The 217,952-nt window shown below is 74.3% G+C and carries 218 protein-coding genes, 2 pseudogenes and 1 riboswitch; of the genes and pseudogenes, 95 read left to right on the top strand and 125 right to left on the bottom strand.

From position 1 onward, the window contains the following. Positions 1 to 48: 48 nt before the first annotated feature. From AB2L28_RS18250 to AB2L28_RS18240, 3 genes are read right to left on the bottom strand one after another with little or no spacing between them, the layout of a single operon-like run. Positions 49 to 765 (bottom strand): YcnI family copper-binding membrane protein, encoded by a 717-nt coding sequence (locus AB2L28_RS18250; RefSeq protein WP_370720410.1) that lies wholly within the window; start codon positions 763 to 765, stop codon positions 49 to 51. A 22-nt stretch (positions 766 to 787) separates the two neighbouring features. After that, complete coding sequence (locus AB2L28_RS18245) at positions 788 to 1,405, bottom strand: hypothetical protein (protein ID WP_370720409.1); 618 nt, start codon at positions 1,403 to 1,405, stop codon at positions 788 to 790. A gap of 28 nt (positions 1,406 to 1,433) precedes the next feature. Continuing rightward, positions 1,434 to 2,375 carry an aldo-keto reductase family protein gene (locus tag AB2L28_RS18240; protein ID WP_370720408.1) on the bottom strand — a complete coding sequence of 314 codons (942 nt, stop codon included), beginning with the start codon at positions 2,373 to 2,375 and terminating at the stop codon, positions 1,434 to 1,436. Between the two features lie 201 nt (positions 2,376 to 2,576). On the opposite strand from AB2L28_RS18240, the gene AB2L28_RS18235 reads away from it, so the two are divergent. After that, positions 2,577 to 3,443: a hypothetical protein gene (locus AB2L28_RS18235; RefSeq protein ID WP_370720407.1), complete on the top strand. Its 867-nt coding sequence runs from the start codon at positions 2,577 to 2,579 to the stop codon at positions 3,441 to 3,443. 91 nt (positions 3,444 to 3,534) lie between these two features. Here the strand turns inward: AB2L28_RS18235 and AB2L28_RS18230 are convergent, their stop codons facing one another. The 6 genes from AB2L28_RS18230 to AB2L28_RS18205 all read right to left on the bottom strand — a co-directional run bounded on the left by AB2L28_RS18230 (position 3,535) and on the right by AB2L28_RS18205 (position 11,357). Beyond that, positions 3,535 to 3,975, bottom strand: a complete 441-nt coding sequence (locus tag AB2L28_RS18230) for a chemotaxis protein CheW (RefSeq protein WP_370720406.1) — start codon at positions 3,973 to 3,975, stop codon at positions 3,535 to 3,537. Between the two features lies 1 nt (position 3,976). Then, positions 3,977 to 6,421 carry a chemotaxis protein CheW gene (locus AB2L28_RS18225; RefSeq protein WP_370720405.1) on the bottom strand — a complete coding sequence of 815 codons (2,445 nt, stop codon included), beginning with the start codon at positions 6,419 to 6,421 and terminating at the stop codon, positions 3,977 to 3,979. A 226-nt stretch (positions 6,422 to 6,647) separates the two neighbouring features. Beyond that, positions 6,648 to 7,271 (bottom strand): GTP-binding protein, encoded by a 624-nt coding sequence (locus AB2L28_RS18220; protein ID WP_370720404.1) that lies wholly within the window; start codon positions 7,269 to 7,271, stop codon positions 6,648 to 6,650. After that, positions 7,252 to 7,647 (bottom strand): DUF742 domain-containing protein, encoded by a 396-nt coding sequence (locus AB2L28_RS18215; protein WP_370720403.1) that lies wholly within the window; start codon positions 7,645 to 7,647, stop codon positions 7,252 to 7,254. The genes AB2L28_RS18220 and AB2L28_RS18215 overlap by 20 nt, the downstream gene beginning before the upstream one ends. Before the next feature lie 6 nt (positions 7,648 to 7,653). Continuing rightward, positions 7,654 to 8,100 (bottom strand): roadblock/LC7 domain-containing protein, encoded by a 447-nt coding sequence (locus AB2L28_RS18210; protein WP_367637208.1) that lies wholly within the window; start codon positions 8,098 to 8,100, stop codon positions 7,654 to 7,656. Between the two features lie 119 nt (positions 8,101 to 8,219). After that, entirely contained in the window at positions 8,220 to 11,357 is a 3,138-nt protein-coding gene (locus AB2L28_RS18205; RefSeq protein WP_370720402.1) for a sensor histidine kinase, read from the bottom strand. Between the two features lie 180 nt (positions 11,358 to 11,537). Here AB2L28_RS18205 and AB2L28_RS18200 point away from each other — a divergent pair, with 180 nt between their 5' ends. From AB2L28_RS18200 to AB2L28_RS18190, 3 genes are read left to right on the top strand one after another with little or no spacing between them, the layout of a single operon-like run. Then, positions 11,538 to 12,197: an NTP transferase domain-containing protein gene (locus AB2L28_RS18200; protein WP_370720401.1), complete on the top strand. Its 660-nt coding sequence runs from the start codon at positions 11,538 to 11,540 to the stop codon at positions 12,195 to 12,197. A 10-nt stretch (positions 12,198 to 12,207) separates the two neighbouring features. Continuing rightward, the gene (locus AB2L28_RS18195) at positions 12,208 to 13,191 is read left to right on the top strand and encodes an NAD(P)H-quinone oxidoreductase (protein ID WP_370720400.1); all 984 of its coding nucleotides are present in this window, start codon (positions 12,208 to 12,210) and stop codon (positions 13,189 to 13,191) included. After that, positions 13,188 to 14,942, top strand: a complete 1,755-nt coding sequence (locus tag AB2L28_RS18190; RefSeq protein WP_370720399.1) for a glycoside hydrolase family 15 protein — start codon at positions 13,188 to 13,190, stop codon at positions 14,940 to 14,942. The genes AB2L28_RS18195 and AB2L28_RS18190 overlap by 4 nt, the downstream gene beginning before the upstream one ends. Positions 14,943 to 15,023: 81 nt before the next feature. On the opposite strand, the gene AB2L28_RS18185 is transcribed toward AB2L28_RS18190, so the two are convergent. The 4 genes from AB2L28_RS18185 to AB2L28_RS18170 form a co-directional block, all read right to left on the bottom strand. Continuing rightward, positions 15,024 to 16,694, bottom strand: a complete 1,671-nt coding sequence (locus AB2L28_RS18185; protein WP_370720398.1) for an extracellular solute-binding protein — start codon at positions 16,692 to 16,694, stop codon at positions 15,024 to 15,026. Between the two features lie 47 nt (positions 16,695 to 16,741). Next, positions 16,742 to 17,611, bottom strand: coding sequence for a carbohydrate ABC transporter permease (locus AB2L28_RS18180; RefSeq protein WP_370720419.1), 870 nt, complete (start codon positions 17,609 to 17,611; stop codon positions 16,742 to 16,744). A gap of 74 nt (positions 17,612 to 17,685) precedes the next feature. Then, positions 17,686 to 18,681 (bottom strand): ABC transporter permease, encoded by a 996-nt coding sequence (locus AB2L28_RS18175; RefSeq protein WP_370720397.1) that lies wholly within the window; start codon positions 18,679 to 18,681, stop codon positions 17,686 to 17,688. Between the two features lie 91 nt (positions 18,682 to 18,772). Then, positions 18,773 to 19,645: a sugar phosphate isomerase/epimerase family protein gene (locus AB2L28_RS18170; RefSeq protein WP_370720396.1), complete on the bottom strand. Its 873-nt coding sequence runs from the start codon at positions 19,643 to 19,645 to the stop codon at positions 18,773 to 18,775. Positions 19,646 to 19,845: 200 nt separating this feature from the next. On the opposite strand from AB2L28_RS18170, the gene AB2L28_RS18165 reads away from it, so the two are divergent. After that, on the top strand, positions 19,846 to 20,814 hold the full coding sequence (locus tag AB2L28_RS18165) for an aldo/keto reductase (RefSeq protein WP_370720395.1): 969 nt from the start codon (positions 19,846 to 19,848) through the stop codon (positions 20,812 to 20,814). Positions 20,815 to 20,841: 27 nt separating this feature from the next. On the opposite strand, the gene AB2L28_RS18160 is transcribed toward AB2L28_RS18165, so the two are convergent. The 3 genes from AB2L28_RS18160 to AB2L28_RS18150 all read right to left on the bottom strand — a co-directional run bounded on the left by AB2L28_RS18160 (position 20,842) and on the right by AB2L28_RS18150 (position 22,654). Then, positions 20,842 to 21,084, bottom strand: coding sequence for a DUF6458 family protein (locus AB2L28_RS18160; RefSeq protein WP_370720394.1), 243 nt, complete (start codon positions 21,082 to 21,084; stop codon positions 20,842 to 20,844). An 86-nt stretch (positions 21,085 to 21,170) separates the two neighbouring features. Beyond that, a complete protein-coding gene (locus AB2L28_RS18155) occupies positions 21,171 to 21,677 on the bottom strand; it encodes a P-loop nucleotide/nucleoside kinase family protein (RefSeq protein WP_370720393.1) in 507 nt (168 codons plus the stop codon). Beyond that, positions 21,674 to 22,654, bottom strand: a complete 981-nt coding sequence (locus tag AB2L28_RS18150) for a sugar-binding transcriptional regulator (RefSeq protein ID WP_370720392.1) — start codon at positions 22,652 to 22,654, stop codon at positions 21,674 to 21,676. Before AB2L28_RS18150 ends, AB2L28_RS18155 begins: the two co-directional genes overlap by 4 nt. Before the next feature lie 216 nt (positions 22,655 to 22,870). Between AB2L28_RS18150 and AB2L28_RS18145 the strand changes: the two genes are divergently transcribed. The 4 genes from AB2L28_RS18145 (at position 22,871) to AB2L28_RS18130 (ending at position 27,801) form a co-directional block, all read left to right on the top strand. Beyond that, the gene (locus AB2L28_RS18145) at positions 22,871 to 24,301 is read left to right on the top strand and encodes an ABC transporter substrate-binding protein (RefSeq protein ID WP_370720391.1); all 1,431 of its coding nucleotides are present in this window, start codon (positions 22,871 to 22,873) and stop codon (positions 24,299 to 24,301) included. A gap of 109 nt (positions 24,302 to 24,410) precedes the next feature. Then, positions 24,411 to 25,376 (top strand): carbohydrate ABC transporter permease, encoded by a 966-nt coding sequence (locus tag AB2L28_RS18140; protein WP_370720390.1) that lies wholly within the window; start codon positions 24,411 to 24,413, stop codon positions 25,374 to 25,376. A 5-nt stretch (positions 25,377 to 25,381) separates the two neighbouring features. Then, positions 25,382 to 26,269, top strand: coding sequence for a carbohydrate ABC transporter permease (locus AB2L28_RS18135; protein ID WP_370720418.1), 888 nt, complete (start codon positions 25,382 to 25,384; stop codon positions 26,267 to 26,269). Positions 26,270 to 26,322: 53 nt separating this feature from the next. Then, a complete protein-coding gene (locus AB2L28_RS18130; RefSeq protein WP_370720389.1) occupies positions 26,323 to 27,801 on the top strand; it encodes a mannitol dehydrogenase family protein in 1,479 nt (492 codons plus the stop codon). A gap of 21 nt (positions 27,802 to 27,822) precedes the next feature. On the opposite strand, the gene AB2L28_RS18125 is transcribed toward AB2L28_RS18130, so the two are convergent. Then, a complete protein-coding gene (locus AB2L28_RS18125) occupies positions 27,823 to 29,040 on the bottom strand; it encodes a PucR family transcriptional regulator (RefSeq protein ID WP_370720388.1) in 1,218 nt (405 codons plus the stop codon). Positions 29,041 to 29,157: 117 nt separating this feature from the next. On the opposite strand from AB2L28_RS18125, the gene AB2L28_RS18120 reads away from it, so the two are divergent. The 8 genes from AB2L28_RS18120 to hisS all read left to right on the top strand — a co-directional run bounded on the left by AB2L28_RS18120 (position 29,158) and on the right by hisS (position 37,543). Further along, positions 29,158 to 30,006: a nitrilase-related carbon-nitrogen hydrolase gene (locus AB2L28_RS18120; protein WP_370720387.1), complete on the top strand. Its 849-nt coding sequence runs from the start codon at positions 29,158 to 29,160 to the stop codon at positions 30,004 to 30,006. Further along, positions 30,003 to 31,424 (top strand): dihydropyrimidinase, encoded by a 1,422-nt coding sequence (gene hydA, locus AB2L28_RS18115; RefSeq protein WP_370720386.1) that lies wholly within the window; start codon positions 30,003 to 30,005, stop codon positions 31,422 to 31,424. The genes AB2L28_RS18120 and hydA overlap by 4 nt, the downstream gene beginning before the upstream one ends. Before the next feature lie 11 nt (positions 31,425 to 31,435). Beyond that, positions 31,436 to 32,476 carry a TIGR03842 family LLM class F420-dependent oxidoreductase gene (locus AB2L28_RS18110; RefSeq protein WP_370720385.1) on the top strand — a complete coding sequence of 347 codons (1,041 nt, stop codon included), beginning with the start codon at positions 31,436 to 31,438 and terminating at the stop codon, positions 32,474 to 32,476. Further along, on the top strand, positions 32,473 to 33,420 hold the full coding sequence (locus AB2L28_RS18105) for an ABC transporter permease (RefSeq protein WP_370720384.1): 948 nt from the start codon (positions 32,473 to 32,475) through the stop codon (positions 33,418 to 33,420). Before AB2L28_RS18110 ends, AB2L28_RS18105 begins: the two co-directional genes overlap by 4 nt. Next, positions 33,417 to 34,229 (top strand): ABC transporter ATP-binding protein, encoded by an 813-nt coding sequence (locus AB2L28_RS18100; RefSeq protein ID WP_370720383.1) that lies wholly within the window; start codon positions 33,417 to 33,419, stop codon positions 34,227 to 34,229. The genes AB2L28_RS18105 and AB2L28_RS18100 overlap by 4 nt, the downstream gene beginning before the upstream one ends. Further along, positions 34,226 to 34,996 carry an ABC transporter permease gene (locus AB2L28_RS18095; protein ID WP_370720382.1) on the top strand — a complete coding sequence of 257 codons (771 nt, stop codon included), beginning with the start codon at positions 34,226 to 34,228 and terminating at the stop codon, positions 34,994 to 34,996. The genes AB2L28_RS18100 and AB2L28_RS18095 overlap by 4 nt, the downstream gene beginning before the upstream one ends. Continuing rightward, a complete protein-coding gene (locus AB2L28_RS18090) occupies positions 34,993 to 36,147 on the top strand; it encodes an ABC transporter substrate-binding protein (protein ID WP_370720381.1) in 1,155 nt (384 codons plus the stop codon). The genes AB2L28_RS18095 and AB2L28_RS18090 overlap by 4 nt, the downstream gene beginning before the upstream one ends. 130 nt (positions 36,148 to 36,277) lie before the next feature. After that, on the top strand, positions 36,278 to 37,543 hold the full coding sequence (gene hisS / locus AB2L28_RS18085) for a histidine--tRNA ligase (RefSeq protein WP_370720380.1): 1,266 nt from the start codon (positions 36,278 to 36,280) through the stop codon (positions 37,541 to 37,543). A 27-nt stretch (positions 37,544 to 37,570) separates the two neighbouring features. On the opposite strand, the gene AB2L28_RS18080 is transcribed toward hisS, so the two are convergent. The 6 genes from AB2L28_RS18080 to AB2L28_RS18055 all read right to left on the bottom strand — a co-directional run bounded on the left by AB2L28_RS18080 (position 37,571) and on the right by AB2L28_RS18055 (position 43,883). Continuing rightward, positions 37,571 to 38,545, bottom strand: a complete 975-nt coding sequence (locus tag AB2L28_RS18080) for an alpha/beta hydrolase (protein ID WP_370720379.1) — start codon at positions 38,543 to 38,545, stop codon at positions 37,571 to 37,573. A gap of 107 nt (positions 38,546 to 38,652) precedes the next feature. After that, positions 38,653 to 39,603: a glycerophosphodiester phosphodiesterase gene (locus tag AB2L28_RS18075; protein ID WP_370720378.1), complete on the bottom strand. Its 951-nt coding sequence runs from the start codon at positions 39,601 to 39,603 to the stop codon at positions 38,653 to 38,655. A gap of 43 nt (positions 39,604 to 39,646) precedes the next feature. Beyond that, positions 39,647 to 41,008 (bottom strand): ABC transporter substrate-binding protein, encoded by a 1,362-nt coding sequence (locus AB2L28_RS18070; protein WP_370720377.1) that lies wholly within the window; start codon positions 41,006 to 41,008, stop codon positions 39,647 to 39,649. A gap of 41 nt (positions 41,009 to 41,049) precedes the next feature. Beyond that, entirely contained in the window at positions 41,050 to 41,952 is a 903-nt protein-coding gene (locus AB2L28_RS18065; RefSeq protein ID WP_370720376.1) for a carbohydrate ABC transporter permease, read from the bottom strand. Next, a complete protein-coding gene (locus AB2L28_RS18060) occupies positions 41,949 to 42,884 on the bottom strand; it encodes a carbohydrate ABC transporter permease (RefSeq protein ID WP_370720375.1) in 936 nt (311 codons plus the stop codon). Before AB2L28_RS18060 ends, AB2L28_RS18065 begins: the two co-directional genes overlap by 4 nt. A 171-nt stretch (positions 42,885 to 43,055) precedes the next feature. Beyond that, on the bottom strand, positions 43,056 to 43,883 hold the full coding sequence (locus AB2L28_RS18055) for a DNA-formamidopyrimidine glycosylase family protein (RefSeq protein ID WP_370720374.1): 828 nt from the start codon (positions 43,881 to 43,883) through the stop codon (positions 43,056 to 43,058). Between the two features lie 197 nt (positions 43,884 to 44,080). Here AB2L28_RS18055 and AB2L28_RS18050 point away from each other — a divergent pair, with 197 nt between their 5' ends. Next, positions 44,081 to 45,058 carry a glycoside hydrolase family 43 protein gene (locus AB2L28_RS18050; RefSeq protein ID WP_370720373.1) on the top strand — a complete coding sequence of 326 codons (978 nt, stop codon included), beginning with the start codon at positions 44,081 to 44,083 and terminating at the stop codon, positions 45,056 to 45,058. A gap of 29 nt (positions 45,059 to 45,087) precedes the next feature. Continuing rightward, on the top strand, positions 45,088 to 46,335 hold the full coding sequence (locus tag AB2L28_RS18045; protein WP_370720372.1) for a YibE/F family protein: 1,248 nt from the start codon (positions 45,088 to 45,090) through the stop codon (positions 46,333 to 46,335). Here AB2L28_RS18045 and AB2L28_RS18040 read toward each other — a convergent pair. From AB2L28_RS18040 to AB2L28_RS18015, 6 genes are all read right to left on the bottom strand, one after another. Beyond that, on the bottom strand, positions 46,253 to 48,481 hold the full coding sequence (locus tag AB2L28_RS18040; protein ID WP_370720371.1) for a heavy metal translocating P-type ATPase: 2,229 nt from the start codon (positions 48,479 to 48,481) through the stop codon (positions 46,253 to 46,255). The two genes, AB2L28_RS18045 and AB2L28_RS18040, sit on opposite strands and share 83 nt — an antisense overlap. Before the next feature lie 4 nt (positions 48,482 to 48,485). Then, positions 48,486 to 48,764 carry a DUF1490 family protein gene (locus tag AB2L28_RS18035; RefSeq protein WP_370720370.1) on the bottom strand — a complete coding sequence of 93 codons (279 nt, stop codon included), beginning with the start codon at positions 48,762 to 48,764 and terminating at the stop codon, positions 48,486 to 48,488. 74 nt (positions 48,765 to 48,838) lie between these two features. Beyond that, positions 48,839 to 49,936 carry an aldose epimerase family protein gene (locus AB2L28_RS18030; RefSeq protein WP_370720369.1) on the bottom strand — a complete coding sequence of 366 codons (1,098 nt, stop codon included), beginning with the start codon at positions 49,934 to 49,936 and terminating at the stop codon, positions 48,839 to 48,841. Between the two features lie 10 nt (positions 49,937 to 49,946). Further along, complete coding sequence (locus tag AB2L28_RS18025; protein WP_370720368.1) at positions 49,947 to 50,213, bottom strand: hypothetical protein; 267 nt, start codon at positions 50,211 to 50,213, stop codon at positions 49,947 to 49,949. Continuing rightward, positions 50,210 to 51,748: a PspC domain-containing protein gene (locus AB2L28_RS18020; protein WP_370720367.1), complete on the bottom strand. Its 1,539-nt coding sequence runs from the start codon at positions 51,746 to 51,748 to the stop codon at positions 50,210 to 50,212. The genes AB2L28_RS18025 and AB2L28_RS18020 overlap by 4 nt, the downstream gene beginning before the upstream one ends. Before the next feature lie 26 nt (positions 51,749 to 51,774). Beyond that, positions 51,775 to 52,167 (bottom strand): PspC domain-containing protein, encoded by a 393-nt coding sequence (locus AB2L28_RS18015; RefSeq protein ID WP_370720366.1) that lies wholly within the window; start codon positions 52,165 to 52,167, stop codon positions 51,775 to 51,777. Between the two features lie 176 nt (positions 52,168 to 52,343). On the opposite strand from AB2L28_RS18015, the gene AB2L28_RS18010 reads away from it, so the two are divergent. The 3 genes from AB2L28_RS18010 to AB2L28_RS18000 all read left to right on the top strand — a co-directional run bounded on the left by AB2L28_RS18010 (position 52,344) and on the right by AB2L28_RS18000 (position 55,419). After that, positions 52,344 to 53,588 carry an ATP-binding protein gene (locus AB2L28_RS18010; protein ID WP_370720365.1) on the top strand — a complete coding sequence of 415 codons (1,245 nt, stop codon included), beginning with the start codon at positions 52,344 to 52,346 and terminating at the stop codon, positions 53,586 to 53,588. A gap of 22 nt (positions 53,589 to 53,610) precedes the next feature. Continuing rightward, on the top strand, positions 53,611 to 54,297 hold the full coding sequence (locus AB2L28_RS18005; protein ID WP_370720364.1) for a LuxR C-terminal-related transcriptional regulator: 687 nt from the start codon (positions 53,611 to 53,613) through the stop codon (positions 54,295 to 54,297). Positions 54,298 to 54,408: 111 nt separating this feature from the next. Further along, the gene (locus AB2L28_RS18000) at positions 54,409 to 55,419 is read left to right on the top strand and encodes a Gfo/Idh/MocA family oxidoreductase (RefSeq protein ID WP_370720363.1); all 1,011 of its coding nucleotides are present in this window, start codon (positions 54,409 to 54,411) and stop codon (positions 55,417 to 55,419) included. A 49-nt stretch (positions 55,420 to 55,468) separates the two neighbouring features. On the opposite strand, the gene AB2L28_RS17995 is transcribed toward AB2L28_RS18000, so the two are convergent. Together AB2L28_RS17995 and AB2L28_RS17990 are read right to left on the bottom strand one after the other, a co-directional pair. Next, positions 55,469 to 55,780 carry a hypothetical protein gene (locus AB2L28_RS17995; RefSeq protein WP_370720362.1) on the bottom strand — a complete coding sequence of 104 codons (312 nt, stop codon included), beginning with the start codon at positions 55,778 to 55,780 and terminating at the stop codon, positions 55,469 to 55,471. Positions 55,781 to 55,871: 91 nt separating this feature from the next. After that, entirely contained in the window at positions 55,872 to 57,377 is a 1,506-nt protein-coding gene (locus AB2L28_RS17990) for an MDR family MFS transporter (protein ID WP_370720361.1), read from the bottom strand. Positions 57,378 to 57,458: 81 nt separating this feature from the next. Between AB2L28_RS17990 and AB2L28_RS17985 the strand changes: the two genes are divergently transcribed. Further along, positions 57,459 to 58,079, top strand: coding sequence for a TetR/AcrR family transcriptional regulator (locus AB2L28_RS17985; protein ID WP_370720360.1), 621 nt, complete (start codon positions 57,459 to 57,461; stop codon positions 58,077 to 58,079). A gap of 18 nt (positions 58,080 to 58,097) precedes the next feature. Here the strand turns inward: AB2L28_RS17985 and AB2L28_RS17980 are convergent, their stop codons facing one another. The 9 genes from AB2L28_RS17980 to AB2L28_RS17940 all read right to left on the bottom strand — a co-directional run bounded on the left by AB2L28_RS17980 (position 58,098) and on the right by AB2L28_RS17940 (position 66,923). Next, positions 58,098 to 58,769: an SDR family NAD(P)-dependent oxidoreductase gene (locus AB2L28_RS17980; protein ID WP_370720359.1), complete on the bottom strand. Its 672-nt coding sequence runs from the start codon at positions 58,767 to 58,769 to the stop codon at positions 58,098 to 58,100. Further along, positions 58,766 to 59,962, bottom strand: a complete 1,197-nt coding sequence (locus AB2L28_RS17975) for a sialidase family protein (RefSeq protein WP_370720358.1) — start codon at positions 59,960 to 59,962, stop codon at positions 58,766 to 58,768. Before AB2L28_RS17975 ends, AB2L28_RS17980 begins: the two co-directional genes overlap by 4 nt. Beyond that, positions 59,959 to 60,741, bottom strand: coding sequence for an HpcH/HpaI aldolase family protein (locus tag AB2L28_RS17970; RefSeq protein ID WP_370720357.1), 783 nt, complete (start codon positions 60,739 to 60,741; stop codon positions 59,959 to 59,961). The genes AB2L28_RS17975 and AB2L28_RS17970 overlap by 4 nt, the downstream gene beginning before the upstream one ends. Before the next feature lie 35 nt (positions 60,742 to 60,776). Next, on the bottom strand, positions 60,777 to 61,739 hold the full coding sequence (locus tag AB2L28_RS17965) for an aldo/keto reductase (RefSeq protein WP_370720356.1): 963 nt from the start codon (positions 61,737 to 61,739) through the stop codon (positions 60,777 to 60,779). Beyond that, complete coding sequence (locus AB2L28_RS17960) at positions 61,736 to 62,581, bottom strand: ATP-binding cassette domain-containing protein (RefSeq protein ID WP_370720355.1); 846 nt, start codon at positions 62,579 to 62,581, stop codon at positions 61,736 to 61,738. Before AB2L28_RS17960 ends, AB2L28_RS17965 begins: the two co-directional genes overlap by 4 nt. Beyond that, complete coding sequence (locus tag AB2L28_RS17955) at positions 62,578 to 63,369, bottom strand: ABC transporter ATP-binding protein (protein WP_370720417.1); 792 nt, start codon at positions 63,367 to 63,369, stop codon at positions 62,578 to 62,580. Before AB2L28_RS17955 ends, AB2L28_RS17960 begins: the two co-directional genes overlap by 4 nt. A 104-nt stretch (positions 63,370 to 63,473) precedes the next feature. Next, positions 63,474 to 64,400, bottom strand: a complete 927-nt coding sequence (locus tag AB2L28_RS17950; protein ID WP_370720354.1) for an ABC transporter permease — start codon at positions 64,398 to 64,400, stop codon at positions 63,474 to 63,476. Beyond that, positions 64,397 to 65,332, bottom strand: coding sequence for an ABC transporter permease (locus AB2L28_RS17945; RefSeq protein ID WP_370720353.1), 936 nt, complete (start codon positions 65,330 to 65,332; stop codon positions 64,397 to 64,399). The genes AB2L28_RS17950 and AB2L28_RS17945 overlap by 4 nt, the downstream gene beginning before the upstream one ends. Positions 65,333 to 65,336: 4 nt before the next feature. Beyond that, positions 65,337 to 66,923 carry an ABC transporter substrate-binding protein gene (locus AB2L28_RS17940; RefSeq protein ID WP_370720352.1) on the bottom strand — a complete coding sequence of 529 codons (1,587 nt, stop codon included), beginning with the start codon at positions 66,921 to 66,923 and terminating at the stop codon, positions 65,337 to 65,339. Positions 66,924 to 67,207: 284 nt separating this feature from the next. Here AB2L28_RS17940 and AB2L28_RS17935 point away from each other — a divergent pair, with 284 nt between their 5' ends. The 3 genes from AB2L28_RS17935 to AB2L28_RS17925 are packed head-to-tail and all read left to right on the top strand — an operon-like array spanning position 67,208 to position 70,240. Continuing rightward, the gene (locus AB2L28_RS17935) at positions 67,208 to 68,368 is read left to right on the top strand and encodes a four-carbon acid sugar kinase family protein (RefSeq protein ID WP_370720351.1); all 1,161 of its coding nucleotides are present in this window, start codon (positions 67,208 to 67,210) and stop codon (positions 68,366 to 68,368) included. Further along, on the top strand, positions 68,365 to 69,429 hold the full coding sequence (gene pdxA / locus AB2L28_RS17930; RefSeq protein ID WP_370720350.1) for a 4-hydroxythreonine-4-phosphate dehydrogenase PdxA: 1,065 nt from the start codon (positions 68,365 to 68,367) through the stop codon (positions 69,427 to 69,429). Before AB2L28_RS17935 ends, pdxA begins: the two co-directional genes overlap by 4 nt. Positions 69,430 to 69,436: 7 nt before the next feature. Beyond that, a complete protein-coding gene (locus tag AB2L28_RS17925; protein WP_370720349.1) occupies positions 69,437 to 70,240 on the top strand; it encodes a DeoR/GlpR family DNA-binding transcription regulator in 804 nt (267 codons plus the stop codon). A gap of 190 nt (positions 70,241 to 70,430) precedes the next feature. Here the strand turns inward: AB2L28_RS17925 and AB2L28_RS17920 are convergent, their stop codons facing one another. Continuing rightward, positions 70,431 to 71,345: an NAD-dependent epimerase/dehydratase family protein gene (locus tag AB2L28_RS17920; protein WP_370720348.1), complete on the bottom strand. Its 915-nt coding sequence runs from the start codon at positions 71,343 to 71,345 to the stop codon at positions 70,431 to 70,433. 95 nt (positions 71,346 to 71,440) lie between these two features. On the opposite strand from AB2L28_RS17920, the gene AB2L28_RS17915 reads away from it, so the two are divergent. Then, positions 71,441 to 72,547 carry a Gfo/Idh/MocA family oxidoreductase gene (locus AB2L28_RS17915; RefSeq protein ID WP_370720347.1) on the top strand — a complete coding sequence of 369 codons (1,107 nt, stop codon included), beginning with the start codon at positions 71,441 to 71,443 and terminating at the stop codon, positions 72,545 to 72,547. A 13-nt stretch (positions 72,548 to 72,560) separates the two neighbouring features. Here AB2L28_RS17915 and AB2L28_RS17910 read toward each other — a convergent pair whose 3' ends face one another. Together AB2L28_RS17910 and AB2L28_RS17905 are read right to left on the bottom strand one after the other, a co-directional pair. Next, positions 72,561 to 73,010: a GNAT family N-acetyltransferase gene (locus tag AB2L28_RS17910; RefSeq protein WP_370720416.1), complete on the bottom strand. Its 450-nt coding sequence runs from the start codon at positions 73,008 to 73,010 to the stop codon at positions 72,561 to 72,563. Between the two features lie 55 nt (positions 73,011 to 73,065). Then, positions 73,066 to 74,304: a VWA domain-containing protein gene (locus AB2L28_RS17905; protein WP_370720346.1), complete on the bottom strand. Its 1,239-nt coding sequence runs from the start codon at positions 74,302 to 74,304 to the stop codon at positions 73,066 to 73,068. 73 nt (positions 74,305 to 74,377) lie between these two features. Here AB2L28_RS17905 and AB2L28_RS17900 point away from each other — a divergent pair, with 73 nt between their 5' ends. The 5 genes from AB2L28_RS17900 (at position 74,378) to AB2L28_RS17880 (ending at position 78,163) form a co-directional block, all read left to right on the top strand. After that, the gene (locus tag AB2L28_RS17900) at positions 74,378 to 75,202 is read left to right on the top strand and encodes an oxidoreductase (RefSeq protein WP_370720345.1); all 825 of its coding nucleotides are present in this window, start codon (positions 74,378 to 74,380) and stop codon (positions 75,200 to 75,202) included. A 50-nt stretch (positions 75,203 to 75,252) separates the two neighbouring features. Continuing rightward, positions 75,253 to 76,185, top strand: coding sequence for an aldo/keto reductase (locus AB2L28_RS17895; protein ID WP_370720344.1), 933 nt, complete (start codon positions 75,253 to 75,255; stop codon positions 76,183 to 76,185). 86 nt (positions 76,186 to 76,271) lie between these two features. After that, positions 76,272 to 77,114, top strand: a complete 843-nt coding sequence (locus AB2L28_RS17890; RefSeq protein ID WP_370720343.1) for a phosphatase PAP2 family protein — start codon at positions 76,272 to 76,274, stop codon at positions 77,112 to 77,114. Positions 77,115 to 77,129: 15 nt separating this feature from the next. Beyond that, positions 77,130 to 77,729 carry a bacterial proteasome activator family protein gene (locus AB2L28_RS17885; RefSeq protein WP_370720342.1) on the top strand — a complete coding sequence of 200 codons (600 nt, stop codon included), beginning with the start codon at positions 77,130 to 77,132 and terminating at the stop codon, positions 77,727 to 77,729. Between the two features lie 101 nt (positions 77,730 to 77,830). Then, a complete protein-coding gene (locus AB2L28_RS17880; protein ID WP_370720341.1) occupies positions 77,831 to 78,163 on the top strand; it encodes a hypothetical protein in 333 nt (110 codons plus the stop codon). Between the two features lie 96 nt (positions 78,164 to 78,259). Here AB2L28_RS17880 and AB2L28_RS17875 read toward each other — a convergent pair whose 3' ends face one another. Continuing rightward, the gene (locus AB2L28_RS17875) at positions 78,260 to 78,646 is read right to left on the bottom strand and encodes a nuclear transport factor 2 family protein (protein WP_370720340.1); all 387 of its coding nucleotides are present in this window, start codon (positions 78,644 to 78,646) and stop codon (positions 78,260 to 78,262) included. Positions 78,647 to 78,947: 301 nt separating this feature from the next. On the opposite strand from AB2L28_RS17875, the gene AB2L28_RS17870 reads away from it, so the two are divergent. Then, the gene (locus AB2L28_RS17870) at positions 78,948 to 79,130 is read left to right on the top strand and encodes a hypothetical protein (RefSeq protein ID WP_370720339.1); all 183 of its coding nucleotides are present in this window, start codon (positions 78,948 to 78,950) and stop codon (positions 79,128 to 79,130) included. Between the two features lie 25 nt (positions 79,131 to 79,155). Here AB2L28_RS17870 and AB2L28_RS17865 read toward each other — a convergent pair whose 3' ends face one another. The 3 genes from AB2L28_RS17865 to AB2L28_RS17855 all read right to left on the bottom strand — a co-directional run bounded on the left by AB2L28_RS17865 (position 79,156) and on the right by AB2L28_RS17855 (position 81,426). Next, positions 79,156 to 80,433 carry a glycosyltransferase gene (locus AB2L28_RS17865; protein ID WP_370720338.1) on the bottom strand — a complete coding sequence of 426 codons (1,278 nt, stop codon included), beginning with the start codon at positions 80,431 to 80,433 and terminating at the stop codon, positions 79,156 to 79,158. A gap of 227 nt (positions 80,434 to 80,660) precedes the next feature. Next, a complete protein-coding gene (locus tag AB2L28_RS17860; RefSeq protein WP_370720337.1) occupies positions 80,661 to 80,924 on the bottom strand; it encodes a hypothetical protein in 264 nt (87 codons plus the stop codon). 43 nt (positions 80,925 to 80,967) lie between these two features. After that, entirely contained in the window at positions 80,968 to 81,426 is a 459-nt protein-coding gene (locus AB2L28_RS17855) for a MarR family winged helix-turn-helix transcriptional regulator (protein WP_370720336.1), read from the bottom strand. Positions 81,427 to 81,717: 291 nt separating this feature from the next. Here AB2L28_RS17855 and AB2L28_RS17850 point away from each other — a divergent pair, with 291 nt between their 5' ends. Continuing rightward, positions 81,718 to 82,881, top strand: coding sequence for a S1C family serine protease (locus AB2L28_RS17850; protein ID WP_370720335.1), 1,164 nt, complete (start codon positions 81,718 to 81,720; stop codon positions 82,879 to 82,881). Between the two features lie 12 nt (positions 82,882 to 82,893). Here the strand turns inward: AB2L28_RS17850 and AB2L28_RS17845 are convergent, their stop codons facing one another. Beyond that, positions 82,894 to 83,784, bottom strand: coding sequence for an alpha/beta hydrolase family protein (locus AB2L28_RS17845; protein ID WP_370720334.1), 891 nt, complete (start codon positions 83,782 to 83,784; stop codon positions 82,894 to 82,896). 239 nt (positions 83,785 to 84,023) lie between these two features. On the opposite strand from AB2L28_RS17845, the gene AB2L28_RS17840 reads away from it, so the two are divergent. Then, entirely contained in the window at positions 84,024 to 85,025 is a 1,002-nt protein-coding gene (locus tag AB2L28_RS17840) for a chymotrypsin family serine protease (protein WP_370720333.1), read from the top strand. A gap of 56 nt (positions 85,026 to 85,081) precedes the next feature. Further along, entirely contained in the window at positions 85,082 to 85,303 is a 222-nt protein-coding gene (locus AB2L28_RS17835; protein ID WP_370720332.1) for a hypothetical protein, read from the top strand. Here AB2L28_RS17835 and AB2L28_RS17830 read toward each other — a convergent pair. From AB2L28_RS17830 to AB2L28_RS17760, 15 genes and pseudogenes are all read right to left on the bottom strand, one after another. Next, positions 85,284 to 86,177, bottom strand: coding sequence for an HAD family hydrolase (locus tag AB2L28_RS17830; RefSeq protein ID WP_370720331.1), 894 nt, complete (start codon positions 86,175 to 86,177; stop codon positions 85,284 to 85,286). The genes AB2L28_RS17835 and AB2L28_RS17830 overlap by 20 nt on opposite strands. Positions 86,178 to 86,479: 302 nt before the next feature. Then, complete coding sequence (locus tag AB2L28_RS17825; protein ID WP_370720330.1) at positions 86,480 to 88,057, bottom strand: GAF domain-containing protein; 1,578 nt, start codon at positions 88,055 to 88,057, stop codon at positions 86,480 to 86,482. A 174-nt stretch (positions 88,058 to 88,231) separates the two neighbouring features. Continuing rightward, positions 88,232 to 89,056 carry an HAD family hydrolase gene (locus AB2L28_RS17820; protein WP_370720329.1) on the bottom strand — a complete coding sequence of 275 codons (825 nt, stop codon included), beginning with the start codon at positions 89,054 to 89,056 and terminating at the stop codon, positions 88,232 to 88,234. Further along, the gene (locus AB2L28_RS17815; RefSeq protein ID WP_370720328.1) at positions 89,053 to 89,247 is read right to left on the bottom strand and encodes a hypothetical protein; all 195 of its coding nucleotides are present in this window, start codon (positions 89,245 to 89,247) and stop codon (positions 89,053 to 89,055) included. The genes AB2L28_RS17820 and AB2L28_RS17815 overlap by 4 nt, the downstream gene beginning before the upstream one ends. Before the next feature lie 860 nt (positions 89,248 to 90,107). Further along, positions 90,108 to 91,352 (bottom strand): CU044_5270 family protein, encoded by a 1,245-nt coding sequence (locus AB2L28_RS17810; protein WP_370720327.1) that lies wholly within the window; start codon positions 91,350 to 91,352, stop codon positions 90,108 to 90,110. Next, positions 91,349 to 92,035 (bottom strand): RNA polymerase sigma factor, encoded by a 687-nt coding sequence (locus AB2L28_RS17805; protein ID WP_370720326.1) that lies wholly within the window; start codon positions 92,033 to 92,035, stop codon positions 91,349 to 91,351. Before AB2L28_RS17805 ends, AB2L28_RS17810 begins: the two co-directional genes overlap by 4 nt. Before the next feature lie 401 nt (positions 92,036 to 92,436). Then, positions 92,437 to 93,786, bottom strand: a complete 1,350-nt coding sequence (locus AB2L28_RS17800; RefSeq protein WP_370720325.1) for an IS110 family RNA-guided transposase — start codon at positions 93,784 to 93,786, stop codon at positions 92,437 to 92,439. Between the two features lie 361 nt (positions 93,787 to 94,147). Further along, the gene (locus AB2L28_RS17795) at positions 94,148 to 94,489 is read right to left on the bottom strand and encodes a hypothetical protein (protein ID WP_370720324.1); all 342 of its coding nucleotides are present in this window, start codon (positions 94,487 to 94,489) and stop codon (positions 94,148 to 94,150) included. A gap of 93 nt (positions 94,490 to 94,582) precedes the next feature. Further along, positions 94,583 to 94,966 carry a hypothetical protein gene (locus AB2L28_RS17790; protein WP_370720323.1) on the bottom strand — a complete coding sequence of 128 codons (384 nt, stop codon included), beginning with the start codon at positions 94,964 to 94,966 and terminating at the stop codon, positions 94,583 to 94,585. Positions 94,967 to 95,079: 113 nt separating this feature from the next. Beyond that, positions 95,080 to 95,925: an IS630 family transposase gene (locus AB2L28_RS17785; protein WP_370720415.1), complete on the bottom strand. Its 846-nt coding sequence runs from the start codon at positions 95,923 to 95,925 to the stop codon at positions 95,080 to 95,082. A gap of 9 nt (positions 95,926 to 95,934) precedes the next feature. Next, positions 95,935 to 96,078 carry a hypothetical protein gene (locus AB2L28_RS17780; protein ID WP_370720322.1) on the bottom strand — a complete coding sequence of 48 codons (144 nt, stop codon included), beginning with the start codon at positions 96,076 to 96,078 and terminating at the stop codon, positions 95,935 to 95,937. 175 nt (positions 96,079 to 96,253) lie between these two features. Further along, positions 96,254 to 96,859, bottom strand: a pseudogene (locus AB2L28_RS17775) (HARBI1 family protein); the annotation flags it as partial. A 19-nt stretch (positions 96,860 to 96,878) separates the two neighbouring features. Next, positions 96,879 to 97,388, bottom strand: coding sequence for a hypothetical protein (locus AB2L28_RS17770; RefSeq protein WP_370720321.1), 510 nt, complete (start codon positions 97,386 to 97,388; stop codon positions 96,879 to 96,881). A 92-nt stretch (positions 97,389 to 97,480) separates the two neighbouring features. Next, positions 97,481 to 98,410 carry a mycofactocin-coupled SDR family oxidoreductase gene (locus AB2L28_RS17765; protein WP_370720320.1) on the bottom strand — a complete coding sequence of 310 codons (930 nt, stop codon included), beginning with the start codon at positions 98,408 to 98,410 and terminating at the stop codon, positions 97,481 to 97,483. Further along, on the bottom strand, positions 98,407 to 100,080 hold the full coding sequence (locus tag AB2L28_RS17760; protein WP_370720319.1) for a phytoene desaturase family protein: 1,674 nt from the start codon (positions 100,078 to 100,080) through the stop codon (positions 98,407 to 98,409). The genes AB2L28_RS17765 and AB2L28_RS17760 overlap by 4 nt, the downstream gene beginning before the upstream one ends. Positions 100,081 to 100,182: 102 nt before the next feature. Between AB2L28_RS17760 and AB2L28_RS17755 the strand changes: the two genes are divergently transcribed. Next, positions 100,183 to 100,908 carry a DUF981 domain-containing protein gene (locus AB2L28_RS17755; RefSeq protein ID WP_370720318.1) on the top strand — a complete coding sequence of 242 codons (726 nt, stop codon included), beginning with the start codon at positions 100,183 to 100,185 and terminating at the stop codon, positions 100,906 to 100,908. A gap of 89 nt (positions 100,909 to 100,997) precedes the next feature. Here the strand turns inward: AB2L28_RS17755 and AB2L28_RS17750 are convergent, their stop codons facing one another. Continuing rightward, a complete protein-coding gene (locus tag AB2L28_RS17750; RefSeq protein ID WP_370720317.1) occupies positions 100,998 to 101,405 on the bottom strand; it encodes a hypothetical protein in 408 nt (135 codons plus the stop codon). Positions 101,406 to 101,795: 390 nt separating this feature from the next. Here AB2L28_RS17750 and AB2L28_RS17745 point away from each other — a divergent pair, with 390 nt between their 5' ends. Continuing rightward, positions 101,796 to 102,140 (top strand): STAS domain-containing protein, encoded by a 345-nt coding sequence (locus AB2L28_RS17745; protein ID WP_370720316.1) that lies wholly within the window; start codon positions 101,796 to 101,798, stop codon positions 102,138 to 102,140. A gap of 355 nt (positions 102,141 to 102,495) precedes the next feature. On the opposite strand, the gene AB2L28_RS17740 is transcribed toward AB2L28_RS17745, so the two are convergent. Continuing rightward, entirely contained in the window at positions 102,496 to 103,866 is a 1,371-nt protein-coding gene (locus tag AB2L28_RS17740; protein WP_370720315.1) for an ANTAR domain-containing protein, read from the bottom strand. Positions 103,867 to 104,107: 241 nt separating this feature from the next. Here AB2L28_RS17740 and AB2L28_RS17735 point away from each other — a divergent pair. Beyond that, positions 104,108 to 104,956: pseudogene (locus tag AB2L28_RS17735) on the top strand (HARBI1 family protein). A 103-nt stretch (positions 104,957 to 105,059) separates the two neighbouring features. Here AB2L28_RS17735 and AB2L28_RS17730 read toward each other — a convergent pair. Beyond that, the gene (locus AB2L28_RS17730; protein ID WP_370720314.1) at positions 105,060 to 105,377 is read right to left on the bottom strand and encodes a type II toxin-antitoxin system PemK/MazF family toxin; all 318 of its coding nucleotides are present in this window, start codon (positions 105,375 to 105,377) and stop codon (positions 105,060 to 105,062) included. After that, complete coding sequence (locus AB2L28_RS17725; protein WP_370720313.1) at positions 105,370 to 105,591, bottom strand: hypothetical protein; 222 nt, start codon at positions 105,589 to 105,591, stop codon at positions 105,370 to 105,372. Before AB2L28_RS17725 ends, AB2L28_RS17730 begins: the two co-directional genes overlap by 8 nt. 125 nt (positions 105,592 to 105,716) lie before the next feature. Here AB2L28_RS17725 and AB2L28_RS17720 point away from each other — a divergent pair, with 125 nt between their 5' ends. After that, positions 105,717 to 105,935 (top strand): hypothetical protein, encoded by a 219-nt coding sequence (locus AB2L28_RS17720; protein ID WP_370720312.1) that lies wholly within the window; start codon positions 105,717 to 105,719, stop codon positions 105,933 to 105,935. A 164-nt stretch (positions 105,936 to 106,099) separates the two neighbouring features. Continuing rightward, positions 106,100 to 106,612, top strand: coding sequence for a GNAT family N-acetyltransferase (locus AB2L28_RS17715; protein ID WP_370720311.1), 513 nt, complete (start codon positions 106,100 to 106,102; stop codon positions 106,610 to 106,612). Between the two features lie 847 nt (positions 106,613 to 107,459). Here the strand turns inward: AB2L28_RS17715 and AB2L28_RS17710 are convergent. The 3 genes from AB2L28_RS17710 to AB2L28_RS17700 form a co-directional block, all read right to left on the bottom strand. Then, positions 107,460 to 108,650 (bottom strand): Gfo/Idh/MocA family protein, encoded by a 1,191-nt coding sequence (locus AB2L28_RS17710; protein ID WP_370720310.1) that lies wholly within the window; start codon positions 108,648 to 108,650, stop codon positions 107,460 to 107,462. A gap of 290 nt (positions 108,651 to 108,940) precedes the next feature. Beyond that, positions 108,941 to 109,120, bottom strand: a complete 180-nt coding sequence (locus tag AB2L28_RS17705) for a hypothetical protein (RefSeq protein ID WP_370720309.1) — start codon at positions 109,118 to 109,120, stop codon at positions 108,941 to 108,943. A 165-nt stretch (positions 109,121 to 109,285) separates the two neighbouring features. Then, entirely contained in the window at positions 109,286 to 110,071 is a 786-nt protein-coding gene (locus AB2L28_RS17700) for a DeoR/GlpR family DNA-binding transcription regulator (protein WP_370720308.1), read from the bottom strand. A gap of 161 nt (positions 110,072 to 110,232) precedes the next feature. Between AB2L28_RS17700 and AB2L28_RS17695 the strand changes: the two genes are divergently transcribed. Further along, positions 110,233 to 110,901: an ROK family protein gene (locus AB2L28_RS17695; RefSeq protein ID WP_370720307.1), complete on the top strand. Its 669-nt coding sequence runs from the start codon at positions 110,233 to 110,235 to the stop codon at positions 110,899 to 110,901. A gap of 451 nt (positions 110,902 to 111,352) precedes the next feature. Here the strand turns inward: AB2L28_RS17695 and AB2L28_RS17690 are convergent, their stop codons facing one another. Together AB2L28_RS17690 and serS are read right to left on the bottom strand one after the other, a co-directional pair. Continuing rightward, positions 111,353 to 112,273, bottom strand: coding sequence for a DUF368 domain-containing protein (locus AB2L28_RS17690; protein ID WP_370720306.1), 921 nt, complete (start codon positions 112,271 to 112,273; stop codon positions 111,353 to 111,355). A 27-nt stretch (positions 112,274 to 112,300) separates the two neighbouring features. Next, positions 112,301 to 113,575, bottom strand: coding sequence for a serine--tRNA ligase (gene serS / locus AB2L28_RS17685; RefSeq protein WP_370720305.1), 1,275 nt, complete (start codon positions 113,573 to 113,575; stop codon positions 112,301 to 112,303). 98 nt (positions 113,576 to 113,673) lie between these two features. Here serS and AB2L28_RS17680 point away from each other — a divergent pair, with 98 nt between their 5' ends. Beyond that, a complete protein-coding gene (locus AB2L28_RS17680; RefSeq protein WP_370720304.1) occupies positions 113,674 to 114,771 on the top strand; it encodes a diacylglycerol/lipid kinase family protein in 1,098 nt (365 codons plus the stop codon). Here the strand turns inward: AB2L28_RS17680 and AB2L28_RS17675 are convergent. The 4 genes from AB2L28_RS17675 to AB2L28_RS17660 form a co-directional block, all read right to left on the bottom strand. Continuing rightward, positions 114,716 to 116,596, bottom strand: coding sequence for an EAL domain-containing protein (locus tag AB2L28_RS17675; RefSeq protein WP_370720303.1), 1,881 nt, complete (start codon positions 116,594 to 116,596; stop codon positions 114,716 to 114,718). The two genes, AB2L28_RS17680 and AB2L28_RS17675, sit on opposite strands and share 56 nt — an antisense overlap. Before the next feature lie 62 nt (positions 116,597 to 116,658). Continuing rightward, entirely contained in the window at positions 116,659 to 117,603 is a 945-nt protein-coding gene (gene pheA / locus AB2L28_RS17670; RefSeq protein WP_370720302.1) for a prephenate dehydratase, read from the bottom strand. A 58-nt stretch (positions 117,604 to 117,661) separates the two neighbouring features. Then, complete coding sequence (locus tag AB2L28_RS17665; protein WP_370720301.1) at positions 117,662 to 117,967, bottom strand: WhiB family transcriptional regulator; 306 nt, start codon at positions 117,965 to 117,967, stop codon at positions 117,662 to 117,664. A gap of 69 nt (positions 117,968 to 118,036) precedes the next feature. Beyond that, a complete protein-coding gene (locus tag AB2L28_RS17660; protein WP_370720300.1) occupies positions 118,037 to 119,320 on the bottom strand; it encodes a glycosyltransferase 87 family protein in 1,284 nt (427 codons plus the stop codon). 60 nt (positions 119,321 to 119,380) lie between these two features. Between AB2L28_RS17660 and AB2L28_RS17655 the strand changes: the two genes are divergently transcribed. The 3 genes from AB2L28_RS17655 to AB2L28_RS17645 all read left to right on the top strand — a co-directional run bounded on the left by AB2L28_RS17655 (position 119,381) and on the right by AB2L28_RS17645 (position 124,334). Then, the gene (locus AB2L28_RS17655) at positions 119,381 to 121,624 is read left to right on the top strand and encodes a hypothetical protein (RefSeq protein WP_370720299.1); all 2,244 of its coding nucleotides are present in this window, start codon (positions 119,381 to 119,383) and stop codon (positions 121,622 to 121,624) included. Positions 121,625 to 121,756: 132 nt separating this feature from the next. After that, on the top strand, positions 121,757 to 123,217 hold the full coding sequence (locus AB2L28_RS17650) for an aldehyde dehydrogenase family protein (protein WP_370720298.1): 1,461 nt from the start codon (positions 121,757 to 121,759) through the stop codon (positions 123,215 to 123,217). A gap of 10 nt (positions 123,218 to 123,227) precedes the next feature. Continuing rightward, positions 123,228 to 124,334, top strand: coding sequence for an NAD(P)-dependent alcohol dehydrogenase (locus tag AB2L28_RS17645; protein ID WP_370720297.1), 1,107 nt, complete (start codon positions 123,228 to 123,230; stop codon positions 124,332 to 124,334). A 1-nt stretch (position 124,335) separates the two neighbouring features. Here AB2L28_RS17645 and AB2L28_RS17640 read toward each other — a convergent pair whose 3' ends face one another. Next, positions 124,336 to 124,827, bottom strand: coding sequence for a MarR family winged helix-turn-helix transcriptional regulator (locus AB2L28_RS17640; RefSeq protein ID WP_370720296.1), 492 nt, complete (start codon positions 124,825 to 124,827; stop codon positions 124,336 to 124,338). Between the two features lie 73 nt (positions 124,828 to 124,900). Between AB2L28_RS17640 and AB2L28_RS17635 the strand changes: the two genes are divergently transcribed. The 9 genes from AB2L28_RS17635 (at position 124,901) to AB2L28_RS17595 (ending at position 134,342) form a co-directional block, all read left to right on the top strand. Continuing rightward, entirely contained in the window at positions 124,901 to 126,136 is a 1,236-nt protein-coding gene (locus tag AB2L28_RS17635; RefSeq protein ID WP_370720295.1) for an FAD-dependent monooxygenase, read from the top strand. A gap of 44 nt (positions 126,137 to 126,180) precedes the next feature. Further along, positions 126,181 to 126,795 carry an RNA polymerase sigma factor gene (locus AB2L28_RS17630; protein WP_370720294.1) on the top strand — a complete coding sequence of 205 codons (615 nt, stop codon included), beginning with the start codon at positions 126,181 to 126,183 and terminating at the stop codon, positions 126,793 to 126,795. Then, complete coding sequence (locus AB2L28_RS17625; protein WP_370720293.1) at positions 126,782 to 127,606, top strand: anti-sigma factor; 825 nt, start codon at positions 126,782 to 126,784, stop codon at positions 127,604 to 127,606. The genes AB2L28_RS17630 and AB2L28_RS17625 overlap by 14 nt, the downstream gene beginning before the upstream one ends. Before the next feature lie 76 nt (positions 127,607 to 127,682). Next, the gene (locus AB2L28_RS17620; RefSeq protein WP_370720292.1) at positions 127,683 to 129,950 is read left to right on the top strand and encodes a putative bifunctional diguanylate cyclase/phosphodiesterase; all 2,268 of its coding nucleotides are present in this window, start codon (positions 127,683 to 127,685) and stop codon (positions 129,948 to 129,950) included. Positions 129,951 to 130,004: 54 nt separating this feature from the next. Then, positions 130,005 to 130,937, top strand: a complete 933-nt coding sequence (locus tag AB2L28_RS17615; protein WP_370720291.1) for a metal ABC transporter solute-binding protein, Zn/Mn family — start codon at positions 130,005 to 130,007, stop codon at positions 130,935 to 130,937. Beyond that, positions 130,934 to 131,749, top strand: coding sequence for a metal ABC transporter ATP-binding protein (locus AB2L28_RS17610; RefSeq protein ID WP_370720290.1), 816 nt, complete (start codon positions 130,934 to 130,936; stop codon positions 131,747 to 131,749). The genes AB2L28_RS17615 and AB2L28_RS17610 overlap by 4 nt, the downstream gene beginning before the upstream one ends. Continuing rightward, positions 131,746 to 132,648 (top strand): metal ABC transporter permease, encoded by a 903-nt coding sequence (locus AB2L28_RS17605; RefSeq protein ID WP_370720289.1) that lies wholly within the window; start codon positions 131,746 to 131,748, stop codon positions 132,646 to 132,648. The genes AB2L28_RS17610 and AB2L28_RS17605 overlap by 4 nt, the downstream gene beginning before the upstream one ends. A 44-nt stretch (positions 132,649 to 132,692) precedes the next feature. Next, positions 132,693 to 133,325: an FMN-dependent NADH-azoreductase gene (locus AB2L28_RS17600; protein ID WP_370720288.1), complete on the top strand. Its 633-nt coding sequence runs from the start codon at positions 132,693 to 132,695 to the stop codon at positions 133,323 to 133,325. A 51-nt stretch (positions 133,326 to 133,376) separates the two neighbouring features. Then, on the top strand, positions 133,377 to 134,342 hold the full coding sequence (locus AB2L28_RS17595) for a phosphotransferase enzyme family protein (protein ID WP_370720287.1): 966 nt from the start codon (positions 133,377 to 133,379) through the stop codon (positions 134,340 to 134,342). Between the two features lie 93 nt (positions 134,343 to 134,435). On the opposite strand, the gene AB2L28_RS17590 is transcribed toward AB2L28_RS17595, so the two are convergent. After that, on the bottom strand, positions 134,436 to 135,554 hold the full coding sequence (locus tag AB2L28_RS17590; protein WP_370720286.1) for a glycoside hydrolase family 6 protein: 1,119 nt from the start codon (positions 135,552 to 135,554) through the stop codon (positions 134,436 to 134,438). Between the two features lie 486 nt (positions 135,555 to 136,040). Between AB2L28_RS17590 and AB2L28_RS17585 the strand changes: the two genes are divergently transcribed. The 3 genes from AB2L28_RS17585 (at position 136,041) to AB2L28_RS17575 (ending at position 141,464) form a co-directional block, all read left to right on the top strand. After that, complete coding sequence (locus AB2L28_RS17585) at positions 136,041 to 137,891, top strand: glycosyltransferase family 2 protein (RefSeq protein WP_370720285.1); 1,851 nt, start codon at positions 136,041 to 136,043, stop codon at positions 137,889 to 137,891. After that, positions 137,888 to 139,837, top strand: coding sequence for a radical copper oxidase GlxA (gene glxA / locus AB2L28_RS17580; protein ID WP_370720284.1), 1,950 nt, complete (start codon positions 137,888 to 137,890; stop codon positions 139,835 to 139,837). Before AB2L28_RS17585 ends, glxA begins: the two co-directional genes overlap by 4 nt. Before the next feature lie 112 nt (positions 139,838 to 139,949). After that, on the top strand, positions 139,950 to 141,464 hold the full coding sequence (locus tag AB2L28_RS17575; protein ID WP_370720283.1) for a glycoside hydrolase family 6 protein: 1,515 nt from the start codon (positions 139,950 to 139,952) through the stop codon (positions 141,462 to 141,464). Between the two features lie 24 nt (positions 141,465 to 141,488). Here AB2L28_RS17575 and AB2L28_RS17570 read toward each other — a convergent pair whose 3' ends face one another. From AB2L28_RS17570 to rpmB, 5 genes are read right to left on the bottom strand one after another with little or no spacing between them, the layout of a single operon-like run. After that, positions 141,489 to 141,959 (bottom strand): GNAT family N-acetyltransferase, encoded by a 471-nt coding sequence (locus AB2L28_RS17570; protein ID WP_370720282.1) that lies wholly within the window; start codon positions 141,957 to 141,959, stop codon positions 141,489 to 141,491. A 12-nt stretch (positions 141,960 to 141,971) separates the two neighbouring features. Next, positions 141,972 to 142,094 carry a type B 50S ribosomal protein L36 gene (ykgO, locus tag AB2L28_RS17565; protein WP_370720281.1) on the bottom strand — a complete coding sequence of 41 codons (123 nt, stop codon included), beginning with the start codon at positions 142,092 to 142,094 and terminating at the stop codon, positions 141,972 to 141,974. A 22-nt stretch (positions 142,095 to 142,116) separates the two neighbouring features. After that, positions 142,117 to 142,422, bottom strand: coding sequence for a 30S ribosomal protein S14 (gene rpsN / locus AB2L28_RS17560; protein WP_370720280.1), 306 nt, complete (start codon positions 142,420 to 142,422; stop codon positions 142,117 to 142,119). After that, positions 142,422 to 142,589: a 50S ribosomal protein L33 gene (rpmG, locus tag AB2L28_RS17555; RefSeq protein WP_370439644.1), complete on the bottom strand. Its 168-nt coding sequence runs from the start codon at positions 142,587 to 142,589 to the stop codon at positions 142,422 to 142,424. The genes rpsN and rpmG overlap by 1 nt, the downstream gene beginning before the upstream one ends. After that, entirely contained in the window at positions 142,589 to 142,825 is a 237-nt protein-coding gene (rpmB, locus tag AB2L28_RS17550) for a 50S ribosomal protein L28 (RefSeq protein WP_370720279.1), read from the bottom strand. The genes rpmG and rpmB overlap by 1 nt, the downstream gene beginning before the upstream one ends. An 85-nt stretch (positions 142,826 to 142,910) precedes the next feature. Here rpmB and AB2L28_RS17545 point away from each other — a divergent pair, with 85 nt between their 5' ends. The 3 genes from AB2L28_RS17545 to AB2L28_RS17535 are packed head-to-tail and all read left to right on the top strand — an operon-like array spanning position 142,911 to position 144,871. Then, a complete protein-coding gene (locus tag AB2L28_RS17545; RefSeq protein WP_370439642.1) occupies positions 142,911 to 143,162 on the top strand; it encodes a type B 50S ribosomal protein L31 in 252 nt (83 codons plus the stop codon). A gap of 51 nt (positions 143,163 to 143,213) precedes the next feature. Continuing rightward, complete coding sequence (locus tag AB2L28_RS17540; RefSeq protein WP_370720278.1) at positions 143,214 to 144,104, top strand: ABC transporter ATP-binding protein; 891 nt, start codon at positions 143,214 to 143,216, stop codon at positions 144,102 to 144,104. Further along, a complete protein-coding gene (locus AB2L28_RS17535; protein WP_370720277.1) occupies positions 144,101 to 144,871 on the top strand; it encodes an ABC transporter permease in 771 nt (256 codons plus the stop codon). The genes AB2L28_RS17540 and AB2L28_RS17535 overlap by 4 nt, the downstream gene beginning before the upstream one ends. A gap of 15 nt (positions 144,872 to 144,886) precedes the next feature. Here AB2L28_RS17535 and AB2L28_RS17530 read toward each other — a convergent pair whose 3' ends face one another. Beyond that, complete coding sequence (locus AB2L28_RS17530) at positions 144,887 to 145,690, bottom strand: hypothetical protein (protein WP_370720276.1); 804 nt, start codon at positions 145,688 to 145,690, stop codon at positions 144,887 to 144,889. Between the two features lie 109 nt (positions 145,691 to 145,799). Here AB2L28_RS17530 and AB2L28_RS17525 point away from each other — a divergent pair, with 109 nt between their 5' ends. After that, complete coding sequence (locus AB2L28_RS17525) at positions 145,800 to 146,351, top strand: GNAT family N-acetyltransferase (RefSeq protein WP_370720275.1); 552 nt, start codon at positions 145,800 to 145,802, stop codon at positions 146,349 to 146,351. On the opposite strand, the gene AB2L28_RS17520 is transcribed toward AB2L28_RS17525, so the two are convergent. Beyond that, a complete protein-coding gene (locus AB2L28_RS17520; protein WP_370720274.1) occupies positions 146,338 to 146,916 on the bottom strand; it encodes a helix-turn-helix domain-containing protein in 579 nt (192 codons plus the stop codon). The two genes, AB2L28_RS17525 and AB2L28_RS17520, sit on opposite strands and share 14 nt — an antisense overlap. Before the next feature lie 116 nt (positions 146,917 to 147,032). On the opposite strand from AB2L28_RS17520, the gene AB2L28_RS17515 reads away from it, so the two are divergent. Together AB2L28_RS17515 and AB2L28_RS17510 are read left to right on the top strand one after the other, a co-directional pair. After that, complete coding sequence (locus AB2L28_RS17515) at positions 147,033 to 147,998, top strand: FAD-dependent oxidoreductase (RefSeq protein ID WP_370720273.1); 966 nt, start codon at positions 147,033 to 147,035, stop codon at positions 147,996 to 147,998. Between the two features lie 277 nt (positions 147,999 to 148,275). After that, positions 148,276 to 148,479, top strand: coding sequence for a cold-shock protein (locus AB2L28_RS17510; protein WP_370439634.1), 204 nt, complete (start codon positions 148,276 to 148,278; stop codon positions 148,477 to 148,479). 92 nt (positions 148,480 to 148,571) lie between these two features. On the opposite strand, the gene AB2L28_RS17505 is transcribed toward AB2L28_RS17510, so the two are convergent. Genes AB2L28_RS17505 through AB2L28_RS17485 form a run of 5 tightly spaced genes read right to left on the bottom strand, consistent with a single transcriptional unit; the run spans position 148,572 to position 153,957 of the window. Beyond that, positions 148,572 to 149,330 carry an ABC transporter permease gene (locus tag AB2L28_RS17505; RefSeq protein WP_370720272.1) on the bottom strand — a complete coding sequence of 253 codons (759 nt, stop codon included), beginning with the start codon at positions 149,328 to 149,330 and terminating at the stop codon, positions 148,572 to 148,574. Between the two features lie 16 nt (positions 149,331 to 149,346). Further along, a complete protein-coding gene (locus AB2L28_RS17500) occupies positions 149,347 to 150,978 on the bottom strand; it encodes a hypothetical protein (protein ID WP_370720271.1) in 1,632 nt (543 codons plus the stop codon). After that, positions 150,975 to 151,733 (bottom strand): ABC transporter ATP-binding protein, encoded by a 759-nt coding sequence (locus AB2L28_RS17495; protein WP_370720270.1) that lies wholly within the window; start codon positions 151,731 to 151,733, stop codon positions 150,975 to 150,977. Before AB2L28_RS17495 ends, AB2L28_RS17500 begins: the two co-directional genes overlap by 4 nt. Continuing rightward, the gene (locus tag AB2L28_RS17490) at positions 151,730 to 152,332 is read right to left on the bottom strand and encodes a GNAT family N-acetyltransferase (RefSeq protein ID WP_370720269.1); all 603 of its coding nucleotides are present in this window, start codon (positions 152,330 to 152,332) and stop codon (positions 151,730 to 151,732) included. Before AB2L28_RS17490 ends, AB2L28_RS17495 begins: the two co-directional genes overlap by 4 nt. 41 nt (positions 152,333 to 152,373) lie before the next feature. Then, positions 152,374 to 153,957, bottom strand: coding sequence for a CYTH and CHAD domain-containing protein (locus AB2L28_RS17485; protein ID WP_370720268.1), 1,584 nt, complete (start codon positions 153,955 to 153,957; stop codon positions 152,374 to 152,376). A gap of 153 nt (positions 153,958 to 154,110) precedes the next feature. Between AB2L28_RS17485 and AB2L28_RS17480 the strand changes: the two genes are divergently transcribed. Then, positions 154,111 to 154,377: a hypothetical protein gene (locus AB2L28_RS17480; RefSeq protein WP_370720267.1), complete on the top strand. Its 267-nt coding sequence runs from the start codon at positions 154,111 to 154,113 to the stop codon at positions 154,375 to 154,377. On the opposite strand, the gene AB2L28_RS17475 is transcribed toward AB2L28_RS17480, so the two are convergent. From AB2L28_RS17475 to AB2L28_RS17440, 8 genes are all read right to left on the bottom strand, one after another. After that, positions 154,344 to 155,387, bottom strand: a complete 1,044-nt coding sequence (locus tag AB2L28_RS17475; RefSeq protein ID WP_370720266.1) for an amidoligase family protein — start codon at positions 155,385 to 155,387, stop codon at positions 154,344 to 154,346. The genes AB2L28_RS17480 and AB2L28_RS17475 overlap by 34 nt on opposite strands. Continuing rightward, positions 155,306 to 156,037, bottom strand: coding sequence for a hypothetical protein (locus AB2L28_RS17470; RefSeq protein WP_370720265.1), 732 nt, complete (start codon positions 156,035 to 156,037; stop codon positions 155,306 to 155,308). Before AB2L28_RS17470 ends, AB2L28_RS17475 begins: the two co-directional genes overlap by 82 nt. 59 nt (positions 156,038 to 156,096) lie before the next feature. After that, positions 156,097 to 156,573, bottom strand: a complete 477-nt coding sequence (locus AB2L28_RS17465; RefSeq protein ID WP_370720264.1) for a hypothetical protein — start codon at positions 156,571 to 156,573, stop codon at positions 156,097 to 156,099. Further along, on the bottom strand, positions 156,558 to 157,121 hold the full coding sequence (locus AB2L28_RS17460) for a SigE family RNA polymerase sigma factor (RefSeq protein WP_370720263.1): 564 nt from the start codon (positions 157,119 to 157,121) through the stop codon (positions 156,558 to 156,560). Before AB2L28_RS17460 ends, AB2L28_RS17465 begins: the two co-directional genes overlap by 16 nt. After that, a complete protein-coding gene (locus tag AB2L28_RS17455; protein WP_370720262.1) occupies positions 157,118 to 157,480 on the bottom strand; it encodes a fluoride efflux transporter FluC in 363 nt (120 codons plus the stop codon). The genes AB2L28_RS17460 and AB2L28_RS17455 overlap by 4 nt, the downstream gene beginning before the upstream one ends. Then, entirely contained in the window at positions 157,477 to 157,881 is a 405-nt protein-coding gene (crcB, locus tag AB2L28_RS17450) for a fluoride efflux transporter CrcB (protein ID WP_370720261.1), read from the bottom strand. The genes AB2L28_RS17455 and crcB overlap by 4 nt, the downstream gene beginning before the upstream one ends. Positions 157,882 to 157,941: 60 nt before the next feature. Next, entirely contained in the window at positions 157,942 to 158,478 is a 537-nt protein-coding gene (locus AB2L28_RS17445) for a GNAT family N-acetyltransferase (protein ID WP_370720260.1), read from the bottom strand. A 76-nt stretch (positions 158,479 to 158,554) separates the two neighbouring features. Then, a complete protein-coding gene (locus AB2L28_RS17440) occupies positions 158,555 to 159,199 on the bottom strand; it encodes a TetR/AcrR family transcriptional regulator (RefSeq protein ID WP_370720259.1) in 645 nt (214 codons plus the stop codon). Positions 159,200 to 159,319: 120 nt separating this feature from the next. Here AB2L28_RS17440 and AB2L28_RS17435 point away from each other — a divergent pair, with 120 nt between their 5' ends. Then, positions 159,320 to 160,456: an MFS transporter gene (locus tag AB2L28_RS17435; protein ID WP_370720258.1), complete on the top strand. Its 1,137-nt coding sequence runs from the start codon at positions 159,320 to 159,322 to the stop codon at positions 160,454 to 160,456. Between the two features lie 87 nt (positions 160,457 to 160,543). Here AB2L28_RS17435 and AB2L28_RS17430 read toward each other — a convergent pair whose 3' ends face one another. Then, positions 160,544 to 162,211: a GAF domain-containing protein gene (locus AB2L28_RS17430; protein ID WP_370720257.1), complete on the bottom strand. Its 1,668-nt coding sequence runs from the start codon at positions 162,209 to 162,211 to the stop codon at positions 160,544 to 160,546. A 328-nt stretch (positions 162,212 to 162,539) separates the two neighbouring features. On the opposite strand from AB2L28_RS17430, the gene AB2L28_RS17425 reads away from it, so the two are divergent. Then, positions 162,540 to 163,298, top strand: coding sequence for a carbonic anhydrase (locus AB2L28_RS17425; RefSeq protein WP_370720256.1), 759 nt, complete (start codon positions 162,540 to 162,542; stop codon positions 163,296 to 163,298). A gap of 140 nt (positions 163,299 to 163,438) precedes the next feature. Here AB2L28_RS17425 and AB2L28_RS17420 read toward each other — a convergent pair whose 3' ends face one another. The 4 genes from AB2L28_RS17420 to ppk2 all read right to left on the bottom strand — a co-directional run bounded on the left by AB2L28_RS17420 (position 163,439) and on the right by ppk2 (position 166,283). After that, positions 163,439 to 163,744 (bottom strand): DUF3349 domain-containing protein, encoded by a 306-nt coding sequence (locus AB2L28_RS17420; RefSeq protein WP_370720255.1) that lies wholly within the window; start codon positions 163,742 to 163,744, stop codon positions 163,439 to 163,441. 13 nt (positions 163,745 to 163,757) lie between these two features. Beyond that, entirely contained in the window at positions 163,758 to 164,057 is a 300-nt protein-coding gene (locus AB2L28_RS17415) for a hypothetical protein (protein WP_370720254.1), read from the bottom strand. Positions 164,058 to 164,078: 21 nt separating this feature from the next. Beyond that, positions 164,079 to 165,296 carry an inorganic phosphate transporter gene (locus AB2L28_RS17410; protein WP_370720253.1) on the bottom strand — a complete coding sequence of 406 codons (1,218 nt, stop codon included), beginning with the start codon at positions 165,294 to 165,296 and terminating at the stop codon, positions 164,079 to 164,081. Positions 165,297 to 165,416: 120 nt separating this feature from the next. Next, positions 165,417 to 166,283, bottom strand: coding sequence for a polyphosphate kinase 2 (ppk2, locus tag AB2L28_RS17405; RefSeq protein WP_370720414.1), 867 nt, complete (start codon positions 166,281 to 166,283; stop codon positions 165,417 to 165,419). A 202-nt stretch (positions 166,284 to 166,485) separates the two neighbouring features. Here ppk2 and AB2L28_RS17400 point away from each other — a divergent pair, with 202 nt between their 5' ends. The 3 genes from AB2L28_RS17400 (at position 166,486) to AB2L28_RS17390 (ending at position 171,538) form a co-directional block, all read left to right on the top strand. Then, positions 166,486 to 168,330: a putative bifunctional diguanylate cyclase/phosphodiesterase gene (locus AB2L28_RS17400; protein ID WP_370720252.1), complete on the top strand. Its 1,845-nt coding sequence runs from the start codon at positions 166,486 to 166,488 to the stop codon at positions 168,328 to 168,330. A gap of 575 nt (positions 168,331 to 168,905) precedes the next feature. Then, entirely contained in the window at positions 168,906 to 169,676 is a 771-nt protein-coding gene (locus tag AB2L28_RS17395) for an ABC transporter ATP-binding protein (RefSeq protein ID WP_370720251.1), read from the top strand. A gap of 47 nt (positions 169,677 to 169,723) precedes the next feature. Further along, positions 169,724 to 171,538 (top strand): ABC transporter permease, encoded by a 1,815-nt coding sequence (locus tag AB2L28_RS17390; protein ID WP_370720250.1) that lies wholly within the window; start codon positions 169,724 to 169,726, stop codon positions 171,536 to 171,538. A 124-nt stretch (positions 171,539 to 171,662) separates the two neighbouring features. On the opposite strand, the gene AB2L28_RS17385 is transcribed toward AB2L28_RS17390, so the two are convergent. Next, positions 171,663 to 172,328 carry a GntR family transcriptional regulator gene (locus AB2L28_RS17385; RefSeq protein ID WP_370720249.1) on the bottom strand — a complete coding sequence of 222 codons (666 nt, stop codon included), beginning with the start codon at positions 172,326 to 172,328 and terminating at the stop codon, positions 171,663 to 171,665. 31 nt (positions 172,329 to 172,359) lie between these two features. Between AB2L28_RS17385 and AB2L28_RS17380 the strand changes: the two genes are divergently transcribed. Together AB2L28_RS17380 and AB2L28_RS17375 are read left to right on the top strand one after the other, a co-directional pair. Next, on the top strand, positions 172,360 to 173,547 hold the full coding sequence (locus tag AB2L28_RS17380; RefSeq protein WP_370720248.1) for an MFS transporter: 1,188 nt from the start codon (positions 172,360 to 172,362) through the stop codon (positions 173,545 to 173,547). 30 nt (positions 173,548 to 173,577) lie between these two features. Continuing rightward, a complete protein-coding gene (locus AB2L28_RS17375; protein WP_370720247.1) occupies positions 173,578 to 174,114 on the top strand; it encodes an SRPBCC family protein in 537 nt (178 codons plus the stop codon). A 15-nt stretch (positions 174,115 to 174,129) separates the two neighbouring features. Here AB2L28_RS17375 and AB2L28_RS17370 read toward each other — a convergent pair whose 3' ends face one another. Continuing rightward, positions 174,130 to 174,444 (bottom strand): DMT family transporter, encoded by a 315-nt coding sequence (locus tag AB2L28_RS17370; RefSeq protein WP_370720246.1) that lies wholly within the window; start codon positions 174,442 to 174,444, stop codon positions 174,130 to 174,132. Positions 174,445 to 174,455: 11 nt separating this feature from the next. Then, a riboswitch (guanidine-III (ykkC-III) riboswitch) is annotated at positions 174,456 to 174,519 on the bottom strand. A gap of 69 nt (positions 174,520 to 174,588) precedes the next feature. Then, positions 174,589 to 176,265, bottom strand: coding sequence for an alpha-keto acid decarboxylase family protein (locus AB2L28_RS17365; RefSeq protein ID WP_370720245.1), 1,677 nt, complete (start codon positions 176,263 to 176,265; stop codon positions 174,589 to 174,591). 102 nt (positions 176,266 to 176,367) lie between these two features. On the opposite strand from AB2L28_RS17365, the gene AB2L28_RS17360 reads away from it, so the two are divergent. From AB2L28_RS17360 to AB2L28_RS17350, 3 genes are all read left to right on the top strand, one after another. Then, positions 176,368 to 176,823, top strand: a complete 456-nt coding sequence (locus tag AB2L28_RS17360; RefSeq protein ID WP_370720244.1) for an Lrp/AsnC family transcriptional regulator — start codon at positions 176,368 to 176,370, stop codon at positions 176,821 to 176,823. Between the two features lie 149 nt (positions 176,824 to 176,972). Then, entirely contained in the window at positions 176,973 to 179,018 is a 2,046-nt protein-coding gene (locus AB2L28_RS17355; RefSeq protein WP_370720243.1) for an alkaline phosphatase, read from the top strand. Positions 179,019 to 179,157: 139 nt separating this feature from the next. After that, entirely contained in the window at positions 179,158 to 179,730 is a 573-nt protein-coding gene (locus tag AB2L28_RS17350; protein WP_370720242.1) for a P-loop nucleotide/nucleoside kinase family protein, read from the top strand. Between the two features lie 280 nt (positions 179,731 to 180,010). Here the strand turns inward: AB2L28_RS17350 and AB2L28_RS17345 are convergent, their stop codons facing one another. Continuing rightward, on the bottom strand, positions 180,011 to 180,373 hold the full coding sequence (locus tag AB2L28_RS17345) for a VOC family protein (RefSeq protein ID WP_370720413.1): 363 nt from the start codon (positions 180,371 to 180,373) through the stop codon (positions 180,011 to 180,013). 498 nt (positions 180,374 to 180,871) lie between these two features. Here AB2L28_RS17345 and AB2L28_RS17340 point away from each other — a divergent pair, with 498 nt between their 5' ends. Genes AB2L28_RS17340 through AB2L28_RS17330 form a run of 3 tightly spaced genes read left to right on the top strand, consistent with a single transcriptional unit; the run spans position 180,872 to position 182,384 of the window. After that, positions 180,872 to 181,261 carry a DUF2200 domain-containing protein gene (locus tag AB2L28_RS17340; RefSeq protein ID WP_370720241.1) on the top strand — a complete coding sequence of 130 codons (390 nt, stop codon included), beginning with the start codon at positions 180,872 to 180,874 and terminating at the stop codon, positions 181,259 to 181,261. Positions 181,262 to 181,278: 17 nt separating this feature from the next. Next, on the top strand, positions 181,279 to 181,674 hold the full coding sequence (locus AB2L28_RS17335) for an ATP-binding protein (RefSeq protein WP_370720240.1): 396 nt from the start codon (positions 181,279 to 181,281) through the stop codon (positions 181,672 to 181,674). 59 nt (positions 181,675 to 181,733) lie between these two features. Beyond that, positions 181,734 to 182,384 (top strand): MOSC domain-containing protein, encoded by a 651-nt coding sequence (locus AB2L28_RS17330; protein WP_370720239.1) that lies wholly within the window; start codon positions 181,734 to 181,736, stop codon positions 182,382 to 182,384. A 10-nt stretch (positions 182,385 to 182,394) separates the two neighbouring features. Here AB2L28_RS17330 and AB2L28_RS17325 read toward each other — a convergent pair whose 3' ends face one another. After that, a complete protein-coding gene (locus tag AB2L28_RS17325) occupies positions 182,395 to 182,742 on the bottom strand; it encodes a hypothetical protein (RefSeq protein WP_370720238.1) in 348 nt (115 codons plus the stop codon). 48 nt (positions 182,743 to 182,790) lie between these two features. On the opposite strand from AB2L28_RS17325, the gene AB2L28_RS17320 reads away from it, so the two are divergent. Beyond that, positions 182,791 to 182,961, top strand: coding sequence for a hypothetical protein (locus tag AB2L28_RS17320; RefSeq protein ID WP_370720237.1), 171 nt, complete (start codon positions 182,791 to 182,793; stop codon positions 182,959 to 182,961). A gap of 42 nt (positions 182,962 to 183,003) precedes the next feature. Here AB2L28_RS17320 and AB2L28_RS17315 read toward each other — a convergent pair whose 3' ends face one another. Further along, entirely contained in the window at positions 183,004 to 183,984 is a 981-nt protein-coding gene (locus AB2L28_RS17315) for an aldo/keto reductase (protein WP_370720236.1), read from the bottom strand. Positions 183,985 to 184,041: 57 nt separating this feature from the next. Next, positions 184,042 to 186,615, bottom strand: a complete 2,574-nt coding sequence (locus AB2L28_RS17310) for a DEAD/DEAH box helicase (protein ID WP_370720235.1) — start codon at positions 186,613 to 186,615, stop codon at positions 184,042 to 184,044. A gap of 165 nt (positions 186,616 to 186,780) precedes the next feature. On the opposite strand from AB2L28_RS17310, the gene AB2L28_RS17305 reads away from it, so the two are divergent. Then, complete coding sequence (locus tag AB2L28_RS17305) at positions 186,781 to 187,467, top strand: PAS domain-containing protein (RefSeq protein ID WP_370720234.1); 687 nt, start codon at positions 186,781 to 186,783, stop codon at positions 187,465 to 187,467. 96 nt (positions 187,468 to 187,563) lie between these two features. Here the strand turns inward: AB2L28_RS17305 and AB2L28_RS17300 are convergent, their stop codons facing one another. The 5 genes from AB2L28_RS17300 to AB2L28_RS17280 all read right to left on the bottom strand — a co-directional run bounded on the left by AB2L28_RS17300 (position 187,564) and on the right by AB2L28_RS17280 (position 193,210). Further along, complete coding sequence (locus AB2L28_RS17300; protein WP_370720233.1) at positions 187,564 to 187,929, bottom strand: helix-turn-helix domain-containing protein; 366 nt, start codon at positions 187,927 to 187,929, stop codon at positions 187,564 to 187,566. 268 nt (positions 187,930 to 188,197) lie between these two features. Continuing rightward, positions 188,198 to 189,613, bottom strand: a complete 1,416-nt coding sequence (locus AB2L28_RS17295) for an MptA/MptB family glycosyltransferase (protein ID WP_370720232.1) — start codon at positions 189,611 to 189,613, stop codon at positions 188,198 to 188,200. A gap of 63 nt (positions 189,614 to 189,676) precedes the next feature. Next, positions 189,677 to 190,426, bottom strand: a complete 750-nt coding sequence (locus AB2L28_RS17290; protein ID WP_370720231.1) for a glycosyltransferase family 2 protein — start codon at positions 190,424 to 190,426, stop codon at positions 189,677 to 189,679. Between the two features lie 9 nt (positions 190,427 to 190,435). Continuing rightward, positions 190,436 to 192,616: a SpoIIE family protein phosphatase gene (locus tag AB2L28_RS17285; RefSeq protein ID WP_370720230.1), complete on the bottom strand. Its 2,181-nt coding sequence runs from the start codon at positions 192,614 to 192,616 to the stop codon at positions 190,436 to 190,438. A 144-nt stretch (positions 192,617 to 192,760) separates the two neighbouring features. Next, a complete protein-coding gene (locus AB2L28_RS17280; protein ID WP_370720229.1) occupies positions 192,761 to 193,210 on the bottom strand; it encodes an ATP-binding protein in 450 nt (149 codons plus the stop codon). A 261-nt stretch (positions 193,211 to 193,471) separates the two neighbouring features. Here AB2L28_RS17280 and AB2L28_RS17275 point away from each other — a divergent pair, with 261 nt between their 5' ends. Then, complete coding sequence (locus AB2L28_RS17275) at positions 193,472 to 194,422, top strand: glucosyl-3-phosphoglycerate synthase (RefSeq protein WP_370720412.1); 951 nt, start codon at positions 193,472 to 193,474, stop codon at positions 194,420 to 194,422. Positions 194,423 to 194,450: 28 nt separating this feature from the next. Here the strand turns inward: AB2L28_RS17275 and AB2L28_RS17270 are convergent, their stop codons facing one another. Further along, positions 194,451 to 194,798 carry a rhodanese-like domain-containing protein gene (locus AB2L28_RS17270; RefSeq protein WP_370720228.1) on the bottom strand — a complete coding sequence of 116 codons (348 nt, stop codon included), beginning with the start codon at positions 194,796 to 194,798 and terminating at the stop codon, positions 194,451 to 194,453. An 80-nt stretch (positions 194,799 to 194,878) separates the two neighbouring features. Here AB2L28_RS17270 and AB2L28_RS17265 point away from each other — a divergent pair, with 80 nt between their 5' ends. Further along, a complete protein-coding gene (locus tag AB2L28_RS17265) occupies positions 194,879 to 195,802 on the top strand; it encodes a ribose-phosphate diphosphokinase (RefSeq protein ID WP_370720227.1) in 924 nt (307 codons plus the stop codon). Between the two features lie 6 nt (positions 195,803 to 195,808). Here the strand turns inward: AB2L28_RS17265 and AB2L28_RS17260 are convergent, their stop codons facing one another. Beyond that, the gene (locus AB2L28_RS17260) at positions 195,809 to 197,866 is read right to left on the bottom strand and encodes a HelD family protein (RefSeq protein WP_370720226.1); all 2,058 of its coding nucleotides are present in this window, start codon (positions 197,864 to 197,866) and stop codon (positions 195,809 to 195,811) included. 214 nt (positions 197,867 to 198,080) lie between these two features. Between AB2L28_RS17260 and AB2L28_RS17255 the strand changes: the two genes are divergently transcribed. Further along, positions 198,081 to 198,617 (top strand): SSI family serine proteinase inhibitor, encoded by a 537-nt coding sequence (locus AB2L28_RS17255; protein ID WP_370720225.1) that lies wholly within the window; start codon positions 198,081 to 198,083, stop codon positions 198,615 to 198,617. 96 nt (positions 198,618 to 198,713) lie between these two features. Further along, positions 198,714 to 200,723 carry a PP2C family protein-serine/threonine phosphatase gene (locus AB2L28_RS17250; protein ID WP_370720224.1) on the top strand — a complete coding sequence of 670 codons (2,010 nt, stop codon included), beginning with the start codon at positions 198,714 to 198,716 and terminating at the stop codon, positions 200,721 to 200,723. Positions 200,724 to 200,768: 45 nt separating this feature from the next. On the opposite strand, the gene AB2L28_RS17245 is transcribed toward AB2L28_RS17250, so the two are convergent. From AB2L28_RS17245 to AB2L28_RS17225, 5 genes are all read right to left on the bottom strand, one after another. Then, complete coding sequence (locus AB2L28_RS17245) at positions 200,769 to 201,026, bottom strand: DUF6343 family protein (RefSeq protein ID WP_370720223.1); 258 nt, start codon at positions 201,024 to 201,026, stop codon at positions 200,769 to 200,771. After that, positions 201,023 to 201,298 carry a phosphoketolase family protein gene (locus AB2L28_RS17240; RefSeq protein WP_370720222.1) on the bottom strand — a complete coding sequence of 92 codons (276 nt, stop codon included), beginning with the start codon at positions 201,296 to 201,298 and terminating at the stop codon, positions 201,023 to 201,025. The genes AB2L28_RS17245 and AB2L28_RS17240 overlap by 4 nt, the downstream gene beginning before the upstream one ends. Before the next feature lie 91 nt (positions 201,299 to 201,389). Further along, on the bottom strand, positions 201,390 to 201,884 hold the full coding sequence (locus tag AB2L28_RS17235; protein ID WP_370720221.1) for a PRC-barrel domain-containing protein: 495 nt from the start codon (positions 201,882 to 201,884) through the stop codon (positions 201,390 to 201,392). Between the two features lie 205 nt (positions 201,885 to 202,089). Continuing rightward, positions 202,090 to 202,677, bottom strand: coding sequence for a retropepsin-like aspartic protease family protein (locus AB2L28_RS17230; RefSeq protein WP_370720220.1), 588 nt, complete (start codon positions 202,675 to 202,677; stop codon positions 202,090 to 202,092). A gap of 85 nt (positions 202,678 to 202,762) precedes the next feature. Continuing rightward, positions 202,763 to 204,322 carry a cation:proton antiporter gene (locus AB2L28_RS17225; protein ID WP_370720219.1) on the bottom strand — a complete coding sequence of 520 codons (1,560 nt, stop codon included), beginning with the start codon at positions 204,320 to 204,322 and terminating at the stop codon, positions 202,763 to 202,765. Positions 204,323 to 204,455: 133 nt separating this feature from the next. Between AB2L28_RS17225 and AB2L28_RS17220 the strand changes: the two genes are divergently transcribed. From AB2L28_RS17220 to AB2L28_RS17180, 9 genes are all read left to right on the top strand, one after another. Beyond that, positions 204,456 to 204,980 carry a DUF421 domain-containing protein gene (locus tag AB2L28_RS17220; protein WP_370720411.1) on the top strand — a complete coding sequence of 175 codons (525 nt, stop codon included), beginning with the start codon at positions 204,456 to 204,458 and terminating at the stop codon, positions 204,978 to 204,980. A 248-nt stretch (positions 204,981 to 205,228) separates the two neighbouring features. Further along, positions 205,229 to 206,554: an ABC transporter substrate-binding protein gene (locus tag AB2L28_RS17215; protein WP_370720218.1), complete on the top strand. Its 1,326-nt coding sequence runs from the start codon at positions 205,229 to 205,231 to the stop codon at positions 206,552 to 206,554. Positions 206,555 to 206,560: 6 nt separating this feature from the next. Beyond that, complete coding sequence (locus AB2L28_RS17210) at positions 206,561 to 207,529, top strand: carbohydrate ABC transporter permease (RefSeq protein ID WP_370720217.1); 969 nt, start codon at positions 206,561 to 206,563, stop codon at positions 207,527 to 207,529. Further along, entirely contained in the window at positions 207,522 to 208,361 is an 840-nt protein-coding gene (locus AB2L28_RS17205) for a carbohydrate ABC transporter permease (protein ID WP_370720216.1), read from the top strand. The genes AB2L28_RS17210 and AB2L28_RS17205 overlap by 8 nt, the downstream gene beginning before the upstream one ends. 28 nt (positions 208,362 to 208,389) lie before the next feature. Further along, entirely contained in the window at positions 208,390 to 208,686 is a 297-nt protein-coding gene (locus AB2L28_RS17200) for a hypothetical protein (RefSeq protein WP_370720215.1), read from the top strand. A 55-nt stretch (positions 208,687 to 208,741) separates the two neighbouring features. After that, a complete protein-coding gene (locus AB2L28_RS17195; protein WP_370720214.1) occupies positions 208,742 to 210,325 on the top strand; it encodes a hypothetical protein in 1,584 nt (527 codons plus the stop codon). A 166-nt stretch (positions 210,326 to 210,491) separates the two neighbouring features. Continuing rightward, entirely contained in the window at positions 210,492 to 211,058 is a 567-nt protein-coding gene (locus tag AB2L28_RS17190) for a hypothetical protein (RefSeq protein WP_370720213.1), read from the top strand. 192 nt (positions 211,059 to 211,250) lie between these two features. Further along, positions 211,251 to 212,183, top strand: coding sequence for a ferritin-like domain-containing protein (locus AB2L28_RS17185; protein WP_370720212.1), 933 nt, complete (start codon positions 211,251 to 211,253; stop codon positions 212,181 to 212,183). Between the two features lie 25 nt (positions 212,184 to 212,208). Then, entirely contained in the window at positions 212,209 to 213,234 is a 1,026-nt protein-coding gene (locus tag AB2L28_RS17180; protein ID WP_370720211.1) for a cell wall-binding repeat-containing protein, read from the top strand. Between the two features lie 93 nt (positions 213,235 to 213,327). On the opposite strand, the gene AB2L28_RS17175 is transcribed toward AB2L28_RS17180, so the two are convergent. Next, positions 213,328 to 214,215, bottom strand: coding sequence for an Fpg/Nei family DNA glycosylase (locus tag AB2L28_RS17175; protein ID WP_370720210.1), 888 nt, complete (start codon positions 214,213 to 214,215; stop codon positions 213,328 to 213,330). A 155-nt stretch (positions 214,216 to 214,370) separates the two neighbouring features. On the opposite strand from AB2L28_RS17175, the gene AB2L28_RS17170 reads away from it, so the two are divergent. Next, positions 214,371 to 214,988: a TMEM165/GDT1 family protein gene (locus tag AB2L28_RS17170; protein WP_370720209.1), complete on the top strand. Its 618-nt coding sequence runs from the start codon at positions 214,371 to 214,373 to the stop codon at positions 214,986 to 214,988. A 177-nt stretch (positions 214,989 to 215,165) separates the two neighbouring features. Continuing rightward, positions 215,166 to 215,558: an ATP-binding protein gene (locus AB2L28_RS17165; RefSeq protein WP_370720208.1), complete on the top strand. Its 393-nt coding sequence runs from the start codon at positions 215,166 to 215,168 to the stop codon at positions 215,556 to 215,558. A 5-nt stretch (positions 215,559 to 215,563) separates the two neighbouring features. Here the strand turns inward: AB2L28_RS17165 and AB2L28_RS17160 are convergent, their stop codons facing one another. Both AB2L28_RS17160 and trpS read right to left on the bottom strand, forming a co-directional pair. Then, positions 215,564 to 216,760: an MFS transporter gene (locus AB2L28_RS17160; RefSeq protein ID WP_370720207.1), complete on the bottom strand. Its 1,197-nt coding sequence runs from the start codon at positions 216,758 to 216,760 to the stop codon at positions 215,564 to 215,566. Positions 216,761 to 216,873: 113 nt separating this feature from the next. Then, on the bottom strand, positions 216,874 to 217,952 hold a 1,079-nt coding region (trpS, locus tag AB2L28_RS17155), incomplete at its 5' end, for a tryptophan--tRNA ligase (RefSeq protein WP_370720206.1).

Below are 217,952 nucleotides of genomic sequence, written 5' to 3'. Positions count from 1 at the left end.
GCGCCGGGTGCCCCCCGGGGGGGGCCCGACGACGCCCCCCGGCCCGCCTCAGGCGCGCCGGCGCACCAGGACGAGGACGAGCGCGGCGAGGCCCAGGACGAGACCGCCACCGGCCAGCCAGCGTGCGACGGGGTCGGCGCCGGCCCCCTCCGCGGAGGTCGCCGCCGCCTCCGTCGCGCCGTGGACGTCGTGCTCGTCGCCGGCCGCCGCCGTGGTCGTGAACTCCGGCGCGGGGTGCTCGGGTTCGGCGGCGCCCGGGGCGGCGACGTCCGTCCAGTTCGCCACCTCCCCGTCGGCGTACGTCTGGACGGCGGGCAGCACGACGCGGGTGCCCGCGTCCGGCAGCGGCCCGACGTTCACCTCGAACTCCTCGAACTGCCCCACGCCGATCCCGGCGGCACCGGGCTGGGCGGTCCAGGTGACCGAGAGCGGCGCCTGCGTGAGGGTGACGCCGTCCGCCTCCACCGGTCGCGGCAGGGCGCCCTCGGTGACGGTCGCGACCCAGCCGGGGACGGGTCGCGTCGCGACGTAGCTGAAGGGGTGGTCGGTCGGCAGCGACACCCGCACGGACGTGGTGGCCGAGGTGTCGGACTCGTTGGGGACCCGGAACGCCACGACGCTGTAACCGCCGGCGGCGGTCGACGACGGGTCGGCGTGCACGTGGGCGGACGCCGGCAGGGCGGTCAGGAGCAGTGCGCCGCAGGCGGTCGCGCCGCTCGTCAGCGTGACCGCGAGGACGCGGGCGGGCAGGGTGGAACTCTTCACGGTGGTTTCTCCAGGGGTGTCGTCAGGACGAGGTCGCGAGGGCGGGGACCCTCGGCGGACCTCGGCGACGGACCCGGCGCGCGACGACGGACCGCGGCCGCGCGGGCTCGCTCGCGGGGACGACCGGGCGCGGCGCGACCGTGCGGACCGGCCGCACGGGCAACCGCACGACGGGCCGCAGCCACGCCCACACCGACCACAGCAGCGCTTCACCGTGGAGCAGCGCACCGAGCGCGAGCGCCGTGGCGGCGACGTGCGCGAACGTCATCCCGGCGCCGGCGCCGGTGGAGGGGACCGGGCCGCCGGCGAACGCGAGCACCTGGTGGTGCCCCGTCCCGGCGACGGTGGCCGCGGGGCCGGCGCACGCGTCGAAGACCACGTGCAGACCGGCCTGCCCCCCGGCGAGCAGCGCGGTGAGGACGGGCCAGGAGAACCTGCGACCGGCGAGCAGCAGGCAGACCGCGACGAGGACGAGGGTCAGCGCGGCGAGCAGGAACGGGCCGGGCAGCTCCCCGCCGGCGCTCAGGTGCGCCCCGGCCGCCAGGCCGAGGACGGTGGCCGCGACGGCACCGGCCCGCAGCCGGCGCCACACCCCCCGGGCCGGACCGGCGGGACCGGTCGTCGGCGAGGGGCTGGGCACCTCGTCACGGTACCGGGCGCTCCCGCCCTCAGGCGTGCCCGAAGGCGGCCTCCCACGGCCGCAGCAGGACCGCGCGGGCGTCGGAGCTGAGCAGGTCGGCGACGACCTCGGCGTGCACGACGCCGCTGACGACGTTCCACAGCCCGTCGGCGCCGTCGGCGGCTTCGAGCCCCCCGGCGCGGAAGGCGCGCACGGCCAGGAGCTGGGCGACGGCGGCCGTGCGGACGCGGTCGGACAGGTGCACGGCCCAGGAGGCGTCGTGGACGGCGCCCGCCCACTCCCCCGCCGAGGCGCGGCCGGTGGCGGAGGCGGCGCGCAGGCACGCGCGGTCGGTCCCGTCCAGGCGGCGCAGGGTGTCCAGGACGCGCGCGACGCCGGCCTGGTCGGGCCCGAGCCCGGTGGGCTGCTCCGGCAGCGGCGCGAGGTCGCGGGACGCCTGCAGGTACGGGTGCGCCAGGACGCGGCGGACGTGGTCGGGCAGCCGGTCGCCGAGGTAGGCGGACACGGCGGCGTCGGCGAGCACGTCGGCGGCCCGGCCGGCGTCCTCGGTGCGCAGGCGGGGACCACCGGCCAGCGGCGCGGACCAGGTCCAGTCGAAGACGTCGTGGTGGACGAGCCGGACGAGCGCGTCGGCGTCGGCGATGGTGCTGGTCTGCAGGACGCGGACGACGCCGGACTCGACGCGCGCGGCGGTCTGCTCGTCGGTGCTCTCACCCGTGAAGTCGCCGTGCGCCAGGCCGTTCGCGACCTGGTGCAGGACGTCGGTGATCTGCGGGACGTTGCCGGCGGCCTCGCGCACGGACTCCCAGGCCCCGGTCCGGGCGGCGGGGTCGTGACGGGCGGCGAGGACGTCGATCTCGCGGGGGCCGCAGTCGAGGGCGCGCAGCAGGACCTCGGCGGCGGAGTCGCCGTGCGGCAGGCGGACCAGGTCGAACCCCAGGACGGGTGAGCTCACGAGGGAGTAGTGCACGGTCGTCGCCTCCAGGCCTGGAACCACCACCGCCGGTCCGGCGGGGTGGAACCACCCTGACACTGCGTGACACCCGGGACCAGGCGACGTCCACCGTCCGGCCCTGTCCCCGGCGTGTCGGACCCTCCGCCCGGCCCACCGACGGCGACGCCGCTGGGCCGTCCGGGCGACGGGAGCGGGGTCCGGTCGTAACGTCGAGTCGTGAGGCAGGACGGGCAGGTCACCGGCCAGAGCGCTCCCGAGGCCGAGGAGGGGACGCAGGAGACCCCTCGCGAGACCCGCGAGGAGGGCCGTGAGCAGGGCCGGGGAGAGGTCCACGGCCGGTGGCCGTCCTGGGTGCTCGTCGCGGCGTGCGTCGTCCCGCCCCTGCTCCTGGCCGAGGCCGCCCGGCGCGTCCTCGGCGGCGACTACGACGAGGACTTCTACGGCGGTTACCCCTCCGGCTCGGGCGCCTTCGACGGGGCGGCCCCGGAGATCACGACCGGCCGCCGCTTCGGCGTGCTGTGGGCCCTCGTCGAGGCACCGGCCCCGCTGTGGGGCGGGGTCGTGGCGGCCCTGCTCGTGGTGGCCGTCGTGCTGGCCGCCCGCCCGGCGGCGCTCGTGCCCGACCGGTGGGGCCGGCGCGTCGCGGCGGGCGGGGCGTGGCTGTCGGCCGCGCTGGCGCTGGGGGGCCTGCTGGGCGTCGTGCAGCACGCGACCGCGCCGGTCGACGGCCCGGGCCCGGGGGCGCTGCGGTTCTTCCTGCGCACCGGCTTGCCCGACGACCTGCCCGGCGTCGCGGGCGCCCTGGCCGTCCTCGTGCCGGCGTTCGTCGTGCCGGCCGCGGCGGGGTTCGTGCTGTGGCGGGGTCCGGGCCCCGTCGCGGTGACCGCGCCGTCCCCGGGCCCCGGGCCCCGGGCCGACGAGGGGGGCGGCCCCGCCCCCCTGACCGGGGTCCCCCCGGTGGCCGGGCCGGGGGACCACCACCAGGACCAGAAACGGGTCAGCGAACCGGACCCGGACCCGGACCCCACCGGTCCTCCCGCCGTGCCGGAGACCGAACGGCACCTGTACCGCCGCCCCGGGTGAGGGGCCGGACCCCCGCACCGCCCCGGACGCAGGACGGGGTGGGACCCGTCAGGTCCCACCCCGTCCCGCACGACCTGGAGCGTGCCGTGGATCAGGCGGCGCTCTCCGCACCCTCGATCTCGAGCGCCTTGTCGACGTCGAGGACGAGCAGCAGCGCGCCGTCGAGCTTGTAGGCCCCGCGGATCAGTTCGCGGATCGGCCCGGACAGCGTGTCCGGCGGCGGCTCGAAGGTGGAGTCGGTGACCTCGATGACGCCCCCGATGGAGTCGACGAGCAGGCTCCAGACCTCCTCGGCGGCACGGACGACGACGTTCATCGCGACCTTGCCCTCCTGGCGGTCGGGCATGTTCAGCCGGCGGCGCAGGTCGAGGGCGGTGACGACCTGACCGCGCAGGTTGATCAGGCCCGCGACGGCGTGCGGCGCCAGCGGGGCGGGGGTGCGGGGCTGCTCGGTGAGCACCTCCTGGACCCGCCGCACCTCGACGCCGAACAGGTGCCCGGCCAGGTGGAACGTGGCGTACTGCGTGGACACGTCAGACCCCCAGTCGCTTGGAAGCTTCGGCGAGCTCGTGCTGAGCCTGCTCGGTGAAGAAGTTCGGGTCGGCCGCCAGGATCGCGGACCGGACGTCGAGGAGTTCGGTCACGCGGTCGCGGATGACCGCGGACCCGACCAGGCCGGCGTCGTCGATGTCGCTGTGCGCGTCCTGCCCGGAGACGATGTCGACGATCTCGTCCACGACGATCGCGACGGACCGGCCGCGCGCGGAGTACACGACGCCCGGCAGCGAGGCGACCTCCTGCTCGCCGTAGGAACCGCGCGACCCGCCACCGAGGTGGTGGGACAGCCGCACCAGCGGCAGGATCTCGCCGCGGTAGCGGACGACCTCGCGGCGGCCGACGCGTTCGATGGAGTCGGTGCGGAACTCCTCCAGGCGCGTGACGACGTCCAGGGGGATCGCGACCCGGCGGTTGTCGCCGAGGCCGACGACCAGCAGGCGCTGCCCGTCACCGGTCACCGCCTGCTGCGTGGCGGCCTGGTCCGCGGCGTGCTCGAGGCCGTCCGAGCGCATGGTCCGGCGGGCCAGGGACTGCACGTCGAGGATGAGGGAGACGCGGCCGTCGCCGAGGATGGTGGCGCCCGCGTAGGCGCCGATCGCCTTGAGGGCGCCCGAGAGCGGTTTGACGACGATCTCCTCGGTGTCCAGGACGCGGTCGACGAGCAGCCCGAACCGGCGCCCGTCGCACTCCAGGACCGCGATGACCAGGTTCGTCGGGAGCTCCACGTCGGCGGGGCGCCGCAGTTCCAGCGCCTCCTCGAGGCGGATCAGCGGCAGCAGCGCACCGCGCAGGCGGTACACCTTGGCGCCACCGACGTCCTCGATCGCCGTGCTCATGCGCTCGGTGTCCAGGCTCACGAGCTCCAGCAGGTTCACCTGCGGCATGGCGTAGCGCTGGCCGGCGCACTCGACGGTCAGGGCCGGGACGATGGCCAGCGTCAGCGGGATGCGCAGGCGCCAGACGGTGCCCTGGCCGTTGACGGACTCGACGTCGACGGACCCGCCGATGCGCTCGATGTTCGTCTTGACGACGTCCATGCCGACGCCGCGGCCGGAGACGTTGGTGACCTTGGCGGCGGTGGAGAAACCGGGCAGGAACAGGAACTGCAGGATGTCGTTCGGGGTGAGCGACTCCAGCTTGACCGGCGAGACGAGGCCCTTCTCGACGGCCTTGGCCCCGATGACGGCGGGGTCGATGCCCTTGCCGTCGTCGCGGATCTCGACGACGACCTGGCCACCCTCGTGCGCGGCGCGCAGCTTCAGGGTGCCGATCTCGTTCTTGCCGGCGGCGAGGCGGACCTCCGGCGGTTCGATGCCGTGGTCGACCGCGTTGCGGACGATGTGGGTCAGCGGGTCCTTGACCGCTTCGAGCAGGGTGCGGTCGAGCTCGGTCTCCCCGCCCTCCATCTCCAGCTTGATCTTGCGGCCCAGCATGTTCCCGAGGTCGCGGACGACGCGGGGCAGCTTCGACCACAGGTGGTCGATGGCCTGCATGCGGGTCCGCATGACCGATTCCTGCATCTCGCTCGCGACGAGGTTCAGGCGGTGGCAGGCGCGGGTCAGGTCCTCGTCGCGCAGGGCACCGGCGCGCTGCAGGATCTGGTTGCGGGCCAGGACGAGTTCCCCGGCCTGGCGGACGAGGGACTCCAGGAGTTCCACGTCGACGCGGATGGTGGCCTCGGCGGCGGACGCCTTCTCGGCCGGTGCGCCACCGGCGGGAGCCGGGGCAGCGGCGGGGGTCGGGGCAGCGGCGGGGGTCGGCGCGGGGGTCGGCGCGGGGGCGGGGGTCGGCGCGGGGGCGGGGGTCGGCGCGGGGGCCGGCGCCTCGGCGACGGGCTCGGGCGTGACCTCGGGCTGGGGGACGACCCCGGCGTCGACCTCGGGCTCGGGTTCGGGGGTCACCTCGGCGACCACCTCCACCGACTCGGTGACCGGCTCGGGGGCGGCGACGGCGACGGGCTCGGGCTCGGGGGCGGCCGCCGGGGCGGCGGGCTCCTCGGCGCCGGCACCGGCCGACGGCGGCAGCACGGGCTCCTCGCCGTCGAGAACGGCGCGGATGGCGGCGACGACCTCGGCGACCTCGACCGGGCCCTCGGAGTGGGACTCCTCGATCGCCGACAGCAGCGCGCGGATCGTGTCGACCATGCGCAGCAGGACGTCGGTGGTGACCGGTGTCATGACGAGCTGGCCGTCGCGCAGGCGGGCGAGCAGGTTCTCCCCGACGTGCGCCACGGACTCCAGCTTGGAGAAGGCCAGGAAGCCGGAGGTGCCCTTGATGGTGTGGATGGTGCGGAAGACGCTGGCGAGCAGCTCCCGGGACCCGGGCTGTTGCTCCAGCGCCACGAGGTCGGAGTCCAGCTGGTCCAGGTTCTCGTAGCTCTCGACGAGGAACTCCTGGACGATCTCGTCCATGTCGTCCACGTGGCGCCCCCACTTCTCGCGTCGGACGGCCCCGGCTGCGGGACCGCTTCATCTCGTGCTCTGCAGGACTCATCGGCAGCCGCGGCGGAAAGCTGAAACGGGGCTGCACGGCACCTCGGCCGAGCCGGCCACGAGGTGGTGGTCGCCCCGGGGAGCCTGCGACCGGCGGTGGTACGACGAACGCCGGCCCCCGCGGTCGGGGGCCGGCGTCCGGGTCGGGCAGGTCTCAGGCGCCGGCGTTGAGCCGGGCCAGGGCGGTCTGCACCAGCGTGATGAGGCTGTGCTTGGTGGCGGCCTTCGAACGCGCGTCGGTGTAGACGAGCGGCACGTGGTCCGGCACCGCGAGCGCCTCGCGGACGGAGTCCAGGTCGTGCTGGGCCACGCCGTCGAAGCAGTTCACGGCGACGACGAACGGGATGCCGCGGGACTCGAAGTAGTCCACGGCCGGGAAGCACTGGTCGAGGCGGTCGGTGTCCACCAGCACGACCGCACCGATCGCGCCCTTGACGAGGTCGTCCCACATGAAGAGGAACCGGTCCTGCCCGGGGGTGCCGAACAGGTACAGCCACAGGTTGCCCGGCAGCGCGATGCGGCCGAAGTCCATGGCGACCGTGGTCGACGTCTTGCGGTCGGAGTTCTGACCGGCGTCGTCGACGCCGACGGAGTGCTCCGTCATGGCGGCCTCGGTGCGCAGCGGTTCGATGTCGGAGATCGAGCCGATGAAGGTCGTCTTGCCGACGGCGAAACCGCCGGCGACGACGATCTTGACGACGGTGGGTGGCGCTTGGACGTCGGTTCCCGCGGGCGCTCCGGCTCCGGCGGGGCTCACGTCAGAGCGAGGAAATGCCATTGAGAACACTCTCCAGGACGCTGATGGTGGTCGCGGGTTGAGGGGCGGAGGTCATGCTGAGGCCGTGGATGCGGACCTTGCCCGACTGGGCCAGGTCGCTCACCACGACCCGCACGACTCCGACCGGCAGGTGGACGTGGGCGGACAGTTCCGCGATCGACAGGTAGGACGTCCTCGTGAGCTCGAGGATGGTGCGCCGTTCCGGTGTCATCCCGACCTCCGGTGCGGCCGTGGCCTCCACGAGCGCCTCGACCGGGAGGTCGGTGCCGCTCGGGCGGGTCCGGCCACCGGTCACGGTGTACGGACGGACGGTGAACTCCTCGACGTCCTGGTCGTCGTCGTCGGACCACAGGTCCGCACTACCAGGTGCTGTCACTGGGTGTCACCACCGCGCTGCGACCGGCGTCGACGTGGGCAGGGCCGCCCGCATCTCCGACACCAGCTGCGGGGTGAGGACGGTCTCAGCGCGCTGGACCAGCATCGCCATCTCGTAGCCGATGAGCCCCACGTCGCAGCCGGCCTCGGCGGCGACGGCCAGGACGGACCCGTCGGAGATGTTGACGAGGAAGAAGAACGCGTCGTCCATCTCGATGATGGCCTGACGCACCTCCCCGGACTGCAGCTGGTTCGCCGCGCCCCGGGCCAGGCTGGAGACGCCGGAGACGATGGCGGCGAGCTGGTCGCCGGCCTCGCGGTGGAGCTTGTCGGACATCGCCATCAGGAGGCCGTCGGCGGAGACGACGACGGTGTGGGTGACGCCGGGGACGCTCTTGACGAAGTTGTCGAGGAGCCAGCTGAAGTCGGCGGCCTCGGAGCTAAGCGCGGTCACAGTGGGTTTCCTCTTCTCGGAACGGTCTGCTGGGTGTCCGTGCGGTGGGTGGGGCGGTGGGTGGGGCGGTGGGTGGGGCTGGGGTCGTGCGTTCCCGGTGCGGTGCCCGGGGGTCTGGGTCAGGCCTCACCGGCGGCTCCGCTCTCGGGAGCGGCCGGCGTGTCGGCCGGGTTCTCCCCGGCGCGGCCGCGGGACACGCCGGCCTGGAAGCCGGACAGCATCGAGCGGACGTCGGCGGGGGCGCGGCGCTGGCGGTTGGCCGCCGCGCGGGCCGGGGCGGGCTTGGCCGCGGCCGCGGTGGCGCCCGCCTGGCGGCGGACCAGCGGTGCGGAGCCGGTGCCCCGGGAGGGCGTGAAGTTCTGCCCCTCGGTGAGGGCGTTCAGCGCTTCGGCCGCGAGGGCGTTGCGCTGGCGCAGGGCCTCACCGACGGTGCGACCGGCTGCGGGGGCCTCGGCCGGGACGGCCGCGGGTTCGGCGACCGGGACCACCGGAACCACCGGGACCGCGGGGACCGCGGGGACGACCGGGACCTCGACGGCGGGCGTCTGCACGACCGGGACCTCGACGGCGGGCGTCTGCACGACCGGCGCCTCGACGGCGGGCGTCTGCACGACCGGCGCCTCGACGGCGGGCGTCTGGACGACCGGAGCCTCGGGAGCGACCGGGGCCGGCGCGGGGGCCTCGCCCCGGGTGGCGTCCAGGGCGTCCAGCGCCGAACCGGTCAGCTCGCCGTCGGCGCGCTTGCGGGAGGTCCAGAAGGCCTCGGCCGCCGTCTTCGGCGGGGTCGCCGAATCGCGGACCTGCCGCGGCTTCTTCCCCGCCTTGGGCAGGATGTCCTGCGCCGCGGCCAGAGCCGTGGGCGCGGGCTCCTTGCGTTCGCGCTTGGGCATGGCCGCACCGGACGGGGCCGGCGCCGCAGCGGGCTTCCAGTCGGTCTCGGGGACCGGCGGGGCCGCGGGGGCGGGCGCCGCGGGGGCGGGCGCCGCGGCGGCGTCCACCTTCGCCTGGGCCTGCGCGCCGCGCCTGCGGGTCGGCAGCTGCCGGCCCTCGGTCTTCGCCTTGGGCGAGGTCACGCCGACCTCGGAGCTCGCGGCCGCCTCGGCCGCGGACTTCGACAGCGTCTCGGACAGCGCGTCGCCGAGGCCGCTGGCGGCCAGCGGGTTGCCGACGATGCTGTTCGGCCCGATGGGGGCGGCCGGAGCCGACGGGCGGGTGGGCAGGGCGCCGTTCGCGGCACCACCCGGCAGGGCCGAGGGCACCTCCGGCAGGGCCGAGACCCCGGGCAGGGCGGACAGGCCGGTGGAGGGCGCGGGCTGGCCGGGCTGCGGCAGGCCGGAGTCCAGCGCGGCGAGCTCGGGCTGGCCGCCCTTGACGCTGCCGGGGGTGAAGAGCGCGGCGGGCAGGACGAGGGTCACGTTCGTGCCCCGGCCCTCGGCCGTCTCGAACTCGACCTCGACGTCCAGGCGGCCGGCGAGGCGGCCGACGACGTAGAACCCGAGGCGCTGGGCCCCGACGAACTCCGAGGCGCGGCCACCGGAGATGCGCTGGTGGGCGGTCTCGACCTCCTCGGCGCTCATGCCGAGGCCGGAGTCGGTGATGGTGACCTCGACACCGCGGTCGGTCTCGGCGGTGCCGACAACGACGCGGGTGCCCGGGTCGGAGAAGTTCGTCGCGTTCTCGAGCAGCTCGGCGATCAGGTGCGAGGCGGACAGCGCGAGGTGACCCACGACCGGCGGGTCCACCTGCAGGGCCAGGTCGACGCGGTCGTAGTGCTCGATCTCGCCGGCGGCGGTGCGGACGACGTCCGACAGCGGCAGCGGGCGGCGCAGGCGACGGCCGGTGTTGATGCCGGCCAGCACGAGCAGGGACTCGGCGTTGCGCCGCATCCGGGTCGCGAGGTGGTCGAGGGTGAAGAGGTCCTCGAGGGTGTCGGGGTTCTCCTCGGTGCGCTCGAGCTGGTCGAGGAAGGCGAGCTGGCGGGCCAGCAGCGTCTGGTCGCGACGGGCGACGTTGACGAACATCTCGGCGATCGAGGCGCGCAGGGCGGCCTGCTCACCGGCGATGCGGAAGGTGGTCTCGTTGAGGTCGTTGATGACCTTCGTGACCTCGCCGATCTCGTCCTGGTTGCCGATCTCCAGCGGGGTGAACTCCACGCCGGGGCCTTCACCGGGGGTCCGCATGCGCTCGACCATGCGGGGCAGCTCGTCGCGGACCTCGGTCGCGGCGCTGGCCAGGCCGGCGAGGCGGCGGCCGATGCTGCGGGCGGTGCGGAAGGCGAAGACGCCCACGGCGGCGAACAGCAGCAGGGCGGCGGCCAGGAGGGCGATCGCCTGGACCGTGTCGCGGGAGGCCTGGGCGCCGGCCTCGTCGGCGACGTTCGCGGCGCGCTCGGCGACGGCCTGCTGGTAGGCCGTGACGACCTGCCCGGTGGTGTCCTGCCACGCCTGCACCGTCAGGGACGGGGTGCTGCTGGCGGCGAAGAGGTTGCGGTCCTGGTTGAGGAAGGCGAGCGCGGACGTCGTGGCGCTCCGGCTGAGCTGGGCGTCGAACTGCGCGGCGTCCGCGGCGCTCATGCGGTAGCGGGCCTGCTGCTCGAAGTACGCGCCGCGCTCGATGGCGCTCTCGCGCAGGGCCTGCACCGTCGAGGAGGACTGGCCCTCCAGCACGAGGGAACCGGCGGCCTGCTCGACGGCGAACGAGTCGATGCGCTTGAGCAGGTACCCGAACGCACCGAGGTCCTGGGCCATGTCGCGGTCGCCGGCCTGCTCGGCGACCGCGACGGTGAGGTCGGTGGCGGCGGAGCTGATGTCGCTGTAGGTCGACAGCGCGGCGACCGGGGTGGTGGAGGCGTTGTCGACGGCGCTGCGGATCTGCGGCAGCGTCTGGCCCAGGCGCTCCTGCACGGAGCCGTAGACGGCGGCGGTGGTGCCCGACGTCAGGTCGACGCCGCTGTCGGCCACGGCCTGCGTCACCTTCGCGATCGCGGCGTCGGTGGCGGCGCGGTCGGTGGCGAGCCGGGTCGTGCCGGCCTCGGTGGGTGCGGCCAGGTGCTCGACGGTGTCCTTGCGCTCGGCCTGCAGGGCCGTGAAGAACTCGTTGATCGTCGCCGTCGACCCCGCGTACGCGGCCAGGTGGCGACGCTCCGCGGTGGCGACCGCTTCCCGCGCGGTCGTGGCGACGACGGCCACGAGCAGCAGCAGCAGGGGCACCACCAGGAGGACCGCGAGCTTGGCTCGGATGCTCAGGTTCCGCAGCATGTCAACCTTCCGTACACGTGGTGAGCAGTCGAAACTGCTCTCCGTGGGTCGAGCAGACTCGTGAGTGATCGGGACGTGGACCCGTGGGGTGAACCCCGCGGGGGCGATACCCCTCGTTCGGCTCATCGGCGCTCCGGCGCGCCACTTGACCTGCCCGGTGGAACGTGTCACTCCTGCGGGGTGGACGAGATCACCACCGGAACCACCACCGGGGTCGCCGTCGTGGTCGTCGCCGGGGGCTCCGGCAGCCGTTTCGCCGGTCCCGGGACCGGGCCGCCGGCGGGCCGGCTGGCCGCCAAGCTCACCGCACCCCTGGGGGGCTCGACCGTCCTGGGGACCTTGCTGGCGGGGCTGGACGCGTGGTCGGCCCCGCTCGGCGCGCCCTGCCCGGTCGTGCTCGCCGGCCCCGGTGGCGTGCCGGAGGAACCGCCCGGCGGGGGTCCGCTGGCCGGGTTCGCCGCGGGGCTGGACGCGCTGCCCGCCCCGCCCCCCGCGCTCGTCGTGCTGCTCGGGGCCGACCAGCCGTTCGCCGCGAGCGCCGTCCCGCGGTTGCTGGCGGCGCTGGCCGCCGACCCCGCCCTGGACGCCGTCGTCGGCCTCGACCCGGACGGCCGGCGGCAGCCGCTGCTGTCGGCGCACCGCCTCACCGCGGCGCGCCGCGTCCTGACCGGGTTGCCCACCGTCCACCACCGGCCGCTGCGCGAGCTGTTCCGCGGCCCGGTCGGCGAGGTGGCGGTCTCGGCGCGCGAGTGCCTCGACGTCGACGACCCCGCGGACCTGCGGCGGGCGGCCGCGGTCCTGGCGCGGCGACCGGAGGCGGGGCCGGGAGCTGCCACGTAGTGTCCACCGGGTGCGTGCCGTGATCGTCGATCCCCCCGGTTCCCTCCGCCTCACCGAGCTGCCCGACCCCGTCGCCGGGCCCGGTGAGGTCGTCGTGCGGGTGGCGGCGGCCGGGGTCAACCGGGCCGACGTCATGCAGCGGCAGGGCAGGTACCCCTCCCCGCCGGGCGCCCCCGAGCACCCCGGGCTGGAGGTCTCGGGGTGGATCGAGCAGCTCGGGCCGGGCGTCGCGGGGTGGCAGGTGGGCGAGGCGGTCTGCGCGCTGCTCGCCGGCGGCGGGTACGGCGAGAAGGTCGCCGTCCCCGTCGGGCAGGTCCTGCCCGTCCCGCAGGGGGTGGCCGTCGAGGACGCCGCGGCGCTGCCGGAGGTGACGTGCACGGTGTGGAGCAACGTGTTCACCCTGGCCGGGCTGCGACCCGGCGAGCTGCTGCTCGTGCACGGCGGGTCCAGCGGCATCGGGACGATGGCGGTGCAGCTGGCCCACCAGGTCGGTGCCCGGGTGGCCGTGACGGCCGGGTCGGACGACAAGCTCGCCCGCTGCGCCGAGCTGGGCGCGGACCTGCTCGTGAACTACCGCACGGAGGACTTCGTCGAGCGCGTGCGGTCCTTCGAGCCCGCGGGCGCGGACGTCGTGCTGGACGTCGTGGGAGCCCCGTACCTGGCCCGCAACCTGGACGTCCTGGCGACCGGTGGCCGGCTCGTCGTCATCGCCACCCAGGGCGGCACGCGGGCCGAGCTGGACCTCGGGCTCCTCATGCGCCGGCGGATCTCGCTGCACGGCACGACGTTGCGGGCCCGGTCGGTGGAGGAGAAGACCGCGGTCGTGGCCAGCGTCCGCGACCACGTCTGGCCGCTCGTGGTCGACGGCGGGGTGCGACCGGTCGTCTTCGACCGGTTCCCGCTGGCCGAGGCGGCGCGCGCGCACGAGGTGCTGGAGGAGTCCTCGCACGTGGGCAAGCTGGTCCTGACGACCGGGGCGCAGGCCCCCGCGTGAGCTCGGCCGAGGAGTTCTGCCGCGACTTCCCCCCGCACGTCCTGCGCGACTACGCCCTCGTCGCCGACGGGGCCCGCGGGGCGGTCGTCGGTCCCGCGGGCGACATCGTGTGGATGTGCGCGCCGCACTGGCACGACGACGCCGTGTTCGCCGCCCTCCTGGGGGGCCGGGGCGGGTTCTCGGTGACGCCGTCGCACCCGTTCACGTGGGGCGGCTGCTACGAGCCGGGGACGCTGGTGTTCCGGCACCACTGGACCTCCCGCGGCGACGGCACGATCGACTGCCGCGACGCGATGGCGATGCCCAGCGACCCCGACTGCGCGGTGCTGCTGCGCGAGATCCGGGCCGTGGAGGGTGACGGGGAGGTCGACGTCGTCTTCGACCTGCGGGCGCAGTTCGGCGCCCGCGCGCTGCGCTCGCTGCGCCGCGACGACGCCGGGCGCTGGAGCGGCCGGACGGGCGACCTGCACGTCCGGTTGTCCGGCCTGGGCGAGGCCACCGTCGACGACGGCGTGCTGCGGGCCCACCTGCGGGTGCCGGCCGGTGAGCGGCACCACCTCGTCCTGGAGGTCGGCACCCGGCTGCGCGAGCAGCCGGCGGACCCGGAGCACTCGTGGACCTCGACCGTCCACACGTGGCGCTCGGCCGTCCCGGAGGTGAGCGGGAGCGTGGCCCCCACCGAGGCGGCGCACTCGATTGCCGTCATCCGGGGCCTGACCTCCGACGCGGGCGGGATGGTGGCGGCCGCGACGATGTCGCTGCCCGAGCACGCCGACAAGGGCCGCAGCTACGACTACCGGTACGCCTGGATCCGCGACCAGTGCTACGCGGGGCTCGCGCTGGCCGAGGCCGGCGGCGCGAACGGGTTGTTCGAGACCCTGGTGGGGTTCGTGACCCAGCGCGTGCTGGAGCACGGCCCCGACCTGGTCCCCGCGTACACCGTCCTGGGCGACCCCGTCCCGGACGAGCGGTCCACGGGCCTGCCCGGGTACCCCGGCGGCTGGGACGTCGCCGGCAACCACGTGCGCGGGCAGTTCCAGCTCGACGCGTTCGGAGAGGTGCTGCAGCTGCTCGCCGCGGCCGCGCGCGTGGACGCGCTGGACACCGACGGCCGGCGCGCCGTCGCGGTGGCGGTCTCGGCGATCGAGGAGCGGTGGGAGGAACCGGACGCCGGCATCTGGGAGATCGAGGACGACTGGTGGGCGCACTCGCGCCTGGAGTGCGTCGCGGGCCTGAAGGAGGTCGCGCGCCACTGCGCCCCCGGTGAGGCCGCGCGGTACAGCTCGCTGGCCGACACGATCCTGGCCCGCACCTCGCGGGACTGCCTGCACCCCACCGAGGGGCGCTGGCAGCGCAGCCCCGGCCAGCCCGGTGTCGACGCCGCGCTCCTGCGTCCGGCGCTCCACGGCGCCGTGCCCGTCGACGACCCGCGCAGCAGGGCCACCCTCGACGCGGTGCTCCGCGACCTCGTCGAGGACCACCACGTCTACCGCTACTCCCCCGACTCCATGCCGCTGGGGACGACGGAGGGCGCGTTCCTGCTCTGCGGGTTCGTCGTGGCCGAGGCGCTGCACGCGGAGGGGCGGGAGGTGGAGGCGTTCCGGTTCTTCGAGCGCAACCGCGCGGCCTGCGGGCCCGCCGCGCTGCTCAGCGAGGAGTGGGACGTGCGGCAGCGGCAGCTGCGCGGCAACCTCCCGCAGGCGTTCGTCCACGCCGCGCTGCTGTCGTCGTCGGTGCGCCTGGCGCACTGACCCTCCGCCGGGGCCGGGTCCGCGGGGCGACGGGGGTCCCGCGCCCGCTCCCGGGGACCGGCCTGGAGCGGGCGCGGGAGCTCAGGAGGCGGTCGCGCCCGCCTTCTGCAGGGCGTCCTGGTACTCCGTCCGCATCGCGTCCCCGACGGCGCTGCGCCAGGTGCTGACGAGCGTCTTGAGCTCGGAGAACGGCCGCCGCTCCTGGATGACGTCGTTGACGCCGTCGGTGAAGGCCTTGTCCGCCGTCGCGTTCTTGCTGGAGGCGGTGTTGGAGTACAGCCCCGTGACGGGGTTGGCGATGCCGGTGGGGATCTCCAGCGACTGGTAGGCGTGCTGGGTGTCGGCGTCCTGCGGGCGTCCGGGCACGTACACGTTGTAGGGGCTGTCGGCCAGGTACCGGATGGGCAGCACCGTGTTCGTGGTCCCCGTCGGGGTGAGCACGGGGTTGCCGTCGGCGTCGGTCTCGTGGTCCACGCCCTCCTGGCCGAAGAGCCGGTACCTGTACTCCTCCGTCCCGAACGGCGAGGCGAGCCAGTTCAGCACGCGCAGCGCGGTCTTGATCCGTTCGGGGTCGTCCTGCTTCTTCAGCAGGGTGATCGAGAAGAAGCCGCTGCCGAGGTTCCACTGGGCCAGCTGTCCGCCGGTGCGTTCGTAGGACGGCATGAGGCCGAGCTCGAAGTCGGGGTTCCCGGCGTTGTCGAGCTGGTACTGCACCCAGGCGGGGTAGCCGTCCGCGGCGTTGATCGCGACGGTCCCGGCGTTGAAGAGCTGCTTGAACGGTTGGGCCGGGTTGAAGGAGTCCGGGTGCATGACCCCGGACTTCCACATGGCGATGAGGTCGGTGACGGACTGGGCGTACTGCTCGGTCTCGTAGACGTGGGTCAGCTTGCCGCCTTCCTCGGCCCAGATGTTGGGTTCGCCGTTCATCCGCCCCAGCAGCTGGCGGGGCTGGTTGATCAGACCGAACGCCCAGCGGCGCTGCGTGGGGTCGGTGAGCGCCTGCGTGGCGTCGACGAGTTCGTCGTAGCTCTCCGGTGCGGTGGAGACACCGGCCTTGGCGAACAGGTCGGCCCGGACGAAGTGGTAGTTCGCGATGACCCCGCGCGGGACGGGGATGCCGTAGATGCCGGAGTTGTAGACCGTCGCGCGCCAGTGCCGGGTCGGGATGTTCGCGAGGTTCGGGTACTCCTTGACGGCGTCGCCGGACAGGTGGTCGGACAGGTCCGCGAACCGCTTCTCCAGCAGTTGCGGCATGTTGGGGACCGGCGGCGGGGAGCCGTTCGGCACCTGCAGGAGGTCGGGCAGGTCGTTGCCGGCGATGACGGTGGGGAACTTCTGCAGGTAGTCGGCGTTGCTGACCATCTGCAGCTGCAGGTCGACGCCGAGGCGGTCGTTCAGCCCGGCCCAGTAGCTGTTCCGGTCCGGCCCCGGCGGGACGGCGAAGTAGATGTTCGCCATCCCCGTGATGGTCTCCCCGTGCCCGGGGACGTCCTGCACCGAGCGCGGGTTGTCGGCCGGGAAGCGGCGCCACGCGGGGTCGACGCCCTGGTCGGTGCCGGGCAGGTCCGGGGTGACACCGGCGTAGGGGACGTAGGTGGGCAGGGTGGCCGTGTTCTCCCCGCTCCCGGACCCCTGACTGCCACCGCTGGAGCACCCGGTGAGTCCTCCGGCGGCGGCGAGGGCGGCGAGTCCCGACGTCCCGGCGATGAGCGAACGGCGGCTGACGGGACGGTGGGCGGGACGGTCGGGCATGGGTCCTCCTCGATCCTGGGGACGGGTGGGGGTTCTCGACGAGCGGTTCAGCCCTTGACGGCGCCGATCATCACGCCCTTGGCGAAGTGCCGCTGCAGGAACGGGTAGACCAGCAGGATGGGCACGATGGCGATGACGAGGATCGCCATCTGCAGGGGCAGTTGCGGCGGCAGGGCCTCCCCGGAGGAGACCTGGTCGCCGCCGATGGTGGTCTGGTTCACGACGTAGGTGCGCAGCACCAGTGCCATGGGCCACTTGTCGCTGGACTGGATGTAGAGCAGGGCGTTGAAGAACGCGTTCCAGTAGGCGACGGCGTAGAAGAGCCCGATGACCGCCAGGACCGCCTTCGACAGCGGCAGGACGATGCGCAGCAGGACCGTCCCCGCGCCGACCCCGTCGATCGCGGCGGACTCGAACAGCTCCTTGGGCAGCTCCTGGAAGAAGGCCCGCATGACGATGACGTTGAACGCGTTGACCAGGACGGGCAGGACGAGCGACCAGTACGAGTCGAGGAGGTGGAACTCCTTGACGACGAGGTAGCTGGGGATGAGGCCCGGGGAGAACAGCACGGCACCCAGGACGAGCATGAGCACGGGTTTGGCGCCCCACGCCCGGGGCCGGGAGAGCCAGTACGCGAGCCCGGCCGTCGCGGCGAGGGACAGCAGGGTGCCGACGACGGTGATGGTCACGGAGATGACGACCGCGCGGGTGACCACGCCCCCGGACAGGACAGCCTGGTAGGCGTCGAGGTCGACGCCCCCGGGCCACATGACCATGCCCCCGCCCGCGGCGTCGATGGTGTCCTGGTCGGCCAGGCTGGTGGCGATGACCGACCAGAACGGGACGATGACGACGGCGACCGCGAACGCCAGCACGACGAACTTCAGCGCCTGGGTGAGCGGGTGCGGCTTCTCCATCCACGGCGGCCGGCGGCCGTCCTTCGTGAACGTGCGGACGGTGTCGTCCCCGATGGTCGCGTTCTCGAGCGTGCTCACTTCTCGTACACCCCTCTCTCGCCGAAGGCGTGGGCCAGCTTGTTCGCCCCGATCACGAGCAGGACCCCGACGATCCCCTTGACCAGGCCCGCGGCCGCGGAGGTCCCCCAGTTCCCGCCGAGGATCCCGTTGTTGTAGACCCACGTGTCCAGGACCTCGCTGGCCTGCAGGCCGACCGGTCCCTGCTGCAGGAGGATCTGCTCGAACCCCACCGACAGGCTGCTGCCGAGGCGCAGGATGAGCAGCAGGACGATGAGCCCCTTGAGGGCGGGCAGCGTCACGTACCACAGGCGCTGCCGGGCACCCGCCCCGTCGACGGCGGCGGCCTCGTACTGCTCCTGGTCGATGCGGGAGATCGCGGCGAGGAACAGGATCGTCCCCCAGCCGGCGTCCTTCCAGATCACCTGGCTGGTGACGAGCGCCTTGAACAGTTCCGGGGAGCCGATGACCTGGAACATCGGCAGGTCGTGCTGGATCAGGAACGTGTTGAGCATCCCCGCGTTGCCGAGCATCTGCTGGAACAGCGCCACGACGATGACCCAGGACAGGAAGTGGGGCAGGTACAGGACGGACTGCAGGGTCCGCTTGAGGCGTTCGCCCGCCAGGCTGTTCAGCACCAGGGCGAGCGCCAGGGGCACCGGGAACACCAGGACCGTCTGGATGACCGTGAGGACGACGGTGTTCCACAACGCGTTGCGGAACTCCGGGTTCCCGTCCCAGAGGAACGAGAAGTTCTGCCAGCCCACCCAGTCGGACTCGGTGAGCCCGAGGTAGGGCTGGTAGTCCTGGAAGGCGATGACGTTGCCCAGCAGGGGGACGTAGTGGAAGACGAGCAGGGCCAGGCCACCGGGGACCCCGAGGCACACGAGCAGCGCCTGGTCCCGGGTGAGGCGGGGGCGCCGGCGGCGGACCTCCACCCCGGTGTCCCCCGCACCGCCCCGCGGGGCGGTGGCCGCGGACCTGGTGCGATCACGGGTCGACTGCGTTCTCACTGTCGGGCTCCTGCCACGTGCGGTCGGGTGGTCGAGGTGGTCGGCTAGCGCTTTCCACGGGTGCGCGGGGCACCGCGGGCGGGACGGGGCCTCAGGTGGCCGAGACCGGCCCCAGCACCTCCCGCGCCCACGCGAAGGAGATGCGGTGCGACTCCACGACGTCACCCGCGCTGGGGACGTCGACCTCGATCGTGTAGTCGCCGTCGTAGTCCTCGGGCAGGGCGGCCAGGACGGCCCCGAGGTCGAGCACGCCCCGCCCCGGTTCGGCCCACACCCGCCCGCTGCGCGACAGCGTGCGGTAGTCACCGGTGGCGTCCTGCGCGGGCAGGTGGTCGGCGTGCACGTCCTTGAGGTGGATCCCGCCGGTCCGGTCGGCGTAGCGGCGCAGGAGGGCCACCGGGTCCGCACCGGCCCAGGCCAGGTGCCCGGTGTCGGGGCCGAAACCCAGCAGGTCCGGGCCGAGGGTGTCCAGCAGCGCGGTGACCTCGCCCTCCGTCTCGAACACCCCGCCGACGTGGGAGTGGTGCAGCGGCCGGACCCCCTCGGCGAGCAGGACCTCGCACACCCGCCCGGCGAGGTCGACGGCCCGGTCGAACCGGCCCTGGTCGAACGCGGCCCCCACGGCGGGGCGCTGCATCCGCTCGGGGACGGACATCGACGACAACATCGTCCGGTCCAGTCCGAGGGCGGCCTGCTGAGCGGCGAACCGGCGGGCCCGGTCGAGCAGCTGCGGGACCTGCACCGTGTCGTCCAGCGGGCTGCTGAACAGGCCGGTGGAGGGTTCGAGGCCGAACCCGCCGAGCCAGTCCAGGTACTCCCCCGTCCCCATCCCGTCGGGCACGTCGGTCTTGACCGCCGTGAACCCGATGTCGCGCAAGGCCGAGAACGCGTCCTCGAACACCTCGCGGGTCTTGCCTGCCTGCGACCACCAGGGGATGGGGTTCGCGGCGATCCTGCGGGTCACGGGTCCTCCCGGCCGGTCACGGGCCCCGCGTCGTCGTGGCGCCCTGAGGTGCCACACCGTGCCCGGGGTCCCGGAACCGGGTCAAGATCGATCGATCAGCACTGATCGATCGATCGAAGGGCGCCGCCGGTGCGCGGTCGGGGACGTCGACGGTGGGTGCGGACGGGCGGACCCACGCCCGGTGGGGCAGCATCGCGCCCATGGACTACGTGAAACTCGGATCCTCCGGGCTGGAGGTGTCCCGCCTCGCGCTCGGCTGCATGAGCTACGGGGACCCGCACCGCGGCAACCACGCCTGGACCCTGCCCGAGGAGGACAGCGTCCCCTTCCTGCACCGCGCGCTCGACGCGGGCGTCACCTTCTTCGACACCGCCAACGTGTACTCCGACGGTTCCAGCGAGGAGATCGTCGGCAAGACCCTCCTGTCGGCCGTCCCGCGCGACCAGGTCGTCATCGCCACCAAGGTGCACGGCCGGATGCGGCCGGGCCCCAACGGCGCCGGCCTGTCGCGGCAGGCCATCCTCACCGAGATCGACGCCTCCCTGCGCCGGCTGGGAACCGACCACGTCGACCTCTACCAGATCCACCGCTTCGACCCCGCGGTACCGCTGGAGGAGACGCTGCAGGCGCTGCACGACGTCGTCCAGGCCGGCAAGGTCCGCTACCTGGGGGCGAGTTCCATGTGGGCGTGGCAGTTCGCCACGGCGCTGCACCTGCAGGAGCGGCATGGGTGGGCCCGGTTCGTCTCCATGCAGGACCACTACAACCTCCTGTACCGCGAGGAGGAGCGCGAGATGCTGCCGTTGTGCGCGGCGGAGGGGGTCGGTGTCGTCCCGTGGAGCCCGCTGGCGCGGGGGAAGCTGACGCGGGACTGGGACGAGAGCACGAACCGCTCGGAGACGGACGAGTTCGGCAAGACGTTGTACCGGGACTCCGACGCGGACGTGGTCGCGGCGCTCGCCCGCGTCGCCGAACGACGCGGCGTCCCCCGCGCGCAGGTCGCCCTCGCCTGGGTGGCGCGCAACCCCGTCGTCACCGCACCGATCGTGGGGGCGACGAAACCCCGCCACCTCGACGACGCGATCGCCGCCCTCGACCTCGTCCTCACCGAGGAGGAGGTCGCCGAGCTCGAAGGACCCTACGAACCCCACGCGGTCGCGGGGTTCTGAGGGACCCGGCCGAGCCCGGGGCCCGGCTCAGACGTCGCGGCGGGTGGTCTCGCTGCGCGTCGTGCCGGACACCGGGTCGGCCGTGGTGACGCTCGTCGTCCGCTGGTGGCGCGGACGGAACATGGCGAACTCGAGGACGACCCCCAGGACCCCGATGACCATGAGGATGACCCCGACGGTCTGCAGGTCCACCCCGGCCACGGAGTAGGTCACGGCGAAGGTCAGGATCGCCCCGACCGCCAGCAGGAAGATGCTCGTTCCCAGACGCATGGTTCGACTGTGTCGCAGCCGCCCGGCCGGCGCGAGCCGGGGGGTGGGGCGAACGGGTGACGCCCTCGCGGGCGGATCGGGGCGGGTCAGCCGCGGAACCGCTCGACCTCCTCCCCCTCGTCCGCGGGCGCCTCGAACCGGGCGAGGAACCCGTCCAGGGTCGCGGCGTCGACGGGGAACGCGGCGTTCGCGTCGAACCTCGTGCTGCGCGCGGCCAGCCGGCGCAGCAGCGTCTCCCGCGGCACGTCGAGGTGGACCAGCCGCCACCGGGCCCCGGCCCGTTCCACCTCCCCCTTGTAGCGGTCCCGGCTGGCCCGGCTCCAGAACCCGAAGTCCACGACGACGTCCCGCCGCTGCGCGAGCAGGTCGCGCAGCCGCTCCAGCAGGACGTGCTCGGCGACGTGGCTGTACTCGTCGTAGAGGTCGGGCGGGTAGTCCACGCCGTAGCGCCCGAACCGCGACCACAGCTCCTCGTCGATCGACAGCCGTTCGTACCCCTCGCGCTCCAGGTCGCGCGCGAACGTCGTCTTGCCGGCCCCGACCGTGCCGCACAGCAGGACCGCGACCGGCCGCGCCACGCTCGCCGCGCTCACGGCGCGCACTGCAGGACGGCCCGGGCGTGCGAGGCGTGCGTGACGAGGGTGGAGACCATGCCGCTGCGCAGCACGCACGCCGTCGCCTCGGCGCGGGAGCGCACGTCCCCGCACGCCATGGCCGTCACGTCCGGGGTGGCCTGCAGCTGCGCACCCGTGACCCCGATGACCCGGTCCGCGAGCGCCTGCACCTCCCGCCCGTCCCGGCCGACGAGGACGCCGGTCACCTCGGCCACGACCCCGGCAGCCGTGAGCGCTTCCTGGTCGGCGGTGCCGAGGGAGTCCAGCGCCGTGGACTCCCCCGGCCGCCAGGCGCCGATCGAGACGACGGCCTTGGTGAGCCGGTCGAGCTCGGCGAGGGCCTCGCTGATGCCCGACTGCGAGCGCAACCCCTCGGCCGTCGCCGCGTCGGGCACCGCGAGCGGGGCGTAGAACGTCGTCGCCGACGACCGGGTCGCCTCGGCCGCCCGCCGCACGAGGTCGACCGCGCTGCCCTCGACGTCGGGGCGGGGCAGGGCGCCGGCGAGCTGGACGAAGCGGCACCCCAGGTCCGCGGCGAGCGCGTCGGTGAGCAGCGAGATCGTCCGTCCCCAGGCCAGCCCCACGACGTCGTCGGCGGTGACGCTCTCCTCCAGCAGCCCCGCGGTGAACTCGGCGACGGTGCGCCGCTGCCCCGCGAGGGACTCCTCCCCGGTCCTGACGACGTAGGCCGCGCGCAGGCCGTGGGCCGCCCGCAGCGCCTCGGCCAGCTCACCGTCCAGCGAGCTCGGGGCGAGCACCTGGATCTGCACCAGACCGGAGTCCTGGGCCTGCGTCAGCAGGCGCGCCACCTTGAACCGGCTGATGCCGAGCTGCCGGGCGATCTCGACCTTGGTCCGTCCCTCGACGAAGAAGCGGCGGGCGGCGTCGGCGGCCAGGGCCTGCGCCCCCAGCGACGGACGACCGGTGGTGCCGGTGCGGGGTGTGGTCCTCGGCATCGCAGCTCCTGGGAGGTCTGGGGTCGTCCACCTCGTCCACGGGTGCGGCGGACGGGTCGACGGGTACCCGGTTGACAGCCATCGTCCACCCGGGCACCATCGTCACAGCTGAGACTAGCCCGCTCAGATGAGCGGAAGCAACGCCGGCCCCGCCGGCGAACAGCCCGGGCGCGGGCTTCGACTGCACCTGTCGACGGAGACACTGGAGAGATCACGATGGTTGGACGTCACGGCACCCCCCGACCCACCACCCTTCCCGGGTCGAGCTCGCGCGTCAGCCGCCGAGCCGCCCTCGGCGGTGCGGCCGGTCTCGGTGGAGCCGCCTTCCTCGGCGCCTGCTCGGGCGCCGGCGGGGGCGGGGGAGCAGGCGGTGGGGGCGGTGGGGGCGGCGACGACACGACCGTCAACGTCATCATGGTCAACAACCCGCAGATGGTGGACCTGCAGAAGCTGACCGCCGACAACTTCACCAGGGACACCGGCATCACCGTGAACTACACGGTCCTGCCCGAGAACGACGTGCGCGACAAGATCAGCCAGGAGTTCTCCAGCCAGGCCGGCCAGTACGACGTGGCCTCGATCTCGAACTACGAGGTCCCGTTCTACTCCCAGAACAACTGGCTGGCGCCGCTGGACGACTACATCTCCTCCGACTCCGCCTTCGACCAGTCCGACATCATCAAGCCGCTGGCCACGGCCCTGACCGGCGAGGACGGCAAGGTCTACGCCGAGCCGTTCTACGGCGAGTCGTCCTTCCTCATGTACCGCAAGGACGTCTTCGAGTCCCAGGGCCTGACGATGCCGGACAAGCCGACCTGGGCCGAGGTCGCCGACTTCGCCGCCCGGCTCGACGGCGCCGTGCCGAACATGAAGGGGATCGCCCTGCGCGGGCTCCCCGGCTGGGGCCAGGTCTTCGCCCCCTTGACGACCGTCGTCAACACCTTCGGCGGCACCTGGTTCGACGAGGACTGGACCGCCCGGGTCAACGCCCCCGAGTTCGTCGAGGCGACGAAGTTCTACGTCGACCTCGTGCGTGCTCACGGCGAGAACGGCGCGCCCCAGGCCGGGTTCACCGAGTGCCTCAACGGCATGACCCAGTCCCAGGTCGCCATGTGGTACGACGCGACCTCGGCCGCGGGGTCGCTGGACGGGGAGGGCTCTCCCGTGGCCGGCAAGATCGGCTACGCGGCCGCACCGGTCGACGAGACCGACTCCTCCGGGTGGCTGTACACCTGGGCGTGGGGGGTCCAGAACGCCTCCCGGCGCAAGGACAACGCCTGGAAGTTCATCGCCTGGGCCTCCAGCAAGGAGTACGAGGAGCTCGTGGGCCAGCAGATCGGCTGGGCCAGCGCGCCGGCCGGGAAGCGCAACTCCCTCTACGAGAACGCCGACTACCAGCAGGCGGCGGCCCCCTTCTACGAGGAGACCCAGACCGCCATCAACTCCGCCGACCCGGAGAACCCGGGCCTGCAGCCCCGCCCGGCGCCCGGCATCCAGTTCGTCGCCATCCCCGAGTTCGCCGACCTCGGCACGCAGGTGTCGCAGTTCATCTCCTCGGCCATCGCGGGACAGATGAGCGTCGAGGACGCCTGCGACCAGGGACAGACCCTGGCCACGCAGCTCGTCAGCGACAAGTACCGGAAGTGACCGCCACCGCAGCCTCCGGCCCCGCCGGAGGCTGCGGTCGCGCGCCGCACCTGACCCCCTGTCACCCCCTGGACCCGTCGGTTCCCCGAACGCGGAGGACGTCCCTTCCATGAGTGCCAGCACCGCCTCCCACCAGACGAAGGTCGGTCCCGACCGGCCTCAGCGCAGAGCGGGCTCGGCGCGCAACGCCGCCGACTGGGCCCGCCGCGCCCCCCTGATGCCGGCCCTGCTGTTCGTGATCGTCGCGACGCAGCTGCCGTTCCTGGCGACCATCGTCATCTCGTTCATGAACTGGAACTCCTACTACCCGCAGGACCGCGGTTTCGGGGGCTTCGACAACTACGTGGCGGTCTTCTCCAACGCCCAGCTGCGGCAGTCCGTCGTGAACACCCTCGTCCTCACGGTGACGGTGGTCCTGGTGAGCCTGGTGCTCGGCATGTTCATCGCCCTGCTGCTGGACCGCAAGTTCCTCGGCCGCGGCGCCGTCCGCACGATGATGATCGCACCGTTCCTCGTCGTCCCGATCGCCGCGGCCCTGCTGTGGAAGCACGCCCTGTTCAACCCGAACTACGGCCTGCTCAACGGCACCGTCAACGCCGTGTGGAAGCTGTTCGGGTCCGACGCCGCACCGCAGATCGACTGGATCTCCACCGCGCCGAAGATCGCGATCGAGGTCTCCCTCATCTGGCAGTGGACGCCCTTCATGATGCTCATCCTGCTGGCCGGTCTGCAGTCCAAGCCGGCCGACGCCGAGGAGGCGGCCCGGATGGACGGGGCCACGGGCTTCCAGATCTTCCGCTACCTCACGTTCCCGCACCTGCGGCAGTACCTCGAACTGGGCGGCCTGCTCGGCGCCATCTACATCGTCCAGAACTTCGACGCCGTCTTCACCATCACCGCCGGCGGCCTGGGGACCGCGAACCTGCCGTACACGATCTACCAGACCGTCTTCTCGGCCCACGACTACGGCCTGGCCTCGGCCATGGGCGTCGTGACGGTCATCGCCACCATCATCATCGCGACCTTCGCCCTGCGCGTGGTCTCGAGCATGTTCAAGCAGGAGGTCGGCCGGTGAGCACCATCTCGAACGCGGGGGTCGCGAGCACCCGCCCGGGCCAGCACGTGCCCACCACCCGCAAGGAACGCCGCGCCCGCGAGCTGAACCGCAGCAAGCCCGTCTGGGGCCTCCTCGCCTGGATCGTCGGGATCCTGTTCGTCCTGCCGGTGCTGTGGATGGTCCTGACCTCCCTGCACTCCGAACCCGACGCCGCGACGAACCCGCCGTCCATCGCGGCCGGGCTCACCCTCGACGGGTACCGCTCCTTCCTGTCCGCCCAGCCGGTCGCCCCGCTGCTGAACTCGGCGATGGCCTCGATCATCTCGACCGTCCTGGTCCTGTGCCTGGCCATCCCCGCCGCCTTCGCCCTGTCCATCCGGCCCGTCCGCAAGTGGACCGACGTCATGTTCTTCTTCCTCTCGACGAAGTTCATGCCGCTGGTGGCCGGGCTGCTGCCGCTGTACCTGTTCGCCACGCGGACGGGCCTGCTGGACAACATCTGGCTGCTGGTCCTGCTCTACACCGCGATGAACCTGCCGATCGCGGTGTGGATGATGCAGTCCTTCCTGGCCGAGGTCCCCGGTGAGATGCTGGAGGCGGCCTCGATCGACGGCGCGGGCCTCGTCCGGATGCTGTGGTCGATCGTGCGACCGGTCGCCATGCCCGGTGTCGCCGCGACCGCCCTCATCTGCTTCATCTTCAGCTGGAACGAGCTGCTGCTGGCCCGCACCCTCACGGCCACCGTGGCCGGGACCGCCCCGGTGTTCCTCACCGGCTTCGTCACCAGCCAGGGCCTGTTCCTGGCCCAGCTGTGCGCCGCGGCGACCGTCATCTCCCTGCCCGTGCTCGTGGCCGGTTTCGCCGCGCAGGACAAGCTGGTGCAGGGTCTGTCCCTGGGCGCGGTCAAGTGAGCCGTGCCGACCTGCCCGACCCGCCCGACCTCGCCGACCTCCGGGAGTCGACCGTGAGCCTGCCCCTGACCGCTGAGAACCTCGACCGGATCGGTCGCGACGTGCCCGTCCCGACCTACGACCGGACGCGGGTGACACCGGGGATCGTCCACCTCGGGGTCGGTGGGTTCCACCGGGCCCACCAGGCCATGTACCTGGACCGGTTGATGAACGCCGGCGAGGCGATGGACTGGGGCATCCGCGGCATCGGCGTCCTGCCGCACGACGCCCGGATGAAGGAGGTCATGGAGGCCCAGGACGGGCTGTACACGCTCGTCCTGAAGGACCCCGACGGCTCGCGCGAACCGCGCGTCATCGGGTCCGTCCTGGACTTCCTGCACGCCCCCGCCGACCCCGACGCCGCCGTCGAGGCGATGGCCGACCCGCGCATCCGCATCGTCTCCCTCACCGTCACCGAGGGCGGGTACAACATCGACGCCGTCACCGGGGACTTCGTCCTCGACGAGCCCGGGGTGGCCGCCGACCTCGCCGACGGCGCCGTCCCGCGCACGACGTTCGGCCTGGTGATCGAGGCCCTGCGCCGCCGCCGCGACCGGGGCGTGCCCCCGTTCACCGTCATGTCCTGCGACAACGTGCAGGGCAACGGTCACGTGGCGCACAAGGTCTTCGTCGCCTTCGCCACGGCCAAGGACGCCGAGCTGGGCGCCTGGGTCGACGCGAACGTGCGGTTCCCCAACTGCATGGTCGACCGGATCACCCCGGGCACGACCGACGACGACCGCGCCGAGGTCCGCGAGCGGTTCGGCATCGAGGACGCCTGGCCCGTCGTGTGCGAACCGTTCGTGCAGTGGGTCCTGGAGGACGACTTCGGCCTGGGACGCCCGCCCTACGAGGACGCCGGCGTCCAGGTCGTCGAGGACGTCGAGCCCTACGAGCTGATGAAGCTGCGGCTGCTCAACGCCAGCCACCAGGCGCTGTGCTACTTCGGCCACCTCGCCGGGTACCGCCTCGTGCACGAGGTGGCGCAGGACCCCCTGTTCGCGCGGTTCCTGCTGCAGTACATGGAGCGGGAGGGGTCCCCGACCCTGCCGCCGGTCCCGGGCATCGACCTCGACGCCTACCGGCACGAGCTGGTCCACCGGTTCTCCAACGGCGAGGTCCGCGACACCGTCGCCCGGCTGTGCAACGAGAGCTCGGACCGCATCCCGAAGTGGCTCCTGCCGGTGATCCGCGAGCAGCTCGCCGCCGGCGGGGAGTTCTTCCGCGCCGCCGCCGTCGTCGCGAGCTGGGCGCGCTACGCCGAGGGCGTCGACGAGCAGGGTGAGCCCATCGAGGTCTGCGACCGCATCGCCGACCGCCTCCTCGCCACGGCCCGGCGCAACCGGGAGGAGCCGACGGCCTTCATCGCCGACAGGTCCCTGTTCGGCGACCTCGTCGACGACGAGGCGTTCGTCGCGGAGTACACCGCCGCGCTCGCGTCCCTGCACGCCAAGGGGGCCCGCGCGACGCTGGAGGACCTCGTCGCCCGCTGAGGCGCGCAGCCGTCCGCGGGGTCAGTCGGGGGCGCTCGAGCGCCAGGCGGTGACCGCGAGCAGCAGGACGGCGCACTGCCCGGGGACGGTGACGTCCAGCCCCGTGCACTCGGTGAGGCGGCGCAACCGGTTCAGCACGGTGTTGCGGTGGCAGAACGCCCGGTCGGCCGTCAGCGCCACCGAACCCGTGGCGCAGTACACGTCGAACGTCTCCAGCAGGCGGTCCCGTTCGGGAGCGGGCAGGTCGAGCAGGTCGTGCAGGACGTCGGCGGCCACGTCCGTGCGGATCGCGCCCAGGGACTGGGCCGCCACGGCCAGCGCCACCTCGGCCGGGCGCGTCGGACCGGTCACCTCCGGCGGGAGCACCGACGCGACGCGTTCGGCCACCCGCACCACCTGCGGCACCCGGGCCAGACCGTGCGCCAGGGGGCCGACACCGCACGCGACGTCCCGCAACGCCGCGGGCGCGCTCGCGCGACCGTGCCCGGCTCCGGGCTGCGCGCCCGTCTCGCGCGGCCACGTGCCCCGCGGCCGGTGCGCCAGCACGACGGTCCCCCCGCGCCACTCGTGCCCGTGCAGGCCGTGGCCGTGCAGCACCGCCCGGGCCTCGGGACCGGCGTCGGGTCGCGCCGGCACGAAGGCGCAGAACACGTCGTCGTCGACGCCGGCCCCCAGCACGGCGGCGGCCCGGGCGAGCAACCCCTCGTCGCGACCGTCGGAGTCCAGAAAGGCCTCCACGATCCGCCGCCGGTCCCGGTCCCGCGCGTAGGCGAGAGCGGTGGCCGCCTCGTGGTAGCCGACCTGCACGTCCGCGGAGTGCTCCTCGACCGCCTGCCACAACTGCACCGGCAGGGTGACCGCGCCCACCAGGGCCTCCGGCGGCAGCCGCTCGGCCAGTTCCTCCCAGACGACGCGGAAGTGCAACCGGGTGCCGGTGGTGACGGCCGCCAGGGGCACGTCGAGGTGGGCGCGGTGGCGGCCCAGGTCGCGCGACCGCTCCAGCAGGCGGTCCGGGACGGGCAGGTCGGCCAGGCGCCGCAGCACCCGCTCGTAGGTGTTGACGCCGTCCACGTGCAGCCGGGGCAGGTCGACGGCCCCGTCGGAGTAGGGCACCACCTCGCACAGCAGGGTCACGAACCGGGCCGCCAGGGCGTCGACGTCCCCCAGGAGTTCGAGCAGCACCGACCGGAGGGTCGCGGTGTCGGCGGCCGTTGCGAACATGTTTCCGGCGTTGTGCACGTGCACAGCCTAACCGGGTCAAGCCGCGCTGAGATGTTCTTGTGAGGCGGGTCCGAGCGCGAAATCCTGCACGTCACCGGCTCACCGCCGGTCCCCCACGGGAAGGAACCCCTGCAGATGACCACGGTGCGCGTCGCCCTCGTCCAGGCGGCCTGGACGGGTGACAAGGAGAGCATGATCGAGGCGCACGAGGGGTACGCCCGCGAGGCGGCCGCCGCCGGCGCGCAGCTCGTCTGCTTCCAGGAACTCTTCTACGGGCCCTACTTCGGCATCACCCAGGACAGCAAGTACTACGACTACGCCGAGTCCGTCCCCGGCCCCACCGTCGCCAGGTTCCAGGCCCTCGCCGCCGAGCTCGGCATCGTCATGGTGCTGCCCGTCTACGAGGAGGAACAACCCGGCGTCCTCTACAACACCGCAGCCGTCGTCGACTCCGACGGCCGTTACCTCGGCAAGTACCGCAAGCACCACATCCCGCACCTGGACCGGTTCTGGGAGAAGTTCTACTTCCGGCCCGGGAACCTGGGGTACCCCGTGTTCGAGACCTCGGTGGGCAAGGTCGGCGTCTACATCTGCTACGACCGGCACTTCCCCGAGGGCTGGCGCGCGCTCGGCCTGGCCGGCGCCGAGATCGTCTTCAACCCCAACGCCTCCAAGCCCTCCCTCTCCAACCGCCTGTGGGAACTGGAGCAGCCGACGGCGGCCGCCGCGAACGGGTACTTCGTGGCCGTCCCGAACCGGGTGGGCGCCGAGACGGGTGAGTACGGGGACGACGCCGTCCCCTTCTACGGCACGAGCTACATCGCCGACCCGATGGGGAACTTCGTCGGCGAGAAGGCGAGCAGCGAGAACCCCGAACTCCTCGTCCGGGACCTGGACATGGACCTCATCCGCCGGGCCCGCACCGACTGGCAGTTCTACCGCGACCGCCGGCCGGACTCCTACGGCGACCTGGTGCGGCCGTGAGCACCGCGCGCCGGACCCTCATCACCGGCGGCGACCTCGTCTCCACCACCTCCACCACCCCCACCGACGTCCTCGTCGAGGGCGAACGCGTCGTGGCCCTGCTCGCCCCCGGGACGCAGATCGCGGCGGAGGACCGCATCGACGCCACGGGGTGCTACGTCCTGCCGGGCGGGGTCGACGTCCACACGCACATGGAGATGCCGTTCGGGGGTACGGAGGCCAGCGACACGTTCGAGACCGGGACGCGGGCCGCGGCGTTCGGCGGGACGACCACCGTCGTCGACTTCGTCGTGCAGCGCACCGGCGAGGTCGTCGAACGCGCCCTGGAGACCTGGCACGCCAAGGCCGCCGGGAACAGCGCGGTGGACTACGGGTTCCACATGATCCTCGGCGGGGTCGACGAGGACTCGCTCACGGCGATGGACTCGCTCGTGGCGCACGAGGGCATCACGAGCTTCAAGCTGTTCATGGCCTACCCCGGGGTCTTCTACTCCGACGACGGCCAGATCCTGCGGGCGATGCAGCGCGCGACCGACAACGGCGCGACGATCATGATGCACGCCGAGAACGGCATCGCGATCGACGTCCTGGTCCAGCAGGCCCTGGCCGCAGGGAACACCGACCCGGTCTTCCACGGCCTGACCCGGCCGGCCGAGCTGGAGGCCGAGGCGGTCAACCGGGCGATCGCGCTGGCCGCGGTGGCCGGGGGGACCCCCCTCTACGTCGTGCACGTCTCGGCCTCCCAGGCCCTGGCCCGCATCGCCGCCGAGCGCACCGCGGGAGCCAACGTCTTCGCCGAGACCTGCCCGCAGTACCTGTACCTGACGCTGGAGGACCACCTCGGCGCCGGCGGCCCGGGCAGCTTCGAGGGCGCCAAGTACGCGTGCTCGACCCCGTTGCGGTCCAAGCACGAACGGCACGCCGCCGACCTGTGGCAGGGTCTGCGCACCGACGACCTGGCCGTGGTCTCCACCGACCACTGCCCCTTCTGCTTCAACGACCAGAAGCAGCTCGGGGTGGGGGACTTCTCCAAGATCCCCAACGGCATGGGCGGGGTCGAGCACCGCCTCGACCTCGTCCACCAGGGGGTCGTCGACGGGCACCTGTCGCTGCAGCGCTGGGTCGAGACCTGCTCCACCACCCCGGCCCGCATGTTCGGCATGTACCCCCGCAAGGGCGCGATCGCCCCCGGGTCCGACGCCGACATCGTCGTCTACGACCCGAGCGCGACCACGCGCATCTCCGCCCGGACCCACCACATGAACATCGACTACTCCGCGTTCGAGGGTTTCGAGCTGACCGGCGGGGTCCGCACCGTGCTGTCCCGCGGACGCACGATCGTCGACCGCGGGACCTACCTCGGCTCGCCCTCCCACGGGCAGTTCGTCCGTCGCGGCCTGTCCCAGTACCTGCGCTGAAAGGGTTCTCCATGGATTTCGGCGTCGTCCTGCAGACCACTCCCCCGGCCTCGCGCGTGGTGGAACTGGCCAGGGTGGCGGAGACCTACGGGTTCTCCCACGTCTGGACCTTCGACTCCCACGTCCTGTGGGAGGAACCGTACGTCGTGCACTCGGCGATCCTGCAGGCCACCCGCAAGGTCGTCGTCGGCCCGATGGTCACCAACCCCGTCACGCGCGAGTGGTCGGTGACGGCCTCGACCTGCGCCACGCTCAACGAGATGTACGGCCCGCGCACCGTCTGCGGCATCGGCCGCGGCGACTCCGCCGTCCGCACGCTGTCCGGCAAGCCGACGACCCTGGCGACCCTGCGCGAGTCCGTGCACGTCATCCGGGAACTGGCCAACGGCCGCCCCGTGGAGCACCGCGGGCAGACCGTCCGGCTGCCCTGGGCGGTCGACCACGGGCCCCGGCACCAGACCGAGGTGTGGGTCGCCGCCTACGGCCCCAAGGCGTTGCAGCTCACCGGGGAGGTCGCCGACGGGTTCATCCTGCAACTGGCCGACCCCGACATCGCGGCCTGGACCATCCGCAGCGTCCGCGAGGCCGCCGAACGCGCCGGCCGGGACCCGGCCGCGGTGAAGGTGTGCGTCGCGGCGCCGGCCTACGTCACCGACGGGTCGGGCGAGCAGCAGGCCCACGCCCGCGAGCAGTGCCGGTGGTTCGGCGGGATGGTCGGCAACCACGTCGCCGACATCGTCGAACGCTACGGGTCCGACTCCGCCGTCCCGCAGGCCCTGACGGACTACGTCAAGGACCGCCGGGGGTACGACTACAACGAGCACGGCCGCGCCGGCAACACCCACGCGGCCTTCGTCCCCGACGACATCGTCGACCGGTTCTGCCTGCTCGGCACCGCCCAGGACCACCTCGCCCGGCTGGAGCAGCTGCGCGACCTCGGGGTCGACCAGTTCGCGCTGTACCTGCAGCACGACGCCAAGGACCAGACCCTGCGCACCTACGGCGACGTCGTCCTGCCGGCCATGACCAGCCGCGCCACGGCCGTGTCGTGACCGAGCTGCTGGCGACCGCCCGGGCCGAACGGGCCGCGCCCGTGCCCGGGGCGCCCGCCGGTCGGCTCGCCACCGCCCTGCGCCGGGGCGCGATGGCCCTGGTCGGGGTGGCGGTGCTGGTCCTGGTGTGGGAGCTGTACCGGGCGCTCGGCCCGGTGCAGGGGGTGCAGGTCGGCGGCGAGCGCCTGCTCCCGCGCGCCGACCCGCGCTCCATGCCCGGCGTGGTGGAGGTCCTGCGCACCCTGGGCCGACCGGAGGTGTCCCTGCCCGGGTCGCGGACCGTCGGGGTCGCGGTGCTCGCCGCGGCGGGCGGGACCCTGCTGATGGCCGCGGGCGGGTGGGTGCTCGGGTCGGTCGTGGGCATCGGGCTGGCCGTCCTGATGCAGCGGTTCCGCCTGGTCGAGCGCGGGCTGCTCCCCTACGTCGTGCTGAGCCAGACGGTGCCCGTCATCGCCATCGCCCCCCTCGTGGCCGGGTGGGGCGGGCGTCTGCAGCTCACCCCGGCGCTGTCGTGGCAACCGTGGATGTCCGTCGTGGTCCTGTCCGCCTACCTGGCGTTCTGCCCGGTGGCGGTGGGGATGCTGCGCGGGCTGCACGCCACCACGGGCATCGCCCGGGAGCTGTTCCGCAGCTTCGCCGCCACGGGCCGGCAGACGCTGCTCGGCCTGCGGTTCCCCGCCAGCCTGCCCTTCCTGGCCCCCGCCCTGCGGCTGGCCGCCGCGCAGGCCGTCGTCGGCGCGATCGTGGCCGAGATCTCCACCGGCACCCGGGGCGGGATCGGACGGCTCGTCCTGCAGTACGCCCAGCAGGCCACGTCCGCGCCGGGGCGGTTGTACGCGGCGATCCTGGGCGCCGCCCTGCTGGGGCTGCTGGCCTCGGCCCTCGTCGCCTCGCTCGTCGCCGTGCTCGGCGTCCTCGTCCACCGTTCGGGAGGTCCGCGATGACGACCCACCCACCGGCCCCCGCGGTGCGCGTCGCGGGGCTGCACCAGCGCTTCGGCACCGCCCACGGCGACGTGCACGCGCTGTCCGGCATCGACCTGGACATCGCCCCCGGGGCGTTCGTCTCCCTCATCGGCCCGTCCGGCTGCGGGAAGTCGACCCTGCTGCGCTGCATCGCCGACCTGGTCCAGCCGACCGCCGGGTCCGTCGAGGTCGGCGGGCGCAGCGCCCACGAGGCCCGGCTGGCCCACCACTACGGCATCGCGTTCCAGCAGGCCGGCCTGCTGGAGTGGCGCACCGTCCAGCGCAACGTCGAACTGCCGCTGGAACTGCACGGCGTCGGCCGGCGCGAACGCGCCGAGCGGGCCCGCCAGCTCCTGGGCCTCGTGGGGCTGTCCGACGTCGCCCGGATGCGCCCCTCGGAACTGTCCGGCGGGATGCAGCAACGGGTCGCGATCGCCCGGTCGCTGGCGGAGGAACCGCCGCTGCTGCTCATGGACGAACCGTTCGGCGCGCTCGACGAGATGACCAGGGAACGCCTGCAGGCCGAACTCCTGGCCATCCGCGCCCGCACCGGCACCACGGTGGTGTTCGTCACCCACTCGATCTCCGAGGCCGTGTTCCTGTCCACCCAGGTCGTCGTCATGTCGGCCCGGCCGGGGCGCGTCGTCCGCGTCGTCGACGTGGACCTGCCCGACCGGGCGGAGGCGACGCGGGAGGACCCGGCCTTCTTCGCGGCCATCACCGACGTCCGGGAGGCGTTGCGCGGGGGGACGGCCCGCACCCCGGCCCTGGGCGGGGAGGACCGGTGACCCGGGGGAACCGGCTGCAGGTCCTGCTGCCGCCGGTGCTGGTCGGTGTCAGCGCACTCCTGCTGTGGCAGCTCGTCGTCGTCGCCGGGCGGATCGCGACGTTCGTGCTGCCCTCCCCCACGGCCATCGCCTCCGCCCTGGGCACGGTCGCGGGGGACGTGGCGCAGGCCGCGGTGGCCACCGGCACGACGGCGGTGACGGGGCTGGTCGCCGGCTCCTGCGCCGGCGTCCTCGCCGCCGTCCTGGCGGCCCGGTTCCGCCTCCTGGACGAGGTCCTGTCGCCGTTGTCGGCCGCGGCGAACGCGATGCCCATCATCGCGCTCGCCCCCGTGTTCAACGCGATGTTCGGTTCGACCAGTCCCGTGCCCCGCCGCCTCGTCGTCGCCGTGGCCGTGTTCTTCCCCCTGTTCGTCAACACCGCCCGCGGTCTGCGGCGCATCGACCCCGTGCACGCCGACCTGATGCGGTCCCTGGCCGTGTCGGGGTGGACCGTCACCCGGTACGTCCGCCTCCCCGGTGCCGTCCCGTTCGTGTTCACCGGCCTGCGGTTGGCCTCGTCCCTCAGCGTCATCGCCGCGGTCGTCGCCGAGTACTTCGGCGGCCGCCAGGACGGTCTGGGCTCGCGCATCACCTCCGCCGCCAGCGCCACCGCCTACCCGCGGGCCTGGTCCTACGTCCTGGGGGCCGTCGCCCTGGGGTTGTTGTTCTACCTCGCCGCTCTGCTGCTGGAACGTCTCCTGTCTCCCACCCTCCGGAGGACCCGATGACCCACCACCCCACCCGTCGAGCGGCCCTCGCCGGCGCCGCCGCGACCCTCGGCCTGGCCGCCTGCGGGAGCGCCGACCAGGAGACGTCCTCCGGCGGGGCCGGTGGTTCCGGCGGCTCGGGGGGAACGCCGGTGAAGCTGCAGCTGCAGTGGGTGACGCAAGGTCAGTTCGCGGGGTACTTCGCCGCCGTGGACCAGGGTTTCTACCGCGAGGAGGGTCTGGACGTCCAGATCCTCGAAGGCGGCTCCGACATCGTCCCGCAGACCGTCCTGGCCCAGGGCCAGGCCGACTACGCCATCGCGTGGGTCCCCAAGGCCCTGGCCTCCCGGGAGCAGGGTGCCGCCATCACCAACGTCGCCCAGGTGTTCCAGCGGTCGGGCACCCTGCAGGTCTCCTTCGCCTCCGCCGGCATCACCGACGTCGCGGGGTTGCGGGGCAAGAAGGTGGGCAACTGGGGGTTCGGCAACGAGTACGAGCTGTTCGCCGCGATGACGGCCGCGGGGCTCGACCCGAGCTCGGACGTGGTGCTCGTGCAGCAGCAGTTCGACATGCTGGGACTGCTGCAGGGCGACATCGACGCCGCGCAGGCCATGACGTACAACGAGTACGCCCAGCTCCTGGAGGCGACGAACCCGGAGACGGGCGAGCAGTACACCGCCGGGGACTTCACGGTGCTGGACTGGAACGAGGTGGGCACCGCCATGCTGCAGGACGCCGTGTGGGCCAGCACGGACAGGCTCGCCGACACGGCCTACCAGGAGCAGACGGTGAAGTTCCTCAAGGGTTCGATCAGGGGCTGGGCCTTCGCGCGGGACAACCCCGAGCAGGCGCGCGACATCGTCGTGGCGCAGGGGTCGACCCTGGGCGCCAGCCACCAGCTGTGGCAGGTCAACGAGGTGAACAAGCTCGTGTGGCCCGCAGCCGGCGGCGCCGGCCTGATCGACGAGGCGGCCTGGCAGCGGACGGTCCAGATCGCCCGGGACACCCGCAACGCCGAGGGTCAGACGGTCATCACCACCGAACCCGACGACGCGGCGTGGACCAACGACCACGTCCAGCGCGCCCTCGACGAGCTGTCCGCCGACGGGGTCGACGTGACGGGGACGGGGTTCAGCCCCCGGACCGTCACCCTGGAACCCGGCGGCGCCTGACCCCGCCCGCCCCCCTGACCGGGCCGGGGCGGGCAGCGCGCACGACCCACGGGGACCCGACGCCGCGAGCGGCGTGGTGCCGGGTCCCCGACGCCGTCGGCGCCTGCTCCACGCCCTCTACCATGACCCCATGGCTTCCAAGGTGGTCCCCGCACGGGGCATGCGCGACGTCCTGCCGGTCGAGAAGGCTCGCCGGGAGCACGCCCTGCACGTCATCCGCGCGGTCTACCGCTCGTTCGGCTTCGACGAGGTCGAGACGCCCGCCCTGGAGGACCTGTCGCGGATGGAGTCCGGGCAGGGGGGCGAGAACGAGAAGATGCTCTTCAAGGTACTGCGCCGCGGCCTGGCCGCCGACGAACCCGTGCTGCCCGCGGACGCGGCCGACCTGGCCCTGCGCTTCGACCTCACCGTCCCCCTCTCGCGCTACGTCGCCTCCAACGCCGGTGCGCTGCGGATGCCGTTCAAGGCGTTGCAGATCGGTCCGGTGTGGCGGGCCGAACGGCCGCAGAAGGGCCGCTACCGCCAGTTCGTCCAGTGCGACATCGACATCCTCGGGGAGGCGGGCAGCCTGGCCGAGGTCGAACTCGTCACGGCCACCCACACCGCCCTCACCCGGCTCGGGCTCACCGGCACGACGCTGCGGCTCAACGACCGCGGCGTCCTCACCGGGCTGCTGACCGGGTGCGGGTTCGCCGAGGCCGACCACGGCAGCGTCCTCATCACCGTGGACAAGAACGACAAGGTCGGGCTCGACGGCGTGCTCGCCGAACTGCGGTCCAAGGGTTTCGGCGAGGAACCCGTCGGGGCGCTGGAGAAGGCCCTCACCGACCTCCTGCCGCTGCGGGACGTGGCCCGGTTGGGGGACGGCGCCCTGCCGGACGCGGTCCCCGCCGCCTCGATCACGCGGTTGCAGGAGATCGCGGCGGCCGTCGCGATCGCGGCCCCGGACCTCGACGTGCAGTTCGACGTCACGCTCGTGCGCGGCATGGGCTACTACACCGGCCCGATCTTCGAGATGTCCCTGCCGGGCGGGGGTTCCTCGATCGCCGGGGGCGGGCGCTACGACGGCATGGTCGGCCGGTTCACCGGCCGGGACGTGCCGGCGGCGGGTTTCTCGATCGGGTTCGAGCGCATCATCGACGAGGTCTCGCTGCCGGCGGACGCGGCCCCCGCGGTGGCGCTGGTGCACCCCGCCGGCGTCGAGGCGGGCGAACTACTGCGCAAGCAGCGTGAGCTGCAGGCCGGTGGCGCCCGCGTCGTGCTGGTCAGGCAGGCCAAGCGGATGCAGCCGCTGTTCGACGCCTTGGTCACCGAGGGCTACTCCCAGGTCGTGCGGGCCCGGGTGGAGGAGGGTCGGCTGACGTTCTCCGACCCCTCCCCCCTGACCGCCGGCTGATCACGACCGGCTCCCGGGTCCTGGCCGTCACTGCGGCCGGGGCCCGTCGAGGTGCTCGCTGAAGAAGGCGAACACCTCGGGCATGGCGGCCTTGAAGGACGTCGTGAGGTGCTTCCCCCCGTCCTGCAGGAACACCTGGGCCGTCGACGGGGGACGCACGAGCCCCGAGAACCGCTTCGCCTGCGCGACGTCCTCGGGACTGGCGGTCCCCGCGACGAGGAGCCAGGCCAGCGTGCCCGCGAACGTCGGCGCCAGCGCCGTCGGGTACTGCGCGAGCGTCGCGGTGTCCCAGTGCGGCAGCTCGGTCTCCATGTCGAAGTACCCGGCGATGCTCACGACGGCCCCGTACTCGCCGGGTTCGCGCAGCGCGATGGCGGCCGCGCAGTAGGCACCGGACGACGCACCGGCCGTGCCCCAGCCCTTCCCGGGGGGCAGCACGCGGAAGTCGTGCTGCACCATCGCCGGGACGTCGGTGTCGAGGAAGGTGCCGACCTTCGGCTGGCCCGGGAGGTCGGTGCACTCGGTGTCCACGTTCTTGGAGACCTGCATCTCCGGCATGACGAAGACGAACGGCAGCACCGACCCGTCGCGCGAGGCGGAGTCCACGACCTCCTGCGCCGAGTAGGACCGGTCGGTCCAGTTGTTGTACGTGGCGCCGTCGCCCCCCGGGTACAGGAACAGCACCGGGAAGTCCTGGTGGGCGTACGCGGGGTCGTCGTACTGCGGGGGTGTCCAGACCCACACCTTCATCGTCACGCCGGAGGCCGCGCCGTGCAGCGTCGTCTCCAGGACGTTCTCGGCACCGAAGTCGACGGTCTTGAACCGCTGCTCGTCAGCGGTGTGCGTCCGCGTCGCGGTGGGGGTCGCGGTGGGGGTCGCGGACGACGGCGACCCGCCCCGGGGCGGCGGGGTCCGGTCGTCGGGGCCCTGCCCGGAACAACCGGCGACGAGGAGGGCGGCGGCGAGCAGGGCCGCGAGCACGGGGAACGGACGGAACCTCACGCGACCGATGGTCCCTTCCGCCCGCCACGGCCGGACCCGACCGCACCGACCTGCACGGTTCCCCCACCGGCCCCCCGCGAAGCGTTCCGCGGGGGGACCGGACGGGCTCACGCGGGGGTGAGCCGGGCGGCCGGCGCGCCCTGCCGCGTCGCGGCGAGGGTCAGCTCCGCACGCTCCTCGAGGGCCTCGTCCTGCGAGGAGCGGACCTCGCGCGCCTGGAGGAAACCGCGCAACCGGCCCGGGTCGTCGGTGATGATCCCGTCGACCCGGTGCCGCAGCAGGTCCACCCACAGCCGGGGTTCGTCCACCGTCCACGGGTACGTCGCCACACCCGCCGCGTGGTACTCGGCCACGACGTGGGGGCTGGCCACGAGACCGGCCACGTGGGGGTTGACCGCGACGACCCCGAGCTCGGCGACCACCTCCTGCGCCGCGGCGAGCGTCTGCCCGGCCGGCGTCGACAACGCCGTGAACGGGTCGTGCGCGAGGTCGCCGAACGACGCCGCCACGTCCTGCGCCGCGGCGCGGGCCCCGGGGTGCAGGACGAGCAGAGCCCGTCGGACGTCGGGGGCGACGTCCCGCAGGGTCCGCACCGTCTCGACCTCGAAGCTCTGCACGACGCTGCGGCCGGCCACCCCGGCCGTCCGCAGCGTGGCCACCGCCCCCGCCACCGCCGCGGGGGTCCAGGCCCCCTTGAACTCCACGAGGAGGCCACCGGTCCCGTGCAGCGCCACGAGGTCGACGACCTGCTGCAGCGTCGGGACCCGCTGCCCGGCGAAGGCCGGCGAGAACCACGACCCGGCGTCGGCCGCCCGCACCACGGGACCGGGCAGTTCCGCGACGGCCCCGCAGCGGTCGGTGGTCCGGTCGAGGGTCTCGTCGTGCAGGACGACGGGGACCCCGTCCCCGTCGAGCCGCACGTCGAGCTCGAGCAGGTCGGCCCCGGCGCGCAGCGCCGCCTCGAAGGCGGCGAGCGTGTTCTCCGGGGCGCTCGCCGAACTCCCCCGGTGCGCGATGACCAGCGGGCGGGCGGACGGGCGGGTGGTCGGTCGGTTCACGGGACGGGGTTCTCCCCTGGTGTCGAAGGGTGGGTGGACGGGGTCAGGAGTTCAGCAGCGGCTTCACGTCGGCCTCGTAGGACTGCTCGACCTCGCCCTGCGCGACGCCCCAGGCGTCCTGGGACGCGGCGCCCTGCAGCATGACCTTCTCCCACGCCGTCACGGTGGACTGGTCACCGCCGGGCACGAAGACGCGGGCGTAGTCCTGCGTCCTGGTGTGGGCGAGCTGGTCGACCGCGGTCTTGAACAGCGGGGTCTGGGCGTAGACCTGCTGCATCGTCGCGGAGTTCACCGCACCGGTGGTGACCGGCATGTACCCGGTGTTCTGGGAGAAGTAGGCGGTGTTGTCGTCCTGCGCGAGGAAGGCGAGGAACGTCGCCGCGGCGAGCTGCTGCTCCGGGGTCCGCTTGGCCGGGACGGCGAACCCGGCCCCGCCGGTGGGGACGAACTGCCCAGCCGGGCCACCGGGCAGGAAGGCGTTGCCGACCTCGAAGTCCGCAGCCTTGAGGATGCCGGACAGCGATCCGGTGGAGCCGATGACCGAGGAGTACAGGCCCGCCCCGAAGTCCGAGGCCTGGTCGGAGGAGGAGACCGCCGCCCACCCCCGGGTGATGTAGGAGCGGACGTAGTCGCTGGCCGCGAGCACCTTCTCGCTGTCCACGGTCATCGTCCACTCGTCCGACAGCGCCCCTCCCATGCCCCAGATGACGTTCTGGTGGATCCAGGTCGCGTTGCCCGTCCCCTTGCCCAGCCCGTAGGGGGTCTGCGCCCCGGTCCCGGCCGCCTGCAGCTTCGGCAGCCACTCCTCGAACTCCGACCAGGTCTGCGGGCCGCGGTCGGGCAGACCGGCCTTCGCCCAGTGCTCCTTGTTGTAGTAGAAGACGGGGGTCGAGCGGCAGTAGGGGACCGCCCACTGCGAGCCCTCGTACTGGTAGTCGGCGTACAGGCCGTCCTGGTAGTTCCCGGGGTCGACCCCGGCGGCGGGCAGCAGCTCCTGCAGCGGGGTGAGCTGGCCGTTCAGGGCGTAGCGGAACCACCAGACGTCGCTCAGCAGGACCAGGTCGGGCAGGTCGGAACCGGTGAGCGCGGCCTGGAACTTCTGCGAGATCTCGTCGTAGTTCGATCCCGCGGTGACGAACTCGACCCGGATGTCGGAGTTCTCCTCGTTCCACCGCTTCAGGAACTCGGCCTCGACGGCCTGGGAGGACCCGGGGTGGTTGGTCCAGACGGTGACCTCGTCGGCGGGGGTGACCTTGGACCAGTCCGTCCCCGAGGCGGACGCCGAGCTGGTGCCGGAGGAGGCGGTGGAGGGGCCGGAGCAGGCGGCGAGGCCGAGCCCGGCGGCGCCGAGGCCGGCCAGGCCGAGGACGCCGCGTCGGGGCAGCACGAGGGACGAGGTGTTCACGGGTTCTCCTGATGCTGGTGGTGCTGACAGGGGTGGGTGGGTCAGTTGGCGAGCGCACCCGTGGCGAGACCGGCCACGAGGCGTCGCTGGAAGAAGAGAAAGACGAGCAGGATCGGCAGCATGACCAGCACGGTGCCGGCCATGAGGACGCCCCAGTTGGTGATGCCGTCGTTGTTCTGCAGCAGGGTCAGGCCGACTGGCAGCGTCATCCTGTCCGCCCGGTCGGTGACCAGGAGCGGCCACAGGTACTGGTTCCACTCCCCCACGACCGAGACGAGCGCGACGGCCGAGACGGTGGGGGCGGACAGCGGCACGACGAACTGCCACAGCCGTCGCCAGTGCCCCGCGCCGTCCAGCGTCGCGGCCTCCAGGACCGAGGCGGGCAGCGTCTGGAAGTGCTGGCGGAACAGGAACGTCCCGAGCGAGCTGGCCAGTCCCGGCAGCACGATCCCCTGGTAGGAGTTCAGCCAGCCGATCTGGGCGATGAGGGTGTAGTTCGGGATGAGCGTCACCTGCGGCGGCACCATGAGGGCCGCCAGGACGACGAGGAACACCAGGCGCCTGGCGGGGAACTCGACGAACACGAGCGCGTAGGCGCACATGAGCCCGAGGACGACCTTGAGCCCGGCGCCGGCGACGGTCGTGATGACGCTGTTGAGCAGGAAGTGCGCGAACGGGACGGTCGCGAACACGTCCGCGTAGTTCTGCCACTGCAGCGCCCGCGGCAGCCACTGCGACGGGATCGTGTAGATCTCGTCCCGCTGCTTGAAGGACGCCAGCAGCATCCAGAGCATCGGCACGACCATGACGAGACCGGCCACGACGAGCCCGGCGTACCCGGGGACGTCGACGCGGCGGCGACGGGGGCGCGCGGGTCCTGCGCCCCCGCGACGCGGGGCCGGGACCCTGCCGGAACCCGACGTGGTCCTCTCCTGGACGCTCACCGGTAGTGCACCTTCCGTTCCACGACGACCATCTGGACGAGGGTCACGACGAGCAGGGCGAGGAACAGCAGCGTGGCGATCGCCGAGGCGTAGCCGGCGGAACCGTCGACGAAGGCTTCCTGGTAGACCTGGTAGACCATCGTCGTGGTGCCCTCCAGCGGCCCGCCCTTGGTCATGGCGCGGATGATGTCGAAGGACCCGCCGGCGTTGGACTCGATGAACACCGTGACACCGAGGAAGAACGTCGTCGGGGACAGCAGCGGGAAGACGATGGACCAGAACGTCCGCAGCGGCGACGCGCCGTCGATCTGCGCGGCCTCGAGGATGTCGTGCGGGACCGACTGCAGCGCGGCCAGGTAGATGATCGCGACGTAGCCGACGTACTTCCACAGGTACACGATGCAGACCATGGCCAGGGCCCAGTCGGGGTCGTTGTACCAGTTCGGGGAACCCACCCCCACCGCGCGCAGCAGTCCCGACACCAGCCCGTACTGCGGGTCGAAGACGAACAGCCAGCACATGCCCACCGCGACACCGGACAGGACGTACGGCGCGAACACCGCGGCGCGGACGAACGTCCGGCCCCGCAGGTTCCGGTCGAGCAGGCGGGCGAGCGCGAGGCCGAGCGCCATGCAGCCGCCGACCGTGACGACGGCGAAGACCAGCGTCGTCAGCAGGACCGCGGGGGTCTTGGGGTTGGTGAAGTAGTTCTCGTAGTTCTGCAGCCCGACGTGGGTGGCGGTGTCGGAGCCGAGGTTCCAGTGCAGCAGCGAGTACTGCACGTTCTGGACGAGGGGCTTGTAGACGAACAGGACGAGGAGCGCGACGTTGGGCCCGGCGAGCAGCAGGAAGGTTCCCCACGACCGCCACGGAGTTCTCCCGGTTCGGGTGTTCCGGGTGCGCGGTGCGGGAACCTGGTGGAGGGTCGTCAACGCGACCTCCTCCCAGGACGAGGAGCGGGCTGGACGTCAGGAACAGTAGTTCGCGTTCCCGGGCGTTCCGGGCGCTCGCACCCCGGGGAGGCCAACGGTCATCGACTGTTCACCTGCAACCGTCCGGGGCGGTGTCCGCGACACCGCCCGTTCACCGTGCCGGGCCGTGGTTCACCCCGGTTGGCAGTGCGGGCACCACCACGTGCGGCGCCGTTCGGCGTCCCCGGGCACCTCGGCCTCGACCCGCACCGTCGTCCCGCACCGCAGGCACGGCTCGCCCGCGCGCCCCGAGACCCAGTGCTGCCGGCCCGGCCGGGTGTCGCCCGTCGTGACCTGCCGCGCCCGCGAGGGGCCGACGGAGAACGTGAGCATCCGCACCGCCAACCGCACCAGCGGCGGCAGGTCGACGTCCCCCACGGCCGCCCACGGGGACCGTCCGCGCAGGAAGCACAGCTCGTCGGCCCAGAGGTTGCCGATGCCGGCGAGGTTGCGCTGGTCCAGCAGCGCGGCCTTGAGCCCCCGCTCGGGCCGCAGGGCGAGGTTCGCGACGGAGCGCTCGACCCGGTCCTGGACGCTGAGCCCCGCGTCGAGCAGGTCGGGACCCAGGTGCCCGACGACGGTGTGCTCCAGAGCGGTCGGGACGAGCTCGACGACCGGCATGCGCAGCGCCACCGCCGTCGGCCCGTCCGTCTCCAGCACGACCCGCACGTCGGGCCGGAGGCGGGCAGGCAGCACCTTGCCGGGGCCGAGGACGGCCCACTCCCCGTCCATCCGCAGGTGGGTGTGCAGGGTGAGGGGTTCGGTGACCGCGGAGGGGCCGTCGGGGACGAGGCGGGTCAGCAGGTGCTTGCCGCGCGAGACGGTCCCCACCAGCCGCGTGCCCGACAGGTCGGCGGTCGCGAAGCGCGGCACGCGCAGGTCGCTGCGGCGCACCGGGCGGCCCGCCAGCCGGGCCTGGAGGCGGCGGGCGAGCAGGAAGACGGTGTCGCCCTCGGGCACCCGTCCACCGTGCCCGAGGCGGGGCCCGCCCGCGCGTCGGGCGGGGGCGTGAGCGGCCAGCTGTGCGTGCTCGACGTCCGCTCGGCCCGCGCCGTGGCGGTCCCCGGCGCCGAGGAGGTGGTGGGACCGGCTGGCCGCGTCGACGGCTCCGCCGGAGTGGGCTCGCGACACCGGCAGGGGTTGAGAGGGTGGTGCCCGTGAGCGACCTCGAGAACGACCGCAGCGAGTTCGGCTGGCTCCTCGCGCACTTCCGGGAGGACCCCGACGGGCACGCCGAGAAGATCCACTTCTCCCTCAGCCGGGACGACTCCCCGCTGCGCTGGGACCCGCTGTGGGGCGGGGAACCCGTCCTGGAGTCGCGGGTGGGCACGACCGGGGTGCGCGACCCCGCGATCGTGCGCGACGACGAGGGCCGGTTCCACGTCCTCGCGACGGACCTGCGCGTGTGGGACGGCGGGGGCCTGCGGTGGGACGAGTGGCGCCGGCACGGCAGCCGTTCCCTCGTGCTGTGGGACTCCGAGGACCTGCTGACCTGGGACGGACCGCGGCTGGTCGAGGTGGCGCCGCCGACGGCCGGCATGGCGTGGGCGCCGGAGGTGACGAAGGACCCCGCGACCGGCGAGCAGGTCGTGTTCTGGTCCTCCCGGCTGTACCCCGAGGACGACGTCGAGCACGCGAGCGAGAGCTACAGCCGCATCCTCGCCGCCCGCACGCGCGACTTCCGGACGTTCGGCCCGACGGAGGTCATGGTCGACACCGGGGGCCGGGACATCATCGACACCGCCGTGCTGCACGAGCACGGCCGCGTCTACCGGTTCTCCAAGGACGAGGACCGCACGGGTGGCTGGGGCATCTTCCTCGAACGCGGCTCGGCCCTGTTCGCCGACGACTTCGAGGTCGTGACGACGAACATCGCCGGGGACCGCTACCCGGGCGGCGTCGAGGCCCCGCTCATCGTGCGCGCCCGCGACCGCGAGCGCTGGTACCTGTTCCTGGACCAGTACGCGCAGTGGCCGCAGGGGTACTTCGCCCTGCAGTGCGACGACCTGGACTCGGGCCGGTGGGACCCCGTTCCGGACCGGGAGGTGTCCATCCCGCCCTCGACCAAGCACGGGACGGTCCTGCCGCTGTTCCGGGACGAGTGGGAGCGGTTGCGGGAGCACGGGTCGCGCTGACCCGTCGGGTCGTCCGCGAGGATGGCCGGGTGGGTGCACACGGACACGGGCAGGAACACGGGCACGGGCACGGGCACGGCGGGGCGCCGGGCGAGGCGCTGGAACCGCTGCCCCGGCGGACCCGGCGCACCCTGACGGCGGTCGTGCTGGTGGTGCTGGCCGCGGCCGTCGCCGGCGTCGTGGCGACGTGGCCGGGCGAGGTCCCCTCGGCCTCGACGACGTACGTCGGCGCGCAGACGGTGCGGGGCGACGTCACGGGTACCCGGATGCTGACGTGCCGCGCCGAACTGGCCGAGGAGCGCCTGCCGGACGGCACGCTGCCGGAGACGGTCGAGTGCCCGGAGGCGAGGGTCCGCGTCGACGGTTCGGCCCGGGAGGTCACGGTCACGGTTCCGGCCGCGGTGTTCCACGGCGGCCTGTCCGCGGGGGACCGGGTGGTCCTGACCGAGTACCCGGGTGAGGCCGGTGGACCGGCGGTCTACGCGTGGGAGGACGTCGACCGGCGCGTCCCGCTGGTCGTCCTCGTGACGGTGTTCGTCGTGCTGACCGTCGCCGTGGGACGGCGGCGGGGCCTGGCGGCGCTCGCGGGGCTGGCGGTGGGCGGAGCGGCCATCGCGTTCCACGTCGTCCCCGCCCTGCTGACGGAGGAGAACGCGGTCGTCGTCGGCCTGAGTTCCGCGGTCGCCGTCATGGGGTTCGTGCTCTACCTGACGCACGGGTTCTCGGCGCGCACGACGGTGGCCTACCTCGGGACGGTGGCGGGGTTGCTCGTGACCGCGGGGGCCGCCGTGCTGGCCGTCGACGCGACGCACCTGACCGGGCTCAGCGACGAGAGCGCCTACACGGTGACCGTGCTGACGGGAGCGGTCGACCTGCGCGGCGTCGTGCTGGCGGGGACGCTGGTCGCGGCGCTGGGGTTGCTGAACGACGTGACCATCACGCAGGCCGCGGCGGTGTGGGAGGTGCGGGCCGCCCGCGGCGGGGGTTTCCGCGAGCTGTTCGCCGCGGGGATGCGGGTGGGCCGCGACCACCTGGCCTCGACGGTCTACACGGTGACGTTCGCGTACGCGGGCGCGGCGATGCCCTCGCTGCTGCTGCTGCGGCTGTACGACCAGCCCGTGGGGCAGCTCGTGAACTCGGCGGCCATCGCGGAGGAACTTGTGCGATCGGCCGTGGGCGGGATCGCCCTGGCCCTCACCGTCCCGTTGACGACGGCTCTGGCCGCGGCTCTCGTGCTGCGCTCGCGCCCCGCTGCCGGGCCGGGAGCCGGTACCTGATGAGCCGGGCGGAGTTCACGGCGACGAACACCGAGGAGGCGTTGTGCGCGACGGCGGCCAGGACCGGCGACAGCGCGCCCGCGGCCCCCAGGGCCAACCCGAACCCGTTGACGGCGATCGAGGCGCCGTAGTTCTGCCGGATGAGCCCGAGGGTCCGGTCCCCGAGGTCGCGCAGTTGCAGCAACCGGCGCAGGTCGTCGCCGACGAGCGCGACGTCGGCCGTCTCGACCGCGACGTCGGTGCCGGACATCCCCATCGCGATGCCGAGGTCGGCCAGCGCGAGGGCGGGGGCGTCGTTCGTCCCGTCCCCGACGACCGCGACGGTGAGCCCCTCCGCCTGCAGCGACCGCACGACGTCCTGCTTGTCCTCCGGCATGGCCTCGGCGCGCCACTCGGTGACCCCGAGCTCGGCGGCCACGGCGGCCGCGGTGCGCTCGTTGTCGCCGGTGAGCATGACGATCCGCTCGACCCCGGTGCGGCGCAGTTCCGCCAGGACCGCCCGGGACTCCGGGCGCACCTCGTCGCGCAGGCTGACGAGACCGGTGAGGGTCCCGTCGACGGCGAGCAGCAGCGGGGTCTCGGCGGCCGTCTGCAGCCGGTCGACCCAGTCCTGCGCCGCCGCGTCGACGGCAACGCCCTCGCGGCGCATGAGCCCGGGGGAGCCGACGAGCAGGACGCGGCCGTTGGCCTGCACGCGCATCCCGAGACCGAGGATGACCTCGCACTCCTCGTGGGTCGGGATGACGAGGTGGCGTTCCTCGGTGGACCGGATGACGGCCTGCGCCAGCGGGTGCTTGGAGTGCACCTCGGAGTTCGCGGCCTCGGACAGCACCTGCTCGGGCGTCCAGTCGTCGCGGAAGCTGAGGACGTTCGTGACGACGGGGCGCCCGACGGTCAGGGTCCCGGTCTTGTCGAACACGAACGCGTCGACGCGACCGGCGGCCTCGAGGTGGGACCCGCCCTTGACGAGGATCCCGCGGCGGGCGCCGTTGCCGATGGCGGCGCTGATGGCGGTGGGGGTGGCCAGCCCGACGGCGCAGGGGCAGGCGATGAGCAGCATCGTCATGGCGCGGCGGACGTCGCGGGTCAGGACGAGCGTGGCGAGGGCGAGCCCGAAGGAGGCGGGGACGAACTTGCGGGAGAAGGCGTCCCCCACCGTCTGCACGGGGGCGCGGTCGGCCTGGGCGTCCTCCACGCGGGCGACGATGCGACCGACGGCGGTGTCCTGACCGGTCGCGGTGGCCCGCACGACGAGGCGCCCGCGCAGGTTCACGCTGCCCGCCAGGACGGGGTGCCCCACGGTGCGCTGGACGGGGAGGTTCTCGCCCGTCAGCGCGGCCTGGTCCACGACGGCCTCACCCTCGACGACCTCGCCGTCGACGGGGACCGTCGACTGGTCGTGGACGACGACGAGGTCGCCCACCGCGAGCTCGGTGAGGTCCACGCGCTGCTCGACGACCTGGCCGTCGGCGGCCGCGCGCTGCACCCAGGCGGTGGTCTCGCTGCCCCGCAGCAGGTCCGCGATCGCCCGGCGGGTCCGGCGCAGGGTGAGGTCCTGCAGGTACTCGCCGATGTTCAGCAGCCACAGCACCGTGAGCGCCACGACGTTCTCGCGCAGCAGCAGGCTCGCGACGGTGGCGGCCGAGACGAGCGCGTCGGTGCCGGCGCTGCGACGGCCGACGAGGGCTCCGACGGCCCCCTTGAGGAAGGGGTAGCCGGAGAAGACGGTGACGCCCGTGGCCACGAGCCGGGAGGTCGGGCCCAGCAGCGGCGGGCGGCCGAAGGCGAAGCGGCGCAACCCGAGCAGGGCCAGTGCCGCCCCGCCGACGGCGATGCGGGCGACCTCGCCGTTGCCGACGTCGGCCGAGCGCGGGGTGCGGGCGGGTTCGGCGTCGGCGGGCACGACCGCGGCCGAGGCGACGGCGGCGAGCAGCTCGGGCAGGGTGAGGGCCTGCGGGTCGTAGTGGACGACGACGTTGCCCGTCACCGGGTGGGCGCGGGCCAGCCGCGTCCCGGGGAGGCGGTCCAGGGCCTCCTCGGCGGCGACCGCGCGCCCGGGGCTGCGCCGCAGCCAGTCCGCCTGGACCCGGGCCCGGCCCGGGACGTCGGACAGGACGTTCAGCGGGCTGAGCTGCACGACCGCCACGGGCTCAGTGCTGGTGGTCGTGACCGGCCTGCGGGGTGGCCGGCACGGGCGGCTGCTCCCCCATCTCGTCGTAGGCCTGGGCGACGATGTCGCCGGCGCCCAGGCGCAGGCGCTCCACGCCGGTCTCGGCGGCGCGCGAGGTGCGGATGCCGGCCTTCGCGCCACCGACGGCCAGGCGGCGCAGGGCGGCGGTCCCCCGGCCGTCGCCGACGGCCTTGACCAGCCCGGCCGAGGCGGCGGCGGTGAGCACGAGACGTCCGAGCGGGGCGGCGATGGGCAGCACGGTTCCTCCAGGTGAGATCGCTTCTCATTGCACCACATCGGTCCCGGTGGTGCACGACCACCGGGAGGACGAGCTTAGACGGCGGTGAACCGGAACTCCGTGACGGAACGGAACTCCTCCCCGGGCAGCAACACCGTCGTCGGGAACTCCGGGTGGTTGGGCGCGTCGGGGAACGCCTGCGTCTCCAGCGCCAGCCCGGCGCGCGGCCCGTACGCGGTGCCCGACGCGCCGACCAGCGTCCCGGCCAGCGACCCGCCGGTGAAGAACTGGATGCCCGGCTGGTCGGTGCGGACCTCCAGGGTCCGGCCGGACACGGGTTCGGTGACGACGGCCGCGAGCGCCGGCGGCCGGGCCCCGCCCGGGACGTCGGCGAGGACGTAGCAGTGGTCGAAACCCTTCCCGCGGTGCAGCTGCTCGTCGTCGAGCTCGACGCGGTACCCGACGGGGACGGCCTCGCGCAGGTCGAACGGGGTCCCCTCCACGGCGCGGAACTCCCCGGTCGGCAGACCCGTCTCGTCGACGGGGAGGAACCGGTCGGCGAGGACCTGCACGAGGTGGGCGTCGATCGTCCCGGACCCCTCGCCGGCGAGGTCGAAGTAGGCGTGGTTGGTGAGGTTCAGGACGGTCGGGGCGTCGGTGGTGGCGGAGTACGTGATGGTCAGCGCCCCCTCGCGCAGGACGTGGGTCACGTGCACCGACAACCCGCCGGGGAACCCGTTGTCCCCGTCGGGGCTGAACAGCGAGAACCGCACCCCGCGGACCCCGTCGACGGGGTGCGCGGTCCACAGCTGCTCCGAGAACGGGTGCGGTCCACCGTGGATGGCGTTGCCGCGGTCCGTGGTCGGGATGGACACCCGCTGCCCGTCGAGGTCGAACTCGCCGCCGGCGATGCGGTTGGCGAACCGCCCGATCGTGGCGCCGAACGACCGGCCCTTGCCCGCGTAGGGGGCCAGGCCCGGGAACCCGAGGACGACGTCGGCGCGGGTGCCGTCCCAGTCGGGGGCCAGCACGGACTGGATCCGGGCGCCGTGCTCGAGCAGGCCCACCTCCAGGACGCCGTCCGTCAGCACCCAGCGCGCGACGGGCGTGCCGTCGGCGAGCCGCCCCCAGTCCGGCTCGCGGCGCACCCCTGTCCCGCCGTCCCGGTCCGCCGACCCGTTCTGCTCGTTCACGGCGGTGACGCTACCGGCGGGCGGCCCCCTCGTCGCGCTCGTCGCAGGGACGGCGCACGGCCGCCACGGCCGTGGCGAGCAGCGCCCCGAACCCGGCGACCAGCAGGACGCCCGCGGCCCACACCTTCCAGTCCCAGCTGAGCCCGAACAGGACGTGCCCGCCCACGGCCGCCCCCACCGCGACGAGGACGAGGCCGCCGAGGACGGTGCCGAGGTCGGGCCCGCGCGGGGGCCGGGGCGCGGGGCCGGGGTCCGCCGCGGGTCCGGGGGTGCTCACGGCGCCTCCAGGACGCTCGAACCGGCGGGGCCGATCCGGACCTCCCCGGTCCAGCCGGTGGCCCGCACCCGGGGGGTCCCGGCCGGGACGGCCCACTCGGCGGGGTCGCCCCCGCGGACGGTGACGGCGGAGGCCAGGGCCGCGGCGTCGGGGCCGACGGCGAACACGCGCCGCAGGTGCAGCCCACCCGCGACCGCGTCGCCGGCGCCCCGCTCGGTGCCGCCACCGGTCCGCCCGCCGCGCGAGGGGTCGTCGGTGACCTCGGCGAGGTCGGTGCCGGGCTGCCAGCGCAGCGAACCGGCCAGGACGGTGACGTCGACCAGCACGGTCCGGTCGGTGGGGACGACGACGCCGAGCCGGCCCGCGGCGACGGTCGCGGTGGCGGTGCCGTCGGCCAGGGCGCTCGGGTCGACCGTCAGACGGCCCGCGACGGAGCTGAGCATCGAGGTGCCGGTGGGGGTCCAGGTGCGCTCGGACTCCCCGGTCCAGTTCCCGGCGGGCGGGGCGAGGGCCGTGGCGAGGGCGACGAGCGCCACGGGCCAGGCGAACCCGACCAGGGCGGTGCGGCGCCCGCGCAGGCCGGCGAGCACGGCCCCCAGCCCCAGGACGACGGTGGCCGCGGCTGCGGCGAGGGGCAGGGTGCGGTCCTGCAGGGCCCGGGCGACGGGGGCGCCGGCCCACGGGCCCGAGGCCGTGAGCAGGGACGCGGCGACGACGAGACCGACGGTCAGCAGCGCGAGCCCCAGGGTGCCGGTGGTCAGCAGCGGGGAACCCGGACGGCGCGCGGCCCGCGCGCGGGCCGCCTGCTCCCGGGCCCGGGCCTGGGCCTGTTCCTTGGCCTGCACCGCCGCGGTGCGGGCCTGCTCCCGGGCCGCCCGGGCGGCGGCCCGGCGTTCGGTGACCGACCCGAAACCCGCGGCGGGACCGGGCGGGGTCTGCGGGGTCTCCTTCACGAGCGACAGCGGCCGGGTGGCAGCGGCGTCGCGGTCAGTGGCATCGCGGGCGCTGAGGGCGTCGAGTTCTGCGCGGCGGGCGGGGTCCAGCGGCGGGACGCGGAAGTCGCGCAGGAACCCCCACCCGAGGAGGGCGAGCAGCCCGGTGGTGAGGAAACCCCAGCCGGGCCCGTCGAGGTTCTGGTCGAGCAGGCCCAGCAGTGCGCGGGGCAGCACGAGGTCGGCCAGGACGAGGGCACCGGCCAGCCACGCGGGTCCGGAGACGTCCCCGCGCAGGACGGCCTCCGCCTCGATGCGGCCGGGGGTGCGCGGGTCCTCGGGCCGCTCGCCGGGGTCGTCCCCGCCGGCGCTCGCGGGTCGGCCGTCGGGCAGGAGCAACCAGCAGACGCCGTAGGCGGCGAGCCCGAGGCCACCGACGACGGTCAGGGCGACGAGGACGCCACGCACGAGGAGGGGGTCGACGCCGAGCCGCTCGGCCACGCCGCCGCAGACCCCCGCGAACCACCGGTCCTGCGTGCGTTCGACGCCGCTGGACCGGACGGTCGCGAAGAACTTCCCGACCCCGCGCGTGGTGGTGCTCACGGCCCGACCCTCCCAGGTCCCCGGGGTCAGAGCACCCAGCCGAGGCCGAGCAGCCCGTTGCCCAGGACGAGGTCGAGGACGACGAGGCCGACGGCCAGGACGAGGGCGGCGGAGACGTCCCCGCGCTGGGCGGCCTGCGCCTCGATGCGCCCGGTCACGTCGGGCAGCAGCGCCCAGGCGAGGCCGTACAGGCCCAGGCCGATGCCGCCGACGAGGGCCAGGACGACGAAGCCGGCGCGGACGGCGTTGACGTGGACACCGGTGCGGCGGGCGATGCCGCCGGCGACCCCGGCGACCCACCGGTCGTGGGAGCGGACCAGGCCCGTGCGGCGGATCGAGCCGAAGAACCGGTCGGCGGCGGTGGGCCGCGCGGGCTGGTCGGCGGGCTGGTCGGCGGACTGGCCGCTGAAATCGTTCACGGGGGTCTCCTGTCCGGGGTCCTGCCGGGTCTGGCCGAAACCGAGGTGCTCGCTCGAGGTCATGCCTCGAGGTTGCCCGTCGCGGACCCCCGGCCACATCGGGTGAGACCCTGAGACGACCCTGAACCCCGGCCTCGGGGGACCTGCGGGGCGCGGGCGCGTGTCACGATCGGCGGGTGCTGACGGCGACGACGGACCGCGCGGACGGGCCGGTGGGTGGGCCCGGTGCGGCCCGCCCCCCGCTGGTGCGCAGCACCTCCCACCGCCGGGTCGCGGGGGTGGCCGCCGGGATCGCCGAGCACACCGGGGTGCCGCCGGCGAAGGTGCGCACGGTGTTCGCCGCCTCGGCGTTCCTCGGGGGTTTCGGCGCCGTCCTGTACGTCGTGCTGTGGCTGCTGGTGCTCGACGACCGGCAGCGCGAACTGCCCGCCGACCGGCGCCCGGACCCCGCCGGCTGGGTCCTCGCGCACCGCAACACCCTCGTGGGGGTGGCCGTCGTCGTGGGGCTCGGCCTCGTCCCGGCGCTGAACCTCGTCGACGGCTCCGCCCGGTTCGTCGTCCCGGTCCTGGTGGGCGGCACGGGGATCGTGCTGGCGTGGAGCCAGCTCGACGCGACCCGGCGGCGCCGGCTGCTCGAGGAGGCCGGGGACGGCCGCGGCGCCGTCGTGCGGGTCGTGGCCGGCGCCTCGCTCGTCGTGCTCGGGGCGGTCCTGTTCCCCGTGGTCGTCGGCGACGTCGGGCAGTTCTGGCGCTCGGCCGTCGCCGGGATCGTCGTCATGGGCGGGATCGCGCTCGTCGCGGCCCCGTGGGTGGTCCGGCTGTGGCAGGACCTCGGCGCCGAGCGCGCGGCCCGCGCGCGCGAGCAGCAGCGCGCCGAGTTCGCGGCCCACGTGCACGACTCGGTGCTGCAGACGCTCGCGCTCATCCAGAAGCGGTCCGCCGACCCCGGGGAGGTCGCGCGGCTGGCCCGGCGCCAGGAGCGCGAACTGCGGCAGTGGCTGTACGGCGACCACGGGACGTCGGCGGGAACCCTGGGGGCGGCGCTGAGGGCCGCGGCCACCGAGGTCGAGGACGTGTCCGGCGCGGTCGTCGAGGTCGTCCTCGTCGGGGACCTGGACACCGCGCCGCTGGACCGCGGGACGACGGCGCTGGCCCAGGCGGCCCGCGAGGCCCTGCTCAACGCCGGCCGGCACGCGGGTGGGACGGTGTCGCTGTACGCCGAACCGGTCGGCGGCGGTGTCGAAGTGTTCGTCCGCGACCGCGGCGCCGGGTTCGACCTCGACGCGATCCCCGAGGACCGCCTCGGCGTGCGGGAGTCGATCGTCGGCCGGATGCAGCGCGCCGGCGGGTCGGCGACCATCCGCCGTCCCGCCGACGGGGGCACCGAGGTGGCCCTGCGGCTCCCGGGCGGCGGCACGTGAGCGAGCGGGAGGCGGTTTCGTCGTGATCAGGGTCCTCGTCGTCGACGACCACCGGATGGTGCGCACCGGGGTGCGGGCCGAGCTGTCCAGCGCCGAGGACCTCGAGGTGGTCGGCGAGGCCGCCGACGTCGCCGGGGCGGTCGCGGCCGTCGGCCGGTTGCGCCCCGACGTGGTGCTCCTGGACGTCCACCTGCCCGCCGGGCCGGACGAGAACCCCGCTCCCGGCGCGGGGTCGGGCGGGGCGCAGGTGCTCGCGCAGTGCGCGGACCTCCTCGCGGCCGGTCCGCCCGTGCGGTTCCTGGCCCTGTCGGTCTCCGACGCCGCCGACGACGTCATCGCGGTCATCCGCCGCGGCGCGCGCGGGTACGTGACGAAGACGATCAGCGGGGACGACCTGGCCGCGGCCGTGCGCCGGGTGGCCGACGGGGACGCCGTGTTCTCCCCCCGCCTGGCCGGTTTCGTCCTCGACGCCTTCGGCGCGGGGGCCGGTGAGGTCGCCGCGGCCGACGACGAGCTGGACCGCCTGTCGGCGCGCGAGCGGGAGGTCATGCGCCTCATCGCCCGCGGCTACGCCTACAAGGAGGTCGCGAAGGAGCTGTTCATCTCGGTGAAGACCGTCGAGACCCACGTCTCGGCGGTGCTGCGCAAGCTGCAGCTGTCCAACCGCAACGAGCTGACCCGCTGGGCTGCCGCGCGCCGCCTGCTCTGAGCCCTCCCCGCCCTCCCGTGGGTCGGGCCGGTGGCGGTCGCGTTGACCCCGGCGGTGACCGGTCCCTACGCTTTGGACCGGTCCACCACCCACCTCCCCGAGAGGACAGCGATGTCCCAGCCCGTCCGCTTCGCGCTCATCGGCACCGGCCGCATCGGCCAGGTCCACGCGGCCTCGATCCACCGCAGCCCCGACGCGGTCCTCACCGTCGCGGCCGACGCGGTCGTGGCCGGGGCGCAGCGGACGGTGGCGCGGTTCGGCGGCCGGGCGACGGCCGACGCGCTGGAGGCCGTCGCGGCGGACGACGTCGACGCGGTCGTCATCGCCTCCCCGACGCCGACGCACGTGGACCTGCTCGCCGCGGCGCTGGCAGCCGGCAAGGCCGTCCTGTGCGAGAAGCCGATCGACCTGGACATCACCCGTGTCGACGCCGTCCGCGAGCGCGCCCGCACCGCGTCGACACCGGTCGTCCTGGGGTTCAACCGCCGTTTCGACCCGCACTTCGCCGAACTGCGCCGCCGGGTGCGGGCCGGGGAGATCGGGCGCCTGGAACACCTCGCCATCACCAGCCGCGACCCGCAGGCACCGCCCGCGGACTACGTGCGGGTCTCGGGCGGGATCTTCCGCGACATGGCGATCCACGACTTCGACACGGCCCGCTCCTTCGTCCCGGACGTCGTGTCGGTCACGGCGGTCGGCCTGCGGCAGTTCGACGCGGACACCGCCGCCGCGGGCGACTTCGACGCCGCGGTCACGACGCTCGTCGGCGCGGGCGGGGAGTCGGTCACCATCACGAACTCCCGCCACAGCGCCTACGGCTACGACCAGCGCCTCGAGGCGTTCGGCGACGGCGGGATGCTCGAGGTCGGCAACGTCACCCCGACCCTCGTCCGCTCCTCCACCGCGACCGCGAGTTCGGCCGGCGAGCCGTACCGGCCGTTCTTCCTGGAGCGCTACCGCGACGCGTACGAACGGGAACTGGCCGCGTTCGTCGCGGCCGTCCGCGGGGACCTGGCCCCCGGGGTCCCGGGGTTCGAGGACGGCCGGGCGGCCCTGCTCCTGGCCGACGCCGCGGAGACGTCGGCCCGGCAGGGCCGCACGGTCGCCGTCGACCTCGGCTGAGGCCGGGCGTCCGCGGGCGGGGCCCCCCGGGCGCTGCGGCCGCGCGGGCTCACCCCGGCTGCCGCGCGAACCAGTCCGCGTACTCCGTCGTCCGGGCCAGGTGCCGGGTCAGGTCCGGGGCGCCGTCGTCCCACCAGACCGGTCCCCGCTCCCCCAGCGCGTGCTTGGCCGCGTCGACCCGCGCCCGCGCCGCCTCGCGCCCCGCGTCGTCGCCGGCGTCCCGCTTGGCGCGCCGGGCGGCCATCAGCTCCTCGACGAGTTCCTGCCGCCGGTCCTGCGGCAGACCCGGGTCCGAGCGTCGCCACAGCCGTCCGCGGACGACGAGGTACCGACCGTCCGGGGTCAGGAGGGGTTCGGTCACGGACCGATCCTCGGGCGGGCGTTCCGCGCACGCACCCGGACGGCGCGACGGCCGGTCCCCGCGCGGGGACCGGCCGTCGTGCCGGGGCCCGTCAGTGCGCGGGCGTCCGCGGGCCGGGGACGACGGGCGGGCGCCGCACGAGCAGCGATACCCCCAGCGCCACGAGCGAGATGACCCCGCCCCAGACGAACGCGCCCTGCACGCCGTCGGCGACGGCGTGCAGCTGGTCGGCGCCGGCGGCGAGGCTGTCGGCCGAGCGGGTCGACAGGACGGTGACGAACAGCGCCGTCCCGGCCGCGCCGGCGAGCTGCTGCACCGTCCCGACGGTGGCCGACCCGTGCGGGTACAGCTCGGCGCGCAGGGACCCCAGCGCCGAGGTGAACAGGGGGGTGAACATGAACGCCAGCCCGGTGCTGAGCACCGTGTGCACGACGACGACCACCCCCGCGGGCGTTCCCGGGTGCAGCGTCGTCAGCAGCCACAGGGCCCCGCTGACGAGCACCGCGCCCGGGACCACGAGCGGCCGGGGACCGTAGCGGTCGAACAACCGGCCCACGACGGGCGAGAGGATCCCCATGACCGCCCCGCCGGGCAGCAGCAGCAGACCCGTCTCGAGCGCCCCGAGCTGCAGCACGGTCTGCAGGAAGATCGGCAGCACGATGAGGGTGCCGAACAGGCCCATGAAGCTCGTGACGAGCACGACCGTCGAGACGGTGAACGAGCGGTTCGCGAACACCCGCAGGTCCATGAGCGGTCGGCCCGTCCGGGCCAGGCGGAGCTGGCGGACGACGAACGTCACCAGGGCCGCGACACCGACGAGGACGGGGACCCACGGCGCGACGGGCGCGTCCCCGGTCGCCGACTCCCCGATGCTCGACAACCCGTAGATCAGCCCGCCGAAACCGACGGCGGACAGGGCGAGCGAGAGGACGTCCAGCCGTGCCGGGCGCGGGGTGGTCACGTCGCGGACCTTCCAGGCCCCCGCACCGAGCGCGATCAGCGCGATGGGCAGGACGATGATGAACATCCACCGCCACGACAGGGAGTTCAGGATGACCCCAGAGATCGTCGGGCCGATGGCGGGGGCGACGGAGATGACGACGGAGATCAGCCCCATGGTCCGGCCGCGGCTGGCCGCCGGGACCAGCGTCAGGGCGGTCGTCATGAGCAGCGGCATCATGACGGCGGTGCCGCCGGCCTGGACGATGCGCCCGAGGAGCAGGACGCCGAACCCGGGCGCGACGGCGGCGATGGCGGTGCCGAGGCTGAACAACCCCATGGCGGCGACGAACACCTGACGCAACCGGAACCGCTCCATGACGAAACCGGTGGCGGGGATGACGACGGCCATGGTGAGCATGAACCCGGTCGTCAGCCACTGACCGGTGGCGGCGGTGATCCCCAGGTCGGCCATGAGGCGCGGCAGGGCCACCCCCATGATCGTCTCGTTGAGGATGACGACGAAGGCGGAGACGAGCAGGAGCCCGATGACGGTGGCGTCACCGGGGGCGAGGCGGTCGCGCTCCGCGGCGGCTGCGGGTGGTGCGGGTGGTGCGGACTCGACCGGCGGCAGGGTCGCGTCCTCGTTCGTGGACATGGGTGAGGGCTCCTCGGTGTGGTGACAGTCACCACCTTAATGGCAGTCACTGCCAACTCGACACTCGCTATCCTCCTTGCCGTGACGACCCCGACGCCCCACCCGGACCTGCGCGAGCGCCGCCGCCTCGCCACGCGGGCCGAGATCGAGCAGGTCGCCCTCGACCTGTTCGCGCGCCACGGGTCCGAACGGACGACGGTCGACGACATCGCCGCCGCCGCGGGCGTCTCGCCGCGCACCTTCTTCCGGTACTTCGCGACGAAGGAGGACGCGGCCCTCGGCGCCAACCGGGCCTTCGACGCCGCGCTGACCGAGCGGCTGGAAGAGCGCGTCGGCTCCCCGGCGTCCCTGAGCGACCTCGAGGACTGCATCGCGGACGTCCTGACGACGCTGTCGGCGGCAGCGGGCGCGATCGAGCGGATGCTGCGGGTGCGGTGCCTCGTCATCGAGGACGCCGGCCTGCGCGGGGCGCTCCTGCGCCTGGACGCCGAGCAGACCGCCGCCTTCTTCGCCCGCGTGGCGGCCGCGACCGGGGCGGCGACGGTCGACCTGCGCACCCGCGTCCTGGCCGAGGTCCTGGGCGCCGGGCTGCGCGCCGCCCTGGACGACTGGGCCGCTCGCCGCGAGCGGGGCGAGGACGCCGACCTCGTGGCCACCTACCGCGGCACCTGCCGGGCCCTGCGCGACGTCACCGGCGGCTGAGGAGGCGACGGACGCGGTTCACAGGGACGCGCCCCCGCACACGACGACCGCCTGCCCCGTCACCGACCTGCCCGCCGGCCCGAGCAGGAACCCCACGAGCTCGGCGACGTCGGCGGGGTCGACGAGGGCACCCAGCGGTGGGACCCGCACGGGCGTGCTCGCGCGGCCGGGGTCGTGCGTCATGGCCGTCTCGGTGGGGCCGGGGGCCACCACGTTCACCGTGATCCGGCGGGGGGCGAGTTCCTGGGCCCAGCTGCGGGACAGCCCCGTCAGCGCGGCCTTCGTCGCGGCGTACTGGGACTTGCCCGCGACCCCGACCATCGTCCGGCTGCCGAGCAGGACGACGCGCCCGCCGTCGGCGACCCGGTCGGCGAGGGCGTCGACGAGCAGGGCGGCCGCGGCGACGTGGACGTCGAACATGGCCCGCAGGTCCCCGGCGCGCAACGACCCCAGGGGGTTCGTGCGCTGGAACCCCGCGCAGTGCACGACCGCGTCGACGCTGCCGAGGTCCGCGACGCCCGCCACGACCTGCTCGGCGTCGGCGAGGTCGGCCGCCACCCAGTCGACCCCGGCGAGGTCGGGTGCGGTGCGGGACAACCCCCGCACCCGGAAACCCCGCCCGAGCAGGTGCTCGGTGACGGCTCGTCCGATGCCCGAGCTGCAGCCGGTGACGACGGCGAGGGGGCTCACCCCGCCGCCAGCAGGGCCAGCGGCAGTCGCGCGTACCGGATCGCCCGGCGGTGCCAGGTGTAGGCGACGTGGACGGTGTCACCGACGACGAGGACGCTCGGGTAGGACAGTTCGTGGTTCGCCCCGGCCCGGGAGTCGTTCGTCAGGCAGTTCCCGTCCCCGCCTTCCAGGTCCAGGGAGCGGTCCCAGGTGAGACCGCCGTCGCTCGAGCGGGCCAGCGTCATGGGCGCCCGCGGGGTTCCCCACACCGCGCGGGGCCCGTCCGCCGTCGCGACCGGGGACACGACCTGGTCGACGATCCCCTCGTCCCCGATCTCGTCGTAGAGGGATTCCCGGCGCGGGGTGTCCTCGGTGGCGCGGATGCGGTTGAAGGCGACGACGAGGCCACCGGCCGGGTCGCCGGACACCTGGACGGAGGAGTTGTTGTTCGGCAGCGGGGTGGGTTCCGGCGCCGACCAGCTCGCACCACCGTCGGTGGAGACGGACCGGTGGACCGCGTCGGCCCAGCGGCTGCGGTAGAACGCCACGAGCGAGGAGTCGGGACGGACCAGCACGTTCATGTGGACCATCCCCGTGCTGGCGGGGACGACGACCTCGCGCCAGGTGCGGCCCTCGTCGTCGGAGGCGAGCACGACGCTGTCGTCCTCGTCCCCGCGCCAGCGGGCCCCCGGCGCGACGGGGCAGCGGAACACCGGCAGCAGCCAGCGCCCGGCCGGGGTCACGACGGGTGGTTGCCGCACGAACACCCCACCCGCCGCGGACGCGGGGACGAACGTCCGCGTCGGCCCGAACGTCCGACCACCGTCCGTGGACACGCGGCGGCGCACCTCGGCGGTGTCCTGGTTCCCGGCGCTCTGCGCGGTGTGCAGCAACCACACCTCACCCGCCGGCGTGGTCCACAGGACCGGGTTCTGCTCCGAGCGCTCCGGGTCCGAGGACAACCGGACCGGTTCGGCCCACTCGACGGCGGACGGGGCGAGGACGGACATCCACACGTCGATGTCCGCCACGCCCTCCTGCGTCCCGCCGAACCAGACGCAGGCCAGGTCCCCGCCGGGGAGCACGGACAGGTTCGCCGCGTGGCACTGCACGGTCGGGGCGGGCAGGAACCCGGAGACGACACCCCCCTCACCGGTGAGCGTGGTCACCGACGGGTCCTCGACGACGGGCAACAGGAACTCCCGGACGCTCACGCCTGCCCCCTCGCGGTCGAGAGGTGCGTCCGCGCGGCGTGCTCCAGGTGCACGACGTCGGAGGCGACGGTGACGAAGGTCCACCCCGCCTCGATGCGCTGGCGGGCCACGTCCCCGTGCGGGGTGTGGATGCCCGCCGCGATGCCCGCCGCGGCGGTGGCGGCCAGGACCCGCGCGAGGGCCGCGTCGAACTCCTCCTGCACGGCGGGATCGCCGGGGAACGCACCGCCGAGACCGATCGAGAGGTCCGAGGGTCCGACGTACAGCCCGTCGAGGCCGGGGGTCGCGGCGATCTCCTCGACGTTCGCCAGGCCGTCGGACGTCTCGATCATCGCCAGCACCGCCGTCTGCTCGTCGGCCTGCACGGGGACGGGACCCACGCGCAACCCCGACCGCATGGGTCCGTAGGAACGGACGCCGTGCGGGGGGTACTTCGCGGACCGGACCGCCGCGGCGGCCTCGGCCGCGGTGTTCACCAGGGGCACGACGACGGCCCGCGCACCGGCGTCGAGGGCGTGGCCGATGGCGGTCGGGTCGTTCGCCGCGACGCGCACGACCCCGGCCGACCCGCCGCAGTCGACGGCGAGCATCCCGTGCAGGACGCCGCTGTGCCCGAGCAGGCCGTGCTGGGCGTCGACCGCGACGTAGTCGTAACCCAGTCGCGCGACGCGCTCGGTCGCGAACGGGGCGTCGAGGGTGATCCAGTACCCGACGACGAGGTCGCGGGCGCGCACGCGCCGGGCGAAGTCGGCGGGGTCTGGTCGATCTGCTGCCTGCACGGGTGGGGCTCCTCGGGTGGTCGTGGGTCGGGGGGTCAACGGTTGTAGGCCGGGGCCGGTCCGCGCAACGCGGTCCCCACCTCGTCGCAGGCCGCGAGGACGTCGGCGGGCAGCGGGCCCTCGGCCAGCGCCCGCAGGTTCTGCCGCAGCTGCTCGGCGCGCGACCCCCCGAGCAGCAACTGGTCCACGACGTCGCGGTGGGCCGTCCAGCGCAGCGCGAGCTCGGCCATCGGCAGCCCCGCCCCCTCGGCCACGACGCGCAACCGCTCGACGCCGTCGAACAACTGCTCGTCCCAGTACCGCTGCGTGTACGTCCCCGCGAGCCGGGACGACCCGAACCGCCCCTCCGAGGGGCGTTCGGCGAAGCGGTGCCGGCCCGTCAGCAACCCGCCGCCGAGGGGGTTGTAGACCATCGTCGCGAGCTGGTGGACGGCGGCGAACTCGACGTACTCCTCCTCGATGCGGCGGGCCAGCAGGTTGTAGAGCTGCTGAGCCACGACCGGCCGGGGGGCACCGACGCGGTCGGCGGCCGTCTCGACGTCGGCGATCTGCCAGGCGGCGTAGTTCGAGACGCCGAGGCGACGCACCTTGCCCTCGGCGACGAGTTCCGCGACCGCCGTCAGCGTGTCCTCGACGGGGGTGGAGCGGTCGGGCTGGTGCAGGTAGAGCAGGTCGAGCCGGTCGGTGCGCAACCGGCGCAGGCTCGCCTCGACGCAGCGCCGGACGGCGGCGGGCGAGAGCGGGGCGTCCTGCCCGGCGTCCGGGTGCGGCATCCCGACCTTGGAGGCGAGTTCGACCTCGTCGCGCCGGCCGGCGAGCAGGGTCCCCAGGAGTTCCTCGGTCGCTCCGCCGGCGTAGGCGTTGGCGGTGTCGATCGCGCTCACCCCGTGGGTGAGGGCCACGTCGAGCATCTCCTTCGCCGCACCCTCGTCGACGGTGTCGGCGAACGTCATGGTGCCGAGCACGGGGCGCGCGCCCCCGTTCCCCGTGGTGGTCATGCGGCGGTCCCTCCGGTGGTGGTGAGCACGCCGCGGACGACGTGGCGGGGTTTGCGGCCGACCATGGCGGCCGGGTCGAGCGCGGCGCGGCGCAACCGGCGCGTGTAGTCCTCCGCCGGGCTCGTGAGGACCCGGGTGGTGGGCCCGGTCTCGACGACCCGGCCCCGGCGCATGACGACCACCTCGTCGCTGATGCCCTGCACGACACCGAGGTTGTGGGAGATGAACAGGCAGCTGATGCCGCTGTCGCGCTGCACCTCGCGCAGCAGGTCGAGCACCTGCGCCTGCACGGAGACGTCGAGCGCGCTCGTGGCCTCGTCGCACAGGAGCAGCTCGGGTTCCGACGCCAGGGCGCGGGCGATGCCGATGCGCTGGCGCTGACCGCCGGAGAACTCCGCGGGCCGGCGGTCCAGGCCGCTGGCCGGCAGACCCACCCGGTCGAACAGCTCCCGGACGCGGGCGTCCCGGCGGTCCTTCGGGGTTCCCCGCTGCCGCAGCGCCTCACCGACGATCTCCGCGGCCGTCAGGTGCGGGTCGAGGGAGCCGTAGGGGTCCTGGAACACCATCTGCCAGCGGTGGCGCAACGGACGCAACCGGCGGTCGGGCAGGTGGGTGATGTCGGTCCCGTCGAGCAGGACCCGGCCCGCCGTGGGTTCGAGCAGCCGCATGACGGCCTTGGCGACCGTGGACTTCCCGCAGCCGGACTCCCCCACGACGGCGACGGTCGACCCGCGCGGGACGCGGAACGAGACGCCGTCGACGGCGCGGAACGCCCCGGCCCCCGCGCCGTACTCGACGACGAGGCCCTCGACCTCCAGGACGGGTGTGCCGGTGCCGTTCACGAGCGTCCTCCTGCCGGGGTGAACCCCGGGTCCTCGTCCCAGACCCCCAGCGCGGGGACGGCGGCGAGCAGCTCGCGCGTGTACTCCTCGCGCGGGTTCCCGACGACGGCCTCCACCTCACCGGACTCCACGAACACCCCGCCGCGCATGACGTGCAGGCGGTCGGACACGAGCCGGGCGACCCCCAGGTCGTGGGTGATGACGAGCAGCGCCACGCCCCGCTGCTCCTGCAGTTCCAGCAGCAGGTCCAGGACACCGGCCTGGACGGTGACGTCGAGGGCCGAGGTGGGCTCGTCGGCGACGATGAGCTGCGGTTCGCTCGCCAGTGCCATCGCGATGAGCACGCGTTGCAGCATCCCGCCGGACAACTGGTGCGGGAACTTGCGCAGCTGCGCCGGCGGGTCGGGGATGTGGACCTGCTCCAGCAGGCGTTCGGCGCGGGCCTTCACGGCCGTCGCCCCGCTCGCGGCGCCGGCGTGCCGGACGGCCTCGCACAACTGGCTGCCGATGCTGTGCACCGGGCTGAGCGCCGTCATGGGGTCCTGCGGGACGAGCGCCACGGTGCGGCCGCGGGCGGCGGCCATCGCGCGGGGTTCGCGCAGCACGTCGACGCCGTCGAGCACGACCGCCCCGGACAGGACGGCGAGGTCGTCGGGCAGCAGCCCCAGGACCCCCATCGCGGTCGTCGACTTGCCCGACCCCGACTCCCCGATGAGCGTCACCGTCTCACCGCGGTCGACGGAGAACGAGACCCCGTCGACGGCGCGGACGATCCCGCGGGCGGTCATGAGTTCGACCTGCAGGTCGCGCACCTCCAGCAGCGGCGGGGCGTCGGGGCCCTGCCGCTCGCGGGCGGCGTCGCGCACCTGCGGTCCGGTGCGGTCGAGCGTCTTCACGCGGTCCTCCCTCGGTCCAGCAGTCCACGGACGCGGCGGCGCCAGGACGTCGCCGCCCCGTCGCGCAGCGCGTCCCCCAGCAGGTTCACCCCGACGACGAGCAGCACGATGGCCACGCCGGGGGCGGTGACGAGCCACCAGGCGGTGCCGATGTAGTCCTGCCCGTCGGAGACGATGCGGCCCCAGGTGGCGAAGGGGCGTTGCGGGCCCGCGCCGAGGAAGCTCAGCGCGCTCTCCAGCAGCACGGCCTGCGCCAGCAGCAGCAGGACGACGAGCAGGGTCTGCGGCAGGACGTTCGGGACCACGTGGCGCACGAGGATCCCCACCCGCCGCAACCCCAGGGTGCGGGCGGCCGCGACGTACGGCTTCTCCCGTTCCACGAGCACCAGGGAGCGGGTCAGGCGTGCCACCTCGGGCCACTGCGCGACGGCGATGACGAGGGTGATGACGAGGATCGACTGCCCGAACAGCGCCACGACGAGCAGCAGCATCATCAGCAGCGGCAGCGACATCTGCGCCTCCAGCAACCGGGAGACCACGACGTCGACCCAGCGCCCGTAGAACCCGGCCGCCGAGCCGAGCGCGAGGCCGATGGCCCCGGAGACGACGACCGCCAGGACGCCGACCGCGAGGGAGACCTGCCCCCCGTGCAGGACGCGGGACAGCAGGTCGCGGCCCAGCTGGTCGGTGCCGAGCAGGTGGCCGGCGCTCAGCGGCGGCAGCAGCCGGTCGCCGAGGTCCTGGGCGTTCGGGTCCGGCAGCGGCAGCAGGTTCGCCACCAGGATGGGGACGACGACGATCAGCGCGCAGACGAGGCCGGCGACCGTCTTGGTGCGGTTCGCGCGGGCCTGCCGCGTCGTCGCCGCGCGGGCGAGGTGGGCCGCCGTGACGGCGCTGGGCCGGCTGGTGGTCTGCGTGCTCATGCTGCACTCGCCTTCCCGAGACGCACACGTGGGTCGAGCAGGGGGTAGAGGAGGTCCACGAGCAGCTGGACGCCGATGGCCAGGACGGACGTCACGAGGACGGTGGCCTGGATCAGCGGGTAGTCGCGGGTCTCCAGGGCGCGCACGACCAGCGAACCGACGCCGGGCCAGGCGAACACGACCTCGACGACGACGACGCCGTTGAGCATGGCGGCGAACCGGGTGCCGAGGGCCGTGAAGACGGGGATCGCGGAGTTCCCCATCGCGTAGCGCCACGTGAGGACGTGGTCGGAGAAACCGCGCGAGCGGGCGACCACGAAGTACGGCGCCGCGAGGTTCTGCACCATCTCGCGCCGCACGAGCCGGGACAGCAGGGCGACCTGCAGGATCGCGATGGTCACGGCGGGCAGGAGCAGGCCGCTCCACGTCGCGAACCCCGACGCCGGCAGCACCGGCAGGGCCACCGCGAAGACGCTGAGGAGCAGGACGCCGATCCAGAAGTCCGGCATGGACTGCCCGGCGATGGTCGCGACGTTCGCGGCCAGCTCGGAGCGGCTGTCGCGACGGCGCGACATCCACACGCCGAGCGGGATCGAGACGACGGCGGCGACGACGATGGCCGTGCACGCCAGGGTGAGTGTGTAGGGCACGCGGTCCGCGACGACGCTCAGCGCGGGGGCCTGGAAGCTGTAGGACTCCCCCAGGTTCCCGTGCAGCAGCTGCGACAGGAACGTCAGGTACTGCGAGGCGAGCGGGTCCTCCAGGCCGAACCGGTCCCGCACCTGCTGCAGCTGCTCGGTCGTGGCCAGCGGGCCGGCGAACGCGCGGGCGGGGTCGCCCGGGGCGAGGCGGATGAGGACGAACACGGTCGAGACCGTGAGGAAGACGGTGAGCAGGCCCTGGCCCACTCGCTTCAGGACGTACGCGACCACGGCCTCAGCCCTTCAGCTCGACGGCGGACAGGCGGTAGTTGTTCGCGGGCGACAGGTCGATCCCGTGGACCCGGTCCCGGCGCGCGAGGATCGCCTTGGGGTTGAACTGCCAGGCGCAGGGCCAGGTGTCCCAGACGGCCTGCTGCGCCTGGGCGGTGAGTTCGCGCCGTCGCACGGGGTCGGTCTCGGAGGACGCCGCGGCGATGAGGTCGGTGACGGCGGGGACGACGTATCCCTGGTAGGTGTCGCGGGTCTGCTCCTTCTCGGCCGTTCCCGCGTACATCCCCTGCAGCATGACGATCGCCTGCCCGGTGGGTCCGGGGAAGCCGTTGCCGAGCAGGTCCCAGTCGCCGGCGCGACCCTGCCGCCAGGACATGATGTCCCCGCCGGGCTGGAACTCCCGCAGCCGGGCGCGGACACCGATGTCGCCGAACATGTCGACGAGGGCCTCCATGACGAACGTGTCGCCGGGGAACTCCCCGGACTCCCACACGATGGTGACCTCGAGGTCCTGCGCCCCCATCGAGGCCAGGATCTTCCGGGCGGCTCCGGGGTCGTAGACGTACTCCCCGGTCTTGACGTACCCGTCCTGGTTGGAGGTGACGACGCCCTCGGCCTGGACGGCCGTGCCCGCGAGGACCTCCTCGACGAGGGACTTCCCGTCGATCGCCATGCTGAGGGCCTGCCGGCCGCGCGGGTCGGCCAGCGGGTGACCCGGGGGTTTGCGGAAGTTGTAGAAGATCTGGTTCAGCCGCAGGCTCGGCACCTGGCTCAGGTGGATCCCGGGCAGGCCTTCGAGCTGCTGGGCCGAGTCGGGGGTGATGGAGTCGATGACGTCGACCTCACCGCTGCGGATGGCGATGACCCGGCTGGACTCCTCGGGGGAGAACCGCACGTCGACCGTCCGGGTCGTCGCCGGGGTCCCCCAGTACCTCTCGTTCCGCGTCAGCCGGTAGGTGCCGGTCCCCCGGTCGTGCGAGGTCATGACGTAGGGGCCCGAACCGAGCCCGTCCTGCAGTTCCTCGGGGCGGTTGGCCGCGGCCGGGGTGATGAGGATGTTGCTCATCAGCGCGTCCAGCATCGGCAGCGGGCGCTCGGTGTCGAGGGTGAACGTGCGGTCGTCGAGCTTGCTGACGGTGGGCATCTCGGGGAAGAAGCTCGCGACGAAGCTGGCACCGGTGTCGGCGTAGCTCTGCAGCGCCGTGGCGACGTCCTCGACGGTGACCGGTGAACCGTCGGAGTAGCACGCCTCGGGGCGCAGCCGGACGGTCCAGCGCGTGGGTTCGGTCAGCTCGAAGCTCTCCGCGAGGACGAGCGCGGGTTTCACGTCCGTGCCGATCTCGGTCAGCGCCTGGCGCACCGCGCGCTGCACCGTGACGGCCGCGTCGAACTGGTTCAGCTTGTTGTCCAGGCTCACGAGGGACCGGTTGAGCGCGAGGGTCAGCGTGTCGGGGCCGGGAGCCCCGGTGGGGCCGGCGCAGCCCGTGAGCGCACCGAGACCGGCCACGCCGAGGCCCGCACCGCCGGCGAGCAGCGTGCGGCGGGTGAGCTGGGCGGAGCGATCGGGTGGTCGGGGTGTCGCGGCGGTCATCGGTGACCCCTCATCTCGGCGGGACGGGACCGGTGGGCTCGTCCTGATCGGCTGCTGATCGGGTGCTGCTCGCGGTGCTGCGCGGGTGCTGGTCGGTCTCGCGGGCGCCGGTGCCGGGTCGTCCGGACGGCGTCGTCCGACGAGCACTGTGCCACTCCTGCTCGGAACGCGCAACGGTCTGGCGCGAAACACGCAACCTGTGGGACCGTGGTCCCGCCGGGCCAGGCGACGTCGCCGTGAGAGCCGCCGCGAGACCCACCGCGAGAGCCACCAGGAGGTGACCCGTGACCGCACCACCCACCCCCCGCGCGCCGACGCGCGCCGCCCTCCAGCACGTCCTGGCCGACGACCTCTCGGGCGCGGCGGAGGTCGCCGGTGCCCTGCTCGCCCGGGGCCGGGACTGCCGCGTCGTCCTCGCCGGTCCCGACGGCGCGCCCGCCGCGCCCAGCGGGGACGGCACCACCGTCGTGGACACCGACCACCGGGCGAGCGCGCCCCCGTCGGCCCGGAGCGCCGTCCGCGCGGCCACGGCGGACCCGGACGGTCCCGCCCTCGTCGTCGTCAAGCTCGACTCCCTCTGGCGGGGGAACGTCGCCGCCACGGTCGAGGGGCTGCGGGACAACGGTTTCCAGGTCGTCCTGGCGGGAGCGCTGCCGTCCCTGGGCCGGTCGGTCCGGGACGGTGCCCCCTTCGTCCACGACGTCCCGCTGGCGGACACCGCGCTGTGGGCCCTCGAACCGCGTCCGGCGCCCCGGACCGTGGCGGACCTGCTGGACGGGCACGTCACCGCCGTCCCCCTCCACGCCCTGCGCACCGGCTGGACCCTCCAGGGCCAGGAGCTCTGCGTGCTCGACGGGGAGACCGGCAGCGACCTGCGCGCCGCGGCGGCCGCCGCCGCCGGGGCCGTCTCCCGCGGTCGCCGCGTGGCCCTCGTCGGCAGCGCGGCCCTCGTCGCCGCCGTCGCCGACACGACCCCCGCCCCGTCCCGGCGCGCCCCCGCACCCGTCCCCGCCGCCGGCCACCGGCCGGTCGTCCTCGCCGTGGGCAGCGGATCGGCCGCTGCCGTCGCGCAGACCGCGCACCTGCGCGCAGCCGCCGTCGTCGACGAGCACACCCACCTGCTGACGGTCGACGCGAGCGGTGCGGGCCCCGGGGAGGCGGTCGCCGACCTCGCGCGCCGGGTCGGGCGGACCCACGCCACCGCCGACCTCGTCCTCACCGGCGGGCAGACCGCGCGCGCCGTCCTGGACCACCTCGGCGTGCGGTGGCTGCGACCGGTCACCCAGCCCGACCACGGCGTCGTCGTCAGCCTCGCCGACGACGGCCGCCTGGTCGCCACCAAACCCGGCAGCTTCGGGCAGGACCCGACGCTCACCGACCTCGTCCGGCTGCTGCGCGCTCTGCGCAGCGGTGTCCCCGTCCGCGCACCCCAGGAGATCCCGTGACCCCCTCGACCGTCACCGACGCCACCTCGGCCGCTCCCGCGGGCACCCGTGGGGACACCCGTCCCGCGATCGCCGTCACGATGGGCGACGGCGCCGGGGTCGGCCCCGAGGTCACCGTCGGCGCCCTCCTCGACCCGGCCGCCTACCGGGACGGACGCCCCGTCGTCGTCGGGGACGCCGAGCGGTTGCGGCGGGCCGCGCGGGCCCTGGGCGTCCAGGCGGACGTGGTGGTCGTGCCGGACGTGGCCGCCGCCGAGTTCGCACCGGGCCGGGTCAACGTGATCGACCCGGGTCTGCTGCCGGCGGACCTGCCGTGGGGGGAACTGTCCGCCGCGGCCGGGCACGCGGCGCACGAGTACGTGCGGATCGCCTGCGAACTCGCGATGGCCGGGGACGTCCAGGCCATCTGCACCGCCCCCCTCAACAAGGCCGCCCTGCACGCCGCCGGCCACCTCTACCCCGGGCACACCGAACTCCTCGCCCACTTCTGCGGCGTGCAGGAGGTGTCGATGATGCTGACGACCCCGCGCATCAAGGTCATCCACGTCACGACCCACATCGGGCTCATCGACGCGATCGCGCGCATCGAACCCGGACTCGTGGAACGCACGATCCGCCGCGGGGCGGAGGCGCTGCGGCGGGCGGGGAACCCGAACCCGCACGTCGGGGTCTGCGCCATCAACCCGCACGCCGGGGAGAACGGGCTGTTCGGGTACGGCGAGGAGGCCGAGAAGGTCACCCCCGGCATCGAGGCGGCGCGCGCCGCGGGCGTGGACGCCGTCGGTCCGTTGCCGGCCGACACGGCGTTCTTCCTCGGCGGCCGCGGTGACTACGATCTCATCGTCGCGATGTACCACGACCAGGGCCACGGCCCGGTGAAGGTGCTCGGGATCGAGGCGGGGGTCAACATCACGGTGGGATTGCCCGTCATCCGCACGTCGGTCGACCACGGCACGGCGTTCGACATCGCGGGGACGGGACGGGTGGAGGTCGGCAGCATGGTCGAGGCGTTGCGGCAGGCCACGGAGCTGGCGGGCGCACCCGCCTCGTCGGGGTCGTGAGACCGGCGTGAGCGAGCCCGCCACCGCCTCGGGGACCGACGCGCGCCGTCGCGAGATCCTGCACCTGGCCAGCACCTCCGGGATCGCGAGCGTGGAGGAGCTGTCGGCACGGCTGGGCGTCACGGCGTCCACCATCCGTCGCGACCTGGCGCGGTTGCGCGACCAGGGCCTCATCACCCGCACCTACGGCGGCGCCGCCCCCTCGGTCGCGCACCCCGAGCAGTCGCTGCGGCAGCGCACCGGCGAGGCGTTCGAGGCCAAGCGCGGCATCGCCCGCTGGGCCGCGCGCCAGGTCCGGCCGGGCGAGACGGTGATGCTGGACGCGGGGACGACCGTCGGAGCGCTCGCCCACGAACTCCGGCGCCGCGCGCCGCTCACCGTCGTCACGACGGGCCTGACCGTCCTCGACGAGCTCGCGGACGCCGACGACGTCGAGGTCGTCTCCCTCGGGGGTTCCCTGCGCCACCTCAGCCAGGGTTTCGTGGGCCCGCTCACCGAGGCCGCCCTCGAACGCGTGACCGCCGACGCGGTGTTCCTCGGGGCGGACGGCGTGAGCGCCGAGGACGGGATCTGCGAGGCCGACCAGCAGCAGACCCGCCTGAAGGAACTCATGGCGCGCCGGGCCGACCGCGTGCACGTCCTGGCCCACGCGGTGAAGCTCTCCCGCCGCCCGTTCCACGCGTGGGCGCCGATGCCGGCCGGCTGGACGCTCGTGACGGACGCCGCCGCCGAGCCCTCCGCCCTCGCCCCGTTCCACGCGGCGGGGGTGCGGGTCGTCGTGACCGACGGGGAGGGTGCGGAGGTCCCCTGAGGTTCCGCCCGCTCTGCTGCCACCCGCTCCGGTGCCACCCCGCAGGTCAGTACGACTCCGCCGTCATCGGCCACAGCTCACCGACGAGCCACTGCCCCACCAGCACCAGGACGACGACGAGGAGCACGAGCAGCGCCCCGAGCACCCGCGGGTCCCTCACCCCGTCCCCCCGTCGCCCGCAGGAGCCGGCTCACCCCTGCCTGCGGGGGTCCTCCAGCACGTCCCGCCAGGAGTGCTGCGGCTCGTACCCGAGCAGTCGGCGGGCCTTCTCGATGCTGTAGAACGTCTCGTCGCGCCCCATCTCCCGCCGCACCTCGACGCCCCCGTAGAACTCCTCGATGACCTCCTGCGTGGTCGCGGCGACCGACATGTCCGCGTTGGCGACGTTGAACACCTCGAAACCCAGGCCGTCCGTCTGCAGCGCCTTGAGCGTCGCCTGACCCAGGTCGCGGGTGTCGATGTAGGCGAAGACGTTGCGACGGCGCAGCGCGGGGTCGGTCAAGAACGGCGGGAACTTCTCGGCGTACTCGTCCGGCTCGATGACGTTGTTGATCCGGAAGCCGTAGACGTCCGCGCCGGTCCGGGCCTGGAACGACCGGGAGACGACCTCCCCCGCCACCTTCGACATCGCGTAGGAGTCCTCGGGGACGACCGGGTGCTCCTCGTCGACGGGCACGTACAGGGGTTTGCGCTCGCCCTGGGCGAAGCAGACGCCGTACGTGGTCTCCGAGGAGGCGAAGACGACCTTGCGGACGCCGAGCCGCGTCGCGGCCTCCAGCACGTTGTAGTGCGCGAGGACGTTCGTCGCGAACGTCGTCGCGTCCGGGGCGCGCAGGATGGTGGGGATGGCGGCGAAGTGGACGACGGCGTCGTAGGACGAACCACCCGCGCTGCCGCCGGGGCCGTCGAGGTCGGCCATCGTCGGCATCCCCGCCAACGCCGAGTACACCTGCCCCGCGTCGGTGAGGTCGACGCGCAGGTCGGTGACGTCGGGGTGGCCCAGCGGGGTGAGGTCGGCGTTCGTCACGTGGTGCCCCTGGGAGGCCAGGTACGGCGCGACGTGGTGGCCGGCCTTGCCGCTGCCGCCCGTGAAGAAGATGCGCATGCGCCCAGCCAACCACCCCTGCCGGAAGTCGCCAGGCCAGTTCCGGCGCGGCCGCCCCTACCCGGCGCCGGGGCGGGCGGTCTACGGTCGCGGACGTGGACGCAGAACCCCGCCGCGAACCCCTCCGCCTCGGTGTCGTCGGCACGGGCTACCGGGCCGGTCTGTTCCTGGACCTCGTGGCCCGGGTCCCCCACCTGCTCCAGGTCACGGGCGTCCTGGGGCGCTCCCGCGCCTCGGCGGAGGCGGTGGTGGCCGGTCGCGGGCTGCGCGTCGCCGACGACCCGGCCGGGCTGCTGGCCACGTCCCCGGAACTCGTCCTCGTCGTGGTGCCCGCGGCGCAGGCAGCGGCGACCGTGACCGACCTCGTGGGGCGCGGCGCTCACGTCCTCACCGAGACGCCCCCCGCGCCGGACCTGGACGGGCTGCGCGCGCTGTGGGACGTGGTCGGTGCGAGCGGCCGCGTCCAGGTCGCCGAGCAGTACCTGCTGTTCCCCCACAACGCCGCGCGGTTGCGGGTCGTGCGGGACGGAGCCGTGGGCGGACCGACGTCGGTGCAGGTGTCCTCGACGCAGACCTACCACGCGACCTCGATGATCCGCGGTTTCCTCGGCCTCGGGGCGGAACCGGTGCGCGTGGTCGCGAGCGCCACCACCGCTCCCCTGGCCGACCCGATCGCCCGCCCGGGCTGGACGGGCGACGCGCAGCCGCACCCGTTGACGACCACCGTGGCGACGTTCGACGTCGGCGACGGTCGCAGCGCGCTGTACGACTTCACGCAGACGCAGACCCGGAACCCCCTGCGGGCCCGCCGGCTGGTCGTCCGCGGCAGCCTGGGCGAACTCGTCGACGACCGCGTGGTGCGCCTGGCCGACGCCACGACCGTCCTGACCTCGTCGCTGGAACGGCGCCAGACCGGGCACCGGCAGGACGTGCAGGGTCTGGACCTGGACCAGATCGCGTTCGAGGGGCGAGTGGTGTTCCGCAACCCCTTCACGGGCTCGCGGCTGTCGGACGAGGAGATCGCCCTGACGCTCCTGCTGCAGCGCGCCGGGGCCTGGGCCCGGGGCGAGGGCCCCGGACCGTACCCGCTGGCCGAGGCCGCGCAGGACCACCTGCTGGGGCTGGCGGTCGACGAGGCCGTCCGCACGGGCCGGCCGGTCACGACGACGAGCGAGGCGTGGGCGGGAGGGCTCGGCGGCTGACGGGGGACGCCGATCAGCCCGTCGGGACCCAGAACCTCAGCTTCACCCCACGACGCTCCTGGAACAACCCGCCGTTCGCCTCGATCACCTTCCGCGAGGCCACGTTGTCGTCGTCGCACGTGACGAGGACGCACTCCAGCCCCAGCGCGTTCGCGACGGGCAGCGCGGCTGCGAGCATCCGCGTGGCGTGCCCACGACGCCGCGCGGCGGGGACGATCCAGTAGCCCACGTGACCGCCGAGGTCGCGCAGCCGCGGGGTCAGGCGGTGCCGCACCTGCACGCGGCCCAGGTACTCCGCCCCCTCCACCCACCACAGGTTGGTGGAGGGGACGAAACCCTCCGGTCGCGGGGTGCCCTCCCGGGCGTCGGCGGCGAGCCGGTCGACCCAGTCGTCGAACTGCGCGTCGTCGGTACCGGCGACACCGGCGTAGGCGGGGTGGTCGTCCCACTCCCCGGCCCGCACCGCGCGCCGGATCGAGTCCGCCACCGACGAGCGCGGGACGACGAGGGCAGGCACGTCAGGACAGGCCCTGCAGCGCCGGGGCCCCGGAGGGGTAGTACGACCGCACCCAGCTCGGGAACTCCTGCAGGATCCGGTCGTACAGCTCCTCGTCGCTCACGGTGTCGAGGTCGTCGAGGGCGAAGAACCCCGTGTTGTCGTGCCGGCGACCCGTGAGGGTGTCGAGCTTCTCGAGGATGCCGTAGTCGCTGCGGCCGATGCCGATGAACTGCCAGAACACCGGCTCGCGCTCCACGGCGCGCAACGCTCTCTCCGTGCCCTTGTCGTCCGTGACCCCGCCGTCGTGGAAGAACAGCACCAGGGTGGGGATGTCGAGGGGTTCGCGGGCGACGTAGCGGGCGACGTCCTCGATGACGGCCTTCTCGTTGTTCCAGCCCTCGGCCCCGGTGTACCGCTTGGCGGTGTACGTCTGCAGCCACGTCGGGAGGTCCCCGATGGTGATGTCCTCCAACCGCTGCGCGCGCCCACCCATCGCCCACGCCTGCATCTCGGCGCCGTCGTCGACCTGCGCGGCCACGGGCGCGACCCGTTCCACGGCCCGGGAGAACACGCCCCTGCGGTAGAGGGAACTGGTGCTGCCGGAGACGTCGAGGACGACGACGACCCGGCACCGCAGCCCCGTCATGCGGTGCTTGGTGAGGACGAGCGCGACCTGCTGCTTGCGCAGGTTCAGCGCCTTGCGCATGTCGACGGGCAGCTTCTCCTCGCCCTTGGTGAAGTTCACCGCGGGGGGCACGGGGGCGGGTTCGGCGGCCGGTTCGTCGACGGGTTCGTCGACGTCGACCCCGAAGTCGGTCGCCAGGCCCGCGAGACCGTCGTCGTACCCCTGTCCCACGGCGCGCACCTTCCACGCCCCGCCCCGCCGGTAGACCTCGGCGAGCACGACGACCGTCTCGGCACCGAGCCGGGACGGCGTGAACTCCAGCGTCGAGGACCCGTCCTCGACGCTCAGCCGCACCCGCGCGCCGGCGAACGTCGCCCCCTCGGCCTCGGGGCTGGCCACGACGACGACCCGGTCGGCCCCCGGGCGCAACGCATCGAGGTCGAGCGCGAGCGCCCGCCCGTCCAGCCGCACCCCCGGTGCGGACGGCTGGTTGAAGAACACCATGTCGGCGTCACCGCCGACCTTGCCGTCGGGGTTCACGACGAGAGCGGTGACGTCGACCGGCCCCTCGACGCGCACCTGCAGGGACGAACCGGTGAGCGGGGCGTTGCCGCCCTCGGTGAGCGTGGTCACCCCACCGTTCTACCCGACGGGTCCGCGGCGGTCCCGGGCAGACAGGGGCGGCGTCAGGTGACAGGGTGCGGTCATGTCCACCTGGTTCATCACCGGCTGCTCGACCGGCCTGGGTCGCTCGCTGGCCGAAGCCGTCCTCGCCCGCGGCCACCGCGCCGTCGTCACCGCCCGCGACGCCTCCAGGGTCGAGGACATCGCGGCCGGCCACCCCGACACCGCCCTCGCCCTGTCCCTGGACGTCACCTCCCCCGAGCAGGTCACCGAGGCCGTCCGCCGGGCCGAGGAACGCTTCGGCGGCATCGACGTCGTCGTCAACAACGCCGGCTACGGCTACCGCGCCGCCGTCGAGGAGGGGGTGGACGCGGACGTCGAGAAGCTGTTCGCCACCCACGTCTTCGGCGCCACCTCCGTCCTGAAGGCCGTCCTGCCGGGGATGCGCGAGCGCCGCAGCGGCACGGTGCTCAACGTCTCCTCGATCGGTGCGCACGTCTGCCCGCCCGGGTCCGGCTACTACGCCGCGGCCAAGGCGGCGCTGGAGGCGGTGTCCCGCTCGCTGCGCACCGAACTGGCGCCCCTGGGCATCTCCGTCACGATCGTCGCGCCCGGCGGGTTCCGGACCGACTTCGCAGGTCGCTCGCTGACGCAGTCGCCCGAACCCATCGCCGACTACGCCGACACGGCCGGCCCGCGGCGCATCGAGAACGACACCGCCCACGGGACCCAGCCGGGCGACCCGGCGAAGGCCGCCGAGGCGATGATCGCGCTGGCCGAGGCGGAGAACCCGCCGTCGGCGGTGTTCCTGGGTTCCGACGCGCTGTCGGCCATCGAGGGCGTGCTGGAGCAGCGCCGCTCGGAGGTCAACGTGTGGCGGGAGCTGAGCACCAGCACCGACTTCTGAGACCGTCCCGTCCGGGTGTCGGCGGCGCCGGGTCGTGGTTGCCTGACGGCATGACACGCATCGGCACCTCTGAACTCGACGTCCGTCCGCTGAACCTGGGCGGCAACGTCTTCGGCTGGACGGCCGACGAACCCACCTCGCACGCCGTCCTCGACGCCTTCGTCGAGGGCGGCGGCGACTTCATCGACACCGCCGACGTGTACTCGGCGTGGTCCGACGGCGGCGCCGGGATCTCCGAGACGATCATCGGCACCTGGCTGGCGAAGTCCGGCAAGCGCGACCAGGTCGTCATCGCCACCAAGGTCGCCAAGAAGGCCGACCGCGCCGGTCTGGGCGCCGAGAACGTCCGCCGGGCCGTCGACGAGTCGCTGCAGCGCCTGCAGACCGACCGCATCGACCTGTACTGGGCGCACGAGGACGACCGCGACACCCCGCTGGCCGAGACGCTCGGCGCGTTCGACGAGCTCGTCACCGCCGGCAAGGTCCGCGCGATCGGCGCCTCGAACTACACGGGCTCACGTCTCACCGAGGCGCTGGAGACCTCCCGGCGCGAGGGCTTCGCCAGCTACGTCGCGGTGCAGAACCACTACAACCTCCTCGAGCGCGAGGAGTACGAGCGCGACGCGCTGCCCGTCGCGCAGGCCAACGGGCTCGCCTCGCTGCCGTACTCCTCCCTCGCGTCGGGTTTCCTCACCGGCAAGTACCGCCCCGGCCGGCTCGCTGAGTCGCAGCGGCAGGCGAAGGCCTCCTCCTACCTCGACTCCCCCCGCGGGCCGCGGGTGCTGGGGGCGCTCGACGAGGCCGCCGCCGCCCACGGCGTCGACGTCGCCGCGGTGGCCCTGGCCTGGCTGCGGTCCCGGCCGACCGTGCTCGCCCCCATCGCGAGCGCCCGCACCGTCGAGCAGCTCGCCCCGCTGCTGGCCTCGATGGACCTGGAGCTGACGGCCGACGAGCTCGACGCGCTGGAGCACGCCTCCCGCTGAGGGGGGACCGGCGGTGCACGGGAACATCACGTTCCCTGCACGCGCCGAGGTGCGCACGGGGTGCGCGCGTGCCGCAGAGTGGTGGGGTGAGCACCACAGCCGCGCCCCAGCCCTGGAGCCCCCCGCGATCCGCGTCCACCGGGCGCAGCTGGTCCCCGGTGGCGCTGGGGGCCGCCTGGGGGCAGCTCGTGGCGCTCGGCGTCCTGTACGTCGTGTGCGTGCGGACGGCTCCGGGCCAGCGCGAGGAGAACCGGCTGCACTCCCTGGCGCTGGAGAACCGCGGTTCGGAGACGGGGTGGTTGCGGACCGCGTTCGACCTCGTCGACCGGTTGCAGCCGCAGCACCTCGTCCTCGGGGTGGCCGTCGTCGGGCTCGTGGGCCTCGTGCGCGGGCGCTTCGGCGCGGCCGTGAGGGGTGTCGTCGTCGCGGCCGGGACGCTGGGGCTGACGGAGCTGCTCAAGCTGGTCCTGCTGGAACGCCCGAACCTGCTCGAGCACGGTTCGGCGGCCAACAGCCTGCCGAGCGGGCACACGTCCGCGGTGCTCGGCCTGGCCCTGGGGCTCCTCGTCGCCGGGCCCCGCTGGCTGCGCCTGCCGCTGGCGCTCGCGGGGGCGGTGGCCGCGGGGGCGATGGGCGCCTTCGTCATCGCCGACGGCTGGCACCGGGTCAGCGACGTCCTCGCCTCGGCCCTGGTCGGCTCGATCGTCCTCTGCCTCGTGCAGGTGGTGCCGCACCGCGGTGAGCGGCGACGTGCCGCCCTGGTCCGGCTCGCGCTCGTCGTGCCGGGGGCCGCGGCCGCCGCGCTCGTGGTGGTCTACGCCGGCGGCGCCCCCCTCACCACGTCCTACCTCGTCGCCGGGGCCGTCGTGGCCCTGACCGTTCTCACCGCGGCCCAGGCCCTGCCGCGAGAGGTGCGCGGCAGGGCCTGAGGGCAGGATGGGGGCATGTCCGAGCAGACCCACGCCTTCCCCGAGGACCCGACCCCGCCCGACGCCCCGCGCGAGACCGGCGAGGGCCCGGACCCCCGCGTCGTCGTCGTGACGCCGCAGGGCATGGGCATCGCCGAACCGCCGGAGGACGGCGAGCCCGGCCCGGCGGACATGGTCTCCCAGCCGGCGAAGGTCATGCGGATCGGCAGCATGGTCAAGCAGCTGCTGGAGGAGGTGCGGTCCGCTCCGCTGGACGAGGCGGGGCGCAACCGGCTCGCCGAGATCCACGAGCGCTCCCTCAGCGAGCTCGAGGACGGTCTGTCCACCGATCTCGTCGAGGAGCTGCGGCGGATCGCGCTGCCGTTCGCCGAGGGCCAGACCCCGTCGGAGAGCGAGCTGCGCATCGCCCAGGCCCAGCTCGTCGGCTGGCTCGAAGGGTTGTTCCACGGCATCCAGACGGCTCTGGTGGCCCAGCAGATGGCGGCGCAGGCGCAGTTGCAGGAGATGCGGCGCGCCCTGCCCGGCGGGATGACCGCGACCGGTCCGCAGGGACGTCCCGGGGGCGGTGACGGGATGCCGCGCGTGCACCCCGGCGGGACGGGGCAGTACCTCTGAAGCTCGCGTTCTGGCGGCGCACCCCGGACCCGCTCGGTGAGGGGGTCTGGGCGCGCGCCGCGCACGCCGCCGACCGCGCCGTCCGGCGCGTGGAGATGGTGGTGGGCGGCACCCCGCCCGGGCCCGCCCGCGCGGCGCTGGAGGAGTTCCTGCCCCGGGTCGACCTCGTGGCCCGCGCCGTCCGCGCCCAGTGCCTGCGGGCTCAGGAGGTGGCGCCCTCGGCCGGCGACCTCCTCGTGCCCGGCGGCCCCGACGGCGAGCACCCGGAGATCCACCGCCGGCTGACCCGGACCGCCACCGCCTGCGCGCAGGTCGCCGAGGCCGCGGCGATGGTGCGGGTCGCGGGCGCGGACGGTGACCCGGTCGACCCCGGTCTGCTGGCCGCGGTGGAACGTGCCGTCGTCAAGGCCGAGACGCTGGCCGACCTGCGCTGAGCAGCGGGCACGCCCCTGCTCCGGGGGCTCGGGTACCGCGGTGGTCCGGCCGGGCGAGCACCGTGCACGGGGAGCGGCGGCGGCCACGGGCCCCGGTCAGGCCAGGTAGGTGTCGATGGGGCTGTTGTCGACGTAGATGCGCTGGTCGGTGAACCGGCCCTCGGCGATCGTGAAGATCGAGCACGCGTTGATGGTCTCCTCGACGCCGTCGGGGAACCGCCAGACGCTGGCGACCTCGAAGACGACCACACCGTCCTCCTCCTGCCAGACGTTGATGAGGGGGTGGGCCAGCGTGGTGACCTTGTCGAGGAGGGTGCTCATCTGCGCGAGGACGACGTCACGACCGTGCACGGTCGGGGCGTTGGCGAAGGTGAGGGTGATGTCGGGGGCGTAGTAGCCGCGCAGGGCGGTGAGGTCCTTGGCTTCCATGGCGGCGAAGTAGCCGGTGAGGAAGTCGAGGGTGTCCTGGGGGGCGCGGGGCATGACGTGGTCTCCGTCGACGCGGTGGTGGGCGAGTTCGACCGGTCGATGCAGCACCGGACCGGCGCGAGGACTCTAACCGCCCGGCGAACACCTCCACGCGAGTCCGCCACCCCAGCACCGTCCGCGGCGGCGTCTTCGGCCCGGGGAACGGCGAACCGTCGCAACGACCCGTGCTCCGTCCTGGGGTGTCGCGATGAACCCCAGGCGGGGACGCCTCCAGCGAGCCGTGATCGCCCTGGGTCTGGCAACCCCTGACGACGAAGCGACACGAGAACCTCGCTCGGGTCGCCAGGGCGCGACGGTGTGGGCGGCGACCCTCCTGGGAGCTGCGCCGCTCGCCCTGGCGTGCTGCCTGCTGGGCTGGGTGAGTGGCCGCACCGCGGTGGCCTTCGCCGTCTACACCGTCGCGATCGTCCGCATCCCCCCGCTCGTCTCACGGTGGCTGTCCGTCAGGCGTTCCCGGCGCCGTCGGCGCACCCCGTGACGACCCCGGACCTCGGGGGCGTCGGTCAGCGGAGTCCTTCGAGGACGTCGACCGCGGTGCTCGTTCCCTGCTCGCCGGCCATGGCGCCAGCCGTCGCGATCGCCGCTCGCCGGTACCCGGCTGCGGCCCCGAGCCGGTCCGCCAGTCGGGCCACGTCCAGCTTCCGCGCCGGCACGGGAGCAGGGCTCAGCCCGTAGCGGTGCAAGCGTGCAGCCCACCACGGCTGGTCGGCGATGAAGGGGACCACGACCGAGACGGCGCCGGCACGAGCGACAGCGTGGACGGTGCCGGCTCCCCCGTGGTGCACGACGACGTCGACTCGGGGGAACACCGTCGAGTGCGGGACGGAGGACCGGACGAGCACGTCCTGGCCGGCTCCTGCCGCCGTTCGTGCCGCGTCAGCGTCCACACCGCCCCAGCCCGTCACGATCAACACGCGAGCACCGCCGGCACGAGCCCCGGCGATCACCACCCGGCTGCGTTCCCGAGCCGCTGCGGTCCCCGTCGCCATGGAACCGAACCCGGCCACGACGATCGGGACGCGGTCGTCGTGGGCCCCGGCGAGGAAGTCCTCGACCTCCGCGTCCGGGCGGGCAGCCGTGGTGTCCTGCCACGACCCGGTCAGGTGTGCGGTGTCCGGCCAGTCCAGGGGGCGGGGGACGAGGACCGGGCTGACCGGGCAGAGCACCGCGGCGGGGGAAGGCAGGGGCGCTGTCCGCGGGAAGCCGTGGACAGCGCGCAGGCGCCGCAGGTCCGGGCCGAGCGCGGCTACCGCGCCTGCGGTGACGCGGTAGGTCAAGCGGTTCACCCCCCGGCCCAGGTCGCGGGAGGCGATGCCCGCGGCGGGGAAGTCACCGGTCGGCGTGAGGGTGGGTGCGGTTTCCACGACGACGTGGGGGACGTCGAGCACCGCTGCGGCCAGGGGGGCCGAGACCACCTTGGGGTGGGCGACGACGACGTCCGGTCGCACGTCCAGGGCCGTTCGCAGCGCCGTCGACAGCAACCCCCGCAACGCCGGGTGGACGGTGGTGCGCCACGACCGCAGCGCGGCGACGGGCGAGACGCCTCGGGTGGCGATCAGGTCACCGAGGTCACCGTCGAGGACCCGGACCTCGAAGGGTTGGGGTCCGAGCCCGGACGTCATGCTCCTGGTGGCGGCCAGCACCACCTCGTGGCCACGGCGGGAAGCTTCCCGCGCCAGCGCGAGGAAGGGTTCGACGTCACCGCGGGAGCCGGCCGTCAGCAGCAGCAGCCGACGTGCACCGCCAGCGGCGCCCGGGCGGTCGTCCTCGGGGTCGAGCACGTCCGCAGAATGCCACGTCCTGGGGTCGAGACCTCCGGCTCCTCGCCGGGAAGCCGGAGGTCGAGGGGCGCGGACGGCGCAGGTCGCGGCGTCCGGGCCGGTCACGGGTCTCCTCGACGCCTCGGACGGGGACGGGCCCGGGGAGAACGGGCCGCTCGCTCCGAAACCCGGGCGGCTGGCTCGTCGACGTCGAGGAGAGACGTCGGCACCCGCCCGGACGCGTGACGTCAGCGCACACCGGGACGGCGTCGGCGACGCCTCGCGCGGCCCACGACGTCGAAGACGGTGCTCACGAGGGTCGCGAACGCGAAGGACTGCAGGCCCTGCACCCCCGCACCCCGGGCGCCGGCGAGCAGCACCACCGCGACGGTCACCCAGACCGGCGCCAGGAACAGCCACCGCCGCGCGTCCCGCAGGTCGAAGCGGCGCTCGATCAGCCAGGCGTAGGCGTACCCCAGGGCGACGCACACGATCGTGACGAGCAGGAACACGGGACGCTCCTCCGGTCGGGAACCCCACGCTACGGGCGGGGGGTCAGATCACCGGCCCCCCGGGGTCGTCCCCCGGACCGGCGACCTCGTCCGCCGCGCCGGCGAAGGCCCGCATGCCCTGTTCCACGACGCGCCGCCGCCCCGCCGGCAGCGCCGCCAGGATCCGGGCGACCTCCTGCTCGCGCCGGCGCATCACGTCCTCGACGAGCCGCCGCCCGGACTCGGTCGGCGCCAGCAGCACCTCGCGGCGGTTCGCCGCGTTCTCCTGCCGGGTGGCCCAGCCGTCCTGGACGAGCCGGTCGGCCAGTCGCGTGAAGCTCGAGGCGTGCACCCCGACGTGCTCGGCCAGCAGACCGCTGCGCAGCGGACCGTGGGTCACCACGAGCAGGAGCGTCCGGTACTGCGTCAGCGTCACCTCCTCCAGGGCCTGCGCCATCGACCGCACCGCGACCCCCACGAGCGCGCGCGAGGCGTCCACCGTGGCCCGCGCGGTGTCGTCCACCCCTGCCGTCCCTCCCCCGGCCCCGCGGCGGGGCACCGCTCGATCCTTGCACGATGTTCAGAGTGCGCAGCACGACAACCGTTCCTAGCGTTCACCCCGAGAACCGAGGAGGAACGCCGTGCCCCCCACCTGGCTCACCGTCGCGGCCCGGTCCTGCCCGCCCCTCTCCTGCGCCTGTGCGGCAGCCGTGCCCGTCGACGGCCGCGGGCACCACCGGCGGACCGGGTCGTGCAGATCGTGCGGCGGGGCGAGCGCGGCGGTCGGCGTCAGCCGCCGCATCGAGGAGGCGGTGTGACGGACCCGCTGGACGCACCGGCACCGGAGAACGACGACGACACCCCGCACCAGGAGGACACCATGACCACCACCACGACCCACCGCCGCCGGACGCCGTGGAAACTCGCCGCACCGCTCCTGCTCACCCCGGTCCTGCTGGCCTCGTGCACCGGGCAGGACTCCCCGACCGACGACCCCGGCAGCAGTTCCCCGGCCTCGACCGCCTCGGCGGCCGCGGTCGCCCCGGCCGTGCAGTTGCAGGACGCCTACCAGCAGGTCATCACCTCCGTGCTGCCCTCCGTCGTCGAGATCCGGACGGACAGCGGCCTGGGCAGCGGCGTGGTCTTCGACGACCAGGGCAACATCGTCACCAACGCCCACGTCGTCGGGTCGGCCACGCGGTTCCAGGTGCAGTTCGCCAACTCCGCGAGGTCCTACCCCGCGACCCTGGTGGGCACCTACCAGCCCAACGACATCGCGGTCATCAACGTCCAGGGGGCGCCGGACCTGCGGCCCGCCACCTTCGCGGACTCCAGCACCGTGGACGTCGGGGCCATCGTGCTGGCGATGGGGAACCCCCTGGGGCTGTCGAGCAGCGTCACCGACGGGATCGTCTCGGCCGTCGGCCGCACCGTCACCGAACCCGCCGAGCAGGGTTCCCCGGGCGCCACGCTGCCGGGCACCATCCAGACGTCGGCCTCGATCAACCCCGGCAACAGCGGGGGCGCGCTCGTCGACCTGCAGGGGCAGGTCGTCGGCATCCCGACCCTCGCCGCGACCGACCAGCAGCTCGGCGGGGCCGCCCCCGGCATCGGGTTCGCGATCCCGTCCAACGACGCCAAGAACATCGCCGAGCAGCTCATCCAGAACGACGGCGAGGTCGTGGACTCCAACCGCGCCGCGCTCGGGGTGAGCGTCACGACCGTCGCCGACGCGTCCGGCCGGCCGGCCGGCGTGGGGGTCGTCGACGTGGCCCCCGACGGACCGGCCGCCACCGCGGGCCTGCGCGCGGGGGACGTCATCACCGCCGTGGCGGGTACGGACGTGACCTCGACCGCGCAGTTGTCCGCGGTACTCGCCGGGGAGTCCGTCGGGTCGTCCGTCGACGTCCGGTACGTCCGCGACGGGCAGCAGCAGACCGCGCAGGTCGTCCTCGGTGAACTGACCACGGGGGGCTGAAACCCCCCGGGTTCACCCCGCCAGGAGGAACTCCACGGCGGCCCGGGTGACGTCGTCGGGCAGTTCGTGGCCGCCGTCGAAGAACAGGGGCGTGCAGACACCCGGGGCGAAACCGGCGACGACGTCCCGGACCCCGTCGTCGGTGAAGAGGTGGTCGGTCCGCCCCGCGGTGAGCAGCACCCGCTGTTCGCGCAGGGTGGCCGCCACCGCGGTCAGGTCGCCCGCCGCGAGGAGCCCGGGCACGAACCAGGACGGGTTGTGGGGGATGCGCTCACGCACGAGCGAGGCGACCGTCCCCGCGCCGCAGCTGACGACCCCGCTCGTCAGCCGCGGGTCGAACGCCATCGCGAACAACGCCACCTGACCCCCCAGGGAGTGCCCGACGACGCCGAGCCGGGAACCCGCCCCGGCCTCCTCCCGCAGCCAGGACGTCGCCACGGCGACGTCGCGGGTGTGCTGGGCCTGCAGGCACCCGCCTGCGGCGATGCGGTGGAAGGCGTCGAGGTCCTCGTCGGCGCTCGCGTCGGCCGTCCACCCCCGCTGACGTTCCTCGAAACCCACCAGGTCGGGGGCGAGCACCACGGCACCGGCCTGCGCCAGCCGCAGGCCGTAGGCCAGGTGCGGTGCACCGGCGATCCCGGCGACCTCGCTCTTGCCGCGGTCGAACTCCCCGCCGTGCTGGTGCAGGGCGAGGACCGCGACGCCGCGGGGACGTCCGGGGGTGAGCAGCCAGCACGGGACCTCCCCGTCGGCGGTGAGGAGGACGACGTGCTCGCAGCGGACGTCGTCCGCCCCCGGCGGCGGGGGCGCCGGGCGGCGCCGGACCTCCAGCGGCCGGTACGTCGGGGCCGGGTCCAGGCCGAGCAGCCGCTGCACCATCGCGCGGTCGGGGGTGTCGATCATCCCGGGAGCCTTTCGCGACCCGGTGCCGGGAGGCAAGGCCGACCGTTCCCGCGGGCCCCGCGCGACGCTGCGGGGGAGCCCGCCGGGTGGGGGGCCGGCGTGCGCGGCCCCGGCGGCGCCGGTGAGCAGCCGGCCCGCCTCCGGTCGGGCGGCTCGTGTCGGAGGTCGGTGCCACCGTGTGCTCATCCCGGTCGACCACCGGTGGTGACAGCGGACGACACGACCAGGGGGACCGTCTCGTGCACATCGACAACGCTCGTGAACTGAAGACCCGGCTGCTCTCGGGCGTCGTGCGGGCCTCCTCGCTCGAGGCGCCCACGGGCGTGGCGAGCGTCGGCATCAGCGTCCTGCCGCGCGCGGGCACCGGCGGCGCGACCGGGCCCCGGTACGGCCTCGCGATCCGCCACTCCGGCAACCGCGGCGAAGTCCTCGCCGACAGCGCGCGCGCCCTGGCCTCGGGCACGGCCGGGGACGAGGTCGACATCCGCGAGATCGGGATGGTGACGGCCCTCAGCGCCCCCACCGAACCCGGGACGTGGGCACCGGAGTCGTTGCAGCGCAGGACCCGTCCGCTGCACCCCGGGCTGTCGATCGCCCAGCGGGACGTCACCGCAGGCACCCTCGGCGGGTTCGTCAGGGTCGAGGGGTCGGACGGGCTGTACGTGCTGTCGAACAACCACGTCCTCGCGAACTCCGACCAGGCCGCCCTGGGGGACCCGGTCCTGCAGCCGGGACCCCACGACGGCGGCCGGGCCGCCGACCGGGTGGGCCGTCTCGCCCGGGCCGTCCCGCTGGGGGCCGGCGGCGGCAACGCCGTCGACGCGGCGCTCGCGCTGCTCGAGGGTGACCTCGCCGACGCGCTCGCCGACGTCGACCCGTCCTACCCCGCGGGCCGGCTGACGGGGTGGACCGAACCGGACGACGAGGTCGCCGTCGAGAAGGTCGGCCGCACCACGGGCTGGACGACGGGCCGGATCAGCGCCATCGAGCTCGACGACGTGGCCGTGCAGTACCCCGTGGGGGTCGTCGGCTTCGACGGTCAGATCGAGGTGACGGGCGACGCCGGAGCGTTCTCCGCCGGCGGGGACTCGGGCTCGCTCGTCTACCGGCCGGACACCCGCCAGGCCGTCGGGCTCCTCTTCGCGGGCAGCGAGCGCGGTGGCCCGGACGGTGCCGGTCTGACGTTCTGCAACCCGATCGGCCTTGTGCTCACCGCGCTCGGTGCCACACTGGTCGTCTGAGCACGCGCGGCCCCCGGTCCTCCGGCGGTCGCGGCGGACGGACCAGGGAGCCGGTAGTGAGCGACCGAGACGCTGCACGCGCCGCCAAGTCGCACGTGCAGGACCTCATCGGCGGGGACCCGCGCGTCAACGGCGTGGGCCTGACGCACGTCGGCCCGGACTGGGCCGTCAAGGTCAACGTCGTCGACGACCAGGACCACCCGGAGCTGCCCGAACGGGTCGGGGGTGTCCGGGTCGTCGTGCGCGGCGTCGGCGGGATCAGCGCCCGCGCCAGCTGAGCAGCCGCTCCAGGACCTGCGCCACACCGTCGTCGGCGCAGTTCGGCGCCACGTCGTCGGCCGCCACCAGGGCGTCGGGGTGGCCGTCGGCCATGGCGTAGGACCGCCCGGCCCACCGCAGCATCTCCAGGTCGTTCGGCATGTCGCCGAAGGCGACGACCTGCCCGGCCCCCACCCCCCGGCCCGCGGCGACCTCGGCGAGCGTCGTCGCCTTGCTGACCCCGGCGGCCATGATCTCCACGAGGGAGTCGGCGGCGTTGGAGTGCGTCACGTTCACCAGGCCACCCAGCTCGCGGTGCGCGACCGCCACCATCTCGTCGCTCAGCACGCCGGGGCACTTGGCGAGGATCTTGACCACCGGAGGCGCGTCAACGACGAGCTCGTCGAAGGCGGCGACCCGCTGCTCCAGCCCGCTGTCGAACCGGGTCGCGTACTCCGGCTCGCGGCGGAAGCCGACGACGGCCTCGAGGGCGAACCCGATGCCGGGCAGCACGGGCCGCAGCCGGGCCACGACCTCGCGCAGCACGTCGGGGGCGATGGGGTGCTCCAGGACGACCTCGCCGGCGTCGAGGTCGTAGACGACGGCGCCGTTGGCGCAGACGACCTGCCCGCGCAGGCCCGCCTCGTCGGCGAGCGGCGTGACCCACCGCGGCGGCCGGCCCGTGACGGGGACGACGGGGATCCCGGCCGCGTCGCAGGCGGCGAAGGCCGCGAGGGTGCGGGGGCTGACGGGGCGCTCGCGGGGGATCACCGTGCCGTCGAGGTCGGTCGCCACCAGCGCCCAGCCCTGCGCGAAGTCGCGTTCGGCGGTGGCCCCGCCCGTGGCCTCCCGTCCGCGGTCGACGTCGTCCAGCGCGGGCACCTCGGGAGTCACCGTCCCATCCTCGCACCCGTGCGGCGGGCCCCGGGTGGCGCGGTCCGGGCACCGGACGCGCTCGTCCCCCTGGCGCGGCGCGCTCGCCGCCGTCCGGCACCCGGGACCGGCGCCCCCGACCTCGCCGTCCCCGACCTCACCGCCCGACGACCCACCTCCCCCGAGGTGCGGGCCGACCGGGCGGCACCGGTCACCACGGTCCCGGACGTGCCGCGGGGATCCCACCCGCCGAAGGTGCGGTCCCTGCGCGCCCGCCCCCCTCCTCCCGGAGGGGGGCGGGGGGACGGGCCGTCAGGTCGACGTCACCCGAGGATGTCGCGGGTCACCGCGAACTGCTCGGTCAGCACACCGCCGATGACGGACTGCGTCTGGTTGATCTCCTCCACGGCGGTGCTGATCTGCGCCAGGGACGACGTCACCGCCCCCACCCGCGCCTGGATGGTCGCGACCCGGCTGCCGACGCTGCTCGTGGCGCGCTCGGTCTCCCCGGACAGTTCCTTGACCTCCTCGGCGACGATCGCGAAACCCCGCCCGGCCTCCCCCGCGCGGGCCGCCTCGATCGTCGCGTTGAGCGCGAGCAGCTTCGTCTGCGCGGCGATCGACTGGATCGCGCGGACGACGTCGTTGATCTCCGCCGAGGCCTCCTCCAGCGCGGCGACCTCCGCGTTGGCCTCCGCGGCCAGCGCCTCGCCGTGCGCGGCGACGCCGGTCGCGACCACGACGTTGCGCTCGACCTCCTCGATGGAGGAGAGCAGTTCGCCCCCGGCGTGGGCCAGCCGGCCGGCCGCGGCGAAGCGCTCCATGACCTGACCGACGAGGAAGGCGGTGTTGCGCAGCGCGGCGCTCCGGCTGTCGGACATCACGAGGGTGCGGGTGGCGAAGAAGTCCATCGTCCCCACGACCCGGCCACCGACGACGACGGGCAGGCAGACACCCGACTTCACCCCGGCCCGCTGCGCCACGGGTGCGCGCACGCAGTCGGTCATCTCCCCGAGGTCCTCGACGAACACCAGGTCCTGCCGGGCCCACGTGCGGCCCGACAGCCCGACGCCCTTGGCGAACGACGCCTGCAACGTCACCTGCCGGAACTCCGGGCCGGCGTCGCCGGACTCCAGCTCGAAGCGCAGGACGTGACCCGACACCGGGCCGGTCTCGTCCAGCCGCCAGAACGAGCCGTACTGCCAGTCGAAGTCGGCGCGGATCGTGTCGAGCGCCACCCGGAGGGCGTGCTCCTCGCTCGTGGCGGCGGTCAGCTCGTGGATGAGGGTGGACACCGCGGCGACGTCCTGGGCCGCCTTCTCCTGGCGGACCGCCTCGGCCAGCCGGGCCAGCGTCGTGGACACCAGCGTGGCCACCGTCCGCAGCACCGCGGAGCGGCCCGGGGACAGCGTGACGCGCTCGGTGGTGAAGAAGTCCATCGTCCCGACGACGGCACCGGCCTCGAGGACGGGGAAGCAGATCCCCGAACGGATCCCGGCGCGCTGGGCGACGGGGGCGCGGACGCAGTCGGTGAGCTCACCGAGGTCGGCGACGTGGACGAGGTCGCGCTGGCGCCACGCCCGCCCCGACAACCCGACCCCCTCCGCGAAGGACGCCGACAGCGTCACGCGCCGGAAGTCCTCCCCCGCCTGGCCGCTGTCCTGGGCGAACACGAGGACGGGTTCGGCACCGGCACGGTGCTCCAGCCGCCAGAACGAGCCGTAGGCCCAGCCGAAGCGGGCGCGGATGGTGCTCAGCGCCGTCTCGACCGCCGCCTCGGGGGTCCGGGCCTCCTGCAGGGCCTGCACGAGGTCGGTCACGGCCTCCAGGTCGGCCTCGGCCGCCTGGACCTGCCCCGCCGTCGACTCGGCCGCCCTCCGTGCCACGGTCGCTCGGAACATGGGATCCCCGTCTCCGTCCCGCGGCACCTGGTGGGCGGGGACGCCTGTGCTGCTGCGCCGGTTTCTTCCAACCCTGCAGTCATCGGCCGGTGGAGGTCGGGGCTTGACCGTTCCAGCTCGACCCTTCCCAGCTCGACCCTCCCGGGCGGGTGACCGCGGCGGGGCGGCCGCGGGTCAGGCGGCGGTGGGCCCCGCGGCGAGGAGCTCCTCGAGCACCTGGGCGAGACCGTCGTCGCCGACCGTGCCGGTGACCTCGTCCGCGACCGCCTGCACCTCGGCGGGGGCGTTGCCCATGGCCACCCCGCGCTCGGCCCACCGCAGCATCTCGACGTCGTTGCGGCCGTCGCCGACGGCGAGGGTCCGGCCCGGCTCGACGTCGAGCCGCAACCGGACCTCCTCCAGCGCGCTGGCCTTCGTCACGCCGTCCGGGGCGAGGTCGAGCCAGGCGGTCCACCCCACGGAGTAGGCCACGCCGTGCAGGCCGATCTCGTCGACGAGGCGGGAGAACTCCGCGGAGGTGTGCTCGGGGCTGCGGATGATGACGCGCAGGACGGGTTCGGCGAACAGGTCGTCGAAGGGGACGACGTGCATCTCCCCCGTGAGCTCCCCGTCGGGGAAGGGGGCCGTCAGCTTGTAGCCGCGCCCCAGGACCTCCACCGCGAACAACCCGGCGGGCAACTGCTCGCGCAGCACCCCGGCGACCCCGGAGGGGTCGAACGTGTGCAGGGACACCACGCGGTAGCCGTCCTCGGCGGCGGGGTCGAGCTGGACGGTGACGGCCCCGTTGGAGCACACCGCGAACCCCTCGCGCAGGCCCAGCCGCTGCAGGACCGGCAGCGTCCCGTGCAGCGAACGTCCCGTCGCGACGACGACGTGGGCCCCACCGGCGGCAACCCGGCCCACCGCCTCGCGCACGCGGTCGGACAACGACTCGTCCAGGTCGACCACGGTCCCGTCGACGTCGAGCGCCACGAGCACGCCCTGCAGACCCCCACTCACGAAGGCAGCCTACGGGCGCCCGCACCGGCCGCCCACTTCAGCCCTGAGCCGGCCGGCCCGTCCACGACCCGCCGCTGCAGGAGCACAAAGGGGGCCAGGACCGGTGCCTTCGCCAGCAGGCTGGCGGCCACGACGACGGGGTCGTCCGTCGTGCGGTCGCTGACGAGGGTGGCCGGCCCCACCGACAGCACGACGTCGAGGTGGTGGCCAGGACGCTCAGGGTGGGGCGCACCAGGGAGGTGCCGAACGCGCTGGAGGACCCGGGCAGCCCCAGCCCGCCGAGGCCGTCGAGCAGCCCGAGGGCCTGGACGATCCGGTGCTGCGCCAGCGGTGGACCTGGGAAGGGACCACGAGCACCGACAGGACGAGCCCCAGCAGCACGTCGCCACCGCGGAAGCGCGTGCGGGCGAACCCGTACCCCGCGGTGGTGCCGACGACGAGCTGGGCCACGACCCCGACCACCGTGACGACGACCGCAGCGCGGAACTGCCCCAGGAACGGGGCTCCTCGGATCTGCGGGTGGGAAGGCGTGCCTGACTGCCGGCGGGTCGCCTTCGACGTCGCGGGTCCAGTGAACGAGTGACCGATCCGCGGACGGTCGCGCGGGCGCCGCAAGCGCCTCCCGAGCCCGGACCTGACACCGTGGGCCCCGTGGTGCCCGCCGTGGACGAACAGGTCGGATCACTGGTGCTCACAGCGATCACCTCGCTCCCACCCCCTGTGGGTCGGGGTCGGTGCCTGCCTCGGACGTGGCTACCTCGAGCGGCTGCATCTGCCCGGCTCGCTGGTGCAGGACCTGTTGGCCTGGCAGGAGGCGTTGCCGGACTTCGTCGTGCGGCTGGACCTGTGGCCGATCACCGGGCAAACGCCCAGCGTCTGAACGCCTCTGGGCGACGTGTGGTCACGCCGCGCACCGCGCGACCACACTGACACGCCGCGGTGTGCGCGGAGCGCACGGTCATCCCGCTGACCAGGACGTCGACGACGTCACGATCGTGCCTGCGCGCCCCACTCAGCTGCGAACCACACCAGTAGGCCTGACTCGCGGGCCTCATCCGCGTGGGATGGTCCCCGTCGCCGGTGGGACGTCGAGGCTGTCCGCGGACGCGGCCGCCAGCCAGGTGGTGCCGCCCATCACCGCCGGCGCCTGTTGGGCCCACATCGCGGAGGTCTTCAAGGCGATCTCCTCATGAGCCAGCAGCAGACCGGTGCCGGGGTCGATCAGGAGCTGGTAGCGCTTCTGCCCGGCGATGGTGCCGGTGGTGTCGTAGGAGACGACCAGCGCCGCCCGGCCGGCGCGGTCGGTGGTCGTGCCCAGGTAGTCGAGGTCGTCGGTGTCGGCCAGCACCTGCCAGATCGCGGCCTGCTGCGCCGGAGTGGGCAGACCCGCGCTGAAACGGTTGTACAGGTCGCTGAGGTAGCCGGAGACCTTCCCGCCCTCGGGGGCCGGCTCCTCCCGGTCCAGTTGCGCCTTCAACGCGACGGGGTCGGTGGGCAGGTCCTGGGCACTGTCCTGCCCGGCGTAGGTGACGTCATCGGTGGTGGTGCCGGCGGGGTCGATGAGGCTGGGGTCGATCGTGCCGTCACTGCTCCACGCCTTCGACCCCCCGGCACTGACCATCCGCCGGTGCGCGGCGCCGTCGGCGGCCAGCCACACCTCGCTGCGACCCGGGACGACCTGGACGGCGGTGACGTCCTCACCGTTGTCGTTGCGGTAGTAGGAGGTGACGGTGCTGTAGTCGATGCTGCAGAAGTAGCGCCACTTGGCCGCCGGCAGAGCCGGCTGCGCGGCGGCGAGCTGCGCCATCTGCTGCAGGGTGCCGGTGCCCGACGTCCTCGCGGCCGGTGCATCGATGACCAGGGCCGGTGGGGTTTCGGCCCGCGCGACGGGCGCGGAGCCCGGCTGGGCGATGCCGACGCCGACGGTGATCGCGACCGCGACCGCGACCGCGGCGGCGGCCAGGCGTGGGCCTGAGCGCCTCCACGGGGGCCGGCCCACCCCCGCGGGGGTGCGGGGGTCCCGGCGCGGGCGCAGCGTGGTCACCGAGGTGCCCGAGTCGTCCCGCGCGCCGGGCAGGTGGCGGGCCCCGGGGTTCTGGGGCGAGAACTCCTCGAGGCGGGCGACGTCGAGGTCGTCGGGGGTGATGTCACCGATGAGGATGCGGTCCAGGTCGTAGCTGGCGCGCAGATCGGTGCGGGCGTCGACCACGTCGGCCGCCGGCACCGGGTTGGCCCGGCGCAACTCCTGCAGCGCCTGAGCCGATGAGACGGGACGACGGCGGTCATCGGTGCTCACTGGGGCTCCTGAGTGGTCGTGGAACGCGACGTCCGGCGGTCGGGACCGCCGGAGACCGTCGCAGGTCCTGGTGGCACCACAGGGCGTGAAGCCCGTGGCTGGACGTCGTGAACGCGCGCACCGCTGCGGTGGTCGAGTTCGTCGTCGCGTTGCAACGCCACCTGCAGCCGGCGCCGGGCCCGGTGCAGCCGCACCTTGAACGCGGTCGGTGAGCAGCCGAGGACCGCGGCCCCGGTCGTCGGGTCCAGCTCTTCCCAGGTGCTCAGCTGCAGGACCTCCTGGTCACGGGGGGTCAAGCGGGCCAGGGCCCGTAGGACGGCGTCGCGCTCGACGACCCCGGCGGCGGGATCGGTGAGGACCGGGACACCGGCGGCCGCGGCGGCCAGGGCCGTGAGGTCGAGGTGGTGGCGGTGATGGTCGCGGCGCAGCTGGTTGGCCAGGACCCGGCGGGCGGTGGCGTACAGCCACGGCAACTGCGCCGAGGCGAGCGACAGAGTGCTGGAGACGGTGGGCTCCTCCAGCCGGCGCCAGGCCACGGCGAAGGTCTCCGCGGTGACGTCCCGGGCGGTCTCCTCGTCCACGCGGCGGCGGGCGTACGCCAGGACGCGGCCGTAGTGGGCCTGGTAGAGCGCGGTGAAGCGGCTCTCCGCGTCCATGACCGCCTCCGGCTGGTAGCTGCTCACACTGCTGCCAGTGTCTCCAGCCGGTCGCCGGTTACAGGTGATCGTCCTGAGATTCGGAGGCGCGGGCGGTCGTCGGGGTTGGACTCGCCACCGTCCTGAGCCGGCCCCGCGATCATGGCGCCACCCGCATGGTCGGACTTCACGCACATCAGCGTGAGACGTTCTGCGTCAAGTCCTGGCGGAGTGCCCTACTCATCGTCGGTGCCCTGCATAGCGATGACGGGGCTCGCGCCCAGCAGCGTGTGATCGGGTTGAAGAGACGACGGGCGGGGCTGCTCAAGATGTGCGGCGAGGTCCAAGATTCGGCCTCGATGGCGAGAGGAGCTCGCCCCACCAGCGGGTGATGCAGAACGTGGCGCGCTGAGTCCCCCAGCGGCGACTGGACTTCCCCGGTCAGGTCCTCAGGCGGCGACCTCCACCGGACGCCGACGCGAGCCGAAGGTGGCGACGTCGGGATCCCAGGACCGGCCAGTGACGATCACCGCGTGCAACTGCCGCAACAACGCCGCCGCGACCGCAGCCTGGGCTTGGGTGGGTTTGAGCCGGTTGTGCCCCCGCGTCGTCAGATGCGTGTAGCGGGCAGCGTGAACAGGGTTGACACGCAGCGTTCCCCAGATCCCGCGCCAAGCCGCCAACCGCAATCCCGGCCGGCCCTGGCCGGTCACCTTCGTCCGGCCCACGAACGTCCCCGAGGAACGCTCGCGCGGAGCGAGGCCGGCGTGTTTGACCAGTGCCCGCGCGGAGCTGAACCGGTGTGGATCACCGGTCTCGGCCAGGATCGTCGCCGCCCCGATGGCGCTCAAGCCCGGGATCGAGGTGACCAGTTCGGTCAGCTCCAACCCGTCGAGGACTGCGACCATGCGCTGCTCGACCTCAAGGCGACGTCGGCGGGTCTCCAGCCAGTCCGCCAGGAGGAACTCCACCCGTTCCAACGCCCCGCGGCGGTGGGCGATGACCCCAGCCCGATCATCCAGGGCAGCGAAGAGGTTCCGGGTGATCCGCAGCCCCGGTTTCTCAGCACCCCAACGGATCACCTCCTTGCGAACCAGGTTCTCCAACCGATCCAGGCCCAACCGCTTGGTGCGGGTGAAGTCCCCGCCGTCGCGGTCGAGGATGACCGTCATGGTCGCCGCCCACGTCGTCGAGCGGAACGGGTAGTTCGCCGCGGTCAACGCCGCCGGCCAGACGCACTCCAACAGATCCCGCATCTGCTGGACCTGCGCGGTCAGCTCGACCACCAGTCGTTCCCGGCGGGCTCCGAGGTGACGCAGTCGGCCCCACGTCTCATCCACGACCTCGGGGACGTAGCAGCGCAGCTGCGCGGTCAGGCGGGCGATGATCACCGCGTCCTTCTCATCGGTCTTGTCCGTCGTCAGGTCCTCCCCGCGCCTGGCCCAGGCCGAGATCAGCGGCTGCACGCAGACGAAGGCCATGTCCCGCTCCGCGGCCAGCTGGCCCAGGATCCGCCACCGATGCCCGGTCGGCTCACAGGCCACCGTCACGCCCGCGAAGCCGGCGGTCGCTGCTTTCTGCCCGGCCCAGTCCAGCGCCGCACCGAGGTCCCAGGCCCGGACGCGGAAGGTCTTGCGGGCCAGGACGCGGGAGTCGTGATCGCAGACCACGACCATCTGCTTAGCGTCGGCCAGGTCGATGCCGACGATGGCGCTGGTCACCGGGACGAGATCCCGCAGGCGTCCCAGGCGGGTGTTGCGGCTCTTGTCACCATGAGAGATCTGGCTACGGTTGTTCACGACGTCCTCCTTCTGCGCTGGGACACCAAGCCCGAGTAGCGCACCAGGGGGACGTCCCTACGACAAGACCCCTATGGGTCTCCGTCCGGCCTGATCCGACTCGCAGAACGAATCACTATGGCGCCGTCCGCATGGTCGGACTTCACGCACATGTCGATGGCCGGGTCTGAGCCGACCCCGAACCAAGCCCCAGCGTTTAGCTTGATGGCATGTTCGGGTTCAACGCTGGCGAGATCGTCGTCCTCCTGCTCATCGTCATCGTCGTAGCGCTGATCATTGGGCTGGTAGCTCGGAGACGCCGTCCGTAGCCGCGGTCACTCCACGGTGCGCGGGCGCACGGTCATCCCGCTTGTGCGCGCGATCACGCTCGCGGGCGAAAGCTGATCTTGATGTCGCCGATGACGTTGGTCGACGAGACCCACCACCGGCGCGCCGGCCGCGCCTGCACGATCACCCGCTGGACTCCGTCCGGCACGACGAAAGACAGCCGCGCCGTCACCGTGTACCCATCCCGCGTCCCCGTCTGACGCACCTCCATCAGGTGCTCCCCGGCAGCGATGGGCAAGCGGATTGGGCGGTAGACAGTCACGTTGTGGGATCCGACGGGCTGACCATCGAGGTAGTAGTCCAAGCCTCCCCCGCGCCAGGAGGTCATGCCCATGCGCCAGCGCGTGAGGCCAGTCTTGATCGTTAGCGTGGGCACTGCGTCAGGATGCCTTCTCGTGCGGCGAGGTCCGGACGACTTCACGGTCATCCCGCGGTGCGCGTGACACTGCGATGCTGCGGCTCAGCGCGCTCAGCACTGTCCGGTGAGCACCAGCAGCTCCTGGCCGTCATCGCCGACCCAACGGCCGCCGGTCCAGACGACCTCGCCACCGAGTTGCGGCGTCTGACTCGTCACGGCTGACCGCGCGGCCTGCCACTGCTGCACCGCATCGGAGCCGTCGAAGTAGTCCAGCTGCTGCCCGCCGTACCAGTACAGGACCAGTGGGATGCCGGCTGCGATGAGGACGTCCGCGTCTCGACGCCTGATGCGGCTGGAGCCGCGGGTGAACAGCTGACCGGCCGGGGTGGTCAGCTGCCCAGACTCCACGGCGTCCCACTGCTGATCGGCCAGGCTTGCTCGCACCGACTCAGCATGGCGGACGACCACACGGTCATCCCGCGTTGTGTGCGTCATGACTGCCCGATGATCTTGCTCTCATGCCGATGAGCGAGGTCAAGCTGAGCGACGATCACCTGCATATTGGCAATGAGCCTTTCTCACTAGTGGTCTCGTGCAGAAGTTCGTGATCACGTGCAGGGCTGCCAAGTGAAGGTAACCGGCCTCCTGGTGCGGTTGCGGTGAGCGACCCAGGCTTGGACCCGGGCGTTGCAGTCCTGGCGGCTGGTGAACACCGCCCGACGCAGCAACTGGCGGGTGCAGATGCCGAACACGGACTCGATCGGGTTGACCCAGGAGGCGTGCACCGGGGTGTGCACGACGCTGATGTCCCGGTGTTCACCCAGCCAGGTGCGGGTGTGCCGGCTGGTGTGCGCCGAACCGTTGTCCATGACGAGGGTGAAGACCGGCCCGTGCACCTCGATGAGCTGCTCGAGCAGGTCGGTGAAGGCAGGGGAGTCCATCGGCCCGGCCGCGGGGATCATCTGGACCGCACCGGTGGCCATGTCCTGTACGCCGTACCAGGAGATCGTGCCGGCCCGCACGTACTCGAACTCGCGCCGGGTCCGACCCTGCCGGTCGCGGGTGTCGGGGCAGATCGGGGTGCGCACGGAGAAGGCGGTCTTCTCATCGACGCTGAGCACCGGGTGCGAGTCCTTGCCGGCGCCGGTGATGACCTTCTGTACGGCAGCGACTTTCGCGCCGAAGTCGGGGTCGGGGCGGCGGTGCAGCCAGCCGCGGATCTGGTGGACCTTCAACGACAGGCCGGCAAGGGTGCGGCTGACCCAGGAGGCGGTGACACCCCAGTTCAGCTCACCCATGCGGTCGGCCAGTTCGGCGTGGGTCCATAGGGCGTTGACGGCGGGGCGGGCTTCGGTGGCCAAGGTGAGCAGGTCGCGGACGGCGTCGTCGTCGTACAGACGCGGGCGGCCGCTGCGCGGGGCGTCACGTAGTCCTGCGGGGCCGTGTTCGCCGATGCGGCGGGCTCACTTGCGCACGGTGGTGGGGCTGATGCCGAAGTGGTCGGCCACGGCGCGGACGTTGCCGTCGGCGGCGTCCAGGGCCAGGACCCAGCGGGCCCGGTCGCCGTGTCGCTGCTGGCTGGAGGGGCGTTCGGTGATCTTCCTCAAGGAGCTGCGCGTAGCATCGTCCAAGCGTGGCACCGTCGGCAGAAGCATTCCCATGCACACCGACGGTGCCGCGTCCTTGCGCGGAGTTCAGGCGGCGATCTGTGCGGTTGTCGCGCCGGTTCTGTGATCACGAACTTCTGCACGAGACCACTAGCGGCCTGACGATCACGCTGAGTCACGTCGTGCGGTCGTGCTCCATGTGCAGCACAACCAGCACGGCGGCGGTGATCACCCCGATGCGCCAGGGGCACAGGGTCACCTTGTGCAAGACGCGGTAGTTCTTCAACTACGCGTTGCCCTGCTCGGCACGGGCCCGGACATGAGCGTGAACGCGGTTGAAACTGCGCTGCGCGACGTCGATGTCGCGGCCCTCGGTGACCTTGTACGGGCAGGTCAAACGGGTCCGCTCGCCCTCGTAGCCCAGGTCGGCCAGCACCAGGTGCCCGGCGTCGGCGAACTCGACCAGGGCCGGCAGCAGGTCGGGGTGGGTGCGGGCGCAGGTGACATCGTGCTCACGGCCCGGGCGCACCGGTGAGACCCAGATCGGCCAGCCATCGGGAGCGGTGAGGACCTGGACGTTGCCGCCGTGGCGGTGGTGCTTGCCTGACCACCAGAGGTCAACCCGCCGCCGGCCTGGACCTTTGCCGATCGTGGGGCCTTGCACGCCAACGCGGTCAGTGGCGATGAGGGTGCCGTCGAGGTTGAGGTGGGTGTGTCCAGCGGCGTGGGCGGCCAACAGCGCCGGACGCAGCCGGGGTGCATGGGCAGCCAGCACGTCTACCGGACCCCACCGGGCGGGTTTAGTCGCCAGTTGCGGCCGTGGGGTCCACGGAGGTGGCCTGCAGGTAGGGCTGGCTGTCGTAGGCGCCGAAGAGCTTCTCGTCCAGGTCGGTCCCCAGGTCCTCCTCCACGCGGGTCAGGTCGAGGGCCTCGTAGACGGTGCCGGTGATGCGCACGGACGTTTCCGGTTCCAGTCCCCGCGTCGCCTGGGCACCGACGACCAGCAGCGGGTCGACGGTGTCGTCGGTGGGATCGACCACGGTGAAGGCGGAGCCGTCGACCACGGTCCCGACGTCTGCGGTGACGACGACGTCGCGGCCGTAGTACGCGGTGATTCCCTCGGCGAACGGTCGGCCGTAGGCGCCGTCGTAGACGGTCGACCGCGCCTGCTCTGGTCCTTCTTGGATTTCCTCGACGCTGACGTCCGCGGGGCCGTCGCTGTCACCGCAGCCGGTGAGGGCGAGGGCCGACAGCGCCACGGCTGCCGAGACACAGCGCAGGGCGGTGGTGCGGGGGCCGTGCTGGAACAACGGTGGAACTCCTCTTCGTCGGGGCCTGACACCCGGTCGATGGGCCTGACACCCGGTCGGCGCCTTGAGGCACCGACCGGGTGCCGTGCTGATCAGGCGGCGTTGGTGGCGATCTGGCCGGCGGAGACGGTGAGGGCCTCGCCGGTGATGTGACGGGCGCCGGGACCGGCGAGGAAGAGCACCGCTTCGGTGACGTCCTCGGGCTGGACCCAGGGGATCCCCTGCTCGGTGAAAGCGGCCGCACCCTGCTCGACCTCCTCCCGGCTGGGGTCCTCCTGACCGGTGAACAGGCGGGCGGCGTCGGGGTTGTCGGTGAGCATGGGGGTCTCGACGTTGGTGGGGCACACGGCGTTGACGGTGACGCCCTGCTCACCGAGTTCGGCGGCGAAGGTCTTGGTCATCCCGATCACGCCCCACTTGGCGCTGACGTAGGCCACGGCGTTCGGGAAGGCCATCCGCCCGGCCATGGAGGCGATGGTGACGATGCTGCCCCCACCGTTCGCGCTCATGTGCCCGGCCGCTGCGCGGACGGTGCGGAAGACGCCGGAGAGGTTGATGTCCAGCACGTCGTCCCACACCTCGTCGTTGGTGTCGACGGCCGGGGCCAGCGCGAAGACGCCGGCGTTGGCGACCGCGACGTCCAGACGGCCCAGCTCGTCGACGGTGCGCCGCACGGCTTCCTGCACGTGCGCGGTGTCGCGCACGTCACCTTCGAAGGCCAGGCACCGGCGCCCGAGGGCGGTGATCTCCTCTTGGGTGCGCTGCAGGTCCTCGCTGGTCGGCAGGTCGTACCGGACGGTCATCGAGCTGCCCTCGACGGCGTCGAGCAGGGCGATGTCAGCGCCTTCGCGGGCGAAGGCGAGGGCGTGCGCGCGGCCCTGACCACGGGCCCCGCCAGTGATGAAGACGACCTGGTCGTGGAAGCGTCCCACGTTCTCCTCCTGAGCGTTGTCGTTGTGGTTGGTGCGATCGTCGGTGTTGCCGTCGTCGGTGTTGAGGTTGCCGTCGGGGAGGACGTTCACCGGTGGTGGGCCAGGGACCGGCCCGCGAGCACCGCTGCGCCCACGGCGGCGGCTGTCCCGGCGGCCGTGGCGGTCACGCGGGTGCGGTAGGGGTGCGGGTTCAGGATGCGGCGGGCGCACAGGGATCCGGAGACCCCGTTGGTGCCACCACCGGGCCAGGTGGCCGCGCCGGTCAGCCAGAGGTTCTCCACCGGCATCTGGTACGTGGAGGCTCCCGGCCAGGGGCGGAACAGGAAGTTCTGCCACAGGTGGTGGCTGCCGCCGACGCTGTCGCCCCCCACGAGGTTGGGGTTGGACCGTTCCAGGTCCAGCGGGGAGAACACGGTGCGGGCCAGGACGCTGTCCCGCACCCCCGGGGCGTAGCGCTCCAGCTTGTCCAGGACCCGGTCGGCGACGGCCTCCTTCGCCTCGTCCCAGTCGGTCGCCCCGATGGTCCCGGCGGCGTCACCGCGGATGGTGGAGGGCAGGGTCCGGACCTGCACCCACACCACCTGCCGGTGGTCCGGGCTGCGACTGGGGTCCACCTGGCTGGTCTGACCCACGATGAGCAACGGGTCGTCCGGGATGAGCCCGGCCATCGACTGCTGGTAGGTGCGGGCCAGGTCGTCGACGTGGGGCGCGACGTGCACGTAGGCGAACTGCGACAGTTCCTCCTCGGCCGCCCAGTCCAGCGGCCGGTCCAGCGCCAGGTGCACCACCATGGTCCCCGGCCCGTGCCGGTATCGCGCGGTCCGGGTGCGGGTCTGCTCGCTGACCGCCGGGTCGCCACCGAGCAGGTCGTCGAACAGGTGCGCCGGCATGGTGCCGGCCACCACCGCGCGCCGAGCGTGAACTTCCTCCCCGCCGGCCAGGCGCACCCCCGTGGCGCGCCGGCCGTCGGTGAGGACCCGTTCCACCGCGGTTCCGGTGCGCACCTGACCCCCGGCCTCGCGGACGACGGCCGCCAACGCCTCGCTCAAGCGAGAGATGCCACCCTCGGTGACGGCGATCCCCTCCTCCATGTCGGTGAAGGTCTCCAAGAACGGGAACATCGCCCCGCCGGAGACGTCGGGGCCGTAGTCCAGGTGCATGCCCCAGGTCGCGATCAGCGCCTTGGCCTCGGGGGTGGAGAACCACGTGTCGCCCAGTTCCCGGGTGGAAGCCGTGAGGGTGCGCGCGATCTCCAGCGTGTCGAAGAACCCTAAGGACCGGACGGCGCGGGCAGCACCTGCGGCTGCGCGCAAGCTCGGCAGGGTCGTGGAGTACAACGGCATCAACCCCTGCATGAACGAGCGGTACCGCGCGTGCAGGCCCCGCCAGCCCGCCAGGTCCTCCTGGCTGTGCTCACCCAGGAGCCGTTCGGTGCGTTCGGCGTCGGAGTACACCCGCAGGCACGTCCCGTCGGGGAAGACGTTGCTGTACGAACGTTCGCTCACCACGGGTGAGAACCCGTGACGGGCCAGGTCCTCACCGAGTTCGGCGTAGGCGGGACTGGCCAGGAACAGGTTGATGTTCGTGGCGTACAGGTCGTGGACCAAGCCGGGTTGGGTGACCTGCCCGCTGCGCATCGCGCCCCCGACCTCGTCGTTGCGTTCAGCGACGAGGACGTCCCAGCCCGCACGGGCCAGCTGAGCGGCTGTGATCAACGCGTTGTGCCCGGCGCCGATCACCACGGCGTCGACGGTCGTCATCGAACCTCCCCTGGGGGTGGCCGGACGGCGAGGGTTCCACCGGATGCGGAGAACGTACACGTGTCCGGCGAGAATCGCACCCGAGAACCTCGGATCGGGGACATGACAGTTCCCGTTCGGGGTAGGAGGAGCTGCGTGACCATCGACTGGGAGAACCTGCCGACCTACAACACAATCATGGCCGTCGCCGTCGGTACCGGACTGCTGCTCGTGGTCCGCCTCGGGTGGGACCTGCTGCGCAGTCCGCGCGAGCCGCACCTGCGCGGGTACGCCCTCGCCTTCGCCGTCCTCGGTGCGCTGCTGGCCACAACAGGACTGCACATGACGCTCACCTGGCCGTTGGCCCCGTTGTTCCCTTTCGACAACATCGTCTTCGGGGAGCCCAGCCTGGCCTTCGGCGTCCTGCTGCTGGGCGCCTCACTGCACCTGTGGAGGGACGGAGAGCGCTTGCAGGCGACCGAGGACCCGCGGCGGGCAGTGTCCCGCGCCTACGGACCCCTGTCGCTGTTCGTTCTCGGGATGGGCCTGGCCTGTTTCGCCATCGCCGCCGCCGGTGTGCGCTACCAGTTGTTCGCGGCCCCTCCGCAGGAGCCGATCTCCGGGGAGTTCGCCGACCACCCGTGGGTGGAGGCGCTGTTCATCTCCGGCCTGTACGCCCTCGTCGGGCTGGGAGCCGTCCTCTTCCCCCTCGCCCTGCGGTCCGGACGGGTCGGCGCCACGGCCCGCACCACCGGTGCGGCCTGGGGCGCGGCGGGTCTGGCGTTCCTGCTGTTCGGGGCGTTGAACTACTTCACCCACATCGGTCTGATCGTCAACACGATGCCCTGAACTCCCCTGCACGACGGTGCGCGGGTGGCCCGGTCGGGGCCACCCGCGCACCGTTCAGCGGTGGTCGTCGGCGTTCCCGCCAGAACCGGTCACGGCAGTTCCTGCACCTCGTCGGCGATGATGACGAGGTCGCGGTCGCGATCGGTGACCCAGTCCTCCTCGCCGAAGGTGAACCAGTCGTAGTCCTCCTCGAAGTCGGCCGTCACCAGCTGGCGCACCGTGCCGGTGACGCTGACCCGCGCGTCCTCGTCGACGTCCGGTCCGGTGTCGCCCAGGACCAGGGTGTCGCCGCCACCGATGGTGAAGGCGTTGCTGCCGTAGACGTCCTGGACGTCCGCCTGCACGGTGACGGGTTCGCCGAGGATGGCGCCGGCGGCCACGGGACCGTCCTCCTGCGCGTCCTCGACGACGGTGTCCTCGGAGCACCCGGCCGCCAACCCCAGCGTCAGGACTGCGGCGAGGGTGAGGGGGCCAAAACGGTGTCGATCGTTCAGCATGTGTCTCTCCTGTTCGAGTCGGGACCCGATCCTCGTGGCCCGATCGTCGTGGGCTGTGCTGCGCACTTTCAGCGCTACTCCAGTGCTGCCCGGCTTGGTCTCCGCCGAAACCGCGGTCGGCGGTCGCGGTGTGAAAATCAGGAGACCTCTGCCACGTCGATGAGATCGGGGCCAAACCTTCAGGCCGGGTCGGGACCGCAGGGGCACATTTGGGAAACCCATCATCCCGGAGGTGGAGCAGGGGTAGGTGGTCCCGTTCTGCGACGGCGGGTGTCCTCACCCCGCCGGCTGACGGCTCGGCGGGTTACTGGCACCAGAGGCGGGCTCCGGGTTACCGTGTCCACAGCATAGGCGCCGAACGTCGAACTGTGGGCGTACCGCCTCCTTTGAATGCAGGAACTGCTCATGGACTTCGCCGTTTCGTGCGACCGCCGTCCTGGCGTCGCCGTCCTTCAGGTCAGTGGCGGGCTCGACGCCGAAACCAGTCCCTTGGTGCTCGCCTGCGCCGAGGCCGGGTTGCAGTGGAGCCCACACCTCTTGGTCGACCTTAGCGGTGTGATCTCGTTCGACGACTGTGCGCTCAGCGTGATCGCCGATCTGAGGGATCGCGACCAGCGTTCGGGAGGCCGGTTGTCCACGACGGACAACCCGACGGACCCACCACAGGGGGAACAGGTGCTACCGGTCTCACTTCAGCCCCTCGAAGGGAAGGTGACGACGACCCTGATTCGCTGAACCCGCCTCCAGCCCGGTGAGGTCGTCCGATGCCGGACGTGAGAACGCGACCGCTCCAAGGACGGCGCCAGGGATACGGGCAGCTCCTGCGACGGCCCCGCCTCGGGGACTCGTCGAATTTTCCCTGAACGGGTCGAGAACTCGACGTGGCCGTCGCCGGTTCTGGCGACCACCGTGGGCCTCTGGGTATCACACGAGTGCCGGGCGCCCTCCCCTCGGACCCGCCGGCACGACACCGGTCGGCCCCCGTCGACACCTCCTCGGCAGTTTTCGGGGTTGGCGGCCCGTGAGTGGGACGCTTGTCTTCGATTCTGCCCCTCAGCAGTTCGATGAGGGGTGACCGAGGGTCTCCCGGTCACCGCGGCACGTCGTCGAGGGTCCCGGTCGCGGCGACGTCCCACGCCACGTCGCGCAGTTTGCGGTTGGTGTCCTGGCTGAAACGGGTCAGCACGGCGAACGCCTGGTCGGCGGTGAGACGGTGACGGGCCATCAGGATGCCCTTGGCCTGCCCGATGAGGTCCCTGCTGTCCAGCGCGATGCGCACGTTGGCCAGGTCCTGGGCGTCGGCGACCGCGACGGCGGCGTGGGAGGCCAGGACGGCGCCGATGTCCTCGGACTCGTCGTCGAAGGAGGACGCCCGCGGGGAGAGCAGGTTCAGCGCCCCGAGGTTGTCACCGTCGACGTACAGCTGGAAGCACAGCGCGCTGCGCACCTGCACCTCGTCGGCGTGCCGGGCCAGATCGGGCCAGCGGACCTCGCCGGCCAGGTCCTCGACGCGGATGGTGCGTGCTTCGAACAGGGCGTCCAGGCAGGGCCCCTGTCCGACCTCCGTCTGCACGGTGTCGAAACCAGCGGCCTGCTCGCTGGTCGCCGCGGCCGAGGTGACCCGCTGATGGCGCCGGGCGCGACTGATGGTGGCCTGGTCGGCTCCGGGGACCAGGCTCACCGCGGCTTCCGCGATGCGGTCCATCACCTGCTGCGGGGTTTCCTGACGCCGCAGCTGGCGGGCCAGGTCGCCGAAGCGGCTGGCCAGTTCACTGACCGGTGCCCCCTGACGGTGGTGGCTGGAGCGGCGGTCACCGGTCGTGTCCGAGCCGGGGGTCCCGCGAAGGCGGCCGGCCGTCCCGGTGAGGTCGTGAGCGGTGTCAGAGGGCACGACGTCCTCCTCCTGCGGTGGGGCTCGTGCGCACCGTTCTGGACACCGGCCCCCAGGCGTGCGCCACGGTAACCGTTCCGCACGCGGCGGGGCCACCCCGCCGATCGCGGCCGGCCGGCTGCTCACCCCCCCGCGGGTCGTCAGCGCGAACGCCGGCTGCCCGGGTGGGGCCTCGCTGCTCGACCCACCGCGAGCACCGGCCCCGGTTCCGGCGCGCGTCTCGGCCGAGGCGGCGAGGGCCGCGGCCTGCTCCTGGGCGACGGTGCCGCCCCCGCCCAGCAGCGGCGTCAGCTCCAGGGCGTCCAGCAGCAGCCGGACGACGGGGCGGGCTTCGGCGAGGACGAGGTAGCCGCCTCGCCGGGAGGCGTCGCGGGCGGCGGCCAGGAGCACGCTGACGGCGGCGCAGTCCACGAAGGGGACCCTGGACAGGTCCACGACCACCGTGTGGCCGTCGTGGACGGCGCCGGTGAGGCAGAGGTGGGCGCTGTGCGCGGTGGTGAGGTCCAGGTCTCCGCGGACCTCGACCGTGACCACGCCGGCGCGGGTGCGGGAGCAGATGCTGAACGTCATGCGTCCTCCGGGGAGGTCGATCGCATGGGTGCCCTCGGTAGGACGGCACCAGCCTAGGGCACACGTGCGGTGACGGGTAGACCGTCACCAACGCTGGAGCCTCGACGCGCACCCGCAGCAGCGATTCGACGGTGCTTCGGGTCGGCCCGTGATGTTGCTGCGAGGGCCAGGTGGTGGGCGCGGGTGCAGTTCGGGTAGACGGAGGACTTCCCGCGGCAACCTGCACCACCGGAGTCCCACCGTGTCCGATCCTGTCACTTACACCGCTGTGCTGCCCACCTCCCGGGCCACCGTCCAGCACATCGCCGCACTGCTCCTGCGCCACCGGCTGCAGGTGGGCACCCGCACCGGCCGGCGGGTCCTGGGCGTCTTCGCCCACGCCGTCCTCATCTGCCGGTTCCTGCTCGATGCACCCCGAGTAGCGCAGCTGGCCCGCGACCACGCCATCGGCGTCTCTACCGCATACCGCTACCTCCACGAAGCCCTGGACGTCCTAGCTGCCCATGCACCCCGGCTGCGTCCGGCGCTGTTGGCCGCCCACGCCGCTGGACACACCCACCTCAACCTCGACGGCACCCTCATCGCCACTGACCGCGTTGGCGTGCAAGGCCCCACGATCGGCAAAGGTCCAGGCCGGCGGCGGGTTGACCTCTGGTGGTCAGGCAAGCACCACCGCCACGGCGGCAACGTCCAGGTCCTCACCGCTCCCGATGGCTGGCCGATCTGGGTCTCACCGGTGCGCCCGGGCCGTGAGCACGATGTCACCTGCGCCCGCACCCACCCCGACCTGCTGCCGGCCCTGGTCGAGTTCGCCGACGCCGGGCACCTGGTGCTGGCCGACCTGGGCTACGAGGGCGAGCGGACCCGTTTGACCTGCCCGTACAAGGTCACCGAGGGCCGCGACATCGACGTCGCGCAGCGCAGTTTCAACCGCGTTCACGCTCATGTCCGGGCCCGTGCCGAGCAGGGCAACGCGTAGTTGAAGAACTACCGCGTCTTGCACAAGGTGACCCTGTGCCCCTGGCGCATCGGGGTGATCACCGCCGCCGTGCTGGTTGTGCTGCACATGGAGCACGACCGCACGACGTGACTCAGCGTGATCGTCAGGCCGCTAGTGAGAAAGGCTCAATGATCGAGCGGTACCTAAGCGCCCTTCACCTGCAACGCCGGCTCAATACGTCTGCTTCACGGCCTCACAGATCGAGGACCAGACGCAACGCCTCATCGATTGCCGCCAGCTCCTCGAAGCTGGTCATGCCCACGAAGGTGCCGAGTCGCTGGTCAGGGTCGATCGAACGAACCTGCTCACACATCGCATAGCTGACACCGTCGTCGAACTCGATGGGCACCCTCCAAGCGCTTTCAAAACCGGCCGTCGTCGTCGGCACGATCACCACAGTCGAAAGCGGCAGACGCGCGGCCTGAACGATGATCGCTCGCCGCGGCCCGTGTTGCTCGTGTCCCTTCGCAGCCCGATCCGCCTTGAGGTAGTGGATGTCTCCTCTAGGCACCGAGCGCTGCCTGCACGTCGGCGACGTCGGCCAGGTAGGCGGGATCACGAGAAAGTCGAGCAGCGTCGTACTCCGCGCGCTTGCGAACGCCCTCCCGCTCCAAGGCGACGAGCCCCGCAAGGATCACCTCGTCGGCCGTCTTGTCCTGGTCGTCGCCGTAGCGGGCGAGCAGGTCCCGCGTACTGCGCTTCACGCGAACCGTCGTGGTGTCCATAGCCTGAGTCTACATCCGGTCTACTCGCTGCCGTGGCCACGTGATCGATCCACGACTGGGTCTGCTGCGGTGAGGTCAGACTCGACATGACGGGAGAAGTCCCCGAGGACGGCGCTGCTTGCCTGGTGACGGCGCAGACCAGCGGCACCGGCGCCGAGCTGAAGGTGACTGACTACACCGTCGAGGGCGATTCGATCTTCACGTACTACCGCGTGGTGCCTGACCGCAGCGGTATGGAGGTTTTCGTCGACAGCTGCGACGGCTACGGGAAGAAGGGGTGGGCGCACCTCAACTATCCCCGGGCCCGTGCCGTGCCTGACGTGGGACCGTGCCAGAAGGCGTGACGGGTGGGGTCTCACGCGCCGCCGGACAGCTCAGGCACGTCAGCGCGCGACGTCACGGTCATCCCGCTGACCAGGACGTCCGGACGCACGCATGTGGCGAAGAGCGCTGGGTCGTCAAGACGCCCCAAGCCGGGTGGGACCCGTCACGCATGGACACTCTCGTCATGGTCACCACCCGCTTGATCGATCCCCGAGACGCTGAGGTGTTGGCGCGCCTGCTCACGGAGAACCGCGACTTCCTGGCGCCCTACGAACCACTGCGCGAGGAGTCCTACTTCACCCCGGACGGCCAACGAGCAGACATCGACGCCGCCCTGAACACCCACCGGCAGGCGGCCAACCTGCCGCACGTCATCCTCGATGAGACCGGCGCGGTCATCGGCCGCATCACCCTCAGCGGCATCGTTCGTGGAGCGTTGCAGTCGGGCAGCGTCGGCTACTGGGTCGCTCAGGCTGCCGGTGGGCGCGGCGCGGGCACCGCCGCCGTGACGCGGATGACCCAGCTGGCCTTCAAGGAGCTGGCGCTGCACCGGGTGCAGGCGGAGACGCTGGTGGACAACGTCCGGTCCCAGCGGGTGCTGGAGAAGGTCGGCTTCACCCGCTACGGACTGGCCCCGGAGTACCTGAAGATCGCCGGCAGGTGGCAGGACTTCGTGATGTGCCAGCTGCTGAGCTGACCTTGCGGTCATCCCGCGTCGATTGCGCGACCACCCCTGGTAGAGCCCCTTGGCCGTGGGGGGTCGTCAGCGGTCTGCCGTGGCCCAGTCGACTGGCCCGGTCGACTGGGCCAGGTTTACCTTTCCACCCGTAGGTCCGAGGAGCCAGGAACGGCGGCCGCTCGACCACGAGGGCGTGGTTTCGCCACTGGAGGTCCTGCGGCGAGGACGAGTGGGTGACGCGCTGGACCTCGGCGTCGGCGGGCAGGGACACGACGAGCTGCCGCAGGAACGGGAACGCCGTGGTGAACGCCCCCGCCCCCAGGTCCGAGTGCGCCAAGACGTGCGCCCGCCGTCGCGGGGACCGGGCGCGAACTTCTCGTCGCCGTCCACGAAACCGGCCTGGCAGGAGGAGCAGGCGAGCGACATGCTCTGCGGCAGCGCCGGGTTCGTCGTCCCGAGGATCGCGGGCAGGACGATCGCGGTGGAGCAGCGTGTTCCCGATCGACCGGTACGGGGTCGGATCGCTCGACAGCTGCACGTGGTCGTCCAGACCGGAGAACGTTGACCCGCCGGGCACCCGGAGGTCGTCAGCGAGAACCGCGCCGTCTGCAGCACCGGCCACAGGTGGGACACGCCGATGCCCAGCGTCAGCGGGTCGACGAAGGCCCGGGGCCACAACCCGTCCCGCCGCACCTCGGCCTCCTCGAACGACGCGGTGTCCACCGGGATGCCGAGGGTGTCGAAGTTCTCCGGCGCGTCGCGGCGGCGTGGAGCTGGACGTCAGGGCTGTTCACCCCGGACGGGTCGAGGAGGAGGCCGAGCAGGGGTGTCGGGCGGGTGCGCACGGCCGGACTCGTGGTGCAGGTCAGCGCGGAACCCTCTCGCCGGTGGTGCGGGTGAAGTGCTGCACGACGTCGTCGGGCAGTTCGGGGACCTGCAGGGGAACGGACCCCGACCGCAGGGACTGCGCGGCCAGGGAACCGGTCGCGACCGCCTCCCGGGCCGCCACGGGCGAGACGAGCGTCGGGGCGCCGTCGGCCACGTGGGCGAGGAACTCGGTCATGGTGGCGACGTCGGCGTCCTCGTGGCCGGAGGCGACGCCGTCGACGGGGTGCTCGCGGTCGCCGGTGGCGCTCCACTCGTGGCGGCGGTTCCACACGCGCACGACGGCGCCGGCGGTGTCGCCGAAGTTCTCCAGCCGTCCCTCGGTGCCGATGACGGTGTAGTTGCGCCAGTAGTCGGGGGTGAAGTGGCACTGCTGGTAACTGGCCAGGACGCCGTTGCCCAGTCCCATGAGGACCATCGACAGGTCCTCCACGTCGACGACCGGGTTCAGGCCGGTCTGGGCGGCCGGTGGCCAGTTGTCCATCGAGAACCAGTCCGGCATCGTCTCGCCGGGACGTTCGCGGCGGTCGGTGATGCCTCCGTAGACCACCAGGTCGCCCATGCCGACGACGCGGCGGGTGTACCCCCCGGCGAGGTGGTGGACGACGTCGATGTCGTGGCTGGCCTTCTGCAGCAGCAGGGTTCCGGTGCGGCGGCGGTCGGCGTGCCAGTCCTTGAAGTAGTAGTCACCGCCGTGACCGACGAAGTGGCGCACCCAGACGGCGCGGACCTCCCCGACCTCCCCGCGGTCGACGGCGGCCTTCATGGTGCGCACGACCGCGGCGTGGCGGAAGTTGTGGCCGACGTAGAGGGGGGTGCCCGTGTCCGTCGCGGTCGCGAGCACCCGGTCGGCGTCGGCGAGGGTGGTGGCGAGGGGTTTCTCGAGGTAGACGGCCACCCCGGCCCGCAGCAGGTCCACGGCGATGGCGGCGTGGGTGTGGTCGGGAGTGGTGACGACGGCGGCGTCGAGGGGTTCCTCGGCCAGCAGCGTCCGGTGGTCCGCGAACACGCGGGCGCCGGGGAACAGGGCAGCGGCCCGGGTGCGACCGACCTCGGACGTGTCGGCGACGGCGCTCACGCGGGCGCCGGGACGCGCGGTCGGCACGTGCGCCCCGATCTCGGCGCGGGCTCCCACCCCGATGACCGCGACGCGGAGCCCGTCGTCGCTCACCGACCACCCAGCCTGAGCGAACTTGCAACTATCGGCGGTGGATTGAGCATGTAAAGACAGTACGTGCACACGTCGTGCAGAAGAAGGGGTTGGCGCCGGGAACTCCACCGGCGGCCCCGGCCGACGAGCCCGGACACGCCTCCGCCGCACGCGGGTCGCCACGACCTCGCGTCCGGGCAGCGTCCGCGGGGCCACCGCCGGCTCCCGACCGGACGAGCCGTCGAGAACTCCTCAACCGGCTGCCGAACGACCTCGACCGGTCAGCGTGCCGAACCGAGCCGGGTCAGGGCTCAGGAGTTGGGGGACTGCTCGTGGCGGTAGGTGGCGACACCGGTGGAGGCGGCGCGGTCGAAGTCGTCGCGCCCAGGCTGCCGACGGGCGGAACGGTCACGGCCTCGGTCACGCACGACCAGCACTGCGACGAGCGCCACCAGCACGACACCGACGGCGACGATCGTGGCGACGATCACGTCGGCCTCCCATCCCTCGACGAGGACCCAGTCTGGCACACCGGGCCGCGACCGGAGCCGACGTCGTCGACCACCCGACAGCGGCTCCGACGGGTCGTGACGACACGACGACCGCCGCGTCGAGGCAGGAGCAGCACCCCGCCGCGGCCCGGAGACGTCACCGGGTCAGGGGGCAGGTGCCGCCACGACGACCTCGACGCCGGCGGCGGCCAGGTCCGCGGCGGCGTCCTCCGGCACGGGGCCGTCGGTGACGAGGACGTCGAGGCGTTCCAGGGAGCAGATGCGGGCGAAGGTCGCCCGGCCCAGCTTCGTGGCGTCCGCGGCGACGACGACCCTGCCGGCGACGGAGGCGATCCGGCGGCTGGCCTCGGCCTCGCCCTCGTGGATCGTCGTGGCCCCGAAGCGGCCCGTCAGGCCGTCGACGCCGAGCACCGCGACGTCGAGGCTGAAGTCGGCGAGCGAGGAGGCCACGAGCGGTCCGACGAGCTCGTAGGACTGAGCGCGCGGGACCCCGCCGGTGACCACGATCTTGACGTGCTCGCGGACCGACAGCTCGTAGGCGATGTTCAAGGCGTTCGTGACGATGGTGACGCCGGCGGCGCCCAGCCGGTCGCTGGACCCCAGGGCCCGCGCGACCTCCGTCGTCGTCGTCCCGCCGTTGAGCCCCACCGAGGTCCCGGGGCGGACGAGGTCGGCCACCGCGCGGGCGATGGCGAGCTTGGCCCGGGCCTGCCGCGGGATCTTGTACTGCAGCGGCAGCTCGTACCCGGAGCTGAGCACCGCGGCGCCGCCGTGCGTCCGCGTCACCAGGCGCTGCTCGGCCAGGACGTTCAGGTCGCGGCGCACGGTGGCCGTGGAGACGCCCAGCACCTCCGACACCTCGGCGATGGAGACGTTCCCGCGCTCGATGACGAGTTCGAGGGCGCGGTTGAGGCGCTGCTGGGCCGTCATGCGCTCCTCCGGGCGGGGCGGGCGGCGGGTGCCGCGGGGTGGGGCCGCCCCAGGATGACAGGCCCGCCCTCGACCCTCGTGCGCGCTCCTGATCGGACGTGCACCCACCACGTCAGGAACACTCAGGGCGTGCTCACCCGTCGACCCCGCAGGACGTGACCGTGCCGCAGGACCCGACGCCGTGCCGCCCCGCCGCCCCCATCGGCGCGCCGGGACGCTCGTTCGGCGTCGACGTGGGGGGCACCACCGTCAAGGGCCTGCGGCTCGGTGCCGACGGGACCGTCCGGGGCGAGCACCGCGTGCGCACCCCCGCACCGGACCCGGACGGCCGGCGGGTCGCGGCGGCCGTCCTCCAGGTGGCGACCGCGCTCGGGCACTCCCCGGGCGAACCCCTCGGGGTCGCCCTGCCCGGGGTCGTCGACGAGCGCGCGGGCCGTGCCGTCCGGTCGGCCAACCTCGGCTGGGCCGACGTCCCGTTCACCGGGCTGCTGCCGCCGGGCACGACCCTGTGCCACGACGTGCGGGCCGGGGCCGTCGCGGAGGCCCGCTCCGGCGCCGCCCGCAGGGCCGAGGGTGTCGTCGCCTTCGTCCCCGTCGGCACCGGCATCGCCGCCGCGGTGCTCCTCGACGGCATCGCCCTCGTGGCCGGTGGGTTCGCCGGCGAGATCGGCCAGCTCGTCCTGACCGACGGCCCGTTCCGGGGCCTGCGCACCGAGGAGGTCGCCTCCGCCGCCCGGCGCGCCGGGTGCGAGGGAGCCCGAGACGCGGCGGCCGCCCCGGGTGCGGCGCTGCTCGCGGCGGACGCGCGGACGGCCGCGGTCGCGTCGTGAGCGCCGACGCCCCGGCCCTCGGACCGCTCGGCGACGGGGACGCACCGGACCTGCGGGGGGAGGAGTTCGTCGCTGCCCTCGACACCCACCGCGCCGACGTCCAGGCGCGCTTCGCCGCCCTCGGCCTCGGCCCCGACGTCGCGGTGGACACGCTCGCCGACGTCGTCGCGGTGGGCCGGTCGCGGGTCGAACGGGTCCCCCGCGGGGGCCGGCACGCGGTGCACTGCCCGAGGGCGGCCCGCCGACCGACGCCGCGCAGGCCGACCGCGCCGGCGCGCGGTTCGTGTTCCGGGACACCCCGGACGCGGTGCGGTCCGGCTCCGCCGAACCCCGCACGCGGTCGGCGCGGATCGTCGCCGGCCACCTGCGAGCGGGTGGGCACTGGGCCGAGCCGGCGCGGTGGGCGCCGGGGAACCCGGTGCCCGTCACGACCCCGCCGGCCCCACCGCCGTCAGCGCGGGAGGCGGCCCTCCAGCCGGGACTGCACGACGAGCAGCAGCGCCACCCCGGCGGCACCCGCCAGAGCCAGCGCGGCGACCGTCCCCACGTCTTGCCCGGGGGCCAGCAGCGTCCGGTCCCCGTCCTGCCACGGCCACAGGGCGCGCAGCGAGCCCGCCAGCAGCCCGGTCATGACGGACAGGGTGACGTCGGCGTGCCGCTCGAGCAGGTGCTGCAGCACCCGCACGAAGGAGGCCAGGCCGACGACCGCGCCGAGGGCGAACGCTCCCAGGTAGGCGAGGTCCCGCTCGCTCACCGCCGCCAGGGTCACCTCGTACAGCCCCAGCGTCAGCAGCAGGAAGGAGCCGGAGACGCCGGGCAGGACGAGGGCGCAGACCGCGACGGCGGCCGCCGCGGCGACCAGCACCAGCGGCGGGTCCGACACCGCCCCGGCGGGCAACCCCGTGAGCGCGAAGGCCGCCACGGCCATCGCGGCCGCCGTGAGCACCCGGGCCGGGGACCACCGGCCCACCATCCGCGCCGGGACGACCACCGAGGCCAGGACGAGCCCGAAGAACACCGCCCGCGAACCCACGGGGTGCTCGGTCACCAGGGGTTCGAGGACGACGGAGGCGACGACCAGCGCGACGGCCATCCCCGCGAGCACGGGGACCAGGACCGCCCAGTGCGCCCGCCGCAGGTGCTCGCGCGCCGCCCGCGGCCCGCCCGTCACCCCGGCGCGGGCCGCGCTGACGACGTGACCGGCGGAGTCGATGAGCTGGCCGTAGACCCCCGTGATGAGGGCGACCGTGCCGCCGCTGACACCCGGCACCACCTCGGCGCACCCCATGAGGCCCCCGCGGACGAGGTCCAGCGGAACCCTGCGGGCGGAGGTGCGGGTCTGGTCGGGCCTCGGTCGGGGTTCGGCGTCCACGGCCCCACCGTAACCACCGCCGGCGGGTCAGCGGACGGGCGTGAGGACGTCCAACCCCAGGAACGGCTGCAGCGCAGCGGGGACGCGGACCGAACCGTCGGCCTGCTGGTGGTTCTCCAGGATCGCCACGAGCCAGCGCGTCGTCGCCAGCGTCCCGTTGAGGGTCGCGACCGGGCGGGTCCCCGAGCCCTCGGCGAGGCGCTCGCGGACCCCGAGCCGGCGGGCCTGGAACGTCGTGCAGTTCGACGTCGAGGTGAGCTCCCGGTACGTCCCCTGCGTGGGGACCCACGCCTCGCAGTCGAACTTGCGGGCCGCGGAACTGCCCAGGTCCCCGGCCGCGGTGTCGATGACCCGGTAGGGGACCTCGACCGCGGCGAGCATGTCCTTCTCGAAACCCAGCAACCGCTGGTGCTCGGCCGCGGCGTCCTCGGGACGGCAGAACGAGAACATCTCGACCTTGTGGAACTGGTGCACCCGGATGATGCCGCGGGTGTCCTTGCCGTACGACCCCGCCTCGCGGCGGTAGCAGGCCGACCAGCCCGCGTAGCGCTTCGGCCCGTCCGACAGGTCGAGGATCTCCTCGGCGTGGTACCCGGCGAGCGCGACCTCGCTCGTGCCGGTGAGGTAGAGGTCGTCCTCCTGCAGGTGGTAGACCTCGGCCGCGTGGGCGCCCAGGAACCCGGTGCCCGCCATGACCTCCGGCTTCACCAGCGTCGGGGTGATCATCGGGCTGAACCCGTTCTCCACGGCCTTCGCCACCGCGAGGTTGAGCAGGGCCAGTTCCAGGCGCGCCCCGACACCGGTGAGGAAGTAGAACCGCGACCCCGACACCTTCGCGCCGCGCTCGGTGTCGATGGCGCCGAGCATCTCGCCGAGTTCGAGGTGGTCGCGCCAGGCGTCGAGCCCCTCGGGCAGCGGCGGCGGGGTACCGACCTCCTCGAGGACGACGTAGTCGTCCTCACCGCCGGCCGGCACACCGTCCTCGACGACGTTCGGGATGAGGCGCAGCGCGGCCTCGAACTCCTCGCCGACCGCGGTCGACTCGGCCTCGGCGGTCTTGACGCGCTCGGCGAGTTCCCTGACCCCGGCGAGGATCCGCTTCTTCTCCTCGCCCTGGGCCGCCGCGACCTCCTTGCCGCGGGACTTCTGCTCGGCGCGCAGCTGCTCGAACTGGGCGATGGCCGTGCGGCGGCGGGCGTCGAGGTCGAGGACCCGGTCGACGGCGGCCTCGTCCTCACCGCGGGCCCGCTGGCTGGCCCGGACGGCGTCCGGTTCGTCCCTGAGGAGTCGCAGGTCGATCACGGCACGACACTAACGGGTCCGCCCCGCCCGGTCCGACCGAGTTGTGCGCCCCTCTCCTCCGGACCGCCGCGGGCGCGGGAGCCCGCTAGCGTGGCCGGATGACGGTGGCGGACCTGATCGACACCGGCGCGGTCGCCGTCGTCCTCGCGCTGGCCCTGGTGGTGGTGTTCACCCTGCTCGCCCGCGAGCGCCGGGCCACGCGGCGGTTGCGGGCGGCCCAGGTCCCGTCCACGACCCCGCACCTGGACCCCGAGCAGCGCCGGCGCGCGGCGATCGTGGTGAACCCGACGAAGTTCTCCTCCCTCGACGAGCACGCGCTGCGGCGTCGGCAGGCGTACGTGGCGGCGGTGTTCCGCTCCCACGGGTGGGACGACCCGGTGTGGTTCGAGACGACCCCGACCGAGCACGGCCGCCGGCAGGCCCGGGAGGCCGTCGCCCAGGGGGTGGACCTCGTGCTCGCCGCCGGCGGCGACGGCACGGTGCGTTCGGTCGCCGAGGGCCTGACCGGCACGTCCACGCCGATGGGCCTGCTGCCCGCGGGGACGGGGAACCTGCTGGCGCGCAACCTGGACGTCCCGCACACCGACCTCGCCGCGGCGCTGGACCTGGTGTTCTCCGAGGAGGACCACCGCGTCGACGTGGGCCGGCTGGAGGTGGACCGGACCGGCCGGGACGCCGACCCCGAGCGGCACCTGTTCCTCGTCATGGCCGGGCTGGGTTTCGACGCGGCGATGATGGCCGGTGTCGAGGACCGCCTCAAGCAGCGGCTGGGGTACGGCGCCTACGTCGTCTCCGGCGCGCGGGCGCTGTGGGGTCCGCAGGCGAAGGTGCAGATCTCGGTGGACGGGTCGGTTCCGGCGCCGTCGCGCACGCGGGCCGTCATCGTCGGCAACTGCGGCAAGCTGACGAAGCAGCTGGTCCTCATGCCGGACGCGCGGATCGACGACGGAGCGCTCGACGCCGTGGTGCTGTCCCCCCGCGGCGGGATCGGCTGGGGCGAGGTGGCGTGGGCCATCGCGACCCGGGACAGGCGCGGTCAGCGGCGGGTGCGGCACCTGCGGGGACGGCGGTTCGAGGTGCGGTGCACGGACCCGCAGGAGGTCCAGCTGGACGGCGACCCCATCGGGGCCGCGCGGCGCATCACGCTGACCGTGGACCCGGGAGCGCTGCTGGTGCGCTGCCCGCCGCCCCGCTGAGCGAGCGGGCGGTGAGGGCGTGCGCGGCGAAGCAGGCCGCCGCCGACGCCGCGTCGCGCAGGACGGCGGGCAGGTCCGGCTGCGGCCGCCGCCAGCACTGGGACAGGACGTAGCGGGCGCCGTCGGCGGTGACGACCGGGACGGCCAGGACCGCCGAGACCCCCCACCGACGGGCCAGGTCGCCGTCGACGACGGTGCTGGTCCGGGCGTCGGGCACCCAGACGGGCCGCTGGGTGGCCACGGCCCGCGCGACGGCGCTGCGGGCGCGCTCGTCGTAGACGGAACCCTCCACGGCGTGGGGGGTCTCGCCGTGGTGGTCGACGACCCTCCACCGCGGGTCCCCGTCGCAGCGGCCGACGAGCACGGTGAAGTCGGGTCGGGTGAGGTCGTGGACGGCGCGGGTGAGGACGTCGGCGACACCGGCCTCCCCGTCGGCGCGGTCCACCTCGGCCGTGGCCTGCAGGATCGCCTGGACGCGGTCGAGCTGGCCGGCCGCGTCGACGCCCTCGACGTGGTCGGCGAGGACCCCGGCGAGCAGCCGCAGCACCTCGCGCTGGGCGTCGTCGACGCCGAGGGGCCGCCGGTCGTAGACGCACAGGACGCCGAGGGCGCGGCCGAGGGCGTCGAGGACGGGGACCCCGAGGTAGTACCGGACGCCGGCCGCGACGGCGTCCCCGTCGGCGAACCGGGGGTCCTCGCCGCAGTCGAGCTCGAGGACGTCGCGCTGCAGCACCGTCCACGAGCACGGGGTGCCGTCGCGCGGGACCCGGCTGAAGGTGTGCCCGTGCGGGGCCAGGAGGTGGACGTGCTCCTCGGTGACGACGCTGAAGCTCGCGAACTCAGCCCCGACCAGGCGCGCCGCGAGGGCGGTGGTCCGCCGCAGCAGCCCCGGTGCGGCCGCCGTCGCCGCGAGGACGTGGTGGGCGAGCTGGACGCGGTCGGCCTCGTCGGCCGGTCGCGGTGCGGGGACGAGCCCCTCGACCTCCCCGTCGACGGCCGGCCCGCAGGAGTCGGCCGGGCGGCCGGGGACGGTCGCGAACACCTCCTCCGCCGGGACGGGCCGGGCGAAGTGGTAGCCCTGCAGGACGTCGGCGCCGAGCGCGCGGACGCGTTCGGCGGTCCGCTCGTCCTCGACGCCCTCGGCGACGACCTCCATGGACAGCCGGTGGGCGAGGTCGACGAGGGCGCGCACGATGGCGGCGTCGACGGGCGCCTGCGCCGCGGCCGCGACGAAGGTGCGGTCGATCTTCAGCTCGTCGACCTCGAGCTGGCGCAGCATCGTCAGCGACGTGTAGCCGGTGCCGAAGTCGTCGAGGGAGACGCGGGCGCCCGCGGCGCGCAGGGCGGCCAGGACCGCCGCGGCCCCGCACGGGTCGGCCAGCAGCGCCGTCTCGGTGACCTCGAGGGTGAGGACGCCGGGTTCGAGGCGGTGCTCGGCGAGGACCGCGCGGACGGTGCCGAGGAGGCCGGGGTGCTGGACGAGGGCGGCGGACAGGTTCACCGAGACCCCGATGTCGTGGCCCGCCGCGCGCCAGGCGGCGCACTGGGCCACGGCCCGTTCCAGGACCCAGGTGGTGAGCGCGACCATCGTGGGGGTGCCTTCGGCGAGCGGGACGAACGCGCCGGGCGCGAGCAGCCCGCGCTCGGGGTGCTGCCAGCGGACGAGGGCCTCGACGCCGACGACGCGGTGGGTGCCGGCGGCGACGATCCGCTGGTAGTGGACCCGCAGCTGGCCGTCCGCGATGGCCGCGGGCAGCTCGGTCTGCAGCGCGAGCGCGGCGGGGTCGGCCGCGGGCGGCGTCTCGGGGCACGTCGGACTGGTCACGTCCTGTGCATCGGCGCACCCCGCGGGCTTCTAGATGCGCCGTGCGGGTGGCCGCGGGGGCGTCAGGAGGCGGCGCCGGCACGGAGCCGGTCGAGCCAGTCGCGCGCCTGCTCGAAGTCGTGCTCGCTGGGCCCGGAGCCGGTGGCGGCGGACCCGGCGCCGGCGCGCGGGTAGCTGCCGACGAACCGGACCCGCTCGCAGACGCGGTGCAACCCCATGAGCGCCTCGCCGACGCGGGCGTCGGTGACGTGCCCGTCGCAGTCGATGGAGAAGCAGTACCGGCCGAGGGCGTCCCCGGCGGGGCGGGACTCGATGCGGGTCAGGTTGATGCCGCGCGTGACGAACTGCTCGAGCGCCTCGACGAGGGCGCCGGGGCGCTCCTCGCTCAGGAACACCACGAGGGACGTCTTGTCGTTCCCGGTGGGCGCGGGGGTCGTGCCGGCACCGGGGCGGGACAGCAGGACGAACCGCGTCTGGGCGCCCGCGCGGTCCTCGATGCCCTCGGCCAGGACGTCCAGGCCGTGCCGGGCGGCGGCGAAGGGGGCGCAGATGGCCCCCTCGAAGCCGGCCGGTTCCCCACCGGCGAGCTCGTCGGCGAGGGCCTGGGCGGAGGCGGCCGTGGAGGTCGCGGGCACGTAGCCGACGCCGGGCAGCTGCGCGTGCAGCCACCGCCGGACCTGCGCGTGGGCGTGGGAGTGGGTGCTGACGCGCGTGATGTCGCCCAGGCCGACGCCGGGGCGGGCGGCGAGGACGAACGTCACGGGGATGACGACCTCGGCGACGACGACGAGCGGGTCACCGACCGCGAGCCCGTCCAGGGTGGCGGGGACCCCGCCTTCGACGGAGTTCTCGATCGGCACGCACCCGACGTCGGCGGCCCCGCTGCGGACCGCCTCGATCGTGGCGTCGACGCTGGCCATCGGCTCGGCGGGCGCACCGCCGACGACGGTCCGCAGGGCGGCCTCGGTGAACGTCCCGACGGGGCCGAAGAACGCGTAGCGCAGCACGGTCCCGCACAGTAGCCGTCCCCCTCCCCCGCGGGGGACGGCCGGGCGGTGGGCGGCCTCAGCCGGCCCGGCGCAGCCTCCGCTTGTCCGTGCGCTCGCTCCAGATCGCGTCGCGCTGGTCCTCGGTCAGCCCGCCCCAGACGCCGTAGTTCTCCCGGTGCGTCAGGACGTGCTGCCGGCACTGGCGCAGCACGGGGCACTCGGCGCAGATGGCCAGCGCCGCGGCGTCGCGGTGCTGGCGGGCGGCTCCCCGTTCCAGCTCGGGGTGGAAGAACAGTTCGGAGTCGGCGTCCCGGCAGGCGCCTGAGAGCTGCCACTCCCAGGCGTCGACCGTGGGGCGGAGTCCCTTGCCCATCTCACTCACGGCATTGCCCCCCTCGAGGTGTGTCACGTCGTGGTCACGTGGACCAGTAGTGCCCTGTCAGGGGAAAATCTAAACGCTATGCGATCGGTTCGTCACTACCTGTGATTGAACTGGGGTGTGTCGCACGACCGACCGCCACAGGACGAGGACCGCGGCGCAGGCCCACCACAGGTCCCCGTTCTGCACGGTCCGCGCCACGACGGTCGGCACGTTGCGCTCGGCGAGCAGGTTCGCCCCCCACCACGGCCAGGCGACCCACAGCAGCAGCAGCCCGGCGACGGCCGCCACGACCCGTGAGCGCACCCGCGCGTCCCCCACGAGGGCACCGAGCACGACGACCCCCCACAGGTAGTGGTGCAGCCACGAGACCGGGGAGACCAGCAGGGCCACCAGACCGCACGCCGCGACCTCCCCCACGAGGTTCCCGCGCCGGTGCAGCGCCCGCGCCAGGGCGAAGCCGGCGACGGCGGCGAGGAGGGCCAGCACACCCCACAGCGCCGTCGTCGCGCCGTCGGACAGGTACAGGCGCAGGACGAAGCCGCGCAGCGACTGGTTCGAGGACCCCGCGTTGGGGCCGAGGCGGTCGGAGTCCAGCAGCGCCGACGTCCAGAACTGCAGGGACCCCTCGGGGGCGACGGCGAACGTCGCGACCGTCACCCCGACCGCGGCCAGGACGGCGTTGCGCAGCTCCCGCCACTGCCTCGTGATCGCGAAGTGGACGAGGAAGACGCCCGGCGTCAGCTTGATCGCGACCGCGATCCCGACGAGCGCCCCGCGCGGCCAGCGCAGCGTGGACCGCCCGACCCGCAGACCGTCGGCGCCCTTGACGAGGTCCAGCAGGCACAGGGTCACCAGGACCGCGTTGACCTGCCCGAAGCGGATGTTCTCCCCCACCGGGGAGATCCACACGCACGCCGCCACGACGAGCCCGTGGGCCAGCCCGCTCCAGCGGCCCGCACGCTCGAGCAGCGGCCGGAACGCCAGGCCGACGACGACGTACAGCAGCAGGAGCTGGAACCCCGTCCACACCCACCCCGCCACCGCCCACGGCAGGAGCGCCAGCGGGATCGACAGGACGGCCGAGAACGTGGGGTAGGTGAACGGCAGGAGCTGCGGCACCTCCGTCTCGTGGAGGTAGACGGGCCGGCCGATGAGCAGCGAGCGCCCGGCCTCCCGGTAGACCTCCAGGTCGACCTGCCACTGGTCGTCGGGGTAGGCCACGAGGTACCGGTGCACGATCGGGGCGACGGCGACGAGCACGACGAGCACGCCGAGCACCCGCCACAGCCCCGCGCGCCCCCGGGGACGCGCTCCCGTCGGTCCGGCCGGCTCAGCGGTCCCCTGCGTCAGCACCCCCCGATCCTCCCCCAGCGGCGCACGGGTCCCGACCACCTCCGCCCCTAGCCTGGGCGGGTGCCCCACCCGACCACCGCCCCACCGTTCGCGCGGGCCGTCCCGCCCGCCCACCGCCGGTCCGTGGTGGCCGCCGTCCTGGGGGTGCTCGCGGTCCTGCTGGGGGTGGGCGCGGCGCCGGCGCAGGCGGCCACCACCCCCGGCGGGCGGGCCCCGCTCGTCGTCGTCGGGTTCTCCGGGGTGCGGTGGACCGACGTCTCGCAGGAGGCGACCCCCGCCCTGGCGTCGATGGCGTCGGGGGCGATCGGGACGGTCGCCGTGCGCAGCGTCTTCACCGCGGCGTGCCCCGCCGACGGGTGGCTGGGCCTGTCCGCCGGCCGGCGCGCCACCGACTTCGACGGCACCTCCGCCGAGCACGTGCGGGCCGCCTGCGCCGCCGTCCCGGTGCCGGCGGTCGCCACCGGCGCGGTCGGCGGGCCGGTGACGGTCCCCGGCTTCGAGGAGTTCCGGCGGATCGCCGACGGGGACACCTTCAGCGCCGTGCCCGGCACGCTCGGGTCCGCGCTGTCGTCGGTGGACTCCCTCGCGGTGGGTCCGGGGGCGGCGATCGCCCTGGCCGACACCTCCGGGCGGGTCCCCGACCACGTCCCCGCGACCACGCCCGCCGAGATCGGCGGGTACGTGCAGGACGCCCTGGAGGACGGGACCCGCGTCGTCGTGGTGGACGCCGGCGTCGTCCGCGACCCCGCGAACCTGCCCGCTCTGGAGCAGGTCCCCGCGCAGTCCCGCGCCGAGCAGGTCGCGGCCGTCGACGCCCGCCTGGCCGCCGTCCAGCGCGCCGTCGCCGACTCCACCGGGACCGACGGCACGACGGTGCTGGCCGTGTCCCTGGCCGACGCCGGCCGCACGGCGCACCTGCAGTTCGGCGCGGCCACGGGGCCGCAGCCCGGCTCCGGGGACTACGAGGGGTACCTGGGGTCCCGCTCGACCCGGCAGACGGGGATCGTGCAGACGACCGACCTGACCCCGACCGTCCTGGCCCTGGCCCTGGGCTCCGACCACGGCACCCCCGGGCTCGTCGGCGCCCCCGTCACGAGCACCGACGCGAGCACCCCGGTCGCCGACCGCCTGGAGAAGGTCCGCGACCTCGACGCGGCGGCGCAGGCCGTCCAGCCGCTCGTGGGCCCGTTCTTCACGGTGTGGGGGGCCTCGCAGATCGTCCTGTACGGCGTCGCGACGATCGCGCTGCGCAAGGCCTGGGGCGGCGCCGCGGGACGACGGTGGATCCTCACCTGGTTGCGCGCGGTGGCCGTGGTGTTCGGGGCCGTGTGCGCCTCGACGTTCCTGGCCAACACGATCCCGTGGTGGCGGGCGGGGGACACGACCGGTGCGCACCTGCTCGCCGTGACCGGCGCGGTCGCCCTGTACGTCGCGATCATCACCGCCCTGGCGTTGCTGGGGCCCTGGCGCCGGAACGCGCTCGGACCGCTGGGGTTCGTCGGCTTCGTCACCGCCGCCGTCCTGGCCCTCGACGCCGCAACCGGGTCCCGGCTCATCACCTCCAGCCTCAACGGGCTGCAACCGGTCGTCGCGGGCCGGTTCTACGGCCTGGGCAACCAGCAGTTCGCCCTCTTCGCGACCGGGTCGCTGCTGTTCACGATCGCGGTCGCGGACCGGCTCGTGCGCACCGGCCGGCGCCGTCCGGCGGTGGTGTTCGTGGCCGTCGTGGGGCTGCTCGCGACCTACGTCGACGGCGTCGTCGGTTCCGACTTCGGCGGGCCACCGGCGATCCTGCCCGCCTTCGGGTTCCTCGCCCTCGTCGTGGCCGGGGTGCGGGTCACGTGGCGGCGCGTCGTCGTGATCCTCGCCGCGACCGTCCTCGTCCTGGCCGCGATCTCCGTGGCGGACTGGTTGCGCCCCACCGACGACCAGACGCACCTGGGCCGCTTCGTGCAGACGCTCGTGGACGGCGGCGCCTGGCAGGTGATCGAGCGCAAGGGCGCGCAGAACCTGCGGATCCTCTACAGCAACTGGATCCTCAGCCTCGTCCTGGCCCTGGCCGCGGTGTTCATCGCCGGCGTGCTCGCCAGGCCGCGGGTGCTGGGCGTCGCGGTCCTCGAACGCGCCTACGACCGCCACCCCGTCCTGAAGCCGGGCCTGGCGTGCCTGCTCGTGCTGCTCGTCATCGGCTTCGCCGTCAACGACTCCGGGGCCGCCGTCCCGGCCGTCGGCGCGATGCTCGCCGTACCGCTGCTCATCGCGTGCACCACGCGGGTCGTGGAGGACGAACCCGCGCGCACCTGACCGGCGGCGCCACCCCCGGGCCGGGCGGTGCGGCCCGACGGGCCACCCGCCGTTGACAGGTTTCCTGACGTACCGCACGCTGTGGGTACCGCCGACGGAGCCGTCGGACGGCCCCGGACACGGAGGTGCGGCATGACGGAGGCGTGGCCCGCGGGCCTGGGCGGCCTGTTCATCGACGGGCGGCGGGTGCAGACACCGGAACGGCTCGACGTCGTCGACCCGGCGACCGGCCGCGTGGTCGGCGACGTCTCGCGCGGCGGGGCCGAGCACGTCGAGGCGGCGGTCGCGGCGGCGCGGGCCGCCGGGGAGGGCCCGTGGGGGCGCACGACGGGCCGGGACCGCTCGAAGGTGCTGCTGCGCATCGCCGAGCTCATCCGCGAGAACGCCGACGAGCTCGTCCGGCTGGAGAGCCTGGACGTCGGCAAACCCGTCGGGTTGTGCCGGCCCGTGGACGTCGAGACGGCCGCGGAGCAGTACGCCTACTGCGCCGCCCTCGCCCAGACCCTCGACGGGTCGGTCCGGTCGACGCCGTTCCCCGCGCACGCGTACACCGTCCGCGAACCCGTCGGCGTCGTCGCGGCCATCACCCCGTTCAACTTCCCCCTCGTGCTGTCCAGCACGAAGATCGCCCCGGCCCTGGCCGCGGGGAACACCGTCGTCCACAAACCCGCTGCGGACACCTCGCTCAGCGCCCTGTTCATGGCCCAGCTGTTCCTCGACGCCGGGGTCCCCGCGGGGGTCGTCAACGTCGTGACCGGTTCCGGCGGCGAGGTCGGCGAGGCGCTGCTGCAGCACCCGGGGGTCGACAAGGTCGCCTTCACGGGCTCGACGGAGGTCGGCCGGCACGCCGCGGCCGTCAGCGGGCAGAACCTCACCCAGGTCACGATGGAACTCGGCGGGAACGCGGCGAACATCGTCTTCGCCGACGCCGACGTGGAGTCGGCCGTGGGTGCGGCGGTGAAGGCGTTCGTCTTCAACACCGGGCAGTTCTGCATGGGCGGGCCGCGACTGCTCGTCGAACGCCCCCTGTACGAGACGGTGCTCGGGATCCTCGCCCAGGCCGTCCCCGGTGTGCCGGTGGGCGACCCGCGCGACCCGGGCACCGTCGTCGGTCCGCTCGCCTCGGCCCGCCAGCGCGAGGTCGTCGAGGGGTTCGTCGAGCGGGCCAAGGCCTCCGGCGCCCGCGTCGTGTGCGGGGGCGGGCGCCCGGAACTCCTCGGCGACCTCGCGGAGGGTTTCTTCTACTCCCCGACCGTCCTGGCCGACGTGGGCAGCACCGACCCCGTCGTGGCCGAGGAGGTGTTCGGACCGGTCCTGACGGTGCAGCCGTTCGACTCCGAGGACGAGGCCGTCGAGATGGCCAACGGCACCCCCTACGGGCTGGCCGCCGGGTTGCAGACGCGCGACGTCGCCCGCGCCCACCGCGTCGCGTCCCGGTTGCGCGCCGGGATCGTCTGGGTCAACGACTGGGCCCTGCTGGACCCGGCCGTGCCGTTCGGCGGGGTCGGCGCGTCGGGGTTCGGGCGCGAGTACGGGCCGGAGGCGCTGGCCTCCTACACCCGCACCAAGTCCGTCGTCGTCTCGCTGGCCTGAGGGGATCCACGTGCCCACCACCACCGAAGCCCTCGTCGTCGAACCCGGCGGGGCCCCCGTCCTCACCGAGGTCGACCTCGACGACCCGCGCCCGGACGAGGTGCTCGTCCGCACCGTGGCCGTCGGGTTGTGCCACACCGACCTCACCGTCGCCTCCGGCGCCCTGCCGTTCCCGCTGCCGGGGGTCCTCGGGCACGAGGGGGCCGGGGTCGTCGAAGCCGTCGGCTCGGCCGTCCGGGGGATCTGCGTCGGCGACGAGGTCCTCACGTCGTTCACCTCCTGCGGCGCGTGCCGGAACTGCCGCCAGGGGCACCCCGCCTACTGCGGGCAGTGGTTGCCGCTGAACCTGCTCGGCGGCCGCCGCGCCGACGGCAGCGCCACGATCACCCGCGCCGGGGAACCCCTCGGCGGGCACTTCTTCGGGCAGTCCTCCTTCGCCCGGCACGCCCTCGTCGACGAGCGCAGCCTCGTCCGCGTCCCGGCCGGGTCCCCCCTGCCGACGCTCGCCCCGCTCGGGTGCGGTTTCCAGACCGGGGCCGGGGCGGTGTGGAACGCGCTGCGTCCCGGGCCCGGTGACGCCGTCGTCGTGCTCGGCACCGGGGCCGTGGGCCTGGCCGCCGTGGCGGCCGCCGCCCTCACCCCCGCGACGCGGATCGTCGCCGTCGACCGCGTGGGGCACCGCCTGGAGACGGCGCGCAGGTTCGGCGCGACGCACGTCGTGGACACCTCCGCCCTCGACGGCGACCTCACCGCCGCCCTGGTCGACGTCACCGGGGGCGGCGCCGACGGCGTCGTGGACACCACGGGGGTCCCCGCGCTGCTACGCGCCGGGGTGGACGCGCTCGCGCCCCGGGGCAGCGCCCTGGCCGTGGGAGCGCCCCCGTTCGGCGTGGAGGTGGGCGTGGACGTGAACGGGTTGCTGCCGGGCCGGCGCGTGGAGGGGATCACCCTCGGCGACGGGGACGGCGCCACGCTGGTCCCGGCGCTGGTCGACCTCGTCGCGAGCGGGCGGATGCCCCTGGGGGAGCTGGTGCGGACCTACTCCTTCGAGGAGTTCGACGAGGCCGTCGCCGACATGCGCAGCGGGACGACGGTGAAACCCGTGCTCGTGCCCTGAGTCAGGGGTGCCGGGCGAGCAGGGCGGCCAACCGCACCAGGTACCTGCGGACGACCTCCTGCTCCTGCGGCGGCAGCTCCCGGGCCGCCGCGTCGATGTCGGCGACGACGGGGGTCCACACGGCGCGCTCGCGCTCGCGCGTGGTCTCGTCGAGGTGGACGACGACCCGCCGGCGGTCGGTGGGGTGCGCGACGCGGTGGACGTCACCGGCCTCCTCGAGCCGGTCGACGAGGGTCGTGGCCGAGGCCGTGCTGATGCCCAGGTGCCCGGCGATCTGGGCGGGGCCGAGCGGCCCGTACATGTCGAGCAGCCCCAGCGCCGTGGTGTCCGTCGCGCTGCGCCCGGCGCCGCGGGCGATGCGGTTGCCCAGTTCCCGCGAGGCGTGCACGACCTCGCGCACGGCGACGACGACGGGCGAGATCCCGGGGACCATCTCCTGCGCCACCTCGTCGCCCACCTCGTCGCCCACCTCATCGCCCACCTCGTCCGCCACGGACGCCTCCCCAAGTTGCTAGACAGTCTAGCTACCAGTTCACTGAACGACATCGACTCACCAGGAGGATCGCATGTCGTCCCGGCCCCACCGCGGAACGGTTCTGGTCTCCGGCGCCGGCGTCGCCGGCCCGCTGCTCGCCCACTGGCTCGACCGCGCGGGTTTCGCGGTCACCCTCGTCGAGCGCGCCCCCGGCCGCCGCGAGGAGGGGCAGAACGTCGACGTCCGCGGCGCGGCGCGGGAGGTGTTGCGCCGCACGGGTGTCGAGCAGGCCGCCCTCGCCGCCCACACGACCGAGGAGGGCACCGCGTTCGTCGACGAGCACGGCCGCCGCCGCGCCGTGCTGCCCGCCGCGCAGGGCGAGAGCGACGGCGCCACCGCCGAGCTGGAGATCCTGCGCGGGCAGTTGTCGGGCCTGCTGCTCGACCTGCCCGCGCAGCGGACCGAGCACGTGTTCGGCGACCACGTCACGGACCTGGCCGAGCACGCCGACGGGGTCAGCGTGACGCTGGCCTCCGGCGAGCGCCGCGAGGTCGACCTCGTCGTCGTCGCCGAGGGCGTGGGGTCGCGCACCCGGGGCCTGGTGTTCCCGGGCGACCACCTGCGCCCGCTCGGCATGTACTGCGCCTACGTGACGATCCCGCGCACGCCGGACGACGACCGGACCTGGCGCTGGTACAACGCGCTGGAGGGCCGCAGCGTCCACCTGCGCCCCGACAACACCGGCACCACGCGCGCGCTGCTGAACTTCCTCTCCCCCACCCGCGGCCTCGCCGACCTCGACGCCGGGGCCCAGACCACGGTGCTGCGCCGGGTGTTCCGCGGCGCGGGCTGGGAGACCGACCGCGTCCTGGCCGCCCTGGACGACACCCCGTTCCACTTCGAGGACCTCGCGCAGGTGCACCTGGACCGCTGGAGCAGCGGACGCGTCGTGCTGCTCGGCGACGCCGCGCACTGCGCCTCGCCGATCAGCGGCCTGGGCACGACGCTCGGCCTCACCGGCGCCTACGTCCTCGCCGGGGAACTCGCCACGGCGCTCGCCCGGGGCCGCTCGCACACCGACGCCTTCGCCGCCTACGAGCGGCGGGTGCGGCCGTTCGCCACCCGGGCCCAGGCCCTGCCGCCGGGCACGCCGGCGCTCGCCAACCCCCGGTCGCGCCGGCACCGGCGGGCGTTGTGGGCGGGCGCCCGGGTGCTGACGAGCCGACCCGCCCGCGCGCTCGGCGGCCTGACCGGACGGTTCACGCACCCACCGGCCGACGCGTTCACCGTGCCGGACTACCCGGACCTGCCGGGACGGGCGGCCTGAGCTCGCCGGGTGGCGGGCCGGTGGGGCCGCCCTACGGTGGTGCCGTGAGCCCGCGGCCCGACTCCCCCGCCGGGACGGGCCGGTCGAGCGACTGGTCCGCGCCGGCCGCGTGGGACGACGCCGACGTCGGGCACGCCGTCCGGGCGGGCGACGAACGGGGCCTGCGGGAGGCCTACGAACGCTTCTCCCCCCTCGTCAACGGCCTGGCCCGGCGACGGCTCGGGGAGCAGGACGCCCAGGACGTCGTGCAGGCCGTCTTCGTGGCCGCGTGGCGCTCGCGGGGCAACTTCGACCCCGGCCGGTCCACGTTCGCGGCCTGGCTCGTCGGCATCACCCGGCACCGCGTCGCCGACGCCCTCGCCCAGCGCCACCGCTCCGAGGTCGTCACCGAACCCGACCGGCTGACCGGCGGGGCCGCCGACGCGCTGCACGAACCGCTGCCGCAGGACGCCGCGGCCGACCGGGTGGTCCTGCTCGCCGAGATCGACGAGCTCGGGGAACCCCAGCGCACCCTCGTCCGGCTGGCCTTCTTCGACGACCTGACGCACGCCCAGGTCGCCGCCCGCACCGGTCTGCCCCTGGGCACCGTCAAGAGCCACCTGCGCCGGTCCCTGCACCGGCTGCGCACCCGTCTGGAGGCCGACAGTGCAGCCTGCTGACGGTGCCGGGACGCCGCACCTGGACGAGGACGAGGCGGTGCTGGCCGGGCTCGGCGAACCGCTGGGTGCCGCCGCCCGCCGGCACCTCGCCGACTGCGGGCGGTGCCGCGCGGAGGTGGCCGACTGGGCCCGCCTGGGGGCGGCCCGGGTGGCCGACGACGTCGAGGCGCTCGCGCCGCCGCCGGGGACCTGGGACCGGATCGCGCACGAGGTGGGTCTGGACGGGACGACCCGGCCCGGGGACGGGCCCGTCGCGGTGCGCCCGGTCCCGCGGTCCGGCCAGGCGCCCGCCCCGGTGTCCCTGGTCGAGCACCGGCGCAGCCGGGCGGGCCGGGGACCGGACCGCCGCCTGGCCCTGCCCGTGGCCGCGGCCGCCGTCGCGGGTCTCCTGGTGGGCGGGGTGGGGGGCGTCGCGGGGTCGCGGCTGACCGGCGGGTCCGAGCCGGTCGCCGCCCGCTCGACGGTCGTGTCCTCGGCGACGTTGCGCCCCCCGGGCGCGACGGACGGTGGCGCCGGGGCCCCGGGGGGCAGCGCGCAGGTCGCCGACCTGGACGGCACCGTCCAGCTGCACCTCGTCGTGCGCGGTGTCCCCTCCCCCACCGACGGCTACCTGGAGGCGTGGCTGCTCGACGCCGACGGCGGGATGGTGTCGCTGGGGACGATGGCGGGCGACGACACGACCGTCACCGTCCCGGCCGGCCTGGACCTGTCCCGGTTCGACGTCGTGGACGTCTCGCGCGAGCCGCTGGACGGGGACCCGGGGCACTCCTCCGACAGCGTCCTGCGCGGCACGTTGTCCCGGCAGACGTGACCGGCGGGGTGCCGCCACCCGGGTGAGCCTGCCCCGCCCGTCTTCAGGACGGTGACCGCGGTACCGACGAGCCGGTGTGAGCAGCGTCCCCGGGCACCGTGCGGACCGCACCGCGCGGGCTGTGCTCCTCGCCTCCCTCGGGGTCGTCCTCACCGCGCTGGTGGTCCCCGGCCTCCGCTCACCCCTGATGCTCGTGGCGGTCTGGACCGCCCCGGTGCTGGTCCTGGCGGGCCGGTACCGGCACGACCCGGGCACCCGGGTGTGGTCGGCGGTGGCCGCGATGCTCACCTGCTGGGCGGCCGGCTTCACCGCCGGGCAGGTCCTGGGACGCCACCACGTCGCGGTGGTGGTCTGCATGGCCCTCGGGCAGGCCCTGGGCGCGTTCGTCGTGGGCCACGTGGTCGTCCTGTCCGTGCGCCACCAGGGCTCGGCCCGCGCCGCCGGCTCGGGCGGGTCCCTCGACGCGGTGATCGTCGTGACCGTCGGGGTCACCGTCGCGGCGCAGCTGGCGACCCTCGGCGTGATGACGCCGTACTTCGTGGTGGTGGCGAGCGTCGACATCGCCGTGGCGGGCGTCGTGGTGAAGTTCGCGCTCTCACGCAGCGGGCTGGGTCCGGCCTCGTACCTGGCGCTGGCCGGCGGGCTGTCCTCCCTGGTCTACGACCTGTCCACCGCCCTGGAGAACAGCCGCCTCGCCCAGCCCGGCAGCGCGGTGGGGCTGCTGGGGACGATCGCCGTCCTGGCCCCGGCGTGCGCGGCGGTCCACCCCCGCGTGCGGGCCGTGTTCGACCCGGTCACGTTCACGCGGCGGCGCCCGGACTCCACCGCCCTGCTGGGCCTGCTGCCCCTGGTCCTGCTCCCCGCCGGTCTGACGGTGGTCGTCAGCGCCTCCACCGGCACCCGCGCGGGGGTCGGGACCCTGCCCCCGTGGGTCGTCCCGGCCGCCGGGGCGCTGGTCGCCGCGCTGTGCCTGGTGCGGGCGGCGCGGGCGCTGCGGGTCACCGAACGGCTCGCCGGGCGCGACCCCCTCACCGACCTCGCCAACCGCCGCGGCCTCTCCCACGCGCACGAGCGGTGGGCCGGACCCGTCGGCCTGCTGCTGTTCGACCTGGACGGGTTCAAGCACGTCAACGACAGCCACGGGCACGACGTCGGCGACCTCATCCTGCTGGCCGTCCGGGACCGCGCGCTGACCGCCGTCGCGGGCCGCGGGCTCCTCGCCCGGCTGGGCGGTGACGAGTTCGTCGTCCTCGCGGCGCCGGAGCACCTGCGGGACGTGGCGGCCGACGTGCTGGCGGCGCTGGGCCCACCCGTGCGGCTGCCCTCGGTCCAGACCCGGGTGGGCGCCAGCATCGGGCTCGTCACCGCTGACGTCACCCCCGACGTCACCACCGACCCGGTGCCCCTGGCCGAGCTGCTCACCCGCGCCGACATCGCCATGTACGCCGCCAAGGCCGCCGGCGGTGACCGCGTCGTCGCCTTCACCCCGCGGATGCGCGACGCGGTCAGCGCGCGCTACGCCCTCGGCCACGACGTGCGCGAGCTCCTGGACGGCGCACCGGGTGCCGGCCGGCTCGACGTCCACCTGCAGCCCGTGGTGGACCTGCCGACCGGCCGCGTCGTCAGCGCCGAGGCGCTGGTCCGCTGGCAGCACCCGAGCCGCGGCCTGCTGACCCCCGACGCGTTCCTGGACGTCGTGACCGACCTGGGCCTGGACACCCGGCTCGACCTGGCGGTCCTGCGGACGACGGTCGGGCACCTGCGGCGGTGGCGGGACGAGGGGCGGCCGGTGCTGCCGGTCAGCGTGAACCTGACCGGCGCGAGCCTGGACGCCCCGGACCTGGCCACGACCGTCCTGGCGGTGCTGGCCGACGCGGGGGTCCCGGCGTCGTCGCTGCGCCTGGAGATCACCGAGCAGGAGGAGGTGGCCGTGTCCGGCCCGGCGGCGGCCTCGCTGGCGACGCTGGCCGAGGCCGGTGTCGTCGTCCTCCTGGACGACTACGGCACGGGGTTCACCTCGCTGGACTACCTCAGCCGCTTCCCCGTGCGGGTCCTCAAGCTCGACCGGTCCCTCACCGGCGGCCCGCGGCCGGGGTCCCCGTCCCCGTCCGCGGTGGCCGGCCCCCGCGCGGCCCGGCCGGTCGAGATCGTGCGCGCCGTGACGGCCATGGCCGCCCACCTCGGCCTCGACGTCGTCGCCGAGGGCGTGGAGACCGAGGCGCAGCGCGCCCAGCTCGTCGCCGCGGGCGTGGGCCAGGGCCAGGGCTACCTGTTCTCCCGCCCGCTGCCCGCCGCGGACTTCGCGCGGGCCCACCTGCCGCGGGCGGTCCCGGCGCGCACCTGAGGCCCACGGGCGTACAGTTCCTGCGAATCGTTCCCATCGTCAGGAAGCCGCCGCATGCTCTCGCGCCGCTCGACCCTCGCCCTCGCCTCCGTCCTCACCGCGGGGCTCGCCCTCGGCGCCTGCGGCGGCGGGGACGACACCTCCTCGCCCGCCGCGTCCTCCTCCTCCGACGCCGGCGGCCTGAGCATCGTCGCCTCGACGAACGTGTGGGGATCGGTCGCGAGCTCGATCGCCGGTGACGACGCGACGGTGACCTCGATCATCGACGACCCCAGCGCCGACCCCCACAGCTACGAGGCGAACACCCGCACCCAGCTCGAACTGTCCAAGGCGACCGTCGTCGTGGAGAACGGCGGCGGCTACGACGACTTCGTCGACACCATGCTCGCGGCCGCCTCCTCGAACGCGACCGTCCTGAACGCCGTGGACATCTCCGGCAAGGAGGCCAGCGCGGGCGAGGAGCTCAACGAGCACGTCTGGTACGACGTCGAGACGGTCCGCGAGGTCGCCCGGGAGATCGAGACCACCCTCGCCGAGGCCGCCCCCGACGACGCCGCCACGTTCGAGGCCAACCTGAAGACCTTCGAGCGGGGCCTGGACACCCTCGAGCAGAAGATCGAGGAGGACAAGGCCTCCACCGAGGGCAAGGCCGTCGCCATCACCGAACCCGTGCCGGGTTACCTGCTCGAAGCCCTCGGCACCGAGAACGAGACGCCCGAGGAGTTCTCCGAGGCCATCGAGGAGGAGAGCGACGTCCCGGTCGACGTGCTCCAGCAGACCCTGGCACTCTTCAGCGGGCACCAGGTCCAGGCCCTGGTCTACAACGAGCAGACCACCGGCCCGCAGACCCAGGAGGTCCTCGACGCCGCCAAGAGCAACGGCGTCGCGGTGGTGCCCGTGACCGAGACGCTCCCCGAGGGCGAGGACTACACGACGTGGATGACCGGGAACGTCGACGCGATCACCGCGGCGCTGACCCAGCAGTGAGGTCGGGAACCCCCGCCCTCCGCCTGAGCGGCGCGTCGTTGGCCTACGGCGAGCGCCGGCTCTGGTCGGAGCTGGACCTCGACGTCGCCCCCGGCGAGTTCATCGCCGTCCTCGGCGCCAACGGTGCCGGCAAGTCCAGCCTGCTCAAGGTCGTCCTCGGCCTGCAGCCCCTCGAACGCGGGACCGTCGAGGTCGTCGGCCGGCCCGTCCGGCGGGGGGACCGGCGCATCGGGTACGTGCCGCAGCAGAAGGGCCTGGACCCGGCGACCCCGCTGCGCGCCCGGGACTTCGTCCGCCTCGGCCTCGACGGCCACCGCTGGGGCCCCCTCGTGCCGTCCCGCCGCGCCCGCGAGAGCGTCGACCGGGTGCTGGCCGCGGTCGGCGCCACCGACTACGCCGACTCCCCCGTGGGCCGGTTGTCCGGCGGGGAGCAGCAGCGGTTGCGGGTCGCGCAGAGCGTCGTCGGCGACCCCGACCTGCTGCTCGCCGACGAACCCCTGCTGTCCCTGGACCTGAACCACGCCGCCGCCGTCAGCGCGCTGTTCCACGAGTCGCGGCTGCGCACCGGCGCGGCCGTCGTGTTCGTCACCCACGACGTGAACCCCGTCCTGCCGTACGCCGACCGGGTGCTCTACCTGGCCGGCGGCCGGTTCCGCGTCGGCACCCCCGACGCCGTCATGAACTCCGCGACCCTGTCGGACCTGTACGGCGCCCCCGTCGAGGTGCTCCGCTCCGGGGGGCGCGTCCTCGTCGCCGGCGGCGCCACCCCCAGCGAGCACCCGCACGCCCACGACCACGAAGAGGCCTCGTGATCCCCACCGCCCTCCCCAGCGCGATCGCGTGGGACCGGGTCTTCGACTTCTCCGACTACGGCGAACTGCTCGCCCTCGTGCACAACTCCCTGTACGCGGGGGCGCTGCTGGGGTTGATCGGCGGGCTCGTCGGGGTCTTCATCGTCGCCCGGGACCTGCCCTTCGCCGTCCACGGGATCGCCGAGCTCAGCTTCGCGGGAGCCGCCTTCGCCCTGCTCATCGGGGTGAACGTCGTCCTCGGCTCGCTCGTGGGGTCGGTGCTGGCCGCTGTCCTGTTCGGACTGCTGGGCAACCGGGCCCGCGAGCACAACTCCGCCATCGGGGTCCTCATGCCGTTCGGGCTGGGGCTGGGCGTGCTGTTCCTGGCGCTCTACCAGGGCCGGTCCGCGAACAAGTTCGGGTTGCTCACCGGGCAGATCGTCGCCGTCGACAACCCCCAGCTCGTCTCCCTCGCCGTCCTGTCCTGCGTGGTCCTCCTCGCCCTCCTCGCGCTGTGGAGGCCCCTGCTGTTCGCCTCCCTCGACCCCGACGTCGCGGCCGCCCGCGGGGTCCCCGTCCGGCTGCTGTCCCCGGCGTTCATGCTGGTGCTCGGGCTCGCCGTCGCGATGAGCGTGCAGGTCGTCGGCGCGCTGCTCGTGCTGGCGCTGCTCGTCACCCCCGCCGCGGCCGCGACGCGGGTGAGTTCCTCCCCGTTCGTCGTGCCGCTGCTGTCGGTGGGTTTCGCGCTGACGGCGACGGTGGGCGGGATGCTGCTGTCCCTGGGCTCCTCGGTGCCCATCAGCCCCTACGTCACGACCGTCTCGTTCACGATCTACCTGGTGTGCCGGGCGGTCGCCCGGGTGCGCCGACCACCGGCCCGAGCCGAGGCGCCCCACCCCGTCGTGGCCGAGGCCGCCTGAGCCTCGCGCCCCGGCGGCCCGGGGGCGCTGGGTAGCCTGCGCCCATGCCGCACCTGTTGCACCTGGACTCCTCCGCCGACCTCGCGACGTCGCGGTCGCGCGCCCTCACGGCGGCCTTCGCCCAGGCGTGGACCGGACGCGGGACCGACTTCACCGTCACCCACCGCGACCTGCACCGCGACCCGCTGCCGCACTTCGCGACCAACGAGCAGCACTGGCCCGCGGCCGACCGCCTGCCCGGTGCGCAGGTCCCCGCCGACCAGGACGCGCTGACGGCGCGGATCCACGCCGAACTGCTCGCCGCCGACGTCCTGCTCGTGGGTGCGCCGCTCTACAACTACACGGTGCCCTCGACGCTGAAGGTGTGGCTCGACCACGTCCACATCCCCGGCGCGCTGGCCGGTGAGGGTTCCCAGCCGCTCGCGGGCCGGCCCGCCGTGGTCGTCAGCTCCCGGGGCGCCACCTACGACGCGGGCAGCCCGACCGAGGGCTGGGACCACGGCGTCCCCGTCCTGCGGATCGTCCTCGGCGACTCCCTCGGCATGGACGTCCACGTCGTGCAGACCAGCGCCACGCTGGCCGACCGGCTTCCCGAGATGGCCGCCCTGCGCGAGCGCGGCGACGCCGAGTTCGCCGCCGCGCGCGAGGCCGCGCAGGAGCTCGCGCGCCGGCTCTGACGGTCCCCCGGGCCGGGCCGGGCCGGGCCGGGACGCCGGTACGGTCGGTCCGTGCTGCCGCCCGGGGTGTCGATGCTGTGGGAGGACGACGACCCGGCCGCGGCGCTGCGCGGACGGTTCGGGTTCACCGGCCTGACCGCCGTGACCGGCTGGCTGACCACCCTGCTGCGGGGTTCCTGGGACCTGGGGGCCGGGCCGTGCTCGCGCCTCGTCCTCAGCGGGGACGGCGCGGTGGCGTGGGTCTGCTCCGACGGCGGCGAACAGCTCGTCGTGAAGTGGTCGCGCGCGACGGACCGGTTCGACCGGCTGGACGCCACCACCGCCACCCTGGAGCACCTGACCGGCGCCGGCGTCCCGGTCGCGGCACCCCGGCGCGCCCGTGACGGGGCGTGCCGCGTCCGGGCCGCCGGACCCGCCGGCCCGCTGTCGACGGCGGTGTTCCCCGAACTCGCGGGCGACTGGCTCGACGTGTCCGACACCGCCGCCGTCCGCGACGCCGGGGCGTGGCTGGCCCGGACGCACGCGGCGCTCGCCGACCTCGACGACGCGGTCGCGGACCGGGTGCCGCCGCGCAGCGACGTGCCCCTGCCCGAGCGGGTCGGGACGTGGCTGACCGACGGCGACCCCGGGCACGTCCTGGACGCCTCCCGGCGGGTGGCGGGACTGCTCGCGACCGCCCCCGGCCCGCCCGGCGCACCGCAGGTCGTCCACGGGGACTTCCGCGCGGCGAACGTCCTGACGCGGGAGCACCGGGTCGTGGGGGTCCTCGACCTCGACGACGCCCACCGCGCCCACCCCGTCGAGGACCTGGCGCAGGCGTGCACGTACCTGACGACGCGGTTCCGGGACTGGCGGCCGACGCCGCCGCAGGTGCGGCGGGAGTTCCTGGCCGGGTACTGCGCGGTCCGGCCGCTGGACGCGGCCGAGCGGCACTGGCTGGAACTGCTCGCGCTGTGGTTCGGGGTGTGCGCGGTGCCCGGGCCGGGGGACGCGGCGGGGTGGGCGGCGGCGGTCTGAGACCACCTCCCACCGCTCGCGGCGGTGCCCGGACCCGGGGGTCCGTGGAGACGGCACCGTCGGGGGCAGGGCGGTGTCAGAGGCAGGGCGGTGTCAGTGGCCCGCCCACGGGTGACCCATGCTCGTCTGCATGACGAGGTCCAGCGCGTAGTCCGGCCACCACGTGCCGGCGGCGGGCTCCCCGGGACGGCAGCTGCCGTCGGAGTCACCGGGCACCTTGATCCACAGGTAGGCGTCCACCCGGGACGGCCCCGGGTCACCGGTGGGTGCCGGCCCGAGGGTTCGGCCCCGGGGGTTGCACCAGTTCAGACCTGAGTCGTCGTCGGTGGCCGGACCGACCCCGTTGCGGGAGGTGTCGACCACGAAGCGGGCCCCGTCGAGCCGGTCGGAGATCCTCTGCCCGAAGGCGGCGCTGTCCTGCGTCGACTGGAAGTTGGAGACGTTGACGGCGAAACCGGCCGCCTCCCCGACCCCGGAGGCCCGCAGCGCCTCAGCGAGCGCCGCCTCGTCCTGGGCCCAACCAGGGTTGCCCGCGTCGAGGTAGACGAGGGTTCCCGCACCCGCGCCGAGGATCCCCACCGCCTGGCTCAGCAGGGCGTAGCGGTCCTGCGGCTGCTCCCCGCGCACGGCGAGGCACCCGTCCAGCGCCTGGGCGACGGCGTCGGGTTCGAGGACGACCACGGCGGGTCGGTCGCCCACCCCCGCCGCCAGGGACCGCACCCAGTCCAGGTACGTGGCCCCGTCGGGGGCCCCGCCGTCGGAGTAGAGCCCGCAGTCGCGGCCCGGGATGTCGTAGGCCACCAAGACCGGCACCTGCCCGGCGGCCTGGGCGGCGGCGGTCAGCTCCGCGGCGCGCGCGGCGGGGTCCGCGCCGCCGGTGAACCAGACCGCTGTCGGCACCTTGGCCAGCCGGCGCAACCACACGGCCCGCGCATCGCCGGCCGCGTCCCACTCGCGCAGCTGCGCGGGTGCGTGACCGGCCGGGTCGACGAAGAACTCGGCGCCGGCGAGGGGCCCCGGGGCCTGCGGAGCACCGGTGCCCTGCCCGCCGCGGTCCCCGTCCGGGGGCAGGGCGTGGACGGCGACGGTGGAACCGGCGGCGACGACCAGCGTGGCCGCCGCGGTCGCGACCCACCGGCGGGCGGACCACCCCGGGCGGGCGCGCCCCGCCCGCCGGCGGGGGAGACGGCGTCGAGCTCGAGGACGGAGCACAGCGGGAGCCTCCGGGGAGGTGGGCCGGACAGGGACCGGCGGGGCGAGGGACGACGGGCGTCGACGGGGCGCGGGCACGTCGTGGAGAGGATGCCGCCTCGGCCACCCGGCCGGTTGCGGAACCACCCCGACCGGAGCATCGACGGGGTGCGGTGAACCGCGGAGAGCGTAACACCGCGACATCGGGTGACGGAGTGTTTCGAGGAGTGCGCCAGAACCACCCCGGGTGATTCATCGACCACGAGCAGTCAGTTTCGAGGCGGGCGGGTGTTTCTCGGCCCGATGGGTGTAACGCCTGACCCCGCACGACGATGCAGGTGAGACTGCTGCTCGGAGAATGCTCGGAGAAACGGTTGCGGCACAGTGTGTTTGTAACCGACTGATCACTCCCAGCAACAACCTGTCCGCCGCCCCGCCCCCGGTCGCCGTCCTGGCCGCCGGAGCGGAACGCGGGCACGGCCGAACGAAACATCCCGGGGGGGAAACTTGTCGAAGGTCTTGCCGGCACGAGCTGCCGAGGAGAGGTCCGCGGGGGACCGTGCGCCGAGCCACAGCCTCATCGCCGGCGCCGTCGAGGAACCCGCGGCGGGGCCGGAGGGGTTCCGGCCACGGTGGCGGCACCTGAGCGGTCACCACGGCCGTCATCGCCGCACCCTGCTGCTGGCCGTCCTGAACATCTGCTTCGAACTGGGTTTCGCCGTCTGGTTGCTGTGGCCGACCCACTACCCCCGGGTCGTCGACAGCACGCCCCTGCTGGTCGCGAACATCGCGGTCATCTGCGCCGTCGCCACCGTGGAACTGCTGCGGCTGGTGAACGTCGTGTCCCTGTCCGTCGCCTCGGTCATCGCCCGCGACCCCGTGCCGGTCACCGCCCCCCGGGACCTGCGCCTGGCCTTCGTGACGAGCTTCGTGCCCGGCAAGGAACCGCTGGAGATGCTCGAGGGCACGCTGCGCTCGATCCGTTCCGTGCAGGACCCGACGGGCGGGGGCATCGACAGCTGGGTCCTGGACGAGGGGAACGACCCGCAGGTCCGCGCGCTGTGCGCGGCGCTCGGCGTGCACCACTTCAGCCGGCACGGTGTCGCCCGCTACAACCAGCCGGGCGGCACGTTCAAGGCCAGGAGCAAGCACGGGAACTACAACGCGTGGTTCGACGCCGTCGGGTACGAGCAGTACGACGTGATGCTCTCGGTCGACACCGACCACCGCCCCACCCCCAACTACGCCGAACGCATCCTCGGCCCGTTCCACGACCCGGACGTCGCCTTCGTGGTCGGCCCGCAGGACTACGGCAACAGCACCGCGGGGTTCGTCCCCATGGGGGCGGAGAGCCAGCAGTTCCCCTTCCACTCCGTCATCCAGCGAGCCGCGAACACCTACAGCGCAGCCATGCTCGTCGGGACGAACAACGCCCTGCGGCTGTCGGCCCTGCGGGCGATCGGTGGCCTGAAGGACTCGGTCACCGAGGACATGGCCACCGGCCTGGTGTTCCACACGAGCAAGAACCCGACCACCGGTCGCCGCTGGCGGTCGGTCTACACCCCCGACGTCCTCGCCGTCGGGGAGGGTCCGACGTCGTGGGGCGACTTCTTCAGCCAGCAGGACCGCTGGTCCCGCGGCACGTTCGAGGTGCTCCTGAAGGACATGTGGCGCCTGGCCTGGAAGCTGCGGCCCGGGCACCTGCTGCACTACTCCCTCATCACGACGTTCTACCCGTCGATGGCGGTCGCGTGGCTGCTCGGCGCGGTCTGCGTCATGGTCCAGGCCGTCGTGGGTGCCGGCGGGCTGAGCGTTCCGCCGCAGGTCTGGCTCGCCCTCTTCCTCGACGCGACGCTGTTCCAGCTCTGGCTGTACGTCGCCAACCGCCGCTACAACGTCAGCCCGTTCGAGCGGCAGGGCTCGTTCGGCCTGTCGGGCATGCTGATGTCGGTCTTCGCCGCACCGATCTACGCCGGGTCGTTCCTCAAGACGGTGTTCCGCCGCCCGGCCCGGTTCGCCGTCACCCCCAAGGGCGGCCAGGCCGGGGTCGACGGCTGGTTCACGTTCCGCGTCCAGCTGTTCTGGCTCGCCTGGTTCTCGGTCGCCGTCGTCCTCTCGCTGGCCCTGGGCCACGCGACCCCCGCGTCGCTGCTGTGGCCGCTCGTGTCGACGGCGGTGCTGCTCGCCCCCGTGCTCATCGCCCGGCGCGAACGCCGGGCCTCGGCGCGTACGCCGGAGGTCCCGGGCGGGCCCACCGTCCTCGACCTGCGCACCGAGCGCCTCGCCCCCGCGCCCCGCCGGCCCGTGCCCGCCCTGGCCACCACCGCCCTCACCGCCACCACCCGGGAGATCTCGTGACCGTCCGCACCCCGCACCTGACCGGCCGTCGCCGCCGGGTCCTGCTCGCCGGTCTGGCGACCGTGGGCCTGCTGGCGGTGAACGCGGGCCCCGCCGTCGGGGGCGCCCAGTCCGCCTACACGGCGGTGGAGGTCCGCACGCACGGGTACAAGGCCGCCAACGGGTCGTGGTCGACGCTGGAGATGCCGGCCGACGTCCACATCAACGCGATCCACGCCGCGCTGCTGAACACCGGCAAGGTGCTCATCATCGCCGGGTCGGGCAACGACCGGAAGAACTTCGCGGCGGGCACGTTCCGCTCGATCGTGTGGGACCCGGCGAAGAACACGTTCCGGGAGATCCCCACCCCGGAGGACATGTTCTGCTCCGGTCACGCCTTCCTGCCCGACGGGCGCCTCGTCGTGGCCGGTGGCACGCAGCGGTACGAGATCCTCGCAGGGGACGTCACCCACGCCGCCGGCGCCATGACGGTGAAGAACGAGAACCCCGACTCCGCGCCGCAGGAGTTCGCGAAGGGCACGCGGTTCACCTCCCCGGACGGTCACGTCTACCAGGCCACGAACGCCTTCACCCTGCCGCCGGCCACCAAGGTGGACCACGGCGGGGGCGACGTGATGATCCACGCCAGCGAGGTCGTCGTGTGGGTCGAGGCCCTGGACGCGGGCACGGGCCCGGTCACCCTGCAGCGCGCCCAGTACTCCGTCGACGGCCTCCGCGGGACCCGGGCCGACGACGTCTACGGCCTGGCCGAGAAGATGACCCTCGACAAGCAGGACTACCAGGGCACCCAGAGCACCTACGTCTTCGACCCCAGGACCGAGAAGTACGACCGGGTCGCGGACATGAAGTACAAGCGCTGGTACCCGACGGTCGTGGCCCTGCAGGACGGCAGCCTGCTGGCGAACTCCGGGCTCGACGGCACCGGTCAGGTCCTCACCGGGCAGACCGAGGTGTTCGACCCGAAGACGATGACGTGGGCCGAACGGGTCGACCTCACGCGGTACTTCCCGACGTACCCGTGGCTGTACCCGATGGCCGACGGGCGGCTGTTCTACAGCGGGTCCAACACCGGGTACGGACCGGCCGACGCCGGCCGGGACCCGGGCGTCTGGGACCTGACCGACAACACCTTCGACCCCGTTCCCGGGCTGGCGGACGCCGACCAGCTCGAGACGAGCGGCTCGGTCATGCTGCCGCCGGTCCAGGACCAGACCGCGATGATCGTCGGCGGCGGCGGTGTGGGCGAGTCGCCGAAGTCCTCGGCCCGCACGGCCACGGTCGACCTGACGGCCGCGGACCCGCACTACGTCACGGGCCCCTCGCTCCCGGAGGGCACCCGCTACCCCAACCTGGTCAACCTGCCCGACGACCAGACCCTCATCACGGGCGGTTCGAAGGACTACCGCGGCAAGGGCGCCAGCGACAACCGCACGAGCCTGCTGTACGACGCCGCGACGGGTTCGATGCGCCAGGTGGCCTCCCAGCGGGTCGGGCGCGACTACCACACCGAGGCGCTGCTGCTGCCCGACGGCCGCGTCGTCGTCCTCGGTTCCAACCCGCTGTTCGCCGACGAGGACGACACCGTCCCCGCCGACTTCGAGCAGCGCATCGAGGTCTACTCCCCGCCCTACCTGTTCGACGGGACGCAGCCGGCCCTCACCGCCGGGCCGGACGAGGTCAGGCGGGGCGCCACGGCGACCTTCACCCTCGGCGGCGACGAACGCGTCGCCACGGCCAAGCTCATGCGCCCCAGCGCGGTCACGCACTCGACCGACGTCGAGCAGCGCACCGTCGCCCTCGACGTGGAGCGCACCGGGAACCAGCTCACCGTCGGCGTGCCCGCCGAGGCCGGCATCGTCCCGGACGGGTGGTACATGCTCTTCGTGACCACCGCGGCGGGGGTGCCCTCCCAGGCGAAGTGGGTCCACGTCTCCGGACCGGCCTGACCGACCCCGCCCCCGTCCCGACGACGCCCCTGCACCCCCGGTGCGGGGGCGTCGTCGTCGAACCCCTCACTGACCTGTACGTCGACGCTGTGTAAGTGCTTGACTACTCGACGTGAAGACCAGGAGGGGCGGAACCGCCGCGCCCACCGCGCCCCACCGCCGGACCCGCGTCGGCCTCCTCGTCGGTGCGTGCGCCGTCCCCCTGGTCACCGCCACGCTCACCGGCCTGCCGTCCGCCGGCGCCGCCACGGCCGGGGTCGTGGTGCCACGGGGACCGCGAGCCCTCGCCACGCCCGCCGTCGTGACCGGCACCACCCCCGGGGCCGGGCCGGAGGTCGTGGCCACCGCGGAGGCCGAGACGTTCTCGCTCGCCGCGAACCTCGGACGCGTCCAGCCCGCCCCCGGGGCCTCCGCCGGCGCCGAGCTGCTGATCTGGACGAACGGCACCGCCACCGGCACCGTGCAGCTGCCACGAGCCGCCACCCGCCTGCAGGTCGTCTGGCGCGGGGACCAGTGCGACGGCGCCCCGAACGCCACCGTCGACGTCGACGGGCGGCGGGTCGCCGCGAGCGCCGTCACGTCCACCACCTTCACGACCCTGACCGTGGACGGGAACTGGGCGGCCGGCGGCCACCGGGTCGGCGTGGGGTTCACCAACGACCGGCAGGCGGGGTGCGACCGCAACCTGCGCCTCGACACGATCACCTTCACCGCCGCGCCCGTGGTGACGACCCCGACCCCGCTCCCGGTGGGGTCGAACCCGCTGGCCGGCGCCCGGTTCTGGGTCGACCCCGACTCGAACGCGCGCCGCGAGGCGGCGCGGAGCACCGGCCCCGCGGCGGCCGCCTTCGCCAAGATCGCCGACCAGCCCTCCACCGTCTGGCTCGGGGACTGGAACCGCACCCAGGACGTCCGCCGCCGCGTCTCCGACGTCGTCGGGGCGGCCACCGCGACCGGCACCGTACCGGTCCTCGCCCTGTACGCCGTCCCCGGTCGCGACTGCGGGAACCACTCCGCCGGTGGCCTGCCCGACGCCGCCGCCTACGGCGCCTGGGTCCGCGAGGTCGCCGCGGGGATCGGGACGAGCAGGGTCGTCGTCGTCCTCGAACCCGACGCCCTGGCGCAGTACGACTGCCTGTCCCCCACCGCCCGGGGGGCCCGCAGCGCGGTGCTGCGCGACGCCGTCGACGTGCTCGCCCGGGCCCCGGGCGCCGTGACGTACCTGGACGCCGGGACCTCGCGCTGGATCCCCGCCGACACGATGGCCCAGCGGCTGCGCGAGGCCGGGGTGGCCCGGGCGCGCGGTTTCGCGCTCAACGTCTCCAACTTCGGGACCACCGACCAGGAGGCGGCCTACGGCGACCGGCTCTCCTCCCTGCTCGGCGGCGCGTCCTACGTCGTGGACACCAGCCGCAACGGCAACGGCGCGGACGGGACCTGGTGCAACCCGCCCGGACGCGCGCTCGGCGACCCGCCCACCAGTTCCACGGGCCGCCCGCACCTCGACGCCCTGCTGTGGGTCAAGCGCGTCGGGGAGAGCGACGGGGAGTGCGGACGCGGCGAACCCGCGGCGGGGACGTGGTGGTCCTCCTACGCGCTCGGGTTGGCGCAACGCGCCAGGTGGTGACGAGCCGGGTGGTCGGCCGGGTGGTCAGCGAGGGGTTCCGGCGCGCACCGTCTTGGCGAACCACAGCTGCGCGTGCGGGTTGTCGTTGTACCGCTCGACCTCGTGGAAACCCGCGGACAGGTAGAGCGAGCACGCGGCGGTCAGCGCGCCGTGGGTGTCGAGGACCAGCCGGGCCGCGCCGCGGTCGCGGGCCCAGTCCTCGCACCACGTGAGCAGCCGCCGGCCCAGACCGGTGCCACGCGCCTGCGGCGTGACGAACAACCGCTTCACCTCCGCCGCGCCGTCGGGCAGGAGCCGCACCCCGACGCACCCCAGCCGCTCCCCCGCCACGACGAACGTGCCGTGCGGGGCGACGAGGTCCGTCAGGTCCGACCGCGGCGCACCGCCGCCCAGCGGGAGCCCGGTGACAGCGGCGGTCTCGCACCAGAACGCGGTGCGCAGGAACCGCCCGGCGGGTCCGCCGGGCGGTTCCTCGTGCAGTTCAGCGACGGTCACCCGTGCAGGGTCTCAGCCCTGCCGGGCCTTCCACCGCGGGTTCCGCTTGTTGACGACGAACACCTTCCCGTGCCGCCGGACGACGATGGAACCCTCCTTCTGCTTGAGGGACTTCAGCGACTTCACGACCTTCACGACGGCTCCTCCCGGACCTCGTTCACCAGCTCGACTTCGTGACGCCGGGCAGTTCCCCGGCGTGGGCCATCTCCCGCAGCCGGACGCGCGAGATCCCGAACTTGCGCAGGTACCCGCGGGGCCGGCCGTCGGCGGCGTCGCGGTTGCGCAACCTCGTCGGGCTCGCGTCGCGCGGCAGCTTCTGCAGCGCCAGCTGGGCCGCGGCCCGTTCCTCGGCCGGCAGGTGCGGGTTCACGGACGCGCGCTTGAGCTCGGCGCGGCGGTCGGCCCAGCGCTCCACGACGGCCTGGCGCTGCTCGTTCCGCGCGATCTTCGACGTCTTGGCCATCAGCGCTCCTCGCGGAAGTCGACGTGCTTGCGCGCGACGGGGTCGTACTTGCGGATGACCATGCGGTCGGGGTCGTTGCGGCGGTTCTTGCGGGTCACGTACGTGTACCCGGTCCCCGCGGTCGACCTCAGCTTGATCACCGGACGGACGTCGGCGGTCCTCGCCATCAGATGCGCTCCCCTCGCGCTCGGATCTGCGCCACCACGGACTCGATGCCGCGCTGGTCGATGGTCTTGATGCCCCGTGCCGACACGGTCAGCGTGACCGTGCGCCCCAGCGAGGGCACGAAGTACTTCTTGCGCTGGACGTTGGGGTCCCAGCGCCGGCTGGTCCGGCGGTGCGAGTGCGAGACGGACTTCCCGAACCCGGGTTCGGCCCCCGTCACCTGGCATCGAGCCGACACGTCATCTCCTCCTGGTCGCCGTACGGTCTGTGCAACACTACCGCTACTGACAACCATTCCCGACAATCGCTCCGAGGAGACCCCCGTGCGCCCCGCGATCCACCCCGTCTACGAGGCCGTCGTCTTCCGCGACAAGTCCGCCGGCACCGCGTTCCTCACCCGCTCCACGATCGTCACGCGCGACCTGCCGACCCTGGAGTGGGAGGACGGGCGCACCTACCCCGTGTGGGACGTCGACGTCTCCGCCGCCAGCCACCCGTTCTGGACCGGGACCGCCCGCGTCCTGGACACCGAGGGCCGCGTGGAGAAGTTCCGCCGCCGCTACGCCCGCCCCTGACCGGCGACGGGCGCGGTTGTCCCACCACCGCCCCCGGGGGAGGGTGGGTCCGTGCCCGCACCCGTCGTCGAGGTCGCCCACGTCACCCGCACCTTCGGGCCCGTCACCGCCCTCGACGACGTCAGCCTGCACGTCGAGGCCGGTGAGGCCGTCGGGGTCCTGGGCCCCAACGGCGCCGGCAAGTCCACCTTGCTGTCGCTGCTCGCCGGGCTGCGCCGACCCGACCGCGGCACGGTGCGGGTGGCCGGCGGGGACCCGCGCGAACCCCGCGCCCGCGCCCGCCTCGGCGTCACGCCCCAGGCGACCGGCCTGCCGCAGACCCTCACCGTGCGCGAGGTGGTCGACTTCGTCGCCGGTCACCACCGCGATCCCGTTCCGCGGCAGGAGGTCCTGGAACGCTTCGGCCTCACCGACCTCGCCCGGCGGCAGTGCGGCGGGCTGTCGGGGGGCCAGCAGCGGCGCGTCGCGGTCGCCCTCGCCTTCGTCGGCCGGCCGCAGGTGGTGCTGCTCGACGAACCGACGACGGGCCTGGACGTGCCGGCCCGGCTCGCGCTGTGGGAGGCCGTCCGCGGTTTCGTCGCCGGCGGCGGGACCCTGCTGCTGACCTCGCACCACCTGGAGGAGGTCGAGGCCCTCGCGCACCGGGTCCTCGTCGTCGACCACGGCCGCGTGCTCGTCGCCGGGACCGTGGAGGAGGTGCGGGGACGCACCGACGTCCGCCGCGTCCGGTTCCGCGCCGCGCACGTGCCCGGCGACCTGCTCGCCGGGACGGAGGTGCTCGTCCACGACGGGGACCGCGTGGAGCTCCTCGTCCCCGACGCCGACGAGTTCGTGCGCGACCTCGTGCACCGCGCCGTGGCGTTCCGCGACCTCGAGGTCGCGGCCGCGTCCCTCGAGGAGGCGTTCCTGGCCCTCACGGGAACCCCCGGGGACCGGTCGTGACCCGTGCGTCCGGAGCCGCCGGTCCGCTCCGGCTGACGTGGCTGCACACCCGCTACCAGGTGCTGGAGACGTTGCGGGTGCCGGTGGTCGTGGTGAGCACCGCCGTGTTCCCCGCCCTCATCTTCACCGTGTTCGTCGTCCCCCAGGCCGGGGCGATGTCCCCGGTCGCGGCGACGGCCTCGACCGCCCAGCTCGCGGTGTTCTCCGCCATGAGCGTCGCGCTGTTCACCCACGGCGCGGGGATCGCCGAGGACCGGGCACTGCCCTGGGACACCCACCTGCGGACGCTGCCGGTCGGCGCCACCCCGAGGTTCGTCGCGCGGGTCGTGGTGGGCGCGTTCTTCACCGTGCTGGGCCTCGTCCCGCTCGTCCTGATCTCGGCCCTGCTCACCGACGCGACCGTCACACCGGGGCGGTTCCTCGCGGGTCTGCTCGCCCTGCTCGCGGCCGGGGTTCCGCTGCTCGCGCTGGGACTGGCGATCGGGTACTCGCTGCCCGCCAAGTCGGCCCTGGCCCTGGCCCAGGTCGTCCTGCTGCCGCTGGCGTTCGCCGGCGGGTTGTTCGTGCCGCCCGAGGGGATGCCCGGGTGGTTGCGCTCCATCTCGGTCTGGACCCCCACGCGCGCCGGTCGCGACCTCGTGACGAGCGCCGTCACCGGCGTGGACGTGGGCACGCACGTCGTGCCCGTGCTCCTCGGCTGGGGCGTCGTCCTCGGGGCGGTCGCGGTGGCGGCGATCCGCCGCGACCAGGGACGCCGGTTCCGCTGACCCGCCCTGGGAACGTCACCGCGGTTCGTGCGCGACCCCGCCGTCCCCGCAGGTCGTCCCGCGCGCGGCCCGCACGAGCGGGTCGTCGGCGGACAACCCGGTGCCCACCGTCGTCGTGTCCCCGTTCTGGGCCACGGAGTGCTCGGCGCTGACGTGGACCTCGGTGCGGGTGAGGGTGAACGTGCCCCCGTCGGCGACGGCGTTCTCGCCGTACAGGTGCAGCCCGTCCGACTGCGCCCGGCACGTCAACCCGGTGCCGTAGGGGGTGAACCCGAGGCTGAAGGAGTACGGGTCCCCCTCCACGCCCCGGACGACGCTCAGCGCGGGGCCCTCGACGCGGTAGACGTGCAGCTGCACCGACCGCCCGGTGTCCAGGAACACGACCGGCGCCCCCGAGGCGAGGACGGCCGCGCTCACCGACGCCGGCTGCGGGGCGGCGGAGGTGAAGTTCGTGAACACCGTCCCGTGCGACGTCGTCGTGACGCCGAGGACGCGGTCGTCGCCGGTGTCGTTCAGCCACACCGTGTCCGGCCGCCCGTCACCGTCCAGGTCGACCGTCGTCGCCGTCCCCGCCCCGTCGGGCACCCCGGCGGTGGGCCCCGTGGCACCGGGGTCCACGCTGCTCGTCGCCGAGGCGGTGGAGGTGCTGGTGGTGGCGGCGGACGAGGTGGTGGGACTGGTCGAGGAGGTGACCGGCGGGGTGGTGGGCGAACCCCCGGTGCCCGACGCGGTGTCCGACGCGGTGTCCGAGCACCCCGCGGTCAGCGCCAGCGCGGCCAGCGACGTCAGGGCCAGTGCTCGGGTCCGGCGGGTGTTCATCCTCGTCCTCTCGTTCTGCGGGGCAACCGTTCCAGTGTGCGACGGACGGGTGCTCCCGGCACCGCGGACCGGTGGCCGGGTCCACGCGACCGGGTGGCAGGGTGGTCCCGTGACCGAGGAGACCGCGCGGACGGACCGGCTCGTCCTGACCCGGCCGGTGCCGGCCGACCTCGACGACGTCTTCGCGCTCTACTCCGACCCGGCGGTGTGGGAGCACTTCCCCAGCCGCCGCCACACCGACCCCGCCACGACGCGGCTCCTGCTCGACGCCGTCGACGAGAGCTGGCGGCTCATCGGCCTCGGCAGCTGGGTGGCCCGCGACCCCGACGGCTCGCTCGTCGGGATGGGCGGGTGCGACCTGCGCCTGGGGCTGACGTGGAACCTCGGCTACCGGCTGGCCCGGGCCTCCTGGGGCCAGGGGTACGCGAGTGAACTCATCCGCGCCGCCCTCGCCGCGGCCCGGCGGGTGCGGTCCGACGTCCCGGTCACGGCCTACCTGCTGGAGCACAACCTCCGCTCCCGGGCCGCGGCCGAACGTGCCGGGCTGGACCTCGTCTGGCGGGGCCCGGACGCCGGCAACCCCGACCCGGACGCCGTGCGCCTGCTCTTCGCCGACCGCCCGCTGAGCGCGATCGTCGTCCGCGAACTCACCGCGACCTGACGGAGCGGGCCGGCCGCGCCCGCACGTGCATGCGCTCGCCCTGCCGGCCGAACAGCACGAGGCACTCCGTCGGGGTGGTGCCGGGGTTGCTGATGCGGTGCGGGAGCCGGGTGTCGAACTCGGCCGCCTCCCCCGCGGCCACGACGAAGTCGTCCTCGCCCAGGCGCAGCCGCAACCGCCCCGCCATGACGTAGATCCACTCGTACCCCTCGTGGACGTACTGCTCGTCGGAGTCCTCCCCCGTGCCGGGGTCGAGCACCTGCTTGTAGGCCCGCAACCCGCCGGGGGCAGCGGTCAGGGGCAGGAAGGTCGCGCCGCGGTTCGTCGTCCGCCGGGCCGGGCGGGGGGCGGGGCGCGGCGGCCGGACCAGTTCGTCGAGCCCCACCTCGAAGTGCTCGGCCAGCGGCAGCAGGAGTTCCAGGGTCGCCTTCCGGCCGCCGGACTCCAACCGCGACAGGGTGCTGACGGAGATCCCCGTCGCGGCACCGACCTCGGCGAGGGTGCGGCCCGCGTCGGTCCGCAGCCGCCGCAGCCGCGGTCCCACGGCGGCGACGACCGCCGGCACGTTCCCACTGTCCCCCACGTCCTCCAGTGTCCCCACCACGCGGGTCGTCCCAGCGCCTGCTTGCCGGAATGGCAAGCAGGCTGGTCGCGGCGGAGTTCCCCGGTGAAGCTCCCACCATGCCTGGAGAAACCACCCCCGACCTGCTCGACGCCCTCGTCGTCGGCGGCGGCGCCGCGGGACTGTCGGCCGCCGTCGCCCTCGGCCGGGCCCGCCGCCGCGTCACCGTCCTCGACGCCCAGAACCCCCGCAACGCGCCGGCCCACGGCGTCCACAACTTCCTGACCCGCGACGGCATCGGGCCCCTCGACCTGCAGCGCACGGGGTCCGAGGAGGTCCGCCGCTACGGCGGGACGGTCGTGGCCGCCACCGCGACGGGTGCCGCGCGCAACCCCGACGGCACGTTCACCGTCACGAGCTCCGCCGGGGAGTTCCACGCGCGCCGCCTCGTCGTGTCCACGGGTCTCGTGGACGAGCTGCCCGACGTCCCCGGGCTGGTCGAGCACTGGGGCGGTGACGTCGTGCACTGCCCCTACTGCCACGGGTACGAGGTCGCCGACCGCGCGATCGGCGTCCTCGCCACGTCCGCGCTGTCGGGCCACCAGGCGTGGTTGTTCCGCCAGTGGAGCGCCGACCTCGTGTACTTCTCCCACACCGCCCCGGCGCTGACGGACGAGCGACGCGAGGAACTGCTCGCCCGCGGGGTCCGGATCGTCGACGGGGAGGTCCGCGAGGTCCTGTCGACCGGCGGCGGGATCAGCGGTGTGCGACTGGCGGACGGCACGGTGGTCGAGCGCGACGTCCTCGTCGTCGGCGCCCCCGCGCGCGTCTCCTCGCCCGTCCTGGACGACCTCGGCATCGCCCGCGAACCGGTGGTGTTCGGGGGTGTGGAGATCGGGGACCGCTACCCGTCCGGCCCCGGCGGGACGACGAGCGTCCCGGGTGTGCACCTGGCCGGGAACGTCACCGACCCGCAGGCCCAGGTCGTCACCGCCGCCGGCGCGGGGCTGGTGGCCGGGGCCGCGGTCAACGCCGACCTCGTCGCGGAGGAGACCGCGGCCGCCGTCGCGCGGTCCCGGGGCTGACCGGGGCGGCCGGACCGACGACACGCACGGGTGCGGGTGACGCGCACCACTGCTCCACGGGTGATCAAGCTGCGTGAAGGTCTTGCGCACGGTCGCACTGTGCGTGTTAGCTTCCCCACGGCTGCAGCTCACCGCAGCTCCTCGATCGTTCTGAACGCCCGCGGAGTGTGTTGCGGGCGTCGCGCCGGCCGGGCGACCGGTCCGGCGTGGCGTTCCACTCAGCCCGAGCCCCGCAGACGCGTGGGGCTTGACCGACTGGAAACGTGTTGGAGAAAGCATGGCTCAGGGCACCGTCAAGTGGTTCAACGCCGAGAAGGGCTACGGGTTCATCGAGCAGGACGGCGGCGGCCCCGACGTCTTCGTCCACTACTCGGCCATCGGTGGCAGCGGCTACCGCTCGCTGGAGGAGAACCAGCGCGTGGAGTTCGAGGTGACCCAGGGCCAGAAGGGCCCGCAGGCCGAGTCGGTCGTCGCGCTCTGACCTGCTGACGGCAGTGCACGCGAAGGGCCCTCACCCCGCACCGGGGTGAGGGCCCTTCGTCGTCCGTGGACGGCGCCCCACGGGTCCTCGGGTCAGGCCCGCACCCCGGGACGGCCGCGCAGCGACCTCCCGACGCCCCGCGTCACCACCACGACGGCGACCGTCTCGGCGGCCAGCAGGCCCACGAGCACCAGCAGTTGCACGCGGGCGGCCTCCAGCGGGCTGGCCCCGCCGAGCAGCAGCCCGACGAACGCCCCCGGCAGCGTCACCAGCCCCACCGTCCGCGTCTGGTCCAGCGCCGGGGCGAGCGCCCGGGCCGCCGCGGTCCGGCCCATCGGCGCCACCGCCCGCACCGTGCGGGCCCCGATCGCCAACCACCCCTCGACCTCGTGCCAGCCGGCCTCGACGTCGTCGAGCATCCGGCGCCCCGCGAGCGTCGTGGCCGTCATCGACCCGCCGATGAGCTGGGCGGTGAACGGCACCACCTGCAGCACGTGCGCCGGCAGGGCACCCACCCCCAGGACGATCCCGGCGGCGGTCCCCGCCCCCGCGCCGACGGCCAGCACCGTCACGGGCCACACCCGCCGCACGCCCAGCCCGTCCGTGCGCAGCCGGCGCGCGGACGTCCAGCTCGCCACCCCGAGGGCCAGGGCGAGGTAGGCCGGGGCCAGGGCCGGGGTGCGCAGCACCAGGCCGAGGACGAGCCCCACCGCCACGACCTGCACGACGGCCCGGGCGACGGCGACGACGACGGCGCGGCCGTGCCGGATCCCGGCGAGGGCACCCACGCCGACGGCGACCCCGGCGAGCAGCACGACCGCGAGCGCGACGGGCACCACCGAGGCGTCCACCGTCAGCCCCGCGCGCTCACGACGAGCTCACCCGCGCCAGCACCTCGGGGGCGCGGCGGTCCAGGACGGCCCCGCCCCGCACGATGCCCACCCACGGCAGGACGACGCCCGTCACCAGCCCCACCGGCAGCGCGATCCAGCCGGCCCAGGCCGGGCCGACGAGGGCGACGACGGCGGGCACGAGCGTCGGCAGCGCGAGCAGCGTCGTCGCGGTGGAGGTGCCGAACTGCACGCCGACGGTGGCGGCGGCGGCCCCCTTGGGGGTCTGGAACGGGTTGGCCCCGGGCGCCGGGGCCGGGTACGGCACGAGGGCGCTGGCCACCGAGGACACCCCGAGCGAGGCCCCGAACAGCGCCAGGCTCGCCCCGACGGCGGCGGGCACGAGGTCGGCGCGGCCGGCCAGCAGGCAGCCGCCGACGGCGGTCAGGAGCAGGAGCGGGAGCTGCCACAGACCGGCCGCGAGCACCCGGCCGGCGCGGTCGTCGCGGCCGCGCAGCCCGGTCGCGACGTGCAGGGCGAACGCGGAGTGGTCGAAGGCCACGTCGTTGTGCAGCGACCAGCCCATGACGAACGCGATGGCCGGACCCGCGGCCAGGGGCCAGGACCCGATGGACCCGCCCTGGGAGAGCGGGAGCACGACGAGCAGCAGCGGGACGACGACGAGGGAGGCCGCGCTGAGGAGGTAGCGCGGGTCCCGTCGCCAGTACCGCGCGCAGCGGACGGCGACGGCGGCCGCCGGTGCCCAGGCCGGGGTGTCCGGCAGCCGGTCGAACAGCGGGTGACGGCGGTCCTCGGCGGGGGCCGAGGCCGCGGCCCGCCCACCCGGTCCGGTCCCGGCCGGGCCGAGGGCGAGGGCCCAGGCGGCCAGGACGAGCGCGAGGACGACGAGGGCCAGGAGCAGCCGCAGGGCGGCGAGGGCCCACCGCCCGGTGGCCGCGTCGGCGGCGGCCGCCACCGCGAACCCGGGCGGCGTCCACCCCGCCACGCCCGCGACGGTGCGGCCGAGGTCGGCCACGGCGGGCAGACCGGAACCGGCGCGGCCGAGGGCGACGTTGGTGAGCGGGCCGAAGGCGACGAGCACGAGCCCGCCGAGGACGGCGACGGCGTCCCGGGTGCGGCGCCGCTGCAGCAGGGCGGCCGCCGCGGTCGTCGTCGCCCGCGAGGCGGCCACGGCCGTGAGCACGGTGACGGCGAGCGCCGGGACGGCGAACGCGGTGGCGGCCGGGGTCCGCGAGAACGTCACGACGGCCGCCGCGGCGAGCAGCACGGTGACCAGGCCCGGCAGACCGAGCAGCCCGGCGAGCAGCAACCCGGGCACGAGCCGGCGGCGGCCGACGCCGAGGGTCGCGAACCGCGCCGGGTCGAGCGTCTCGTCGACGCCGAAGGCGACGAGCGGGACGAGCGCCCAGCCGAGGACGAGCAGCGTCCCGCCGCCGACGACGACGGGCCCGGCGACGTCGGTCCCGCTGAACCGCAGGGTCAGCAGGCCCGCGCCGACGACGCCGACGACGCCGAGGGCCCAGACGGCGGCGAGGACGAACGCGACGATCTGCCAGGGGCTGCGGCGCAACCCGTTGCGCAGCAGCGTGAGCTTGAGGCGGACGAACGTCCCGGGGCCGGGGCCGGGGCCGTCGCCGGTGCCGGTCACCGCAACCAGTCCAGGCCGGTGACGTCGCGGGTTCCGCCGACGAGGGCGACGAACCGCTGTTCCAGAGTGCCCTCGCCACGGACGGTGGCGAGGTCACCGGAGGCCATGACCCGCCCGCCGGAGATGACGGCGACGTGGGAGCAGAGCCGTTCGACGAGGTCCATGACGTGGCTGGACAGCACGACGGTCCCGCCCCCGCCCACGTACCCGGTGAGGATGCTGCGGATGGTCGCCCCGCTCACGGGGTCGACGGCCTCGAAGGGTTCGTCGAGGACGAGGACGCGGGGGGCGTGGACGAGGGCGCAGGCGAGCGCCACCTTCTTGGTCATGCCGGCGGAGTAGTCGACGACGAGGGTGTGGGCGGCCTCGGTCAACCCCAGGGCGTCGAGGAGTTCGCGGGAACGTTCCTCCACGACGGCGCGGGGCATGCCCCGCAGCAGGCCGGAGTACCGCACGAGCTCCAGCCCGGAGAGGCGGTCGAACAACCGCACCCCGTCGGGCAGGACGCCCAGCAACCGCTTGGCGCCCACCGGGTCGGCCCAGACGTCGGCCCCGGCGACGAACGCGCGGCCCGCGTCGGGCCGCAGCAACCCGGTCGCCATCGACAGCGTCGTCGTCTTGCCCGCCCCGTTGGGACCGACGACGCCGTAGAACGAGCCCGCGGGCACGTCGAGGTCGAGGTGGTCGACGGCGACCTTCTCGCCGAACCGCTTGAGCAGGCCGCGCAGGACGAGCGCGGGGGTCCCGGCGGTCACCGGGACCCTCCCCGCGCCAGCCGGTGCCGCAGGTCGGCGCGGACGGCGGGCCACTCGGGGGCCACGATCGAGAACACGACGGTGTCCCGCAGGGAGCCGTCGGGCATGACCTCGTGGTGGCGCAGGACGCCGTCCTGGCGGGCGCCGAGCCGGGCGATCGCGGTGCGGGACGGCAGGTTGTGCCAGTGCGTGCGGAACTCCACCGCGATGCAGCGCAGGTCCTCGAAGGCGCGCGCCAGCAGGAGCAGCTTGGTCTCGGCGTTGATCCCGGTCCGCTGGGCGCTGGGCGCGTAGAACGTCGAGCCGATCTCCAGGCGGGGCAGGTCGGCGCGGACGTTGAGGTAGGTGGTCGCCCCGCACACGGCGCCGGTGTCCAGGCGGCGCACCGCCCAGGGCGCGACCACGCCCTCGCGCTGCAGCCGCAACCGCCGCTCGATCTCGGCGTCGACCCCGTCCGGTGCGGGGATGCGCGTGTACCAGGTGCGGTGCAGGTCGCCCTCGGCGACGACGGCGCGCAGGCCCTCGGCGTGGGCGTGCGAGAGGGGTTCCAGGGCGACGCGCTCACCGGTCAGGGGCACGGGGTCCGCGATCTCGCTCACCCCGCGACCCTACCGACGCGCCCCCGCTCACCCGGGGGACCTCACTTGAGGAACTTGCGCAGCTTCTTGCGGTTCGCGGCGTCCCACGCCTCCTCGACGTCGTGGAACGCCACGGCGGACCGGACCTCCTCGAGCGCGTGCAGGCGCCCGAGGACGAAGGCGCCGGAGCCGAACTCCTCGACGAGGCCGGCGAGGAACTCGCGGGCCAGGACGGTGCCGGCGTGCTCGTCGAGCAGGTCGAGCAGCTCCTTGAGGACGTCGACGTACTCCTCGGCGGCCTCGCCGACCTTGGGGGCGACGACCCCGGCCGCGTCGCGGGCGGCGGCGACGGCGTCGCGGAGCCGGACGAGGGCGTCGGCGTCGCCGGCGGTGACGTGGTCGACGTCGTGGTCGATCTCGAGGTCGGTGTCGAGGTCGACGTCCCGGTAGGCGTCCCGGGCGGCGCGGTGCGCGTCGGCGACGAGGGGCAGCAGGACCTTGCGGGCCTCGCGGCGGGCGGCCTTGACGGTGGGCGGGTCGGCGACGAACGCCTCGAGCGCGGCGACGAGGTCGCGGTAGCGCTGGGAGTCCAGCGCCTCGAGCACGGCGGCGTGCGCGGCGGCGGCGCGCTCGGTGAGGACGACGCGGACGCGGTCGGCGACGACGGCCGGGTCGCCCGTGCCGGTGCCGGCGGTGTGCCCGGCGGCCTCCTCGTCGAGGTCCTCCAGCAGCTTCTCGGCGAGGACGTCGAGGTCGCGGACCGGGGTGGTGACGTCGGTGATCCAGGCGAGCTCGGCCCGCAGGTCCTCGGTAGCGCCCTCGGTGAACAGGGGGGCCGTCGTGGCCAGGACGTGGCGCAGGCGGCGGGCGGCGACCCGCAGGGCGCGGACGGCGTCGGGGGCGTCGATGCGGGCCAGGGGGTCCTGCGACAGCAGCCAGCCGACGTCCTGCGCGAGGCGGGCCAGGACGACCCCTCCGGCGCTGTCGTCGACGGAGACGGCGTCGAGGCCGTCCTCGTCGTCGGGGCCGTCGAGGACGGCGCGCAGCTGCGCGGTGCGGTCGGACTCCTCGGCGCCGAGGGCCTCCCAGGCGTCGGTGACGGCGTCGAGCAGGTCGCGGCGGCCGTCGACGACCTCGACCTGCCACTCGGCCCACGTCTGCGGGGAGGAGTCCTCGGGGGCCAGGGCGCGCGCCTGCACCTGCCGGGTCGTCAGCCGCGCGACGACGTCGCCCTCGGCGTCCAGCAGGTCGCGCTGGCGCGCCGACGTCGACAGCTCCAGGACCGGACCGAGGGAGCGCCCGCGGGCCGCGGCCCACGTGAGGCGCTGCAGCGCAGCCGGTGCCGTCCGGACGGCGCGGCCGAGGGCCTGGCGGACCTCGTGCGTGCGGGGGCCGCGGCCCGGCAGTTCCAGCACCCAGCCGCGCGGGGCCGGGCTGGTCCGCTCGGCGGTCTGGCGGCGCACGGAGGCCCCGGCCGCGGCGAGGGCGAGGTCGCTGGTGTCGTAGTGCGTCTCCTCGCTGGTGACCTCGACCTCCGGGCGGACGTCGGCGACGCCCGGCAGTTCCCCACCCCCGGGCGCCGACTCCGGCGCCGGTTCCGGCGGCGCGAGGTAGGTGCGGGTGAGGGCCAGGCGAGGGGACGGCATGGGCACACACCTACCACGGAGCGGTGAACGGTCCGGTGCCAGCGCGGGCCGGGAACCCCGCGGAACCGGGCGCCGGAGGCCGCGGACGACGTGGGGCGGGCGTGACCCGGCCCACGTGGAGGGGGCCGACGCTCCCGCGTACACTGACGATTCATGCACGAACGATCGCCCGGACCGGCGCCCCGGAACGACACCGGCACCCCGGCCCGCCTGCGGCGGCCGACGTCGAGGAACAAGCTCGTCGACCTGTTCCTCGACGCGGTGTTCAGCTTCACCGGCCCCGCCCAGGTCTCCCACGAGGAGGGCCCGCAGCGCGGGCCGCGCACCGACGCCGAGGCGCGGGCCGGGTACGCGCAGTGGGAACGCGTGACCCGGAACGGCCACACCTACCTCGTGGAACGCAAGGACCCCCAGAGCTGAGCGGCCTGCCGGGCGATGGCCACCCCGTCGGCCGACCCCGGCAGCAGCCGGACCTCCAGCACGTCCGGCCCGGGCCGGACCCCCAGCACGCGGGTCACGTCGACGTCGGCGTACTTCGTCACCGCCGTGCGCGCCGCCGCCGCCCGCAGCGAATCCCAGTCCGGCCAGCGGCGCTGCACGAGGTCCACGAGGTCGGCGGGCAACGGTCCCAGCCGACGGCAGTTCGGGTTCGTGCCGAACCTCCGGTGCAGTTCCTCGCGCCCGGCGAAGAACTCCACGACGCGCCGGAACCCCCCGACGTCCCGGAACGGCCCGGCGTCGAGGTTCACGTGGACGGCCGCCTCCAGCGGCACCGAGAAACCCAGGTCCCGGGCGGGGGCGAGGAGTTCTTCGAGGCGTTCCGCGTGGTCACCGGTGAGGGGCGGGGTGACCAGTTCGCAGGGACGTTCCCGCTCCCCCGGCAACGGGGCCGCGAGGGCGACCGTGGCCCCGGCGGGGTCGTCGAGCCGGTGCACGCCACCGACCTCGACGACCCGCGACCCGAAGACCTCCGCGACCGGCGCGAGCACCGACCCGATCCCCTCCGCCGGGTCGGCGTACCGCTGCACGAGCCGCAGCAACCGGGGGTCGTCGCTCAGCACGCGGAACCACCCCGGACGCGGTGGGGCGGCCGCGTCCAGGTCGGCCACGATCGTGGTGTCGTCCACCAGCGAGCAGCGCAACCGCCCGGTGCCGTCGACGACGTCGAACGCGGGGGTCAGGTGCCAGAACGTGCGCACCCCCGGTGCCGCCGAGGACTCGGTGTCGACGTGGAAACGCCGGACCACCCGCCCCGCGCACCGGCGGGCGACCTCGACGGCGAGGTCGAGCCGGCTCGCCCCCCGCGGGGCGAGCAGCTCGACCTCGAAACCCGTGCGGGGCAGACCGTTCAGGAGACCACCGGCAGGGTTTCCCCGGCCAGGATCCGCTGCCCGGCGGCGACCTTGGCCTCGTAGGGTTCCACGCTCCACACGGCCGCCAGCGCGACGGCGTCGTCGTAGGTGTACCCCGCCGCGAAGAAGGCGCCCACTGCGTCCGAGGACCCGTCGCCCGCCACGGGGTCCGCGACGGGGCTGGAACCCGGGGCGACGGGCAGCGTCTGCCCGGCGGTCAGCCGCCGTCCGGCCTCGGCCTTGGCCTCGAACGAGTCGAGGTTCCACTGCGCACCGAGGACGACGGCGTCGTCGTAGGTGTACCCCGCGGCGTAGAAGGCGTCCACCGCCGCCACGGACCCGTCGACCGCCACGGGACTCGACCCCGGGGCGACGGGCAGCGTCTGCCCGTCGGTCAGCCGCCGCCCGGCCTCGGCCTTGGCCTCGAACGGGTCGAGGTTCCACTGCGCACCGAGGACGACGGCGTCGTCGTAGGTGTACCCCGCGGCGAAGTACGTCTGCCGGGCGACGTCGTCGGCGCCGTCCCGGGCGACGGGCTCCCCGGCGGGGACCGCGACGGGTTCCGCGACGGGGGCCGCCGCGACCGGGACGGGTCGCTCCGCACCGGCGTCGCGGGACTGGGCGTAGGCACTGCCGCCGGCCAGGGCCAGACCACCCGCGACGACGGTCGCGGTGACGGCGCGGGCGGCGCGGCGCTGGGCAGGGGTTCGGTTCGGAGTTCCGCTCATGCCTGTCCAGACGCCGGAACCCGCGGCGGGGTTGCCCGGGTGGTCACGGCGGTTCGTGGTCACGGCAGTTCCGGGATCGACTCGCCCGCCAGCAGCCTCCGGCCGCCCTCGACCTTGGCCTCCCAGGTGTCCACGTTCCACACCGAGGCCAGCCGCTGCGCGTCGGCGAACCGGTACTGCTCGAGGAACCGGTCGGCGGCCGCCGCCTCGTCGGCCGGTTCCCCCACCTGCGGGTCCTCCGGCGGCGAGGGGACGGCCGGCGCCGGCGCGACGGGGGCGGGGGCCTGCGGACCGGCCGGACCGCTGGCGGCGGGTGGCACCGGCCGCGCCGCCGGGTCGCTCGCCGCGGCCCACACCGCCCCGCCGGCCACCGCGACGACGGCCGGGACGGCCAGCAGGGCACGGCGACGCCGCAGCCGGCGGCGCCCACCGGCGCGCACCGCGGCGACGAGGTCGCCGGGGGCCCGCACCTCCCGCACGGCGACGTCGAGCTCGCGGCGCAACCGCTCCTCCCAGGTGCTCAGCTGCTCGTCCACCGCGCACCCACCTCCTCCCCGACGAGGGTCCGCAGGGTCCGCAGCCCCTTGGACGCCTGGCTCTTGACCGTTCCGCGCGACACGTCGAGCTGGTCGGCGATCTGCTCCTCGGACCAGTCCTCGAAGTACCGCAGGACGATGACCGCGCGCTGCCGCGGCGGCAGCGCCCGCAGCACCTCCACCACCCGCGACCGTTCGGCCCGCGCGGCCGCTCCGTCGCCCACGGCCTCGCCGTGCCAGTCCTCCAGCTCGACCTCGCGCGGGCGACGGCCCTTCTGCCGCCAGCGGTCGGTGACCCGGCGGGCCAGGGCCGTGCGGGCGTAGGCGTGCGGGTCCTCGATGCGCCGCCACCCGACGTACATGCGCTCGAGCACGTCCTGCAGGAGGTCCTCGGCGAGGTTCCGGTCGCCCGTCAGCAGCAGCGCGAGCCGCAGCAGGCGGTCGCTGCCGGTGGCCACGAACTCCTCGAACCCCTCTCCCACGCCGTCCAGGACGACGGGGGCGACTCCCCGGTTGCCTCCCGCGCGCGAGGACCTGCGCCGTCTCACCCCAGGACGGCCAGCCCGAGCCCGAGAGCGGCCGCCGTGACCGTCGCCGCGAGCGTGCCGAGCAGGTTCACCAGGGCCAGGCGCACCGAACCGTCCCGCGCGAGGCGCACGGTGTCGGTCATCGCGGTGCTGAACGTCGTGAACCCCCCGCAGAACCCCACGCCGAGCACGAGCCCCCACCGCTCGTCGGCCCCTTCGAGGACGAGGCCCGTGAGGACGCCGAGCAGGAGGGAGCCCAGGACGTTGACGAGGAGGACCCCCCAGGGGAACTGCGAGGGCCACCGCGTGCGGACCGCACCGTCGACGACGAAGCGGGCCGCCGCCCCCGCCCCGCCGGCGAGCGCCAGCAGCGCGATCACCGCGCCCTCCGCCCGGCGAGCGCGACGCCCGCCACGACGGCCAGCAGACCCGCGGCGAGGGAGGCGAGGACGTACCCGGCGGCCGTCCCCGCCGAGCCGGTGCTGGTGAGGCGGTCCACCTCGACCGCGAAGCTCGACCACGTCGTCAACCCGCCGCAGAACCCGGTGCCGAGCCCGAGCCGCCAGCGCAGTGCGGTGGGCGTCTCGGGACCGCGGCGGACCAGGTGCTCCAGCAACCAGCCGAGCAGGAACGACCCCACCACGTTGACGGTCAGGGTCGCGGCCGGGAACCCGTCCAGCGCGGGCACGGCCGCGGAGACGGCCCAGCGCACCAGGGTTCCCGCCGCGCCGCCGACGGCGACCAGCGCGACCGGGCGCGGGTCGCGGTGCGGGGCCCTCACGCGGGTCACCCTGCCACAGGCGCCCGACCACAGGTGCCCGGCCGGTCCGCGGCCCCGGTCTCAGCCGCCGGCGGCTGCCGACGACGCGCGCAGGACCTTGCTGAACACCGTCGTGCCCGCCACGTGCCCCGCGGGGTTCACCGCGTACCCCTCGATCGTCCCGACGCGGTGCCAACCCCAGCGTTCGTAGACGCCCTCCGCCGGGCTGCCCGTCTCGGTGTCCAGCACCAGCAGGGTCCGCCCGGCCACCGCGGCCGCCCCCTCGGCCGCGGCCACCAGGCGGGAGGCGACCCCACGACCCCGGGAGTCGCGGTGGACCAGCAGTTTGGTGAGTTCCGCGCGGTGGGGGGCGTTCTCGGGCTGGTCGACCCGCAGGCTGACGGTCCCGACGACCCGGACGGATCCCCGCACGTCCTCGGTCGCGACCCACGTCCACCCGCCGGGCAGGTACCGGCGCCACCACTGCTCGGCGTCCGGGACCGCGGGGACGCGGACGAAGCCGACGCTGGCACCGTCCCGGACGGCGTCCCGCAGCACCTCCACCAACCCGGCGAGGACGTCGGTCGGGACGGGGTCGGGGACGCGCAGGATCTCCACGCGCCCACTGTCCCGCAGGGAGGGGACCGGAGTGGGACCGAGGTGGGACCGAGGGCACCGCGGGCGGGGTCCCCGCTCAGGACCCGGCGGGCCCGGCGAGGTGGCGCGTGACCGCACCGACGGCCAGCGCCCGCGCCGCCGACCGGGAGGCGGTGGCCGTGACGGCTCCCCGCGGCGCGATGGCGCGCCGCGCACGTGCGGCCAGCGCGCCGTCGTAGACGACCAGCAGTTCCGCCGCCAGCGCCGCCGGGTCCCGGGCGCCGGCCTCGGCGGCGCAGCGGTGCAGCCGGCCCGTGAGCAGTCCGGTGTCGGCCGCCAGCCACTCGTGCGCCGGGTGCTCCGGTTCCACGACCTCCACCGCCGCCGCCAGGAAGGCGCACCCGCGCGCCGCGTCCTGGACGTCCTGGAGGTCTTCGAGGGCGTCGAAGACCGACAGCAGCCGCGCCACGGGGTCGTCACCGGCCCGTTCCAGCGCCGCGTCCCAGACCTGCCGCCACCGCTCGTGGCGGCGTTGCAGGTAGGCGGTGACCAGGCCGTCCTTGCCGCCGAAGTGGGCGTAGAGCGTGGCCGGCGCGACGTGCGCGCGACGCAGGACGGCGTCGACCCCGGTGGCGGCGACCCCGTGCGCGTAGAACAGCTCCTCCGCGGCGTCGAGCAGCCGCGTGCGCGCCGAGCCCTCCTGCGGTCGTCCTCGTCCTGGTCTCGCGGGAGTCGTCGCCACGGGTCTACTGTAACGAGCGTTATGGTGAAACGATCGTTCTACCCAGCGCCCCGTCCCGCCGCGCGACCTCGCACCGGCGCACCACCGCCCCCGGCCCGGCAGCGGACGGGGCGCGCCGTCGTGGCCGCAGGAGCCGGCCTCATCGCCGTGACCTACGGGGTGGTCCGCTTCGGCTTCGGTCTGCAGCTGACCCAGCTGTCGGCCGAGTTCTCCCTCACCCCGACGCTCTCCGGGCTGATCGCCTCCGGCAGCTTCGCCGCCTACTGCGTGAGCGCCCTGACCGCCCGGCGGGTCACCGCTCACCGCGGAGCGCGGACGGTGCTGTGGCTGGCCACGGCCTCGGCCGTCGCAGGTGCCCTGCTCGTCTCGGTCGCCTGGACGGCCGCGGCCCTCGCCGCGGGGGTGCTGATCGCCGGCAGCGCGGCGGGAGCGGCCTCACCGGCCCTGGTCGTCGCGGTCTCGGCCACCGCACCCCCGCGGGCGGCCGACCGTCGTCAGGCCGTCGTCAACGCCGGCACCGGCGCCGGGGTCGTCGCGGCGGGGCTGGTGGCGCTGTTCGCCCCCTCGGCGTGGCGGCCGGTGTGGATCGCGGCGGCCGTCGCCGCGGTCGTGACGGCCGCGGTCGTGGACCGGCGCACGGACTGGCCGCGACCGGACGGCGCCGCGTCCACCGGCACGACCGCTGAGGAGGGTGGGACCTGGCGAGCCCTGCTGCGCCCGGTGCTGGCCGCCACGCTCGCCGGCCTGGGCAGCGCCGCCGTGTGGACGTTCGGGCGCGATCTGCTCACCACCGTCGGCGGTCTGCCCGAACGGACCACCGCGGTGCTGTGGGTGCTGCTCGGCGCGACCGCCGTCCTGGGGGCCCTCAGCGGCGACGCCGTGCGCGTGCTGGGGCTGCGCCGGACCTGGGTGCTGACCGTCGCGCTGTCGGCCGCGAGCACCTGCGGACTCGCCGCGGTGGCCGCCGACCCCGTGGCCGCCGGGGTGGCCGCCGCCGTGTTCGGCGGGTCGTACACCGCGCTGAGCGGAACGCTCATCGCGTGGGCCGGTGCCCTCCGCCCGCACCTGGCGGGTGCGACGACAGCCACCCTGTTCATCGCCCTGACCGCCGGGCAGGCCGTCGGGTCACCGCTGACCGGGTCGCTGACGGGCACGCTCGGCGCACCGGGCGCGTTCACGGTCTCCGCAGCGCTCCTGGCCTCGGCAGCGGTGGTCCTGCCCCGGACCGGCGGGGGGCGCGGGGCGCCTCGACGCTGATGCGGTCAGACCGCGGGCCAGGTCCGAGGTCGAGTGCCCGCCCCGCGGCGCCGCTCCTCCCGCTCGAGGCACCTCCCGCGCCCGGGGTCACGTCAGGACGGTGCGGGTGGTGGCCTCCTGCTCGGCCAGCACCCCCGCGATGAGGGACTGCCGCTGGTTGATCTCCTCCACCGCCGCGTGGATGCCGGCCAGGGACGTCACCACGGCCTGCACCCGGTCCTGGATCGTGGCGACCTTCCTGCTGACGTCGTCCGTGGCCCGTTCGGTCTGGCTCGACAGCTCCTTGACCTCCCCGGCCACCACCGCGAACCCCTTGCCCGCTTCTCCGGCCCGGGCCGCCTCGATGGTGGCGTTCAGGGCGAGCAGCTTGGTCTGGGCCGCGATGGACTGGATGGCCCGGACCACGTCGTCGATCTCGGTGCTGGCCTGCCCCAGCGCCGCGACCTGGCCGTTCGCCTCCTGCGCCAGCGACTCGCCCTGCGCGGCCACGTCGGCGGCGGAGGTCACGTTGCGCTCCACCTCGGCGATCGAGGCCAGCAGGTCACCGCCGGCCCGGTGCAGACGGGTCCCGGCCACGAAACGCTCCATCGCCTGCCCCACCAGGAACGCCGTGTTGCGCAACGCGCTCTCGCGGCTGGCCGACATGATCAGCGTCCGGGTGGCGAAGAAGTCCATCGTGCCGATGACCCGCCCACCGACCAGCACCGGCAGGCACACCCCGGACTTCACCCCCGCCCGCTGAGCCGCCGGGGCGCGCACGCAGTCGGTCATCTCCCCCAGGTCCTCGACGAACACGAAGTCCTGCTTGGCCCACGTCCGCCCCGACAGGCCCACGCCCTTGGCGAAGGACGCCGACAGCGTCACGCGGCGGAACTCCTCCCCGGCGTCACCGGACTCCAGCTCGAACCGCAACACCTGCGCGTCCTCGTCCAGGCGCCAGAAGGAGCCGTACTGCCAGTCGAAGTCCCGTCGGATCGTCTCCAGGGCGGTCCGCAGCGCGGTCTGCTCGTCGGCGGCGGTGGTGAGTTCCCGGATGACGGTGGACACCGCGTCCACGTCCTGGGCGGCCTTCTCCTGGCGCACGTTCTCGTGGACCCGTTCCAGCGCGTTGGAGACCAGGACGCCGACAGCGCGCAGGGCGTCCAGCCGCCCCTGGGAAGGGGTCAGTTCCTCGGTGGTGAAGAAGTCCATCGTGGCCACCACCCGGCCGCCCTCGACGATCGGGAAGCACACGCCGGACTTCACCCCCGCCCGCTGAGCGGCCGGAGCGCGCACGCAGTCGGTCACCTGAGCCAGGTCGGGCACGAAGACCAGATCGCGCGAACGCCAGGCGCGACCGGACAACCCCACACCTTCGGCGAAGGTCGCCGAGAGCGTCACCTCGCGGAACTCCGCCCCCGCGGTCCCGGACTCCTGGGCGAACCGCAGCGCACCGCGCCCGTGCTCGGCGGTGGGGTCCAAGGTCCAGTACGAACCGTAGGCCCAGCCGAACCGGTCCCGCACCGTCTCCAGCGCGATCCGCACCGCGTCGGCCGGGGTGGTGACCTGCGCCAGGGCGCGGACGACGTCGGCCAGCGCCGCGACGTCGGCGTCGCTGTCGGCCGCGTGCCGGGTCAGGTCGGCGATCACCGCCGCCTTGCCGCGCAACCTCGTGCGCGGCCTCGCCCCGGGGGCCCGGTCGGACGCGCCGCGCGGGGTCCGCGACGTCTGCTGCGACGTCTGCTGCGACGTGCTGGCCGTGGAGTTGGTGAACACAGGTACTCGGCTCCTCTCAGGGTGACGCGCCCCACCGGTTGGTGGATCGCTCAACGGGTCGGCGCTGACGCGCGCCGTCTTGAACGCTTCGTGAACCGTTCACTCGCGCGGCGGAACCCTCACCCCGTCGTCCCCCGCGGAGCCGGCCGCCGGTCGAGCACGACACCCGGCACGAGACGTCCACCCGACCACGACGGCGGTCACCGGTGAGACCGTTCGGGTCACGGGTCGAGGGCAAACGGGCGGACCCGGTCCTCGTGCCCTCAACCACCCCGCAGGGCCGGCCGAACACCGTCAGACAAGCGTCCGCACCGACGGAAGAAGCCTCATGACCTCCCCACTCGCCCCGTCCGACACCAACTGCGCCGCGCCCGCGACGACCGCGGCGGACACGGTGCCCTCGAACGACGACCCCCGCACGGCCGCCTGGATCAAGCTGCAGGACGGCAACCGCCGCTGGGCTCGCGGCAGCACCGACGCCGTCCACGCTCGCAGCCCGCAACGACGCGCCGACCTGGTCGCCGGGCAGACCCCCTTCGCCATGATCCTGTCCTGCGCGGATTCCCGGGTCCCGGCCGAGCTAGTCTTCGACCAGGGCCTCGGTGACCTGTTCGTGGTCCGCACCGCCGGTCACGCCGTCGACGACACCGTCCTGGGTTCCCTGGAGTACGCCGTCGCCGTCCTGGGCGTGGACCTGGTGCTGGTCCTGGGCCACGAGGGGTGCGGCGCGGTGGCCGCCACCGCGGCGGCCGTCCGGGGAGCCGACGCGCCGGGCGGGTACGTCCGCGGCATCGTCGAACGCCTCAGCCTGCACGTCGGCGCCGCCCACCACGCCGGCGTGCACGAGAACCTGGACCTCTCCCGCTGGCACGCCGGCGCCACGGCGGACCTGCTCCAGCAGCGCTCCAGCGTGCTGCGCGAAGCCGTCTTCCACGGCCAGGTCGCCGTCCGGGCCGCCACCTACGAACTGGGCAGCGGCCTGGTGGTCCCCGTCGGAACCCGGCCCGCGGCGGCGGACACCCGGGCCGCGGGTCTGGTCGGCACCCGCGAGGAGGCTCCCGCGTCCCCCCTCGTCCCCACCCCGTAGCCCCCGCCTCCGGCCGGCCACCGGTCAGGGCTCGGGCGGGCACGGTGGAGCAGGGACCACCGGGGGCCGCCGCGCACCGGGACGCCGCTCGCACCGGCGTCCCGGGGAGCTGCAGCCCGCGAGCGCCGGGACGAACCCCGTCAGAACGGGCGGTCGGCCAGCGGCCAGCCCCCGGCGGCGAGGTGGGAGGAGACGCGCGCGACGTCGGCCTCGGACGGCTCGTCGAGGGTCGCGGCGTTGACGAGGCGTTCGACGTCGGCGACCGTCGTCACCTCGCCCTGCCGGGCCAGCCCGACGATCTCGGCCGCGATCTCGCGGACCTCGGTGTCGGTGAGCCTGCGCCGCAGCAGACCGAGCAGCACGACGTAGTCCTGCTGCGGGACGCCGCTGGGGTAGCCGGCGCGCAACCACTCCAGGACGCGACCGGCGAGGGTCGTGGAGGTCACGGGTGGACTCCCCTCACCCGTCGACGACGGTCGGGTAGACGTGCTCGAAGCTCAGCACCTTGCCGAAGCCGCCGGCGACGATGAACGTGATGCCGAGGACCACCACCGCCACCACCACGGCGAAGCACACGACGGCGAGGACCTTGCCGACCGGGTGGCCGGGTGCGTGGTCCGTCTCGGCGTCGCCGCCGGCACCGTGGGCCATCGCGCGCACGCCGGCCGAGAACAGGACCGGCAGACCGGCGCCGAGCACCAGGGCGACCAGCAGGATCTTCCAGAGGGCGTCCCCGACGAGGACGAGGTTCTGCGTCACGCGTTCTCCTCCCGTTCGGGGTCAGACGGCGGCCGGGGCGCGCTCGGCACCCGCGGTCGCGTCCCACTCGTCGTTGACGTTGTCCGCGTGGACCGGGCTCTCGCGCGAGTGCCGGACGACGGCACTCGCGAAGGCGAGCAGCAGCAGGCTGATGACCAGCGCCCCGGCGACGCCGCCGCCGAGCGCGTGCCCGATCCACCAGGTGAGGGCGCCGACGAGACCGGCGGCCGGGAGGGTGATGACCCAGGCGACGACCATGCGCCCGGCGACCCGCCACCGGACGGTGGCGCCGGGTTTGCCGAGGCCCGCGCCCAGGACGGAACCGGTCGTCACGTGGGTCGTCGACAGCGCGAAACCCAGGTGGCTGGAGATGAGGATGACCGCACCCGACGACGCCTCGGCGGACATGCCCTGCGGCGGGGTGATCTCGATGAGGCCCTTGCCGAGGGTGCGGATGATGCGCCAGCCGCCGAGGTAGGTCCCGGAGGCGATCGCGAGGGCGCAGGCCCCCTTGACCCAGAACGGCACGGACCCGGTGTCGCTCCAGTGCCCGGAGGCGATGAGCGCGAGGGTGATGACGCCCATGGTCTTCTGCGCGTCGTTGGTGCCGTGGGCCAGGGAGACCAGGGAGGCCGAGCCGATCTGGCCCCAGCGGAAACCCTGGTCGGTGAATCGCTGCGCGACGCCGGAGACAACGCGGTGGACGAGCCAGGTGCCGACGGTCGCCACGACGCAGGCCAGCACCGGGGACGCGATCGCCGGGACGATGACCTTCCCGACGACGCCGTCGATCTTGGTGCCGTCGCCGTTCCAGTTCACGCCCGCCCAGCCGAGGCCGGCCACGGTCGCGCCGATGAGCCCGCCGAACAGGGCGTGCGAGGAGCTCGAGGGCAGGCCCAGCAACCACGTCAGCAGGTTCCAGGCGATGGCGCCGACGAGGCCGGCCAGGACGATGAGCAGGAGGGCGGACCCCCCGCCCTGCAGGAGTTCGGGTTTCGGTGACCCGTCGGAGTCCTGGATCTTCACGACGGCGTTGGTGACGGTGAGGGCGACCTCGACCGACAGGAACGCGCCGACGAGGTTGAGGATCCCGGAGAGAGCGACAGCCGTCTTGGGCTTGAGCGCTCCGGTGGCGATGGACGTGGCCATCGCGTTGGCGGTGTCGTGGAAGCCGTTGGTGAAGTCGAAGGACAGAGCGACCACCACGACCAGCACGAGGATGACGGTTGCGGTCTCCACGGGTGAGACGTTGCACCCCTCAGGTCGATCCGGGAACCCGGGAACGGGCCCGCCCCGGAGAGTTCACCGCGAGTTCACCCGATCCCGGGAACTCCTGGTGAACACCGGGCCGAGCGGGGGTCAACGGGCCGGGACCTCCGGGCGCCGGTCGGCCTCGAGGATGGTGCGGGCGTGCACGACGAGCAGCGGGTCGGGCTGCCCGACGACACCGGCGTCCTTGTCCGTGTAGTCGAAACGCGCCAGGACGTGCCGCATGGCGGCGAGCCGGGCTCGTTTCTTGTCGTTCGTCTTGACGACGGTCCACGGCGCGACGTCGGTGTCGGTGCGTTCGAACATCGCCTCCTTGGCCGCCGTGTAGTCGTCCCAGCGGTCCAGGCTCGCGAGGTCCATCGGGGACAGCTTCCACTGCCGCACCGGGTCGATCTGCCGGATGAGGAACCGGGTGCGCTGCTCGGCGCGCGTCACCGAGAACCAGAACTTCACGAGGTGGATGCCGTCGTCGACGAGCATCCGCTCGAACAGCGGGACCTGCGCGGTGAAGCGGTCGTACTCCTGCGGCGTCGCGAACCCCATGACGCGTTCGACCCCGGCACGGTTGTACCAGGAGCGGTCGAACAGGACGAACTCCCCGGCGGCCGGGAGGTGCTGGACGTAGCGCTGGAAGTACCACTGGGTGGCCTCGCGCTCGCTGGGCTTCTCCAGGGCCACGACCCGGGCACCGCGCGGGTTCAGGTGCTCCGTGAACCGCTTGATGGTCCCGCCCTTGCCGGCGGCGTCACGCCCCTCGCACAGGACGACGACCCGCTCCCCCGACTCCTTCAGCCACCGCTGGAGCTTCAGCAGCTCGATCTGCAGCAGCCGCTTGTCGCGCTCGTACTCGGCCCGGCCGAGCCGGGCCTCGTAGGGGTAGTCCTCCCGCCAGGTGTCGACGACATGGCCGTCGGCGAGCAGGAGTTCCGGTTCGTCCTCGTCGTCCCGGACGGACATGCCCAGGTCAGGGGTGAGTCGCACGGCTGGCACGGAACACCCGGACGGGCCTCGGGGGAGGTACTGCGGGTGGACCGGGGGTGAACGCGCGGCGAACACGTCCGGTGACGGCTCCCGTCCGGTCCTGGAGCAGCCGCCTCCGGGCACTCCCGGTAGCGTCCACACGACACCGTGTGCTGCTCGCCCGAACAGGTGGTTGAACGTGCCCCCAGGTGAACACCCGTCGACGAAGCTCGCGCCGGACGGCGCGGACGCCGAACGCGAGGACGTGACGATCATCGACGCAGTGGCGCTGAGTTCGCTGCCCGCCCGGTCCGCGACCTCGTTGTGGGAGTTGTCGACCCCCGCGTGGGTGGTGCCCGCGGCGATGACGTGCGGGCAGCTCGACGCCCGCTTCCGCGCCGGCCGACCGGCCGACTCCTCCAGCGTCGTGGTCGCCGGCCCGGGGTCGCAGCGGGTGGGTTCCGTCCAGCGCGGGCGCTTCGAACAGGCCATGAGCGGGCCCTACGGGTTCGGCCGGGCCCTGCTCACGCACCGGCCCGTCACCGCGGTCGCGGACGTCGACGGCGCGGTCCTGCCGGCCACCGCCTCGCTGGGCGAGGCCCTGGCCGCCGTCTTCGGACGGCCGGCGGACCGCCGCTACGACGACCTCCTCCTGCGGGACGGGGACGAGTGGCGGTGCCTGCCCGTCACGTCGGTCCTGGAGGCGGCGGCGTCGCGGATGGCGTGGCACGCCAGCCGCGACGCGCTCACCGGCCTGGCCAACCGCGGCGCGTTCTTCAGCCACCTGCAGCACCTGGTCCTCGCCGCCGCGAACGAGGGGGACGTGCGCGTCGGTGTCGTGTTCATCGACCTGGACCGCCTCAAGGCCGTCAACGACACCCACGGCCACGACGCCGGCGACCGCCTCCTGCGGTCCGTGGCCCGCCGGCTGCGAGCGGCCTCCCGACCCGACGACCTCGTCGCCCGCCTCGGCGGGGACGAGTTCGCCGTGGCCTGCCGGTTGCCGGAGACGTCACCGGGAGCGGCCGCGCGGGTGCTGCAGGCCCTCGCCCGCCGGCACCTGGACGCGGTGCGCCTCGTCGACGACGACCTGGCGGTGGGTGCCCGCAGCACGGCGAGCATCGGCGCCGCCCTGTCCGGTCCCCGGCTCGATGACGTCCAGGTCGACGCGCTCGTGCGCGAGGCCGACGTCGCGATGTACGCCGCGAAGCAGGCCGGGGGCGACCGCGTCGGCCCGGTGCAACGCGTCGAACCCGGGACCGCCCCGGACGGCGGTCTGGCGCGGGCGCTGGAGGCCGGGGAGGTGGTGCTGCACCACCAACCGATCGTCAGCGCCGTCGACGGCCGGGTGCTGAGCACGGAGGCCCTCGTCCGCTGGCAGCACCCCCGGGCCGGGCTGCTCGGGGCCGACCGGGTCCTGCGCGCGGCCCAGGAGGAAGGGCTCTCGGTCGCCCTCGACCTGCACGTCCTGGACCTGGCGCTGGCCGAGCACGCGCGCCGGCGGGACCACCCCGGCACCCCGGACCTCGTCAACGTCAACGTCTCGACCGCGACCCTGGAGTCGCCGACCTTCGACGAGGACCTGCTGCGGCTGCTGCACCGGCACGCCGTCCCCGCCGACCACCTCCGGCTGGAGCTGCCCGAGACGGCGTCCCTGAGCGCCGTCCAGGCCGCGGCCCCCCGGTTGCACCGCCTCGCGCGGGCCGGTGTCGCCCTCGTCGTCGACGACATGGGTGCCGGGGCGTCCAGCCTGCGGCACCTGTCGGTGTTCCCCGTGCAGGGCCTGAAGATCGACCGCTCGTTCGTCGCCGGGATGCTCACGCGGGACGGCGACCGCGCCGTCGTCGAACTGCTGACGAACCTCGGGGCGGGCCTCGGCCTGCGCGTCACCGCGGAGGGCGTCGAGACGGCCGAGCAGGCCCGGGAGCTGCGCCGGCTGGGTGTGGAGAGCCTGCAGGGCTTCCACATCGCCCGCCCCGCGCCGGCGGACGTCGTCTTCGCCCGGACCCCCGCGACGGTTCCTGCGAGCCGGTGCGTCCCCTGACGCTGCGACGGCGTTCAGCTCGGGGTCTGGACGCACGACGTCCGCAGCTGCTGCCGTCGCGCGGCGCATCGTCGGCGAGACGGGGCACCGCGTCGGGACGGGCGGTGAGGCAGGGGCAGCACCGGTCGACGGTTCATCGAGGAGCCGTGCGGTTCGGCCGGACCGGGCGGGTGTTCCGCCGGGTGTGCGGGATCCGGTGACGGACTCGACGCCGGGGTCGGCGCGGCGCGCCGTCCTCTCGCGGTCTCGGTGGGTGGGCGTCCGGGGGTAGCGCTGACGCTACCTCGGGTCTCTCCCCTGCAGGAGTGACCGGATCTCCGCCGCCCGCTGGACTGGACGTCGTCCCAGCGGCTCCCGATCTCGCGGAGGTCTTCGACGTGCCCGACTCGCTCACCCGCCCCCAGCGTGCCGGTGAACCTCGTCACGACGTGGGGGTTCGACCGGACCGGCAGAGCGTCCCGCTCGTGGTGCTGCTGCACGCCGGGGTCGGCGGCCGCGCACTGACCGGTCACCGGTGAGCGCCGCCGCTGCGAGTTCCCCCACCCCCCGCACCTCCCACTCAGCCAGGAGATCCCATGACCGTCCCCAGCACACCGGTCCGCAGCACGACGGTCCCCAGCACGACGGGCACCGCCTTGCTGCTCGAAGGCGTCACCAGGACCTATCCCGGCCCCGTGCCGGTCCACGCGCTGCAGGGCGTGTCGCTCGCCGTCGACCGGGGCTCGTTCACCGCCGTGATGGGCCCGTCCGGATCCGGCAAGTCGACACTGCTGCACGTCGCCTCGGGGCTCGACACCCCGACCGCCGGGCGCGTCGTCGTCGGCGGCACCGAGATCGACCGCCTGTCGCCGGACGCCGCCACCCGCTTCCGCCGGGACCACGTCGGCTTCGTGTTCCAGGGGTACGACCTGGTCCGCCACTTGACCGTCGCCGAGAACATCGGGCTGCCCCTGACCCTCGCCGGCCGCCGCGCCGAGCCCACGCGGGTCGCCGAGCTGCTCGAGTCGGTCGGCCTGCCCGGCACCGAGGACCGCCTGCCGGCGGAGCTGTCCGGCGGGCAGGCACAGCGCGTCGCCATCGCCCGCGCCCTCGTGTCGCAGCCCGACGTGCTGTTCGCGGACGAACCGACCGGTGCGCTCGACCGGGCCACCTCGGAGCGGACGCTGGCGCTGCTGCGCCACGTCGCGGACGGGCTCGGGCAGACCGTGGTGCTCGTCACGCACGACCCGGCCGCCGCCGCAGCCGCCGACCGCACCCTGTTCCTCGCCGACGGCCGCTTCCGCGGGGAACTCGAGGGCGCCACCGCCGGGCGGATCGCCGCCCGCCTGCTCGAGCTGGCGCGCTGACCGTGCGGGCTCTGCTGCGCTCCGTCTTCGTCACGCACCGTGCCGACATGGTCGGCACGGCCCTCGTCGCCGGCCTCGCCGCCGCCCTGCTCACGGGGACCGGCAGCTGGCTCCAGGCCGGCGCCGCCCCCGGGCTCGACGACCTCGCGACCGTCGCCGGCTCGTTCGCCGGGACCCTCGTCGTCATCGCGGCGCTCGTCGTCGCCGGCGTCTTCGGCGGTGCCGTCAGCCGGCGCCGGACCGACCTGGCCCTGCTGCGCGCCGTCGGCGCCACCGCGCGGCAGTTGCGGCGCTCCCTGACCGCCGAGGCGGTGCTCGTGGTCCTCACCAGTGCCGTGCCGGGCGCGGTCGCCGGGCTCGGCCTCGCCGTGCTCGCCGTGCCGCTCGTCGTCGCCGGCGGGCTCGCGCCCGCCGGCTGGGAACCGCCCCTGTCTCCGCTGCCCGTGCTCGGTGCGCTCGTCCTGCTGCTGCCCACCGGCATCGTCGCCGGCCGGCTCGCGACCCGGCGCGTGCTGCGGCTCAGCCCCGTGGAGGCGCTGCGCAGCGACGTGCAAGACGCGACCCGGCCCGTCTCGCGCGGGCGGCTGATCGCCGCCGGCGTCGTGGCGGTCGCCGGCCTCGGGGCCGCCGGGACGCCCGCCGTCGTCCCGGGAGTCGCGGGTGCGGCGGCGGGCGCCGGTTGCACGATCCTGCTGATCACCGCCGCAGCGCTCGCCGGTCCGGCCGTCGTGCACGCCCTCGCCGCACAGGCCGTGCGCGCCCGCGGCGCCCGCGGCGCCGCCAGCGCCCTCGCCCTCCTGAACGCCCGCGGCGCCGCCGCGCGGCTGTCCGCCGCGGTGATCCCGTTGGCGCTCCTGCTCGGACTCGGCGTCGTGCAGTCCGGTGCGAACGCGACGCTCGCCGCCGCCGCCCGGCAACAGCTGACCGCCGCCGTCCGGGGGGACCTCGTCGCCACGCCGACCGGCAGCGGTGCCGCGGCGCCCGACCGGCTCGCGGCCGTGGCCGGGGTGATGGCCGCGACACCCGGAGCGGCCGTCGCGGTCTCGGTGAACGTCTCGGCGCCCGACCCGGACCTGCCGGCCGCGGACGGCCTCGACTGGGAGCGGGCCGCAGCGACCGCGCTGCCCTCCGGCGCAGCGCTGCTCGACCCCGGCGTGCTCACCGGGTCCCTCGCGGACCTGCGAGAACCGGGCACCGTCGCCGTGAGCCGGGACCTCCTCGCGTTCAGCGGCACCGGCGTCGGGGACCGCATCCGGGTGCGGTTCGCCGGCGACCGGGAGGAGGAGCGGCGCGTGATCGCCGTCTACTCCCGCGGCCTCGGCGTCGGAGACCTGCTGCTCGGCGACGCGCCCGGCGCGCGGACGACCGCGGTGCTGCTGCAGACGGCTGACGGACGCGCCGACGACGTGCGCCGCACCGCCGCGGACCTCGGGTACGAGGTGGTCGGCACGGCCGAGCACGTCCGGTCGGCGACCGCCCCCGCCGACGCGGAGCAGCGGCTGTCCGTCGTCCTGCTGCTCGCCCTGCTCGCGCTGGTCGCGGTCGCCGCGGCGGTCGGGCTGGTCACCGCCACCGCCGCCCGGCGGCGGGAGTTCCTCCTGCTCGCCCGGATCGGCTCGACCCGTGGGCAGCTGCTGCGGACGGCCGCGATCGAGGCGGTCTTCGTCGCGGGGGCGGCGATCGTCGTCGGCACGGCTGCCGTGCTGCCCGGCCTGGTCAGCGCGGCGCAGGGGCTGCTGGGCGAGCCCGTGCCACGGTTCGACCTGCCGCTGACGGGCGGGCTGCTGGCCGTCGTGGTGCTGCTCACCGCCGCCACGGTGCTGCCGGCCGCCTGGTGGGCGACGAGACCGGACGAGCGGTGAACCGCGCGGTCGGGCAGCGGCGCCGGGAGGTCGCGCTGGACGTGGCGCAGCACGGGTGGTGCAGCGCGTTCGCCGAGGACCGGTCCGAGAACGACGAACGGCCCGGCCCGCCGGTGCGCCCGGTTCACCCGGTCCCCGCACGCACCCCGACGACGGCGACGCCGCGGCTGCGCAGGCCGAGGCGGTCGGCCTCGAGGTGGGCCAGGAGCCGGTCACGGGTGCCCCGGGCGTGCTCGCGGACGAGGGTCGCGGCACGGTCGGCGTCGCGGTCGCGGACGGCGGTGAGGATCGCGAGGTGCTCGGCGCGGGCCTGCTCGCGCGAGGCGCCCGAGCGCACCTCCAGCCACCTGGTGCGGGCGAGCCGGGTGAGCGTCCCGTCGACGGCACCGGCGAGGAAGTCGTTGCGGGACAGACGAGCCAGGGCGACGTGGAACTGCGCGCCGTCGCGCAGCCCGGTCACGGCGTCCTCGGCGGGCGACTGCGCGAGCACCTGCACCGCGTCCAGCTCGGCGTCGGTGGCGCGCTCGACGGCGAGCGCGACGGCTCCGCGCTCGACGACCTCGCGGTGCTCCACGACCGCGCGCACCTCGTCGAGGTCCAGCGGGGCCACGCGCCAGCCGCGGCCGTCCCGCACGGTGAGCCCGTCGTGGGCGAGCTGCACCAGGGCGGCGCGGACGGGCGTCCGCGATGCGCCGGCGAGGGTCTCCAGCCCGCGTTCGCTGAGCGGCTGACCGGGCAGCAGCTCCATCGTCAGCACGGCCCGCCGGATCAGCTCGTACGCGTCGCCCACGTGAGTCCCCCGAGTGGTATACCAAGTTGGTGTGCCAACCTACACCGACGTCGCCGTCCCGCGGGCCGCGTGGCGGGTGCTCGGTCTCGGCGTCGCCGCGCAGGCCGCCGGGACCTTCCTCGTGAGCACGCCGGTGTACCTCATCCCGCTCCTGCACGAGCGCGACGGCCTGTCCCTGTCCCGCGCCGGGACCCTGGCCGCCGCCCCGACCTTCGGCATGGTCCTGACGCTCGTGGCCTGGGGCGCGCTGGCCGACCGGTTCGGGGAGCGCTGGGTCATCGCCGGCGGGCTCGCGCTCACCGCGGTGCCCGCCCTGGTCGCCGCCCCGGTCGGCGACCTCGTGCTGCTCGGCGTCCTGCTCGCCGTGGCCGGAGCCGCCTCGGCGAGCACGAACGCCGCCAGCGGGCGGGTCGTCGTGGGCTGGTTCCCGGCACGGCGGCGCGGACTGGCGATGGGCGTCCGGCAGGTCTCCCAGCCCCTCGGGGTGGCGATGGCCGCCGTCGTCGTCCCCCCGCTCGCCGCGCGCCACGGCACCGGGGCTCCGCTCCTCCTGGCCGGCGCGGGGCTGCTCGTCCTCGCCGTCGCGTGCGCGGTGGGCGTCCGCAACCCGCCGCGGGCCACCCGCACGCGGGCGGCCCCGACGCCGAACCCCTACCGCCGCGACGGGTTCCTCTGGCGCGTCCACGCCGTCTCGCTGCTGCTGGTGGTCCCGCAGTTCACGCTGTCGACGTTCGGCCTCGTCTGGCTGACCGTCGGCCTCGGCTGGGGCGCCACCCCGGCCGGGATCCTCGTCGGGGCGGCGCAGTTCGTCGGCGCCGTGGGCCGCATCGCCGTCGGCGCGCTCAGCGACCGCGTCGGCAGCCGGGTGCGGGTGCTGCGCTGGGTCGCGGTCGGCGGGGTGATCGCGCTCGTCGCGCTGGCGCTCAGCGGCACCAGCCACGTTCGGCTGCTCACGGGGGCCGTGCTCGTCCTCGCGACGGCCGTCTCGGTCGCGGACAACGGACTGGCGTTCACGTCGGTCGCCGAGGCGGCCGGGTCGCGCTGGTCCGGGCGGGCGCTGGGCGTGCAGAACACCGGCCAGTTCCTCGCCGCCTCCGCGGTCGGTCCCGGGATCGGTGCGCTCGTCCCGCTCGTCGGGTTCGGCGGCGCGGTCGCCCTCGTCGCCCTGGCCCCGCTGGTGGCGCTGCCCCTGGTCCCCCGCCGCGACGCCCACGCCTGAGCACCCCGGGGCGTCGGGGAGGATGGGCACGTGGAACTCCTCGGGAACGCCGTCCTGCACGGCGGGGAACGCGCGACCCTGCGGCTGGCGCGCGAGTACCCGCACTCCGTCGCGACGCTGTGGACGGCGTTGACCGACCCGGCCCTGACCCGCCTGTGGTGGGCCGACCTGCGCGCCGACCTCCGCCCCGGTGGCGAGTTCTCCCTGGAGTGGCTCACCGGGCCGCCGGGGGAACTGGAGTGGTGGTCCGGGCAGATCACGGCGTTCGACCCGCCCCGGCTGCTGGAGCACACGAACTCCGAGCACGGTCTGCTCCGGTGGGAACTCGAACCCCTCGACGTCGGCGCCCTGCGCGCCCGCACCCGGCTGCGGCTGACGAACGACCTCGAGGGCGAGGACGCGTGGGTCCCCATGTCCCTCGCCGCCTGGCACCTGCACCTCGACCAGCTCGAGGTCGCCCTCGAGGGCGGGTCGGTGGACTGGAGCGCCTGGGGGACGGCGACGAACCTGCGGCTGCGGGAACTGCGGGCGGCCTACGCCGCCCACCTGCCGGGCCTCGGGGGCTGACACCCCGCCCGGCGCTCAGTTCACCAGCTTGAGCCCCACGACGCAGCCCACCAACCCGAGGATCAGCAGGACCTTCACCAGCGACACGGCTTCGACCCCCGTCGCCATCGCGTAGCCGACGGTCAGCGCCGCGCCGATCCCGACCCACACCGCGTACGCGGTCCCGGTCGGGATGGAGCGCATGGCGAACGCGAGGCCCGCCATGCTGAGGACGACGGAGACGGCGAACACCGCGGTCGGCCAGGGGCGGCTGAAACCCTCCGACCTGCCGAGGGCGCTGGCCCAGACGGCTTCCAGCACACCGGAGACGACGAGGACGATCCAGGACACGACGGGTTCCTCCCCCACCGTCTTGTCGCGGACCGGGTACGGCGGACTCGTCCGGTCGCCGGTCACCGGCGCTGGGTCCAGGTTCTCCCGCGGCGACGGCCGGGTCAAACCGGCCGGGTCGGCGCGCGGCGCGCGGGCGGGTGCTCAGCGCACCGACCGCGCGAGCTGCACGAGGGAGTCCGGGGCGTCGTCGCGCGGCAGGAGCAGTTCCACGAAGTGCGCGTGCCCGCCGCCGGACTCCCGGTCGGCGCGGACCTTGGCGAGGACCTCGACGAGGTCGGCGGGCGTGCGGGCCCGGAACACGGGCGTCCCGGGGGCGCCGAGGGCCGCGGGCAGCCGCGTCCAGTCCCACTCCACGACGTCCTGGTACGGCGCCTCGGGGCTGCGGATGGCGCGTTCGACGGTGTAGCCGGAGTTGTTCACGAGCAGCACCGTCGGGGTCAGCCCGAGCGTCAGCAACCGTCCGAGTTCCTGGATCGTGAGCTGGGCCGACCCGTCCCCGATGACGAGGACCGTCTCCCGATCCGGTGCGGCGAGCATCGCGCCCAGGGTGGCCGGCAGGGTGTAGCCGATCGAGCTCCACACCGGCTGCCCCAGCAGGTCGCACCCGTCGGGCAGCGTGAGTTCGAGCGCGCCGTAGAACGACGTCCCGGCCTCGGCGACGACGAGGGTCCCGGGGGCCAGCCACCCCTGCAGCAGCGGCCACAGGTCGGCGTGGGTGAGCGGTCCGTCGGGGTCGGCGGGGACGTGCTCGGCCACCGGTGCGACGGCGCGGCGCGGCAGCGGCGCGGGCCGCGGGGACCGGGCCTCGAGCACCTCCTCGAGGATGCGCAGCGACTCCTCCAGGAACAACCCGTAGAACGCGGCCCCGGCGATCCGGGCGTGGTCCAGGTGCAGGTCGACCGCGGCGTCGGGCTCGAAGCCGTGGGTGAAGGACCCCGTGAGGAAGTCGGTCATGACCACGCCCGCCAGGACCAGCGGCCGGGCCCCGTCGACGCGCCGGCGGGTCTCGGGGTCGCGGGTGAAGGTGCCGGCGTAGACGCCGAGGTTCGCCGGGTGCGACTCGTCGAGCATCGCCTTGGACGCCGACTGCGTCGCGATGCGGACGCCGTTCTGCGCGGCCAGCGCGCGCACGCGGTCCTCCAGGTGGCGGCGGTGCAGCCGCGGCCCGGCCAGGACGGTGACCTCCCCGGCCCCGCCGAGGAACTCGGTGAGGGCCTCGCGGAACTCCTCGGCGACGGCGGGGTCGCTGCGCAGGACGCGCAGCGGCCGCGCCAGCGGGGCGGCCGAGACCTGCGCCACGGCGACGTCGGCGGGGATCCCGAGGTAGACGGGCTGGGAGGACCCGACCGCGGTGAGCAGGGCCCGGTCGATCGCGGTGCACGCGTTCTGCGCGCGCACGACGACGGCCGACGCGCTGACCTCCGCGGCGATCCGCACGAAGTGGCCGAAGTCGCCGTCGGCGAGGGAGTGGTGCAGCAGGGCCCCGTCGGCCATCGCGCGCGTGGCGGGCAGGCCCACGACGTGCACGACGGGGACGTCCTCGGCGCGGCTGCCGGCCGTGGCGTTGACGGCGGACAGCTCCCCCACGCCGAAGGTCGTGACGAAGGCGGCCGGCCCGCGTCGCAACCGAGCGTGACCGTCGGCGGCGTAGCCGGCGTTCAGCTCGTTGCTCGACCCGACCCACCGCAGCCCCGAGCCGCCGAGCATCTCGTCGAGCAGCCCGAGGTTGAAGTCCCCGGGCAGGCCGAACAGGTGGCGCAGTCCGAGCTGCTCCAGGCGGCGGGCGAGGTAGGTGCCGACGGTGACGGTGGGGGTCATGGGACCGATGACACGGCACCCGGTCGGAACGTACAAGAGACACGCGCCACGTTGGTCGATCCGACCAGTCCGGTCGCGGATCACGCGCATAGGCTGGTCGACGTGACCACTCTCGACGACACGGACCGGCGCATCCTCCTCGCGCTGGACCGCGACCCGCGGGCGACCGTGGCCCAGCTCGCGCTGACCCTGGGACTGGCCCGCGGCACCGTCCACAGCCGACTGGAACGCCTGGGCGCCGAACGGACGCTGCGAGCGAACTCGACCCGCCTGGACCCCGGACGGGTGGGGCTGCCGATGCGGGCGGTGGTGACAGCGGGTGTCGAGCAGAGCGAGTTCACCGGGCTCGTCGAGGACATCGCGCGCATCCCCGAGGTGGTCGAGTGCCTGGGGATCTCCGGCGACTCCGACCTCATGATCCAGATCGCGGCCCGCGACGCCGACCACGTCTACGACATCACCCAGCGGATCATGCGCTGCCGCGGCATCCGGCGGACCTCGACGTCCATCGTGCTGCGTGAGCTCCTGGGGTACCGGATGGACCACCTGCTCGCCTGAGTGCGCCGTCGGAGCGTGTTGCTCGGGGCACCCACCATGCACGCGACGTTCGCGGTGAGTTCGCCCGCGGTTCCCCGGGCCCTGCCAGCTTGTGCCTGCCCCCGGAGCCGGCGCCCAGCGCCGGAGGAACCCCCGACGAGAGGACCCCCGTGTCCGACACGCAGAACACCCCGAACGAGGACGCCCCGCAGGAACGGCGCGGGTTCTTCACCCGCCGCGGCCTGCTCGGCACGGGCGGTCTGGCGACCGCCGTCGTCTTCGGCAAGGGTCTGGTCGACGCCTCCTCGGCGTCCGCCGCCCCGGCCTACGTCCCGGCCCAGCTCCACGTCAAAGACGCGCACTTCGGCACCACGGTCCGCCGCATCACCCGGGCCGCCACCACCGGCAGCGCCGTGCGGATCCTGCCCATCGACCGCGCGAAGTTCCAGGTCGGCGCCACCTTCGACCTGCGCGTCGAGGCCACCGGGGTCGACCCCGAGACGACGAAGGTCGTCGTCAAGGTCAGCGACGGCCAGGGTCCGGCCCCGCTGCTCAGCCCCGCCCCCGTCCGCACCAGCTCGGCGCCGGACTCGGTGGAGGTCACGTTCAAGAACCTCCTCTACCCCGCCGCCGGCACCTACCGCATCGCCGCGGCCGTCACCTCCCTGAACGGGTCGGCCGCCCAGGAGGTCGTGCACGAGGTCGTCCTGTCCGAGGCGAAGGGCGAGAAGGCCAAGAACGTCATCTTCTTCCTCGGCGACGGCATGGGCCAGGCCGCCATCACCGGCGCCCGGATCCTGTCCAAGGGCATCGTGCAGGGCAAGTACTCCGCCCTGCTCGAGATGGACACGATGGAGCACCGCGGGAACGTCACCACCTCGGGCATGGACTCCATCGCGACCGACTCGGCGAACTCGATGTCGGCCTACATGACCGGCCACAAGTCGGCCGTCAACGCGATGGGCGTCTACCCCGGGAACTCCGAGGACCCGGCGGCCAGTCCCCACGTCGAGACGATGGCCGAGGTCCTCAAGCGGGCCCGCGGCATGTCCATCGGCATCGTCACCACCGCCGAGGTCCAGGACGCCACCCCGGCCGCGGTGTTCGCGCACACGCGCCGCCGATCCGAGTACGTCAGCATCATGGACCAGGCCCTCGAACCCGGTCAGATGCCCGACGTGTTCATGGGCGGCGGCCGGGCCACCTTCCTCCCGCAGTCGGAGAAGGGGTCCCGGCGCAAGGACGACCGCAACCTCATCGAGGAGTTCAAGGACAAGGGTTTCGCCTACGCGGGGACCCGCACCGAGCTCGCCGCCGTCATGGCCGCCGGGACCCCGGACAAGCTGCTGGGCACCTTCACCCTCGGCCACCTCAACGTCTACCTCGACCGCCAGGTCACCCCGGACCCGAAGGTGCTCGGCGACTTCCCCGACCAGCCCGGTCTGGTGGAGATGACCAAGGCCGCGCTGAAGGTGCTGGAGAAGAACGACGAGGGGTTCTTCCTCATGGTGGAGGGCGCCTCCATCGACAAGTCCGAGCACCCCCTCGACGGACCGCGCGCGGTCTACGACACGATCGAGCTGGACCAGGCCCTGGCCGCCGCGAAGGAGTGGGCGAAGGACCGCGACGACACCCTCGTCGTCATCACCGCCGACCACAACCACGCCATGAGCATCGCCGGGACGCACACCCTCTCCAAGGAGGGTTCACCCGCGCGACAGCAGAACGGCGTGTACGCCGACGCCGGGTTCCCGACCTACGTCGACTCCGACGGCGACGGGTTCCCCGACGACCCGAACCCGGACGTGCAGCTGTTCTTCGGCTGGTCCAACCACCCGGACCACCCGGACGACTTCGCCCACAACGCCGTCCTGGCGCAGCCGGCCCTGGAGGACCCGGTGACCGAGCGGGCCTACCCGAACCCCGCCCGCGACCCCGGTTCCGTCGTCCAGATCGGCAACCTGCCGCTGGAGGAGACGAACTGCGTGCACACCGTCGAGGACGTCTTCATCGGTGCCTCGGGTCCCGGTTCGCAGGGTTTCGCCACGCTGCTGGACAACACCGAGGTGTTCCACGCCATCTGCGCCGCGATCGGGCTGCAGATCCCGACGTACTCGCTGAAGGGCACCGCCGGCAGGCTCGCCGAGACCGAGGTGGCCGCCACCGCCGCCCCGGCGTCGGCTCCCGCCGCGACGACGGGCGCGCTCGTCAGCTGACGCACCCCCACCCGCCCGCGGGAGGAGGCCTCGTCGCCTCCACGGTGTCGATGATCGACCCCGTGGAGGCGACGACGACCACGGCGCGCCGGCGCGGAACCCCGTCGCGCTGGTGACCCGGGCGGGGCAGGGTGGGCTCGTGGCCACCGCGTTCCTCCTCGTCGGGCTCCCCGCCGCGGGGAAGACGAGCCGCGCCCGCGTCCTGGAGCGAGAGCGCCCCGCGCTGCGCCTGACCACCGACGCCTGGGTCCTGCGGCTGTTCGGCGGGGCGAACCCCGCGCCGGAACGCGACGTCGTCGAGGGGTTGCTGCTCACCACGGGTCTGCGGGCCGCCGCGCTCGGCGTCGACGTGGTCCTCGACTTCGGGTTCTGGTCGCGCGACGAGCGCGACGCCCTGCGGCACGTCTTCGGTGCCGCAGGGGTCTCCTGCGTCGTCGAGCACCTGGTCGTCGAGGCCGACGTCCAGCGCGGGCGCGTGGCGCGCCGGTGGCGGGAACGGCCGCAGGACACCTTCCCCATCTCCGACGACGAGCTCGTCGAGTGGCGGGCCTCCTTCGAGGCGCCCGACGAGTCCGAGCTCGCCGGCGGGCCGGTCCCCGCACCTCCCGCCGGGCAGACCTGGGCCGACTGGGCGAGCGGTCGCTGGCCCGGCTTCGACCCCACGGTCGGGACGTTCCCGCGTGTGACCCAGGACACGCCCGAACGGGTGTAACGCTCACGTCGGCCGCAGCGATGTCGCGGGTGAGTCCGGGGGGCGTGTCCTGGTCGGGGGGCCTGGCGGCGCGACGGACTCGGGGGGAACGCAGTGCGCAAGGCCTGAGTCCGGCGGTCGGGGGGTCGACAGCCGGACGGTCGAACCCGGGAGTCCGGGGGGTGCGTCCCGACCGGGGGGTCGGACAGGACGCATCGGACTCGCGGGCGTAGGGGTGACAGCCTGGTGGCCGGGGGGTCGGCCACCAGGCAACCCCTTCCGACGTGTCAGCCTCTCCCGGTCAGTCCGGCAGGTAGAGGCAGAACAGGTGCCCGTGCGGGTCGCGCAGGACGCGCACCGCCTCCTGCGGCTGGAACTCCTCCACCTCAGCCCCGCCCGAGACGGCGTGCGCCACAGCCGCTTCCAGGTCGTCCACCGCGATGTCGAGGTGGTCCTGCACCTGCTGCTCACCCTGCGCCGCCGGCCAGGCCGGCCGGGCGTACCGGGACTCGCGCTGGAACGACAGCCCCTGCCCCTCCGAGCCCCGCAGGACCACCCAGTCCGGGTCCTCCGACACCGTCTCGAAGCCGAGCAGGTGGCGGTAGAACCGCGCCAGGGCCGGCGGATCGGGGGTGTCGAGGACGGTCGCGGTCAGCCGGAGCATCGTCACCGGGCCAGCGTGGGCCCTCAGCGCCGGACCCGCACCTCGCGCCAGACGTCGCGCAACGCCCACGGCAGCACGACGGCGATCCACACGATCCCGGCCACCACGCTGCCCGCACCCCCCCCCCACCAGCAGAGCGGGGCCGACGCACAGGAGCAGCGCGGTCATCAGCACCCGGCCGACGGGACCGAAGCTGACGCTGCTGCCCGCCCACCGCGACGTCCGGTGCTGCACCCGCTCGACGGGGGCCGGGTCGTCGCAGCGGCGCGTCACCAGGGGCCCGCTGAACGCCCGGGACGGGGCGGGGGTGAAGCAGAGGGAGCACCACGCGGCCTCCGGGCGCAGCACGCGACCGCACTGCGGGCAGTCCGGGGCGGACGCGACGGGATCCACCCCCTCCCATCGAACGTCGCGGCGTCCGCCTTGAGCGGTGCGGACCTGGTCAGCACGCGCCGCGGTGACCCACACTGGGCCCACGTCCACAGGAGGGAGGGCACCGTGGCGCGACAGCGGATCTTCGGCGTCCCGTTCGCCGACATCCACCCCCTCTACGTCACGAAGGTGCAGCGCAAGGGGCGTGATCCCCAGGACGTCGACCGGGTCATCACCTGGCTCACCGGGTACGACACGGACGGCCTGCGCCGGGCGGTCGACGCGGGCCTGGACCTGGAGACCTTCTTCGCGCAGGCACCGCGGATGAACCCGGACGCCTCGCTCATCACGGGGGTCGTCTGCGGCCACCGCGTCGAGGAGATCGAGGACCCCCTGCTGCAGCAGATCCGCTGGATGGACAAGCTCGTCGACGAGGTGGCCCGCGGCAAGCGCATGTCGTCGATCCTGCGCGGGGGCGCGCCCACGACCGCCCCACCCGCGCGGGGCGGCGGTTGATGGTCCACCATCGTGCCGTGATCACCCGGTCGGTGCCCCCGTCGGTGCCCACGTCGCTGGACCTGGAACGCGACCGCCGGGCCGTCGCCCGGGCCCGCGCGTTCGTGCGGGACCACTGCGCCCAGTCCCAGGTCGCGGAGACCGTCTGCGACACGGCCGTGCTGCTCGTCAGCGAGCTCGTGACCAACGCCGTCGAGCACGCCCGCAGCCGCGTCCGCCTGGCCGTCGCCGTCAGCGCCCGTCTCGTGCACGTCGAGGTGGGTGACCAGAACGCCGCCCTGCCCGCCGTCCGGAGCCCCGACTCCTCCGCCGTCCACGGCCGGGGCATGGCGATCGTCGACGGCCTCGCCGAGGACTGGGGCGTGCGGCCGGACGGTCGCGGCAAGACCATCTGGTTCGACCTGCCGCGCTGAGGCCCGCAGGCACCGGGAAACCGCTGTCGGACCCGCGGGGGAGTTCCTAGGCTGACGGGGTGGCGAGCATCCTCAGCGTCAACGTCGGCGACCGCCGGGCCGTCGCGGCGAAGTCGGGCACCAGCGGCATCGACAAGCGACCGGCGCCGGGGCCGGTGGCGGTGCAGGCCCCCGGCCCCAAGGGGGTCGGCGGCAGCGGGCTCGTCGGGGACCACATCAGCGACACCGCCCACCACGGCGGCGACGACCAGGCGGCCTACGCCTACGCGCGGGAGGACCTCGACGCGTGGGAGCGGGAGCTGGGTCGACCCCTGGCGAACGGCGTCTTCGGGGAGAACCTGACGACCTGCGGCGTGGACGTCAGCGGTGCGGTCATCGGGGAGCGGTGGGAGATCGGTGACGTCGTCCTGCAGGTGTCCTGCCCGCGGATCCCGTGCGTGACGTTCGCGGTGTGGGTCGGGGAGCGGCAGTGGTTGCCGCGGTTCACCCGCGCCCGGGTGCCCGGCGCGTACCTGCGGGTCCTGACCCCGGGGACGCTCACCGCCGGGGCCACCGTCCAGGTCACCGACGTCCCGGCGCACGGCGTGACGGTGGCGACGGCGTTCGCCGCCCTCACCACCGAACCCGCACTCCTGCCGCTGCTGCGCGACGTCCCGGAACTGCCGCGCGAGGACTCCGAGGCGGTGCGACGGCGGCTGGACCGCCTCTGACGGGCCCGCCTCAGTCAGACCGTGGTGGCAGGTCCTCGCGCGCCGGCCACGGCGGGGGGTCGTGGAGCGTCCCGGGGGCGAAGTAGTCGAGGTGCCGGGACACCCTCGTCCGGCGCGGCGCCCGCACCGGGAAGACCTGCTCGACGCGCGGGGCCTCGCCGGCACCCGACGGCGGGTGGACGCGGTGCACGTGGTCGGGCGGTCCCGGCGAGCCGACGCCGATCCACGTCCGCACCGTCCACGTCCCGCCGTCGGCGGGCGCGACGGTGGTCCGCCACGACTCCTCCCCCACGACACCCTGAACCCGCAGCACCGCGCGGACGGCCCGTACGGAGGCGGCGGCGGTCAGCGGCTCCATCCGTCCAGGGTGCTCCCCATCCGGTCTCGGGAGAACCCTCGTGGGCTGGTGATCTCCACGGACCTGCCGGCCCGGGCGCAGGGTCTGCGGTTCGACGTCCACCCCTGCCCCGAGGGCGAGGTGTGGGGGTGCCGGGTGGAGCACCACCTCACGGACCCGGCGGAGGAACCGCGGATGGACCTCTGGGGCACCGAGCCGGTATTTCGGTCGGCCGACTGACGCGGCGGGCGGGGCCCGATCGGCACCACCCGCCCGCCGCGGTCACCAGCGGTCGTGCACGTGCTCGGCGACAAGGTCGCGGTAGACCTCCTCGACCGCGTCGAGCTGCGCCGCGGTGGGCGCCGGGAGGTCGGCCGCGGCGGCATTGCCCCTCGCCTGCTCGGCGGAACGGGCACCGGGGATGACGACGCTCACGCCCGGTTGCTCGACGATCCAGCGCAGGGTGAAGGCGGCCAGCGGGGTGTCCGCGGCGACCTCGGCGAGCCGCTTCGCCGCAGCCACCCCGGCGCGCAGCGGGACCCCCGCGAACGTCTCCCCCACGTCGAAGCTCTCGCCGTTGCGGTTGAAGTTGCGGTGGTCGTCGGCGGGGAACGTCGTCGACTCGTCGATGCGGCCCGTCAGCAGCCCCGAGGCGAGCGGCACCCGGACGACGACGCCGACACCGGCCTCGGCGGCCGCGGGCAGGAACTCGGTGACCGGCTTGAGCCGCAACGGGTTGAGGATGACCTGCACGCTCGCGACGTTCGGGCGCGCCACGGCGGCCAGGCCCTCGGCGACCGTCTCCACCGACACGCCGTAGGCGCGGGTCCGCCCCTCCTGCACGAGGGTGTCGAGCGCGTCGAACACCGCGTCGGTGTGCAGCACGTCGCTCGGCGGGCAGTGCAGCTGGACGAGGTCGAGCGTGTCGACGCCCAGGTTCTCGCGGCTGCGGTCGTTCCACGCGCGGAACGCGTCGAGCGCGTACGCCTGCGCGACGTGCGGGTCCGCCCGGCGGCCCATCTTCGTCGCGACGACGACCCCCTCCGGTGCCGTCGGCAGGAAACGCCCCAGGAGCTGCTCGCTGCGGCCGTCGCCGTAGACGTCGGCGGTGTCGAAGAACGTCACCCCGGCCTGCGCGGCGGCCTGCAGCGTCCCCAGCGCGGCGTCCTCGTCGACCGTCCCCCAGCTGCCGCCGATCTGCCAGCAGCCCATCCCGACGACGCCGACGTCGCGGCCCGTCCTGCCCAGTGTCCTCGTCTGCACGGGTTCGACCTTACGAGGGCTCACGCCGGGTCGCGCGACCACTGCGCCGGGGCGGGGTCACAAGCGCAACAGGCCCGCGACGCGCAGGACGGCGGTCCCCGCCTCGTCGGAGGCGTCGAGGTCGACCTCCGCGACGACCCCCCAGTCGCGGTCGCCGGCGGGGTCCTCGAGCACCTGCCGCACGTACCAGTTCCGGGGCGAACCCTTCGGTTCGGGGCCGGAGCCGTCGTCGACCTGCAGCAGGTGCGGGCCGCGGGCGTCGGGCCCGGTCCCGATCGTGTCGTGCTCGGAGTAGTACGCGTCGAGCTGGTCGGCCCACGTGTCCTCGTCGGGGGACCCGTTGAGCGCGGCGAGGGCGGCGGGGCGGTCGAGGGCGCACAGCTCGACGAACCGGAACACCGCGTTGCGCACGAGGACGCGGAACGCGCGGGTGTTCGCGGTGACCGGCGGGGCCTCGTCCTCCTGCGGCGCGACGACGTCCTCCACGTCGGCGGCGTCGACGCCGTCGCGCAGCGCCTCCCACTCGGCGAGCAGCGAGGAGTCGGTCTGGCGCACCACTTCCCCGAGCCACTCGACGAAGTCGGTGAGCTCCTCGGTGCGGGCGTCGTCGGGGACGGTCTGCTTGAGCGCCTTGTAGGCGTCGGACAGGTACCGCAGCACCAGGCCCTCGGACCGGGCGAGCTGGTAGTACGCCACGTAGTCGCCGAACGTCATGGCCCGCTCGTACATGTCGCGGACGACGGACTTGGGCCGCACCTCGTAGTCGCCGACCCACGGGTTCCCGGACCGGTACGTCTTGTACGCGGCGCGCAGCTCCTCGGCCAGCGGCTGCGGCCACTCGACGTCCTCGAGGAGTTCCATGCGTTCCTCGTACTCGATGCCGTCGGCCTTCATCCGCTGCACCGCTTCGCCCTTGGCCTTCGACTTCTGCGCCAGCAGCACCTTCATCGGTTCGTCGAGGGTGGCCTCGATGACGGACACGACGTCGAGCGCGTACGTCGGGGAGGCGGGGTCGAGCAGGTCGTCGACGACGGCGAGCGCGAACGGCGACAGCGGCTGGTTGAGGGCGAAGTCGAGCTGCAGGTCGGTGACGAGCCGCACCTGGCGGCCGTCGGACAGCGGTTCGGGCAGCGTCTCCACGATCCCGGCGTCGAGCAGGGCGCGGAACAGCTCGACCGCGCGGCGGACGTGCTTGAGCTGGTTCTTGCGGGGTTCGTGGTTCTCCAGCAGCAGGTGCCGCATCGCCTCCACGGGGTTCCCGGGCCGCTGCAGGACGTTCAGCAGCATCGACGTGGTCACCCGGAAGTGGGACGTGAGCTGCTCGGGTTCACCCGTGACGAGCTTGTCCATCGTCTGCTGCGACCAGGAGACGAAACCCTCCGGGGCCTTGACCCGCTGGACGCGTTTCTGCTTCTTCGGGTCGTCACCGGCCTTGGCGACGCGGCGCGCGTTCTCGACCTCGTGCTCGGGGGCCTGCACGACGACGGTGCCCGCGGTGTCGAACCCGGCGCGGCCGGCGCGGCCGGCGATCTGGTGGAACTCCCGGACGCGGTAGTGCCGGTTGCGGCGGCCGTCGAACTTCGTGAGCCCGCCGAACAGCACGGTGCGGATGGGGACGTTGATGCCGACGCCGAGGGTGTCGGTGCCGCAGATCACCTTCAGCAGCCCGGCCTGCGCGAGCGTCTCCACGAGCCGGCGGTACTTCGGCAGCATCCCGGCGTGGTGGACGCCGACGCCCATCCGCAGCAACCGGGACAGCACCTTCCCGAACCCGGCGGCGAACCGGAACCCGCCGATGGCCTCGGCGATCGCGTCGCGCTGCTCGCGGGTCGCGATCTTCGCGCTGGTGAGGGCCTGGGCCTGCTCGACGGCGGCGGCCTGGGTGGCGTGCACGACGTAGACGGGGGCGCGGTCGGTCTGCAGGAGTTCCTCGACGGTCTCCTGCAGCGGCGTCGTCGCGTAGGAGTAGTGCAGCGGGACGGGCCGCTCCACGGACGTGACGAGCGCGGTCGCCCGTCCGGTGCGGCGGGTCAGGTCGTCACGCAGCGCGGTGACGTCGCCGAGGGTCGCGGACATCAGCAGGAACTGCGCCTGCGGCAGCTCGACGAGCGGGACCTGCCAGGCCCAGCCGCGGTCGGGGTCGGCGTAGAAGTGGAACTCGTCCATGACGACCTGGCCGACGTCGGCGAAGGCGCCCGAACGCAGTGCGAGGTTCGCCAGGACCTCGGCGGTGCAGCACACGACGGGGGCGCCGGGGTTCACGGACGCGTCGCCGGTCATCATCCCGACGTTCTGCGCACCGAAGACCTCGATGAGGGCGAAGAACTTCTCGCTGACGAGCGCCTTCAGCGGGGCGGTGTAGAAGGACCGGGTCCCCGTGGCGAGCGCCGCGGCGTGGGCACCGGCCGCGACGAGCGACTTGCCGGAGCCGGTCGGGGTGGCGAGCACGACGTTCGACCCGGAGACGACCTCGAGCAGGGCCTCCTCCTGCGCGGGGTAGAGGGTGATGCCGCGCCCGGTGACCCACTCCGTGAACGCCGCGAGGACGGCGTCGGGGTCGGCGGGGCCGTCGGCCGGACCGGTGGGAGGGGTGGGCAGGAGCTCGGGGAGCGTGGGCGCGAGGGTCGTCATGGCCCTCCCATGGTCCCACCGGGAGCCGTCCGGGCCCGCCGGCGACCCGGCGCTCGTCCCCCGCGGCTGGACCGGCCCTCCGGGACCGCCGAAGTCGTGAGGATCACCCGTGGTGCGGGAGCGCTCCCTGCGTCATCCTGTGCGCCTGGTCAGAGCTTCCCGGGGGTGGGTCCGATCGACGAGGACGACAGCCTGTCGCGCGAGCACCACGTCCGGCGACGTGCCGAGCAGGTGCGGGCGGACGTGGCCGACCTGTGGGGGGACGAACCGCCCCCCGGTCCGGACCCCGCGATGACCTCGCTGGTGGACAGCCTCTCCCTCGACGACGACCACGGACGCCGGCTCGGCCTGCTCGTGCAGGGCGACGCCGTCCCCTTCCACGTGCTCGTCCGGCTGCTGCTGACCAGCCCCGTCGGGCAGGCCGTCCTGTCCGACCTCCCCGCGCCCGTCCGCGTCCGCGTCGACCTGGCCGCCTCCACGCTCGACCCCGTCGGCTTCCGCGCCTGGATCGAGGCCCGGGGTCTGCCGCAGACGCCCTCGGGCGCGTTCGCCATGCACGCCTCGCCCGAGGTCGTCGACCTCGACGAGCGCGTCAGCGGGCTCCTCGGCTTCCCCTCGCGCCAGCACCGGCTGCCGTGGACCGAGACGCTGCGGTGCGTCCACCCCGACGACCAGGAGCGCGTCTCGAAGACGACCCGGGACGCCTTCACGAAGGCGTCCTCGCTGAGCCTGCGCTTCCGCGTGGTGCACCCCGACGGGACCGTCCGGTGGCTGTCGACCGTCGGTCACGCCCTCACCGGGGAGGACGGGGGGACCGAGCAGGTCGTCGGGTTCACGATGCCCAGCCCGTGACGTCGGCGGACCGGCCCGCTCACCCGTGGACGGGCGCCGGGCACGGCGAGGGCCCCCGGAGCAGCGTTCCGAGGGCCCGTCGCGGTGCGGGGGAGGTCAGGAGACGAGACCGTCCTGGCGGGCGACGGCGGCGGCCGCGGCGGAGGAGCGCACGCCGTACTTGCGGCGGACCGAGGCCAGGTGCTGGGCGACCGTGTTCGGTGCGAGGCCGAGGCGCTCGGCGACGACGGAGCCGGGGCAGCCGTCGGCGATCATCTGCAGGATCTCCTGCTCGCGGGCGGTGAGCGTCACCCCGGGACGGGTCGGGCCCTGGTTCTCCAGGGCGCGGTAGCGAGCCTCGGAGACCAGCACGAAGCGGTTGCCGGTGGCGTCCTCGACGATCATCGGCCGGTCACCCTCGGTGACGGTGCGCAGGACGTCCGACCACCAGTCCTCGGGGACCTGGACCCTGTTGCCGTCCACGACCGCCACGTTGTGCCCCATGTGCGCTCAGACCTCTCAGCCGCTGCTCGACGTGTTCCGCGCGCGGAACCGGTGTCCCGCCTTCCCGGACTGGTTCGGGGGGTCGCTGGTGCTGCTTGACCGTTCCACCAGAACAACCACCCGACCGGATGAACCGTTCAAGACCGGGTATCACCCGACGTTCTGGGCCCATCGTCCAGACACGGGCCCCGCCGGCGACCGGCACCCGCCGGTTCTGGTTGAGCCCTCACCCGAGCATGCCACACCGTCACGTCCGCGCGACCGAGCGTCGCGCTCGGACACCGACCGTGACGACGACGACCAACGCGGCCCAGGCCACCCACGGCCCCACCTCCCGGCGGTAGCCGAGGGTCACGGCCTGCACGAGGGGGCTCATGCCGTCGACGAGACCGGGCACGTACGCCAGCGCCAGCAGCGTCAGCCGCGCCGCCAGCACCGCCACCAGCAGCCGGGCCGCCGGCGCCCCGGCCGCCACCGCGAGCGCCAGCGGCCCCCACAGCAGCAGGTCGTACCAGGGCAGCTCGTAGGCGGCACCCAGCAGGTACCCGGTGGCGAGCACGGCGCTGACCCCCGCCGAGCGTTCGAGCCGCCCGCCGCGCACGAGGGCCGGCCACCACAGGACGGTGACGAGGGCCACGACGAGAGCGGTCCCGGGCAGGAGCAGCCCCCGCGGCAGCCCCGCCTCGACCAGCGGCCGCCACACGGTGGCGAGGGAGACGTAGCGGCTCGCGGTGCGCGTCTGGTCGTAGACGTGGGCGCCGGCCCACAGGTGCGCCGGGACGAGGACGAGCAGGGCGGCCAGGACCCCGCGCAGCAGCCAGCCCGCGCTCAGGCGCCCGGCGGCGACGGCGGCCACGACGATCCCGACGGCGACCACGCCGTAGGGCGCCTTGGTGCCGGCGGCGACGGCGAGCGCGAGGCCGGCGGCGACCGGGGCCCGCGGCGCGAGCAGCAGGGCCAGGACGGCGGCCGCCCCGGCGAGGACGTCGGCGTGCGCCCCGCCCAGGCCGACGGTCAGCAGCAGGGGGTTGGCCGTGAACAGGACCGCGAACCAGGCCCGCCGCGCCGAACCGTCCCCCGAACCGTCTCCCCCGCCGCCCAGCACCCGGTGCCCGACGAGCGCCGCGAGGGCCCACCCCGCCAGGAGCAGCACCTGCCAGACCCACACGGTCGCGCGGACCGAGTCCTGGCCCAGCACCGAGCACAGCGCCATGAGCAGACCGCCGACCGGCCCGTACACCGACGTCGTCGAGCGCCACGGGTCCCGCACGGCGGAGACGACGGGATCGGTGCCGGCGGCGAAGGCGTCCGGGGGCTGGCCGTACGGGTCACCGCCGAGGGCGGCGATGCGGCCGTAGGCGGCGTAGCTGAGGTGGTCGGCCGAGCCGACGGGCGGGACGAGGACGAGCAGCAGCGCGCCGGCACCGGCCAGGACCAGGAACCGCCGGGGCCGCCACCCCCGGGCGACGGCGAGCGCCCCGCCACCCAGACCGACCCCCCCGGCCAGGACCGAGAGGGCCATGAGGACGCTGACCGTCGCCGACGACGGGTGCCGGCCGAGGTCGAACGGCACGGGCCCCGGCCCGAGCGCGGGCGCGGCGGCCGAGGGACCCAGGACGGCCACGACGAGCCAGCCGAGGAGGCAGCCGACCGTCCCGGCCACGGCCCAGCGGACCGGCCGGTCCGGTCGGGCGGGACCTGGGACCGGGGAGGCGGCGCCCACGGGTCAGCGGGTGGAGCGGCGCAGGACGTCCTGCACGCGGCGCCGGCCGAGCGCGCGGGCGACGTCGCGGAACTGCGCGGCCCGGTGCAGCTGGCCGCGCAGGTCCCTGCCCGAGACGCGGTGGTGCAGGTCGCACGGCACCTCCCGGACCCGGAACCCGGCGCGCAGCAGGTCGATCGTCAGCGCCGTCTCGACGCCCCACCCGGGCGCCAGCGGCAGCGCGGCCTCGAAGGCCGCGCGCGTCAGGCAGCGCATCCCCGACAGCGGCTGCTCGGGCGACCAGCCCGTCGCGGCGACCGTGCCGCGCCGGGACAGGCCCACCACGAACCCGCGACCGCCACCGGCGGTGGCCTGCCGGGGCAGGACGGCGATCGTCATGTCGGCCTCACCGGCCAGGACGGGCACGGTGAGGGGGGCCGTCTCGACGGCGCTGGCGGCCAGGTCGGCGTCGACGAGCAGCAGCGGCCGGGGCCGCACGCCGGGCCGGGGCCGGGCGCTCTCCCAGTCCGCGACCGCGCGAGCCCCGGTCCGCATCGCGGCGGCCTTGCCCCGGTTGCGGCGGTGGGCGACGACGACGGCGCCGGCGTCCCGGGCGGCTTTGGAGGTCAGGTCGGTCGAGCCGTCGTCGACGACCACGACGACGTCGACGACGGCCAGCCCGGCGACGGCACGCACGGTCTCGGCGATCCGGTCCTGCTCGTCCTTGGCCGGGATGACGACCGCGACGGTCGAGGACGGATGCAGCGCAGGCACGCCGCGACGCTAGCGCAGGCGCAGCGCCAGGACCGTGACGTCGTCGTCCACGACCTGCCCGCCGGCCCCGACCATCCGGTCCACCAGGGTGGCGACGATGTCGGCCGGCGTCCCGTAGGCGGTCTCGCGGAAGTGCTCCAGCACCTGCGCCAGCCCCTCGTCGAGCGATCGCGTCCGCGTCTCGACGAGGCCGTCGGAGAACACGACGAGAGCGCTGCCGGGGTCCAGCCGCACGTCGAGCACGTCGGTGCGCGGGTCGCCCTCGACGCCGACGGGCACCCCGGGCGGGACGTCGAGGTAGTGCGGGCCGGTGCTGCACGTCAGCGGCGGCAGGTGACCGGCGCTCGCGGCGAGCAGGCGCCCGTCCCGCCCCAGGACCGCGTAGAAGATGGTCACCAGGTCCTCCCCGCCGCCGGCGCGGGCCAGGGCGTCGAGGCCGCGCAGGACGGCGCTCGGGTGCGGGTCGACGTGGGCGAGGGTGCGGACCTGGGTGCGGACCTCGCCCATGACGGTGGCGGCCCGGGCCCCGCGGCCCATGACGTCCCCGAGCACGACCGCCACCCGGTCCTCGCCCGCGGCGCCCGCGGCACCGTCCGCCCCGTGCGGGGCGGGCAGCGGGATGAGCTCGGCCCAGTCCCCGCCGACCTCGACGCCGGCGCTGGTCTGCGCGACCCGGTGCGTCGCGAGCCAGTCCACCGCGGGCAGCGGGCCGGGGCGCAGGGCCTCGGCGAGCACGGTCGCGGTGTCGCGCTGCTGCTCCAGCAGCTGCATCCGGTCCAGGGCGGTCGCGGCCTGCCGGGCGAAGGTGAGCAGGAACTCGCGGTCCTCGTCCTGCGGGCCGGGGTCGGTCCCGTCGGCCGGGTCGCCGTCGGTGAACCCCAGGACGAGGGTGCCCAGGCGGCGGGTCCGCGAGGCCAGCGGCAGCACCGCCCACGCGCTCTCCCCCGAGAGCGCGGCCGCCTCGAAGTAGGGGCGGACCCCGGCGGGCAGGTCCCGGACCCCGGCCTCGCCGACGGGGAAGACGCCGCGGTCCCCGGCCAGCGCCGCGAGGTCCTCGAGGGTCAGCTCGGGCAGCACGGCCGTCGTGCGCCGCCGGTCCGGCCCCGTCCGGTGGGCGACCAGTCCCTGCTCGCCCTGCCCCGCGGCGACGACCAGGACGCCCCGCGCGGCACCGGCGCCCTCGAGGCAGGCGCCCAGGACGGCGTCGAGGACCTGCTCGTAGCCGCCGGCGCTGGCCAGGGCCGCGGTGAGGGCGTGCAGGATGCGCGTCTGCCGGCGGGTGCGGACGCGGTCGGTGACGTCGTCGAGGGAACCGACCCACTCGACGATCTCGGACGCCGGGTCGGTGGGGTCGGCCAGGACGGGCACGGCGACGGCGGCGACGGTCCGCCAGCCGGTCAGGGCGCGCACGCGCAGCCGGAAGCGGGCGGTGGAGCGCTCGCGGACGGACGCGTCGAACCGTTCGAGCACCCCCGGCAGGTCCTCGGGGTGGACGTCGGCCTGCCACGCCTTCCCGCGGGGGTCGGTGCGGCCGGTGAGGGCGCTCCACCCCGGCAGGTCCGACGTCATGCCCTCCCCGGGGCGGGCGGTGAAGACGTCGAGGGAACCGGCCTCGGCCAGGGTGCGGTACCGCAGGGCGCTGCGGCGGGCCTCGCGCAGCAGCCGCGCCCGCTCGAGGGCGAGCGCGCACTGGTCGGCCAGGGTGGCGGCGAACAGCTGCTCGTCGGTGTCCAGCGACCCCTCGCGCAGGAGCCCGAAGCGCAGGACGCCGACGAGCCGGCCGCGGGCGACGAGCGGGTACATGGCCCAGGAGTGCTCCCCGAGGGCCAGGACGGTGTCGTTGAGCCCGCGGCCCGGGCCGGTGCCGAACCGGGCGGCCAGCTCGGCGCGGTCGCGCAGCAGGACGGGGCGCAGGGTGCGGGCGGCCTCGGCGCTGGGGGTGGCGGAGTCCAGGGGGACGGGCAGGCCCGTGCCGAGCCCGGTGAGGTCGCCGCCGTCGCGGGGGGTGGTGGGGACGAGGACGGTGCCGGTCTCGTCGAGCAGGGCCACGCCGCACGTGTTGGTGCCCACGACCTGACGGCCCGCGAGGAGCACCGAGGTGACGGCGTCACGGACGTCGAGGGCCGCGGCCAGCTCGGCGGCCGTGCGGTGCAGCAGTTCCAGGGAGAGGGGCGCCGTGGGCGACTCCACGTTGCGCCTCCCGCCGGTCACCGGTCCGCACCGCGCGACACCGTGTGCAGACCGTAGCCGACTGAGAGCGGCCTGTGCTGGCCCTCGGCGTCCTGGTGACCCGAACGGGTGAGGACGGGTGGCCCGGTCGGACCGGGGGGCTGGTCAGTGCGGGTGGTGCCGGGTGGGCCCGCCGAAGGAGGCCCAGACCGTGCGGCTGAGGTCGTCCAGGTTCTCCACGACACCCCACTCGTGCGCCAGACCGTCCACGATGAACAGGCCGCGGCCGCTGACGTCGGAGTCAGCGGCGGCCCGCGGGCTCAGCACCGACCCCGGCGACCCGCCGTCGGTGACCGCGATCTCCACGTGCGGGGAGTCGTCCGGGACGACCTCGCACTGCACGTGGATGTCCCCGCCCAGGAGGGGACGCGCGTGCCGGATGGCGTTGCCGACGATCTCCGACAGCACGATCTCGATCTCCGCCGTCGTCATCTCGTCCAGACCCGCGCCGTCCAGCACCATGCGCACCACGTGCCGCGCCCGGGGGACGGACGCCGCGTCGTGGGCGAAGGTCGCCCAGTGGGTGGCCGGTACCGGCCGTGCTCCCGTCGGCATGTTCCTCCACTCCTCCTGCGGATCGACCGGACGGTGGGTACCCGAACCTGCCGGGGGTCAAACCTGCCGCGACCACCACGTCACCCGCGTGGGCGCGAGACGCGCCGGACAACGGACCGCAACGTCCCCGAAACCTGGCCGGGCCCGGACCGGTCCCGTGTTGCGCTGGCGTGAACTCTGCCGCCAGCGGTGGTCCGCGCCGGCCGGGCCGTGCCACGGTGAGCCGAGGACCGAGCCGGTGTCGAGGTGACGGAGGACCCCGTGAAGCTGCCCGTGCAGGCCTGGTTCGGCAGGTCCACGTCCCGCGCGCGGGACTGGCCCCTGGAGCGGCTGCGCCGCCAGAAGGCCGGGACCCGGGTCAGCGTCGTCCTGCCCGCCCTCGACGAGGAGGCCACGGTCGGCGGGGTCGTGACCATGGTCCGGCGCCTGGCCGACGCCACCGGCCTCGTCGACGAGGTCGTCGTCATGGACTCCGGCTCCACCGACGGCACCGCCCGGGTCGCCGCCGCCGCCGGCGCCACCGTCCACCACCGCGACGACGTCCTGCCCGAGACGGGGTCCCGGCCGGGCAAGGGCGAGGTGCTGTGGAAGTCGCTGGCGGTCACCACCGGCGACGTCGTCGTCTTCGTCGACGCCGACCTCGTCGACCCCCAGCCGCAGCTCGTGACGGGCCTGCTCGGTCCCCTGCTCACCGACCCCGGCGTCGAGCTCGTCAAGGGCTGCTACGACCGGCCGCTGCAGGGCGCCGGCAACGCCTCGGGCGGGCGCGTCACCGAGCTCGTCGCGCGGCCCCTCATCAGCCGCTTCTACCCCGACCTCGCCGGGCTCGTGCAACCGCTGGCCGGGGAGTACGCCGCCCGCCGCCGGCTGCTGGAGGCGATCCCGTTCTGCGGCGGGTACGGCGTGGAGATCGCCATGCTCATCGACACCCTGGAGCTGAAGGGCCTGCAGGCCATCGCCCAGGTCGACCTCGGCCGGCGCGGGCACAGCCACCAGGACACCGCGGCGCTGGGGCGGATGGCCGCGGAGATCACGCACGTCGTGCACCAGCGCGCCGCCGGCGAGACCCTGGGCCGGCCCCCCGCGATGACGCAGTTCGCCCGGGACGGGTACGGGCACTACGCCCCCGTCACCCACGTCCTCACCCTCGACGAGCGGCCCCCCATGCTCACCGTGGAGGGGTACCGGGCCCGCCCGGCGAAGGTGTCCTGACGGTGCGGGCCGGGCGCCGGGCCCGGACTCAGCGGACGAACGGCTCCTGGCCGGACTCCGAGACCATCCCCCGGCCCGCCTCGGCCCACGCCGTCATCCCACCCTCGACGTTCACCACGTCGTAACCGTTGCGCTGCAGCCACTCCGCCGTGCGCTGCGACCGGCCCCCGGCACGGCACACGACGTGCAGCCGCCCCTGCGGCAACTCCTCCAGGCGCTGGGGCACCTGCCCCATCGGGACGTGCACGGCGCCGTCGATGTGGCCGGCGGCCCACTCGTCGTCCTCGCGGACGTCGAGCACCGTCGCGTCCCCGGGCAGGTCGGCCACCGCGGTCGTGGGCACGCCGTCGACGTCGAAGGTCCGGGACTCGCTCATGGCACCGAGCGTACGACCCGCACCGGCGACCCGTCCCGCTAGCGTGGCGCCCCGTGCCAGCCACCCCGCGAGAGATTGCCGTGTTCAGCGGATCCGCCCACCCCGACCTGGCCGCCGCGGTCGCCGCGGAGATGGGGGTCGAGCTGTCCCCCACCCGCGTCAGCCGCTTCTCCAACGACTGCCTCGAGGTGCAGTTGCAGGCCAACTGCCGCCAGCGCGACGTCTACGTCGTCCAGCCCCTCGTCCCGCCCGTGCAGGAGGCGCTCGTCGAGCTCCTGCTCATGCTCGACGCCGCCAAGCACGCCTCCGCCGCGCGCGTGACCGCCGTCGTGCCGCACTACTCCTACGCGCGCTCGGACAAGAAGGACACCGGCCGCATCTCCATCGGCGGCCGCCTCGTCGCCGACCTCCTCGAGACCGCCGGCGCCGACCACGTCCTCGTCATGACGCTGCACTCCCCGCAGGTGCACGGGTTCTTCCGCGTCCCCGTCGACCACCTGCACGCCCTCAAGCAGCTCGCGACGCACTTCGAGGGCGAGGACCTGTCCGACGCCGTCGTCGTCTCCCCCGACCTCGGCAACGCCAAACCCGCCGCCGCGTTCGCGCGGATGCTCGGCTGCGGCATCGCCACCGGCGCCAAGCAGCGGTTCCCCGACGACCGGGTCGTCATCGCGAACGTCATCGGCGACGTCACCGGCAAGGACGTCATCGTGCTCGACGACGAGATCGCCAAGGGCAGCACCGTGTTCGAGCTCACCGACCGGTTGCGCGAACTGCGGGCCCGCAGCGTCCGCGTCGTCTGCACCCACGGGATCTTCGCCGGAGACGCCCTCGACCGGCTGCTGGCCCACCCCGACATCGACGAGGTCGTCTGCACCGACACCGTCCCCCTGCGCGGCGGACCGCGCGAGGGGTTGTCCGTCATCTCCGTCGCCCCGGCGCTCGCGGCCGCGATCCGGCGCATCCACGAGGGGGAGTCGGTCAGCGCCCTGTTCGAGCACTGAACCCCCTCACACCAGTTCGGCGGGCAGGTCCTCGCGGTGCAGCACGACCATCGCGCTCACCGCGCGGGTCAGGCTGACGTAGAGCCGACGCAACCCCGTGCGCTCGTCGGGTTCCCCGGCGACGACAGCCGCGGGTTCCACGACGACGACCCGGTCGAACTCCAGCCCCTTGACCAGCCCGGCGGGCACGAGGGAGACCCGCTGCTGGTCGGGTTCGGGGTCGTCGAGCCGGGAGAACTCCACCCCCTGCGCCGACAGTTCCCGGGCGGCGTCCTCGACCGAGGCGGTCGCGACCACGATCCCGACGGAACCCTCGAGCTCCGCGAGCTCACGCGCCGTCCGCGCCGCGCGGGCGACGGGGTCCTCGACGCGCAGCACCTGCAGCAGACCGGGATCGGTCCGCACGGACCGCGGGACGGTGAGCTGCGGGGCGATGCTGGGCAGCAACCTCGCCGCGTAGTCGATGACGGCCGCCGGGACGCGGAAACCCCGGTCGAGGACCTCGATCTCCCCGTCGGGTTTGCCGAGGTGGGCCAGGACGTCGTCCCAGCTGCGCGCCGACCACGGCGTCGTCCCCTGCGCGATGTCCCCGAGCACCGTGGCGGCCCCCGTGCTGCACCGCCGGCCGACCGCCCGCAGCTGCAGGGCGGACAGGTCCTGCGCCTCGTCGAGGACGACGTGCGCACGCGAGGGCGTGCGCTGCAACTGGTCGCGGACCTCGTCGAGCAGCACCGCGTCGGCCGCGCTCCACCGCGCCGACCCCGCGGTGCGCGGCGGTGCGGGCCAGACCAGCAGTTCGCGTTCGGCGGCGGTGAGGACCCCCTCGGAACAACCGCGCAGGAACCCGGCGTCGGACAGCAACCGGTGCAGCACCTTCGCCGGGTCCTGCGCGGGCATGAGCGCCTTGACCGCCCGGCGGACCTCGGCGCTGCGGGCGACGGCGTCCTGCACGACGTCGTCCGGGGAGTCCCCGGACGCCTCCAGCAGTTGCAGGACGGCGTGCGCGAGGCGCTGCGGCAGCAGGTTCCGGGCCGCCTCGTAGCGGATCCCGCGCGTGGTCAGCTCCTCGAGGAGGTCGCGGACGAGGTATCCGGGGACGCGCCAGCGCCGCGAACCCCGCGTGACGACGACGGCGCCCGAGTCCAGCACCTGCGCCGGGTCCCCGACCGCCGCCCACACGGCACGGCGGACGACCTCGGCCATCCGCCCGTCGCCCTTGAGGGTCGCCACCTCCGGCGGTTCGACGCCGCGGACACGGACCTCCCCGCGCCCCTCGACGGCCGCGGTGAGGAGCTCGTCGACCGTGCGCTGCTCGACCTCGACCTCGCCGAGGGCCGGCAGCACCGCCGAGATGTGCTGCAGGAAGGCGCGGTTGGGGCCGATGACGAGGACCCCCTGCCGGGTCAGGCGTTCCCGGTGCGCGTACAGCAGCCAGGCGGCGCGGTGCAGGCCGACGGCCGTCTTCCCGGTGCCCGGGGCGCCCTGGACGCAGACGGTGGTCCGGGCGTCGGCCCGCACGAGGGCGTCCTGCTCGGGCTGGATGGTGGCGACGATGTCGCGCATGGGACCCGAGCGCGGACGTTCGATCTCCCGGGCCAGGATGGCCGAGGAGGTGTCCGCTCCGCCGGCGTCCGTGAGGTGCTCGTCCTCGTAGGCCGTCAGGCGTCCCCGCTCCACCCCGAAGCGGCGGCGCAACCGCACCCCGTCGCGGTCCTCGCGGGTCGCGCGGTAGAACCCGCGGGAGACGTCCGCGCGCCAGTCGACGACGACCGGGTCCCCGGCGGAGTCGGTGACGTGGCGGCGGCCGATGTGCAGGCTCTGGCCGTCGTCGTGGTCGGTGCGGCCGAAGAACAACGTGGTGGACGGGTCGTCGACGAGGCTGGCGGCGCGGCGGTGCAGCGTCCAGCCGAGGGCCTCGTCGGCGCCGGCGTCCCCGGCGTGACCGGGGGCCAGGGAGTCGACGAGGGACAGGGTGTGGGCCCGCATGCGGGCGAGTTCGGCGCGGGCGTGGTCGAGGTGCCGCTGCTCGGCGGTCAGCACCTCGTCCGGGGCGTGCTCGGACACGGTTCCTCCATCGGATCGACCGTCGATTCTGCCGGAACCGCTGCACGACAACAACGTTGCGATCACGGAGGGCGTCGCGGGACGATGTCCGTGGTGGCACGGGGAGAACTCGCCTCGAGAGAAATCTCCACCGTAACGCGAGGTCAGTCGCCCTGTCACCCGTCCCGCGTCGAGCCGGCGGGAACCGTCGCGCGGCCGGCGGCGTCGTACTCCTGTGACCGTACGCAGGACCGTCCAGCGCAGCGCCCGCACCGGCGCCGCCGCCTTCCTGGCGGTGGGGTTCGGTCTGCTCGCGGGCTGCGGTGAGCAGCAGGCAGGAGCGCCCGTGACGAGCAGCAGCCCCACGTCCAGCAGCAGCACCCCCTCCGGCACCACCCCCACCGGCGACGTCCCGGCGACGTCCGGGGGTGAGCTGACGGTCGTCGTCGACGACGGGGCGGGGAACCAGCGCACGTGGACCCTGACGTGCTCGGCCGACGGCACGGCCGGCGGGGACCACCCCGACGCGCAGAACGCGTGCGAGGCCGTCGCCGCGGCCAAGGCCCCCTGGGCGCCCGTCCCGAAGGACATGGCGTGCACCCAGATCTACGGCGGCGCCCAGACCGCCACGGTGACCGGCACGTGGGGCGGTGAGCAGGTGCAGGCGCGGTACGCGCGCAACGACGGCTGCCAGATCGCGCGCTGGGACCGGCTCGCCCCGCTCCTGCAGCCGGGGACCGAGGTGAGCGCGCGCAGCCGCGGCGCCTCCTGAGGTTCCCCGTCCCCCTCGCGGGGCGCGCGGTCGTGCATCATGGCGCCTGGCGACCTGGACACCCGGTGCAGGCACCCGGAGTCGGGGGGACCGTTCGTGAGGTGGCCGGCCGCGGTGATGCTGCCGCCCGAACCCGATGCGCTGCTGGACCGCTTCGCCTCCCTGGCCGCCCGCACCCTGCGCGCGCCGATGGCGGTGCTGTCCCTGCTGGACGAGACGGACCGGGTCGTCCTGCCCGGGGCCGCCGGGATGCCGGACCCGTGGCAGCGCGAGCGGACGATGCGGTGGGGTGAGTCCCTGTGCCGCTTCGCCACCGGCGGCGCTGACGGTGACGACGGCACCGGTCTCGTCGTCGTCGACGACGTCGCCGACGACCCCCGCGCCCCGCAGTACGCCCAGGCCGTCGAGGCGTTCGGGGTGCGGTCCTGGATCGCCGCCCCGCTGCGCTTCACGCACGACTTCACGCGCCTGTTCGACGAGGGCCCCGCCGACACCGCCGACCCCGCCGACCCGGGGGCCGGGGAGGACGCGGTCCTGCGGGACGTGCAGGTCGTGCTGGACCTGCCGGAGATCCACGACCTCACCGGCCCCGCCCCGGACCGCGGCGCCCCCCGCGGCGGACGGGCGCCCGGGGACGGGGGACCGACGGTGGTGTGGGGCGTCCTGTGCGTCCTGGACACCGACGCCCGGCACTGGGACGAGCGCGACCGTGAACTGGTCACCGACCTGGCTGCGGCGGCGGCCGCCGAGCTGCGCTCCCGGGTCCTGACCAGCCGCGCGGTCTCGGCCGAGCAGCAGATGGCCGTGACCCTGGCCGCCACCCGCGCCGTGCAGAACCGCAGCCGGCTGCTGCTGAGCCTGTCCCGCGGCCTGTCCCGCGCCGAGACCGTCCAGGACGTCTCCGACATCCTCGCCGACCTGCTGCGCCGGCAGCTGGGCGTGGACCACTTCGGGTTGCTGCTGCACGAGGTGGAGCACCACCGGGCCCGGTACGTGGACATGTCCACCTTCCCCCCGGGCACCGACCCGGCCTGGGAGTCCTTCGACCTGCGCGCCCCCACCGCCCCCGCCGCCCGCGCCGTGGCCGAGGGGACGGCCTTCTTCTGCGACGACCGCGACGCCGTGCTCGCCACCGACCCGCACCTGACCAGCCAGGGCGCCTGGGACTTCCCCGGCGCCGTCGTGATCCTGCCGCTGCTGTCCGGCACCCCGGGGCCGCACCGGGAGACCTCCGGGGCCCTCGTCCTGGTCTGGCCGGACCCCCGCGACACCGCCGACCAGGCCGACCGGGCGCTGTGGCTGTCCCTGGCCGACTACACCGCCCAGACCCTGGCCCGGGTGCAGTACGCCGCCCGGCTGCGCTCCAGCGCCGAGACGCTGCAGCGCTCGATGCTGACCCGGCTGCCCGAACCCGACAGCCTGGAGGTCCGTGCCCGGTACGTCCCCGCCGCCAGCGGCGAGAGGGTCGGGGGCGACTGGTACGACGCCGTCGTCACCCCCGACGGGGCCACCACCCTCGTCATCGGGGACGTCACCGGCCACGACATGACCGCCGCCGCCGGCATGGGGCAGGTCCGCGGGCTGCTGCGAGCGTTCACCTACGACCGCGACGAGGCGCCGGGCGCCCTGGTGAGCCGCCTGGACCGCGCCGTGACGGGTCTGGGCGTGGACACCCTGGCCACGCTCGTCCTGGCCCGCATCGAGCAGACCGACGCCGACGCCGAGGCCGGTCTGCGCCGGTTGCGGTGGACCAACGCCGGGCACCCGCCCCCGGTGCTGCTCCTGGCCGACGGCAGCACCCGGGTGCTGGACTCCACCCCCGAGCTGCTCATCGGGTTGCTGGCGAGCACCCCGCGCAGCGACCACGAGACCGCGCTGCCACCGGGCTCGACGCTGCTGCTGTACACCGACGGGCTCATCGAGCACCGCGGCCGGTCGCTGACCGACGGGCTGGAGGACCTCCAGCGGGTCCTGAACGCCGGCCACGCCGGCGGCGCGGTCACCCTGGAGGACCTGCTGGACCACCTGGTCCGCGAACTCGTCGGGACCGAACCCGACGACGACTGCGCCGTCCTGGCCGTCCGCGCCCACCCGCAGGACCGCTGACGACGTCGCCCGCGCCGCCCTGCGCCACCGGCCTCACCGGGGGTGTCACCGGTGGCGTCGTCGCACCCTCACCCCGACGACGACGAGGTCGACGACGGCCAGGACGGCGAGGGCGGCGAGGAACCAGCCCGGTGCCCGGCTCCCGCCCGGCGGCTCGTCGGCCGTGAACCAGACGACGGCGAAGGCGGTGCACACGACCAGGCCGAACGCGGCGAGCACGAGCCGCAACCGCAGCGGGGACCGCGCGGTCCGGGCCTCGGAGCCGGTCCGGCCGCGCGGCTGGCCGGGATCGTCCTGGTTCACGTCGCGGCCGCCGTCCCGCCCGGAACGGGCTCACGCTCCGAGGACCACCGCCAGCCGGTGATCCCCTCGGGGTCCTCCCCGTCGCGCCGCGGCCGTTCGCGGGTGCCGTCGCGCTCCTGCGCGAACTCCTCCCGCAACCGGTCCGCGGGCCCGTCCCACCCGTTCTCCGCCGCACGAGGCACCGCCTCGGCCGCCAGGTCGTGCCGCGAGACGCCGTTGCCGGCCAGCAGGTCGCAGGGGGTCGAGGAGGGCAGCACCTCGTGGACGGCCACGGGGTACCCGCGGGCCTCCCCTACCCCTGACCGCAGGACGCGACCCCCTCGCGGGGGAACCGTCGCCGGGACCCGCCGCGCACCGGGGTCCTCACAGGACGGGCCAGGTCGGCCGCACGTAGCCCGGTTCCCACGGGGTGACGCCGTAGTACCCGTACAGGGACTGGTAGTACGCGGACTGGTCGACGATCTCGGGGTCGTACTGCGGCGCACCTTCGACGCGTTCGCGCGTCAGGTCGACGTGGACCGCGTCCTCGTCGACGGAGGTGACCGCGTCGACGGGGATGAAGAACACCTCCGCGCCGATGCCGAGGAGCCCGCCGTGCTTGACGCGCAGCATCCGGACCTGCACGTCGGGCCCGTCACCGTCCTGCGGGTCGTCCTGCGGGTCGTCCTGCGCGGTCTCCTGCGCGGTCTCCCGGCCCTCCGCGAAGCCCCCTTCGAGGTCGACGAGGAGGTCGTCGACCTTCCCGAGGTCCTCCCCCTCGGCGTTGAGCACGGTGCGACCGCGGACGTCCGCCGCGGGGTCGGCGACGGTGCGTCCGGTGTCGTCCAGGCGGACGAGGGTGGTCGGCTGGTCGGTCATCAGCTCTCCTCCGATCGGTGTTCCTGCGGTCCACCGGTGTTCCCGGCACCGCGGCGGCACGGACGTCGGGGCCACCGGGAACTCCCGCGCCCGGGAACGTCGGCGCTGCGCTGTTCGACGCCGTGGGCCGGACCCTACGCGCCCGGCCCCGGCGCTGCACCACGGCCGCAGCGCACCGGGTCCACGGGTCCACGGGTCCACGGTTTCACTGGGTGAAGCGGAGCTCTCCCGCGGCGTAGTCCACGGTGATGCTGCCGAAGGTGCTCAGCACGTCGGACCCCAGGAGACCGGCGATCTCGGACGTCCCGCCCCCCTCGTCCCCTCCGGGGGTGGGGAAGTCGATGGCGCCGACCGGTCTCGCGGGCAGCGACGCGTCCCCCACCGCCCAGCTCGGAACGGTGACCAGCTGCACCTGCTGGGTGCCGGTCACCCCGCTGACGTCGGCGCTGCCACCGGTGGGTTCCAGGCCGAGCTGCCGGGCGAGGTCGGAGTTGACCGCCGAGCTCGAGGCCCCGGTGTCCAGGACGAACGGGAACGGCCCCTCGCCCCCGATGGTCACGGGGACGAGGGCCAGGGTCGCCGACCCCTGCTGCAGGACCTGCAGGTCGACCGTCGTGGTGCCGGCCGGGGCGGAGGACGCGCCGGTCGCCGGGCGCGGTGCGGGGTCGTCGCCCCGGACCGTGAACGAGCACCCGGACGACAGCCCGGCGGTGAGGACGAGCGCCACCGCCAGGCACCGCCGGCGCGAGGAGGTGGACGGGCGGGCGGGGAACCGGTGTCGGGGAGCGGGCACGCCCCAGGGTGCACCGGGGTCGAGGAGGTCGCACCGCGGACGAGGGCGGGTCGGGCGCCCACCCGCGGGACCGGCCCCCCGCGCATCACTCGAACCGGGCCGCCCGCGCCTCGACGTCGAGCAGGACCTCGTCGGCGGCGTCGGGGCTGACGCGACCGGTCCGCCGGGCCTCCAGGACGGTGTCGCGCTCCGCGTCGACCCCGACGAGGAACAGGCGCCCCACCTCGTCGACGGCTCCCGGGTCGTCCTCCCCCTCGTCGAAGAGGTCGACCAGGGCGCTCTGGTGCTCCAGGCGCGCCCGGTAGCGCCCCAGCGCCGTCTCCCGCGCCCGCGCCGACACCCCACCGGCACCTTCGAGGGCCCGCAGCGCGGCCCGGGTCGCGTCACGCCGCAGGCCGCGGACGTCTGCGGCCGCGTCGCCGGGCCGGGCGACGCCGAGGCGCCGGACGAGCGGGGCCAGCGTGAGCCCCTGCAGCACGAGCGTGGCGATGACGACGACCAGCGCGACGAGGATCACCTCCGCCCGGTAGGGGAAGTCCCCGCCCTGCGCCGTGAACGGCAGGGCCAGCGCCGTCGCCACGGTGACCACGCCCCGCATGCCGGCCCACGACGCCACCGTCGCCTCCCGCCACCCGGCCGGGGTGGCCGACCCGCGCCGACGCGCCCGTCGTCCGGCCACCGCGGAGGCGGCGTGGACCACCGCGAACCGCACCACGACGAGCGAGCCCACCACCGCGGCCGCCACGCCCAGCGAGTGCCCGCTGCTGAGGCGGGAACTGGCCTCCAGCGCGTTCGTCAGCTCCAGGCCCAGGAAGCCGAACAGCAGACCCGTGACGGCGAAGTCCACGTACCGCCACACCGCCCGGCCCAGCAGCCACCCCGACGACGTCGTCGCGCTGTGCCCCTGCGCCCGCAGGAACAGCCCGGCGGCCAGCACCGCGAGCACCCCGGACGCCTCCACCTCGTCGGCCGCCAGGTAGACCGCGAACGGCAGCGCCAGGGTGACGGTCGTCTCGACGGACGCGTCGTGCAGCCGGGCCAGGGCCCAGCGCGCGGCGATCCCGCCCGCCAGGCCGATGAGCACGCCCCCGGCCACCTCCAGCAGCAACCGCCACCCGACCTCGACGACGCCGATGCCACCGGCGGTCACCGCGATGAGGGCGACCTGGTACAGCGTCAGGGCGGTCGCGTCGTTGAACTGCCCCTCCCCCTCCAGCACCGTCACCAGGCGCGGGGGCAGCCGGAGCTTGCGCGCGACGGCGGTGGCCGCGACGGGGTCCGGCGGGGCGACGATCGCGCCCAGCACGACGGCGACCGCCCAGGGCAGCCCCAGCAGGTGCGCCACCACCGCCACCACGGCGGCGCTCGCCGCGGTCAACCCCACAGCCAGCGTCAGGACAGCGGGCGCGTCGCGGCGCAGGTCGCGCAGGGAACCCCGTTGCGTGGTGGCGAACAGCAGCGGCGGCAGGACGATCGGCAGGATCACGTCCGGGGGGATGCGCGGTGCGGGGACGGCGGGGACCAGCGCGAGGAGCAGACCGTAGACCGTGAGCACCACCGGCTGGGGAACCCCCAGGCGCGCCGCCAGGGGCGTGAGCACCACGATGCCGAGGACCAGCAGGGCGAGCAGAGCGACGACGTCCACGAGCAGCGATGGTCGCCCCGGGTGGACGGACCCACCAGCCAGGCCCGGCCCCGGGCGCGCTCCCCGCCGCGGTGAGACGGTGGGGCGAGCGGTCACCGGGTTCGGCGGGAGAGGGAGGACGGACGTGGACGGGATGTTCTTCGGCGGGTGGACCGGCCTGCTCCGCGTGCTGCTGGTGGGGACGGCGGCCTACCTCTGGCTCGTCGTCGTCCTGCGCATCACGGGCAAACGCACGCTGAGCCAGCTGAACGCCTTCGACTTCATCGTCACCGTCGCCCTGGGTTCCACGCTCGCGACCGTGCTGCTCTCGGGATCGGTCGCTCTCGCGGAGGGTGCGCTGGCACTGGTCCTGCTGGCGGTCCTGCAACTGCTCGCGGCCTGGGCGACGACGCGCAGCCGCGCCGCGCGGGCGGCCGCCACGTCCCGCCCCACCGTCCTGCTGCGCGACGGCGTCCCCCTCCACGACGCCCTGCGGCGGCAACGGGTCAGCCTCGACAGCCTGCACGCCGCCGTCCGCAGCGAGGGGATCGGTGGCCTGGAACTGGTCGCCGCCGCCGTGCTCGAGACGAACGGCGCGATCAGCGTCGTCCCGGCGGCCCAGGCGGGTTCCCGCTCGGCCCTGCCCGGCACGGACGACGCGGGCGGTCCGTCGCGCTGATCGCGGACGACGGTTGGCACCCGGGCGGGGGAACCGTAAGGTGACGCGAGGATCGCCGCTGGAACTCCCCGGTGGCGACGACGCCGTACAGCTCCGTGCGGCTCCCGAGATGCCGTCCACGAGAGCGCACCGCTGGGTGCGCGCGACGGTGCGACCGCAGCAACACCCCCGGGCAGTCCCCGTGCCGGCGCGCGCCGCCGCGCCCGGACCGGCCGGGGTGTTCCTGCGACCAGCGAGGAGGAACCCCCATGCAACGACGCACCTTCACCCGCGCCGCGCTCGCCACGACCGTGGCGGGTCTCGGCCTGGGCGCCGCCGCCTGCAGCGACGACGACAGCGGCGCAGGCGGCGGTGGGACGACGCTGACGTACTGGGCCAGCAACCAGGGCACCAGCCTGCAGGACGACGTCGACACCCTCACCCCGGAACTGCAGAAGTTCGAGGACGAGACCGGGATCCACGTCGACCTGGAGGTCATCAGCTGGGACAACCTGCTGGACCGCATCCTGTCGGCCACCGTGTCGGGCCAGGGCCCGGACGTCCTGAACATCGGCAACACCTGGTCGGCGTCTCTGCAGGCGACCGGGGCCTTCCTCGCCTTCGAGGACGACCAGTACGACGCCATCGGGGGGCAGGACAAGTTCCTGGAGTCCAGCTTGCAGTCCACCGGTGCGCCGGGACAGCCGCCGGCCTCCGTCCCCCTCTACGGCCTGGCGTACGGGCTGTTCTACAACCGCCAGGCGTTCGCCGACGCCGGCATCTCCGAGCCCCCCGCCACCTGGGACGACCTCGTGCGGGTGGCGACGACGCTGACCGACCCCGCCGCGAACCGCTGGGGCATGACGGTCGCCGGCGCCAGCTACACCGAGAACGCCCACTTCGCCTTCATCTTCGGCCGGCAGAACGGAGCCGAGTTCTTCGACGACGACGGCAACCCCGTCTTCGACGACGCCGCGAACGTCGCCGGTCTGCAGCAGTACCTGGAGCTCATGTCCACCCACCGCGTCGTCAGCCCGTCCGCCGCCGAGCACCCCACGACCAACGACATGATCGCCGACTTCACCTCGGGGAACGCCGCCATGTTCATGGGCCAGAACAACTCCGAGGCGACGATCCTGGCGAACGGGATGACCACCGAGCAGTACGGCGTCGTCCCCATCCCGGTCCTGCAGCCCCTGCCGGACGGGGGCCAGGAGATCACCAGCCACGTCGCCGGCATCAACATCAGCGTCTTCGGCGCGAGCTCGAACACCGACGGGGCGCTGCAGTTCATCGAGTTCCTCACCAGCCCCGAGGAGCAGGTGATCCTCAACCAGCAGTTCGGGTCCCTGCCCGTGGTGGCCGAGGCCGCCGACGACGAGGCGTTCCAGACCCCCAACCTCCAGGTCTTCACGGAGGTCCTGGCCGAGACCGCGGCCCCGCTGCCGATGATCCCGAACGAGAGCCAGTTCGAGACCACCGTCGGTCAGGCGATGCGTGACCTGTTCGGGCGGATCGCCACGGGCCAGACGGTGGGTGACGCCGACGTGGCCGGCGCCCTGCGCCAGGCCCAGCAGCAGATGGCCGGGATCTGAGGCACCGTGTCGACCACCACCTCCCGGGCCGGGCTGAACACGGCCGGCGGCGGCGACCGCCCACGGCGGCACCGGTCCGTGGCCCCCCGCTGGCTGCCCTACCTGCTGCTGCTGCCCGCACTGGTGTTCGAGCTGCTGGTGCACATCGTCCCGATGCTCACCGGCATCTGGATCAGCGGACTGCAGCTGAACCAGTTCTTCATCCGCCGCTGGCTGGACGCCCCCAGCGCCGGGCTGGACAACTACCGCGTCGCGCTGAACTTCGACGGTGCCGTGGGCGAGGCGCTGCTCAACTCCTTCGTCGTGACCTTCGCCTTCACCCTGGCGGTGCTGGCCGTGTCCTGGACGATGGGCATGTTCGCCGCCGTCATGCTGCAGCGGCCCTTCCGGGGCCGCGGGCTCATCCGGACCCTGTTCCTCATCCCCTACGCGATCCCGGTCTACGCCGGGGTCATCGTGTGGAAGTTCATGCTGGGCCGCGACAACGGCATGGTGAACACCCTGCTGGCCCAGCTCGGGATCGGCGAGGGCGACACCTTCTGGCTCCTGGGTGACCAGGCCTTCTGGTCGACCGTGGTGGTGGCGGTCTGGCGGTTGTGGCCCTTCGCCTTCCTCACCCTGACCGCCGGCCTGCAGTCGGTGCCGGACGACGTCTACGAGGCCGCGTCGGTCGACGGCGCCGGGTTGTGGCGGCAGTTCCGCAGCCTGACCCTGCCGATGCTGGCCCCGGTCAACCAGGTGCTGCTGCTCGTCCTGTTCCTCTGGACGTTCAACGACTTCAACGTGCCGTACATCCTGTTCGGCCAGTCGGTCCCGCGTTCGGCGGACCTGCTGTCCATCCACGTCTACCAGTCGTCGTTCATCACCTGGAACTTCGGTGTCGGATCGGCCATGAGCGTCCTGCTCCTGCTGGTCCTCCTGGTCATCACCGCCGTCTACCTGCCGCTCACGAACAGGAGGGTGCGCGATGCGTGAACCCGTCTCCTTCCGGGTCCTGCGGGTCGTCGGCCTGGTGCTGCTGACCCTGTTCGTGCTGGCCCCGCTCTACGTGATGGTCGTCAGCAGCGTCAAACCCCTGGGCGACGTCCAGGGCCGGTTCACCTGGATCCCGACGACCGTCACGGTCCAGCCCTTCATCGACATGTGGTCGACCGTCCCGCTGGGCCGGTACTTCGTCAACAGCCTCGTGGTGTCCCTGCTCGCCACGCTCTGCTCGGTGCTGCTGGCGATCTCCGCGGCCTACGCGATCAGCCGCTACCGGTTCCGCGGGCGGGGTCTCTTCCGCGTGACGGTGCTGTCGACCCAGATGTTCCCCGGCATCCTGTTCCTGCTGCCGCTGTTCCTCATCTTCGTCAACATCGGGCAGGCGACGGGTTTCGCCCTGCAGGGCAGCCGGCTGGGGCTGGTCATCACCTACCTGACGTTCTCGCTGCCGTTCGCGATCTGGATGCTCGTCGGCTACTTCGACTCGATCCCGCGCCAGCTCGACGAGGCCGCCCTCGTGGACGGGTCCGGACCGGTCGGGGCGCTCGTCCGCGTCGTCCTGCCGAGCGCGGCTCCCGGCATCGCCGCGGTGAGCATCTACAGCTTCATGACCGCCTGGGGCGAGACCCTCTTCGCCTCCGTCATGACGACCGCGCAGTCGCGGACGCTGGCGGTCGGACTGCGGGAGTACTCGACGCAGGTCAACGTCTACTGGAACGAGGTGATGGCCGCCTCGCTCGTCGTCAGCATCCCGGTCGTCGTCGGCTTCCTGCTCCTGCAGCGCTACCTGGTGCAGGGCCTGACCGCGGGGGCCGTCAAGTGAGCGTCCCCCCGCTCGGCCCCGCGGACGCGTGAGCCCGGTGCCCGGGGCGGCCGAGGAGTGGCTGTCCCTGGACGTGCGGTCCGACGGGGACCGGGCCGTCATCCGGGTCACCGGCCGGCTCACGGCGACCACCGGTGACCTCGTGGTCGGGGTGCTCGACGGCACCCTGCCGCAGCGCGCGGACCCCGGGCCCTCGCCGCTGGTCCTCGACCTGGGCGGCGTCGTGGACTGCACCGCCGGGGGCAGGCGGCACCTGCAGCGCGCGCTCGAGCACGCCTCGGAGGCGGCCGTCCCGGTGGAGGTGCGGGACTGGCCGGGCACCTGACCACGGACACGTCCCGACGCGCGCCCGGGGGCGCAGCCGCACCGCCGCCGGTCGCGTGGGACGGTGGGGCACCAGACCACGACGTCCGCAGGAGGGGATCCCGATCCGCCGCCGCACCGCCCACGGCCTCGCCCTCGTCACGGGCCTGTCCCTCCTGGCCGCCTGCACGGGCGCTTCCGACGACGAGCAGGCGTCCCCGCCCGAGGGCGGTGAGGACGGCGGCGACGGCCGCGTCCGCGCGGTCCTGCGGGCCCAGGACACGCCCACGACCGTCCTCCCGGTCGACTCCCCCGCCGACGCCGCCGCCGCGCTGAGCGCCCACCTCCTCGCCAGCAGCCCCTCGGTGGTCATCGGCGAGGAGGACCCCGCGACCCTGGACCTCGCCGCGGCCCTGGCCGCCACCGATGGGGTCCCGCTCCTCCTCCCCGCGCCCTCGACGACGGCGGAGGTGCGCCGGCTCGGGGCCGGGGAGGTCCTGACCGTCGGGGCGAGGGCCACGACGTGGGCGGAGCAGACCTTCACCGGTCCCGACGACCCGCCGGTGCGGGCGCACGAGACCTCCGGCCCCGTCGCGGCACCGGACCCGGGCGAGGACGGCGGGACCACTCTCCTGGTGACCGGGGCCGGCTGGGAGGCGGCCGCCGCCGCCACCGCCCGCGCGCTCGGAGTGCAGGTCCTCACCGTCCCGGGCGCCGACCCCCGGGCCGGGGCCACGACCGTCGACGCCCTGCACGCCGGCGCCGGGCGCACCGGGTCGGGGGCGGGCCGGCACGTCGTCGGGCTGGGCAGCGCCTTCGGCCCCCCCGAGGTGTTCGCGAGCCGCACGGCCGTGGCCTCCACCGGGATCCACGTCCCCGGCGGGGGGCAGCTGCCCCTGGCCGGGCGACGCGCCGTCGCCCTGTACGGCACCCCGGGCACCCCGAGCCTGGGCGTCCTCGGGGAGCAGTCGCTGCCGCAGACGCTCGACCGCGCACGGGCGCTCGCGGCCCGCTACGACGGGCTGGGGGGGCTCCCCGCCGTGCCCACCCTGGAGATCATCACCACGGTCGCGGCCGGGTCGCCCGGCTCCGACGGCGACTACTCCACCGAACTCGACCCCGACGACCTCGAACCCTGGGTCGACCGGGCCGGCCGCGAGGGTGTCGCGGTGGTGCTGGACCTGCAGTCCGGCCGCAGCGACTTCCTCACCCAGGCGCGGCGCTACGAGCAGCTGCTGCGCTACCCGCACGTCGGGCTGGCCCTGGACCCCGAGTGGCGCCTGGGCCCCGACCAGCGGCCCCTGCAGCAGATCGGTTCCGTCGACGTGGCCGAGGTCAACGCGGTCGCCGACTGGCTGGCCGGTTTCGTCCGCGACCGCACGCTGCCGCAGAAGGTGTTCCTGCTGCACCAGTTCCGGACGTCGATGGTCCGGGACCGGGAGGAACTGGACGTGGGGCACGACGAACTCGTCACGGTCGTCCACGCGGACGGGCACGGGACCCCCGGCAACAAGGAGGCCACCTACCGGGCGCTGACGCGGCAGGGGCCGGCGGGTCTGCTGTGGGGGTGGAAGAACTTCCTCGACGAGGACACCCCGACCTTCACCCCGCAGCAGACGGCGGCCCTGGAACCGCCGCCGGTCTTCGTCTCCTACCAGTGAACCCCGGCGGGCACGCGCCCGCGCTTGCCGGGGAACGGGGTGAGGCGGTAGAGACGAGGTAGCACCTCCCGGTCCAAAGCAGGGCCTCGTCGTCCACCCGGGTCCGCGTCACGCCGTCGACCGCACCGGGGCGGACGACCTCGGTGGCGGACGACACGGGATCGGCATGACGCACCAGATCGACGAGCAGTCCGAGGACCAGGACGGCGACCGGGCACACCCGGCTCCCCGGCTGCGGGTGGGGGCGCGCACCGCGGCCGCGCGGGCGCGGGAACGGGCACGCCTGGTCCGTGAGCAGGCGCGCGCCGTTCGCGACGCCGGTGAGCAGGCGCGCGTGGCCCGCGACGCCGCCACGGCCACGCGCGTCGTGCGGGTGGGTCCGCGCGGGCCCGACCGGTCGTCGCCGGACGGGCCCCCCGCCAGCCGTGCCCTGTGGATCCGGGGTCTGCTCGGGGACCTGTGGGGCGACGAGCTCCCGCCGAGCGCCGATCCGTGGCTCACGCTGGTGCAGGACGCCCTCGCGCTCGACGACGAGGCGGGCCGGGAACGCGGCTGCGTCGTCTACGCCGACGCCCTGCACCTGGACGTGCTCGCGGACGTGCTGGCCGAGGCGCTGCGCGCCCACCCGCGCCGGGTGGTCCTGCTGGCGCGGCTGCCGGTCGTCCTGCGCGAGCCCGTGCTGCGGCAGCTCCGCCGGCTCCCGTCGGCCTCACCGAGCCATGACGCCGAGTGACCACCAACGCACTACGGGTAGACGAAACGTGATCGTCACGGCAGGCTGGTCCCGTTCGCCCCAGGAGCCACAGAAACGCCCCATCCAAGGGGAGCACCGCTCCGAACACCGGGAGTCCGAGCACGACGACGTGACAGTTGCCGCGTCGAGCACCGGCGTCGACACCTGGCGCCCAGACACCGAAGGCTGCCCATGTTCAAGAAGTCTCTTCTCGTCGACATGATCAACCGCAGTTCCGAGACCCCCGCCGACCGCAGGAACTTCCTGCGCGGCATGGGTCTGCTGTCCGCCGGCACCGTGGGTGCCGGTCTGGTGGGGACAGCCGTGACCGGGTCCGCCGAGGCCGCCACCGCCGCCCCCAGCGAGGGCAGCGTCCTCAACTTCGCCCTGAACCTCGAGTACCTCGAAGCCGAGTTCTACTGCTACGCCGCCTACGGCCACGGTCTGGCCGACGCCATGGCGACCGGCACGGGGACCCAGGGCGGGGTCACCGGCGGGCACCGCGTGCCGTTCAAGTCCAAGGCGATGCGGTACTACGCCGAGGAGATCGCCAACGACGAGATCGCCCACGTCAAGTTCCTGCGCACCGCTCTGGGCTCGGCCGCCGTCTCCCGCCCGGCCATCAACCTGCAGGACTCCTTCACCGCGGCGGCCGTCGCAGCGGGTGTCATCGAGCAGGGGGAGACGTTCGACCCGTTCTCCTCCGAGGCGTTCTTCCTGCTCGGCGCGTTCCTCTTCGAGGACGTCGGCGTCACCGCCTACAAGGGCGCGGCCCCGCTCATCTCGACCCCCGCCTACTTGGAGGCGGCGGCGGGGATCCTCGCCGTCGAGGCGTACCACTCCGGGATCGTCCGGACCCTGCTGTACGAGAACGGCTTGAGCGCCCCCACCAACCTCATCTCCGACGCCCGCGACGCCCTCGACGGCTCGGGTGCGGACAAGGACCAGGGCATCACGGTCGGTTCCGGTGGACGGGCGAACCTCGTCCCGACGAACGGGGACAGCATCGCGTTCAGCCGGACCCCGCAGGAGGTCCTCAACATCGTGTACCTGACGCCGGGTTCCGGGGTCACCAGGGGCGGGTTCTACCCCGCCGGCCTCAACGGCGAGATCGCCACCAGCTGACCCCCGCGAACCACAGGAGAACACGATGAAGAAGAAGTCCCTCGTCACCGCCGCCGGTGTCGCCCTGCTCGTCGGCCTGGGGAGCGCGGTGCCCGCGCAGGCGGCCGCCGGGTTCGCCTTCGACGACCGCATCTCGGGCCCGGACCGGTTCGCCACGGCCGTCGCCGCGTCCAAGCTGCTCGAACCCGTCGACGGGTCGGCCACCGACGTGGTGGTCGTCAACGGGTACGCCACCGTCGACGGTCTGACGGCCTCCTACCTCGCGGGCCTGAAGTCGGCCCCGATCCTCTACACCGACACGAACTCCGTCCCGGCGGTCACCGCCGCCGAACTGCAGCGGCTCGGGGCCGAGGACGTCTGGATCGTCGGTGGCACCAACCGCGTGTCCCAGGCCCAGGAGGACGCCTGGAAGGCGGCGGGCAAGACCGTGCACCGCCTCGCGGGAGCCGACCGGTACGAGACCGCGGCCCTGGTCGCCGAGGCCGACGACTCCGGTCTCGCCCCGGAGCAGGTGTTCATCGCCAGCGGCACCAGCACGGCCGACGCCCTGGCCGCCGGCCCCGTCGCCTGGGCGCGGAACTACCCGATCCTGCTGACCGAGGCGGGGTCCCTGCCGGAGGCCACGCAGGACGCGCTCGACGAGCTCGGCACGACGAACCGGGTCGTCCTGGGCAGTTCCGCCTCCGTCTCGGACGCCGTCTACGGCCAGGCCGGCGGCACCGAACGCCTGGCGGGGGCCAACCGCCAGGAGACGGCGGCGAAGATCGCCGACGACGCCATCGCGAACGAGCACTTCGACACCCAGAGCGTGGCGCTCGTGGGCGGCACCGACGGCACCGCGGCCGACGCCCTCTCGGCGGCGCCCGTGGCCGGCAGCCAGGGTGTCCCGCTGCTGTTCACCGGGTTCGACGGTTCCCTCGGCGACAGCACGTCGGCGTACCTCGTCGCCCACAAGGCGAACTACACCACTTCGGGCACGGGCTGGATCTTCGGTGGCCCGCCCTCGGTCCCGCAGGCGGCCGTGGACGCCGCCACCGCCCTGGTGCAGTGATCCAGGGGTGAACCCGGCCCCGCGGCGGAACGTCGGTTCCGCCGCGGGGCCGGTTCGTGCTCCCGGACCTCACGCGGCGCACCCGCCGGCGGTTCACCTCAGCAGGCGCGACAACCGCCGGTCGGCGAGGGGTTTCCCGCCCGTCTGGCACGTGGCGCAGTACTGCATCGAGCGGTCCGCGAACGAGACCTCCCGCACGACGTCCCCGCAGACGGGGCACTGCTGCCCCGTCCGCCCGTGCACGCGCATCCTCGCGCGCTCGGCGTCCTTCAGCTCCCCGGCCGGTTTCCCGCTCGCCGCCGCCACCGCGTCGGTGAGGGTCGTGCGCAGCGCCTGGAACAGCCGCCGGACGTCCTCCTCGGGCAGCTTCCCGGCCGGCGCGAAGGGCGAGAGCTTCGCGACGTGCAGCACCTCGTCGGAGTAGGCGTTCCCGACCCCGGCGAGCGTCGACTGCTCCCGCAGCAGCCCCTTGACCTGCTGGCGCGACCCGGCCAGGAGGGCGCGGAACGCGTCGAGGTCGAAGGAGTCGTCGAGCGGGTCCGGGCCGAGCGAGGCGATGCCGGGCACCTGCGCGACGTCGCGGACGACGTGGACCGCGAGCCGCTTCCGGGTGCCGGCCTCGGTGAGGTCGAACCCGGGTGGGCTGTCCGGGTCCTCGTCGTCCTCGGCCGCCAACCGCACGCGCAGGGCGACGGGGTTCTTCCCGCCGGGCCGCAGGGGGGCCTTCGGCAGGGCGTCGGACCAGCGCAACCACCCGGCGCGGGACAGGTGGACCACCAGGTGCAGGCCGTCGACGTCGAGGTCGAGCCACTTGCCGCGCCGTTGCACGCCGGTGACGAGCAGCCCCTGCAGCGCCGTGGGCGGCGGGTCGTACGTCTTGAGCACGCTGACCGCCCCGACCTCGACCCCCGCGACGACGCGACCTGCCGTGCGCTCGCGCAGGAAGGCGGCGAGCGCTTCGACCTCGGGCAGCTCCGGCACGCGGCCAGTCTGGGGCACCCGGTGCGGCCGAACCAGGTGTTCGGCCCGCCGAAGGCGAGTGCTGGAGCTGTCGCGGCCCGCACCGGGTGTGCTGGCATGGCCCGCGGCCCACCGACGCGCCCGTCCCGTCCCGCCGTGAAGGAGCCGCACCCACCGTGGACCTCGCCGTCCTGGCCGCCAGCTTCCTGCCGATCCTGCTGCTGGAGCTGCCCGACAAGACCTTCGTCGCCACGCTGGTGCTCGCCACCCGCTTCAAGCCCCTCACCGCCTGGGTGGGGGTCGGTCTGGCCTTCGCGGTGCAGTCCCTCATCGCCGTCGTGGCCGGCCGGCTGCTGGCCCAGCTGCCCGAACGCCCGGTCGCGGCCGTGGCCGCCGTGCTGTTCGCGGTGGGCGCGGTGACGCTGTTCCGGGGGGCGGCGAAGGCGGAGCAGGCGGGGCGGGAGGCCCGCGGCGAGTACGAGGCGAAGGTGGGCGGCGGCCGGTCGGGCCGGCGCGGGGTCCTGACGTGCTTCGGCGTGGTCTTCCTCGCCGAGTGGGGCGACCTGTCGCAGCTGTTCACGGCCGGACTGGCCGCGCGCTACGACGACCCGGTCTCGGTGTTCGCCGGCTCGTGGGCGGCGCTGCTCGTCGTGGCCGGCCTGGCGGCGGCGCTCGGCGGCACGATCGTGCGCCGGCTCAGCGTCGCCGCGGTGAGCCGGGTCGGCGGTGTCGTGTGCGCCGTCCTGGCCGTCCTGACGGTGCTGGAGGTGGCGGGGGTGCAGCTGCCGGTGTGACCTCTGGGACGGGCGGGGCGGGTGCCGGGATCCGCCTGCGTGCGGACAAGAGGCGACCCGAGTGATTGACTGTGAGTCACGCGTCGATGACTGTGCTCACACGCGAGAGTGGTGCACGCCGCGGAGGAGCCGCGGTGTACGGATCGCAGTCGGGGAGGTCGAGGACCGTTGTTCCACGTGGTCCTCCCCCCCAGCCGCCGCTCCGTCAGCGTGGCGCGCTGGCTCATCAGCGAGTGGTGCGCACCGTGGGTGGCCTCCTCCGAGCTCGGCGAGGACACCGTCGAGGCCGCGCTGCTGCTGGCCAGCGAGGTCGTCACGAACGCCGTCGTGCACGGCGACGGCATGGTCCAGCTCGCCGTCCGCCGCGTCGACGGCACCTCGCTGCGCGTGGAGGTCTCCGACGACGGCGGCGGGATGCCCCTCATCGGGGCGCAGCGGACGGACGCCGAGAGCGGTCGCGGGATGGCGATGGTGGAGATGCTCTCGACCCGCTGGGGCACCGACCTCGCGGTGGGCCCCCTCGGCAAGACGGTGTGGTTCGAGCTGACCGACGAGTCCGTCCAGCACTGAGCGGGTCAGACCGTGGCGTCCCGGTGGGCCGTCCAGGCCGGGACGAGCTGCACGAGCGCGACGGCGACCAGCGCCGCCAGCGGCACCGTCCAGTCCCCCGTCGCCGAGTGCAGGGCGCCGAAGGCGACCGGCCCGACGGCGGCCGCGAGGTAGCCGACGGCCTGCGCCATGCCCGACAGCGCCGCCGCGGTGGGCGCGTCCGCGGCCCGCGCGGAGATCGCGGCCAGGGCCAGCACGACCGACCCGCCGCCGCCCAGCCCCACGAGGCCGACCGCGGCCACCGCGGCCGCCGGCGCGAGCAGCAGCAGCAGGATCCCCGTGGCCGAGCACAGCGTGGCCGCCACGGCGACCCACCGCGTCCGGTGCACGGACCGGCCGGCGATCGCGGGGACCAGCAGCGAGCCCACGACGCCGACGACCTGCAGCTCGGACAGCAGGACGCCGGACGCCGTCGCGTCCAGCCCCGAGCGGTCCCGCGCGATCGTGGCGAGCCAGGACAGCAGGACGTAGAAGAGCATCGACTGCGTCCCCATGAACGCCGTCACCGCCCAGGCCAGCGGGGAGCGCCAGGGCGTGCGCGCGTGCGCCTGCACCGCCCCGGCGCCCCGGCGACCGCGGACCAGCGGCAGCCACAGCAGGGCCGCGAGGAGGGCGGGGGCCGCCCACACGACGAGCGCGGTCCGCCACCCGCCGGCGACGGTCTGGGACACCGGGACCGAGACGCCGGAGGCGAGGCTGCCGACGACCTGCATGAGCACGACGTAGCCACTGGTCAGGAGGGCGGTGCGGCCGGGGAACTCCGCGCGGACGAGGGCGGGCATGAGGACGTTCGCCACGGCGATGGCGATGCCGAGCAGCGCCGTCCCGGCGAACAGCGGGGCGACGCCCGGCACCCAGCGCAGGGCCGATCCGGCCGTCAGCAGGAACATCGCGAGCACGAGCGTGGTCCGGGCGCCCAGCCGCGCCGCGACCTTCGGGACGACGAGCGAGCTCGCCGCGAAGGCGACCAGGGGCAGCGAGGTCAGCGCCCCGGCCGCCGCCGCCGACAGGCCCAGGTCGTCGGAGACGAGCGGCAGCACGGACCCGACCCCGGTGATCGGCGAGCGCATCGCGCACGCCACGAGCAGCAGCCCGGCGAGCAGGAGGACGACGGTGCGGCGGGGGACGACGGCCGGGGCGGGACCGGGAGGGGGGATCGACATGTCCTGCGCATCGTCGCGCACCGCCCCGGGCCCTCGGGCCGCGGGGACCGCCCGGGGGACCCGCGGTCGTGGACAGCGCCCCCAGGAGGAGCCACCCGGGGGTCGTGCGGGAGTCACACCCCCAGGCCCATCGCCTCCAGCACCCGCGCCACCGTCCCCCCGGCCGCCTCGTTCGCCCGTTCCGCCCCGGCGGCCAGCACCGACCGGAGGTGGTCGTCGGCTCCCTCCAGTTCCCGGCGGCGCCGCCGCAGCGGTCGCAGGTGCTCGTTGACGGCCTCGGTGACCACCGCCTTGAGCCGCACCGCACCGCCGTCGCCGACCTCCTCGGCGACGGCCTCCGGGGTCGCGCCCGAGCAGGCGGCGGCCGTGACCAGCAGAGCGGCGACCTCCGGGCGGCGGTCCGGCTCGAACGTGATCCGGCGTTCGGCGTCCGTCCGCGCCGAGCGGACCAGCCGCGCCGTCTCGTCCTCGCTCGCGCGCAGGGCGATCGAGTTCCCCGCGCTCTTGCTCATCTTCCGCCCGTCGGTGCCGGCCAGGAGCGGGACGGGCGACAGCAGGGGCTCGGGTTCGACCAGCACCGGCCCCCCGCCGCCGAACCGCTCGTTGCACCGCCGCGCGACGGTGCGCGCGATCTCCAGGTGCGGCAGCTGGTCCTGCCCGACGGGGACGAGCGTGCCGCGGCAGGACAGGACGTCGGCGGCCTGGTGCACGGGGTAGGTGAGCAGGAGACCGCTGACCGCCCGGTGACCCCCCGGGCGGGCGCGGGCGGCGGCCGCCTCGGCCTTGACCGTGGGGTTGCGCCGGAGCTCGGCCTCGGTGACGAGCCCGAGCAGCAGCACGAACACCTGGTGCAGCGCCGGGACCGCGCTGTGGACGAACACCGCCGCCCCGCCGCGCTCGGCCGGGCCCGGTTCCAGGCCCGCGGCGAGGTTGTCGAGCAGCAGGTCCCGCACCGCCCCGCGGACGTCACCCGGGTCGTCCCGGTCGGTGGTGACCTGGTGGTCGGCGATGACGACGAACACCTCGACCCCGTCGCGCTGCAGCGCGACCCGGTTCACCAGGGTTCCCAGCAGGTGACCGAGGTGGAGGGGTCCGGTGGGGCGGTCCCCGGTGACGACGCGGAACCGGCCGGGGTCGGCGTGGACCTCGGCCAGGAGGTCGGCGCTGCGGCGGCGGGCGTTCTCGAGAGGGG

It is taken from the genome of Kineococcus mangrovi (genome assembly GCF_041320705.1).
Classification (GTDB): domain Bacteria; phylum Actinomycetota; class Actinomycetes; order Actinomycetales; family Kineococcaceae; genus Kineococcus; species Kineococcus mangrovi.
Note: the sequence above shows the minus strand (reverse complement) of the source record. Positions and strands in the feature narration are given on the sequence as shown.

Coding starts and splice junctions, on each gene's coding strand:
- AB2L28_RS18220 (WP_370720404.1), bottom strand. CDS start 7,271: ATGGCATTTCCTCGCTCTGACGTGAGCCCCGCCGGAGCCGGAGCGCCC.
- AB2L28_RS18205 (WP_370720402.1), bottom strand. CDS start 11,357: ATGCTGCGGAACCTGAGCATCCGAGCCAAGCTCGCGGTCCTCCTGGTG.
- AB2L28_RS18185 (WP_370720398.1), bottom strand. CDS start 16,694: ATGCCCGACCGTCCCGCCCACCGTCCCGTCAGCCGCCGTTCGCTCATC.
- AB2L28_RS18180 (WP_370720419.1), bottom strand. CDS start 17,611: ATGGAGAAGCCGCACCCGCTCACCCAGGCGCTGAAGTTCGTCGTGCTG.
- AB2L28_RS18165 (WP_370720395.1), top strand. CDS start 19,846: ATGGACTACGTGAAACTCGGATCCTCCGGGCTGGAGGTGTCCCGCCTC.
- AB2L28_RS18160 (WP_370720394.1), bottom strand. CDS start 21,084: ATGCGTCTGGGAACGAGCATCTTCCTGCTGGCGGTCGGGGCGATCCTG.
- AB2L28_RS18150 (WP_370720392.1), bottom strand. CDS start 22,654: ATGCCGAGGACCACACCCCGCACCGGCACCACCGGTCGTCCGTCGCTG.
- AB2L28_RS18145 (WP_370720391.1), top strand. CDS start 22,871: ATGGTTGGACGTCACGGCACCCCCCGACCCACCACCCTTCCCGGGTCG.
- AB2L28_RS18140 (WP_370720390.1), top strand. CDS start 24,411: ATGAGTGCCAGCACCGCCTCCCACCAGACGAAGGTCGGTCCCGACCGG.
- AB2L28_RS18120 (WP_370720387.1), top strand. CDS start 29,158: ATGACCACGGTGCGCGTCGCCCTCGTCCAGGCGGCCTGGACGGGTGAC.
- AB2L28_RS18110 (WP_370720385.1), top strand. CDS start 31,436: ATGGATTTCGGCGTCGTCCTGCAGACCACTCCCCCGGCCTCGCGCGTG.
- AB2L28_RS18100 (WP_370720383.1), top strand. CDS start 33,417: ATGACGACCCACCCACCGGCCCCCGCGGTGCGCGTCGCGGGGCTGCAC.
- AB2L28_RS18090 (WP_370720381.1), top strand. CDS start 34,993: ATGACCCACCACCCCACCCGTCGAGCGGCCCTCGCCGGCGCCGCCGCG.
- hisS (WP_370720380.1), top strand. CDS start 36,278: ATGGCTTCCAAGGTGGTCCCCGCACGGGGCATGCGCGACGTCCTGCCG.
- AB2L28_RS18000 (WP_370720363.1), top strand. CDS start 54,409: ATGTCCCAGCCCGTCCGCTTCGCGCTCATCGGCACCGGCCGCATCGGC.
- AB2L28_RS17990 (WP_370720361.1), bottom strand. CDS start 57,377: ATGTCCACGAACGAGGACGCGACCCTGCCGCCGGTCGAGTCCGCACCA.
- AB2L28_RS17965 (WP_370720356.1), bottom strand. CDS start 61,739: ATGACCACCACGGGGAACGGGGGCGCGCGCCCCGTGCTCGGCACCATG.
- AB2L28_RS17955 (WP_370720417.1), bottom strand. CDS start 63,369: ATGACCGCCCGCGGGATCGTCCGCGCCGTCGACGGGGTCTCGTTCTCC.
- AB2L28_RS17950 (WP_370720354.1), bottom strand. CDS start 64,400: ATGAGCACGCAGACCACCAGCCGGCCCAGCGCCGTCACGGCGGCCCAC.
- AB2L28_RS17940 (WP_370720352.1), bottom strand. CDS start 66,923: ATGACCGCCGCGACACCCCGACCACCCGATCGCTCCGCCCAGCTCACC.
- AB2L28_RS17920 (WP_370720348.1), bottom strand. CDS start 71,345: ATGCGCATCTTCTTCACGGGCGGCAGCGGCAAGGCCGGCCACCACGTC.
- AB2L28_RS17900 (WP_370720345.1), top strand. CDS start 74,378: ATGTCCACCTGGTTCATCACCGGCTGCTCGACCGGCCTGGGTCGCTCG.
- AB2L28_RS17895 (WP_370720344.1), top strand. CDS start 75,253: ATGACACGCATCGGCACCTCTGAACTCGACGTCCGTCCGCTGAACCTG.
- AB2L28_RS17885 (WP_370720342.1), top strand. CDS start 77,130: ATGTCCGAGCAGACCCACGCCTTCCCCGAGGACCCGACCCCGCCCGAC.
- AB2L28_RS17875 (WP_370720340.1), bottom strand. CDS start 78,646: ATGCCCCGCGCCCCCCAGGACACCCTCGACTTCCTCACCGGCTACTTC.
- AB2L28_RS17845 (WP_370720334.1), bottom strand. CDS start 83,784: ATGATCGACACCCCCGACCGCGCGATGGTGCAGCGGCTGCTCGGCCTG.
- AB2L28_RS17825 (WP_370720330.1), bottom strand. CDS start 88,057: ATGTTCCGAGCGACCGTGGCACGGAGGGCGGCCGAGTCGACGGCGGGG.
- AB2L28_RS17790 (WP_370720323.1), bottom strand. CDS start 94,966: ATGACGCACACAACGCGGGATGACCGTGTGGTCGTCCGCCATGCTGAG.
- AB2L28_RS17760 (WP_370720319.1), bottom strand. CDS start 100,080: ATGACGACCGTCGACGCCGTGGTGATCGGCGCCGGGCACAACGCGTTG.
- AB2L28_RS17755 (WP_370720318.1), top strand. CDS start 100,183: ATGACAGTTCCCGTTCGGGGTAGGAGGAGCTGCGTGACCATCGACTGG.
- AB2L28_RS17750 (WP_370720317.1), bottom strand. CDS start 101,405: ATGCTGAACGATCGACACCGTTTTGGCCCCCTCACCCTCGCCGCAGTC.
- AB2L28_RS17745 (WP_370720316.1), top strand. CDS start 101,796: ATGCAGGAACTGCTCATGGACTTCGCCGTTTCGTGCGACCGCCGTCCT.
- AB2L28_RS17740 (WP_370720315.1), bottom strand. CDS start 103,866: ATGACGTTCAGCATCTGCTCCCGCACCCGCGCCGGCGTGGTCACGGTC.
- AB2L28_RS17725 (WP_370720313.1), bottom strand. CDS start 105,591: ATGGACACCACGACGGTTCGCGTGAAGCGCAGTACGCGGGACCTGCTC.
- AB2L28_RS17715 (WP_370720311.1), top strand. CDS start 106,100: ATGGTCACCACCCGCTTGATCGATCCCCGAGACGCTGAGGTGTTGGCG.
- AB2L28_RS17700 (WP_370720308.1), bottom strand. CDS start 110,071: ATGACGGCCCAGCAGCGCCTCAACCGCGCCCTCGAACTCGTCATCGAG.
- AB2L28_RS17680 (WP_370720304.1), top strand. CDS start 113,674: ATGACGGTGGCGGACCTGATCGACACCGGCGCGGTCGCCGTCGTCCTC.
- AB2L28_RS17650 (WP_370720298.1), top strand. CDS start 121,757: ATGACGGAGGCGTGGCCCGCGGGCCTGGGCGGCCTGTTCATCGACGGG.
- AB2L28_RS17635 (WP_370720295.1), top strand. CDS start 124,901: ATGTCGTCCCGGCCCCACCGCGGAACGGTTCTGGTCTCCGGCGCCGGC.
- AB2L28_RS17615 (WP_370720291.1), top strand. CDS start 130,005: ATGCTCTCGCGCCGCTCGACCCTCGCCCTCGCCTCCGTCCTCACCGCG.
- AB2L28_RS17600 (WP_370720288.1), top strand. CDS start 132,693: ATGCCGCACCTGTTGCACCTGGACTCCTCCGCCGACCTCGCGACGTCG.
- rpsN (WP_370720280.1), bottom strand. CDS start 142,422: ATGGCCAAGACGTCGAAGATCGCGCGGAACGAGCAGCGCCAGGCCGTC.
- rpmG (WP_370439644.1), bottom strand. CDS start 142,589: ATGGCGAGGACCGCCGACGTCCGTCCGGTGATCAAGCTGAGGTCGACC.
- AB2L28_RS17530 (WP_370720276.1), bottom strand. CDS start 145,690: ATGAACACCCGCCGGACCCGAGCACTGGCCCTGACGTCGCTGGCCGCG.
- AB2L28_RS17515 (WP_370720273.1), top strand. CDS start 147,033: ATGCCTGGAGAAACCACCCCCGACCTGCTCGACGCCCTCGTCGTCGGC.
- AB2L28_RS17510 (WP_370439634.1), top strand. CDS start 148,276: ATGGCTCAGGGCACCGTCAAGTGGTTCAACGCCGAGAAGGGCTACGGG.
- AB2L28_RS17485 (WP_370720268.1), bottom strand. CDS start 153,957: ATGCCGTCCCCTCGCCTGGCCCTCACCCGCACCTACCTCGCGCCGCCG.
- AB2L28_RS17480 (WP_370720267.1), top strand. CDS start 154,111: ATGCACGAACGATCGCCCGGACCGGCGCCCCGGAACGACACCGGCACC.
- AB2L28_RS17470 (WP_370720265.1), bottom strand. CDS start 156,037: ATGAGCGGAACTCCGAACCGAACCCCTGCCCAGCGCCGCGCCGCCCGC.
- AB2L28_RS17425 (WP_370720256.1), top strand. CDS start 162,540: ATGACCTCCCCACTCGCCCCGTCCGACACCAACTGCGCCGCGCCCGCG.
- ppk2 (WP_370720414.1), bottom strand. CDS start 166,283: ATGTCCGTCCGGGACGACGAGGACGAACCGGAACTCCTGCTCGCCGAC.
- AB2L28_RS17395 (WP_370720251.1), top strand. CDS start 168,906: ATGACCGTCCCCAGCACACCGGTCCGCAGCACGACGGTCCCCAGCACG.
- AB2L28_RS17390 (WP_370720250.1), top strand. CDS start 169,724: ATGGTCGGCACGGCCCTCGTCGCCGGCCTCGCCGCCGCCCTGCTCACG.
- AB2L28_RS17365 (WP_370720245.1), bottom strand. CDS start 176,265: ATGACCCCCACCGTCACCGTCGGCACCTACCTCGCCCGCCGCCTGGAG.
- AB2L28_RS17345 (WP_370720413.1), bottom strand. CDS start 180,373: ATGCTCCGGCTGACCGCGACCGTCCTCGACACCCCCGATCCGCCGGCC.
- AB2L28_RS17325 (WP_370720238.1), bottom strand. CDS start 182,742: ATGGAGCCGCTGACCGCCGCCGCCTCCGTACGGGCCGTCCGCGCGGTG.
- AB2L28_RS17310 (WP_370720235.1), bottom strand. CDS start 186,615: ATGACGACCCTCGCGCCCACGCTCCCCGAGCTCCTGCCCACCCCTCCC.
- AB2L28_RS17280 (WP_370720229.1), bottom strand. CDS start 193,210: ATGCCGACGGGAGCACGGCCGGTACCGGCCACCCACTGGGCGACCTTC.
- AB2L28_RS17270 (WP_370720228.1), bottom strand. CDS start 194,798: ATGAGCGAGTCCCGGACCTTCGACGTCGACGGCGTGCCCACGACCGCG.
- AB2L28_RS17235 (WP_370720221.1), bottom strand. CDS start 201,884: ATGACCGACCAGCCGACCACCCTCGTCCGCCTGGACGACACCGGACGC.
- AB2L28_RS17220 (WP_370720411.1), top strand. CDS start 204,456: ATGTTCTTCGGCGGGTGGACCGGCCTGCTCCGCGTGCTGCTGGTGGGG.
- AB2L28_RS17215 (WP_370720218.1), top strand. CDS start 205,229: ATGCAACGACGCACCTTCACCCGCGCCGCGCTCGCCACGACCGTGGCG.
- AB2L28_RS17205 (WP_370720216.1), top strand. CDS start 207,522: ATGCGTGAACCCGTCTCCTTCCGGGTCCTGCGGGTCGTCGGCCTGGTG.
- AB2L28_RS17190 (WP_370720213.1), top strand. CDS start 210,492: ATGACGCACCAGATCGACGAGCAGTCCGAGGACCAGGACGGCGACCGG.
- AB2L28_RS17185 (WP_370720212.1), top strand. CDS start 211,251: ATGTTCAAGAAGTCTCTTCTCGTCGACATGATCAACCGCAGTTCCGAG.
- AB2L28_RS17180 (WP_370720211.1), top strand. CDS start 212,209: ATGAAGAAGAAGTCCCTCGTCACCGCCGCCGGTGTCGCCCTGCTCGTC.
- AB2L28_RS17160 (WP_370720207.1), bottom strand. CDS start 216,760: ATGTCGATCCCCCCTCCCGGTCCCGCCCCGGCCGTCGTCCCCCGCCGC.